The sequence below is a fragment of the Leisingera daeponensis DSM 23529 genome (assembly GCF_000473145.1).
Lineage (GTDB): Bacteria > Pseudomonadota > Alphaproteobacteria > Rhodobacterales > Rhodobacteraceae > Leisingera > Leisingera daeponensis.
Genome location: NZ_KI421500.1, coordinates 3,667,028 through 3,897,713, shown reverse-complemented (window position 1 = coordinate 3,897,713; position 230,686 = coordinate 3,667,028). Strand labels below are relative to the sequence as shown.

187 protein-coding genes, 1 tRNA gene, 9 pseudogenes and 1 other annotated feature (1 of these 198 only partly in view) are annotated in these 230,686 nt (G+C 61.6%); of the genes and pseudogenes, 81 read left to right on the top strand and 116 right to left on the bottom strand.

All coding sequences use genetic code 11. The features are described 5' to 3' along the window. Positions 1 to 916 precede the first annotated feature (916 nt). From DAEP_RS0119330 to DAEP_RS0119315, 4 genes are all read right to left on the bottom strand, one after another. A complete protein-coding gene (locus tag DAEP_RS0119330; protein ID WP_027245834.1) occupies positions 917 to 1,606 on the bottom strand; it encodes a hypothetical protein in 690 nt (229 codons plus the stop codon). Between the two features lie 161 nt (positions 1,607 to 1,767). Then, the gene (locus DAEP_RS23035; RefSeq protein ID WP_051337465.1) at positions 1,768 to 3,171 is read right to left on the bottom strand and encodes an amidase; all 1,404 of its coding nucleotides are present in this window, start codon (positions 3,169 to 3,171) and stop codon (positions 1,768 to 1,770) included. Between the two features lie 104 nt (positions 3,172 to 3,275). Continuing rightward, positions 3,276 to 4,943, bottom strand: a complete 1,668-nt coding sequence (locus DAEP_RS0119320) for an ABC transporter substrate-binding protein (protein ID WP_027245833.1) — start codon at positions 4,941 to 4,943, stop codon at positions 3,276 to 3,278. Positions 4,944 to 4,978: 35 nt separating this feature from the next. Continuing rightward, positions 4,979 to 6,505 carry a sulfatase family protein gene (locus DAEP_RS0119315; RefSeq protein ID WP_027245832.1) on the bottom strand — a complete coding sequence of 509 codons (1,527 nt, stop codon included), beginning with the start codon at positions 6,503 to 6,505 and terminating at the stop codon, positions 4,979 to 4,981. 96 nt (positions 6,506 to 6,601) lie between these two features. Between DAEP_RS0119315 and DAEP_RS0119310 the strand changes: the two genes are divergently transcribed. Further along, positions 6,602 to 7,510 (top strand): LysR family transcriptional regulator, encoded by a 909-nt coding sequence (locus tag DAEP_RS0119310; RefSeq protein WP_245595127.1) that lies wholly within the window; start codon positions 6,602 to 6,604, stop codon positions 7,508 to 7,510. Between the two features lie 549 nt (positions 7,511 to 8,059). Here the strand turns inward: DAEP_RS0119310 and DAEP_RS0119300 are convergent. After that, positions 8,060 to 13,369: an AAA domain-containing protein gene (locus DAEP_RS0119300; RefSeq protein WP_027245830.1), complete on the bottom strand. Its 5,310-nt coding sequence runs from the start codon at positions 13,367 to 13,369 to the stop codon at positions 8,060 to 8,062. Positions 13,370 to 14,603: 1,234 nt separating this feature from the next. On the opposite strand from DAEP_RS0119300, the gene DAEP_RS0119295 reads away from it, so the two are divergent. The 3 genes from DAEP_RS0119295 (at position 14,604) to DAEP_RS0119285 (ending at position 19,783) form a co-directional block, all read left to right on the top strand. Beyond that, positions 14,604 to 16,262 carry a transcriptional regulator gene (locus tag DAEP_RS0119295; RefSeq protein ID WP_027245829.1) on the top strand — a complete coding sequence of 553 codons (1,659 nt, stop codon included), beginning with the start codon at positions 14,604 to 14,606 and terminating at the stop codon, positions 16,260 to 16,262. A gap of 165 nt (positions 16,263 to 16,427) precedes the next feature. Continuing rightward, positions 16,428 to 16,886 (top strand): hypothetical protein, encoded by a 459-nt coding sequence (locus DAEP_RS0119290; RefSeq protein WP_027245828.1) that lies wholly within the window; start codon positions 16,428 to 16,430, stop codon positions 16,884 to 16,886. Between the two features lie 248 nt (positions 16,887 to 17,134). Next, complete coding sequence (locus tag DAEP_RS0119285; RefSeq protein ID WP_036760893.1) at positions 17,135 to 19,783, top strand: methyl-accepting chemotaxis protein; 2,649 nt, start codon at positions 17,135 to 17,137, stop codon at positions 19,781 to 19,783. A gap of 155 nt (positions 19,784 to 19,938) precedes the next feature. On the opposite strand, the gene DAEP_RS0119280 is transcribed toward DAEP_RS0119285, so the two are convergent. Together DAEP_RS0119280 and pcaQ are read right to left on the bottom strand one after the other, a co-directional pair. Continuing rightward, positions 19,939 to 20,850, bottom strand: a complete 912-nt coding sequence (locus DAEP_RS0119280; RefSeq protein ID WP_027245826.1) for an MBL fold metallo-hydrolase — start codon at positions 20,848 to 20,850, stop codon at positions 19,939 to 19,941. A 128-nt stretch (positions 20,851 to 20,978) separates the two neighbouring features. Further along, positions 20,979 to 21,905, bottom strand: a complete 927-nt coding sequence (pcaQ, locus tag DAEP_RS0119275; RefSeq protein ID WP_027245825.1) for a pca operon transcription factor PcaQ — start codon at positions 21,903 to 21,905, stop codon at positions 20,979 to 20,981. 86 nt (positions 21,906 to 21,991) lie between these two features. Between pcaQ and pcaC the strand changes: the two genes are divergently transcribed. The 4 genes from pcaC to DAEP_RS0119255 are packed head-to-tail and all read left to right on the top strand — an operon-like array spanning position 21,992 to position 24,583. Continuing rightward, positions 21,992 to 22,387, top strand: coding sequence for a 4-carboxymuconolactone decarboxylase (gene pcaC, locus DAEP_RS0119270; protein WP_027245824.1), 396 nt, complete (start codon positions 21,992 to 21,994; stop codon positions 22,385 to 22,387). Next, a complete protein-coding gene (gene pcaH, locus DAEP_RS0119265) occupies positions 22,384 to 23,121 on the top strand; it encodes a protocatechuate 3,4-dioxygenase subunit beta (RefSeq protein WP_027245823.1) in 738 nt (245 codons plus the stop codon). Before pcaC ends, pcaH begins: the two co-directional genes overlap by 4 nt. Next, entirely contained in the window at positions 23,121 to 23,741 is a 621-nt protein-coding gene (pcaG, locus tag DAEP_RS0119260) for a protocatechuate 3,4-dioxygenase subunit alpha (RefSeq protein WP_027245822.1), read from the top strand. The genes pcaH and pcaG overlap by 1 nt, the downstream gene beginning before the upstream one ends. Positions 23,742 to 23,752: 11 nt before the next feature. Further along, positions 23,753 to 24,583 (top strand): 3-oxoadipate:acetyl-CoA acetyltransferase, encoded by an 831-nt coding sequence (locus DAEP_RS0119255; RefSeq protein WP_008553662.1) that lies wholly within the window; start codon positions 23,753 to 23,755, stop codon positions 24,581 to 24,583. A gap of 98 nt (positions 24,584 to 24,681) precedes the next feature. Here DAEP_RS0119255 and cueR read toward each other — a convergent pair whose 3' ends face one another. Together cueR and DAEP_RS0119245 are read right to left on the bottom strand one after the other, a co-directional pair. Next, positions 24,682 to 25,071: a Cu(I)-responsive transcriptional regulator gene (cueR, locus tag DAEP_RS0119250; RefSeq protein ID WP_008554301.1), complete on the bottom strand. Its 390-nt coding sequence runs from the start codon at positions 25,069 to 25,071 to the stop codon at positions 24,682 to 24,684. Further along, on the bottom strand, positions 25,068 to 27,575 hold the full coding sequence (locus DAEP_RS0119245; RefSeq protein WP_027245821.1) for a heavy metal translocating P-type ATPase: 2,508 nt from the start codon (positions 27,573 to 27,575) through the stop codon (positions 25,068 to 25,070). The genes cueR and DAEP_RS0119245 overlap by 4 nt, the downstream gene beginning before the upstream one ends. Positions 27,576 to 27,931: 356 nt before the next feature. Here DAEP_RS0119245 and DAEP_RS0119240 point away from each other — a divergent pair, with 356 nt between their 5' ends. Next, positions 27,932 to 29,044 (top strand): S-(hydroxymethyl)glutathione dehydrogenase/class III alcohol dehydrogenase, encoded by a 1,113-nt coding sequence (locus tag DAEP_RS0119240; protein ID WP_027245820.1) that lies wholly within the window; start codon positions 27,932 to 27,934, stop codon positions 29,042 to 29,044. An 80-nt stretch (positions 29,045 to 29,124) separates the two neighbouring features. Here DAEP_RS0119240 and DAEP_RS0119235 read toward each other — a convergent pair whose 3' ends face one another. From DAEP_RS0119235 to DAEP_RS0119225, 3 genes are read right to left on the bottom strand one after another with little or no spacing between them, the layout of a single operon-like run. After that, positions 29,125 to 30,639 carry a SpoVR family protein gene (locus DAEP_RS0119235; RefSeq protein WP_008555027.1) on the bottom strand — a complete coding sequence of 505 codons (1,515 nt, stop codon included), beginning with the start codon at positions 30,637 to 30,639 and terminating at the stop codon, positions 29,125 to 29,127. After that, complete coding sequence (locus DAEP_RS0119230; protein ID WP_027245819.1) at positions 30,626 to 31,963, bottom strand: YeaH/YhbH family protein; 1,338 nt, start codon at positions 31,961 to 31,963, stop codon at positions 30,626 to 30,628. Before DAEP_RS0119230 ends, DAEP_RS0119235 begins: the two co-directional genes overlap by 14 nt. Positions 31,964 to 31,981: 18 nt before the next feature. Further along, positions 31,982 to 33,916, bottom strand: coding sequence for a PrkA family serine protein kinase (locus DAEP_RS0119225; protein ID WP_008556293.1), 1,935 nt, complete (start codon positions 33,914 to 33,916; stop codon positions 31,982 to 31,984). A 722-nt stretch (positions 33,917 to 34,638) separates the two neighbouring features. Between DAEP_RS0119225 and DAEP_RS0119220 the strand changes: the two genes are divergently transcribed. From DAEP_RS0119220 to DAEP_RS0119205, 4 genes are all read left to right on the top strand, one after another. After that, entirely contained in the window at positions 34,639 to 37,161 is a 2,523-nt protein-coding gene (locus DAEP_RS0119220; protein ID WP_036760891.1) for an Ig-like domain-containing protein, read from the top strand. Between the two features lie 72 nt (positions 37,162 to 37,233). Then, on the top strand, positions 37,234 to 38,526 hold the full coding sequence (locus DAEP_RS0119215) for a TolC family protein (protein WP_027245817.1): 1,293 nt from the start codon (positions 37,234 to 37,236) through the stop codon (positions 38,524 to 38,526). After that, a complete protein-coding gene (locus DAEP_RS0119210) occupies positions 38,523 to 40,859 on the top strand; it encodes an ATP-binding cassette domain-containing protein (RefSeq protein WP_027245816.1) in 2,337 nt (778 codons plus the stop codon). Before DAEP_RS0119215 ends, DAEP_RS0119210 begins: the two co-directional genes overlap by 4 nt. Further along, positions 40,856 to 42,034 (top strand): HlyD family type I secretion periplasmic adaptor subunit, encoded by a 1,179-nt coding sequence (locus DAEP_RS0119205; RefSeq protein WP_008557183.1) that lies wholly within the window; start codon positions 40,856 to 40,858, stop codon positions 42,032 to 42,034. The genes DAEP_RS0119210 and DAEP_RS0119205 overlap by 4 nt, the downstream gene beginning before the upstream one ends. A gap of 63 nt (positions 42,035 to 42,097) precedes the next feature. Here the strand turns inward: DAEP_RS0119205 and DAEP_RS23030 are convergent, their stop codons facing one another. Beyond that, positions 42,098 to 42,814 (bottom strand): trypsin-like serine peptidase, encoded by a 717-nt coding sequence (locus DAEP_RS23030; protein ID WP_027245814.1) that lies wholly within the window; start codon positions 42,812 to 42,814, stop codon positions 42,098 to 42,100. A 616-nt stretch (positions 42,815 to 43,430) separates the two neighbouring features. Between DAEP_RS23030 and DAEP_RS0119195 the strand changes: the two genes are divergently transcribed. The 4 genes from DAEP_RS0119195 (at position 43,431) to DAEP_RS0119180 (ending at position 48,970) form a co-directional block, all read left to right on the top strand. Next, positions 43,431 to 45,773: a methyl-accepting chemotaxis protein gene (locus DAEP_RS0119195; protein WP_245595126.1), complete on the top strand. Its 2,343-nt coding sequence runs from the start codon at positions 43,431 to 43,433 to the stop codon at positions 45,771 to 45,773. A 671-nt stretch (positions 45,774 to 46,444) separates the two neighbouring features. Beyond that, a complete protein-coding gene (locus tag DAEP_RS0119190) occupies positions 46,445 to 47,176 on the top strand; it encodes a response regulator (protein ID WP_027245812.1) in 732 nt (243 codons plus the stop codon). 236 nt (positions 47,177 to 47,412) lie between these two features. Then, positions 47,413 to 47,907, top strand: coding sequence for a response regulator (locus DAEP_RS0119185; RefSeq protein ID WP_027245811.1), 495 nt, complete (start codon positions 47,413 to 47,415; stop codon positions 47,905 to 47,907). Then, positions 47,879 to 48,970 carry a sensor histidine kinase gene (locus tag DAEP_RS0119180; protein WP_027245810.1) on the top strand — a complete coding sequence of 364 codons (1,092 nt, stop codon included), beginning with the start codon at positions 47,879 to 47,881 and terminating at the stop codon, positions 48,968 to 48,970. The genes DAEP_RS0119185 and DAEP_RS0119180 overlap by 29 nt, the downstream gene beginning before the upstream one ends. A 52-nt stretch (positions 48,971 to 49,022) precedes the next feature. Here DAEP_RS0119180 and DAEP_RS0119175 read toward each other — a convergent pair whose 3' ends face one another. Further along, entirely contained in the window at positions 49,023 to 49,691 is a 669-nt protein-coding gene (locus DAEP_RS0119175; protein ID WP_008557052.1) for a GntR family transcriptional regulator, read from the bottom strand. A gap of 101 nt (positions 49,692 to 49,792) precedes the next feature. Next, complete coding sequence (locus tag DAEP_RS0119170) at positions 49,793 to 50,407, bottom strand: helix-turn-helix domain-containing protein (RefSeq protein WP_027245809.1); 615 nt, start codon at positions 50,405 to 50,407, stop codon at positions 49,793 to 49,795. A 173-nt stretch (positions 50,408 to 50,580) separates the two neighbouring features. On the opposite strand from DAEP_RS0119170, the gene lpdA reads away from it, so the two are divergent. From lpdA to DAEP_RS0119135, 7 genes are all read left to right on the top strand, one after another. Further along, positions 50,581 to 51,963, top strand: a complete 1,383-nt coding sequence (gene lpdA, locus DAEP_RS0119165; protein WP_027245808.1) for a dihydrolipoyl dehydrogenase — start codon at positions 50,581 to 50,583, stop codon at positions 51,961 to 51,963. A gap of 18 nt (positions 51,964 to 51,981) precedes the next feature. Further along, positions 51,982 to 52,926 carry a lipoyl synthase gene (gene lipA, locus DAEP_RS0119160; RefSeq protein ID WP_027245807.1) on the top strand — a complete coding sequence of 315 codons (945 nt, stop codon included), beginning with the start codon at positions 51,982 to 51,984 and terminating at the stop codon, positions 52,924 to 52,926. Positions 52,927 to 52,951: 25 nt separating this feature from the next. Beyond that, a complete protein-coding gene (locus DAEP_RS0119155) occupies positions 52,952 to 54,322 on the top strand; it encodes an alanine/glycine:cation symporter family protein (RefSeq protein ID WP_027245806.1) in 1,371 nt (456 codons plus the stop codon). A 69-nt stretch (positions 54,323 to 54,391) separates the two neighbouring features. Next, positions 54,392 to 55,489 (top strand): glycine cleavage system aminomethyltransferase GcvT, encoded by a 1,098-nt coding sequence (gene gcvT, locus DAEP_RS0119150; RefSeq protein WP_027245805.1) that lies wholly within the window; start codon positions 54,392 to 54,394, stop codon positions 55,487 to 55,489. Between the two features lie 22 nt (positions 55,490 to 55,511). Continuing rightward, on the top strand, positions 55,512 to 55,877 hold the full coding sequence (gene gcvH, locus DAEP_RS0119145) for a glycine cleavage system protein GcvH (protein ID WP_008557313.1): 366 nt from the start codon (positions 55,512 to 55,514) through the stop codon (positions 55,875 to 55,877). Between the two features lie 73 nt (positions 55,878 to 55,950). Continuing rightward, positions 55,951 to 58,809 (top strand): aminomethyl-transferring glycine dehydrogenase, encoded by a 2,859-nt coding sequence (gene gcvP, locus DAEP_RS0119140; RefSeq protein WP_027245804.1) that lies wholly within the window; start codon positions 55,951 to 55,953, stop codon positions 58,807 to 58,809. Between the two features lie 100 nt (positions 58,810 to 58,909). Next, positions 58,910 to 59,914, top strand: a complete 1,005-nt coding sequence (locus DAEP_RS0119135; protein WP_245595125.1) for a helix-turn-helix domain-containing protein — start codon at positions 58,910 to 58,912, stop codon at positions 59,912 to 59,914. 64 nt (positions 59,915 to 59,978) lie between these two features. Here DAEP_RS0119135 and DAEP_RS0119130 read toward each other — a convergent pair whose 3' ends face one another. The 5 genes from DAEP_RS0119130 to DAEP_RS24075 form a co-directional block, all read right to left on the bottom strand. Then, entirely contained in the window at positions 59,979 to 61,265 is a 1,287-nt protein-coding gene (locus DAEP_RS0119130; protein ID WP_027245802.1) for an ABC transporter permease, read from the bottom strand. Next, positions 61,262 to 62,182 carry an ABC transporter permease gene (locus tag DAEP_RS0119125; RefSeq protein WP_027245801.1) on the bottom strand — a complete coding sequence of 307 codons (921 nt, stop codon included), beginning with the start codon at positions 62,180 to 62,182 and terminating at the stop codon, positions 61,262 to 61,264. Before DAEP_RS0119125 ends, DAEP_RS0119130 begins: the two co-directional genes overlap by 4 nt. A 14-nt stretch (positions 62,183 to 62,196) precedes the next feature. After that, positions 62,197 to 63,309, bottom strand: a complete 1,113-nt coding sequence (locus tag DAEP_RS0119120; RefSeq protein WP_027245800.1) for an ABC transporter ATP-binding protein — start codon at positions 63,307 to 63,309, stop codon at positions 62,197 to 62,199. 153 nt (positions 63,310 to 63,462) lie between these two features. Continuing rightward, positions 63,463 to 64,587: an extracellular solute-binding protein gene (locus DAEP_RS0119115; protein WP_027245799.1), complete on the bottom strand. Its 1,125-nt coding sequence runs from the start codon at positions 64,585 to 64,587 to the stop codon at positions 63,463 to 63,465. Further along, on the bottom strand, positions 64,584 to 64,772 hold the full coding sequence (locus DAEP_RS24075; protein WP_154665093.1) for a hypothetical protein: 189 nt from the start codon (positions 64,770 to 64,772) through the stop codon (positions 64,584 to 64,586). The genes DAEP_RS0119115 and DAEP_RS24075 overlap by 4 nt, the downstream gene beginning before the upstream one ends. Before the next feature lie 264 nt (positions 64,773 to 65,036). Here DAEP_RS24075 and DAEP_RS0119110 point away from each other — a divergent pair, with 264 nt between their 5' ends. Further along, positions 65,037 to 67,472, top strand: coding sequence for a GcvT family protein (locus DAEP_RS0119110; protein ID WP_027245798.1), 2,436 nt, complete (start codon positions 65,037 to 65,039; stop codon positions 67,470 to 67,472). Positions 67,473 to 67,538: 66 nt separating this feature from the next. Here the strand turns inward: DAEP_RS0119110 and DAEP_RS0119105 are convergent, their stop codons facing one another. The 3 genes from DAEP_RS0119105 to DAEP_RS0119095 form a co-directional block, all read right to left on the bottom strand. Next, positions 67,539 to 68,804: an ABC transporter permease gene (locus tag DAEP_RS0119105; RefSeq protein ID WP_027245797.1), complete on the bottom strand. Its 1,266-nt coding sequence runs from the start codon at positions 68,802 to 68,804 to the stop codon at positions 67,539 to 67,541. Then, positions 68,801 to 69,607: a taurine ABC transporter ATP-binding protein gene (locus DAEP_RS0119100; protein WP_008553594.1), complete on the bottom strand. Its 807-nt coding sequence runs from the start codon at positions 69,605 to 69,607 to the stop codon at positions 68,801 to 68,803. The genes DAEP_RS0119105 and DAEP_RS0119100 overlap by 4 nt, the downstream gene beginning before the upstream one ends. A 100-nt stretch (positions 69,608 to 69,707) precedes the next feature. After that, positions 69,708 to 70,703: a taurine ABC transporter substrate-binding protein gene (locus tag DAEP_RS0119095; RefSeq protein WP_027245796.1), complete on the bottom strand. Its 996-nt coding sequence runs from the start codon at positions 70,701 to 70,703 to the stop codon at positions 69,708 to 69,710. Positions 70,704 to 70,882: 179 nt separating this feature from the next. On the opposite strand from DAEP_RS0119095, the gene DAEP_RS0119090 reads away from it, so the two are divergent. Together DAEP_RS0119090 and hisD are read left to right on the top strand one after the other, a co-directional pair. After that, positions 70,883 to 71,854, top strand: a complete 972-nt coding sequence (locus tag DAEP_RS0119090) for a LysR family transcriptional regulator (protein WP_027245795.1) — start codon at positions 70,883 to 70,885, stop codon at positions 71,852 to 71,854. Between the two features lie 148 nt (positions 71,855 to 72,002). Next, entirely contained in the window at positions 72,003 to 73,280 is a 1,278-nt protein-coding gene (gene hisD, locus DAEP_RS0119085; protein ID WP_027245794.1) for a histidinol dehydrogenase, read from the top strand. Positions 73,281 to 73,301: 21 nt separating this feature from the next. Here the strand turns inward: hisD and DAEP_RS0119080 are convergent, their stop codons facing one another. The 11 genes from DAEP_RS0119080 to DAEP_RS0119030 all read right to left on the bottom strand — a co-directional run bounded on the left by DAEP_RS0119080 (position 73,302) and on the right by DAEP_RS0119030 (position 84,613). Then, positions 73,302 to 73,820: a nitrous oxide reductase accessory protein NosL gene (locus DAEP_RS0119080; RefSeq protein ID WP_027245793.1), complete on the bottom strand. Its 519-nt coding sequence runs from the start codon at positions 73,818 to 73,820 to the stop codon at positions 73,302 to 73,304. Continuing rightward, a complete protein-coding gene (locus DAEP_RS0119075; RefSeq protein WP_008557532.1) occupies positions 73,817 to 74,638 on the bottom strand; it encodes an ABC transporter permease in 822 nt (273 codons plus the stop codon). The genes DAEP_RS0119080 and DAEP_RS0119075 overlap by 4 nt, the downstream gene beginning before the upstream one ends. Further along, the gene (locus DAEP_RS0119070; RefSeq protein ID WP_008553586.1) at positions 74,635 to 75,531 is read right to left on the bottom strand and encodes an ABC transporter ATP-binding protein; all 897 of its coding nucleotides are present in this window, start codon (positions 75,529 to 75,531) and stop codon (positions 74,635 to 74,637) included. The genes DAEP_RS0119075 and DAEP_RS0119070 overlap by 4 nt, the downstream gene beginning before the upstream one ends. Further along, complete coding sequence (locus DAEP_RS0119065; RefSeq protein ID WP_027245792.1) at positions 75,524 to 76,792, bottom strand: nitrous oxide reductase family maturation protein NosD; 1,269 nt, start codon at positions 76,790 to 76,792, stop codon at positions 75,524 to 75,526. Before DAEP_RS0119065 ends, DAEP_RS0119070 begins: the two co-directional genes overlap by 8 nt. 2 nt (positions 76,793 to 76,794) lie before the next feature. After that, positions 76,795 to 78,702 carry a TAT-dependent nitrous-oxide reductase gene (nosZ, locus tag DAEP_RS0119060; RefSeq protein WP_008554969.1) on the bottom strand — a complete coding sequence of 636 codons (1,908 nt, stop codon included), beginning with the start codon at positions 78,700 to 78,702 and terminating at the stop codon, positions 76,795 to 76,797. 11 nt (positions 78,703 to 78,713) lie between these two features. Further along, a complete protein-coding gene (locus tag DAEP_RS0119055; RefSeq protein WP_027245791.1) occupies positions 78,714 to 80,903 on the bottom strand; it encodes a NosR/NirI family protein in 2,190 nt (729 codons plus the stop codon). Beyond that, positions 80,894 to 81,358 (bottom strand): hypothetical protein, encoded by a 465-nt coding sequence (locus DAEP_RS0119050; RefSeq protein ID WP_245595124.1) that lies wholly within the window; start codon positions 81,356 to 81,358, stop codon positions 80,894 to 80,896. The genes DAEP_RS0119055 and DAEP_RS0119050 overlap by 10 nt, the downstream gene beginning before the upstream one ends. Positions 81,359 to 81,496: 138 nt before the next feature. Then, the gene (locus tag DAEP_RS0119045) at positions 81,497 to 82,258 is read right to left on the bottom strand and encodes an ABC transporter permease (protein ID WP_027245789.1); all 762 of its coding nucleotides are present in this window, start codon (positions 82,256 to 82,258) and stop codon (positions 81,497 to 81,499) included. Next, positions 82,255 to 83,001 (bottom strand): ABC transporter permease, encoded by a 747-nt coding sequence (locus DAEP_RS0119040; RefSeq protein ID WP_008554333.1) that lies wholly within the window; start codon positions 82,999 to 83,001, stop codon positions 82,255 to 82,257. The genes DAEP_RS0119045 and DAEP_RS0119040 overlap by 4 nt, the downstream gene beginning before the upstream one ends. Before the next feature lie 9 nt (positions 83,002 to 83,010). Continuing rightward, positions 83,011 to 83,775 carry a transporter substrate-binding domain-containing protein gene (locus DAEP_RS0119035; protein ID WP_027245788.1) on the bottom strand — a complete coding sequence of 255 codons (765 nt, stop codon included), beginning with the start codon at positions 83,773 to 83,775 and terminating at the stop codon, positions 83,011 to 83,013. Between the two features lie 40 nt (positions 83,776 to 83,815). Then, positions 83,816 to 84,613: an ABC transporter ATP-binding protein gene (locus tag DAEP_RS0119030; protein ID WP_027245787.1), complete on the bottom strand. Its 798-nt coding sequence runs from the start codon at positions 84,611 to 84,613 to the stop codon at positions 83,816 to 83,818. 96 nt (positions 84,614 to 84,709) lie between these two features. Here DAEP_RS0119030 and DAEP_RS0119025 point away from each other — a divergent pair, with 96 nt between their 5' ends. The 5 genes from DAEP_RS0119025 to DAEP_RS0119005 all read left to right on the top strand — a co-directional run bounded on the left by DAEP_RS0119025 (position 84,710) and on the right by DAEP_RS0119005 (position 90,575). Continuing rightward, the gene (locus DAEP_RS0119025; protein WP_008554303.1) at positions 84,710 to 85,357 is read left to right on the top strand and encodes a TetR/AcrR family transcriptional regulator; all 648 of its coding nucleotides are present in this window, start codon (positions 84,710 to 84,712) and stop codon (positions 85,355 to 85,357) included. After that, positions 85,354 to 86,538: a pyridoxal phosphate-dependent aminotransferase gene (locus tag DAEP_RS0119020; protein ID WP_027245786.1), complete on the top strand. Its 1,185-nt coding sequence runs from the start codon at positions 85,354 to 85,356 to the stop codon at positions 86,536 to 86,538. Before DAEP_RS0119025 ends, DAEP_RS0119020 begins: the two co-directional genes overlap by 4 nt. Next, a complete protein-coding gene (locus DAEP_RS0119015) occupies positions 86,535 to 88,145 on the top strand; it encodes a 5-guanidino-2-oxopentanoate decarboxylase (protein WP_027245785.1) in 1,611 nt (536 codons plus the stop codon). Before DAEP_RS0119020 ends, DAEP_RS0119015 begins: the two co-directional genes overlap by 4 nt. 4 nt (positions 88,146 to 88,149) lie before the next feature. Further along, entirely contained in the window at positions 88,150 to 88,932 is a 783-nt protein-coding gene (locus DAEP_RS0119010) for an arginine deiminase family protein (protein ID WP_027245784.1), read from the top strand. Positions 88,933 to 89,441: 509 nt separating this feature from the next. Continuing rightward, positions 89,442 to 90,575, top strand: coding sequence for an AAA family ATPase (locus DAEP_RS0119005; RefSeq protein WP_027245783.1), 1,134 nt, complete (start codon positions 89,442 to 89,444; stop codon positions 90,573 to 90,575). Here DAEP_RS0119005 and DAEP_RS24070 read toward each other — a convergent pair. Next, a complete protein-coding gene (locus DAEP_RS24070; RefSeq protein WP_154665092.1) occupies positions 90,544 to 90,816 on the bottom strand; it encodes a hypothetical protein in 273 nt (90 codons plus the stop codon). The two genes, DAEP_RS0119005 and DAEP_RS24070, sit on opposite strands and share 32 nt — an antisense overlap. A gap of 79 nt (positions 90,817 to 90,895) precedes the next feature. Here DAEP_RS24070 and DAEP_RS0119000 point away from each other — a divergent pair, with 79 nt between their 5' ends. After that, positions 90,896 to 92,071, top strand: coding sequence for a MobA/MobL family protein (locus tag DAEP_RS0119000; protein ID WP_027245782.1), 1,176 nt, complete (start codon positions 90,896 to 90,898; stop codon positions 92,069 to 92,071). On the opposite strand, the gene DAEP_RS0118995 is transcribed toward DAEP_RS0119000, so the two are convergent. Then, complete coding sequence (locus tag DAEP_RS0118995; RefSeq protein ID WP_027245781.1) at positions 92,062 to 92,427, bottom strand: DUF7673 family protein; 366 nt, start codon at positions 92,425 to 92,427, stop codon at positions 92,062 to 92,064. The genes DAEP_RS0119000 and DAEP_RS0118995 overlap by 10 nt on opposite strands. A gap of 501 nt (positions 92,428 to 92,928) precedes the next feature. Here DAEP_RS0118995 and DAEP_RS0118990 point away from each other — a divergent pair. The 3 genes from DAEP_RS0118990 to DAEP_RS23025 all read left to right on the top strand — a co-directional run bounded on the left by DAEP_RS0118990 (position 92,929) and on the right by DAEP_RS23025 (position 99,897). Continuing rightward, on the top strand, positions 92,929 to 93,810 hold the full coding sequence (locus DAEP_RS0118990; protein WP_027245780.1) for an ArdC family protein: 882 nt from the start codon (positions 92,929 to 92,931) through the stop codon (positions 93,808 to 93,810). Between the two features lie 177 nt (positions 93,811 to 93,987). Then, positions 93,988 to 98,919 (top strand): DEAD/DEAH box helicase, encoded by a 4,932-nt coding sequence (locus tag DAEP_RS0118985; protein WP_036760884.1) that lies wholly within the window; start codon positions 93,988 to 93,990, stop codon positions 98,917 to 98,919. A 3-nt stretch (positions 98,920 to 98,922) separates the two neighbouring features. Beyond that, on the top strand, positions 98,923 to 99,897 hold the full coding sequence (locus tag DAEP_RS23025) for a DUF4365 domain-containing protein (RefSeq protein ID WP_051337464.1): 975 nt from the start codon (positions 98,923 to 98,925) through the stop codon (positions 99,895 to 99,897). 65 nt (positions 99,898 to 99,962) lie between these two features. Here DAEP_RS23025 and DAEP_RS23020 read toward each other — a convergent pair whose 3' ends face one another. Together DAEP_RS23020 and DAEP_RS0118970 are read right to left on the bottom strand one after the other, a co-directional pair. Then, complete coding sequence (locus DAEP_RS23020) at positions 99,963 to 101,237, bottom strand: tyrosine-type recombinase/integrase (RefSeq protein WP_161787072.1); 1,275 nt, start codon at positions 101,235 to 101,237, stop codon at positions 99,963 to 99,965. A 126-nt stretch (positions 101,238 to 101,363) separates the two neighbouring features. Next, positions 101,364 to 101,453: transfer RNA gene (locus DAEP_RS0118970), tRNA-Ser, on the bottom strand. 323 nt (positions 101,454 to 101,776) lie between these two features. Between DAEP_RS0118970 and DAEP_RS0118965 the strand changes: the two genes are divergently transcribed. Beyond that, positions 101,777 to 102,091, top strand: coding sequence for a hypothetical protein (locus DAEP_RS0118965; protein ID WP_027245778.1), 315 nt, complete (start codon positions 101,777 to 101,779; stop codon positions 102,089 to 102,091). A gap of 357 nt (positions 102,092 to 102,448) precedes the next feature. Here DAEP_RS0118965 and DAEP_RS0118960 read toward each other — a convergent pair whose 3' ends face one another. From DAEP_RS0118960 to DAEP_RS0118910, 11 genes are all read right to left on the bottom strand, one after another. Continuing rightward, positions 102,449 to 102,817, bottom strand: a complete 369-nt coding sequence (locus tag DAEP_RS0118960; RefSeq protein WP_027245777.1) for a hotdog family protein — start codon at positions 102,815 to 102,817, stop codon at positions 102,449 to 102,451. Further along, entirely contained in the window at positions 102,811 to 103,167 is a 357-nt protein-coding gene (locus DAEP_RS0118955) for a MaoC family dehydratase (protein WP_027245776.1), read from the bottom strand. The genes DAEP_RS0118960 and DAEP_RS0118955 overlap by 7 nt, the downstream gene beginning before the upstream one ends. Beyond that, positions 103,160 to 104,650: a class I adenylate-forming enzyme family protein gene (locus DAEP_RS0118950; RefSeq protein WP_027245775.1), complete on the bottom strand. Its 1,491-nt coding sequence runs from the start codon at positions 104,648 to 104,650 to the stop codon at positions 103,160 to 103,162. Before DAEP_RS0118950 ends, DAEP_RS0118955 begins: the two co-directional genes overlap by 8 nt. A 5-nt stretch (positions 104,651 to 104,655) precedes the next feature. Continuing rightward, positions 104,656 to 105,423: an enoyl-CoA hydratase/isomerase family protein gene (locus DAEP_RS0118945; protein ID WP_027245774.1), complete on the bottom strand. Its 768-nt coding sequence runs from the start codon at positions 105,421 to 105,423 to the stop codon at positions 104,656 to 104,658. Further along, a complete protein-coding gene (locus tag DAEP_RS0118940; protein ID WP_027245773.1) occupies positions 105,420 to 106,016 on the bottom strand; it encodes a TetR/AcrR family transcriptional regulator in 597 nt (198 codons plus the stop codon). Before DAEP_RS0118940 ends, DAEP_RS0118945 begins: the two co-directional genes overlap by 4 nt. Continuing rightward, on the bottom strand, positions 106,016 to 106,798 hold the full coding sequence (locus tag DAEP_RS0118935) for an alpha/beta fold hydrolase (RefSeq protein WP_084204472.1): 783 nt from the start codon (positions 106,796 to 106,798) through the stop codon (positions 106,016 to 106,018). Before DAEP_RS0118935 ends, DAEP_RS0118940 begins: the two co-directional genes overlap by 1 nt. Further along, positions 106,795 to 107,853: a branched-chain amino acid ABC transporter permease gene (locus DAEP_RS0118930; protein ID WP_027245771.1), complete on the bottom strand. Its 1,059-nt coding sequence runs from the start codon at positions 107,851 to 107,853 to the stop codon at positions 106,795 to 106,797. Before DAEP_RS0118930 ends, DAEP_RS0118935 begins: the two co-directional genes overlap by 4 nt. A 1-nt stretch (position 107,854) precedes the next feature. Continuing rightward, on the bottom strand, positions 107,855 to 108,886 hold the full coding sequence (locus DAEP_RS0118925; protein WP_027245770.1) for a branched-chain amino acid ABC transporter permease: 1,032 nt from the start codon (positions 108,884 to 108,886) through the stop codon (positions 107,855 to 107,857). Position 108,887: 1 nt separating this feature from the next. Then, the gene (locus DAEP_RS0118920; protein ID WP_027245769.1) at positions 108,888 to 109,610 is read right to left on the bottom strand and encodes an ABC transporter ATP-binding protein; all 723 of its coding nucleotides are present in this window, start codon (positions 109,608 to 109,610) and stop codon (positions 108,888 to 108,890) included. Further along, positions 109,603 to 110,367, bottom strand: a complete 765-nt coding sequence (locus DAEP_RS0118915) for an ABC transporter ATP-binding protein (RefSeq protein ID WP_027245768.1) — start codon at positions 110,365 to 110,367, stop codon at positions 109,603 to 109,605. Before DAEP_RS0118915 ends, DAEP_RS0118920 begins: the two co-directional genes overlap by 8 nt. Positions 110,368 to 110,438: 71 nt before the next feature. Further along, complete coding sequence (locus DAEP_RS0118910) at positions 110,439 to 111,614, bottom strand: substrate-binding domain-containing protein (RefSeq protein ID WP_027245767.1); 1,176 nt, start codon at positions 111,612 to 111,614, stop codon at positions 110,439 to 110,441. A 444-nt stretch (positions 111,615 to 112,058) separates the two neighbouring features. On the opposite strand from DAEP_RS0118910, the gene DAEP_RS0118905 reads away from it, so the two are divergent. Beyond that, a complete protein-coding gene (locus DAEP_RS0118905) occupies positions 112,059 to 112,631 on the top strand; it encodes a methylenetetrahydrofolate reductase C-terminal domain-containing protein (RefSeq protein WP_008553765.1) in 573 nt (190 codons plus the stop codon). Then, complete coding sequence (locus DAEP_RS0118900; RefSeq protein ID WP_036761286.1) at positions 112,631 to 113,596, top strand: methylenetetrahydrofolate reductase; 966 nt, start codon at positions 112,631 to 112,633, stop codon at positions 113,594 to 113,596. Before DAEP_RS0118905 ends, DAEP_RS0118900 begins: the two co-directional genes overlap by 1 nt. A gap of 45 nt (positions 113,597 to 113,641) precedes the next feature. Here the strand turns inward: DAEP_RS0118900 and DAEP_RS0118895 are convergent, their stop codons facing one another. The 5 genes from DAEP_RS0118895 to phnD form a co-directional block, all read right to left on the bottom strand. Further along, on the bottom strand, positions 113,642 to 114,544 hold the full coding sequence (locus DAEP_RS0118895; RefSeq protein WP_027245766.1) for a TIGR01459 family HAD-type hydrolase: 903 nt from the start codon (positions 114,542 to 114,544) through the stop codon (positions 113,642 to 113,644). A gap of 148 nt (positions 114,545 to 114,692) precedes the next feature. Beyond that, on the bottom strand, positions 114,693 to 115,505 hold the full coding sequence (phnE, locus tag DAEP_RS0118890; protein WP_027245765.1) for a phosphonate ABC transporter, permease protein PhnE: 813 nt from the start codon (positions 115,503 to 115,505) through the stop codon (positions 114,693 to 114,695). Continuing rightward, the gene (phnE, locus tag DAEP_RS0118885; RefSeq protein ID WP_027245764.1) at positions 115,502 to 116,296 is read right to left on the bottom strand and encodes a phosphonate ABC transporter, permease protein PhnE; all 795 of its coding nucleotides are present in this window, start codon (positions 116,294 to 116,296) and stop codon (positions 115,502 to 115,504) included. Before phnE (DAEP_RS0118885) ends, phnE (DAEP_RS0118890) begins: the two co-directional genes overlap by 4 nt. After that, the gene (phnC, locus tag DAEP_RS0118880) at positions 116,293 to 117,066 is read right to left on the bottom strand and encodes a phosphonate ABC transporter ATP-binding protein (RefSeq protein ID WP_008556096.1); all 774 of its coding nucleotides are present in this window, start codon (positions 117,064 to 117,066) and stop codon (positions 116,293 to 116,295) included. Before phnC ends, phnE (DAEP_RS0118885) begins: the two co-directional genes overlap by 4 nt. A gap of 122 nt (positions 117,067 to 117,188) precedes the next feature. Then, complete coding sequence (gene phnD, locus DAEP_RS0118875; protein WP_027245763.1) at positions 117,189 to 118,172, bottom strand: phosphate/phosphite/phosphonate ABC transporter substrate-binding protein; 984 nt, start codon at positions 118,170 to 118,172, stop codon at positions 117,189 to 117,191. Positions 118,173 to 118,435: 263 nt separating this feature from the next. Here phnD and DAEP_RS0118870 point away from each other — a divergent pair, with 263 nt between their 5' ends. The 4 genes from DAEP_RS0118870 to DAEP_RS0118855 all read left to right on the top strand — a co-directional run bounded on the left by DAEP_RS0118870 (position 118,436) and on the right by DAEP_RS0118855 (position 123,854). Further along, positions 118,436 to 119,158, top strand: coding sequence for a response regulator transcription factor (locus DAEP_RS0118870; RefSeq protein WP_008556145.1), 723 nt, complete (start codon positions 118,436 to 118,438; stop codon positions 119,156 to 119,158). A gap of 6 nt (positions 119,159 to 119,164) precedes the next feature. Further along, on the top strand, positions 119,165 to 121,663 hold the full coding sequence (locus DAEP_RS0118865) for an ATP-binding protein (RefSeq protein ID WP_027245762.1): 2,499 nt from the start codon (positions 119,165 to 119,167) through the stop codon (positions 121,661 to 121,663). A gap of 333 nt (positions 121,664 to 121,996) precedes the next feature. Beyond that, positions 121,997 to 123,076: a ribosome small subunit-dependent GTPase A gene (gene rsgA / locus DAEP_RS0118860; protein WP_008555402.1), complete on the top strand. Its 1,080-nt coding sequence runs from the start codon at positions 121,997 to 121,999 to the stop codon at positions 123,074 to 123,076. A 4-nt stretch (positions 123,077 to 123,080) separates the two neighbouring features. Then, positions 123,081 to 123,854, top strand: coding sequence for a VOC family protein (locus DAEP_RS0118855; RefSeq protein WP_027245761.1), 774 nt, complete (start codon positions 123,081 to 123,083; stop codon positions 123,852 to 123,854). Between the two features lie 285 nt (positions 123,855 to 124,139). On the opposite strand, the gene DAEP_RS23015 is transcribed toward DAEP_RS0118855, so the two are convergent. The 6 genes from DAEP_RS23015 to DAEP_RS23010 all read right to left on the bottom strand — a co-directional run bounded on the left by DAEP_RS23015 (position 124,140) and on the right by DAEP_RS23010 (position 131,151). Further along, positions 124,140 to 125,870, bottom strand: coding sequence for a methyl-accepting chemotaxis protein (locus tag DAEP_RS23015; protein WP_161787071.1), 1,731 nt, complete (start codon positions 125,868 to 125,870; stop codon positions 124,140 to 124,142). Positions 125,871 to 126,074: 204 nt separating this feature from the next. After that, positions 126,075 to 126,851, bottom strand: coding sequence for a type 2 periplasmic-binding domain-containing protein (locus DAEP_RS0118845; protein ID WP_008557041.1), 777 nt, complete (start codon positions 126,849 to 126,851; stop codon positions 126,075 to 126,077). Between the two features lie 1,010 nt (positions 126,852 to 127,861). Further along, positions 127,862 to 128,458, bottom strand: a complete 597-nt coding sequence (locus DAEP_RS0118840; protein WP_027245760.1) for an SDR family oxidoreductase — start codon at positions 128,456 to 128,458, stop codon at positions 127,862 to 127,864. Positions 128,459 to 128,484: 26 nt separating this feature from the next. Beyond that, a complete protein-coding gene (locus DAEP_RS0118835; RefSeq protein ID WP_027245759.1) occupies positions 128,485 to 129,099 on the bottom strand; it encodes a glutathione S-transferase family protein in 615 nt (204 codons plus the stop codon). After that, positions 129,096 to 130,472 (bottom strand): NAD-dependent succinate-semialdehyde dehydrogenase, encoded by a 1,377-nt coding sequence (locus DAEP_RS0118830; RefSeq protein WP_027245758.1) that lies wholly within the window; start codon positions 130,470 to 130,472, stop codon positions 129,096 to 129,098. The genes DAEP_RS0118835 and DAEP_RS0118830 overlap by 4 nt, the downstream gene beginning before the upstream one ends. Before the next feature lie 370 nt (positions 130,473 to 130,842). Continuing rightward, entirely contained in the window at positions 130,843 to 131,151 is a 309-nt protein-coding gene (locus DAEP_RS23010; RefSeq protein ID WP_051337451.1) for a hypothetical protein, read from the bottom strand. Between the two features lie 240 nt (positions 131,152 to 131,391). On the opposite strand from DAEP_RS23010, the gene DAEP_RS0118820 reads away from it, so the two are divergent. The 3 genes from DAEP_RS0118820 to DAEP_RS0118810 all read left to right on the top strand — a co-directional run bounded on the left by DAEP_RS0118820 (position 131,392) and on the right by DAEP_RS0118810 (position 133,887). Then, positions 131,392 to 131,742, top strand: coding sequence for a hypothetical protein (locus DAEP_RS0118820; RefSeq protein WP_027245757.1), 351 nt, complete (start codon positions 131,392 to 131,394; stop codon positions 131,740 to 131,742). A gap of 88 nt (positions 131,743 to 131,830) precedes the next feature. Beyond that, the gene (locus DAEP_RS24410; RefSeq protein ID WP_245595123.1) at positions 131,831 to 133,141 is read left to right on the top strand and encodes a hypothetical protein; all 1,311 of its coding nucleotides are present in this window, start codon (positions 131,831 to 131,833) and stop codon (positions 133,139 to 133,141) included. Then, complete coding sequence (locus tag DAEP_RS0118810) at positions 133,138 to 133,887, top strand: COG3904 family protein (protein ID WP_027245756.1); 750 nt, start codon at positions 133,138 to 133,140, stop codon at positions 133,885 to 133,887. The genes DAEP_RS24410 and DAEP_RS0118810 overlap by 4 nt, the downstream gene beginning before the upstream one ends. A 245-nt stretch (positions 133,888 to 134,132) precedes the next feature. Here the strand turns inward: DAEP_RS0118810 and DAEP_RS0118805 are convergent, their stop codons facing one another. The 6 genes from DAEP_RS0118805 to DAEP_RS24065 form a co-directional block, all read right to left on the bottom strand. After that, a complete protein-coding gene (locus tag DAEP_RS0118805) occupies positions 134,133 to 137,546 on the bottom strand; it encodes a chemotaxis protein CheB (protein WP_027245755.1) in 3,414 nt (1,137 codons plus the stop codon). 499 nt (positions 137,547 to 138,045) lie between these two features. After that, positions 138,046 to 138,789, bottom strand: coding sequence for a hypothetical protein (locus DAEP_RS0118795; protein WP_051337449.1), 744 nt, complete (start codon positions 138,787 to 138,789; stop codon positions 138,046 to 138,048). A 112-nt stretch (positions 138,790 to 138,901) separates the two neighbouring features. Then, positions 138,902 to 140,845 (bottom strand): cytochrome c3 family protein, encoded by a 1,944-nt coding sequence (locus DAEP_RS0118790; RefSeq protein ID WP_027245753.1) that lies wholly within the window; start codon positions 140,843 to 140,845, stop codon positions 138,902 to 138,904. A gap of 57 nt (positions 140,846 to 140,902) precedes the next feature. Then, positions 140,903 to 141,880 carry an HAD family hydrolase gene (locus DAEP_RS0118785; RefSeq protein WP_027245752.1) on the bottom strand — a complete coding sequence of 326 codons (978 nt, stop codon included), beginning with the start codon at positions 141,878 to 141,880 and terminating at the stop codon, positions 140,903 to 140,905. 99 nt (positions 141,881 to 141,979) lie between these two features. Continuing rightward, positions 141,980 to 143,611: an arylsulfatase gene (locus tag DAEP_RS0118780; RefSeq protein WP_036760875.1), complete on the bottom strand. Its 1,632-nt coding sequence runs from the start codon at positions 143,609 to 143,611 to the stop codon at positions 141,980 to 141,982. Between the two features lie 348 nt (positions 143,612 to 143,959). Beyond that, positions 143,960 to 144,283 carry a hypothetical protein gene (locus DAEP_RS24065; RefSeq protein WP_154665091.1) on the bottom strand — a complete coding sequence of 108 codons (324 nt, stop codon included), beginning with the start codon at positions 144,281 to 144,283 and terminating at the stop codon, positions 143,960 to 143,962. Between the two features lie 2 nt (positions 144,284 to 144,285). Between DAEP_RS24065 and DAEP_RS22995 the strand changes: the two genes are divergently transcribed. The 4 genes from DAEP_RS22995 to DAEP_RS0118755 are packed head-to-tail and all read left to right on the top strand — an operon-like array spanning position 144,286 to position 149,843. Beyond that, positions 144,286 to 145,608: a KamA family radical SAM protein gene (locus DAEP_RS22995; RefSeq protein WP_084204470.1), complete on the top strand. Its 1,323-nt coding sequence runs from the start codon at positions 144,286 to 144,288 to the stop codon at positions 145,606 to 145,608. Then, complete coding sequence (locus DAEP_RS0118765; RefSeq protein WP_027245749.1) at positions 145,602 to 146,612, top strand: D-alanine--D-alanine ligase family protein; 1,011 nt, start codon at positions 145,602 to 145,604, stop codon at positions 146,610 to 146,612. Before DAEP_RS22995 ends, DAEP_RS0118765 begins: the two co-directional genes overlap by 7 nt. Further along, complete coding sequence (locus DAEP_RS0118760; protein WP_036760868.1) at positions 146,609 to 147,616, top strand: D-alanine--D-alanine ligase family protein; 1,008 nt, start codon at positions 146,609 to 146,611, stop codon at positions 147,614 to 147,616. The genes DAEP_RS0118765 and DAEP_RS0118760 overlap by 4 nt, the downstream gene beginning before the upstream one ends. After that, positions 147,591 to 149,843, top strand: a complete 2,253-nt coding sequence (locus DAEP_RS0118755) for a GNAT family N-acetyltransferase (RefSeq protein ID WP_027245747.1) — start codon at positions 147,591 to 147,593, stop codon at positions 149,841 to 149,843. Before DAEP_RS0118760 ends, DAEP_RS0118755 begins: the two co-directional genes overlap by 26 nt. A 33-nt stretch (positions 149,844 to 149,876) precedes the next feature. Here the strand turns inward: DAEP_RS0118755 and DAEP_RS0118750 are convergent, their stop codons facing one another. The 8 genes from DAEP_RS0118750 to DAEP_RS22990 form a co-directional block, all read right to left on the bottom strand. After that, positions 149,877 to 150,164 (bottom strand): hypothetical protein, encoded by a 288-nt coding sequence (locus DAEP_RS0118750; RefSeq protein ID WP_027245746.1) that lies wholly within the window; start codon positions 150,162 to 150,164, stop codon positions 149,877 to 149,879. Positions 150,165 to 150,215: 51 nt separating this feature from the next. Further along, positions 150,216 to 150,683: a CBS domain-containing protein gene (locus tag DAEP_RS0118745; protein ID WP_027245745.1), complete on the bottom strand. Its 468-nt coding sequence runs from the start codon at positions 150,681 to 150,683 to the stop codon at positions 150,216 to 150,218. Between the two features lie 67 nt (positions 150,684 to 150,750). Continuing rightward, on the bottom strand, positions 150,751 to 150,939 hold the full coding sequence (locus DAEP_RS0118740; RefSeq protein WP_245595122.1) for an EF-hand domain-containing protein: 189 nt from the start codon (positions 150,937 to 150,939) through the stop codon (positions 150,751 to 150,753). A gap of 233 nt (positions 150,940 to 151,172) precedes the next feature. Further along, positions 151,173 to 152,960 carry an SLC13 family permease gene (locus DAEP_RS0118735; RefSeq protein ID WP_027245743.1) on the bottom strand — a complete coding sequence of 596 codons (1,788 nt, stop codon included), beginning with the start codon at positions 152,958 to 152,960 and terminating at the stop codon, positions 151,173 to 151,175. Positions 152,961 to 153,695: 735 nt separating this feature from the next. Next, a complete protein-coding gene (locus tag DAEP_RS0118730) occupies positions 153,696 to 154,829 on the bottom strand; it encodes a C45 family autoproteolytic acyltransferase/hydrolase (RefSeq protein WP_027245742.1) in 1,134 nt (377 codons plus the stop codon). Then, positions 154,826 to 155,908 carry an extracellular catalytic domain type 1 short-chain-length polyhydroxyalkanoate depolymerase gene (locus DAEP_RS0118725; RefSeq protein ID WP_027245741.1) on the bottom strand — a complete coding sequence of 361 codons (1,083 nt, stop codon included), beginning with the start codon at positions 155,906 to 155,908 and terminating at the stop codon, positions 154,826 to 154,828. The genes DAEP_RS0118730 and DAEP_RS0118725 overlap by 4 nt, the downstream gene beginning before the upstream one ends. 30 nt (positions 155,909 to 155,938) lie before the next feature. Next, a complete protein-coding gene (locus DAEP_RS0118720) occupies positions 155,939 to 156,349 on the bottom strand; it encodes a CopG family transcriptional regulator (protein ID WP_008556075.1) in 411 nt (136 codons plus the stop codon). A gap of 93 nt (positions 156,350 to 156,442) precedes the next feature. Continuing rightward, positions 156,443 to 157,831, bottom strand: coding sequence for a sensor histidine kinase (locus tag DAEP_RS22990; protein ID WP_051337448.1), 1,389 nt, complete (start codon positions 157,829 to 157,831; stop codon positions 156,443 to 156,445). A 464-nt stretch (positions 157,832 to 158,295) separates the two neighbouring features. Between DAEP_RS22990 and DAEP_RS24060 the strand changes: the two genes are divergently transcribed. Next, the gene (locus DAEP_RS24060) at positions 158,296 to 158,574 is read left to right on the top strand and encodes a hypothetical protein (RefSeq protein WP_154665090.1); all 279 of its coding nucleotides are present in this window, start codon (positions 158,296 to 158,298) and stop codon (positions 158,572 to 158,574) included. Between the two features lie 13 nt (positions 158,575 to 158,587). Then, positions 158,588 to 161,002, top strand: coding sequence for an ATP-binding protein (locus DAEP_RS23410; protein ID WP_084204467.1), 2,415 nt, complete (start codon positions 158,588 to 158,590; stop codon positions 161,000 to 161,002). Between the two features lie 612 nt (positions 161,003 to 161,614). Here DAEP_RS23410 and DAEP_RS0118705 read toward each other — a convergent pair. After that, positions 161,615 to 161,797: a hypothetical protein gene (locus DAEP_RS0118705; protein WP_027245740.1), complete on the bottom strand. Its 183-nt coding sequence runs from the start codon at positions 161,795 to 161,797 to the stop codon at positions 161,615 to 161,617. 241 nt (positions 161,798 to 162,038) lie between these two features. Between DAEP_RS0118705 and DAEP_RS0118700 the strand changes: the two genes are divergently transcribed. The 3 genes from DAEP_RS0118700 to DAEP_RS24055 all read left to right on the top strand — a co-directional run bounded on the left by DAEP_RS0118700 (position 162,039) and on the right by DAEP_RS24055 (position 163,413). Further along, entirely contained in the window at positions 162,039 to 162,236 is a 198-nt protein-coding gene (locus tag DAEP_RS0118700) for a CsbD family protein (RefSeq protein ID WP_008557836.1), read from the top strand. A 201-nt stretch (positions 162,237 to 162,437) separates the two neighbouring features. Further along, positions 162,438 to 162,905 (top strand): ferritin-like domain-containing protein, encoded by a 468-nt coding sequence (locus DAEP_RS0118695; protein WP_008557599.1) that lies wholly within the window; start codon positions 162,438 to 162,440, stop codon positions 162,903 to 162,905. Between the two features lie 334 nt (positions 162,906 to 163,239). Beyond that, positions 163,240 to 163,413, top strand: a complete 174-nt coding sequence (locus DAEP_RS24055; protein ID WP_154665089.1) for a hypothetical protein — start codon at positions 163,240 to 163,242, stop codon at positions 163,411 to 163,413. 202 nt (positions 163,414 to 163,615) lie between these two features. Here DAEP_RS24055 and DAEP_RS0118685 read toward each other — a convergent pair whose 3' ends face one another. From DAEP_RS0118685 to DAEP_RS0118675, 3 genes are all read right to left on the bottom strand, one after another. Continuing rightward, the gene (locus tag DAEP_RS0118685) at positions 163,616 to 164,005 is read right to left on the bottom strand and encodes a phage holin family protein (protein WP_027245739.1); all 390 of its coding nucleotides are present in this window, start codon (positions 164,003 to 164,005) and stop codon (positions 163,616 to 163,618) included. Positions 164,006 to 164,282: 277 nt separating this feature from the next. Continuing rightward, entirely contained in the window at positions 164,283 to 165,014 is a 732-nt protein-coding gene (locus DAEP_RS0118680) for a YbaY family lipoprotein (protein ID WP_027245738.1), read from the bottom strand. A gap of 165 nt (positions 165,015 to 165,179) precedes the next feature. Further along, positions 165,180 to 166,646, bottom strand: a complete 1,467-nt coding sequence (locus DAEP_RS0118675) for a phospholipase D family protein (protein WP_245595121.1) — start codon at positions 166,644 to 166,646, stop codon at positions 165,180 to 165,182. 582 nt (positions 166,647 to 167,228) lie between these two features. Between DAEP_RS0118675 and DAEP_RS0118670 the strand changes: the two genes are divergently transcribed. Both DAEP_RS0118670 and DAEP_RS22980 read left to right on the top strand, forming a co-directional pair. Further along, positions 167,229 to 169,043 carry an amidohydrolase gene (locus DAEP_RS0118670; protein WP_027245736.1) on the top strand — a complete coding sequence of 605 codons (1,815 nt, stop codon included), beginning with the start codon at positions 167,229 to 167,231 and terminating at the stop codon, positions 169,041 to 169,043. A gap of 143 nt (positions 169,044 to 169,186) precedes the next feature. Next, a pseudogene (locus DAEP_RS22980) lies at positions 169,187 to 169,573 on the top strand (integrase core domain-containing protein); the annotation flags it as partial. Positions 169,574 to 169,628: 55 nt separating this feature from the next. Here the strand turns inward: DAEP_RS22980 and DAEP_RS23720 are convergent. Beyond that, the gene (locus DAEP_RS23720) at positions 169,629 to 169,856 is read right to left on the bottom strand and encodes a hypothetical protein (protein WP_084204466.1); all 228 of its coding nucleotides are present in this window, start codon (positions 169,854 to 169,856) and stop codon (positions 169,629 to 169,631) included. A 251-nt stretch (positions 169,857 to 170,107) separates the two neighbouring features. Here DAEP_RS23720 and DAEP_RS0118660 point away from each other — a divergent pair. Further along, a pseudogene (locus tag DAEP_RS0118660) lies at positions 170,108 to 170,968 on the top strand (IS3 family transposase); the annotation flags it as partial. A 146-nt stretch (positions 170,969 to 171,114) separates the two neighbouring features. On the opposite strand, the gene DAEP_RS0118655 reads toward DAEP_RS0118660, so the two are convergent. From DAEP_RS0118655 to DAEP_RS22975, 3 genes are all read right to left on the bottom strand, one after another. Beyond that, positions 171,115 to 174,294 (bottom strand): efflux RND transporter permease subunit, encoded by a 3,180-nt coding sequence (locus DAEP_RS0118655; RefSeq protein WP_027245733.1) that lies wholly within the window; start codon positions 174,292 to 174,294, stop codon positions 171,115 to 171,117. Next, positions 174,291 to 176,492, bottom strand: coding sequence for an efflux RND transporter periplasmic adaptor subunit (locus tag DAEP_RS0118650; RefSeq protein WP_027245732.1), 2,202 nt, complete (start codon positions 176,490 to 176,492; stop codon positions 174,291 to 174,293). The genes DAEP_RS0118655 and DAEP_RS0118650 overlap by 4 nt, the downstream gene beginning before the upstream one ends. Before the next feature lie 635 nt (positions 176,493 to 177,127). After that, positions 177,128 to 177,400 (bottom strand): integrase core domain-containing protein, encoded by a 273-nt coding sequence (locus tag DAEP_RS22975; RefSeq protein ID WP_036760864.1) that lies wholly within the window; start codon positions 177,398 to 177,400, stop codon positions 177,128 to 177,130. A 438-nt stretch (positions 177,401 to 177,838) separates the two neighbouring features. Here DAEP_RS22975 and DAEP_RS22970 point away from each other — a divergent pair, with 438 nt between their 5' ends. The 5 genes from DAEP_RS22970 to DAEP_RS0118620 all read left to right on the top strand — a co-directional run bounded on the left by DAEP_RS22970 (position 177,839) and on the right by DAEP_RS0118620 (position 181,783). Next, positions 177,839 to 179,299, top strand: a complete 1,461-nt coding sequence (locus tag DAEP_RS22970; RefSeq protein ID WP_208855459.1) for a sensor histidine kinase — start codon at positions 177,839 to 177,841, stop codon at positions 179,297 to 179,299. Then, positions 179,296 to 179,904, top strand: coding sequence for a response regulator transcription factor (locus tag DAEP_RS0118635; protein WP_027245731.1), 609 nt, complete (start codon positions 179,296 to 179,298; stop codon positions 179,902 to 179,904). The genes DAEP_RS22970 and DAEP_RS0118635 overlap by 4 nt, the downstream gene beginning before the upstream one ends. A gap of 90 nt (positions 179,905 to 179,994) precedes the next feature. Beyond that, positions 179,995 to 180,474 carry a GlcG/HbpS family heme-binding protein gene (locus DAEP_RS0118630; protein ID WP_027245730.1) on the top strand — a complete coding sequence of 160 codons (480 nt, stop codon included), beginning with the start codon at positions 179,995 to 179,997 and terminating at the stop codon, positions 180,472 to 180,474. A 56-nt stretch (positions 180,475 to 180,530) separates the two neighbouring features. After that, positions 180,531 to 181,205, top strand: coding sequence for an ankyrin repeat domain-containing protein (locus tag DAEP_RS0118625; protein ID WP_027245729.1), 675 nt, complete (start codon positions 180,531 to 180,533; stop codon positions 181,203 to 181,205). Positions 181,206 to 181,486: 281 nt separating this feature from the next. Further along, positions 181,487 to 181,783, top strand: coding sequence for a hypothetical protein (locus tag DAEP_RS0118620; RefSeq protein WP_027245728.1), 297 nt, complete (start codon positions 181,487 to 181,489; stop codon positions 181,781 to 181,783). Positions 181,784 to 182,164: 381 nt separating this feature from the next. Here DAEP_RS0118620 and DAEP_RS0118615 read toward each other — a convergent pair whose 3' ends face one another. Together DAEP_RS0118615 and DAEP_RS22965 are read right to left on the bottom strand one after the other, a co-directional pair. Beyond that, complete coding sequence (locus DAEP_RS0118615; RefSeq protein WP_027245727.1) at positions 182,165 to 183,373, bottom strand: IS91 family transposase; 1,209 nt, start codon at positions 183,371 to 183,373, stop codon at positions 182,165 to 182,167. Next, positions 183,277 to 184,293, bottom strand: a complete 1,017-nt coding sequence (locus DAEP_RS22965; protein ID WP_084204494.1) for a tyrosine-type recombinase/integrase — start codon at positions 184,291 to 184,293, stop codon at positions 183,277 to 183,279. The genes DAEP_RS0118615 and DAEP_RS22965 overlap by 97 nt, the downstream gene beginning before the upstream one ends. Positions 184,294 to 184,906: 613 nt before the next feature. Between DAEP_RS22965 and DAEP_RS24320 the strand changes: the two are divergent. Then, a pseudogene (locus DAEP_RS24320) lies at positions 184,907 to 185,020 on the top strand (IS5/IS1182 family transposase); the annotation flags it as partial. A 52-nt stretch (positions 185,021 to 185,072) separates the two neighbouring features. On the opposite strand, the pseudogene DAEP_RS23715 reads toward DAEP_RS24320, so the two are convergent. The 7 genes and pseudogenes from DAEP_RS23715 to DAEP_RS0118575 form a co-directional block, all read right to left on the bottom strand. Further along, positions 185,073 to 185,177 (bottom strand): annotated as a pseudogene (locus DAEP_RS23715) (sugar phosphate nucleotidyltransferase); the annotation flags it as partial. Positions 185,178 to 185,204: 27 nt separating this feature from the next. Next, a complete protein-coding gene (gene fcl, locus DAEP_RS0118600) occupies positions 185,205 to 186,179 on the bottom strand; it encodes a GDP-L-fucose synthase (protein ID WP_027245726.1) in 975 nt (324 codons plus the stop codon). Positions 186,180 to 186,183: 4 nt separating this feature from the next. After that, positions 186,184 to 187,302, bottom strand: a complete 1,119-nt coding sequence (gene gmd / locus DAEP_RS0118595) for a GDP-mannose 4,6-dehydratase (RefSeq protein WP_027245725.1) — start codon at positions 187,300 to 187,302, stop codon at positions 186,184 to 186,186. A gap of 66 nt (positions 187,303 to 187,368) precedes the next feature. Then, on the bottom strand, positions 187,369 to 188,562 hold the full coding sequence (locus tag DAEP_RS0118590; protein ID WP_027245724.1) for a DegT/DnrJ/EryC1/StrS family aminotransferase: 1,194 nt from the start codon (positions 188,560 to 188,562) through the stop codon (positions 187,369 to 187,371). Beyond that, entirely contained in the window at positions 188,559 to 189,335 is a 777-nt protein-coding gene (locus tag DAEP_RS0118585) for a glycosyltransferase family 2 protein (protein ID WP_027245723.1), read from the bottom strand. The genes DAEP_RS0118590 and DAEP_RS0118585 overlap by 4 nt, the downstream gene beginning before the upstream one ends. Then, the gene (locus tag DAEP_RS0118580; protein ID WP_027245722.1) at positions 189,328 to 190,125 is read right to left on the bottom strand and encodes an NAD-dependent epimerase/dehydratase family protein; all 798 of its coding nucleotides are present in this window, start codon (positions 190,123 to 190,125) and stop codon (positions 189,328 to 189,330) included. The genes DAEP_RS0118585 and DAEP_RS0118580 overlap by 8 nt, the downstream gene beginning before the upstream one ends. Positions 190,126 to 190,127: 2 nt before the next feature. Continuing rightward, positions 190,128 to 191,060 carry a hypothetical protein gene (locus DAEP_RS0118575; protein WP_027245721.1) on the bottom strand — a complete coding sequence of 311 codons (933 nt, stop codon included), beginning with the start codon at positions 191,058 to 191,060 and terminating at the stop codon, positions 190,128 to 190,130. Between the two features lie 530 nt (positions 191,061 to 191,590). Between DAEP_RS0118575 and DAEP_RS22955 the strand changes: the two are divergent. Together DAEP_RS22955 and DAEP_RS22950 are read left to right on the top strand one after the other, a co-directional pair. Beyond that, positions 191,591 to 192,875 (top strand): annotated as a pseudogene (locus DAEP_RS22955) (IS3 family transposase). Further along, positions 191,872 to 191,988, top strand: a sequence feature (AL1L pseudoknot). Its footprint overlaps the pseudogene before it by 117 nt. Before the next feature lie 81 nt (positions 192,876 to 192,956). After that, positions 192,957 to 194,279: a recombinase family protein gene (locus tag DAEP_RS22950; protein ID WP_051337442.1), complete on the top strand. Its 1,323-nt coding sequence runs from the start codon at positions 192,957 to 192,959 to the stop codon at positions 194,277 to 194,279. Positions 194,280 to 194,438: 159 nt separating this feature from the next. Here DAEP_RS22950 and DAEP_RS0118545 read toward each other — a convergent pair whose 3' ends face one another. Next, positions 194,439 to 197,102 carry a methyl-accepting chemotaxis protein gene (locus DAEP_RS0118545; RefSeq protein ID WP_027245719.1) on the bottom strand — a complete coding sequence of 888 codons (2,664 nt, stop codon included), beginning with the start codon at positions 197,100 to 197,102 and terminating at the stop codon, positions 194,439 to 194,441. Between the two features lie 97 nt (positions 197,103 to 197,199). After that, a complete protein-coding gene (locus DAEP_RS0118540; protein ID WP_027245718.1) occupies positions 197,200 to 198,360 on the bottom strand; it encodes an ABC transporter substrate-binding protein in 1,161 nt (386 codons plus the stop codon). Positions 198,361 to 198,969: 609 nt separating this feature from the next. On the opposite strand from DAEP_RS0118540, the gene DAEP_RS22945 reads away from it, so the two are divergent. The 4 genes and pseudogenes from DAEP_RS22945 to DAEP_RS22940 all read left to right on the top strand — a co-directional run bounded on the left by DAEP_RS22945 (position 198,970) and on the right by DAEP_RS22940 (position 201,694). Continuing rightward, the gene (locus tag DAEP_RS22945) at positions 198,970 to 199,566 is read left to right on the top strand and encodes a hypothetical protein (protein ID WP_245595119.1); all 597 of its coding nucleotides are present in this window, start codon (positions 198,970 to 198,972) and stop codon (positions 199,564 to 199,566) included. A gap of 36 nt (positions 199,567 to 199,602) precedes the next feature. Then, positions 199,603 to 199,875 (top strand): hypothetical protein, encoded by a 273-nt coding sequence (locus DAEP_RS24405; RefSeq protein WP_245595118.1) that lies wholly within the window; start codon positions 199,603 to 199,605, stop codon positions 199,873 to 199,875. Between the two features lie 159 nt (positions 199,876 to 200,034). Then, a pseudogene (locus DAEP_RS23710) lies at positions 200,035 to 200,822 on the top strand (IS5 family transposase). A gap of 56 nt (positions 200,823 to 200,878) precedes the next feature. Next, positions 200,879 to 201,694 carry a hypothetical protein gene (locus DAEP_RS22940; protein ID WP_154665086.1) on the top strand — a complete coding sequence of 272 codons (816 nt, stop codon included), beginning with the start codon at positions 200,879 to 200,881 and terminating at the stop codon, positions 201,692 to 201,694. A gap of 185 nt (positions 201,695 to 201,879) precedes the next feature. Here the strand turns inward: DAEP_RS22940 and DAEP_RS24400 are convergent. Next, positions 201,880 to 202,089: pseudogene (locus tag DAEP_RS24400) on the bottom strand (ATP-binding protein); the annotation flags it as partial. Here DAEP_RS24400 and DAEP_RS24530 point away from each other — a divergent pair. Then, positions 202,058 to 202,219, top strand: a complete 162-nt coding sequence (locus tag DAEP_RS24530; RefSeq protein WP_342665825.1) for a DUF1963 domain-containing protein — start codon at positions 202,058 to 202,060, stop codon at positions 202,217 to 202,219. The pseudogene DAEP_RS24400 and the gene DAEP_RS24530 overlap by 32 nt on opposite strands. Before the next feature lie 186 nt (positions 202,220 to 202,405). Beyond that, on the top strand, positions 202,406 to 202,645 hold the full coding sequence (locus tag DAEP_RS24050) for a hypothetical protein (RefSeq protein ID WP_161787069.1): 240 nt from the start codon (positions 202,406 to 202,408) through the stop codon (positions 202,643 to 202,645). A gap of 275 nt (positions 202,646 to 202,920) precedes the next feature. Here the strand turns inward: DAEP_RS24050 and DAEP_RS0118505 are convergent, their stop codons facing one another. Next, on the bottom strand, positions 202,921 to 203,718 hold the full coding sequence (locus DAEP_RS0118505; protein WP_027245713.1) for a class I SAM-dependent methyltransferase: 798 nt from the start codon (positions 203,716 to 203,718) through the stop codon (positions 202,921 to 202,923). A 125-nt stretch (positions 203,719 to 203,843) separates the two neighbouring features. On the opposite strand from DAEP_RS0118505, the gene DAEP_RS0118500 reads away from it, so the two are divergent. After that, positions 203,844 to 204,572 (top strand): winged helix-turn-helix transcriptional regulator, encoded by a 729-nt coding sequence (locus DAEP_RS0118500; RefSeq protein ID WP_027245712.1) that lies wholly within the window; start codon positions 203,844 to 203,846, stop codon positions 204,570 to 204,572. A 656-nt stretch (positions 204,573 to 205,228) separates the two neighbouring features. On the opposite strand, the gene DAEP_RS0118495 is transcribed toward DAEP_RS0118500, so the two are convergent. From DAEP_RS0118495 to DAEP_RS24045, 4 genes are read right to left on the bottom strand one after another with little or no spacing between them, the layout of a single operon-like run. Then, positions 205,229 to 206,965, bottom strand: coding sequence for a Mur ligase family protein (locus DAEP_RS0118495; RefSeq protein WP_051337440.1), 1,737 nt, complete (start codon positions 206,963 to 206,965; stop codon positions 205,229 to 205,231). Between the two features lie 14 nt (positions 206,966 to 206,979). After that, positions 206,980 to 209,781: a cyanophycin synthetase gene (cphA, locus tag DAEP_RS0118490; RefSeq protein WP_027245710.1), complete on the bottom strand. Its 2,802-nt coding sequence runs from the start codon at positions 209,779 to 209,781 to the stop codon at positions 206,980 to 206,982. 23 nt (positions 209,782 to 209,804) lie between these two features. Further along, positions 209,805 to 210,692, bottom strand: coding sequence for a cyanophycinase (locus DAEP_RS22935; protein ID WP_084204464.1), 888 nt, complete (start codon positions 210,690 to 210,692; stop codon positions 209,805 to 209,807). A gap of 56 nt (positions 210,693 to 210,748) precedes the next feature. After that, on the bottom strand, positions 210,749 to 211,009 hold the full coding sequence (locus tag DAEP_RS24045; RefSeq protein WP_161787068.1) for an amidohydrolase family protein: 261 nt from the start codon (positions 211,007 to 211,009) through the stop codon (positions 210,749 to 210,751). Positions 211,010 to 211,103: 94 nt separating this feature from the next. Here DAEP_RS24045 and DAEP_RS23705 point away from each other — a divergent pair. After that, a pseudogene (locus DAEP_RS23705) lies at positions 211,104 to 212,075 on the top strand (IS5 family transposase). A 619-nt stretch (positions 212,076 to 212,694) separates the two neighbouring features. Here DAEP_RS23705 and DAEP_RS24280 read toward each other — a convergent pair. The 4 genes from DAEP_RS24280 to DAEP_RS0118450 all read right to left on the bottom strand — a co-directional run bounded on the left by DAEP_RS24280 (position 212,695) and on the right by DAEP_RS0118450 (position 215,328). Continuing rightward, positions 212,695 to 212,916, bottom strand: a complete 222-nt coding sequence (locus DAEP_RS24280) for a hypothetical protein (protein ID WP_157626764.1) — start codon at positions 212,914 to 212,916, stop codon at positions 212,695 to 212,697. An 18-nt stretch (positions 212,917 to 212,934) separates the two neighbouring features. Further along, positions 212,935 to 214,563 carry a chaperonin GroEL gene (groL, locus tag DAEP_RS0118460; RefSeq protein ID WP_027245707.1) on the bottom strand — a complete coding sequence of 543 codons (1,629 nt, stop codon included), beginning with the start codon at positions 214,561 to 214,563 and terminating at the stop codon, positions 212,935 to 212,937. Positions 214,564 to 214,607: 44 nt separating this feature from the next. After that, positions 214,608 to 214,895, bottom strand: a complete 288-nt coding sequence (locus tag DAEP_RS0118455; RefSeq protein WP_008556373.1) for a co-chaperone GroES — start codon at positions 214,893 to 214,895, stop codon at positions 214,608 to 214,610. A 196-nt stretch (positions 214,896 to 215,091) separates the two neighbouring features. Then, the gene (locus DAEP_RS0118450) at positions 215,092 to 215,328 is read right to left on the bottom strand and encodes a hypothetical protein (protein WP_008556607.1); all 237 of its coding nucleotides are present in this window, start codon (positions 215,326 to 215,328) and stop codon (positions 215,092 to 215,094) included. Between the two features lie 148 nt (positions 215,329 to 215,476). On the opposite strand from DAEP_RS0118450, the gene DAEP_RS0118445 reads away from it, so the two are divergent. Further along, entirely contained in the window at positions 215,477 to 216,208 is a 732-nt protein-coding gene (locus tag DAEP_RS0118445; protein ID WP_027245706.1) for a Crp/Fnr family transcriptional regulator, read from the top strand. A gap of 60 nt (positions 216,209 to 216,268) precedes the next feature. Here the strand turns inward: DAEP_RS0118445 and DAEP_RS0118440 are convergent, their stop codons facing one another. The 3 genes from DAEP_RS0118440 to DAEP_RS0118430 form a co-directional block, all read right to left on the bottom strand. After that, positions 216,269 to 216,457 carry a hypothetical protein gene (locus DAEP_RS0118440; protein WP_008556092.1) on the bottom strand — a complete coding sequence of 63 codons (189 nt, stop codon included), beginning with the start codon at positions 216,455 to 216,457 and terminating at the stop codon, positions 216,269 to 216,271. Between the two features lie 215 nt (positions 216,458 to 216,672). Further along, positions 216,673 to 217,086, bottom strand: coding sequence for a hypothetical protein (locus DAEP_RS0118435; RefSeq protein WP_245595116.1), 414 nt, complete (start codon positions 217,084 to 217,086; stop codon positions 216,673 to 216,675). Beyond that, positions 217,083 to 217,508, bottom strand: coding sequence for a hypothetical protein (locus DAEP_RS0118430; RefSeq protein ID WP_154665083.1), 426 nt, complete (start codon positions 217,506 to 217,508; stop codon positions 217,083 to 217,085). Before DAEP_RS0118430 ends, DAEP_RS0118435 begins: the two co-directional genes overlap by 4 nt. A 272-nt stretch (positions 217,509 to 217,780) precedes the next feature. Here DAEP_RS0118430 and DAEP_RS0118425 point away from each other — a divergent pair, with 272 nt between their 5' ends. The 6 genes and pseudogenes from DAEP_RS0118425 (at position 217,781) to DAEP_RS0118395 (ending at position 223,345) form a co-directional block, all read left to right on the top strand. Beyond that, on the top strand, positions 217,781 to 218,095 hold the full coding sequence (locus DAEP_RS0118425) for a hypothetical protein (RefSeq protein ID WP_036760858.1): 315 nt from the start codon (positions 217,781 to 217,783) through the stop codon (positions 218,093 to 218,095). After that, a complete protein-coding gene (locus DAEP_RS0118420; protein ID WP_008555709.1) occupies positions 218,092 to 218,478 on the top strand; it encodes a hypothetical protein in 387 nt (128 codons plus the stop codon). Before DAEP_RS0118425 ends, DAEP_RS0118420 begins: the two co-directional genes overlap by 4 nt. A gap of 196 nt (positions 218,479 to 218,674) precedes the next feature. Continuing rightward, a pseudogene (locus DAEP_RS22930) lies at positions 218,675 to 219,804 on the top strand (IS3 family transposase). After that, positions 219,737 to 220,327 carry an NAD-dependent epimerase/dehydratase family protein gene (locus tag DAEP_RS23400; protein WP_084204463.1) on the top strand — a complete coding sequence of 197 codons (591 nt, stop codon included), beginning with the start codon at positions 219,737 to 219,739 and terminating at the stop codon, positions 220,325 to 220,327. The pseudogene DAEP_RS22930 and the gene DAEP_RS23400 overlap by 68 nt, the downstream one beginning before the upstream one ends. Positions 220,328 to 220,937: 610 nt before the next feature. Next, complete coding sequence (locus DAEP_RS24040; protein WP_154665082.1) at positions 220,938 to 222,425, top strand: hypothetical protein; 1,488 nt, start codon at positions 220,938 to 220,940, stop codon at positions 222,423 to 222,425. Between the two features lie 287 nt (positions 222,426 to 222,712). Further along, complete coding sequence (locus tag DAEP_RS0118395; protein WP_027245703.1) at positions 222,713 to 223,345, top strand: tyrosine-type recombinase/integrase; 633 nt, start codon at positions 222,713 to 222,715, stop codon at positions 223,343 to 223,345. Positions 223,346 to 223,586: 241 nt separating this feature from the next. Here DAEP_RS0118395 and DAEP_RS22920 read toward each other — a convergent pair whose 3' ends face one another. The 10 genes from DAEP_RS22920 to DAEP_RS0118355 form a co-directional block, all read right to left on the bottom strand. Further along, positions 223,587 to 224,795: an aminotransferase class V-fold PLP-dependent enzyme gene (locus tag DAEP_RS22920; protein ID WP_036760856.1), complete on the bottom strand. Its 1,209-nt coding sequence runs from the start codon at positions 224,793 to 224,795 to the stop codon at positions 223,587 to 223,589. A gap of 254 nt (positions 224,796 to 225,049) precedes the next feature. Then, positions 225,050 to 225,730: a hypothetical protein gene (locus DAEP_RS24035; RefSeq protein WP_154665081.1), complete on the bottom strand. Its 681-nt coding sequence runs from the start codon at positions 225,728 to 225,730 to the stop codon at positions 225,050 to 225,052. 14 nt (positions 225,731 to 225,744) lie between these two features. Next, positions 225,745 to 225,978, bottom strand: a complete 234-nt coding sequence (locus DAEP_RS0118385; RefSeq protein WP_027245702.1) for a hypothetical protein — start codon at positions 225,976 to 225,978, stop codon at positions 225,745 to 225,747. A gap of 20 nt (positions 225,979 to 225,998) precedes the next feature. After that, positions 225,999 to 226,169: a hypothetical protein gene (locus tag DAEP_RS24030; RefSeq protein ID WP_154665080.1), complete on the bottom strand. Its 171-nt coding sequence runs from the start codon at positions 226,167 to 226,169 to the stop codon at positions 225,999 to 226,001. 172 nt (positions 226,170 to 226,341) lie between these two features. Further along, positions 226,342 to 226,674 (bottom strand): hypothetical protein, encoded by a 333-nt coding sequence (locus DAEP_RS0118380; protein ID WP_245595115.1) that lies wholly within the window; start codon positions 226,672 to 226,674, stop codon positions 226,342 to 226,344. Positions 226,675 to 226,787: 113 nt separating this feature from the next. Beyond that, entirely contained in the window at positions 226,788 to 227,324 is a 537-nt protein-coding gene (locus tag DAEP_RS22915) for a dihydrofolate reductase family protein (RefSeq protein WP_036760852.1), read from the bottom strand. Between the two features lie 47 nt (positions 227,325 to 227,371). Next, on the bottom strand, positions 227,372 to 227,998 hold the full coding sequence (locus DAEP_RS0118370) for a LysE family translocator (protein ID WP_027245700.1): 627 nt from the start codon (positions 227,996 to 227,998) through the stop codon (positions 227,372 to 227,374). A gap of 35 nt (positions 227,999 to 228,033) precedes the next feature. Beyond that, positions 228,034 to 228,723: a class I SAM-dependent methyltransferase gene (locus DAEP_RS0118365; protein ID WP_027245699.1), complete on the bottom strand. Its 690-nt coding sequence runs from the start codon at positions 228,721 to 228,723 to the stop codon at positions 228,034 to 228,036. Next, positions 228,723 to 229,325, bottom strand: coding sequence for a glutathione transferase GstA (gstA, locus tag DAEP_RS0118360; protein WP_027245698.1), 603 nt, complete (start codon positions 229,323 to 229,325; stop codon positions 228,723 to 228,725). The genes DAEP_RS0118365 and gstA overlap by 1 nt, the downstream gene beginning before the upstream one ends. Next, positions 229,322 to 230,686, bottom strand: partial view of an MATE family efflux transporter gene (locus DAEP_RS0118355; RefSeq protein WP_084204462.1) — the 3' portion only. The gene runs 6 nt beyond the window's last position; 1,365 of the gene's 1,371 nt are visible here — the last part of the coding sequence; its start codon lies beyond the right edge, outside the window; the stop codon is at positions 229,322 to 229,324. The genes gstA and DAEP_RS0118355 overlap by 4 nt, the downstream gene beginning before the upstream one ends.

The following is a 230,686-nucleotide window of genomic DNA, read 5'->3' as shown; positions in this document are numbered from 1 at the left end:
TGAACCGACAATCGAGAATGTCTCAAACTGCATAAGCTGCGATCTGGATGCAGTGCTAAAAAAGGGCCGTCAGCCTGTTGCTGATGGCCCTTCTGCCTGAATGTGCCGCACAACTTGGCCGCCTTTCGTGTCTCAGCCGCCAAGAGGATGATCACAGGTCGAGCCCAGCCGAAACCGGTACAGTTCAGATCCCTCAAGGGGGAAAATCGCTGGCCGAGCCCGGCCGAAGCCGGGATAGTCCTGACCCCTCAAGGGGGAAAATCGCTGGCCGAGCCCGGCCGAAGCCGGGATAGTCCTGACCCCTCAAGGGGGAAAATCGCTGGCCGAACCCGGCCGAAGCCGGGATAGTCCTGACCCCTCAAGGGGGAAAATCGCTGGCCGAACCCGGCCGAAGCCGGGATAGTCCTGACCCCTCAAGGGGGAAAATCGCTGGCCGAGCCCGGCCGAAACCGGGATAGTCCTGACCCCTCAAGGGGGAAAACAGAGGAGACCTTGCACGGACTGTGTCACTTCCTAACGACCAGCGTCCGCGGGTCAGCGCCCCTCTGAAAGGTATATGGTGATTTCGCGTTGCGACCCCAAACCCTCAAAGCCCGAAAGTTGAAAAAAAATCGCAACGGGATCGCGAGATCCCAATGAGCCAAACTATTTGCCAATATTCTGCCTACAAATAGAAAATGGTAAGCACTCCAGACGCAACAGCCTGGGACACTCATACCGCCTCCACAACGTAGGTCAGTCCGATGGGCACAGCTGCATCCAGACCATTGGGAAACCACAGGCACCACCCATTGGCCAGATCACGCCGGTCCAGACCCAGAGACAGCCAACAGCCAAAGGGACTCAAAGCACGGCAGCCGGTAAAAGTCGCGTGTCTGCGGGGAATCCCGCGCCGTCCTACGGTATCTTCCTAAGGTTAGAGATCGAAGACCTGCACGAGAGCCGTCTCGGACGGCGCGCGCCCGAACAGCCTGAAGCGCGAGAGATGCGGCAGGTGCACCACCTTTTGCCCGTCCCTGCCTCTGAACCGATGAAGGCGGATGTTCCCCCAGCCCGCGGGAAGGCTGAACTCGTGTCGGGCCTCGAGGACATCGACAACAAGGCGTGCAGTTTGATCCGAGCAGACGACGATCGGTCCCCGGCGGCCCGGCGCGGCCAACGCCTCTGTCCAAAACTCCCGGCCGAGTTCCAAGGCCGCTGCCTTCTGCGTTCGTGACATATCATCCCAGCCGGTGCTCCGAAAAGGCGCTACGACCCCGGTCAGGACGCGCGAGGGCTCGACCCTAAGGAAGCCGCACATTCTCAGGAACTGCTCTGTGAGCGGCGATCGCGTGATGGCGCGCTCCACTTCGTAGGAATTGCCCCGCTCATCGGAAACAATCCGGAGTTCTGCATCGTCCGGAGGGCGTCCGGGGTTCAATGAGAGGAAAGTCAGGTCACTGCCCTGAAGGGTCTTCCACGGGCAGTAAAGAAGCTTGAAACCCTGCTCGAACCCGTAAGCCGTCTCAGCAGCTATCAACCGGTCCGACCAGATCTCCCGCTCGTTGTCCGTAGCCTGCATCGCCTGAGCTGTATCGACTGGCTTTTGGGGCAGTGACATGGTCATCGTTTGAACCTTCTATGCAGGGTGCGCGGTAGATGCCGGAAAGCAGCAAAAAGCAGAAAACACCTCTGGCTGTTGATTTCCGCTGAGATCTGACCCGAGATTTTCATCGAGAACTGACCCGCCTGATAGATATGTTCTGGTGGTTATGTCTGGGTCAGATCTCAGCGGAAATCAACAATTTGTGGTTTGAAAGTGCAGTTCAGCCGGGTTTGGATAGCTTTAGCCACTGCCAACGCAACATGGTCGCGCCCGACCGCCGATACGATCTGCACGCCAACAGGCAGCCCTTTTGAAGTGCGCGCAGCGGGCACTGTCACGGCGGGAAAGCCGCTAAGATTATGAGCACTCAGCTCGTTCCAGAAACTAAAGCCTTGCGGCGTATCTGTATGCAGGCGCGCGGCCTGGGGCGACACCGGACCGAGCAGGGCATCATATTTTTCCATGAAGTCTGCCAGACCGGCTTTGAAGGCTCCTATCCGCTTTCCGAATGCGGTGACTGTGCTGTCCGGCGCTGGCGCTGATAGTTGCGGCATTAGATTCTGTGAACCGGCAGTGCCACCGCGGATGGCGCGCCTGGCAAGCTCACGCTTCCACAATCCTCCGTCCGCTGACACCAGGGCGTCAAACAATTTGGACGCGTCAGAAAGGCAAGCAGGGAAATCCTGGCAAAGGACAGCTTTGGCATCCTGCAAAGCAGCCGCGGCAATTTTTACGGCCTTGGTGGCATCATCCGAAACAAGATGGACTCCGCTGTCGGTGTAATAGGCCACCCGAAGGCCGGCCAGTTCCACTTCTTCTATACTGCGTAAGTAAACCGATGCGGCATCCGGATCATTTCCATCAGGACCGCTGACAACGGGCAATGCCAGAGCAACGTCTTCGACATAGCGCGCCATCGGTCCAATCTGGGTGAGCATATCAAGCGCGCCGAGCCCATAGGAAACGCAATGGCCGGTACGCGGAACGAGACCGGCAGATGGTTTGATCCCGACAACCCCGCAAACATGGGCCGGATCGCGGATGCTGCCGCCCGTGTCACTGCCGATGTCCAAAGCGGCGCATCCAGCAGCCACTGCCGCCGCGGCACCGCCACTGCTTCCACTGGGCGACCGTGCGAGGTCATGCGGATTGTTGGTACGGCCATGCAGTGGCGGGTCAGTGTGCGCTGCCTGGTGAACAGTCAGCTCGGAGGTGTTGGTCTTGCCCAGAACGATGGCACCAGCCTTGCGCAGGCGTGCGACAACGGTAGCATCCCGATTGGGTACAAAATCGGCCCGCGCCGCCATTCCGTAGGTGGATACAATGCCTTCCGTATCAAACGAGTCCTTGATGGTGACCGGAACCCCCATGAGCGGCCCCGAATTCCGACCTTGGGCAATTTGCGCATCGGTCACCTGCGCTTCCTCGAGCGCACGTTCCGCGGCCAGGGTGATAATTGCATTGATGGCCGGATTTGCCGCCGAAATGTGCTCCAGATGCAAGGACACCAGTTCGCGCGAAGAGATCGTCTTGCGCTGCAATGCCGCGGCCATCTGGACTGCGGAAGCGAACAGCCATTCCTGCATCTGGAGCTTTTCCTCATTGCCGGAAGGGAGCACCAGCCAAGTACTCCCTTCTCATGTGAACCTTCAGCTGCATGACCAAATTCACGCAGCGGAAGCATACGGTGTCAGCCTGCAAACCCCATCTTGTAATGATGCAGGTCGTAGGTGAGATGCATTTCCGCCCCAAGGACGCCGGGGCGCACATGGCGGTAAAGCGAGCGCCAGTATGGTTGGATCGTCACCCCCTCGTCTTGAATGAGCTTCTGGATCTTGGCCATCACCATCCGCCGCTTGTCAGCATCGGCAATGGCAAGCGCTTCGTCGAGCAACGCATCAAATTCGGCATTTGCCCAGCCGAATTCGTTCCAGGGCTCGCCTGAGCGGTAGGCGACTGCCAGAATCTGGACGGCCAGAGCCCGGTGGTTCCAGTTCGTCGAAGAGAACGGGTATTTGGCCCAGTCGTTCCAGAACGTCGATCCGGGCAGGACCGAGCGTTTCACCTTGATCCCGGCATCACGCAGCTGGGCCGCGACGGCATCCGTGGTGTTCCGGCGCCAGTCATCGTCGATGGACAGAAGCTCGTGCTCGTAGTCTTCCATGCCAGCTTCTTTCATCAGTGCAAGTGCGGCTTTCGGGTCATGGACCGGCGGAGGAAGCTCAGCGTATTCCGGATGCACCGGGGCAACATGGTGGTTTTCCGCAGGAATGCCTTGGTTATTGTAGCCCAGTTCCAAGCACACCTTGTTGTCCACGGCCATCGCAAGGGCGCGGCGTACACGCACGTCCTCATAGGGGCGGATGCCGTTTACTTCAGCCTGCTGATTGGGACGGATGACAATGGTCGATGCAGTAACCACTTCGGATTTCTCAAGCCCGATGTCATCGAACAGCGAAATGTAATCACCCAGCGATTCATAGACCACATCGATCTCGTCCGACTCAATCGCGGCCAGCCAGGATGACGGGTCGGTTCCGTAGTCGATGAATTCAATCCGGTCCAGATACGGGCCGCCGTAGACTTCTGTACCCCACCACTTCTGTTCCGGATTGCGAACCAGCGTGGCTTTGGTGCCGACTTCCAGCTCTTCGATGAGATATGGGCCTGTTCCGATAATCTTATGCCCGTCTGCCGTATTGTAGGATTTGTGAACGATGGCAGCAGGGTAATCCGCCATTGCCGGAACAATCGAGATATCCGGGCGCGGCAGCTTCAGCCGGACGGTGTGAGCGTCTGCCGCCTCGATAGCGCCCTCGATTGCCTTGCCCGTTTCCGGGTCAACGAGCGTCGCCATCCGGCCTGCCATCGAGTTGCCATCGACCGACTTATCGCACCAGCCTATCATGTTGCGCACAACATCTTCGGCGGTGAAATCATCACCATTGTGCCATTTCACACCCTTGCGGACGTTGAGGGTGTATTCGGTGGCAGTATCATTCACTTCCCAGCTATCGAGCAGCATACCCCGGAAGCTGCCGTCGTTGTTGTACTCGACGAGATACTCCAGCGTGCTGCGCGTGAGGTTGCCCATTTCCGACCAGTCATAGGTCCGGGGCTCCTTGAGGCCTTGCACATTCATCTGGATGCGCAGCGTGCCGCCCTGATTGGGGGTGGCGGCAGATTGGGCCTGAGCCGGGCCGGCCTCGCCAAGCAAGCCGTAGGCGGCAGCGGTGCTGACGCCCAGGGCCGTGGCACGGGCCAGGAATTCGCGGCGGCTGAGCTTTCCTTGCCGGACTTCGTCAGCGTGCATGCGGGCAGCGGGATGAATCGCGCCATTAGTCTGATAGCAGGTCATTCTGGTCTCCCTGTGGTGGTCTTGGCAGAGCATCTTCAATAGGTTGCAAGCGATGGCCCGCCAGCCTGCGCGGCTGGCGGAAATTCACGGTCCATCTGCTCGATGAAGGCTTGTTTTTGAGCGGTGTAATCCGGGTGGAAGAACAGGTTCACATGTTCTCCCGGGTCCTCAGTGAGGTGGAACATCTCGCCCCATTCCGGGTTTTCCGGATAGATTGTGACCCGCCACTCCTCGGTCAGAAGCGTCTGGTTATAGGTCTCCATACGGGTGCGTGGGTGGTATTCCGCGTACAGGTGGCTGCGGCCGCAGGCATCTGCGGCCGTCAGCATTGCCTGAAAGGACTGCCCGTCATGACGGCGGTTCTCCAAGCCGAGGTAGGCCTGAAGCGTTGCGCGCAGATCCAAGTGACTGGTGACACCCTCGCGCGTGCCGGGCGCCACGCCGGGGCCGGCAATGACCAGCGGCACATGCAGCAGCGGACGGTAGGGGCTCGGCCCCTTGCGGATCAGCCCGTGATCGCCCAGCAGCTCGCCGTGGTCCGACGTGAAGATGATCAGCGTGTCCTCCGCCAGGCCCTGCGCTTCCAGTTGCGCCAGCAGGCGGCCGATGCAGTTGTCAATCATCGAAACCATGCCATAGGTGTGGGCAATGGCCTGTCGCAGCGAGGCCTCCGAAAACCGCTGTGTGGTCTGCATGAAACCCTGCTCGCGCGGAGGCCCGGGATTGCGCAGGAAATCGACATAGCTCTTGCCGGCTTCCTCCCGGTCGCCGTCCAGGATGTAGGACGGCATCGCCGCCAGTTCATCCGCTGTCAGCGCCGGGGCCGGAACCTCCTGCGGGTCGTACATATCGCACCAAGGGGCGGGCGGCGAAAACGGATGGTGCGGGTCGGGATAGGAGACGAACAGGAAGAAAGGCTGCTCCCCATCCTGCTCCTCCAGAAAGCCGCAGGCCCGGTCGGTGATCCAGTTGTTGTAATGAAGCTCTGACGGGATCGCGGACTTCCAGACTTCGTCCAGATCCTCCGGCCCGGGTTCCAGCGCATTTTCCGGCAGGTAAAGTGCCGCCGCGTCCGGCGCAGTTTCCCGGAGCCAATTGGCGTAATGGCCGCCTTCAGTGGCGCTCACCGACTCGCCGATCAGGATGTCCACCTTGTCAAATCCATAGAATGGGCCGGTCCAGCCTTCGCTTTGCGGCAGCTCCCAGAACGCATTGGAATCCGGCATTGCATGTTCCGGCCCGGCCAGGATCGGCTGGAAGTGGAATTTCCCAGCTCCGTGGGTTCGGTAACCTGCATCCTTCAGATCGTGAGTGATCAGCGGCAGATCCTCGGGCAGGGCGACACCGTTGCGGGTCAGCCCGTGATGCCGGGCGAACAGGCCGGAAAACAGGGTGGAGCGGCTCGGCGAGCAGATTTGATGAGGGGTGAAATGATTGCGGAACACCGCGCCGCGCGCCGCCAGCGCGTCGATATGCGGTGTCCGCGCAACCGGGTTGCCGGTGCAGCCAAGGCTGTCCGCCCGCTGCTGGTCAGTCATGATCAGGATGACATTGGGTGGCATTTCAGATCTCCGGCATAGCGCTGCCAAGAGCCTATTGCTTCCCTGCAATCCGGAAAAATACTATCTTTTGCCAATGATATTTGCAAAATGCATATCATGTTCACGCAGAAGCAATTGGAGATCTTCCGGGCAGTTATGCAGACCGGCTCCGTCTCGGCGGCAGGACGGCGGATGAACCTGTCCCAGCCCAGCGTCAGCCGGATTCTTGGTGATCTCGAGCGGCAATTCGGGGTGCCGCTGTTTCAGCGCCAGAGCAAAGGCGTGAGGCCCACACCCGAGGCGGAGGCCTTTCTCGAGGAACTGGAGCGTAACTACCTGGTGCTGACAAACCTTGAGGAGGCAGCAGCCCAGATCGCACGCAAAGAGCGCGGCACGCTCTCAATAGCCACCATCACTGCTGCCTCGCTGGAAATTGTGCCTCGGGCACTGGAACGGATGCAAGTCAAGGAGAAGCAGATCAAAGTCTCCTGGCAGGTGAAATCCTCGAAATGGGTGCTGGATTTTGCCCGCTCCGGCACGCTCAGGACCGGATTCGCCAATGTCCTGCACATGCCATCAGGGATGCAGGTTCTGTACGAAAACACCGTTCCGCATATGTGCTTTGTTCCAAAGGGGCACCCGCTGTCAGACGGGGAAGGGCCGCTGCCGCTGCGCAGCCTGCGCCCTTATCCGGTGATCGGATTGCTGGGACAAGTTGCAGACGAGCTGGCGCTGCGCAACATAGGGGCAAATGTTCAATCACCGTTGACCGCGGAAACCTCGCTGGCCGCGCTCACCCTGTCGCGGCACTGCGGCGGCCTTCCCATAGTGGATGCGTTCACAGCCCACTACTGGCAGCAGCATAACAGCGGGCAGCCGCTTGTTGTTAGTGAGTTGCCATACTATCGGTTTGCAGTGTTCGAACCGCTCGGCACCAGGGCCTCGATGATCGACCGGGAATTCCAAGCTTCCCTAATTGCTGAGATTGACAAGATTGTCTCATGGGTAAATCAGCTGACCCGATGACGCCCGATACTTCGGCTGCGGTTTTCGCTTGATTCTGGAAAAGCTGCTGAAATGGAGGCAATCCGCAGTGGATCGACACCGGCCCTACCAGAGTTCAAGGTTGATGTCCGGGTCCACTTCGCCTCGCGGTCTGATGAAAGCAGAGGGGCAGCCGTCGGCGGCGGCGAGGTTGCCCATGGCCAGTTCGAGAAGCCGACAACCTCGACGCTTTGATTGGACCATTTTGCCACATCAGTTTTTAGGGCCAGGCTCGTCTTGCCAGTTTTTCGGCTTCAAGACCCCTTGCCAACGTTCACGGTGGGTGTGCGTGATGTAGGTCATTTTCCCTCATTTCCCGCAACTTTCGCCCGCATTCTGGGCGACCAGGAGAGCCACTGCAACAAAAAAGAAAGTAGAGTGCTGCGGAACTCCGTCAGAGGTCCAGCAGAGCCGCGCCCTCTCCCGCCTGCGAAGCATTGTGCTGCTCTCCCACTTAGGGAGGAGCGCGGTCGACAACGGGCGTAGGCCGCGGCCGTCGGGCGCTCAGCGCGACCGACCCAGGCTGCCACGTCAGCTCACCTCGAGGATGCGCACCTCCTGTATATACGCACCGGCGCGATACTCGACCTCGTCCCCGACTTCCGCATCGAGAAGCGCCTGGCCGAGCGGCGTGTGGGTGCCGATCATGCCGTGTTCAGGGTCGTGTCCGGTTTCGACGAGAGTGATCTCGAGCTTACCGCCCCCATTGCCGAGCTTCTCGAGGCGCAGGGTATGGCCCACCCGGATCGGGGTCGCGCCGTGGGCGCCGTCCTCTGCTTCCCACATTGAGGGCTTGGGCTCGAGCGCCGTCGCGGTCACAGTGCCATTCGTGGTGCCGTTGATGGGTTCCGGGGCAGCCGCCTCTCGTTCGGCGATAAGCGTGAAGAGGTCGTCTTCGAGTGGAAGGGTGCGCTGGCGGGCACCTTGGCGCTCTGGCGCGCGGGTGGCTGGTGTGGTCGGCTCTTCGGCCTGCACTGCCGGGGAGGTTTCTCCGAACACGGGTGCCGCGTTCGCGTCGGCCTTTTCCGCTTTGGCCGCCACCTCGTCCTCCCATGCCTCTGGGCGCAGTGCTTCGCTGGTCGGCGCGACGGCCGGTTCGGCTGCCGGGCTGACAGTCTGGCCGTGAGCGCTGTCTTGCTGCGTCTGAGGCACCTCAACCTCGATATCTTCGGCACGTGTCTCTGCGTCAGCGGCCGTGCTTGTGCCCCAGTGATCGACAAGGATCGTCTCGGTGAAGCGCTCGTCGAGCGCCGCGGCGCCGATCGGTTCGATACCGAGGCGACTCAGCGCGTCCTCCAGGTTGCGCCACCAGAACTCCTTGTTGGATTTCCACTGGCTACCGAAGACACGCCAGAAAACCCAGCCCGCACGCTCGAGAGCGGCCTGGCGGGCCATGTCGCGCTCCCAGACATCCGGGCCGTGATATTGGTCGCCGTCGAGCTCGATGGCGAGACGGCGATCCTCCAGCCCTTCAACGACGAGATCGATCCTAAATCCGCCCGCGGCAACCTGGGGGCGGACACGGTAATTGGCTTCCATGAGGCGCTGGAGCACCTCACGCTCGAAGCCGCTGTCGCAGCGCTCGAGAAGGTCGGATGCCTCCTTGCCGGTCGCCCCGCGACCCTCGGGCATCGGGTCCGCAAAGTGATGCAGGATCTGCGCCTTGATGTCGGTCGGGCGCAGGTCCTCGAGCGAGACCGAGCGGACGAGGTAGAGCCTGTCGCGCGCCCGGCTCATGGCCACGTTGATGCGCTGCTGATCTGCCTTGGCGGTCTGCGCATGGGCGTGGCCCGGGGTTGCGACCATCGAGAGGAAGACGATCGAGCGTTCCTGGCCCTGCATTGTGCGAGCATCGCCGTAGATGATGCGCCGCTCCTCGATCTTCTCCGGGCCGATGCGCTCGTCCTCGACGAGCATCCGGCCGATCTTGTCGGCCTGTTCGCCGCCGATGAGGGAGATCACCCCGATGTCGCGCCCGGCGTGGACTGGGTCCTCGATAAGCCGCGCGATCTCGTCGACGATCCAGCGTGCTTCGGAGGCGTTCGTCTTCCCGTGTCGGGTGGCGCCGGGAATGTAGACATCCGCGAGCGGGGGATCGAAGCGCTCGGATGCCTTCGGCACGCGCAGAGGCACCAGCGCGTTGTTGTAGTAGCGGCCCGAAAACTGAATGATCGGTGCCACGCAGCGGAAATGCTCGCGCAGCATGACATGGCTGTCGGGATGCATCCGCTTGGTGATCTCGAAGATCGAGGAGTTCTGGTCAATAAGGCTTGCGTTCGGCAGCCCGTCGAGGAACTCGGCGCGCAGCGCGTTGATTTTCTGGTCCGCGATGCCGACCACTGACGGGCTCACCTGCTCCTCATCGCCCACGACCAGGATTTTCTTGCCGCGAGCCAGAGCGGCGAGCGCGGTGATGTCACTCTGGGAGGCCTCATCGAGGATCACGAGGTCGAAATCGCCGAACTCCGGGGGCAGCTGCTCCGGAATCTTGTATTCCGGCATAATCCAGACCGGTGCGGCCGAGGAGGCCATCTTGGCGGCCTCCTGCGCGGCGCGGATAAAGCGCGGCGCGCGCTTTCCCTTGCCAGTCCCGATCTTGGAGATGGCTTGGGTGAAGGCCTCCATAGCGCTGCGGATGGAACCGGTCATGCGGCCCTTAAGGCCCAGGAGCGTGCGGGTGCGAATGAGCTCCTCAAAGAGCTTGCGGCGGCGCGCCATGGCCTCGGATTTCGTGCGCCGGTGATCGTCTCCATTGCCGAGGGCGACAATACGGTCGACACGGGCCTTCATTTCCGCCCAGTTCCAGGATGCTGCCCAAGTTGCGGGGATGAGATAGGGCGCGCTCTCGGGGGTTTCGCGCAGCCGTGCCACCCAGTCTGGCGCCCCGGCCTCGGCGAGGAAGTTGAGATCTCGGCCAAGCGCGTCGAGGCGCTTGGCGACCTCGGCGAGACGCCCGAGCTCGCGAGTGATCTCCCCGCGCACCGAGACGATGTCGCGGGGTTCGGTTTCCTCCTGCCCGAGCGCATCTGCGAGGTTCCTGAGCTCTGCGAGCACGGGGAGCGTGCTCGTACCGGCGATCTCGCGCAGCCTGGTGAGAGCTGTTGGGGCGACATTGTCGTCGGGAAGGTTGCCGCGGATGGCGAAAATTGCGGGGCCGCAATCGAGATCCACGCGCATCGCATCGAGATCAAGGCCGTAGGGAAAGAGCGCCGCCAGCGCGTCGAGTGCGGGCTTCAGCCGGTCGGCGATCTCGAGGGCAGTCTCGATCTCAGCCTGCCTGTCTTTCAGGTATCGGGCGATTTCCCAGGGGCGCGCCGGAACCGGCGGCATAAGGTTCTCGGAGACGAAGGGCCGGAGCGCGTCGCCGATGGTGGCCGCGTCGCGCTCAAGGCGGCAAGCTTCGAGAACGACCTGCCATTCCTCACTGGAGGCCGGCGCCGCGCCGTCGAGGCGCACCGAGCCGGTCGCGGATTTGAGCGCGCCGTTGAAGAGACCGAACCCCACGGGTTTCTGCCCGGAGGCGCCGCGCGCGGCGGCCTGCTGAAAATCCTCCTGTCCGCAGGCGCCCCGGTCAAAGCGGACGCGGGAGATGTCCTCGAGTGCGCGCTTCTGCGCGACGAAGCCGAGCGTCGCCGCGATGGCTTTGCGGTCGATCGGGCCGGCCGACTCGAGTGAGCGGATGGCGAGGTCTCTCGCGGCGCTCGGGGCTGCTTCGATCAGGACACCCAGAGATTCGAGTTCAGCGAGCACCGCGCGAGCCTGTGCCTCGGCGCCGGTGCTGTCGAAGGCCATGGTGGGCGCTGTGCTGTAGTCCACGATTTCGCGCGCGTTCCAAGCGCGTTTCGTCTCGTGCGCTGCAATGATCTCGGCCGTGGTCGGCAAATCGTCGGGCTCCGGGAGGCCGGCGCCGGCATATACGATGTCGGCAGCAAGCGCGGGCATTGCAGTGCGGAGCCTATCGAGGAGATCCTCGAGCTGGGCCGGCGGCGTCTTTGCGGGCCTGTCGGTGAACCAGTCATGCACCTCGGCGCCCTCGCCCAAGATATCAACGAGCTCCATCGGCGTGTGGGCCGCGCCGTTCCAGGTTTGCTGGGCGAGGTTGGCGCGCGCGATCTCAGCGAGATCGTCGTCAGCCTTTGCTGCGGTCCGGTCGCACTCAGCAATCTGTCGCTCGAGGTGGGCCTTGCGCGCCAGCGCCTGATCTGTATCGAGATCTACCACTTCGCGGGAGAGCTCGGACACGGCCTCCTGGAGTTGCTGTGCGCTTTCACGGTCGGTGCCAACCGAGGCGATGACGAGCGGCTGAAGCGCCTCAGGAAGCTTCTCGCGGACGGCGGCGATGGCCTCGGGTGTCCGGGCGGTGACGAGCACGCGCTTGCCCATGGCCATCTGGTGGCTGATGATGTTGGCGATCGAGTGCGACTTGCCGGTGCCCGGCGGGCCGGAAACTCCGACGACATGCAGCTCGGGGTCGTCGATCATGTCAGAGATCTTGCCCTGCTCCTCGTTGAACGGAAGCGGGAAGAAGTGAACCTTTTGACCGGCTGGAAAGGGGGCGTGCGGCGCGGCCTCGGTGCCTGGTGAGGCAGCACCGTCCGGGCTTCGGCTTCGGCGTGGCTCGCCTGAGGCGGAAGGTTCCCAACCTTTGGCCGTGGCGCCGCCGAGAACGGCGCTGTCGAGCCCAAAGGCGGAGACGTCGGACCAGGGCTTGTCGGGCGGGGGCGCAGCATATCCCTTGATCGAGGCAGGCACCTCCGTGGCCTCGTCATCGACGCGGGCGCGTAGCGCATTGAGGTCCTGAACGCGCGCTTCGGTCGACCGGGGCCGCCCGAAGACGGCCCAGCTGGAGGTGATCCTGAGATCCTCTCCGGCGGGAGCGAGGCTTTCGCCGGCTGCAAGATCGTCGCGGCTTATATGGGTTGCGCTGCTGGAAAGGTTGTTGGCTGCGGTGTCGAGGAGCGGCTCCCAGAGTGTGGTGAAGGGGGAGAACTCGGCATCGCCCTTGAGAAGCTGAACAAGGCGGTCCTGGAGCTCGCTCTGGAGCTTCGGGGACCCGTCGATGTCGAGTTCGAGATAGGGTTTCAGCGACAGGCGCGGCGCGAGATCGCGCGGACGGATCGCGATGGCGCCGCCATCCTCGACCTCGATATCCACCAGTTGCTCGATGAGCGGCATGTCGAGCCGCTCTGTGCCACGCACCCAGCGGCCGATCCCGATCCCCCAGACCAGCTCAGGCGGCGTGCCTTCGGAGGTGTGGATAGCAGAATGAATCTTGAAGAGATCGTTGTAGACCGATATCGCGCGCCGGACGGGGCGTTCCTGCCGGGCCCAGTCAGACCAGGAACCGCCCGCGTAATGCTCGTAGTCGCGCCGCATCTCGACCAGTTTCTCGGCATGGAGAACTACACGCACGCGGTTCTCGACCTCGATCCCGTCCTCGACGATCGTATGCACGTCGTCGGGATTCAGCAGCCCACCCTCGGCGAGGTCGGACGCTTCCTCAATCGTCACTTCGACCGCAATAGCGGGTTTGATCTGGGGCCGTCTGTCGGGATCGACAGGTTTCGAGGTGAGAAATTGCGCGACATGCTCATCCGGTTCGGGCGGCCTTGTTTCCCTTTGGCGATCGATTCGGAGCCAGGCGCCGTCCTCGCAGTCGAAGTGGAGCCCCGGCAGGCCGTCGAGATCACCTTCGTGAAACACCCCGAGGCCCGATTGCATCGCCATCTGCACCTTGGATCGCGCGGTCAAAACGCCCTGGGCAAAGCCGAGAAGCCCGGAAAGCTTCCGGCGGTCCTCAGGGGAAATGTCATTGTCGGCAATATAGCTATTGGTAGGCATAATCGGCGTAGAACCCCTAACTTACTGACCTCCTTTGTTCGGCGAAACCGGACCCCGGGTCAATCGGAGACAGGCGCTATATACGGGGTTTTCAATTTTCGCGCGAAGATCTTAGCAGAACCAGATTTCTCGAAAGAGACAATCCATCCTTTCAGTCGCTCTGACATTTGAAGGAGGAAGCTTCTGCGTCGGCGCTCTGGCCGCAGAGGCACCAGATCATGCTACTATGTTTTTCGCAGGAGGTTGAGTTGCTTGATCCGCTCTTCGTCAGTAGCGAAGACGGCAAAGGGAGCCGTCGCCCGAGATACAGCGTTCACCGCCATGGCACCTTCCGCACCGCGCTGACACACAGGCTGTAGCACAATGGGCATTTTGTTCGCTTCCGGCTTGACACCATATACTAAGATTTGCTACTTATTATTTTAATATCAACCACTTAGATCGAAATCCTACCACCCCAGCCATCGGCCTCTCACACAAGAAAACAAGCACCCGGCGCACCCGTTAGCCCCGAAAAGGCCCCCGGTTTCGGCCCCATTGTTTTGGCGTGTTTTTGAATGGGTGTCTCGGGTGGATCGGCAGGCCCCCAGCAGACCGCTGGAGGCCATCGCCACGGGTTAGAGCAAGCTGAACTGCCCCGTTTTCGGCCGCAGTGTTTCACGGCAGTGTTCTTCTCGCGGCGTTCCCCCATCAGTCCTACCATGATCGGCCAAAGACACCCTTTTCGCTCAGCCAGAAGAGATCAGACATGTCACCGCTCTGTTTTCCGGCGGTGAATCAAGTGGCTAAGCGGAAATCAATGGGGCCTGACCCTAGCCATGGCCGCACTGGCAGAGAACGAAAATTCATCCCGTCCTTCCGCCCCGCCCGCGCCTCCGGCGTGTCTGCCGCGCTGCAATCAGCTGGCGGGGCTTGCATCCGCACGGTCCGGCCCGTAATCAGGCGTCGAAGCGGAATGCACGCATACCGTGCGTGACTAACGCGAACACTCAGACACTGGAAAACCGCCTTTCTGTGCTTCCGGAAGGCGGCCTGAACAGCCTGCACAGTCACTGGCTGAAGAGTGACGCTGGGTCAACTATGATACCAGAAAGCACGCAGCCCTGCTCCTTGATGCTCCGCTCTGAATCCCCCCGTCAATATTTTACAATCAGCAATTGCAAAATAAATTAAGGCAATGCAGTATGATGGTGATTTAATATCAGATGCAACAATCGTTCAGTGGGGTTGACGGATGACTGTCTTTCTCAAGATTTGCCGGTTTGGGGCTTTTGGCGTCTTTGATGCGCTGGGAGCAAATGTACAGCTGGGGGCCAAGCACCAGGCGCTGATGGCGCTGCTGTCCACGGCCGATGGAGGGATACGGACGCGGGCGTTTCTGGAGAAGACACTGTGGTGCCTGGCACAGCCGGAGCAGGCCAAGGCAAGCCTGCGCACGGCACTGTCGACGCTGCGGCGGCACCTGGGCCCGGAGGCGGCCAAGCTGCTGTTTGCCAACCGCGAACGGGTCATTCTGGACCTGACCCGGGTGGAGCTGGACAACCGCACCGGAACTGCGGAGTTCATGGAAGGCTTTGAGCTGCCTCATGAATCCGTCTTCAACAGTTGGCTGTCGGACACCCGGGCGGAGTTTTCCCGCAGTTCTGCGCAACCGGTGCCGCAGGCTGGTGCCGCTCCCGGGCGGGTGATCCTGGACAGATTGCTTCCGTCGATTGCGGTTCTGCCCTTTGTTCACCGGTCGCCGGGAGCCGCGGATGCTCCGCTTGGGTCGCTGATGTCCGAAGAGCTGTCGCGGCACCTGTCGCGCAGCTGGGCCTTCTCGGTGACGTCCTATCTGGCCTCACGCCAGTTCGACCCGGAAACGGTGCGCCCGGCCGAGGTGTCCTCGGTTGCCGGCGTCGACTACCTGATTTCGGGAACGGTCACCAGCGACGGCGGCCGGTTCCGCGCCGAAATTGACCTCCATGACGCGGTCCTTGAGAAGGTGATCTGGTCACGCAGCTTTGAAGGCAGCAAGAGCAGCCTGATGGAGGGGCGCAGCTCTGTCCTGCGCAACGCAACGCTGCAGATCGGCCAGACCGCCGCAGGCGAGGCAGTCCGGCTGGCCGGGTTCAAGCCGCTGAAGGCGCTGGAAAGCCATGTGCTGCTGATGGCGGCGATTTCACTGATGCAGGAAATGGACGCGGGCAAATTCCAGCGCGCGCATGAAATCCTGTCTCACCTGCTCGAGCGCGAGCCGAACCATGCGCTGCCGCTGACCTGGATGGGATTCTGGCATGTTATGCGGGTGGAAAAGGGGCTGTCGCCGAACCGGGAGGAGGACAGCCGTCTTGCCAGCAGGATGGCGGACGCGGCCATCGAAGCAGCGCCCGCTTTTTCACTGGCCCACACCCTCAAGGGGCTCATCTCCAGCCACCTCACCTTCCGGTTCGATCTGGCGCAGGATGCTTATGACCTGGCACTGCGCGACAACCCGAACGAAGCTCTGGCGCTGCTGATGAAAGGGGCGACGCTGGCGTACCAGGATATGCCGGAGGCGGCGGTGCAAATGACGGATGCGGCGCGGCAGCTAACCCCCTTGGGACCGCAATGTTACTATTTTGACGCGATTTCGGCCTTGGCACATTTGTCAGCCCGCAATTACGGCCGCGCGATCGAACTGGCCGACCGCTCGCTGGAAGCCAAGGGCGCCTTCCCGGTGCCGCTGCGCTCCAAGGCGATTGCCTTGCAGATGTCCGGACGGGGCGACGAGGCCCGGAGCACGGTGCAGAAGCTGCTGGAGGCAGCGCCGAAATTCTGCCTGTCGCAATTCCAGCGCGACAACCCCGCCGCGATGAGCCCTGCGGGGCCGGAATGGGCGTCTGCCCTGCGCCAGGCGGGGGTGCCGGAGTAGCCCTGGCCGGGCGCTGCCACGCCCAGGCTGCCGGTTGACGCTGGGAAATGCACATCTGGCCTCCATCTTTTGCCGAAAGGCCAGGATAAACGTGTTAGCATCCGGCGAGACCCGGCGGCTGGCCGGGCCAGTAACGACCCGCAAAGGGCGGCGCAGGGAGAGGGCGTGAGCGAATATCTGGCATTTGAACGGCGCTTCTCGGGGTTCGGGCCGGCGGTCCGGCCCGAGGAACGGACACAGGAGATTCTCGACATTGTGGACGGCTTCATGCACCGCTGGGGCTACTCCGCCCGCAATCTGATCGGCGCAGAGCTGACAGCGGGGCATCTTGGCGGCAGTCCGGAAGGGGCCCCGGACCTGATTTTCCGAATGGCGGCGCTGGACTATTTTGAAATTGTCATCCGCAGCCGCAACGGCACCGTCAGCTATGGCGGCTGGCTCACCGGCACCTTACCAGTCTCGGTGTCCAGTGAGCAGGTCAACGGCCGCCCGGTTCTGCTCACCACCTGCTGCGAGGGCGGCCGGATCCGCCATGAGTTCGACCCGCTGGCCGGCTACCGTCCGGTGGCGGATGCCGTGAACCTGCCTTTGCATGCTGTGCGCCGGCTTTCGGACCTGGCCTAGGCGCAGTCCCAATGCGCCTGCGGCCATCCGCTCCGGCACCGCCGCGCCGGGCTCCGGCAAGTAAAATGCAACGGACTTTCCCGCGGCTGCTCATGCTTTCTTTAGAGTCTTGCTGGTCTTCTAGCAGACAGAAGCAGGCGGGCGGACCTGCACCTGCAATCCCTGACCAGTCCCGCCCCGTGCGCCAGCGGGTGCCCCATGACTGGCCCGGGCTCGGATAGATGCGGGCGGATGCATTGGGTGAGACGATGACTATTCAGAAAGATGTTCCGGCGCGGCGCCGCTTCCGGTTGTTTTCCAGTATTGGCGCCAAGATCACGCTGATCCTGATGACGATGGGCGCTGCCTGCGCCGTGGGCGGTGTCCTGGTCACACTGGTGTTTACGCAGACCGGCCGTCAAATGCAGGTTCTGACGCAAGAAAAGGTGCCGCAGCTGGAGCTGAGCAGCCGCCTGGTAAATGCCGCAGGCCAAGCCAAGAACACGATGATCGGCGTTCTGCAGGCCGGATCGGTTGAGGATCTGGCCCAAGCCGAGGAAAAGGCCGCTGCCGCTATCGCGCATCTCGACAGCACTGTCGCCGGGCTGCCCGCCGGTGAGCAGGCCCAATTCGCAGCCGAGGCCGCTGCCGCCGCTGAACGGCTCAATAACCTGATTGCCGCGCGCAAAGGCGCCTTCGGCAACCAGGTTGCAATCGACACCCGGACTGCCCGCCTGCAGACCCTCAGCCAGGCGGTGCAGGACAAGCTTGTCATGGTCGCCTCCAAAGCCCGCGACAGCCTGATGGACGGCGGCGAAGAGACCATCATCCGCGTCGATGAGGTTCTGAACGATCTGGTGGAGCAGCAATTCGGCGGCCTGCAGACGCTTCTGGAAGCGCGCGCGGACATCAGCATCCTGTCCGGCGCGGCGCTGGCACTGGGGCATGTGCGCGACGTCCCGACGAAAGGCGCGCTCAAGAACATGGCCAAAGACGCGCTCAAGCGGCTGGAGCCGGTGCTGGGCAGGCTCGAAGAGCTGGGACTGGACGCAGGCCGGGTGCAAAAGGTCCGCGAGTCGGTGGAGCTGTTCCGCTATACGCTGACGGCCAGCCGCAAGGAGCTGAAGGACAGCCGCAAGGAGGTTCTTGCCGCCCGCAATGCCAGCGTGCGCCCGCTGACGCAGGCGATGGAGCGGATGGTGTTCACCCTGTCGGTCGCAGCAACCCAGGCCAGTGCTGACAACCGCACCGCCATTCAGGGCCTGCTCGATAACCAGGTCGGCGTGCTGCAGCAGCTCCTGGAAATCAACGGCTGGATCAGCGCCTTTCAGGTTGCCGCGCTGGACATGGCCGCAGCGCATGAGATTTCCGCTGCCCGGGCCGCTGCCGGACCGCTGCAGGACGCCGCCGCTGCGCTGGCGGGCTACAGCGGATTCAATGACGGGGTGTTTGCTCAGGAACTGGAAGGGATGATCGCGCTTGCCGACCCCTCGCAAGGCCTGCCTGTGTTCAAGGCCGCTGCGCTGGAAGCCGCTGCCGAAGCCGCCGCCGCGTCGCAGGCCACCGTGGATGCCGTGCTGGAATTTGCCGGCAAGGCGACCGCACTCGGCGCCGAAAGCCAGCTGGAAATCGCCTCGATTGCGGACGGGCTTGCCAGCGACGTGACCGCAGCGCAGCGGCAGCTGCAGATCCTGGCGGCTGTGGCGGCGGCGGTGTTTGTCGCGGCACTGGTCCTGACCCGGATCCTGATCCTGCGCCCGCTGGCCGATATCAGCGGCACAACTGAGCGGCTGGCCGCCGGAAACCTGCGCCCGGTGACCGGATACGAGCGCTCCAGCGATGAGATTTACCGGATCGCCACGGCGCTGTCGGTGTTCCGCGACGGTCTGGTGCAAAAGGCCGAAGTGGAAGCCGCAGCCGAAGCGGAGCGCGATGCGCGCCTCGCCGAGCAGACCGCCGCGGTTACGGCCATCGGCAGCGGGCTGGAACGGCTGTCGCAGGGCGATCTGACCTACCGCATCCGCGGCGAAATGGGCGAGGGCTATACCAAGCTGCGCGACGATTTCAACGCAGCGCTGGAGAAGCTGGAAGCCTCGGTGCGCAGTCTCAGCGCCAGCGGCCAGTCGATTGCCGGCGGCAGCACCGAAATTTCATCGGCGTCCCGAAACCTCTCCGAGCGTTCGGAGCACACTGCACAAACCCTGGCCGGAACCGCGGCGGCGGTGAACCAGCTTTCGGTCTCCATCGCCGGCACCGCCCAGGCTTCGGGCGAAGCCTCCGCCTCGGTCGAGGCGGCACGCCAGAACGCCAATGAGAGCATTGAGGTGGTCAAACGGACCTACGGCGCGATGGAGGCGATCAAGGAAAGCTCCGATAAGATTTCCCGGATCATCGGCATGATCGAGGCGATTGCCCAGCAGACCAACCTGCTGGCGCTGAACGCAGGCGTCGAGGCGGCCCGGGCAGGCACCGTCGGCAAGGGGTTTGCCGTGGTCGCCTCGGAGGTGCGGACCCTGGCGCACCGGTCCAAGGAGGCCGCGACGGAAATCGCCGCCTTGGTGGAGGAAGCGGGCCAGAACGTCGAGCTCGGCGCCGATCTGGTCGAGCAGACCCGCGCGGCGATCACCGACATTTCCGCCTCTGTCGCCAGCGCTGCGGACCTTATGAAGTCCATTTCCGAGGCGTCCTCGGAACAATCCGGCAGCTTGCAGGAGATCAACACGGCGATGGCCAATCTCGACGACGCCACCACCCGCAACGCGGCACTGTTCGAGGAGGTCACCTCCTCCAGCTTGGGGCTGTCCAAGGAAGCTCAGGCCATGGCTGGCGCCATCGGCGCCTTCCGCACCCAAGCCGCGGCCCCCGGACATGGTGCCAGCGGCCGGGAGCAAGAAGACATCTGGAGGCTGCAGGCCTGAGGCGCCGCTGCGCACCTGCCACAGCGCGGCCGGGCTGCATTTGCCCGGCCAAATCAAGCAGCGGCCCGACAGCGCCCTCCCCGTTCTGAGCTGCGGCTGACGTATTCACCTAATCAGGCGAGGAGGACAAAGGCGGCGCTCGAAACAGCCCTGCCCTACTCCCCGGCAACGAAGCGGTAGCCGCTGCCGGCCCTTTCTGCCCGCCCGATGCCGCCGCCCGGCAAGTGATAGCCAATCAGCCGCATCTGCTCCGCGGCCAGCTGGTCCAGCAGGTGCAGGCGCGTGGCAGCCGCAGTTTGCGGATCCTGGTCGGAGCCGACCGGCCAGGCGGGTTCGGCAAAGCTCACATGGTGATTGCCTACCGCGTCGCCCAGGATCAGGACGCTTTCACTGCCGCTGCGGACTTCAAACGCCATATGCCCCGGCGTGTGGCCGGGGGTGGCGCGGGCGGCAACGCCGGGCAGGATTTCCGCCCCATCGGCGAACAGCTGCACCCTGTCTTCCAGCACCTCCATCCGGCGGCGGGCACCGGCGGCCATGGCAGCGCGGCTGCTGCCGATGGTGGCGGCCGTGTCCGGGTCGTACCAGTAATCCCATTCCTCCTGCCCCATCAGGAAGGCCGCCTCGGGAAACAGCAGTTCTTCGAAATCGTCCAGCACCCCCCACAGGTGATCCGGATGGCAATGGGTAAAGACCACGTGGGTTACGTCCTCGGGGGCGACCCCGATGGCCTCCAGTGCCCCTGGCAGCTTGCCCGCGCTGTCCTGAAACCCCGGCCCGGAGCCTGCGTCAAACAGAACTACCCGGCCTTCGTCCCTCAGCAGGGTCACGTTGACCTCAGGCATCAGCGGCCCGGCCCCAATTCCGTAGCGGGTCAGCAGCGGCTGCAGCGCCTCCGGGTCAAGCCCGCCAAAAATGAACTCCGGCGGCAGAGTCAGGTGTCCGTCCGACAGCGTTTCTATCGTCTTTGCCCCCAGTTCAATGCGGGCCAGCGCCCATCGCGGCGCCACTGCCGCAGCCATCCCCGCCGCAGCCCACAGGCCGAAATTCCGTCTGCTTAAGGCCATCGCCTTTCCTCCCGCTTCAGTCAGCCTGCATCAAATGCAAATATTCCATTTGATGAATTATACGGCAATCCAACAGCAAGGCAAACGCCTGCTTTGCGGCAGTCCGGTCAGAGCAGCCAACAGCGCCGCTACCTCAGCCCCAGAGCGGCGCAATGGCTGCGCAGCACGGCACAGAACCGCTGCGCGGCGGCGCTCAGCCGGTGCTCGCGGCGGGTGCACAGGCCAACCGGGCCCAAGGTGCTGTCCGTGTTCACCGGCAGCGCGGTCATGGTGCCCGCCTGCAGATCCGGCCGCACAACACCGTGGCTGATGATCCAGACCGCCTGATGCGCCAGCACGAAGCGGCGTCCGAAGGAAGAAGAGACCGTCTCGACCGGGAAACGCGGCAGCGACAGCCCCTGCTCCAGAAACATCCGCTCCACCAGAGGCCGGATGATCGAACCTTCGGAGGGCATCAGCACCGGATAATCCTCAAACACCGCGGACGGCAGATGGGCAGCGCCGGCCAGCGGATGGCCTGCTGCGACGACCACGGCCACGCGCTCGCGGTACAAGGGGTCGAATTCCACCCCGGCCATTGTCTCCGGCGCGGGCAGCCGGCCGACCACCACATCCAGGCTGCCGCGGCGCAGCTGGTCGATCAGATACTGATTGCCGCCGGACATCACCACGAACCGGCCCGGCGCCCTGCCTGCGTGCAGCTGCGCCAGCGTGTCGGGCACCAGATCCGCAGCCACCGTGGGCAGCGCCCCGATGGAGACCTGCGGCCCCTCCGCCTCCCCCAGGCCCTGCAGCAGCGCCACCCCGTCCCGCGCCAGCGCCAGGCTGCGCCCCGCATGATCCCGGAACAGCTCTCCATAGCTGCTGAGCCGGATGCCGCGGCCATGTTTTTCCACCAGCGGCTTGCCGCACACCGCCTCCAGCTCTCGCAGCGCCCGGGTAACGGCGGGCTGGGTCATGCCCAGCGCCTCAGCCGCCTGGGTGACGCTCATCTTGCGGGCGACTTCGACAAAGACTTCGAGATGGCGCAGCTTCAAAGAGGACGAAAGTCGCATATCACTACAGGTATCATTTCATGCCTGATTGGGGATTATACAGATCACCAGCGGTATGCGATACTCCCAAGCAAAGGGAGACCGCAATGACGCAAGACCGATACGACCGCGGCATGCAAGTCCGGCGCAGGGTGCTGGGCGACGCCCATGTGGACCGCGCCGAGGCCGCCAAGACGGCGCTGGACCAGCCGTTTCAGGAGCTCATTACTGAGGCCGCCTGGGGCACGGTCTGGGCGTCGGACCGGATTTCCTTGCGGGAGCGGTCGATGCTGACATTGGCGCTGCTGGCGGCGACCGGCAATTTCGCTGAGATCCCGATGCACATCCGTGCCACCGCCCGCACCGGTGCCAGCCAGGCAGACGTGCAGGAAGCCTTCCAGCATGTGGCCGTCTATGCCGGCGTGCCGCGCGCCAACCAGGCGCTGAAACTGGCCAAGGAAACCTATGCCGCAATGGCAGCCGAAGAGGAGGAGCCCGCATGAGCACGCCGCCGAAACAGGGGGAGTTCTATCAGCGCGACCGCCGCTGGCACCCCCCTGCCCTGTCGCAGGACTACAAGACCTCAGTCACCCGCTCGCCCAAGTTTCCGCTGATCAGCCTGGAGAACACCGCCAGCGAGATCACTGGCCCGGTGTTCGGGCACAACGATATCAACGCCACCGACAATGATCTGCTGAGCAACTTCGCCCAGCCCGGCGAAAGCCCGATCGGGGAGCGCATCATCGTGCATGGCCGGGTGCTGGATGAAAACGCCCGCCCGGTGCCGAACACGCTGGTGGAGATCTGGCAGGCCAATGCGTCCGGCCGCTACCGGCATAAGAAGGACAGCTATCTTGGGGCGCTGGACCCGAATTTCGGCGGCTGCGGCCGGACGCTGACGGATGAGAATGGCTGCTACCATTTCCGCACCGTGAAGCCCGGCGCCTACCCCTGGCGCAACTGGGTGAACGACTGGCGGCCCGCGCATATCCACGTTTCGGTCTTCGGCAGCGGCTTTGCCCAGCGGCTGATCACCCAGCTCTATTTCGAGGGCGACCCGCTGATTGCCCGCTGCCCGATCGTAAACACCATCCCGGACCCGGAGGCGGTTGAGATGCTGGTGGCCCGGCTCGACATGAACGCCACCATTCCGCTGGACACCATCGCCTACCGCTTTGACATCGTGCTGCGCGGGCGGCGGTCCACCCTGTTTGAAAACCGGCTGGAGGGGAACTGATGCGGCAGAAGCTGGAATACCTGAAAGAAACCCCCTCGCAGACCGCTGGTCCCTATGTCCATATCGGCCTCGCCCCTGGTGCGGCGGGGTTTGAGATCTATGATCAGGAGCTTGGCTGGGACATTGCAGGCCCCAATGCCAAGGGCACACGCATCCGGGTCGAGGGCGTGGTGACCGACGGCACCGGCTCGCCGGTCAAGGACGTGCTGCTTGAGGCCTGGCAGGCCAATGCGGACGGCATCTATGCCCACCCGGAGCACCCCGGCGAGGTGGAGGACGGATTCCGCGGCTGGGGCCGGGTGATCACTGATTTCGAGACCGGCGAATGGGGATTTGACACCGTGAAGCCCGGCCCGGTCATGGGCCGGAGCGGGCAGATGATGGCACCGCACATCAATCTGTGGATCGTGGCGCGCGGCATCAACGTCGGGCTGAATACCAGGGTCTATTTCGAGGACGAGGAAGAGGCCAATGCGGCAGATCCGGTGCTGGGTGTGATAGAATGGGAGCGCCGCCGCGCCACCCTGATCGCCAGGCGCGAGGCGCGGGACGGCTTGGCAGTCTACCGGTTCGACATCCGCCTGCAGGGCGAAGATGAGACCGTGTTTTTCGACATCTGAAGGGGAATTTCATGAGCAAACCCTGCATCATCTGCGTGGCCATCACCGGCTCTGTCCCGACCAAGGAGAACAACCCGGCGGTGCCTGTCACCATTGAAGAACAGATCGAAAGCACGCAGGAGGCGTTTGAGGCCGGCGCCTCGATTGCGCATTGCCATGTGAGAAATGACGACCAGACGCCAACCTCGGATCCGGAAAAATTCGCGCGCCTTATGGAAGGGCTTCAGAAACACTGCCCCGGCATGATCATACAGCTGTCGACCGGCGGCCGCTCCGGCGCGGGGCGCGAGCGCGGCGGGATGCTGCCCCTGCGCCCCGACATGGCATCGCTGTCGGTCGGATCCAACAACTTCCCCACCCGGGTCTACGAGAACTCCCCCGATCTGGTGGATTGGCTGGCTTCTGAGATGCGGACCTATGAGGTGAAGCCGGAGATCGAGGCGTTTGACCTGTCGCACATCCACCAGGCGGTGAAGATGAACCGCGAGGGGCGCATTCCCGGCACGCTTTACGTCCAGTTCGTGATGGGGGTGAAGAACGCGATGCCGGTGGATAAGGACGTGTTCGACTACTACGTCAAAACCATGCAGCGGCTGGCGCCGGAGGCCCAGTGGTGCGGCGCCGGGGTTGGTCCGGGGCAGATCCTGGTCAACGAATGGTCGATTGCGGCGGGCGGCCATACCCGCACCGGGCTGGAGGACAACATGCGGCTCGACCGCGAGACGCTGGCGCCCTCCAACGCAGCGCTGGTGAAACGGGCCGCAGACCTGTGCGCGAAATACGAGCGCCCCGTCGCCACCTGGCAGCAGGCCCGCGAGATCCTGGAGCTGCGCCCTGCCTGAGGGCGCCCGCTTCGGGCCAGCGGCCCGAAGCCACGCCCAAGGCCGCCAGGCGGCCCGTCAGGGCAGCCGCGGGCGCGGGAGTGCCGCGCCGGGCTTGCTCAACCCTCGCCGGACAGATCCTTCAGGATCGGGCAATCCGGGCGGCTGTCGCCTGCGCAGCCTTTGACCAGTTCGCCCAGCGTGTCGCGCATCGCCTGCAAGTCCGCGATCTTCTCCTCGATCTTGGCCAGATGCTCCAGCGCCAGCTGCTTCACATCGGCGCTGGCACGGCTTTCATCCTCATAGAGCGCCATCAGTGTTCGGCAGTCCTCGATGGTGAAGCCCAGCGCCCGGGCCCGGCCAAGAAACGCCAGCTTGTGCAGATCGGTCTCAGCAAAGCAGCGGTAGCCGTTGGCGCTGCGGTGCGGTTTGATCAGGCCGATATCCTCGTAGTAGCGGATGGTCTTGGCGGGCAGCCCGGAGCGGCTGGACACGTCCCCGATGTTCATGCGCGTGCCTCCTGTCCGCCTGCGGCAGCCGCTGTGCGGGCAGTTTGCCCCTCCTCTATCGCCGGTTTCAGGCGGCGCAGGCGCAGCGCGTTCGACAGCACGAACACACTCGACAGCGCCATCGCGCCCGCGGCCAGCGCCGGCGACAGCAGCGGCCCGCCGAAGGGATACAGCACCCCGGCCGCCACCGGGATCAGCAGCACGTTATAGCCAAAGGCCCAGACCAGGTTCTGGCGGATGTTGCGCATGGTGGCGCGGCTGACCGTCAGCGCATTCACCACCCCGCGCAGATCGCCGGAGACCAGCACCACATCGGCGGCCTCGATCGCCACGTCGGTGCCGGTGCCGATGGCAATGCCCGCATCCGCCGTCGCCAGCGCAGGCGCGTCATTGATGCCGTCGCCGACGAAAGCCAGGGTGCCGTGTTCCTGCTGCAGTTCTGCAATTGCGGTCACCTTATCCGCCGGCAGGCATTCCGCCTTTACCGCGTCAATGCCCAGCTGCGCGGCAATCGCCTGCGCGGTGGCCGCAGCATCGCCGGTGATCATCGCCACCTTCAGCCCCTGATCATGGAACGCCTTGATCGCGGCAGGCGTGCCCGGCTTGACCGGGTCGGCCACCGCAATCACCGCCGCCGCCCGCCCGTCAATCGCTGCGTACAGCGGGGTTTCGCCGCGTTCTGCCAGCCGCTGACCCTCAGCCTCAAGTGCGCCCAGCGCAATGCCTTCGCGGACCATCAGCCGGGCAGCGCCCACCAGGACCTCGCGCCCCTCGGCCTGGGCCCGCAGGCCATAGCCCGGGATCGCCTCAAAAGAATCCGCCTTGGGCAGCCCCTTGCCTGCCGCTGCCGTGATGGCGCGGGCGATGGGATGCTCCGACTGCGCCTCCGCCGCGCCGGCCAGACGCAGCACTTCGTCCCGGCTGAAGCCATCGGCACAGACCAGAGCAGTCAGCGAGGGGCGCCCCTCGGTCAGGGTGCCGGTCTTGTCAAGCGCCACCACCTGCACTTCCTGAAGCCGCTGAAGCGCGTCGCCCTTGCGGAACAGAACACCCATCTGCGCCGCGCGCCCGATGCCCACCATGATCGACGTCGGCGTCGCCAGCCCCATCGCGCAGGGGCAGGCAATGATCAGCACCGAGACGCCGGCCACCAGGGCCAGCGGCAGCGACGGCGCCGGGCCAAAGAGCGACCAGGCCAGAACGGTCAGCGCCGCAACCACGATTACCGCGGGCACAAACCACAGGGTGATGCGGTCGACCATCCCCTGCACCGGCAGCTTGGCGCCCTGCGCCTGCTCGACCATGCGGATAATCTGCGCCAGAACGGTGTCGCGGCCCACGCGGGTGGCGCGGAATTCCAGTGCCGAATTGCCGTTGATGGTGCCCGCCGTCACCTCATCGCCCGGAGCTTTCGCCACCGGCACCGGCTCGCCGCTGATCATGCTTTCGTCGATGTAGGAGCTGCCCGAGACAATCTCGCCGTCCACAGCGATGCGTTCGCCCGGGCGGACGCGGATCAGATCCCCTGCCCCGATCTCCTCCACCGGCGTCTCCACCGCCTCGCCAGCGGCGACAACCATGGCGGTGTTCGGCTGCAGCCCGGCCAGCTTGCGGATCGCGGCGCCGGTGCGCCCCTTGGCGCGCGCTTCCAGAAACCGGCCGGTCAGGATCAGCACCACGATCACCGCTGCGGCCTCGTAATAGACATTGGCGGTGCCCGCAGGCAGCAACCGCGGCGCAAAGGTGGAGATGACCGAGAATCCGTAAGCCGCTGAGGTGCCCAGCGCCACCAGCGCGTTCATATCAGGCGCGCCCCGGAACAGCGCGGGGAAGCCCTTGGTGTAGAACTGCCGCCCTGGCCCCGCCAGCACCAATGTGGCGAGGACAAATTGCAGCAAGTAACTGTTTTGCATACCGATGTTTGCCGCCACCCAATGGTGCAGCGCCGGGACTATGTGGCCGCCCATCTCGATCAGGAAGACCGGCAGCGTCAGCACAGCGGCGATCAGCACCTGGCGGCCCAGCGCGGCGATCTCATCCGCCTTGCGCTGGCTTGCCTGCTCTGCCTCATCCGGTGCGCCGCTGCTCAGCCGCGCCGGATAACCCGCCTCTGTCACCGTGCGGGCCAGATCGGCAGCGCGGGCCGCCCCGGTCAGGAACCGGACCTGCGCGGACTCATTGGCAAGATTGACGCGCGCCTCCAGCACGCCTGGCACCGCCAGCAGCGCCCGTTCCACCCGTCCCACACAGGACGCACAGGTCATACCGCTGAGCGTCAGGGTCACCTCGGACTCTGCCGCCGGATAGCCTGCGGATTTCAGCGCCTCCGTCAGCTGAACCAGTTTCACCTCCGGCGCGGCCTCGACCTGGCCGGTTGCGTTTGCAAGGTTCACGGAAGCCGCCTCAACCCCGTCAACGGCCGCCAGCGCACGCTCGGCGCGCCCGGCGCAGCCTGCGCAGCTCAGGTTGGTGATTTGCAGTGAAATACGGGTATTTTCTGACATGGGAGACCTGCGGTTTTGTCCTATGCTGGATCATATGAGGGTTCCAGTCAGAGGAAGGTCAAGACCCTGCGGCAAGATTCCTTCCCAAAACTGGAAGCCTGCGCGCAAGCCGCTGGAAAACGCAGTTTCTTTCGTGCTTGACCGATGGCGCGGACCGCTGCTCAGCCGTCGCATTCGGGGCAAAGCCCTGCACGCCGGGACTGATAGGGTGCCGAGGCGGCGCTTGCGTGCGCCGGCCTGCAAATGTAACGCTGAGGCAATCAGATCCGCGGTGCTGCTGCTGGCAACGCATTCACCCCGGTCCCGCCCTGCGGCGGCCCGGCCCCGGAGAATTTGGACGAAGGACCAGTCACATGATCAAAACCCGCGCCGCCGTTGCGGTAGCCCCCGGCAAACCGCTGGAAATCATGGAGGTGAACCTCGAAGGCCCCAAGGCCGGTGAGGTTCTGGTGGAAATCAAGGCAACCGGCCTGTGCCACACCGATGAATTCACCCGGTCGGGCGATGACCCCGAAGGCATCTTCCCGGCGATCCTGGGCCATGAAGGCGCGGGCGTCGTGGTTGAAGTCGGCGAAGGTGTGACCAGCCTGAAGCCCGGCGACCACGTGATCCCGCTTTACACGCCCGAATGCCGCGAGTGCGAATACTGCCTCAACCCCAAAACCAACCTGTGCCAAGCGATCCGCTCCACCCAGGGCCAGGGCCTGCTGCCGGACGGCACCACCCGCTTCTCGATGCTGGATGGCACCCCGATCCATCACTACATGGGCTGCTCGACCTTCGCGAACCACACCGTTGTGCCGGAAATCGCGCTGGCGAAAATCCGCAAGGACGCGCCGTTTGACAAGGTCTGCTACATCGGCTGCGGCGTCACCACAGGCATCGGCGCGGTGATCAACACCGCCAAGGTGGAAATCGGCTCCCGCGCGGTGGTCTTCGGCCTCGGCGGCATCGGCCTCAACGTGATCCAGGGCCTGCGGCTGGCCGGTGCCGACCAGATCGTTGGCGTCGACCTGAACCCGGGCAAGGTCGAAATGGCCACGAAATTCGGCATGACCGATTTCGTCAACCCGGCCGAGGTGGAGGGCGATCTGGTGGCGCACCTGGTCGAACTGACCGGCGGCGGTGCGGATTATACCTTTGACGCCACCGGCAACGTGCAGGTCATGCGCACCGCGCTGGAATGCGCCCACAAGGGCTGGGGTGAAAGCATCATCATCGGCGTGGCGCCCGCGGGGGCCGAGATTTCGACCCGCCCGTTCCAGCTGGTCACCGGCCGGGTCTGGAAAGGCACCGCCTTCGGCGGCGCGTCCGGGCGCACCGACGTGCCGAAGATCGTCGACTGGTACATGGACGGCAAGATCGAGATCGACCCGATGATCACCCACAAGCTGACTCTGGATCAGATCAACGAAGGTTTCGACCTGATGCACGAGGGTAAGTCGATCCGCGCCGTGGTCGAATTCTGATCCCCAGGATTGATGTGAAACAGATGAAACGCAGGCCCAGGGGCCTGCGTTTTTTTCGCGCAAAAGTTGTCAGCTGACAATCAGTGTTCGCTTGCGGTTTCCACCGCATCCAGCCTGACACCGTACCCCCAAAGCCGGCGCAGGTGCTTCAGCACCTCTTCCTGATCCTCTTCATCCAGGTGGATGCCGTCGCGCACGGTGTGGGTCAGCTTCAGCTCCCGGTCGCCGCGCAGGTCCGCGTCCGTCACCTGAATGTCCGGTTCCAGATAGGCCAGGTCATACTGTTTGGCCAGATCGCGCCGGATCGCCTTATAGCCGGCCCGGTTGTGGATCTGACTGACAACCAGATTGGGCAGATCCGCGTCATTGGTCAGCGTGAACAGCTTGAACTTGCGGATCAGGTTCGGCGACAGGAATTGCTGGATGAAGCTTTCGTCGCGGTAATTCGCCCAGGCATCGCGCAGCACACCGCGCCAGTCCGGGTTGCCGGCAAAATCCGGGAACCATTCGCGGTCCTCATCGGTGGGGTTCTGGCAGATCCGGCGGATGTCCTGCATCATCGCAAAACCCAGCGCATAGGGGTTGATGCCCGAATAGCGCGGATCGTCGTACTCCGGCTGCATCACCACATTGGTGTGGCTGTGCAGCATCTCCATAAAGGCGCCTTCGGTGATCTGGCCCTGCTCATAAAGCTTGTTGATGATGTAGTAATGCACAAAGGTCGCGCAGCCTTCGTTCATCACCTTGGTCTGTTTCTGCGGATAGAGGTACTGCGCCAGCATCCGCACGATGCGCAGGATCTCGCACTGCCAGGGCTCCAGCTTCGGGCTGTGCTTCTCCAGGAAATACAGCAGGTTTTCCTGCGGCAGGTTCATCTGCTTGCGGCGCGCGCTGAAGGAGGCGTCCTCTGGCTGTTCCAGCTTGTCCCGGCCCAGGGTGGAGTCGGTCCAGATATCCAGCACGCTCTGGCTGCTTTCATAGCCCTCGCGCACCTTCTGCATGGCGACCAGCTCCTCGCTGGTCGGCTTGGGCGGACGGCCATAGCGGAACACGCCCTGAGATTGCAGCGCATGGGCGGCGTCCAGCACCTCCTCCACCGCGCTGAGGCCGTAACGCTGCTCGCAGGCGGCAATGTAGTTCTTGGCAAAGGCCAGATAGTCGTGAATGCCCGCGGCATCGGTCCATTGCTGAAACAGGTAGTTGTTCTTGAAGAAATGGTTATGGCCAAACGCCGCATGCGCCATCACCAGGGTCTGCATCGCCATGGTGTTTTCTTCCATGTTGTAGCTGATGCAGGGGTTCGAATTGATCACGATCTCATAGGCCAGCCCCTGGCGGCCGGTCCGGTACAGCGTCTCGTCGCGGGCGAAATGCTTGCCGAAGGACCAGTGCTGGTACATCAGCGGCAGCCCGACGCAGGAATAGGCATCCAGCATCTGCTCGGCCGAGATGATTTCGATCTGGTTGGGATAAACATCCAGCCCGAGGTCTTCGAGCGCAATCTGCTCGATCGCGTCGCGCGCCTTCTCCATCAGCTCGAAGGTCCATTCCGGCCCGTCGAACAGCGGCGTGCGCGCCGTTTCAGCTGCCTGCATACTGCGCTCCCTTAACCTTGGGGAGGAAGAACTCCCGGAAAATCGGATAGATATGGCCCGGCTGCGAAACCCGCTGCATCTCGAAATGCTGCGCCTGCGCTTTCACCTCGCGGTAGTTCTGCCACAGGTCTTCGCCTGCTTCGGGGTTGTTCAGCAGCATCTCCGCCGCCTCATCGACGATTTCCACATAGGCATAGAACTGGCTGACCGGCAGCAGGTCATTCAGCAGCAGCTTCTTGCAGCGCGCCGAGTCATTGCCGAAGTTTTCGCCGTCGGAGGCTTGGGCGCCGTAGATGTTCCACTCGTCCGGCGGATAGCGCTCTTCGATGATCTCCTTCATTTTCTCCAGCGCGGTGGAGACAATGGTGCCGCCGGTTTCGCGGGCATAGAAGAAGGTCTCCTCATCCACTTCCTGGGCGTGGTGGGTATGGCGCACAAAGACGAGTTCTGTGTGCTCATAGCAGCGCTCCAGGAACAGGTGCAGCAGCAGGAAGAAGCGCTTGGCCAGATCCTTTTCGCGCTCCTGCATGGAGCCGGAGACATCCATCAGGCAGAACACCACGGCGCGGGAGTTGCGGATCTTTTCCGGGACAAAGGTGTCGTAGCGCAGGTCCAGCGGGTCGATATAGCCGACCACCTTGCGTTTGCGGATGATGCCGTCGAGCTTCTTCCGCAGTGCCTCCAGGAAGTCTTCCTGCGGCGGGGTGCGGTCGTCCAGCGCCTCCAGTTCGGCGATCTGCTCCTCCAGGTCGCGCTGGGACTTGGTGGTGGGACGCTGCAGGGCGATCCGGCGGCCCAGAGAGTTGCGCATGGTGCGCACCAGGTTGAGGTTGTTGGGCGTCCCAGCAGTTGTCAGGCCGGCGCGGCGGGTTCCGATTGTCTCGGTTTCCACCGTAGCTTTTTCCACAAGGTCCGGCAGTTCCAGCCCTTCGAACAGGATTTCCAGATATTCCTCCTGAGTCAGGGTGAAGGAGAACTCGTCCTCGCCATCGCCTTCCTCAGAGGCCTTGCGGCCGCCCTGTCCGGCGCCGCCTTGGGGCCGTTTGATGGTGTCGCCGACAACAAAATCCTTGTTGCCGGGCAGCACGTGGCGGCGCAGGCCGCCCTTGGAGGAATGGAAGAACCGCGGCTCCTTCAGCCCCCGTGCCGGGATCGTGACCTTTTCGCCGCCGTCCGGGACACCGCTTCCGCTTTGGATCGACTTCCCCCGGACCGACTGGTCGACGCGCTCCTTAATATTCTCCCGGGCCCGCCGCAGGAATCGCTGGCGGTTCCCGAGGCTCTTGCCCTTCGGATTGGCGCGCCTGTCGATGAAATGATGCATGTTGCACAGCGCTCCTCTTTAGCCCGCCTTGTTGACGCGCATGTACCATTCGACCAGGCGCCGGACCTGGCGGTCGGTGTAGCCGTGGCCGCGCATCCGCTCGACGAACTCCTGGTGCTTGCTTTCGGTCTTGCTGTCCTTCTTGGACCCGAAGGAGATCACCGGCAGCAGTTCCTCGACCTGGCTGAACATGTGCTTCTCGATCACATCGCGCAGCTTCTCATAGGAGTTCCAGGCCGGGTTCGACCCGGTGTTGGCACGGTGGCGCAGCGCGAACTTGACCACCTCGTTGCGGAAGTCCTTGGGGTTGGCGATGCCGACCGGCTTCTCGATCTTGCTCAGCTCCGCATCCAGCACCTCGCGGTTGTAAAGCTGGCCGGTATCCGGATCCTTGTAGTCCTGCTCTTCGATCCAGGCATCGGCATAGGCGATGTAGCGGTCAAAGACGTTCTGGCCGTATTCGGTATAGCTTTCGAGGTACGCCTTCTGGATTTCGTTGCCGATGAACTCCTCATAGCGCGGCGCCAGCTCGGTCTTGATGAACTCAAGATACTTCTGCTCCGTCTCCTGCGGGAACTGCTCGCGCTTGATCATCTGCTCCAGCACATACATCAGGTGCACCGGGTCCGCCGCCACCTCGTTGGTGTCGAAGTTGAAGGTGGTGGACAGCACCTTGAAGGCAAAGCGTGTGGAGATGCCGTTCATGCCTTCATCAACGCCGGCGCGGTCCTGGTATTCCTGCACCGTCTTGGCCTTGGGATCGGTGTCCTTCAGGCTTTCGCCGTCATAGACGCGCATTTTCGAGTAGAGGTTGGAGTTCTCATGCGGCTTCAGACGGGTCAGCACCGAGAAGCGGCTGAGGATCTTCAGCGTCTCCGGCGCGCAGGGCGCGTTGCGCAGCTCGCTGTTTTCGATCAGCTTTTCATAGATCGAGGTTTCATCCGAGACCCGCAGGCAGTACGGCACCTTGACGATCGACACCCGGTCGATGAAGGCCTCGTTGTTCTTGTTGTTCTTGAACGACTGCCATTCGCTCTCGTTCGAGTGCGCCAGGATCAGGCCGCTGAACGGGATTGCACCAAAGCTTTCGGTGCCCATGTAGTTGCCTTCCTGGGTCGCCGTCAGCAGCGGGTGCAGCATCTTGATCGGCGCCTTGAACATCTCGACGAATTCCAGAATGCCCTGCGTCGCGCGGTTCAGGCCGCCGGAGAAGCTGTAGGCATCCGGATTGTCCTGGCTGAAATGCTCCAGCTGGCGAATGTCGACCTTGCCGACCAAAGTGGAGATGTCCTGGTTGTTCTCATCGCCCGGCTCCACCTTGGCGACACAAATCCGGCGCAGCCGCGACGGATGCAGGCGCACGACCGAGAATTTGTTGATATCGCCGTCAAATTCATCCAGCCGCTGCACCGCCCAAGGCGACATCAGCCCCGGCAAACGGTGCTGCGCAATGCCGTATTCTTCCTCCAGCACCTTGCCCATGCGGACGGGATCGAACAGGCCCAGCGGGCTTTCGAAGATCGGCGAGATCTGATTGCCGGCCTTCAGCACATAGATCGGCTGATCCTCCATCAGACGCTTCAGGCGTTCCGCCAGCGAGGATTTGCCGCCGCCGACCGGCCCCAGCAGGTAAAGGATCTGCTTTCGCTCTTCCAAGCCTTGCGCGGCGTGGCGGAAATAGCCGACGATCCGCTCAATCGTGTCTTCCATGCCAAAGAAGTCGTGGAAGGCGCTGTACCGCTTGATCGTTCGGTTTTGAAAGATCGGCCCGAGACGCGAGTTCTTGGACGTGTCTACCAGTTCCTCTTCGCCAATTGCCTTCAGCATCCTCTCGGCGACGTTCGCGTACAGGCTTGGATCGTCGCGGCAGGCATTCAAATACTCCTGCAGCGGCATTTCCTGCTCGCGCGTTTCGCCGTACTGCTCTGCAAAAAGTTCGGCAATGTCTTTCATCGTGGATCAAGCCTCCTGGTTAACTGGCGCCGTTCCTCCTGGCGTTCCTTCGCACGCGGACAGAGGATGCCCAGCACGTGGGCATAGGTGTCCGCGTCAGTGTTGAGTTCTGATTTCTGCTCGGCGCCGCTGCTGGCGTTATACGTCCGGCTGGCCGCTCTTGGCGGCGGCCTGCGCCCGGTCACCAGGGCTGTCGGCGTCGTCTTTACTTACTCTCGAGCTTACACCAATTACGAACTTCTTCCTATCTGAAAGTGGTGTACTTTTAATTAATTGCCAGAATCTTTTGCGGGAAATTTTCATCACATCAAAGCGACCGCCACTTTCCGGCGGCCCTTCTGCAACGCGGCATTTCAGGGGTTTACGGACGTGCTTCCGCCCGTGGGGGATTGCTGCGGCACAAGCTCACCCTAAAGGGGGAAACCGGGGCAGAATGCCTGCACTGAAGGGCGGGCCGCAACCGGAACTGGCCCGGCTGAAGGCGCAGCCCGCCCTCCCGGCCGGATGAAAAACCTTAAAAAATCTGCGGCAGACAAGACACGGTTGCCGCCCTTTTTGCCGCAGCAACGGCGCCTAGATACTGGACAGGCTGCAAAAAATCGTCTCAGTATGGCCTCAAAATGGCCGCAAAAGACGGTCGATGGGCAAAACTACAGGCAACGGAACCACGCAAAGCGCGCCTTATTCACGGCGCCGCAGCGTACAGATTGAGCGGTAGAACAATGAGCACGGTTGCATTTATCACCCGCAACATGGCGGGCACCACACGGCATGGGAACTTCTCCGAAGGCACGCCAGCGCGCATCGACGCCGCTTCGGCCAAGGACATCTCGCTGAATCTCAGCCCGGCCGACGTCGAAAGCTATGCCCGCCGCGGCAGCGATCTGCATCTCACCCTGGCCAACGGTCAGGAACTGGTGCTGGAAAACTACTACGCCTTTGATGCCACCGGCGGCAAGAACCTGTTCCTCAGCTCCGAAGGGCAGTTCATCGAGGTGGTGCTGGAGGACAAATCCAACGGCATGCTGTTTGCCACTTATGAGCCGCTCGACCTGACCGGCAAGTGGAGCGCCTACGACGAGATGGTCTTTCTGGACGTCGACCGGATCGAGCCGGTGGTCGCGCCGCTGGCCGCGCCGCTGTTCGGCGGCCTGGGGGCCGCAGGGGCCGCAGCAGGCGTTGTCGGCGCTGCTGCCATTGCCGGCGGAGGCGGCGGCGGAGGCGGCGGAACCGGTGGCATCGTGCCCACCGTGAATGACCCGGAAGCCACCTACCCCGTTTCGGGTTCCACCAGCACAGCAGTTGAGATCACCGGCACCGGCGCGCCGGGCTCCGAAGTGACCGTTACCGTCGGAACCTCGTCCCAGACGACAACCGTCGATGAGGACGGAAACTGGGGCGTGACCTTCCCGGTCGATGAGCTGCCGCCGGACGGCAACTACGAGTCGACGGTTCATGTGGTTGACCCGAACGGCACCGAGTTTGACCTGGACGGCCCCACCGTGGTGATCGACACGGTCACCGACGTGACCCTTGACGAGGGCCAGGCCGGCGGCGATGACATGATTAATGCGGCAGAAGCCGCCGACGGCGTCACCCTGACCGGCACCGCCGAAGCGGGTGCCACTGTCGAAGTGACGTTCCAAGGCGTCACCCGCACCGTCACCGCAGCAGAGGACGGCACCTGGAGCGCGGATTTCGCCGCATCGGAGATCGTCGCAGGCGAATACGATTCAGAAGTCACCGTGACGGCGACCGACAGCTTCGGCAACACCGACAGCGTCACCGGCACCATCCGCGTCGACACCGTTACCGCGGTGGCGATTGATTCCGGCCAGGCCGGCGGCGACGATCTGGTCAACAGCGCTGAGGCCACCGCAGGCCTGACCCTGACCGGCACCGGCGAACCGGGCGCCACGGTCAGCGTCACTGTGGAGGGCGTCACCCGCAGCGCCACGGTGGACGCGGACGGCAAATGGGCCGCGGAGTTCGAAGCAGGTTCGCTGCCTGCCGGCGAATATGACACCACCGTCAGCGTGACCTCGACCGACGCGGCCGGCAATACCGCGACGGCGACCGCCGACCTGCGCGTGGACACGCTGGTGGACCCGCTGACGCTGGAGGCCGGCAGCATTGAGGGCGACAACGTCGTCAACAACACCGAGCGCAGCGACGGGGTGACACTGACCGGCACCGTGGAACCGGGCTCGACCGTCGTCGTGCAGCTGGGCACTGCCACCGAAACCGCGACGGTTGACGCCGACGGCAACTGGAGCGTGGATTTTGCCGCCTCCGACATTGCCCAGGGCAGCTATGAGGCGGACATCACCGTTACCGCCACCGATGCCGCAGGCAACACCTCGGCAATCCGTGACACGCTGACCATCGACACCGAGGTGACGCCCTTCACCGCAGACAGCAGCCAGACCGAAGACGATGTGCTGAATGTCGCGGAGCGTGCCGCGGGCCTTACCATGACCGGCACTGTGGAGGCCGGTTCCAGCGTCGCGGTGACCATCGGCGGCGTGACCCGGGCTGCAACCGTTGATGCAGACGGCAACTGGAGCGCGGTCTTTGACGCGGATGACCTGCCCCAGGGCGACATCACCGCCACCGCTGAGATCACCGCCACCGACGCGGCCGGAAACACGCAAACGCTGACTGAAACCTTCGGCATCGACACTGAGTATGACGCGCCGAGCGTCGGCAGCGTCATCAGCACCGGAGCCGGTGTCAGCGGCTTCTTCAGCGAGAATTTCGAAACCGGCGACACAGCGCATGAGCTGACCAGCGGCGGCGGCGTCGCTGACGTCACCGGCTCTGAAACGGCCCTTGGCGCAGGGCAGACCCTGTTCAGCTTTGATGCGGATGTGCCGGACGGCTCGCATCTGGTGGTCAACCGCGTCGATGATGCAGGCAACAGCTCCGGCACGATGGTCGTGCTTGAAGACGGCGCCGACGCAACCGTGCTGGACCACGCGGGCCTGTCGCAGTTCAACATTGACGAGCTGAACCTGGTGCATGCCGACGGCGTCGACCTGACCCTGACCGAAGCGGACATCAACGCGCTGTCCGGCAACTCCGATACAGTGATTGTGCATGGCGGGTCGGATGACACGCTCACCATCACTGGCGCATCCCAATCGGGCACCAAGACCATCGATGGCGAGGCCTACAACGTCTACACCATTGGCGATGACGGCACCACGCTGATCGTTGACGAAGACATCAACACCGTGATCTGAACGGCCGGCCCGGCGGCGCCTACCGCCGGGCCCAACACACCAAAAGCCTTGAACACAAGGGCAAGGGGCAGGATGCAACCGGGACGCTTTCTTTGCGCCATCGCAGTGATGTGCAGCCTGTCGGCCTGCGCCCTGTCACCGCTGTCCGGCGGCCCGGAAACCACGGCCGGCACGGCCCCGCGCAGCAATTTCGCACAATCCGGCGAAACCTCCTCCGAGGTGATCCGGCAACTGATGGAGCGGCGCTCGCTGCTTGCCGGGGACAGCGCCTACGGGCAGGTTGCCACGGCTGCCATCGCCGCCTCTTCCCGCGCTGCCGAGGCTGAGCTGATCAGCGCCAAGCTTCGGGCCGAAGCGGCCTCCAAGAACTGGCTTCCCACGCTGGGGCCTTCGGTCAGCCTGACCGACCTGGGCGATCTGGTGGCAGGGCTGCTGATTGAGCAGGTGCTGTTTGACAACGGCCGCCGCAAGGCCGAACGGGCCTTTGCTGCCGCCGACGTCGAGGTGGCCGCGGTCAGCCTGTCTGAAGACATGAACGGCCGGGTCGAGACCGCCGTCGGCCTTTATGCAGCCGCGCTGCGCGGCGACGAGAAGGCAGCCTATGGCGAGCGGGCGCTGCGCCGGATGCAGGACTTCCGCCGGATCGTGCAGGGCCGTGTGGATGGCGGCGTGTCGGACCGTGCCGATCTCAATGTGGTGGACAGCAAGATCAGCGGCATCCGCACTGCCACGGCCACCGCCCGCGACGCGGCCGCCACTGCCCGCGCGGAACTGCAGGCGATGACCGGCCAGTCCTTCCCGCAAAAGCCCGCGCATCTGGACATTGGCACGCCGCCGGAGCAGGTGCAGTTCCTGTCCGTGCTTAGGGCCAGCGCCGAAGCGGACCGCACCATCGCCCAGGCCAAATCCGGCCGCGCAGGGCTGCTGCCGCAGATCTCAGCCGCGGGCAACGTGACAACAGACGGCTCCGGTGCCGGGCTGACCCTGGGCACCGGCCAGCCGCTGGGTCTGGGCACCCCGGCCGCGCTTCAGGCGCTGGAAGCCTCCAAGGAAGCCGCCAAGCGCCAGATCGGTGAAGCCGAGGAAGCTGCGCGCCGCACCTACAGCCGGCAGGTCCAGCAGATCGCCTCCTATCAGCGGCAGGAGGGCGAGACCGCCGCGCTGGTGCGCCGCAGCCGCGAAACCTATGAGCTGTTCCAGAAGCAGTTCGAAGCGGGCCAGCGCCCGGTGATGGAAGTGATCCAGGTCTATGAGGAGCTGGTGCGCCGCGAGCAGGCCTTTATCGACGCGAAATACGAGGTGGTGCTGATCCAGCTGCAGCTGGCACGCGACCTGGGCCTTTTGGCCGATGGGGACAAGATTTGACGGACACGACACAAAAGCCCCCCAGCCCCCTGCCCGCCTCCGGCAAGAAGCCGGTGCTGCGGGCGGTGCCAGTTTCCAGCCCGAAGGTTGCGCCGCAAGGCGGCATTCAGCCAGCCAACACCCCTGCCCCGGCGCCCGGTCCCAAGGCGCAGATCAAGCCGCGCACGGACAACCGGCCCAAACCTCAGCCGCAGGACGCGCCGCCCGAAGTCGGCTCGCTGCTGGAAGGCGCTGCGGCCCGCATCCAGCACCGCGCCAGCCTGATTGCCACCCTGGCCGCCCTGAAGGGCAGCGACGTGCCCATCAGCGACGTTGCCGCCTTCCTGTGGAAGGAAACGCCGGGCGATCTGTCGCTGCACACGCTGGCCAAGGCGGTGCAGGCCTCAGGGCTGCAGCCGAAAATCCTGGAAAAACAGTTCCTTGCCCCCGCCCTTTGGCCTGCGCTGGCGATCATGTCCGGCGGCCAGTGCGTGCTGGTGCTGAGCCAGGCCGAGGATGTTCTGACGATTTACGACACCTCCTGCGCGGACAACCGCACCGAGGTGCCGCTGGACGAGTTCAGCCCCTATTTCACCGGCACCGTGCTGTCGGCCCGTCCCTCGCTCAAGCAGATGGCCGCACGGCACACGCCGCAGATCGACCCGGGCCACTGGTTCTGGAGCGAATTCCCGAAATACCGCCGCCAGGTGGGCGAGATCATGCTGGGGTCGCTGGTGGCGAACATCCTCGCCGTCTCTGTCGCGCTGTTCTCGCTTCAGGTTTATGACAGGGTGGTGCCGCATCAGTCGCATGCAACCCTGTGGGTTCTGGCGATTGGCGCCTTCCTCGCAATTGCGCTGGAGGCGATGCTGAAGCTGGCACGTGCCCGGCTGACCGATGCGGCGGGCCGTCAGATCGAGCTGTCGGTGCAGCACAACCTGATGCGCCGCCTGATCGGCATGCGCTCTGACAAGAAGCCCCTGCCGCCTTCGGGCCTGTTTGCCGCGATGCGGGATTTCAGTTCGGTGCGGGAGTTCTTCACCTCCTCCACGATCTCAACATTGGCCGACATTCCCTTTATCGCGGTGTTCCTGCTGCTGGTCGCCTCCATCGCCGGACCGGTGGTCTGGGTGATCGTCGCAGGCGGCATCCTGATGCTGCTGCCTGCCTATTTCATGCAGAAGAAAATGATCGCGCTGACCCGCCAGACCCAAGGCGCAAATGCCAAGGCCGGGCGGCTGCTGCATGAGGTGGTGACAGAGCTGGACACCGTGAAGACCCAGCGCGGCGAGGAACGCGTGCTGCGGCTGTGGGATGAGCTTAACACGCTGTCGTCGCATTCCGCGACCGAGCAGCGCAAACTGTCCAGCGCCCTCACCTACTGGTCGCAAGGCGTGCAGCAGGCCACCTATATTACCGCGGTGGTGCTGGGCACGCTCTTGGTCTTTGCGGGCGAGTTCACCGTCGGCACCATCATCGCCACCGGCATCCTGACCAGCCGGACGCTGGCGCCGCTGACCCAGTTCGCCGCCACGCTGGCGCGCTGGAGCAACGTCAAGGCGGCGCTGGAGGGATTGGACGCCATCGCCCAGGCACCGCAGGAAAAGGAACAGGAGCGCACCTATCTGCGCCGCCAGAAGATCGAAGGCCGGTTCGAGCTGCGCGAGATCCTGTTCCGCTACGACGACGACGCCGCCCCGACCGTGGACGTGCAGGCAGTCGCGATCACCCCGGGCCAGCGGATTGCGGTGCTGGGGGTGAACGGATCTGGCAAATCCACCCTGCTGAAGCTGCTGTCGGGCCTGTATGCGCCGGACCGCGGCCGTATCCTGCTGGACGGCACAGATATGGCGCAGATCGACCCGCGCGATCTGCGCGCGAACATCGGCTACCTCAGCCAGGACGTGCGGCTGTTTGCCGGCTCCCTGCGCGACAACCTGAACCTCAACCAGCTGGAGCGCGACGACGACCGCCTGATGGAAGCGCTGGAGTTCGCGGGCCTCGGCGCCCATGTGCGCAACCACCACAAGGGCCTGGACCTGGAGATCAGCGACGGCGGCCATGGCCTGTCGATCGGCCAGCGCCAGTCGATCGGCTGGGCGCGGCTGTGGCTGCAAAACCCCTCGGTCGTGCTGCTGGATGAACCCACCGCGGCGCTGGACCAGACGCTGGAGCGCACCCTGGTCAGCCGCCTGGAAAGCTGGCTGGACGGCCGCACCGCGGTGATCGCCACCCACCGGATGCCGATCCTGTCGCTGACCAACCGCACCCTGATCCTGCAATCGGGCCGGATGGTGGTGGACGGCCCGCGCGACCAGGTTCTGGCGCATCTGGCCGCCGGAGAAGGCAAATGACCATGGCTCTGCACGATCCTTACGGCAACGCAGAAACGCCGCGCAGCGCCAGCCGGATTATCTATCTGGCGCTGGCCGCTGTTCTGACCTTCCTGATCTGGGCCGCCTTCGCCTCCATCGATGAGATTGTCCGCGGCGAGGGCCAGGTGGTCTCCTCCTCCCGGGCGCAGATCGTGCAGAACCTTGAGGGCGGTATCCTGGCGGAACTGCATGTGCGGCAGGGCGATATCGTCACCGCCGGCCAGGTGCTGGCCAAGCTGCAGGACACCAAGTTCCGCGCCGCCGCCGACGAACTGCAGAACCAGATCGACGCGCTGGACATCAAGCGTTTCCGGCTGGAGGCGCAGATGAAAGGCGCCTTTGAGTTCTCCGTGCCAGAGATGCTGGCGCAACGCTCGCCCGGCATTCTGGCCTCGGAACGCGGTCTGCTGACCGCCCGCCAGACCGACTTCACCAGCCGCCGCGACAGCGCCCGGCAGATCATGGAGCAGCTAAACGGCGAACTGGCCAATATGGAGCAGCTCTATAAGCAGAAGATCGTCGCGCTGATAGAAGTGAACAAGGCGCGCAAGGCAGCCACCGACGCCCGCGCCAAGTACAACGAGATCGGCACCCAGGCCGAGCTTGAGCAGGCGGAGGAGTATTCGCAGACGCTGCGCGACCTCACCACGCTGCGGCAGGAGCAGCGGCTGGCGGTGGACCAGCTGAACCGCACCATCATCACCTCTCCCATGGCCGGCATCGTCAACAGCCTGGCGGTGACCACCATCGGCGGCGTGATCCGTCCCGGCGAGGAGATCCTGGAGATTATCCCGCTGGGGGAGGAACTGTTTGTGGAGGCACGGGTAAAGCCCGAGGATATTGCCAGCGTGCAGCCCGGCCAGGACGCCACCATCAAATTGTCGGCCTATGACTACACCATCTACGGCTCGCTGCGCGGCAAGGTGGATTTTGTCTCAGCCGACACCTTCGAGGATGAGCGCAACCCGCGCGCCGAGCCCTACTACCGGGTGACGGTGCGGGTCGACAAATCCGGCTTCACCGAACGCCAGCAGTCCATCGAGATCCGGCCCGGCATGCGGGCCACGGCAGAGCTGCAGACTGGCGCCAAGACCGTTCTTCAATACCTGCTGAAACCGCTCTACAAATCCCGGGACGCGCTGCGCGAGCCCTGATGCTTCCAGCGCCTGGCAGTTCGGCAGCAGGCCTGCGGCTGTTTCCCTAACCGGCGGCGGCCGCTAGCCCGCCCGCTGCATCAGGTCAAGCAGCGATCCGTCCAGCGCGGTGCCGATCGTCACACGCCGCTTGCCCATCGCTGCCTTGGCAGAGATCACCGAGACCAGCCGCGGCGGCAGGCCGGGGCGCATCTCCAGCACCGGCGACCCGGACGCGCCAAAATCCACCAGGCAGGACAGCACCAGGGTCCGGCTCTGCCGCGCCAGCACGCTGCAGGACCGCTCCAGTCCCGGCTGGGAGGCGCGCCTGCGGGTATAGGACAGAACTCCCAGGGTATCGCCGCGCTCCGCGTCCTGCGACACCGCCAGCGGCCGGATCCGGCTGCGGCTGATCGGCCGGTCCAGCTTGAGCACTGCCAGATCGCTGCCGATCTGATGCGTGCCCGCAGGCCGGTAGCGGTACTGCGGATGCACCACCGCCTTCACCACATGCCGCAGGGCCACCACCTGCCGCCCCGACAGCCCGGCCTCGAACCGGACCGACGACGGGGCGACCCGCACCCCGGTGCGCGGGTCGAACAGGCAATGCGCCGCCGTCAGCACCAGGTCCGGTGCCACCAGCGCACCGGTGCAGATGTTCCCGTTTGCGAAGTTCAGCCGTCCGACGGCCTCCCACCCTTCAAGGGTTGTTGTGGCGCCTGGCCGCGCATCCTGCGCAGCGGCGCCGACGGGCATGCCCAGGGACAGGCATGCCGCCATCGCAGCAATGAATAGTCTCATGACCCACTCCAGCTTCCCACAAAACCATCGTCATTCAGGCGTGCGGCTGGAATGAGGCCCAAAAGTGCATCCGATAGACGAATTTATGGACTGATTGCGGCAGCGTTAACAATTCCCTAATCCCACGCTCATTGATGCTTAACCATGGCAAAAAACGCCTGCGCATTGCCAGAAAAACCCGAAAACCCCCGGCAATAATCCAGAAAATCCCCGTAAACGGGGGAAAATCCAGTGTTACCAGACCGGTTTTCCGGCACCGCGCTGCCATTGCGGAATCGATTCGCTCCGCCCGCCCCGTTAACGATTTATCCGTTCCTGGTCCGGCAGCGCTCCGCCGTAACGCTGTGCGCGGCGCCGCCGCAATCGTTAAGAGCCAGACCGTCCGGGCGCCTGCGCTTGCCCAGGCCATCAGGGACCAGACAGCAGCGCAAAGAGCCGCCACAACCTCAAGGTGACGCGAAGGAAAATCGAAATCCTATCGTAAAAGCGCAGGATCGTTAACCGATAAAAAATCTATCTGACGTTGAAATTGTGACAAATCGCATCACTGGCATCTGACCGGCGACCGCCGCTGGATGCCGCTCCGCTGGAGGTCAAATTGAAAATTCTGAGATCCATGAAACTCGCCCACAAGCTGCCGCTGCTGATCGTCAGCACTGCGCTTGTGCTCACAGCCGTGCTGATAGCCGTCAGCACCAGCAACTTCCGGCGCGGGGTGCTCCAGAACAGCGAAATGTTCATGCAGTCGCTGGTGGAGGACCGGGGGCTGGCTCTGCAATCCTATTTCGAAGGGATCGAAGCCGCCATTCTGACGATCGCGTCGGTCCCCTCCACGGCCGGTTCAATGAAGGATCTGACCGCGACTTGGGCCACCAGAAGCGGCGAAGGCCAGGCTGAGGTGCAGAACCTGTCGATGTTTGCCTCCGCCGCGTCGCCCTATGACATTCATTTCAAGCGCACTCATTCGGCCTTTCAGAAGGTGATGGAGCGCATGGGCTTTTATGACATCTTCCTGCTCAGCCCGGCAGGCGACGTGGTGTTTTCGGTCACCAAGGAAAGCGATTACGCCACCAACATGGTGACGGGCCCCTACCGCGAAACAGGCTTGGCCAAGGCATTCCGGATGGCCGAAGCCGGCGAACCCGGACGGGTCTATTTTTCGGATATCGAAACGTACGACCCCAGTGCGGGTGCCCCGGCCGCGTTTGCGGCGACCCGGATCGTGGATGACGCGGGCCGGTTTTCCGGTGTGTTTGCATTGCAGGTGGCCATTGACGAGATCGCGAAGATCACAACAAATTTCGGCGGCAAGCTGGAGAGCCTGGATGTCTACCTGATCGGCGGCGATTTTAAGGCCCGCACCCAATCCCGCCTCGAGGGCCGCCACGGCGTGCTGGAAGAACTGCCGAACCTGCCCTACATCGAGACCGCCTTCGGCGGCGGTTCCGAGGGCAGCGCGTCAGCTGCGGAGAACGAACGGTCCGTCTCGTTCCACCCAGCCGTGCAAAAGCCGGACGGCCGCACGGTTGCAGCCGTCACCGGGCCATTCAGATACCGCGACCTGAACTGGGCAATCGTTGCCGAGCTGGACCGGGAGGAAATTCTGGCGCCCGCGGTCCGCCAGCGCCAGATCATGCTCCTGATCTCCCTTGCCTGTGCTGCGGCTGTCTCCTTCCTCGGCTGGCTGTTTGCGCGGTCGATCACCCGTCCGATCGACAAGATCTGCACGCATATGGAGGCTGTTGCCGCAGGCGACCTGGACACCCGCATCGAAGCGGCCGCGCGCAACGACGAAATCGGCAAGATCGGCAAAACGCTGGTGTCGATGCAGGCCGACCTGAAGCAGGCGCGCATCGCCGAAGAACGCCGCAACGAGCAGCAGCAGGAGCAGCAGTTCGTGGTTGAAAGCTTGAGCGCCGGCCTCGTGCGGCTGTCCGCAGGGGATTTTTCGCAGCCGATCACCGAGGCCTTTCCAAAGGATCACGAACAGCTGCGCCACGACTACAACCTGACCCTGGAAACCCTGAAAGAGACCGTGCAGCAGGTGATCGAGGCGGCCCGCAGCATCCGCAACGGCGCCGAAGAGATCAGCCAGGCCTCCGATGACCTTTCGCACCGCACCGAGAGCCAGGCGGCGACCCTGGAACAGACCGCGGCGGCGCTGGATGAGCTGACCGCGTCGGTGAAATCCGCCGCCGAAGGCGCCCGCAGCGTCGAAGCCACCATGGAGGAGGCGCGGGCCGAAGCCGAGGCCAGCGGCTCCGTGGTCGGCAACGCCGTGACCGCCATGACGGAGATCGAGCAGAGCTCGAACCACATCAGCCAGATCATCTCTGTGATCGACGATATCGCCTTCCAGACCAACCTGCTGGCCCTGAACGCAGGCGTCGAGGCAGCGCGGGCAGGCGAGGCCGGCAAGGGCTTTGCCGTGGTCGCGAGCGAAGTCCGGGCGCTGGCGCAGCGCTCGTCCGACGCGGCGATGGAGATCAAGACCCTGATCAGCGACAGCTCCAAGCAGGTAGAGCGGGGGGTGGATCTGGTCGGCAAGGCCGGCGAGGCGCTGCAAAGCATCGTCAAACGGGTCACCCATATCTCGCAGCTGGTTTCCGGCATCGCTGAGGGCGCGGCGGAACAGTCGACCGGGCTCGCTGAGATCAACACCGGCGTCACCCAGCTGGACCAGGTGACCCAGCAGAACGCGGCCATGGTGGAAGAGGCCACTGCCGCCGGCCATATGCTGCACACCGATTCAAACAAGCTGGCGGAACTTGTGTCGCATTTCACGATTGAGGGGCAGCATGCCCCCCGCGGCGGCCGCATAAGACCGGAACCGGCCAGTGCACAGGCTGCTGCGGCGCCAAAGGACAGCTGGTGCGATGACCCCAGCCTGCCGGCAGACAGTGCCGGCCAGGCCATGGCAACGGGCACCGGCGGAGCAGGGAAATGGGAAGATTTCTAAGCCTCGCGGTCGCACAGCCCGCGGCACTGCCCGCCGCGCACAGGCAAGCCTGAGGCAGCGGTGTTGAAAGCAGAGGCCGGACCGCAGTTCCGGCCTCTGGCCCGGCCAAAATTCCTCAGCTGAAAGCGCGGGCAGGACTTATCCTGCGGGCCGGATACCGCCGCTCTCCTGCTGCCCTTCATGGCCTTGCGCACCCGCAAAGCCAGGCCGAGCATCACTGCCTCGGGATGCCCATGGCACGCGCTCCGCGGCAAGGCCGCGGCAGCGGATATTCATGCCGCTGCCGCTACGCGCTGCAGGCTTATCTCCGGGCCACAAAGATCCTGCGGCGGCCCGGCCGCGCCCTGCCCCGGGGCCGTTGGGCCGCTGCAGCGGCCCCAATCACAGCGGGACAGGCAGCTCAAGCTGCAAATAATTTTCGCGAAATTCCCTGCTTCTTCCCCCTCCGGCCTGCTACGCGGCCTCCCGAGACGCAACGGGTTCGCAAATATCATTTGGCAAACGTGTCCTTAACGTAAAATCCCGGCAGCCGCTCCCTGCACTCAGTTTTCCTTAATCAAATGCGTCAAGATAATAAATCCATACGTGAAAATAAGCGAATATAGTACCGCCTAGAGTGTGAGGTCCCGGGCAGCTCGTCCGGGTGCAGCTTAGTATTAAAAGGTATCAGGATGAGAAATACTCCGTTTTCCAGCAAAGGCGCCCCGCCGGTTCTGCGGCCTGTCAATCTGAACATCCTCTCTGTCGATGACGATGAGATTGACAGGCTGCGCCTGAACAAACTGTGCCGCAAAGCCGGGATGACTGCAGAATTCCACGAAGCCGCGACCCTGGACGAAATGCGCCAGCAGCTGGACGCGGAGCAATTTGATCTGGTGTTCCTTGACCACAACCTGGGCATGGACACGGGACTGGACGCGCTGAGGCTGCTGGTGTCGCATGAAGATCAAGTGCAAGCGGTTCCCATCATGCTGACAAGCGCGACGAATTACCATATCGCCGTCGAGGCCATGCGCCGCGGGTGCGCGGATTACATTGTCAAGGATGAGCTGACCACGGATTCCCTGATGAAATCCATCGCCTCAGCGCTTGAGCGGCGGGCGCTTTACGGGCAGCTGTCGAGCGCACGGGCCTCGGAAAAGGAGCTGAGGCGGATTTTCCAGCGGTTCATTGTCGGCTGCGGGCCCGACCTCCGGCTGCTTCTGAGCCGGACGCTGGCCGGGGTGCGCGTGATCAAGTCGCAGGCGCGTCAGGATGACAGCGTGCCCGCCTCGATACTGTCCGATGTCTCGATGCTGGAACGCAGCTGCAAGGATCTGGTTGTGTTCATGGATGATCTGGACAGCGTGATCGACGACACCCGGGCGTTTGCCGCCAAAGCGTCGCCCAACTTGCTGCAGTAACAGCCAGCCGCAGGTGCGGGCGGGCCCGGAGGTCGAGTGCAAGTCCTTCTCAAGAGGCTCGCCCCCTGCCCCTCCAAAGGCAAAAGGGCTTCGCAGCGGACCGCGGCAGGAAACTGCGCCGTGCAGAAAAAGCGAATAGCGGCAGGCGGCAGAATTGCCCTTCGGTCCGGCGGGCCAGCGGAACCCGCCTCCGCCTATCTTCGCCGCTGGACGCCCTGGAACAAGGAAAATGCACGATGACAGTCAACAGCGCCCCGGCCCGCCGCCCTGCCCTGAACATTGTGCTTGTCGAGGACGACGAAGGCGACGCCAAGGCCCTGCGCCGCGCTTTTGTTCGGGCCAGGATCGCCAACCCGATCCAGCGGTTCACCGATGGTGTCGAAGCACTGGCGTTTCTGCGCGGCGAAATGAGCCAGGTGCCGCCGCCCAATTTTGTGGTTCTGAGCGACATCAACATGCCGCGCAAGAATGGCCTGGAACTGCTGGAGGAAATCCGCGCCGATCCTGTGCTGCGCAAGATCCTGTTCATTGTTCTGACGACGTCCGAGGACGAAAGGGACATTTCCGCGGCCTATGCCAACAATGTGGCCGGCTACATCCTCAAGTCCAACGCCGGAGACATGTTCGTCGATCTGATGGCCACGCTCGACCACTACTGGCGCATTGTTGAACTGCCCGAAATTCACATCACAAAGGTGTCCGATGACGGTTCTCAATATCCTGATCATTGACGATGACGCTGGTGACCGGAAACTGGTGCGCAGGTTTTTGCTGCAAATGCACCCGAACGCCAAGGTTGCCGAGGCGGACTGCGGGAAAAGCGCCCTGTCTCAGGCCGGCCTCCCGGTGGATGTGATCCTGCTGGATTACCTTCTGCCGGACGGCACCGGTCTGGACCTCATCGCGCAGCTGACGGCGACGTGGCCGCGGGCGGTATTGTTCATGACCACCGGCCAGGGGGACGAGGAAATCGCCAAGAGCGTTATCCTGGCCGGCGCAAGTGATTACATTCCCAAGTCCGCGATCACTTCCGAGGCCCTCCAGCGGATGATTGCAAACGGGCTGAAGGTTGCTGAAATGCGCTGGCGCATCCAGGAGCAGCAGAATGAGCTGCGGCTGTTTTCCGATGTGCTGGTGCATGACATGCGGGCGCCGCTGCGCGCCATCAAGTTTCTCAGCGACCAGATACAAGAGGACTATGACAACGGGGAATTTGACGAGGTTGCCCGGCAGCTGGGCCTGATGAAGAAGTCGGTCCGCAAGACCTCTGACCTGATCGAAAGGCTGGCAAGCCACATCAACCCGCACAGCAACGGAACTGCTGAATATGTCTCTGTCGACAGCCTGTTCGACAGCCTGCGCGCCGTCATGGCACAGGATCTTGCGGCGTCCGGCGCCCGGATCGAATGGCTGTCCGGCGGGTTGAGCGTCTCGTGCTTTCCGCCGGACATCGTGCAGCTGCTGCAAAACCTGATCGGCAACTCCATCAAGTACAGCGGCGGCAAAACGCCTGAGATTACGGTGACGGCTGAACCCGCTGCCGGCGGCGTGATGATTTCGGTTGCGGATAACGGCATCGGCGTTCCGCCGGAGTACCGGGAGAAGATCTTCGAGCCATTCAAGCGGTTGCAGCGCGGCAGCGACCAGCCCGGTACCGGTCTTGGGCTGGCCACCTGCGCCAAAATCGCCAAGCGTCACAACGGAGCGATCTGGTGCGACCCCCATGCGGAAGCCGGAACGACAATCCGGTTTCTGGTCTGCCTCGGGAAATCCCAGGCGCAGAGACCGGCCTGACGGCGCGCGCCCTTTCGGCGGGCGCTGCTGGCGGCTTGGCCTTTGGCGGCGGTCAGGTGCCTGCCTGCGCCGGGAAATGCGCCAGCAGGGAGGCTTTTGCCTCCAGGATATGCGCACGGGTCAGGTCCGAGGCCAGCCGCGCATCGCCCGCCTCGCAGGCCTCCAGGATGGCAAGATGTTCCCGGCCTGCGCGCTCCATGCCGTTGCTCATCACCAGCTGCGCCCGGATGTAGCGGTCGATCCGGTCCATTGCGCCGCTGGCCGCCTCGCGGAAGAAGGTCAGCCGGCTGGCGCTGTACAGCCCGTCATGGAAGGCCCGGTTCAGCACCCCCCATTCCATCGGATTTTTCGAGGCATCGAAGGCGGCGAAATCGGCGCGCGCCCGGGCCAGCAGCTCTGGCGGCATCCGCGGCACCGCATCGCGGATGATCTCCGGCTCAAGCAGCGCGCGGAAATCAAAGATTTCGGCAGCCTCATCCGCCGACAGGCCGGCCACCACGGCGCCCTTGAAGCGCTGGGTCCGGACCAGGCCGTGTTCTTCCAGCCGGTTGATCGCTTCGCGCACGGGCAGCCTGCTGGTCTTGAAATGGCGGGCTATCTCATCCTGGCGGAGCGGCTCCCCTTCTGCCAGCCGTCCTTCGACGATAGCCTTGCGCAGGGCCTCGAACACCGCTGCCGAGGCCGAAGCCGATTTCGAGATATCCACAGGGTCCAGTTTCATGGCAGCGCGCCTCCTTTCCAGAAGGTGTATGCGAAGCGGCCTGCCTGGAAAAGCGGCTTAACCGGCCATAGGGTCCGGCAGCCCGGCGGGCGGCTTCCCCGTCACACTTCCAGCGAGACCCATAGAACCTTAGCGTCCTCCGCGCTGACCGAAACGCAGCCATGACCCATGCCACTGTCGTAATAGACGGAGTCGCCGGGCCCCATGCGCAACGGCCGGTAATGCTCGGTGTAGAGGATCACCTCGCCGCTCAGCACGAACATGAACTCCTCTCCCTGGTGGCGCACCCAATTGTCGAACTCGGTGACATCGCGGGCCTTGATGGTGCTGATGTAGGGGACCATGCGCTTGCTGGTCAGCTCGCTGCACAGCAGTTCATGGTCATAGGTGGCGGTTTCCTTGTGCTCACCCTCGCCGGTGCGGGTAAAGTCCCGACGCCCGGTGACGCCGCTTTGCCCGGACTGCAGGAACAGCTGCGGCGTTTCCAGTTCCAGCGTCTGCATCAGGCGGCGGATGATCTCGAAACTGGGCCGGGTCTGATTGTTCTCGATCTTCGACAATGTCGAGCGCCCGATGGCCGCAGCCTTGGCGGCTTCCTCCAGCGTCAGGCCCTTCTCCTTGCGGGCGTCGCGAATCATTTTCCCCAGGACTTCCCCGTCCGGAGCTTCCATGGCCTCGGGGCCCAGCCCTGTTTCTTCTGAGGGAATTGGTTCCATCTGTGCGAATTCTCCTGTTCCGCAAGCAGCTTAGCTTTGATGTATTCGCGGGTCAAAATTTCCGCATAAGTACTTTTAGTTTGCAATAGGGAAAAAGTTTCCTATAGGAGACGCAGCGTCGTATACGGCTGCATACGTGCCGGTCTTGGACCGCATTTCGGAGGAGAAACCAAATGAGCGCTTATGATCTGATCGTGATCGGGGCCGGTCCGGGCGGTTATGTCGCAGCGATCCGTGCGGCGCAACTGGGCCAGAAGGTTGCTTGCGTCGAGGGCCGCGGCGCATTGGGCGGCACCTGTCTGAACGTCGGCTGCATCCCCTCCAAGGCGCTGCTGACCTCCTCCGCCAAATATGCAGAGCTGTCCCATCTGGCCCAGCATGGCATCGCCGTTGAGGGCGCCAGCCTTGATCTAAGCGCGCTGATGGCCCGCAAAGAAAAGATTGTCGGCGACCTGACCAAGGGCATTGCCTTCCTGTTCAAGAAGAACGGCGTCGACCACATCGAGGGCTGGGCCAGCATCCCCGCCCCCGGCCAGGTGCAGGTGGGTGACGACACCTACACAGCCAAGAACATTCTGATTGCCACCGGGTCGGAGCCTGCCACCCTCCCAAACGTGGAAACCGACGAGGTGGACGTGCTGAGCAGCACCGGTGCGCTGGCACTGGACGCCGCGCCGGAGCATCTGGTGGTAATCGGCGCCGGTGTGATCGGGCTTGAACTCGGTCAGGTCTGGTCACGCCTCGGCTCCAAGGTGACGGTGGTGGAATACCTCGACCGCATCCTGCCCGGCATCGACGGCGAGATTGCCAAGCTGTCCCAGCGCGCGCTGAGCAAGCGCGGGCTGAAATTCCAGCTGGGCCGCGCGCTGAAAACCATCGAAAAGGGCGCAAACCGCCTCACCCTGACGCTGGAACGGGCCGGCAAGGGCACAGAAGAGCAGATCGAGGCGGACAAGGTTCTGATCGCCATCGGCCGCCGCCCTGTGACCCGCGGCCTGGGGCTGGACGCGCTGGGGGTGTCCATCAATGCCCGCGGCTTCATCGAGGTGGATGAAACCTTCCAGACCTCGGTGCCCGGCATCTTTGCCATCGGCGACTGCGTGCCCGGCCCGATGCTGGCGCACAAGGCCGAGGAAGACGGTATTGCCTGTGTGGAAATCATGGCGGGCGAGCACGGCCATGTGGATTACAACACTGTTCCCGGCGTGGTCTACACCGACCCGGAGGTCGCCTCCGTCGGCCAGACCGAGGAAGCGCTGAAAGAGGCCGGCACCGAATATATCACCGGCAAGTTCGCCTTCATGGCCAACTCCCGCGCCCGTTCAACTGGCGAGACCGACGGTGCCGTGAAGGTGCTGGCGACGCCCGACGGCAAGATCCTCGGAGCCCATATCTGCGGCGCCCACGGCGGCGATCTGATTGCCGAACTGGTGCTGGCGATTGCCAAAGACGCAACGGTCGAGGACGTCGCCCGCACCTGCCACGCGCATCCGGCGATGGGCGAGGCGGTGAAAGAAGCCTGCCTTGATGCGCTTGGCCGCGCCATTCACGCCTGATCCGGAGAAAATTGTCAGATGACAATTCAGCTGCGCCCCCGACACCCCGAAAAGGCCCACAAGGCCGACAGCGCCATCCCGCGCAAACCGAAATGGATCCGCAAGAAGAAGATCGAAAGCGCGGACTACTACGAGACCCGCAATCTGATGCGGGAGCATGATCTGGCGACCGTCTGCGAAGAGGCCGCCTGCCCGAACATTGGCGAGTGCTGGTCCAAGCGTCACGCCACCATGATGATCATGGGCGAAGTCTGCACCCGCGGCTGCTCCTTCTGCAACGTGACCACCGGCAAGCCGGACACGCTGGACGCATTTGAGCCCGGCCGGGTTGCGGCAGCGGTCAAGAAGCTGGGCCTGCGCCACGTGGTGATCACTTCCGTCGACCGGGATGATCTGGCCGACGGCGGGGCGGAGCATATCGCCCAGACCATCCGCGCCACCCGCCACCAGAACCCCGGCACCACCATCGAGGTGCTGACCCCGGATTTCCTGGGTAAGGGCGAAGCGGCGCAAGCGGTATTCGAGGCGGCGCCGGATGTGTTCAATCACAACCTGGAGACCGTCCCGCGCCTCTACCCCCGTGTGCGCCCCGGCGCACGCTATTACACATCGCTCCGGCTGCTGGACGACGCCAAGCGCGCCAACCCGCAGCTGTTCACCAAGTCCGGCATCATGGTCGGCCTGGGCGAGACACTGGAGGATGTGCGCCAGGTAATGGACGACCTGCGCGCGGCCCAGGTCGATTTCCTGACCGTGGGCCAGTACCTGCAGCCCACCCCCAAACACCACCCGATCGACCGTTTCTGGTCGCCGGAGGAATTCGAGCAATTGGAACAGATCGCGCGCTCCAAGGGCTTTTTGCATGTGTCAGCGACACCGCTGACCCGCTCTTCGTTCCACGCGGATGAAGATTTTGCCGCCCTGAAAGAGGCCCGTCAGATGGCCTTGGCAAAGGGCAAATAACCTTAACGCAAGCGGGAGGAGACCCATGGAAGCGTTAAATTCAATTGTAAAGGAAGTTAACGGCGTGGTTTGGGGGCCGATGATGCTGGTCCTCATTCTCGGCGTCGGCTTCTTCCTTCAGGTCGGCCTGAAGTTCATGCCGATCCGGAAACTGGGCATGGGCTTTGGCCTGATGTTCAAGGGCCGTGAAGCAACCGGCGAAGGCCAGATCACCCCGTTCAACGCGCTGATGACCGCGCTGTCGGCCACCATCGGCACAGGGAACATCGCGGGCGTTGCCACTGCCGTGTTCCTCGGCGGCCCCGGCGCGCTGTTCTGGATGTGGATGACCGCGCTGGTCGGCATGGCCACCAAATATTCCGAAGCCGTCTGCGCCGTGAAATTCCGCGAGCGCGACGAGGAAGGCAACTACGTCGGCGGCCCGATGTATTACATCAAGAATGGCCTCGGCGCGAAATGGGCCTGGCTGGGCGTTGCCTTTGCCGTGTTCGGCTCCATCGCGGCCTTCGGCATCGGCAACGGTGTGCAGGCGAACGGCGTGGCACAGGTTCTGGAAACCAACTTCGGCTTCAACACCTCCATCACCGGCATCGTGCTGATGGTGCTGACCGGCGCCGTGATCCTGGGTGGCATCACCCGCATCGGCGCGGTGGCGGGCAAGCTGGTTCCGTTCATGGCGGTCAGCTACATCCTCGCCGGCCTGATCGTTCTGGCCGTCAACGCGGACGCCATCGGCACCGCTTTCAGCCTGGTGTTCACCCATGCCTTCACCCCCTCGGCAGCCGAAGGCGGCTTTGCCGGTGCGGCGGTCTGGGCGGCGATCCGCTTTGGCGTGGCGCGCGGCGTGTTCTCCAACGAAGCAGGCCTGGGGTCAGCCCCGATCGCGCACGCAGCGGCTGAAACCAAAGGTCCGGTCAACCAGGGCCTGATCGCCATGCTGGGCACCTTCATCGATACCATCATCGTCTGCTCGATCACCGGTCTGGCGATCATCGCTTCCGGTGCCTGGACGTCGGGTGAATCCGGTGCGGCGCTGACCTCGCTGGCGTTCGAAACCTCCCTGCCGGGCGTCGGCGGCTATCTGATCGCCATCGCGCTGTCGATCTTTGCCTTCACCACCATCCTTGGTTGGTCCTATTATGGCGAGAAGTGCATGGAGTTCCTGTTCGGCGTGAAGGTCATGCTGCCCTACCGCATCCTGTGGATCATCGCGATCTACTTCGGGGCCACCGCCGACCTGGGTTTCATCTGGCTGCTGGCTGACACGCTGAACGCGATGATGGCCATCCCGAACCTGATCGCCCTGGCCCTGCTGAGCCCGATCGTCTTCAAGGTGACGAAAGAGTTCTTTGCCACCGGCGGCAAATCGGAAGAAGCCCGCCACGCTGCTGAATAAGCTCTCCGGGAGGGCGCGTCCTGCGCCCTCCTCCACCCCGAAACCCTACAAATTCAAAGGCTGCACAGGATGACCGACGCACCCAAACGCACCCCGCTTTATGACCTGCACGTCGAGCTTGGCGGCAAGATGGTCGACTTCGCCGGCTGGGAAATGCCGGTCCAGTACCCCATGGGCATCATGGGCGAGCACAAGCAGTGCCGCGAGAAGGCCGCGCTGTTTGACGTCTCCCACATGGGCCAGGTGATCCTGCGCGGTGAAAACGTGGGCGAGAAGCTTGAAACGCTCTGCCCGCAGGCCTATGCCGGCCTGAAAGAGGGCAAGGCGCGCTATGGCTTCTTCACCAACGAGGACGGCGGCATCATGGACGACCTGATCGTCTCCAACGCCGGTGACCACTATTTCGTGGTGGTGAACGCGGCACTGCGCCATCAGGACATCCCGCATATGCAGGCCAACCTGGACGGCGTCGAAGTGACCGAGATCTTCGACCGCGCGCTGGTTGCCGTGCAGGGCCCCAAGGCCGAGGACGTTGTGGGCGGACTGTGCCCCGCGGCCCGTGATCTGAAGTTCATGGAAACCACCGTGGCAGAGATTGACGGCGCCGAGTGCCGGATTTCGCGCCTGGGGTACACCGGCGAGGACGGCTACGAGATCTCGATCCCGGAAGCGGATGCCATCCGCATTTCCAAACTGTTCCTGGCCCATGACGACTGCGAACCCGCAGGCCTTGGCGCCCGTGACTCCCTGCGCCTTGAGGCCGGCCTCTGCCTCTATGGCAACGACATCGACCAGTCGACCTCGCCGGTCGAGGCGTCGCTGTCCTGGGCGATCCAGAAGCGCCGCAAGGAAGAGGGCGGCTTCCCCGGTGCCGCCCGCATCCAGAAGGAACTGGCCGAAGGGCCGTCCAAGAAACTGGTCGGCATCAAGCCCGAAGGCCGCGCCCCCGCCCGTCAGGGTGTGGAAGTTCAAAGCGAAGGCGGCGATACTCTCGGCACCATCACCTCGGGCAGCTTCGGCCCCACCGTCGGCGGCCCGGTCGCCATGGGCTATGTTGCGGCAGACCATGCCGCGCCGGGCACCAAGGTGAACCTGATCATCCGCGGCAAGGCGCAGCCGGCTGAAATCGTCGCCCTGCCCTTCGTCACTCAGAACTACAAACGCTAAGACATCATCAGGAGAGTCAAAAATGGCCACCTATTATTCTGAAGAGCATGAATGGATCACCGTCGAAGGCGACGTGGCAACCCTGGGCATCACCCAGCACGCCGCCGACCAGTTGGGCGAAGTTGTCTTTGTCGAGCAGCGCGAAGCGGGTGAGGAATTCGAAAAAGGCGGCGAGATCGGCGTTATCGAATCGGTGAAAGCAGCCTCCGAAATCTATGCGCCGCTGGATGGCGAAGTGATCGAGGTGAACGAAGCCCTGGCCGACAACCCCGGCGCCCTGAACGAAAGCCCGGAGGGCGACGCCTGGATCTACAAGATCAAGATCTCTGACGCTTCCCAGCTGGACGATCTGATGGATCTGGACGGCTACAAGGCCCTGATCGGCTAAGCATCCGCTCCCCGCCGGAACCGTCCGGCGGGGTCCATTGCCCCAGACATTGCCCTAGACAAGGACCTCTGTAATGGCCTTCAAACTTACCGATTACGAAGCCTACGACTTCGCCAACCGGCGCCACATCGGCCCCTCGCCGCGCGAGATGGCCGACATGCTGCAGGTGATCGGCTTCAAAACCCTGGACGAGCTGATCGACGCCACCGTGCCGCCCGCCATCCGCCAGAAAGAGGCGCTGGACTGGGGCCCGGCAATGACCGAGCGCGATGCGCTTTTCCACATGAAGCAGGTGGCCTCCAAGAACAAGGTGCTGACCTCGCTGATCGGCCAGGGCTACTACGGCACCACCACTCCGGCGCCGATCCTGCGCAACATCCTGGAAAACCCGGCCTGGTACACCGCCTATACCCCCTATCAGCCGGAAATTTCCCAAGGCCGTCTTGAGGCGCTCCTGAACTTCCAGACCATGGTCAGCGACCTGACGGGCCTGGACATCGCCAACGCCTCGCTGCTGGACGAAGCCACCGCAGCGGCGGAGGCAATGGCAATGGCGCACCGCGGTTCGCGCTCCAAGGCAAACAATGCGGCCTTCTTCGTCGACAAGAACTGCCACCCGCAGACCGTCGCCGTGATCCAGACCCGCGCCGAGCCCCTGGGCATCGACGTGGTGGTTGCCGATCCGGACGAGCTGGACCCGGGTGCAGTCTTCGGGGCGATCTTCCAATACCCCGGCACCTACGGCCATGTGCGCGATTTCACCAAGGAAATCGAAGCCATCCACGAGCACAACGGCATCGCAGTTGTCGCTGCTGACATCCTGGCGCTGGCGCTGCTGAAGTCGCCCGGCGAGATGGGCGCGGATATTGCCATCGGTTCGACCCAGCGCTTTGGCGTTCCGATGGGCTACGGCGGCCCGCACGCGGCCTATATGGCAACCACCGACAAGCTGAAGCGCGCCATGCCGGGCCGCATTATCGGCGTGTCGGTCGATGCGCGCGGCAACAAGGCCTACCGCCTGGCGCTGCAAACCCGCGAACAGCACATCCGCCGCGAAAAGGCCAACTCCAACGTCTGTACCGCACAGGCGCTGCTGGCCGTCATCGCGTCGATGTACGCGGTCTACCACGGCCCCGACGGCATCAAGGCCATCGCCCAGTCGGTGCACCGCAAGACCTCCCGTCTGGCCGCGGGCCTGGAGGAGCACGGCTTCAAGGTCGAACCCGAAGTGTTCTTCGACACCATCACCGTCGAGGTCGGCCCGCTGCAGAAAACCGTCATGGAAGCGGCCGTTGCCCGCGGTGTGAACCTGCGTAAAGTGGGCGGGGACCGCATCGGCATCTCGCTGGACGAGCAGACCCGCGCCGAAACCATCGAAGCGGTCTGGGGCGCCTTCGGCATCGAGAAGAAGGACGACAGCGTCAAGAACCGCGCCTATCGCCTGCCGGATTATGCGCTGCGGGAAAGCGAGTACCTGACCCACCCGATCTTCCACAAGAACCGGGCCGAGGCAGAGATCACCCGCTACATGCGCCGCCTGGCCGACCGCGACCTGGCGCTGGACCGGGCAATGATCCCGCTGGGTTCCTGCACCATGAAGCTGAACGCAACGATCGAGATGATCCCGGTCACCTGGCCGGAATTCGGCAACCTGCATCCCTTCTGCCCGGAAGACCAGGCGCAGGGCTACCACCAGATGATCGCCGATCTGAACGACAAGCTGTGCCAGATCACCGGCTATGACGCGATCTCCCAGCAGCCGAACTCCGGTGCGCAGGGCGAATACGCGGGCCTTCTGACCATTCGCAACTACCATGCGGCAAACGGCCAGGGCCACCGCAATGTCTGCCTGATCCCGACCTCGGCCCACGGCACCAATCCCGCCACCGCGCAGATGGTTGGCTATAAGGTGGTTCCGATCAAGGCGGATGACAAAGGCAACATCGACGTCGCAGACTTCCGCGAGAAGGCGGAGAAACACTCTGACCATCTTGCAGGCTGCATGATCACCTACCCGTCCACGCACGGCGTGTTCGAGACCACCGTGCAGGAGGTATGCGACATCACCCACGAGCACGGCGGCCAGGTGTACATCGACGGCGCCAACATGAACGCCATGGTCGGCCTGTCGCGTCCGGGTGACATCGGCGGCGACGTCAGCCACCTGAACCTGCACAAGACCTTCTGCATTCCGCACGGCGGCGGCGGCCCCGGCATGGGTCCGATCGGCGTCAAGGCGCATCTGGCAGAGCACCTGCCGGGCCACCCGGAATACGGCACCGCCGTGGGTCCGGTCTCGGCAGCGCCGTTCGGCTCGCCGTCGATCCTGCCGGTCAGCTGGGCCTACTGCCTGCTGATGGGCGGCGCAGGCCTGACCCAGGCGACCCGCGTGGCGATCCTGAACGCCAACTACATCGCCGCGCGCCTGAAGGACGCCTACAAGATCCTCTACACCTCGGAAACGGGCCGCGTTGCGCATGAGTGCATCCTGGACACCCGCCCGCTGGCGGATGAGGGGAACGTCACCGTGGACGACATCGCCAAGCGCCTGGTCGACTCGGGCTTCCACGCCCCGACCATGTCCTGGCCGGTGGCGGGCACCCTGATGGTGGAGCCTACCGAATCCGAGCCCAAGGACGAGCTGGACCGCTTCTGCGATGCCATGCTGTCGATCCGGCAGGAAGCGCAGGACATCATCGACGGCAAGATCGACGCGCAGAACAACCCGCTCAAGCACGCGCCGCACACGGTGCGCGACCTGGTCGGCGAGTGGGACCGTCCCTACAGCCGCGAGCAAGCCTGCTTCCCGCCGGGCAACCTGGGCGTCGACAAGTACTGGCCGGTGGTGAACCGCGTGGACAACGCCTATGGCGACCGTCACCTGGTCTGCACCTGCCCGCCGATGTCGGAGTACGAAGAAAACGAGGCCTGATCCGTCAGGCCTCCCGCCCCGCCGGCCCGTCCGGCGGGGCACTCCCTGCAGCGCCCCCGCCGCGCCGCATCCCCGCATGACCCGCTCAGAGGAGAGAATGATGTCCCGTCTCGAACCGCTGACCGTGCCAGCCTCCCGGCAAACCGCTGAAAATGCGGCGCAGGCCCGCCTCCACGACGTTGAAATCATTCTGCCGCAGTCGGAGCCCCCTGCCGCGGCCCAGATGATTTGCGAAGTGTTCCGCGCCGCCAACGATCTGTTTCCCGACAGCGGCTACCGCACCGCCGTGCGCAACCTCAGCTCGCAGATGCGCGCGGTTCCCGCCGGCTGGAACCCGCAGACAGTGATATTCCTCGGTGGCATCGCCAGCCGCTGGCCGCTGAATTCCGGCGAAAAGGCCAGCCTGCAGCGGATCTGCCGCCAAGCGCAGCGCTGCCTGTTTTCCGGCAGTGCGGTTTTCCTGCTGCCAGAGACCGGCATCAATGCACCGGTTGAAAGCGCGGTGCACGCAAACTTTGCTGCCGCCGCAGAGGAAGAGCAGCTGGCTTGCGCCCCCGCAGGCACCCTGACCGCCACGTCGGGCCGGATCAGCACCGCTGTCAGCAGTTTTGCCGCGCTGCGCGTGCTGGCCGCCTTTCTGCGCGCCGACCGCGGCCCCTTCATTGCCGATGCGGTGTGCGACTATCTGGGCCTTACCTTTGGTCCCGTGTCGGAGCAGTCCAAGGTTTCGTTGCAACTGCGCCAGACCGCCGGCGGCGACGCGCTGATCGTCAAGATCCTCAACCTGATGCAGCAGAACCTCGAAGAGCCGCTGCTGATCCGAGATATTGCCCAGCAGGCCGGCGTTTCGCCGCGCAAGCTGGAGCGCCGCTTCCAGCAGAAGGCCCGCACCAGCCCGCTGGCCGCCTACCGCAAGCTGCGCATCGAAAAGGCCCGCCAGCTGCTGCTGCACACCACCCTGCCGCTGGCCGAGATCGTCGCCGCCACCGGCTTTGGCTCCCGCAGCAGCCTGACGGAATGGTTCAAGCGCGAGTACAAGACCAGCCCGCAGGCGTTCCGGAAACAGTATTATGCGGACCGCCACCCCGCAGGCTCCATGGCCTGACAGCATCCGGTCCTGCTCATGAAAAAGGCGGCCCTGGGGCCGCCTTTCTTGGTTTCTTGCGGGGTCAATCGCCTGCGCCGCCGCCTTCGCTGCCGCCTGACAGGGCGTTTGGATCGAAGACGTTGCCGAAGCCGGAGGAATTGCCCTGCGGTTCCGGCTCCGCTTCAGGCTCCGCCTCGCTGTTGCCCGACAGGTTGCCGGGGGCGAAGGCGCCGCCGAAGCCGGTGCTGCTGCCGGACGGAGCGGCGGGGGCCGGAGCGGCCTCGCCCTGCTGGTCCAGCTGCTCCTGACGGCGCAGCTCGCGCTGGCGGCGAAGCTCCTGGATACGCTGTTCGGCCTCCAGCCGCTTCTGCTCCTGCACATCGGCGATGCACTGGGCCGGGCTGTAGACCGCGGCGGTGCCCACCACCGCCACCGTGGCGCAGGCCACCGCGACCAGCGCCACCGCCGCCCAGTTGGAGCTGAGGAAGCCAGGCAGCCGCAGCTTTCCGCTTTCCAGCTCTGCCACCGTGGCCTTCTGGCGCGCCGCGGCCACCAGTTCCTTGCGGCGCAGGCTGGCCTCGTTGGCGAGCGCTGCAATCACCGTCAGCACCACGATGATGAACGCCAGCGCAGAGATCGCAGGCGTGATGCCATAGCGGACCTTCTGGGCCAGTTCGATGGTCAGCGTCGGGTATTCGCCGAAGGTGAAGGTGGTGGTGTTGTAGTTCTCGAAGCTCGCCAGGAAGGCCAGCACCGCAGCACTCGCAATCGCGGGGCGCATGAACGGCAGCAGCACCTTGCGGAAGGCCTGGGCGTGGCTGGCGCCAAGGTCCAGCGCCGCCTCGGTCAGCGCCACGTCATAGCGCTGCAGGCGGGCCACCAGCACCAGCATACAGTAGCTGGCGATGAAGGTGGACTGGCCGATGATGGTCAGAAACAGCCCGTTGGAGAGCCAGCTGTCCGCCCCCAGCCCCAGGACCCGGTTGATACGGTCCCAGAACACCAGGGTGGAGATCCCCAGCACCACGCCGGGGATGAGGATCGGCGCGATGATGATGGTGTAATAGGTGGCGCGCAGCTTGGGCCAGATCTGGGTCAGCATCAGCGCCCCTGCCAGCCCCATCGCCACCGACAAGACCACCGTGCCCGCCCCCACCAGGATCGAGTTCCAGATGCCGTTCAGGATCCGCTCGTCGCGGAACAAGGCCGCGAACCACTCAAACGTCAGGCATTCCCAGGGGGTCATCCGCGGGAAGGCGGGCGAGTTGAAGGCGGTGGCCGACATGATCACCAGCGGGCCCAGCAGATAGGCAAAGAAAACCCCCAGATAGACCCAGAGGCTGAGGCGCATAAAGGTGAACCGCTTCATTTGCCGATATCCCCCATGTTCACCTTGAACAGGCGCATGACCGCCAGCACCAGCAGGATACAGGTGACCAGCAGCACCACCGCATAAGCCGCGCCCTGCGGCCAGTCGGAGTTGTCATTGAACTGCTGATAGATCAGCTGGGTGAACCACAGGGAGGAAGGCCCGCCCAGGATCTGCGGCGCCGCCAGCGCGCCGGCCGACAGCATGAACACCATGGTGCAGCCGGAGGATATGCCGGGCTTGGCATAGGGAATGACCACCCGCTGGTGGATCTTCACCCAGCTCGCGCCCATGTCGCGCGCCGCCTCGATCTGGTTGCGGTCGAGGCTTTCGATCACGTTGTAGATCGGGAAGATCATCAAGAGGATGTAGGCGTATCCCAGACCCGCATAGAGCGCGATATCATTGCGGATGAAGTCGAAGGGTGTGTCGAAAACCCCCAATCCGACCAGCATGTTGTTCAGCACCCCGGTCTCGCCGAAGATGATGCGCAGCGCAAAGGCGCGCAGGATCTCGTTGATCCAGTAGGGGATGATCAGCATCAGCGCGAAGATGCGGATGTGGTTGCCCTTGGTCTGGGCCAGGTAATAGGCGATCGGGTAGCACAGGATCAGGTTGAAGACAGTGACGCAGACCGCCGCCACCAGGGTGCGGAAGAACACCCTGAGGTCGACCGCGTTGTAATCCTGGCTGCCGCCCTCGGGGCCGTAAATCAGGTATTTGTAATTCTCCAGCGTGTAGACGTCCCTGGGCCCGCCGATCTCCGGCGGCGGCAGGTTGGGCCGGAACGAGAAGTCGAGCATCGACAGCTGCGGCAGGATTATGAGACCGATGGTCCAGAACAGTACCAGCCCCAGCATCAGGCTGCCCATACCGGTGCCGTTGCGTTTGAAGAACTCCCTCAGGAAGCTTGGCATGGCTCAGCCCCCCCTCATTCCGCGGCCAGCTCACCGGCTGGCACGATGACGGCGTTTTTCGTCTCGTATTCCAGGGTGATGTTCTGGCCGGTGTGATCCTCGAACGACTGCCCGAGGTTGGGGATCGAGACCTTCAGTTCCTTGCCGCCGTCGCCTTCCATGAAGATGTTGAAAGCATTGCCCTCGAATTCCTCGTGATTGACCTTGGCGGTCACAAAATGCGTGCCGGTGGCACCTTTGGGGGCAAGGGCAAAGGCTTCGGGGCGGATGAACATCATCGCGGCGTCGCCTTCCCTCATCCGGCCCTGGTTGGCGGTGGAAATCCGCGCCACCAGATCGCCCGACCGGTTGGTCTGGATCAGCGCCTCATTGCCCATGATCCGCTTGACCTTGCCGCGGAACACGTTGTTTTCGCCCACGAAAGACGCGGCAAAGGCGGTGGCAGGATCGTTGTAGATGGCCTTGCCGTCGCCGATCTGGTCAATAACGCCGGCCCGCATCACCGCAATGTTGTCGGACATGGTCAGCGCCTCGCCCTGGTCGTGGGTGATGTAGATGAAGGTGATGCCGACCCGCTGCTGGATTTCCCGCAGTTCGGTGCGCATGTGCTGGCGCAGCTTCAGGTCCAGCGCCGACAGCGGCTCATCCAGCAGCAGCACGTCAGGTTCTGCGCACAGCGCGCGGGCAATCGCCACCCTTTGGCGCTGACCGCCGGAAAGTTCGGAGGGCAGCTTGCCGCCCTGGCCGGGCAGCGCGATCATGTCCAAAAGCTCGTCCGCGCGCTTGCGCCGCTCGCGCGCAGAGGCGCCCTTGATCTCCATCGAGAAGGTAATGTTCTCCCAGACCTTCATCAGCGGAAACAGCGCCAGATTCTGGAAGATCAGCGCGGTGGGGCGCTTGTTCGGCCCGATCCCCTTCATGTCATTGCCGCCGATCAGTACCCGGCCGCCGCTTGGTTCCAGGAAGCCCGAGACCGCGCGCAGGATAGTGGTCTTGCCGCAGCCCGACGGCCCCAGAAAGGAAAAGAAATCCCCCCCGTTGATGGTCACATTGGCATCGCGCACGGCGACAAAGTCACCGAAGCGGATCCACAGGTTCTCGAGATCAACACCGACCCCTGCACTCATTTGGCTTCTCCCTAAGATGCAGACCTCCATTCCGGTGGCATGCCACCGGCCCCGCAAGAGCTGCTCTCCGTATCTGTTCGTATGTGATGGCGCCGCAAAATCTGCGGCTGGCCCCAGAGCGTGCCCCGGGGCCAGGCTATTCAAGCGCGCGGCTTAGGCGCTCTTGAACTTGTTGACGAATTCGGTGCGCACGTCGGCGTACCAGGGCGCCTCGGCCGGCCAGGGGTTCAGATTGGCCAGGCTGTCGCCCGGATAGGCTTCAGCGAAGTTCTTCTTGTAGACATCGCCGGAGAAGCCGTCAGCGCCCAGCACCGGCGAGTTGTAGCCGTGGCTGTCGATCGCCTTGCCCGCGGGCTCCTGCTGGAAGGCATAGTCGATGAAGGCATAGACCTGCTCCTCGTTCTGGGCGCCGACCGGCATCGACATGCCGTCGACCCAGGCCATCGCACCTTCGACGGGCGCCTGGTAATGCACCGGCTCGCCTGCGGATTTCAGCGCCAGCGGCGGGCCGTCCCAGGTCTGGCCGACCACCACACCTTCGTTCAGAAGACCGTTCTTCTGAGTGTCGGCGTCGTTCCAGATCAGCTTGATCCGGTCCTTGCGCGCCACGCACCAGTCAGTGACCTGACCCCAGACCTTGCGCATGGTTTCCTCGTCGTCATAGGCGGCCCAGATCGAGCCCGGCTCCATCTCGCCCGAGGCTTCCATGTAAAGCCCTGCGCCCAGCATCATCGAATGCGCCCGGCCCATGGTCTTGCCCGCGTTCTCCTCGCTCCAGACGTCGCCGTAAGACGGCGCATCGCCCGCGGGCAGCCATTTGTCGGTGCGGTAGGCAATGCCTTCGGTGCCCCAGATATGCGGCAGCCAGTGGACGCCTTCACCGCCAAAGTTCCAGGCATCGGTGCCGATCTTGGCCATCGCCGGGTTCACGGCGTCGATGTTCACCTTGCTCATATCGAAGGGCTTCAGCAGTTCCAGCGGCCCCCACTGCAGCGAGCGGTTGTTGGTGGGCGAGACGATATCGAAGCCCTGCCCCTTGGTGGCTTTCATCTTGTTGATGATTTCCTCGTTGGAGCCGATGCCGGTGTAGTTCACCTTGATGCCGGTCTTCGCCTCAAAACCGGAAAGGAATTCCGGCGGCAGGTAGTCCGACCACATCAGGATGTTCACTTCCCCTGACGACGCCAGCGCGCTTTTCGAATAAAGCGGCGCCGCCAGGGCCGCAGCCCCCGCAGCTTTCAGCACAGAACGCCGCGAAACAGTCGACTTTACTGTCATTTGATCAATTCTCCCTTTGGACTGGTATTTGTTATTTTTTGTTTTGTTGAACGGTGAAACCTTGCGGAGGCTTGCATCGCCCCGACAGTGACAGTTTTGAAAAACGATAAGGCCAGATTGCCCGCAAAGTTTCCCGGCATGACGCCAGTTTCAGCACAGTTTGAAGCCATCTGCGACATTTCCATTGGATGAGCCTCCACCGCTGCCCCGGCAGTGTGCGTTTGCCCGGGGCGGCACGTCAACGGCCAAGTGCCTTCTGCACCGCCACCGGATGCGCGGCCGGCCCCGGCGGCACTGGGATGGCCGCCTGTTACGGCTGACAATGCCCGGCCGTTTCTTTCATATCCTGCAAGAAAGCTTTCGAATTTCTGCGAAACCGGGCCGTCTGCATTGCCGCCGCCTGCGTCTGGGCGCTTAGTCAGTACAGGCTACACCGGAGGCCCCTTGTCATGAAATCGCGCACCAAGGTTGTGGTGATCGGCGGCGGCATCGCCGGCTGCTCCACACTGTACCACCTCACCCAGGAAGGCTGGAGCGACGTCGTGCTGGTCGAACGCAACGAGCTGACCAGCGGCACCACCTGGCACTCGGCCGCGCAGGTCACGAATTTCGGCACCAACCAGACCATGATCGGGCTCAAGTCCCGCTCCATCAGCCTCTACAAGGAGCTGGCCGAAGACCCGGATTATCCGATCAACTATCACCACGGCGACGGCGGCATACGGCTGGCCAATACCGAGGCGCAGATGCAGGGGTACCGGCATTTCGCTTCGATGGCGCGCGGCATGGATGTGCATTTCGAGATCATCAGCGCCGAGGAATGCGGCCGCCGCCACCCGCTGATTTCCACCGGCAACCTGCTGGGCGGCCTGTGGGATCCGCTGGATGGCGACATCGACCCGGCGCAGCTGTGCCAGGCCTTGGCCCGGCGCGCCCGAAAAGCTGGTGCCGAGGTCTACCGCAACACGCCAGTGACCGCGCTGACCCAGCACAAGGACGACACCTGGACCGTGCATACGGATCACGGCGATATCGACTGCGGTATTGTGGTGAATGCCTGCGGCTACAGGGTGAACGAGGTCGGCGCGATGATGGGGGTGCATCACCCGGTCGCCTCGATGGAGCATCAGTATTTCCTGACCGAGGACATTCCCGCCATCAAGGAGGCCCGCCACCGGATGCCGCTGATCCGCTGCCCGATCTCCGACTACTACTGCCGCCAGGAAAAGAACGGGCTGCTGATCGGCTTTTATGAGCAGGACTGCAAGACCTGGGGCATGGACGGGATTGACCCGGATTTCGTCAACGCACTTTGCCCCGACGACTTGGAGCGGGTGATGGACGTGCTGGAGGGCGCGTTCGAGAGGATGCCCGCGCTGCGCGAGACCGGCATCCGCGCGATCGTGAATGGCCCGATCACCTATACCATCGACGGCGCGCCCCTGATCGGCCCGGTCCCGGGCAAGCGCAATGCCTACTGTGCCATCGGCCTGCGCGCAGGGCTTGGCGAAGGCGGCGGCCATGGCTGGCTGCTGGCGCAGATGATCGTGCATGGCGAGGCCTGTTTTGACACCTGGTGCCTGGACCCCCGCCGCTTTACCACCCATGCCAACGCAGAGCTGACCGCGCTGAAAGCCGTGGAAGACTACCAGAACGAGTTCCGCTTTCATTTTCCGCATGAGCACCGCCCGGCGGGCCGGCCGGCCAAGACCACGCCGCTGACGCCGGTGCTGGCCGCCGAAGGCGCGGAGTTCACCGTGGTGAACGGCTGGGAGCGGGTGGACTACATCAAACCCTCCCCGGATTTTCACCCCTCGCTGACCTTCAACTTCGACGAGGCCTTCGGCGTGGTCGCTGCGGAAGTAAAGAATGTGCAGGACAACGTGGGCCTTGCTGAGGTCAGCGGCTTCAACCGGATCGAGATCACCGGCGCGGACCGCCACAGCTTCCTCGACCGGATGTTCTGCGGCACCGTCACCCGCCGCGCGGGCCGCGTCGGGCTTGGCTACCTTCTGAACTGTCACGGCATGGTCAAGGGCGAGGCCACGGTGGCGAACCTGCCTGCCTCTGACCGCGGGCCGGAGCGGGTCTGGTACGGCTCTGCCGCCGCCAGCGAGTTTCACGACATGGACTGGCTGAGCCAGCACATCCGCACGGGCGAAGATGTGCAGTTGCGCGCCCTCACCAATGACCAGACCATCCTGGTCCTGGCAGGCCCCCGGTCGCGGGATGTGCTCTCTGCCTGCGCCCGGGGCGGCTGGTCGCGCGAGGCCTTCCCGTGGCTGTCGGTGCGCGAATGCTTTATCGGCATTGCTCCGGCAACGGTGATGGGTGTCAGCTTCTCAGGTGAGCTGGCTTATGAGATCCACGTCCCGAATGCCTCGCTTTATGCTGCCTATCTGGCGCTGCGCAAGGCCGGGGAGGCCTTCGGGCTGAAGCTGTTTGGCGCCCGCGCGGTGGAGTCGATGCGGATGGAGAAAGGGTTCCTGCATTGGAAGACGGACCTGATCACCGAATTCGACCCGTATGAGACCGGGCTGGGCCGTTTCGTGAAGCTGGGCAAAGGCGGGTTCATTGGCCGCCAGGCGCTGTTGAAGCGCCGGGCCGCGGGGCCGCGCAAAAAGCTGGTCACGCTGCACGTCGGCGCCACCCATGCCCCGGCCCGCAGCGGCGCCTCGCTGATGCAGGGCGACAAGGCCGCGGGCACCGTGACCTCGGGCGATTGGGGGCATCGGGTCGGGATGAACCTGGCCTATGCTTTTGTGGTGCCGGAACTGGCGGCTGAAGGCAGCACCATGCAGCTCGACCTCTGCGGTGATCTGGTCTCCGCCACCGTCATCGCGCCGTCCCCATACGATCCGGATTTTGACCGCCTCCGCATCTGATCCTTTGCTGGACCGCAAACTCCGGGGACCTCCCCAGGCGTTTTCTTTGCGTCATCCAGCTTCAAATCAGCTGCGGCCCTTCCATGGCACCAGCCAGTTCTCGGCCTTGCGCATCAGGATGTCGATGCCATAGCCGATGATCCCGATCATCACGATGCCCATGATCACGATATCGGTCAGCTGGAACTTGGACGCGGCGATGATCATCATGCCCGCGCCCTTCTGCGCCGCCACCAGTTCGGCAGCCACAACCGTGCCCCAGCAAACGCCCATGGCCACCCGCGCGCCGGTAAAGATTTCCGGAAGCGAGTTGGGCACGATCACATGCCGCATGATCTGCCACTTGGAGGCCCCCAGCGAATACGCCGCGTGGATTTTCGAGATGTTCACGCCGGAGACCCCGGCCCGTGCCGCAATCGTCATGATCCAGAGTGCAGCCAGGAACAGCAGAACGATCTTGCCGGTTTCCCAGATGCCGAACCAGATGATCACCAGCGGGATCAGCGCCAAAGGCGGAACCGGGCGCATGAATTCCACGATCGGGTCAAACCAGCCGCGGAACCAGCCGGACAGGCCCATGGCATAGCCGAGCGGAATACCGACAATCGCGCCGGCAACGAAGCCGGCAATCACCCGCGCCAGCGACCAGCCCAGGTGCTGCCACAGCGAGAAGTTCTGATAGCCCTCGGCTGCGATTTCAAAGAACCGCGCCACCACCGTTTCCGGGGCCGGCAGCCAGATCGGGTTCATCTGCATCCCCGCACTGGGGGTAAAGCTGATGGCGCCCTTTCCGGTCAGCGTCACCGTGCCGTCGCCGGTGTCGACAGCCGTGCCAGGACCGATCGGCTCGCCGTTGATGGCCACGACTTTGGCGCCTTCCTTGCGTTTGACCTCGTCATTGCTGTCGAAGATCAGGGTCGTGGACCGCCCGGCCTGTGCGGCCAGCGCATCGTTTTTGGCAAAGCCGCTGCCGGGGTCCACCTCGAAATTGGAGCTGGCCTCGCCAAATCCGGCCACCCGGACGGCGACTTCCGCATCGTCGGTGCTGCCCGTGGCGTCTTCCAGCGTGTAGGTAAAGCTGGTTTCACCGGTGAACGGCCCGGGCACATGAAGCGGAAACAGCTTGGAGCCGGTGAAGGCCGCCCAGATCACGAAAATCACCAGCACCGAAATGATCGAAGCCGCCCGGTCCGGGCTTACAGCGCTTTCGTCGCCGAATGTCACGGTCTTCAGGCTGGTGAAATCATGCCGCGCCTGCATGCCCTTGCGAATGAATTTCACCAGGAAAAAGGCGCCGGCAAACAACGCGATGTAAAACAGCAGAACCGTCATGCCACCTGCTCCGTCCGGCCCATGATCTCCTCTTCCATCTCCCAGATCATCGAAAGGATCTCATCGCGGGTCTCGGCAAAGCCTTCGGATTTCTTGACGTCGCGCAGGTCGGCATTCACCCCGCGCTCGGCAAAGGGCAGCTGGTATTCGCGGTGGATGCGGCCCGGGCGCGGCGCCATCACGATCAGCCGTTCGCCCAGCAGCAGCGCCTCCTCGACTGAGTGGGTAATCAGGATGATCGTCTTGCCGGTTTCCTTCCACAGCTTCAGCACCAAACCTTGCATCTTTTCCCGCGTCAGCGCGTCCAGCGCGCCCAGCGGCTCGTCCATCAGGATCACATCCGGCTCGTTCGCCAGGCAGCGGGCCAGCGCCACCCGCTGCTGCATGCCGCCCGACAGCTCGTAAACCGCTTTTTCCTTGAAGTCCTGCAGGCCGACGATGTCCAGCAGATGGTCGGAGATCTTCTCGCGCTCGGCCCGCCTCATGCCCTTCATGCGGGGACCGAATTCCACGTTGTCGCGCACGTTCATCCATTCGAACAGCGCGCCCTTCTGGAACACCATCCCGCGCTCCGCGTCCGGTCCGGTGACCACATGCCCGTTCAGCTCCACCACTCCCTCAGTGGGGGCCAGAAACCCCGCCAGGATGTTCAGCAGCGTGGTCTTGCCGCACCCGGACGGTCCCAGCACCGACAGCAGCTCCCCTGCCTGCAAATTCAATGAAACGTCTTTCAGCGCCTGGACGGAGCTGCCGTTGGGCAGGTCAAAACGCATGGAGACACCCTTGATGTCCAGTCCAGCCATCTTCTCCCCCTCCTGTTAGGGCTTCGCGGCCTGCGCCCTGCCCGCCCGGATGCGAACGGCCCGAAAGCCGGGCCGTTCGGTACATTCAGTTCGCTGCGGCTCAGTTCTGCGCGGCGGCCAGCGGCGCGCTGTTGACGGTTCCGTCATAGGAGTCCAGCGCCGCCTCGATGCTGCCCGCATTCACGAAGATATCGGCCACGCCCTTCATGAAGGTCTGCGCGCCGCCGCCCAGCCATTTCTCCGACAGCTGCTCCTCTGCTGACGGGAAGCTGAAGGTGGCGATGGTGGCTTCGGCATCCGCCAGGTCCATGCCTGCGTCCTTGGCGATGACCGGCAGCATCTCGTCCTTGTGATCGCCCGAATTCCACATGGCGTTGGCCTCTGCGGTCACTTTCAGGAACTTGCTCAGCAGCTCACCTTCGGACTCGACAAAACCGGCCGGTGCGCTGGTCACGTCGAACACCAGGATGCCCAGTTCCTCCTTCTCAGCACCGGTCAGCAGCACGTTGCCATGCTCCACCATCCGCCGCAGCGCGCCGCCCCAGCCGCAGACCATGTCCAGGTTGCCCTGGGCAAAGGCCGCCGCGCCATCGGCGGGGGCCATGTCGACAATTTCCATCGAACCGACATCGACCCCGAAATGCGCCATCTGCGACAGGAAGCCGTAATGCGCCGCGGTGCCGATCGGCACGCCGACCTTCTTGCCGTTCAGCTCAGCCGCACTGTCCTTGTCGATCTCCAGCGCCTCGGCCACCACGCAGTTGTCGTTGTCGGAATAGCTGACCGCCACATCCACCGCCTGGAGGTCCTGTCCGGCGGAGGTTGCCACCACAAACGGCGGCACGCCCTGGCTCACCGCGATCTGAACATCGCCCGACGCCATGGCCGCAGACATTGCCGTGCCGGTATCGAAGGAGACCCAATTGATCTTGACGCCCATTTCCTCCTCATAGGTGCCGTTGGCCTTGGCAAACTGGAAGGGCATCGGCCATTCGAGGAAATAGGCGACGGTGATCTCCTCCAAGGCAGAGGCGTGCGAGGCAGACAGCGCCGCGATGCCGGCACAAGCAGTCGTCAGCAGATACTTTTTAATCATATTGGATCTCCTCCCAGGGTTTTCCGGGTCCGTTCAATGCGGGCCTCGGACATTTATTTTTGCACGGCAAACCATATCCGGGAAGAAAATACACAGTAGAATAAAGTTGCCTTTGCGCCCAAAGTAAAACTTAGTTTCGTTTTTGACGGATATGATTTGGCGAACAGGAGGCGCAGCCTGTGCAGAAATCCCTAAGCCTGAGGTGGCTGGAGGTGTTCCAGCTTATTTCAAAGTCAGGATCAATTCAAAAGGTTGCTGCGGAAACCGGCCTGTCGATCAGCACCGTTTCCAATCACCTGCGCAGTCTGGAAAGCGCGCTGGGGGTGGATCTGGTGGATCATACGCGCCGCCCGATGGGGCTGACCCCGGCCGGAGTCGTCTATGCCCGCTACGTCCGTGACGGGCTGATGACGCTCAGACGCGGCGAGGCGGAGATCCGCTCTGGCAGCTGGCAGCACGCCACCGATCTGCGCATGGCGCTGCTGGATGATTTCGACAACGAGGTCGGACCGGAGCTGTTCCAGTTCCTGTCCACCGCCCTGCCCCGCTGCAATTTCCGCCACTACACCCGGCCCAGCCATGAGATCATCGCAAAGCTGCAGGAGCAGAAGCTGGATGCCGGTGTTGCCACCCGCCCAGCGGGGCTGCTGCCGGATCTGATCGAGTACCCTTTGATGCGCGACCCGTTCATTCTGGTGGTGCCCGCCGCATACAGCGGCAGCGTTGAGGAGCTGACCAAACCGGAGGCGCCGCTGCCGTTCCTGCGCTATTCCCGCGACCACACCATCGGCAAGCAGATCGAAACCCAGCTGACCCGGCTCAAGATCTTGCTGCCCAACCGGTTTGAGCTGGAATGCAACCAGTCCATCATCGGCCTGGTGGCCGAAAGCAGCGGCTGGACCGTGACCACCGCCGCCAGTTACCACCGCGCCCAGCGCTTTCACGACAAGGTCAGGGTCTTGCGCTTTCCAGGCAAGAGCTTTGCCCGCACGGTGTCGCTGTTCACTTCCAGCGTCTATCCCGCGGCCACGTCGCAGCTGATCCACGAAGCGCTGCAAAAGTCCCTGCGCCACCATTTCACCGATCCGATCAGCGCCCGCTTCCCCTGGCTGGCCGAGGAGTTCCGGACGCTGCCCGCGCAAGACCCGTAAAGGCGGAGCGCAATTCGAAACAAACATTCGTGTTTCTCGAAACCACTTGGCACCGGCTTGACCGTTTGGGGCCTTGGGCGCTGTTTTAAGCGCACACCGCGCCGTGCGCTTCCCCGCACAGCCGGCGGCCTTTCAAGGAAAATGGATCATGGCAATCACTTATCTGAAACAGGCCCAGCCGCGCCCGGCGGCCGAGAACAGCGATATCCGCGACACCGTCGCCGTGATCCTGGCCAATATCCAGCGCGAGGGCGAGGAGGCGGTGCGCCGCTATGCGGAAAAGCTGGACGGCTGGACCGGACCGGTCGTGGTGACGGACGCCCAGCGCCGCGCCGCCTGCAACCGCGTTTCGCCGCAGACCAAGGAAGATATCCAGTTCGCCCACGCCAACATCCGCCGTTTTGCCGAGGCGCAGAAGGCCACCATGGGGGAATGCGAGGTGGAGGTGATCCCCGGCCTGATCGCGGGCCAGAAGCTGATCCCGGTCTCAAGCGCCGGCTGCTATGTGCCGGGCGGCCGCTACAGCCATATCGCCAGCGCGCTGATGACCATCACCACCGCCAAGGTGGCAGGCGTGCCGCATATCACCGCAGTTTCGCCGCCGCGCCCCGGCAGCGGCATTCCCGACGCGATCATCTATGCCATGGACCTGTGCGGAGCGGACCTGATCCTGAACCTGGGCGGAGTCCAGGGCATTGCCGCCATGGCGCAGGGCCTGTTCGGGTCGCAGCCCGCCGATATTCTGGCCGGCCCCGGCAATGCTTATGTGGCGGAGGCCAAGCGGATGCTGTTCGGCGAGGTCGGCATCGACATGTTTGCAGGCCCCACGGACTCGCTGGTGATTGCCGACCGCTCCGCGGATGCCGAAACTGTCGCCTGGGATCTGGTCAGCCAAGCAGAACACGGCGCCGACAGCCCCGTCTGGCTGGTCACCACCTGCGAGAGCCTGGCCAAGGGCGTTATGGTCCGCGCGCAGACACTGATTGACCGGCTGCCGGAACCCAACCTCTCTGCAGCGCACCGCGCTTGGCACGAACGCGCCGAGGTGGTCCTGTGCGACACCCGCGAGGAAGCTGCGCAAGTGGCCGACCGCTATGCACCCGAGCATTTGCAGGTCCAGGCTGAGGACCTCGACTGGTGGCTGGGCCGCCTCACCGCCTATGGTTCGTTGTTCCTGGGCAAGGAGACAACCGTATCCTTCGGCGACAAGACGTCAGGCCCTAACCACGTGCTGCCGACCAGCGGCGCCGCGCGTTATACCGGCGGGCTGTCGGTGCACAAGTTCACCAAGACCGTGACCTGGCAGCGCTGCAACGCTGCTGCTTCGCGTGAGCTGGCGCTGCGCACCGCCCGGATCAGCCGGATGGAAGGCATGGAAGGCCACGCCATCGCCGCCGAGATGCGGCTGCAGCCGGAGACGGTCTGAGGCCGTAAGGAAACGCCGGTCTTAGGACGGCGTTTCCAGCCGCTGGTCCAGATCGACCGGCCCCAGCACGGCATCGTCGGGAATGCCTTCAAACCCGGTGACGGTGCCGCCATAGTGTTCCATGAACTGCGCAGCCGCCTTGGCGGTGGCGAACGGCACCACCTCCGGCGCGCCCATGCCGCCAGCCACATTGGAGCCGACGACGAAATGCGCGCCCCTGGCATCGATCCAGTTGTTGCTGCCGGGCTGCTGCCAGCTTGCCGCTGCACCCATGTCACTCACGTAAATGGCGGTGATCTCTGCCTCCCGTTCCGGGCTTTTCACATAAGCTGCCAGATCGCGCACCTGGGCAAAGAACAGGGGCGCCGGGAAGCCGTCCAGGTGGATCTGTCCCTTGGGTCCGCCGTGTTCAGCGACATTCATCTGGCAGAAGTAACTGAGCGCAACCTCAGTCAGCTCAACCGGCGCAGGCGGCGCTTTGGCCTCCTCCTCCTGGCAGGCGGACAGGATCAGTGCAGCGGCAAGGATCAGGCGTTTCATGGCTCCACCTTCCGGAATGCGGCACAGGCCAACAGGAAACCCAGCGCGGGCCACAGCAGCAGCGACAAAGGTGCAGCCCAGCCTGGCAAGGCATTTGCTGCACCCGCCATGCCGCTGGACAGCGCCACGCTTTCCGACGCCGCCACATTCCACACCCGGAACGCATCTGCCGGGTTGGCGACCATCACCCAGGGGAAGACCTTCTGTGTGAAGACCCCGCCGCTGTCCATCACCACAGCGCCTAACAGGCCAAGGTCGTAAAGGACCACAAACACCAGCCAGACTCCCGCCGACAAGCCCGCAGCCGCGGTTGCCCCGCTGCTGAGCGCAGACAGCGCGTAGCCCAGCACCAGGAACACAGCACCTAACAAGATCGAGGTCAGCACCAGCCGCGCCAATGCCACCAGGCTCTCCGCCCCGGCACCGCCGAACCAGGCGGCAACGGCACCTGCCGCGCCAAATCCGATGCACATGGCAATCGCCAATGCCGCCAGATGGGCCATCAGCTTGCCCAGCAGGATTTCAGCCCGCCCCGCGGGATAGGCCAGGAGCAGGGCAAGGCTGCCGCGGTCGCGGTCGCCTGCCACCGCATCGAACCCCATCATCAGAGCCAGAAGCGGTGCGAGGTAGACCGACAGGGTGGTCATCGAAGCAACCGAGACAGTCAGCATGTCCACGCCCAGCGTCCCTGTTGGCGCCGAGCCGGCAAAGGACAGCGCCAGCGCAAAGGCCAGCATGATCAGCGTGGCCATGAACAGCCAGCGGTTGCGGCGCAGGATCAGCATCTCAGCGCGGGCAATGGCAAAGGCACGTCTCATTTGCGGTCCTCCCCGGAGTAATGGCGATAGAGGTCTTCCAGCCGCGGCGGCACCATGTCGATGTCGGCCACAGCGTCACCCATGGCGGCGATCTTGCGCAGCTCAGCCATCTTGTCCTGCGGTGAGCACAGGATCTCGACCGAGGCGCCATTGATCCGCCGCCCGCCGGTTTCGGTTGCGATCCGGTCAGCGTGCGCGCCGCTGGCCTGCACCCGCAGCTTGACCGGCAGTCCGGCCTGCGCCGACAGGCCCGCCAGCGTGTCGTCGGCCACCTTCACGCCCTTGCGCAGGATGGCGATGCGGTCGGTGCGGGCCTCCACCTCTGTCAGCGCGTGGGAGGCGATCAGCACCGCCGCGCCCTGTTCCGCCAGCTCGTTGATGATGGCATAGAGATCCTGCCGCGAGATTGGATCCAGCCCGCTGGTGGGTTCGTCCAGCAGTGCCAGTTTCGGGCGGCCCAGCAGCACCTGCGCCAGCCCCAGCCGCTGCCGCATACCCTTGGAATAGGCCCCGATGCGGCGATGCATCGCTTCTCCCAGGCCAACCCGTCCCAGGAGGCCGTCAATATCCGCGCGTTCGCCGGCCAGGCGGGCAAACAGCGTCAGCTGCTCATGTCCCGTCAGCGCCGGGTGAAAGCTGACCGCCTCCGGCAGAAAGGCAGTGGCGGCCCGCGCCGCGGCGCTGCCGGGGGCTGCACCGCAAATGCGGATGCTGCCGCCCTCATGCCGGATCAGGCCCAGCACCGCCTTGATCAAGGTCGACTTGCCTGCGCCGTTGTGGCCCAAGAGCGCCAGACGCTCACCCGGCGCAATGACCAGATCGATGCCATGCAGCACCTGTGTCTTGCCGCGGAACTTGTCCAGCGCGCGGATCTGCAGCGGAGAGTTATCCATCCTGTTCAACCTTTCTGGCGGCATCGGGCCGCGCTGGCCGCATCAGCGGGTGGCTGTCGATCACCCCGCCGGGCAGCAGCGCCGGAAACGCTGACTGGGACCAGCGCACCAGCTGCACCGCGGGCGATCCCATCAGCAGTTTCGCCGCCGGCTGCGTCCACAGCACATGATCCATGCTGTCGTTCGGACGATAAGGCGCATCGGCGATGCCGTCCCCGTCCACATCAAAACCCGCGAAGTCGGACCAGTAGTTGCCGCGGCCTTCCTCGCTCCACTCCACCCATTTGGTGGAGACGAATTTCACCTGATGCCGGTTGCCGACAAAGGCGTTCCCAACCATCCGGTTGCCGTCGCTGCCTGCGGTAAAGTGGATGCCGATGCCGCAGCCCTCGAACCAGTTGCCGGAGAAATCATTCTTGTGCGCGTTATAAAGGAAGGTGCATTTGTCCTTGGCGCCCTTCACATAGTTGCCGCGCACCTCGCCCTGGTTAGCGTAGTTCAGCATCACCCCGTGGTCGCGGTCATTCAGCGAGACATTCCCGCTCACCTTGACCCGTTTGGAAAACATCACCGCATAGCCGAGGTGATTGCCGATCGAGACATTGCCCGAAACTTCGGAATTGTCGGCGTACATGTAATGCACGGCAAAGCGCAGGTCGCGAAAGGTGTTGTTGGTAAAGGCGTTCTTCTTGGAACTGTTCACAAAGATCCCGTCGCGGCCAAAGCGGATGTCGTTGCCGTCCACCACGGCGCCCGGCGCGTTCCAGACATAGACCCCGTTGCCGCGCGCATTCATGTGCCGGTCCAGGCGCCCCTCGATCCGGTTGCCCTGCACCAGACTGTCCTTTGCGCCGTGCACGTCTACGCCGTACAGGTTGCCCAGCAGCACATTGTTCAGGATCTTCGGCGCCTTCGCGGTTTTGGTGAGCTTGATGCCGCTGTCGATCTCCTGATGCGAAGAGCCGGAGCCAACAACCGTCAGGTTCTGCACGGTAATGCCGGGGCCAGTCACTGTGATGACCGACCCCAGCCCCCGGCCGTCCAGTGTGGCATGGCCCTGGCCATCGATGATGACAGGGCGGTCCAGCACCAGGGTTTCGGCATAGTCGCCGGGGGCGAGGCGGAGGGTGTCGCCATCCGCCGCCTGCGCCAGTGTTTCGGAAATTGCCCCTGCCCGGTTGGGCACATCCCAGTCCGCCGCCCAAGCGGGCGCCAGGCAGGAGAGAGCCGCAACAAACGATGTGGGCAGGAGCCGTTTCATGTTTATGCGCTCCGCGGCTCGACCAGCATCCGGCCGCGCATTTCCATGTGCAGCGCGTGGCAGAACCACTGGCAGTAGTACCAGTGCACGCCCGGACGCTCCGCCTTGAAGGTGACGGAGGCAGTGGCCTGCGGCCCGACTTCCATCGCGACGCCGAAGTTCGACAGGCAGAAGCCATGGGTCAGATCGTCGATGTCATCCAGGTTGGTGACGTAGACGGTGACCTCATCGCCCTGCTTGACGGTGAACTTCTCAATGCTGAAGTTCGGCGCTTGGCTCGACATGTAGACGCGCACCTTGTCGCCATCGCGGATGATGGTGTCCTGATAGTCGTCCAGATCGACGCCATCCGCCTCGGCCTGCTTGCGCGCATCTTCCCACATCGGGTCGTTGCGGTCCCAGATGCTGGCGGGGTTTACCTTGGAGCGGTGCACGATGATCGAGTCGTGCGGCTCTGCAAAGGTCGGGCCGTCGTGCACAACCTTCATCTTGTCGCCGGAGATGTCGATCAGCTGCTCGTTCTCGGGTTTCAGGGGGCCGACGTTCAGGAACCGGTCCTTGGAGAACTTGTTCATCGAGATCAGCCATTTGCCGTCCGCTTCGGCGGTTTCACCCATGGAAGTGGAATTGTGGCCCGGCTGGTACTGCACATCGACCTTGTCCAGGATCGGGTCCACATCGGCACCCGCATAGGCCTCAATCGCCTTGGCGATGTCCCATTTCACCACCTGGCTGTCGAGGAACAGGGTGGTGTAGGCATAGCCGCGGTTGTCAAATGCGGTGTGAAGCGGCCCAAGACCCAGCTGCGGTTCCGCCACGATGGCCGAGCGCGGATCGGCGTCGGCCTCAAACAGCGCGTCCAGCTTCTCGACGTCGATCACCGAGACGGTCGGAGACAGCTTGCCGTTGACGCAGACGTGCTTCTTGTCGGGCGCGGTGTTGATGCCGTGCGGCGAGTTCGGGATCGGAATGTAGCGGGTCAGCTTGCCCGGCGCTTCCTTGCGGCCGTCAACCACCTTGGCGCCGTTCAGCTCCTGGTACTCGCCGGCTTCAATGGCAGCTTCGATGGCCGCGATGTTGAAGACAACCACGTGATCCAGCTCGTTCTCGGTCATCTCGGCCAGGGTCATGCCCATTTCCGAGTTGTAGGAGGTCGAGTAGGCGTATTTGCCCTGATAATCGCAGTCGGTGTTGTCCAGGTTGCCCGAGACGATCACCTGCCAGGCGACTTCCATGGTGTCGCCGTCGATGGCGGAGAAGATGTTCACGTATTGCGACGGATCGTCCAGGATCTGGCCGTCATTGACCAGCGGCGCCTCATGCTCGCCGTTGGCAAAGACATAGCCGGTGCGCGGGAACTTCTGCGGGCGCAGGCCGTGGATGTCCTTGGCGTTGGGGATCTCGATGATCTTGTCGCATTTCATCACATCGCAGCGCACCCGGGCCACACGGGTGTTCGCCTTATCGTTCATGAACAGGTAACGGCCGTCATAGGTACCGTCGGTGAACGACATATGCGGGTGGTGCAGGTCGCCGTTGTCATAGGTTTCCTTGCCGTTGGCGGCCAGGAATTCCTTGGTCTCCGGCAGCAGGCCCTCGGTCAGGATTTTCTTGGACTCGTTGGTCTGGCCCCAGCCGGTGGCGGAGCAGCGGTTGAACACCGGGATCCGCATCAGCTCGCGCATGGACGGTACGCCCAGTATGCGCAGTTCGCCGGTCTGGCCCGAGGACCAGAAACCGTAGTATTCATCCAGCTCGCCCGGCTCCAGGTTGACGCCAGCGGCCTGTGCGGGCTTGGCTCCCAGCAGGGCGGAGCCGGCGCCGGTGGCTGCCAGGACGGCACCAGTGGCAGTGGCGCCCAAGAGGCCGCGGCGGGTGACGGGCAGTTTGTTATTCAGGTCTTCAGACATGATGTCCTCCTTCAGGAAACTTTGATCCTGTTCGCGTTGGGGTGATTGGCAGGCGGCCGGCCCAGAGCAACGTCCGGTGCGGGGCTGCCGGTCTTGGCCCGGCGTTTCAGCTGTTTGATGACAACCGGGCATTTGGCGTCGGATTGATAGAGAACCTGGCAATGCAGGCAGTTCACGCATTCGTTCGGGTTGATCTCACCCGTAGGGTGGATGGCCTGAACCGGGCACTCGTTGGCACAGGTCTGGCAGGGATGGCCGCATTCGTGGTAGCGCTTCAGCCAGTCGAACATCCGCACCCGGGCCGGGATCGCCAGCGCCGCGCCTAGCGGGCACATGTAGCGGCAGTAGAACCGTTCGATGAACAGCCCGGCCAGCAGCAGCGCCACCGCAAAGACCACAAACGGCCAGTCGCGCACGAATTTCAGGATGATCGCGGTCTTGAACGGCTCCACCTCGGCATAGGTCTCGGCCAGCGGGATCGACACCATCGAGACACCGAAAAGGCCAAGGAAAATCATGTATTTTGCAGGCCACAGGCGCTCATGCAGGCCCCACGGCAGGGTGATTTGCGGCACCTTGAAGGCGCGGGCAATCTTGTTGGTCAGCTCCTGCAGCGCGCCGAACGGGCACAGCCAGCCGCAATAGGCGCCCCGGCCCCAGAACAAGAGCGCAGCAGCTACCGCAAACCACTGAATGAACACCAGCGGATCCAGAAGGAACGCGTCCCAGGAAAAGCCGCTGCGCAAAGATCCCGCTAGCGCCATCAGGTTCACCACGCTTAGCTGCGCATTGGCGTACCAGCCCAGGAACACCAGGGTGACGGTCAGATATCCGATCCGGAACCAATAGAAGGTGCGTGCGTTCACAGTCGCCTGGAACTGGAAGAAGAACACACCCGTCAGCACCACCAGCATCACGGCCAGAACCCCGATCTCGACGGTGCGGTCCTTCCAGATCCGCTGCCACAGGGCGGCCTTGGCGGCGGCCTCGCTCGTGTCATCCTCCACCACCTTGGGCGCAGGCGCGGCGGGCAGCAGGTACTGTTCCGGCAGCTTGTAGCCCAGATCGAAGGTCAAAAACGCCCGTTCCAGCGCGCCCACGGAGCGCTGCACCAAGAGTTGCAGGCGGAAGGGTTCAGCCGGATCAAACTCCGCATCCGCCGGGATCTTGAACAGGTCCAGCTCTGCAAAGCTGGGGCTGTCCGCTGTGGCAAGCGACCCCAGCCGTTTGTGCTGGCGGTCAAAGAAACGCACCGAGGCATCGCCCTGGATCAGCTGGACACGGTCGAAAATCCCGCCACGCACATAGCCAGAGCCTTTGAAGCTGTAACTGCCGCGCCCCAGCACCAGAATGGCGTGCTCGCCCTCCTTCAGCCAGGACTTGAGGTTCTGGTACTCCGCCTCGCCCAGCAGCGACTTGCCGATGGAGGGTACAGATACCAGGGCCATGTGCATGTCGATAAAGGTGTCGTCCGGCGCGCCGCGCTCCCGCCGCCGGATCGCGCGCTGGTCGCCGGTGGCCTCGAAGGCCGTGTTGATCTGGCCAACGTCCAAAGTCATCCGCCGCACAGAGCCGTCGCCTGCCAGCGTGGTCCAGTCCGCAGCCTCCTCGCGGGCCATGTCGAGCTCACGTTTCGGCCCGTCCGCCTGCACCGGCGACAAGCCCCCCAGCCCCAGCGCGCGCGCCACCTTGATCCCCGCGCGCACCAGGCTGTCGTCGATCACCATGATCGTCACCGTCGCGCCGGAGATGATGTCGAGGTCATGGGCATCGCCGCCGGCCGCCGCCTCGGCCTTCAGGTCCAGCCCGGCATAGCTTTCGGTCAGCTTGACCATCTTGGAGTTCGGAATGCCGATCAGCACGATCGGCTCGGAGTGTTTGACCAGTTTCACACCCGTCAGCACCGCATCGGTGTCAATTGCAGCCACCACATGGATCGGCTTGCCGCTGTAGCCGGTTGTGCCGACGAAATCGGAGGTCAGAAAGGCATAGGCGACCGTTTCGCCCGCCTTCAGGACTGGTGCCACCGGCACATCCGTGCGCACCGGGCCAAAGCCGTCCGCGCCGGGCACCAGATCGGCGGGTATCAGTTCTGTCAGGAAGCTGCCGAGGCTGTCTGCCTCAGCCGGCGCAGCGAAAAGCGCGGCGATTGTCATCACAAGGGCTGTCAGCCAGCCCCGCAAGGCGCATGTCAGGACCATGGCGCCTCTCCTTTATTTTGAGTGGCTGCCATGGACGCGCCCACGGCGCGTTCGGGTTCTATTTTGTTTGCCAGCGGAGGACCGCGGCCGTCATGCCAGAATTGCGCCGGATTTGGGTACGCCGCGGCCCCCGCAGGCAGCAGTACGATGGTGTCCGCCGCATGGGTGATGCCGGAAGGCAGATGGCTTATCGGCACAGCCCCGGTTTCAGCAGCGCATAAAACGCAGGTGCCGCATTCGGGGCAGTCCTGCGTTTCTTCGCTGGCTTCACCGGCGACTTGTATCTCAACCACGCCGAACTCGCCGCAGATTTCAATCCACTCGCCGCCGGCTGCGGCCTGCCCCGCACCGGGAAAGGCCACCTGCAGCACCAGCATGAATGCCGCGCACATCCCAGCCAGCCGCCGGAACAGCCCGGCGCGGCAAACAGTGGATATGAAAAGGCTACGCGGCATCTGTTACAAGATTCTCTTGCTGCATTTGCCGCTGACACTACGGGGAACCGCAGGGCCGTTATTTGATGTATGTCAGATAAACCTGAAATTCCCGAACATTCGTCAATTCACCGCAAAACGGCCTAAGCGCCCGTCTGCTCAACCTTTCTCAAGCCGCCGGAAGGCCAGCGCGATCACTCCGGCAATCGCCATATAGACAAGCGCCAGCAGCAAGAGCGGCTCATAAACGATGAACGTATCAGCCCGAACGCGCGACGACACCGCATAGATTTCCATCACCGTGATGGTCGCCACCAGCGGCGTTGCCTTCAATTGCAGGATGGTCTCGCCGCCAAGGGTCGGCAGGACATTGCGCACCGCTTGCGGCAGCCAGATGCGGCGGAAAATGGTGAAGCGCGGCATGCCGAACGACTTGGCCGCCTCCAGCTGCCCCTTGGCCACCCCGGAAAACGCGCCCCGCATCACCTCTCCCTCATAGCCGGCGTAAGACAGCGTCAGCGCCAGCACCGCATAGGGCCAGGCCTGGCGCAGGTAAGGCCACAGCTCGGACGAACGGATCCAGGGAAACTGCGGAAACAGAGACCCCAGTCCGTAGTAGAGCAGCCAGATCTGCAAGAGGAGCGGCGTGCCGCGGATGATGGTGCAGAAGGTGCGCGCAGGGATCGACAGATACCAGGGACCAACAGCCTGCGCCAACCCCAGCGGCACCGCCAACAGGAAGCCGAGGAAAGTGGAGACCACGAGGATCCAGATCGTCGTCCACAGCCCCTCCAGCGCCAGCGGCGCGTATTTCGGGACCCAGTCCCAGCGCAGCGCAAAGGCGCACCAAATCACGATCCCCGCGAAGACCAGCATCATCACGATACGGTGCGGTTGCATCAGCTCCTTCAGACTGATCATCGAGCGCCCCCCTTCAGAGAGGGCTGGCCGCGCCGTGCCCATTTCTCGACCCGGGCAAAAACCACGCCGGAGCAGAGCGTCACCATCAGGTACAGGAAACCCGCCGCCAGGAAGAAGGTGAAATAGGCCCGCGTGCTGCTGGCCGCCTGGCGGGTTTCCAGCGTCAGCTCGTTGAAGCCGACCACCGCCAGCAGCGCGGTGTCCTTGGTGGCGATCAGCCACAAGTTTGCCAGCCCTGGAACCGCAAAGCTCATCATCGCCGGGATCGTCACCCGCCGCATGGTCATGAAGGCCGGCATGCCATAGGATTTCGCCGCCTCGATCTGCCCCACCGGCACCGCCTTGATGGCGCCGCGCAGGACTTCTGTGGCATAGGCGCCTTGCACCACGCCCAGCACCCAGATGCCGGCCGCAACGCCGTTGATTTCAACCCGGCCGCCGCCCATCGCCTCAGAGATCTTGTTGATGATATCGCTGCCGACGTAATAAAGGATCAGGATCAGCACAAGTTCCGGCACCGCCCGGATCACCGTGGTGTAGATGGCGAGAAGATCACGCGTGACCTTCCCGCCGTAGAGTTTGCCGTAGGCCCCGAACAGCCCGATCACCAGCCCCAGCCCAAAAGCGCCAAAGGCAATCTGCAGGGAGTTGGCAAGCCCGCGCAGCAGGTTGCCGCCCCACCCCGACAGCGACAGCAGCTCCGCGCTGGCGCCGAGGCCCAGTAATTCAAGCAGTCCGGTCACGGCAGCACCTTAGTAGATGCTGGTGGTGAAGTATTTGGCCGTGATCTTCTCGTGGGTGCCGTCGGCCAGGATCGCTGCGATGCCCTTGTTCAGTGCCTCGCGCAGCGCGTCGTCGCCCTTGCGCACGCCGGCGCCGACGCCAAGACCCAGGATCGCCGGATCATCCGCTACCGCACCCTTGATCTCGCAGCAGCTGCCGGTGTCGGAATTCACAAAATCCGCCATCGCGATGCTGTCCGCCTGCGTCGCGTCAATACGGCCCGCGACCAGATCCTGGTTTGCCTCGTCCTGGGTCTGATAAACCTTCAGCTCTGCTCCGGTGAAATGCGCCTGCGCATAGGCCTGGTGCGTGGTTGAGGCCTGAATGCCAAGGATCTTGCCGGCCAGAGAATCCGGCGTTGGCGCGATGTCCATCGACTTGTCCGCCACGATCACCGCGGGGGTGTTGTAGTAGGGATCAGAGAAATCAATGGTCTTCTGCCGCTCCTCGGTGATCGACATGGAGGCCATGATGGCGTCGATCTGCTGGCCGGTCAGCGACGGGATGATGCCGTCCCAGGCCACCGGGGTGATCACGCAGTCCAGTTCGGCGGCGGCACACACGGCGCCGATCACCTCGACTTCCCAGCCAACCCAGTTACCGGAGCTGTCGAGCGAGGCAAACGGCGGATAGGGTTCCGCGGCGATGCCGATCTTGACCTGTTCCGCGGCGGCGGCACCGGCGGTAAGGGCAGCAGCTGCAGTGGCAGCGGCAAGCAGTGCTTTCAGTTTCATTTTCTTCTCCCAGTTGGTTTTTTGTTTTGGTGACAGTGGATCAGGCGACTGAGCTTAAAAACTGCTTGAGCCGGTCTGATTGCGGGTTGCCAAAGACCTCGGCAGGCGGCCCCTGCTCTTCGATGCGGCCCTGGTAAAGATAGACAACGTGGTTCGCGACTTCGCGCGCGAATTTCATCTCGTGGGTGACCAGCAGCATGGTGCGGCCCTCGGCGGCCAGATCACGGATCACCGTCAGCACTTCGCCCACCAGTTCCGGGTCCAGCGCCGAGGTCGGCTCGTCAAACAGCATCGCCGACGGGTCTACCGCCAGCGCCCGGGCAATCGCCGCCCGCTGCTGCTGGCCGCCGGACAGATAGGCAGGGAAAGTGTCTTCCTTGCCGCCCAGCCCAACCCGCTCCAGCAATTCGCGGGCGCGCTCAACGGCCTTCGCCTTGGGCACTTTCAGCACATGCACCGGCACCTCGATCACGTTTTCCAATAGGGTGCGGTGGGTCCATAGATTGAACTGCTGGAACACCATCGCCAGCTTGGTCCGGATCTTTTCGATCTGCTTCTGATTGGCCGGGCTGCCGTCAGCCCGCATCGCCACTTCCTCGCCGCCGATCACGATCTTGCCGGAGCTTGGCGTCTCCAGAAAATTGATGCAGCGCAGCATCGTCGACTTGCCGGAGCCGGAGCCGCCGATGATCGCCACTACATCCCCCTGCCGGGCTGTCAGGTCCACGCCCTTGAGCACCTCCAGATTGCCAAAGGACTTGTGCAAATCCTCTACCCGGATGGCCTCTTGGGGCGTGCCGGTCTCCGGGACGGATGCGGCGGCAGTGGCTGTATCCATTGTTGTGTCACCTTGAAATTTCCGATTGCAGTAAGCCGCGACTCCAGTAATTATGCAAGCGTATAATTTCTATGCCAAGCAAAAACAGGAGCTGGGGTGAGCGACGACCGCCGCAAATTCAAACGCGAATCCGCCGGGACCAGGAAGGAGGCGCTGATTCTCGCCACGCTGGAACTGGTGGCTGAAAACGGCGTGCGCGGGGCCACGGTGCGGGGCATTGCCGAGCGCGCCGACGTCACCCAGGGCCTGATCCGGCACTATTTCAGCTCCAAAGAAGAGCTGATCATCGCCGCCTACGAACATCATATGACCGCCATGACCGACCAGACCTTTGCCCCCGCGGCCGGGGCAGACGGCACGGCGCTGGACCGGCTCACCGCCTTTGTGACCGCTTCTCTGACGCCGCCGGTGGTGGATCCGCGGTCCATCGCGCTTTGGGCGAGTTTCCTCAACAAGGTGCAGCAGGATGAGCAGATGAAGGCCACCCACGAACGCACCTATGGGTATTTCCGCGACTTTCTGGAGGGGCTGATTGCAGCCGCGCTGCAGGAAGCCGGGCGTCCCGCCGCGCCCGCCCGGCTGCGGCAGCTGGCGATTGCCTGCAACGCGGTGATCGACGGGCTGTGGCTGGAGGGCGGCGCCCTTCCGGACGCCTTTGCGCCGGGCGAGCTGGCAGACATCGGACGGCAATCCGTTGCCGCGATCACAGGTTTGAATTTGGAGCAGGAGGCTGCAACGGCATGAGGCTGACAGCAATCACCGAACGGCTGGCCGGACTGGGCGGCGGAAAATGGGAAGTGCATCTGAAAGCACGGCAGATGGCCGCGGCCGGGGCCGACTTGGTGGAAATGACCATCGGCGAGCCGGACGTGCCCACGCCGCCGGAACTGCTTGAGGCCGCGGCGCAGGCGATGCAGGCAGGCCGTACCGGTTATTCCGACGGCCGAGGCGAGGCGAATCTGCGTGCCGCCCTGGCCGGGACCTATTCCGCCACCCGCGGGCGGGAATTCGGTCCGGAAAACATCCTGTGTTTCCCTGGCACCCAGACCGCGCTTTACGCGGTGCTGCAAGGCGTTGCCGAACCCGGCACCGAGGTATTGGCGGGCGACCCGATGTATGCCACCTACGAGGGCGTGATCCGCGCGACGGGTGCCGAAATGGTGCCCGTGCCGCTGCGGCCTGAAGCCGGCTTCCGGATGCAGGCCAGCGACATCGCCGCCCGCATCACCCCGCGCAGCCGCGCCATTTTGCTGACCACCCCGCACAACCCCACCGGTGCCATCCTGACCGCTGAGGACCTGCGCGAAATCGGCGAACTGGCGGTGGAGCATGACCTCTGGATCATCTCCGATGAAGTTTATGAGCATCTGGTGTTCGAGGGAGCGGAGTTCGTCTCCCCCCTCTCCGATCCGGCCCTGGCAGACCGGGTGATCGCGGTTTCCTCAATCTCCAAATCCCACGCCGCGCCGGGGTTCCGCAGCGGCTGGGCCGTTGGGCCTGAGGCTTTCTGCTCCGCGCTGCTGCCGGTCTCGGAAACCATGCTGTTCGGCAACCAGCCCTTCATCGCCGACATGACCGAAAAGGCGGTGCGCGAAGGCTCTTCTGTCGCCGCGGGCATGGCGGCCCGCTTTGCCGCCCGCGCAGCCCTTCTTGAACAGCGCCTGCATGGAGAAACCGGCCTGCGTGTGCACCGCCCGGAGGCCGGCATGTTCGCCCTGATCGACGTGACGTCCACCGGCATGGACGGCGATGCCTATGCCTGGGACCTGCTGGGGAGCGGCGTTGCTGTGATGCCCGGCTCCGCCTTTGGCGAAGGCCTCAAGCACTGGGTGCGCGTCGCCCTGACGATTGATGACGAGAGCTTTGCCGCCGCCCTCGACCGGATCGCGGCCCACGCAAACCGCAAGTCCAGGAGCGTCGCATGACCAATACGACAGTTGGCGAAGCCCTGGTTGCGGGGCTGAAGGCGCGCGGTGTCACCTGCGTGTTCGGCATCCCCGGGGTGCATACGGTCGAGCTGTACCGCGGTCTGGCGGGGTCCGGCATCCGCCACATAACACCCCGCCATGAACAGGGGGCGGGTTTTATGGCAGATGGCTATGCGCGGGTGTCCGGCCAGCCTGGGGTGGCATTTGTCATCACCGGCCCCGGCCTTACCAACACGCTGACCCCGATGGCCCAGGCCCGCGCGGATTCCGTGCCGATGCTGGTGGTTTCAGGGGTCAACGCCACCGGGACCTTGGGGAAGGGCCACGGCCACCTGCACGAACTGCCCGATCAGCACGCGTTGGCCAAGACCGTGGCGCTGACCTCTGAACACGTTGCCCGGCCCGAGGACCTGGACGCCGCTCTGGACCGCGCCTTTGCCCCCTTCACAGCAGGCCGCCCGGGCCCCGCCCACATCCAGATCCCGCTGGACGTGGCCGGAGCTTCCGCGCGGGAGGGCACTCCTCAGCCCGCGACCGCCCGGCCGCCACTCGACCCAGACCAAATTTCCAAGGCCGCAAACCTGCTTTCAAAAGCCGCCAAGGTGGTGATCCTGGCCGGCGGCGGCGCTAAGCGTGCCGGCGCAGAGCTACAGGCCCTGGCGGAACACCTGGATGCGCCGGTGGTGCAGACCGTCAACGCGCGCGGTCTGATGCACGGCCATGCGCTGACCGTCCCTGCCAGCCCCAGCCTGCAGGCGGTCCGCACGCTGATTGAGGACGCCGATTGCGTCTTGGCGCTGGGCACTGAACTGGGGCCAACCGATTACGACATGTACGCCACCGGCGGCATGGCCCGGATGCCGGGGCTGATCCGGGTCGACATTTGTGCTGATCAGCTGGCCCGGCACGCAGCGGAAATCGCCATAGCCGGCAGCGCAGGCGAGGCAGCCGCCGCCCTGCTCGACGCAGTGCCCGCGCTGCCAAAGCAAAGTGAGGGTGCCGCGCGCGCCAAACACACCCGCGCCGCAGCCCTGGAGGAAATCGGCCCGCAGTACCGGGCCCAGGTCGAGGTGCTGAACGCCATACGCGATGCCGTGCCCGGCGCGCTGATGGTGGGCGACTCCACCCAGCCGGTCTATGCCGGCAACCTTTATTACGACCATGATCGCCCCGGCGGCTGGTTCAACGCCGCCACCGGATACGGCGCGCTTGGCTATGGCATCCCCGCCGCCATCGGGGCTTCGGTTGCCGATCCGTCAGCGCCAGTGATCTGCATCGCCGGCGACGGCGGCGCGCAGTTTTCCCTGCCGGAAATCATGGCTGCCGTGGACGCATCCCTGCCCGTTACCTTTGTTATATGGAACAACCGCGGCTACGGGGAGATCGCCGCTTCGATGGAAGCCGTGAACGTGCCCGTGACCGGCTGCGACCCCACGCCTCCGGAGTTCGGCCCCGCCGCCGCCTCCTTCGGCATCCCGTACACCCGCGCCCCAATGGACCCGCAAGCCATTGCCGCTGCCCTCGAAGAGGCCAGCCGCCGCGGAACCCCTTCCATTGTCGAAATCGAAATCGAAATCACCGGATCCTCTCCGGCCCAGGAGTAACCCCATGCGAAACCCCACCTTTGAGTTTACACGCGCCATCACCCGCCGCCCGGCCTCAACCATCGCCCAGGGCCTGCGCGCCGAGGACACCGGCAACCCGAACCTAGCAACGATGCTGAAGGCGCACGCCGCCTATGTTTCCGCCCTGCGCAGCACCGGTGCTGAGGTGATCGAGCTTGAGCCGCTGGAGGCCTATCCCGACGCGCAGTTCGTCGAGGACACGGCCCTCTGCCTGCCGCAGGGCGCGATCCTGATGCGCCCTGGCGCGCCGTCGCGCCTGGGTGAAGTGGCTGAAATGGACCCCACCCTGCGCGTCTGTTATGACGATGTCCGCGAAATCACCGGCCCCGGCTGCATTGAAGGCGGCGACATCCTGGTGACCGGCAAGGAAATCCTGGTGGGCCGCTCCGACCGCACTGACGCGGCAGGCGTTGCCGAACTGGCCGAGATCGCCGCCGAATGGGGCCACACCCTGCGCGAGGTTTTCACGCCCGAAGGCGTATTGCACTTCAAAACCGACTGCTCCCTGATGGATGCGGAGACGATCCTGGCAACCAAACGCCTGGACGCGTCGGGGTGTTTCGAGGGGTACCGGGTTCTGCATGTGGCCGACGGCGAGGAAGCCGCTGCCAACGCCATCCGCTTCAACAATCTGGTGCTTATGGCCGCAGGCTTCCCCCGCACCGCCGAGATGCTGGACAAGGCCGGTTTCGAAATCGCCGAGATCGACAACACCGACTGCGCCAAGCTGGACGGCGGCATGTCCTGCCTGTCCCTGCGCTTCTGATCCCCGCGGCGGCAGGCCGGGATTTCGGTCTGACAGGCGAGTGATCGTCTAAGGGGTGCGAAACCAAGGCCTGCCGCCGGCCCCGGCGCTGTTCCCGGCAAGGAACTCCCGGCGCTCCAGGGTCTCCCTGTGCCAACGGCCGCAGGCGGGCAGCCTTGGCCGCCCGATGGGCGCTAGACATTAGCCACTTGTGGATTCAGGAAAATGGCGGAGACGATGCCCGAGCAACCTTGCTCAGAAGTATCTGAAAATACTAACTTCGTGAAGGGGTCCTGAACAGGAACCCCACAAAAAAACCACATCTCAGATTTGGATGCTCAGCGACGTCTGCGCTCATTCCATTTTCGGACGGACGGACTGGACCACGCCCCCTACGGGGGCGGTATGGTCCTGTCCGTCCGTCCGAAAAAAAGATGCAAAATCGTTTTTGTCCGGATCGCATTGGAACCATTTCCTCCTTGGGATCGGCAGCATGGTGCTGACCGGACCAATACCGAGGAATAAAACCTATGTATGAATTCGACTTCGCAAACTCCAATATGCAGCCAGAGCCAAAAATGACCCATGCGCCCGGATATGTGCCCCAGGTCGATGTGCCCTTTGCAATCAAGGGTCTTTTCAACCTGAACGAAGTTTCCATGATCGCAGGCGCTCCGGCACTTGGAAAGACCAATATTGTTGCCGCTGCATGTGCCCATGCCGCTCAGGGTCGCAATTTTGGCGGGCGTCCCGTCCGTCGAAGTGTGGTCGTCTATTACGGCGCGGAGGACCCCGAGGGCGTGCTGAAAAGGGCCCACCCCATTCTTCGCGATCCGGCTTGTGCCACGGCTCCCTTCTTCGTCGTTCATGAAGCGCCGAACCTGATGGACCCGAACATCGTGTCGATGGTTCGGACTGTCGTTGAACGTAAGAAGGCAGAGAACGACTGCGACAGGGCAGTCGTTGTGTTCGACACACTGAACCGATGCCTCGGGGGTGCAGACGAGAACCTGTCTTCGACCATGGGCACGGCGATTGGGCACGCCGACCAAATCGCCAAACAGACAAACGCTTGCGTCGTTCTCATTCACCATGTCGGCACCGGAAATACTGACCGCCCACGCGGGTCCAGCGCGCAGGAAAGCAATCTCGACGGCCTTTACATCCTCAAACCGGCCGATGATTGCCATGGCTCGAAGAAAATCGTGCTTCTGGTGCCGAAAAAGCAGAAGAATACCAAGGAAAGCGGCCCAATCCCGTTCGAGATGACCTCGTTTTTCATCGGACGCGACTCCGAAGGTGATGAGGTTTCGGTTCCATATGCGGTCGCACTTGAACCGGGTGCTTTTGCCAAGACGAAGCCAGCGGCCAACGACAACCGGAAGACCGACAACAGTCGGGCAGAGCGTCGGGAAGACTTGGCCCGCACCCTGGGTGCGTTGAGCAAGCAGGAGCCGGAAAGGTTCTTCACGCGCCCCGAGATTGCAGACCGATCAGGCGACGCCTTCAACACAGTCCGAGACAACAAGGACTCGCTTCGCAAGGCAATCGGGCGGGCGCTGGATGACCTCGTGGCCGATGGCCGCGTCGAGTCCAACGGGGATGGGTTCAGGCGCGCGCCTGATAGCCCCGTCATCGCAGAACCGATTGTTGAAACCGCCTGACGGGACTGGAATGTGCAGGGTTGCCGGGGTCGCCAGAAGGCCCCGGCACCGAGGCTCTTTCTTTCTTCGCGGCTTTCATCTTTTCGGCTTCTCGCTCGAACAAATCGAGCATCAGGCTGGAAACATGTCGCATCTGTTCAATCGACAGACCGGCAGCAGGATCGCAAAGGCGATAGCTGACACAATGCTTGTTGGCGTGTATCCAAACCATATCGAGAGACTTGTCGTGTTTTTCATTCATGGGTCCTGTTCCTATCTGATTTTAAGGCGCACAACGGACAAAATAGTCATTTTGTCCCCGCAACCAAAATCGCAGGGAAATGGCACTCTTCTCCTTCAAACACTCTGTCAGGACTTTTTCCGAAAAGCGGACCGCCGACGCGCGGCAGGCCGAGCACGGGCAGACCGCCGCTCACCTGCGATACATCACCCGTCAGCAGGCAGCGCGCTGCGTCTTGCGGGAGCGTCTGGCAGGCAAGACCGATGCGGAAACCGGCACCTTGGCAGAGCAGGAAGCCGAACGGCGGAAGGGGCGCGTTTGCGAGCGTTTCATTCTGGCCCTGCCAGTGGAAGCCACGCCGGACCAGCGCGCGGCCCTCGTGAAAGAGTTCTGCGAGACGTTCACGCAGGGCGTCGCGGGGTATGTCGCCGCGATCCATGACCAGACCGGCAACGACATCGCGAACCCTCACGCGCATGTCGTCGCCTTCGATGTCCAGGTGAAGACAGGCGGGCGGGGACGCCCACGCAGCACGCTGGGCATGGCACGAAAGAATGCCGTTGAAACGACCGCCGCGCAGTGGGCGTCGATCCACAACCGGATGATGGATGCGTGGGGATATGGCCAGGATAGCCACATCACGCATCTGTCCTTTGCCGCGCGTGGGATCGACCGCATCCCGCAGATCCATGAAGGCGCGGCCAGCCGGAAAATGGCGGGCCATGGAGACAAGATCGCACCGAAGGCCGAGTGGCATCACATCGACCAGGGGCACAGTCGCGCGGACGCCAATGCCGTGATCCGTGAAATCAACTCAATGAAGGAAATGCAAAATGAACAAACAGAACATGGGAATAGACTGGGAAGACCTCATGACGACGACCGAGCGCAGCGCCGGGATCGCCGCCAGGATGTCGGAACGCACGGTGTCAGCCGTGGCTCAGGTGTTGGAAGTCCAACGCCGCCATTCGCATCAGCTGAGCCAGTTGGAGAAGATTTGCGAGGAGATCAGAACACGGCCAGCGCCGACGCCCCAGCCGTGTTCCCACCATTCTTCGTCCGTTCCGCCGCAGCCGAAAATGCTCCTTCTCCCTTTGATCGTCGCATTCTGCGGGGGAGCCGCATTCGCTGGGTTTATCGCGAGCTGGTGATGCTTCGCGACACCCTGCGTGCGCGGCTATTCAGGAGAGACCCGGAGAACGACCCAACTCCGATGACTGCGGCGCAAATCGAAAGCATGAGACCGCGTTCCCGGATACAGCAACATTACCGCTGACGCTTCTTGGGGCCGTGTTCTTTTGCAAAGCGTCGAATGGTCTCCGATCCAACCTGACGCTCGATTTCATCGCCGCCGAGGAATCCATGCTCGAAGATTCCCCGGATGACGAGAGCGGCGGCTTCTGCATATGTGCCGCTCAATGCTCGCAGATTATGAATGGGAAAATCTCCGCTGTTCCACGCGTGAAGCAGCACGGTAGCCGCTGTGCGACTGCCGCCGGACCCCATGTCGGCAAGTTTTGCGAGGTCTCGCAATGCCTGCATTTGGCGGTCGATCAGTGCGTCGAAATCTTCGTTGCCAGCCTTGTTCATAATGTCGCTCCTTCTCCTGTTCATGCGGCTCATCTTCGACATGCCCGAGGATTTGCAAACGAACTGTTAAGCCCTGGCGGCAATCGCGCGCGCCATCTCGGCGAGCCAGATTTGCGCCGGGTAGGCCAAAAGGGATCATGGCGTTCTTCGAACGACTTTGGGCAGGAGACAGCCGCAGAACTCGACGGGCTGCGCCCGCTCGTCCCGCGCCTGACATCTACCTGTCTCTTTGTGTTCCGCCTGCCACTCGATCCGGTCTGCGCCAACCGGCAAGCGCCGCTACGCGTCGGTTCCGGTCGAGAAACCCGGTTCCTCCCACGCGCCATGCGCGCGGGTCCCTCCCATTTTCACGCCCTACACCCGGTTGACTCAGCCCGGCTCGACCGCAGGACGGGCTTTGCCCCTCCTGCTCTGCCGTCCGAAAAACATGGGTTTTTCGACGGAAGAGCAGGAAGGCCCGCCCGATTTGCGGAAGACGGCGCAAGCGCCTTTGGGTCTCTGCTGAACGGCCAATTTTGCTCTTCCAAGCCAAGGAGCAATGCCATGACGACCCCGAAGATTGACCTTCACAAGACCATCACCGACCAGATCATTGATGCCATCGAAGCCGGTTGCCCACCGTGGCGCAAACCATGGACCGGGAGTGCGGCTTGCCCCTGTCTGCCCATGCGGCACAACGGCGAACCCTATCGCGGGATCAATGTCCTTGTGCTGTGGTCCGTGGCAGCGGCGCAGGGTTTCAACTCACCCCGCTGGATGACCTTCAAGCAGGCGAAGGACTTGGGCGGTTCAGTCAGGAAAGGTGAAAAGTCGGCCCTTGTCGTGTATTTCGACACATTCAAGAAGGAAGACGAGGCAGGGGAAGAGAAAGTCATTCCCTTCACGAAGGGCTACCGTGTCTTCAACGCTGACCAGATCGACGGCCTTCCCGCCGATTTCTACACGCAACCGGAAGCCCCCAGCGACTTGGGCACCGAGCGCGACGCCGCCCTTGACGCCTTCTTTTCGGCAACTGGCGCAATCATCGACACCAGCGACGACCCGCGCGCCTTCTACGACATCGCCCGCGACCGCATCCACATGCCGCCGATCTCGACCTTCCACGACGCAGGCGGCTACTATGGCACGCTTTCCCATGAACTCACCCATTGGACCGGCGCGGCGTCGCGGCTGGACCGCTTCGGGCGGTTCGCCGACCGCAAAGCCTACGCGTTCGAGGAACTGGTCGCAGAAATCGGCAACTGCCTACTTTGCGCGGAACTCGGACTGACCCCGGACTTCGGGCAGAGCGGGGCATACATTCAGGGGTGGCTTCGGGCGATGAAAGAAGACAATCGCGCCATCTTCCGCGCGGCCAGCGAGGCGCAGAAGGCCATCGACCTGATCTTGACCCTTGGGCACCCCTCGCAGGTGGCGGCTGAATAGCCGCCCCATGCCAGCGGCGAGCACGGCCACCGCCATGCGGTAGCCGTGTCAGTCCGCGCCACCTTTCGCAACCGCTGGAAGGCGAACTGCTTGCGCCTCGCACACCGTCATGAACAAATGTCGCGGAAAACAGCGGATCGCCAGAATCCGCCAGTTCCAGATTTGACGAGGCGGGGCATGTCGCATTCACTTGATGCTATTCTTGAATCTTTCCGTGATAGCGCGCGAACCGAAAGGGAAAAGGGCACATATTTCGAACGCCTCTGCGTCGCTTATTTGACCCATGACCCAATGCAGGCAGAACACTATGAAGATGTTCTATCCTGGACCGATTGGGCCAAAGAAAACGGATGGGACGGAAAAGATGTCGGCATTGATCTGGTCGCGAAACTGCGCGGCCATGAAGGCTTTGCCGCCATTCAATGCAAGTTCTATAACCCGACCCACAAAATAGCCAAGGCGGATATTGATTCATTTTTGGCGGCTTCTTCGAAGCCGCCATTTGCGCGCCGTATAGTGATCGACGCGACAGAAGTTGAATGGTCATCGAATGCGGCGGAAATGCTGCATGGTCAATCCATCCCGGTCATCAGGATTGGCCTGAACGACCTGCGGAACAGCCCGATTGATTGGTCGCAGTTCGCAGCCCAAGGCAAGATCGTTCTGGAAGCCAAGAAGGAACTGCGCAAGCACCAGTCCGACGCGCTCGACGCCGTGCGCAAGGGACTGGCCGACCATGATCGCGGCAAGATCATCATGGCCTGCGGCACGGGCAAGACCTTCACCAGCCTCAAAATCGCCGAAGACCTTGTGGGCGCAGATGGCACGGTCCTGTTCCTTGTGCCGTCGCTCGCGCTCATGGCGCAGACGGTTCGGGAATGGACCACCGACGCGGATGTCCCGTTGCGCTCATTCGCGGTTTGTTCCGATACGCAGGTCGGCAAGCGTCGCCAGTTCAAGGACGATGTTGCCGAGATCGACATCCTGGACCTTGCTTTCCCCGCAACCACCGACCCGGCAAAACTTGCCGCTGGCGCGGCGGATGAAGCCCAGGGCCGCATGACGGTGATCTTCGCAACCTACCAATCAATTCAGGTCATCGCTGACGCGCAAGCCGATCACGGCTTGCCGCCCTTCGACCTCATCATCTGCGACGAGGCACACCGCACCACGGGCGCGACGCTCGACGGACAGCCGGAAAGCAACTTCGTCCGCGTTCATAACAACGAGACCATTCAGGCCAAGAAACGCCTCTACATGACCGCGACGCCGCGCATCTTCGGCGATGGCGCGAAGAGCAAGGCCGACGATCTGGGCATCACCCTCGCCACCATGGACAACGAGGACATGTTCGGCCCGACGCTCTTCTATCGGGGTTTCGGTTGGGCGGTTCAGGAAGGCTTGCTGACAGACTACAAGGTCATCGTCCTCGCCATGGACGAGAAACTTGTCGCGAAGTCCGTCCAAAGCCGGATCGAGGACCCGACCTCTGGTCTGATCCTTGACGACGCGACCCGCATTCTGGGCTGCTACAAGGCCCTGACCAAGGTCGATATAGCCGCCGACCTTGGGGCCGACACGCAGCCCATGCGGCGCGCTCTGGCCTTCTGCCGCGACATCAAGAGTTCCCAACTGGTCGAACGCGAGTTCTCCGCCGTTGTGTCCGATTTCCTTGGCGATGACGAGGTGATCGAGACCGAGGCCGACATCGCCCAGCACCAGCTCAACTGCCAAATCCGCCATGTCGATGGCACCTTCAACGCAAAATCGCGCGGGGAGTGTCTCGACTGGCTCAAAGCCGAGAGCGAAGAGAACACCTGCCGCATTCTGACCAACGCGCGCTGCCTCTCCGAGGGGGTGGATGTGCCCGCGTTGGACGCGATCATGTTCCTTCATCCGCGCAAGTCGCAGATTGATGTCGTGCAATCCGTGGGCCGCGTCATGCGCCGCGCCCCCGGCAAACGCATGGGCTATGTCATCCTCCCCGTGGGCGTTCCCGCCGACAAGACGCCCGAGGAAGCCCTTGCCGACAACGACAAGTATCGCGTCGTCTGGCAAATCCTGAACGCGCTCCGCGCCCATGACGAACGCTTCGAGGGCACCATCAACCAGGCATCGCTTGGGCAGGATGTCTCCGACCGGATCGAGATCATCGGCTTCGGCTCGAAGGAACTCGACGCCATCACCGCCACCGTCGAAGACCTGCCGAACAAGACCACCGCCAAACGGTCGGGCATCAGTTCGGGCGAGGGCGGCAACAGCGACGATGACTTCGTGATCGAAGACGACCGCGAACCGGAACTCCCCCTCATCATCGACGACTTCTCCCGTGCCATCATGGCGAAGATCGTCAAGAAATGCGGGGATCGTGAATATTGGGACCGCTGGGCCGGGAACCTGCGCACCATCGCGCTGGCGCACATCACCCGCCTCAAAGCCCTTCTGGAAGACCCCGAGGGCGAACCCCGCAAGGCATTCGACCTCTTCTTGGCCGAACTCCGCGACGACCTGAACAACACGATCACCGAGCAGGACGCCATCGAGATGCTGGCGCAGCATCTCATCACGCAGCCGGTATTCGATGTCCTGTTCGAAGGCCATGCCTTCACCCAGGAAAACCCCGTTTCCCGCGCCATTCAGGGCCTTCTCGAAGCCCTCGAAGACTCGAACCTGCAAAAGGAAAATCGCGACCTCGAAGATTTCTACGCCAGCGTCCGAAACAAGGTCCATGGCCTGACCAACCCCGCTGCCAAGCAAGACCTCATCCGGCAACTCTATGACAACTTCTTCGGCGTCGCCTTCAAGGAAACCCGCGACCGGCTGGGCATCGTCTATACCCCGACCGAGATCGTGGATTTCATCATCCATTCCGTCGATGCGCTGCTTCGCGACGAGTTCGGCGAAAGCCTCGGCTCCGAGGGCGTCCATATCATCGACCCCTTCACCGGCACCGGCACCTTCATCACGCGCCTGCTGCAATCCGGCCTGATCGCGCCCGAGCAACTGGAACACAAGTTCCGCCACGAAATCCACGCCAACGAGATCATCCTCTTGGCCTACTACATCGCGGCCATCAACATCGAGGCGGTCTATTCCAGCCTCGCCAAAGGGGCCTATCTGCCGTTCGAGGGCATCTGCCTCACCGACACCTTCCAGATGTATGAAAAGGGCGACATGATCGCCCAACTCATGCCCGACAACTCGGAACGCCGCCAGCGCCAGCGCGAACTGGACATCCGCGTCATCATGGGGAACCCGCCCTATTCCGTGGCGCATCACATCAACTACGGCGATCTGGATGCCAAGATCGGCAGCACCTACGCCGCCCGATCCACCGCGACCAACAAGAACGCCCTTTATGACAGCTACATCCGCGCGATCCGCTGGGCCAGCGACAGGCTCGAAGACAGCCGGGGCGTCATCGGTTTCATCACCAACGGCGGCTGGGTCGATGCCAACACCGCAGACGGGATGCGCAAGACCCTGGTGGATGAGTTCGCTTCGCTCTATGTGTTCCACCTTCGCGGCAACCAGCGCACCAGCGGCGAAACCTCACGCAGAGAGGGCGGGAAGATCTTCGGCGCAGGCAGCCGCGCGCCCATCGTCATCACCTTCCTGGTCAAGAACCCCGACGCCGCCCAGCAGGGCCGCATCTTCTACCATGACATCGGCGACTACCTGACCCGCGAAGACAAGTTGAAGACCATCGCCGCCTTCCGCAGCCTTCGCGGCATCACCGAGGCCGACGGCTGGACCGAGATCACGCCCGACGACCATGGCGATTGGCTGAAGCAGCGAGACACATCTTTCGGCAATTTTCTCAGTATCGGAGGGAAGAAAGACTCTGGGGATTTCGCGATATTCGAAGACTACTCGGCAGGTCCAAAGACGGCGCGAGATGCCTGGTGCTTCAATGCGTCGAAGGGTGTCGTCATTCGAAACATCGAGACAACTATCTCGACCTACAATAGCCGGCTTGAAGAATACCAAGCAGCGAAATCGGGAAATCCATATATCGAGCCATTTCTATTCATGTCCGAATCTCCGACCGAGATATCTTGGAATAGATCACTGCGGAACGATTTCAATAAAGAGCGCCCTCTGTCATTTGATGAAGGTCAGGTGATTGTTGCGTCCTACCGACCCTTCTTCAAGCAGTGGATGTATTTCAGCAGGCGCCTGAATGACATGATCTACAAAATGTCATCCATATTTCCAAAATACGGATTGGATAATCGGGTTATTTCGATTACGGCAGCGCGCGGAAATGCTTCGTTTTCTCTACAAATGACAGATCACCTTCCCGAACATTGCTTCGCCTCTGTCGCGGCAGGTTCCCAGTGCTTTCCGTTGCGTCTCTTTGAGAAGGTTGAAGGCGGCAATGACGATAGCCCAGCGTTCTCGTTCGAGGCGGATGATGCTGAGGTCATTGAGGGATACAAAGTCAAGCATGGGATCACAGATGCGAGCTTGAAGCACTTCCAAGCCTTCTATTCCGATCCGTCCATCACCAAGGAAGACCTGTTCTATTACATCTACGGCCTTCTTCATGCGCCCGACTACCGCGCCCGTTTCGCCGACAGCCTCTTGAAGGAACTGCCCCGCATTCCGCCGGTCAAGAAGCGCGAGGACTTCACCCGCTTCATGGAGGCCGGTCGCAAACTGGGCGACCTTCATGTCGGCTATGAAAGCGTCGAGCCTTACCCCGCCACGGTCAAACAGGGCGACCTTGCCCTTGCCCATATCCCCGACCCGGAAAAGTTCTTCCGCGTCGAGAAGATGGCCTTCGGCAAGAAGGGCAAGGAAAAGGACCGCTCGACCATCATCTACAACGGCAACATCACCCTAACGGACATCCCGCTGGCGGCCTATGACTATGTCGTCAATGGCAAGCCCGCTATCGAGTGGGTGATGGAGCGTCAGGGCGTCTCGGTGGATCGCTACAACCCCAACACCAAGAAGGGCAGCGACATCGAAAACGATGCGAACCGCTACGCCATCGAGACCATGGGCGACCCCCGCTACCCCTACGACCTCCTGCGCCGCGTCATCACCGTCAGCCTTGAAACGGTGAAGATCGTGAAGAGCCTGCCGAAGTTGGACATCTGACCCATGCCTGGAAACTACGCTACCGAACGCAAAGGTATTGCTGCCGTTCAGGCAAGGCTGGCCGAGATCGAACTGATCTGGCGGGAAACTGCGACCGGCGATTTCGGAATCGACGGCCACATCGAGTTCATTGACGAGAACAGCGAACCCACCGGCATGATGGTTGGCGTGCAAGTGAAATCGGGGCAGTCATACTTCAATGGCGAAACAGACTACAACGTGTCCTATGCCGCAAACGAAAAGCATCAGAAGTATTGGGAGCATTACCCGGTTCCTGTGCTTCTTATTCTTCACCACCCTGATCGCAAGGAAACTTTCTGGGTTGATGCTCGCCAGGAGTTTCGAACCAATAAGGCACCTGGAAAAAAGATCGTCATTCCTAAATTTAACAACTTCATGACTGCCTCGGTCGAGGACCTGTTCAAGAACGCCGGTTTGACGCAGACCGAGTATGTGAAGGAAATTCCTGATCTTCTCGCCTACATGCTGACCCGAAACACCGGAAACGCTGCTTTTGACATGTCATTCTTCGATCTATTTTGCCTGGGAATGACAAATATCTGTCGAAGTCTGTATTTTGGTATGGATCTTGCACTAAAAATTGCCGATCATAAACTTGCTATGGCGAACTCGCCATTTGGGGTTGGGGCCGGGCACTCTGAATATGACTTCCTTGAAGACTATATACGTTTTCTTGTGAGTCAAAACTTGGTTCATGCAAACTACTCCGACCTACTGATTGATCTCGAAATGCGCGAAATGGTCCCCGAGTTCATTGTCCCACTTTCACGTCGCGGCACCGCGTTAAAGAACTTGATTTCGAGTCATGAGGACGACCTCATTGGAAAGGGCGTTCTGGTGGCTACGGGATACCGAGCCGCGCAGGAAGCATTCGTCGAAATTGTGGAGATGTCTATGTTTCCCCGCTTCGAACGGGTTGCGATAGTGGGTAATGCCCTCAAATCGCAACAAAAATAATCGAAAACATCCCGCCTTTTGAGTTGCGACGGCGCCTGCGTGAGCCGCCGCCCCTCGTTCATATTTCAAATGGGCTCGATCCATTTCCCCCGGATATAGGCATCTACATCCGTTCCATTCGAGAAGGGCGCAAGATCGCCGGTCGCCCAAAGGCCCCACTTCTCCAACATCATCAGCCGCTGGTCGATGAGTTCCGGGCGGTTGTATGCCCGCTCGACCTTGCCGCCGACCGCATGGGCCAGACAAAGTTCCGCGACATCCTGATCCACGCGGATGATTTCCGTGACCCAGGTTCGGAAGGTGGATCGAAGCCCATGCACGGTCGCACCCTCGAAGATCGTCTGCAACAGTTTGCGCATGGTGTTTTCGCTGATCATGTTCTTCGGCTTCGACGGCGAAGGGAAGATAAGATCGCTGGCACCGGTCCTACGCTCTTTCGCGCGCAACAGGACATCTCTTGCGGGCATGGAGAGGGGAACGACGAACTCCTTTTTCGTCTTCATTTTCGCCGCCGGGATCGTCCAGGTTTCCAGACCAGGGTCGATCTCCGACCAGACCGCCGCGCGAACGGGACCAGACCGCGACGCGGTGAAGAGCGTGAAGAGAAGGGCAAGCGCGCCGACATCCTTTGAGTCTTTGAGCGCATGGAAAAGCCGGTCGATCTGCATGAACTCGATTGCCGTGAAGTGCTTGACCTGATCGTCTTGCTTGCGCATCAGCCCGCGCATCCCGGTTGTCGGATTGCCGCGTGTGCGCAGGCCCCGACCGCAGGCGTGATCGAACACCGTCTTGATCCGTTGCAGAACCCGGCGGGCGGTCTCGGGCTTCGTGGTCCAGATTGGATCAATCACGCGCTCGATGTCGTCCTGATTCACATCTTCGACCGCCAGATCGCCGATGGTCGGGAAGGCATAGGTTTCGAGCGTGTTGATCCACTGGGCAATGTGCTTGCCGTTGTTCTTGTTGTCTTTGAACTTGCGGTGGTGGACCTGCTTCGCCAGTTCGGCGAAGGTTGTCGCGCGGCCTTCGTCCTCGCGCTTGCGCACCTTCGGGTTGCCGCCCGCCGCAATCAGACGGCGCATCTCAAAGGATTTGTCCCGGGCATCTGCCAAGGAGATCACATTTGCCGAGCCGAGGCCGAAGTCGCGCCGCTTGCCATGCACGACGACACGGAGAATCCAGCGTCGGGCACCAGATTCATCAACTTGTAGATACAAGCCGCCGCCGTCCGTGTGTCGTCCGGGCGGGGCCTTCTTCACGAAAGCCGCGTTCAGCCTCTTTTCGACATGCGGCCCAGGCTGCTTGCCACCACGATCATCATTGACAGAAGAACCGTCCATTTTTCCATCCCACATTTTGCCCCACATCTCCCGAGAGTGGTTTGGCACTAAATGTTGGATGCCCGGTTAAGAACCTACGGAAATCTTGAGATTTTCCGCGTCTTCGGCCCCGCTGAACCGGGAAAATGGCGGAGACGATGGGATTCGAACCCACGAGACGGTTTCCCGCCTACTCCCTTAGCAGGGGAGCGCCTTCGACCACTCGGCCACGTCTCCGCTGACCCGTATATCTGCGCAAGCGTGCGGGATGCAAGGCGAAATTTCTCTTTTTCTCACAAAACGCTTTATCGGCTTCAAGCCGTTGAAATGGCGCTGAAAGACCGTGGTTTTCGATGGTATTGGATAAAAACCGGTTGCCGCTCCGACCGCGGATTTCCGGTTCACCCGCCCGCCTTTAGCAGATCCCGGGTTGCAAACTTCGGCATGCAAGTGCCTGAATGCCCCCATTCCGCTCAACAGGAATTCTCCGCCGGGTTGCACCGGGAAAGGCCACGAAAGCCGATGTTAAACCGGCCCCGGCGAGGTTCTCCGATGCGGCAGTGATCGCATTCCAGCTCGGCCACGCGATGCTCACGCTGGTGATCGCCGGCCGCGCGTTCATGCCGCTGATGCAGGAGGCGCCGTCGCTTGCCGCCGAGTCACACGTGCTGATCCAGTACAACGACCCGGAATACGCCGGCCCGCGCACTGATGCCGAGGCCGCCGGTTATGAGGTATTCCTGACCCGCGGCAATCCGGAGTGCGTAAGGCAATGCCCCGGGGACGAACGGGATGCGATCTCGATCAGCTGCACCTCCGGCACCACCGGCGGCCCCAAGGCCTGGTCTCGCACCACCGCGGCGCCTTTCTGCTAGCGCAGGGCAACACGCCGGCCACTGCGATGCGGAAACACGCGGTCTATCTCTGGGCCCTGCCGCTGTTCCACTGCAACGGCTGCATCTTCCCCTGGACGCTCTCTGCCATGGCCGGTCCCCAATGTCTGCCTTTGGCAGGAGCGGGCGGAACCGGTCTGAAACGCCCGCCGCGTGCTTCGCGCCAGCCCGCATCCAGACCATCAGCCGCATGAGTGCCCGGACGGACGAGTTGGCGTGACGCAGGTAGCAGCCTCCATTGAGAGAGGCGGAAATTGCCCAGAGCACCGCTCCAGGCCGCTCGGAATCAAAAAACAGTGCCCGGCCCGAACAGCCCGGACCGGACCGGTCCTCTGTCACTCAGGCGGAGAAGGCGCCCGGAACGTCTTTGGCCTTTACCAAGCTGCGGCCTTCACAGATCACCGTGCCGTCCGGCGCAGTGCAGCTGGCCCAAAGATCCACAAGATGCTTTTCCGGCCGCAGCCGGGTGATTTCCACTTTGGCCTCTAGTGCAGTATCCAGAGGTGCGGGCGCTTTGAAGGCCAGATCCTGCTTCAGATAATTGGTGCCAGATCCCGGCACTTCCACCCCCAATAGATAGGAGAACAAGGCCGCGATCAGCGGTTCCGGCACACTGTCGGCGCTGGCGCCGCTCAATGCCGCATAGGCCGCCAGATCTTCCCGGGTGTAGCTGCGCGTTATCCGCGCCGTCTGCCCTGTTCTCAGCATGTGATCTCTGCCTCTCCGGTCAGGCATTCCGCGCCATCCGCCACCCGTGTGACCAGCATCCTCACCAGGCCATGGGCCTCTTCGGTGATCTGTAACCTGAGTTCTTCACCTGCAAAGGCCGGGTTCGGGAACATCAGGCTCTGGCTGACCTGAGACAGCCCGGCGTCATAGCGCTTCAGCATTCCCCAAAGCCTGGCATAGATCAGCATCCCGTGGCTTACCGTCCGGCCAAAGGCCGTTTCGGCGCAAAACTCCGGATCAACATGGATCGCATTGTCATCGCCTGACACTTTGGCGAAGGCATCGAAATCTGCCTGCGTTGGGGTCCAGCGCTCCTCCAGGTTAATCATCGGAAAACTCCTCGCGCAGCTTGGGTTTGCATACTTTGCCAGCAGCCGTGCGGGGGAAGTCTTCGACAATCCGCACATGCGCGGGCACCTTGTAACCGGCCAGCCGTTCCCGGCACCACGGGCGCAATGTTTCGGGGCTGACGGTCTGGCCAGGGCGCAGCACCACAAAGGCCGCGCCCGCTTCGCCCCACTTGGCGTCGGGAACCCCCACAACCGCAGCTTCCAGAATAGCGGGATGGGCGTTCAGCACCCGCTCCACCTCCGCCGGGTACACGTTTTCGCCGCCTGAAATGAACATGTCCTTGATGCGGTCGACGATGTAATAATAGCCGTCCGCGTCCCGCCGGGCGACATCACCAGTGGCCAGCCAGCCATCCTCGGTAAGGGTCTTGGCCGTTGCTTCGGGATTGCCGAAATATCCCGGCGTGACGCCCGGACCGCGAAGCTGCAGCTCGCCCGCTCCTTCGGTATCATCCGCCACTCCGGCCAGCCGCACGTCGACAAGGCTTTGCGGCTTTCCCACCGATCCGATCTTCTCTGCCGCATGGGCCGGATCCATCAGGAAAACGGTCGGGCCGGTTTCGGTCATCCCCATGCCGTTCAGCACATTGGCGCCCTCAGCGGCAAAGAAGCGGATCAAGGGTTCGGGCAGCGGTGCCCCGCCGCAGCCGCAGCGGATCGGGGTCCAATCCAGGTCTCCGATGCCTGGCAGCAGCGACAGCGCCTGATAAACCGCCGGCACGCCGAAGAACTGATTGATCCGCCCGGACGCCAAAAGGCTCCGCACGGTTTCCGGCTCGAATTTCGGCAGAATGGTTGAGCTGCCGCCGGTCAGGAACACCGGCAAGGTGTATAGATTGATGCCCGCGGTGTGAAACAGCGGCAGAAAGCACGCGGCGCGGTCAGTAGATGCAATATCTATGGCCTGCCCGATGTTCACCGCATTGGCCCAGGCCATGCGTGCCGTTTGGATGACCGCCTTGGGCAAGCCAGTGGTGCCGGAGGTGAACAGCAGATACCAGGGCCGTTCGGCAGGCACCGGAGCCTTAACGGCGGGGCCGCCGTCCCTGATCCAGCCGGCAAGATCTTCCTCGATTGTCAGAACCGGTGCGCCTGCGCCTGCCGCGGCTTCGCGGGCCGTGGCCTGAAACTCCGTGTCTGTCAGCAGCAGAGAGATGCCTACCTGGTCCAGGGTTTCCACCAGCTCAGGTGCTGGCTGGCGCCAGTTCAGCGGGCACAGGATGATCCCGGTCTTTTGGCAGGCAAACAAGGCAATGAAAAACTCCACCCTGTTCTGGCAGATGATAGCGGCACGGTCGCCTTCTGCCAGGCCTTGCGCCTTCAACCCCGCTGCAACTGCGTTTGCCGCATCATTGATCCGGGAGAAACTCCAGTCCTGACCGGTGGAGGTGTCGTGAAAAGCCAAAGCATCGGGGGTTAATGCCGCCCGTTTTGCGGCCATATCCGGGGTCACGTCGAACATCGCATCTATCCGGTTGATTGAAGGAACTTTGCCATCCGCGACTGGGTGCCCTGCCGCCCGATCAATGTGCGGAATGCGGCGGTTTCCGCGTCCAGCCCCGCGCGGACACGGGCCAGCCGTTCGCTGTTCCAGACCAGCGACTTAGCTGCCAGGGCAGATCCCGTGTCGATGCTGCACAGCAGCTCTGCCGCCCTGGCCTCCGGATCGGCATCAACTGCCTGAACCAGCCCGAGGCGCTGCAATTCGCCTGCGCCGTGGCGGCAGTTTGCCATCAGCCAGCCTTGGGCCGGCCCGGCGCCGATCAACTCTGGCAGGAGCGCTGTCCACCCGCCGTCCGGCGCAAATCCCATGACGCCGTAGTAGGGTTGCACAAAGGCGCCCGGTTCAGCGGCAGCAATGCCGGACGCAAAAAAGATGCCTGCCGACCCGCCGGTCGCGGCCCCGCGCACCGCGGACGCAATCACCACGGGCATTGTGATCATCCGCATGACCAGGTCCTGCAGCGCCGGGACCACCGCTTCGGCGTATTGCTCCGCCCGGCCGTTTCGTGCCGCCTCATGAAACCGGCTGACATCTCCCCCGGTTGAAAAATTGCGCCCGCCGAGGATCAGTGCTTTCCGGGCGCCCGACTGCTCCAGCGCATCAAAGGCTTGGTGCAAGTCCCGCAACAAACCGGGCTCCAGCGCATTTGCGCGCGGAGCCTTCATCGTGATGCGGAAGCAAGGCTCCCCGCCTGCCAGGTCTATTTGGTCGCTGAAGACTAATCCGCTCATGGCGCCAATCCGTTGCAAATGAATTCGTGGGCCTCGGCAACAACCCGTTCGATGTCGGCCTCGTCTTCCCAAAGAACAAACCGCTCGCCCAGGGTCTTGGCGATCCCCATCAGGGCCCAGGCGCGCACCTCGGCGTCGCCCGGCGAAATTTCTCCCCTGCCGGCTGCTTGATCCAGCTGATCCGCATAAGCCTTGCCGAACTCAGTGTAATACTCGCGGTAGGCCTCCGGGTCGACAAAGCGGGCCTCCTCGACAATGCGGTACTGCAAGGGGCGGTCGCGCACCACGGTCAGATAGGCTTCCAAACCTGCGCGCTCAGCCTCCAGCCGGTTTGCAGCCCCGGCGATCCGCTCCGCGGCCTGGGACCGGGTGGCGTGGCCCATGTCCTGAACCAGTTCGCGAAAAACTTCATCCTTGCCCGAGAAATAGATGTAGAAAGTGCCCAGCGCGGTGCCGGCGGCACGGGTAATGTCCGCGATGGAGGCGGCGGCAAAGCCCTTTTGGCCGATCACCTGTTCGGCGGCAGCCAGGATTTTGGCCCGGCGCTCCTTCCCGCGTTTGGTTTTTGGCTTCGCAGTTGCAGGCTTGGTCATCAGGTCACTTCTTGGTCTTGATTTGGGGTCGATAGCCCTTCTGCAGCAACAAAGCGCCGGATGGCATCGCAAAAGGCCTCAGGCTCTTCCAGATGGGGCGAGTGTCCCGAGAACGCGAAACTCTCCACCCTCGCCCGCCGGGCCTGCGACGCGATCCAGTGCGCTGCATCCTGGCTGTAAAGCCTGCTGCGCGCGCCCGTGCAGACAAGGTAGGGGACAGCGATTTTTGCAATCGTTTCACGTTCATCCATCGCGACCAGATCGTCCCACAGCGGGCGCAGGCGGGCGGGGTCTTGCGCCAGCAGCTGGTCAATTATGTCCTCGCGGCTTGGGACCGGGGCGCTGGAGAGCGCATACATGTTGCGCGCAATACTGCTGGCCATGCGGGTCCACTGGGGCACGATTTTGTCAGAGGTCGCCAGAATGGCTTCTGCGCTTTGCCCGATCAGGCCCAGATCCCAGTCCTCATCCGGAAGCATCCGGGGGCTCATGTCGATGGTGACCAGCCCGCGCAGGCCAGCGTTTCCGTGCTTCGCCGCATAACGCCACGCGGCCCCTGCCCCCATCGACCAGCCGGCCAGAATGGGCCGGTCCAGGCTGTCGATCCACCGCTTTGCAAGGGCCGCGCAGGCGTCGAGACTGGCTTCGTCCGCCAGCCGGCCGCCATGCCCCGGCAGATCGGGGGCGTAGCATTCGAACTCTGCCCCCAGCCGCTCTGCCGTGTCGTTGAACATTGCTCCGTTCATCGCCCAGCCGTGGAGAAATAGAACGGGAATCGTCATGATACGCGCCGTTCGCGCAGCCGGCCGACAATGCCAGAGGGGAAGAAATAGACGCTGAGGATGAACAGGATGCCCAGCCACATCAGCCAGCGGTCAGGGTTCAGCAGATCAGGGATCAACGGCAGGCCGGCGGTAGCCTCAGACGCGCTGCCCATCAGATTTTGCAGATACGTCTGCGCCAGAATAAACAGCGCCGCCCCGATCACAGCGCCATACATCGTCCCCATGCCGCCAATCACCACCATCAGGAGGATGTCGAGCATGATCTCGAAGCTGAGCGTGGTATCCGGCCCGACATAGCGCAGCCAGATGGCAAAAAGGCTGCCCGCCATCGCCGCCGCCGCCGCCGAAAGGCAGGTGGCAACCGTGCGGTACCACACCACGCGGTAACCGATCGCCTCGGCCCGGAAATCATTTTCGCGGATCGCCTGCAGCACGCGGCCGAACGGTGAATTCACGATGCGCAGCAGCAGCAGGAACAGGAGAAGCGAGGCAAAAAACACCAGATAATAGTTCAAGGTCTTGCCGGTGATGCGTGTGCCTAGAAATTCACCCATGCGGTTGGCTGAGGTCAGAACGCGCGGGATATTGTAGGTCAAACCATCCTCGCCGCCGGTGATGCCCGAGAATTGCGACACAAGAACCGCGACAGCCGACGCCACAGCCAGCGTGATCATGGCAAAGAAGATCGCACGCACCCGCAGGCTGAACAAGCCGATCAGCAGCGCCAGGACAACTGCCGCCGCGGCACCCGCCAGCGATCCGGCCAATAGCGCATCAAATCCGCGCCCCATGTGTGTGGATGCAAGCGCGACACCATAGGCGCCGAGGCCAAAGAACATCGTGTGGGCAAAGCTGACGATCCCCCCGTAGCCCAGCAGCAGATCATAGCTCGCCACCAGCAGGATGAAGATGCAGATCCGCGCGGCGGTATCCAGCGGGCGCACGCCGTCAAAGATGAACGGCGCACCGGCCAGACAGATCAGGATTACCAGCAGCACTGCGGTCAGAACCGCGGAGCGCGGCTTGTCGCCGGAGAGGAGTTTGACGATCATCTTATTTCGCCTTCACGACAGGCAGCATGCCTTGCGGCCGCCACATCAGGATTGCGGTCATCAGCGCGATGTTCGACACCAGCGCCAGCTTCGGTTCCAGAAAGGCCACGTAGTTCTGCATCAGCCCGACCAGAAGCGCCCCGATAAAGGCCCCTTCGACCGACCCCAGCCCGCCAATGATGGCGACGATGAAGACCAGAACCATCATCTTTTCGCCCATCCCGGCGGTGATGACCTCCTGATAGAGGCCCCACATCACGCCGCCCAGCCCGGCCAGGGCCGATCCGGCGATGAACACGCCGACAAAGACCAGACGCAGCCTGTAGCCGAGCGCTTCGACCATGGGCCCGTTCTCCACCCCGGCCCGCACAATCAGGCCGATCTTGGTGCGGCGCAGAACCATGCGCATGGCAATGAACAGGGCCAGCCCGACCGCCACGGCCAGCAAGCGGTATTTCTCCATCGCAGCCCCGGCAAAGGTGACAGCCCCCTTCAGGGTTTCGGGACGGTTGAAGAAGATCTCGTCCGGGCCCCAGACCACGTGGATCAGCTGCTCGATCACAATCAGCCCGCCAACCGTCACCAGGATCTGCTTCAGGTGCGCGCCGTAAACCGGCTTGACGATGATCCGTTCAAATCCCCAGCCCAAGGCGCCAGTCACGGTCATCGCGGCACCGACGGCCAGGAAGACAGCGGACATGTTCAAAAGCAGCGATGCCGCCCCGGTCCACTCGCCCAGCGCAATGAGCACGGAAACCCCGACAAAGGCGCCGACCGAAACAAAGGCCCCGTGACCGAAGTTGATCACATCCATCAGGCCAAAGACCAGTGTCAGCCCCGAAGCCATGATGAAGATCATCATCCCCATGGCCAGGCCCGACACAGTCAGCGTCAACCAGGACGAGGGCGCGCCAATGGCGAAAAACCCGAGCAGGACAAGCAAGGGGATCAGCAGAACAGGCAATGCCGCATCCAGCCGTTCTGCCAGGCTGATACTGGCGAAGGTGGGTCTGTGATCGGGGGCAGCGGTCATCTCAGTGCGCCTCCATGCTGAGACCCATCAGGCGTTCCTGAAGGTCCTTGTTTCCGGCCAGCTCCGACATTGCTCCACTCCAGATCACCCGTCCGTCATCCATGACCGCGGCGCTATCGCCCAGCGCCCTGGCGACCGAAAAATTCTGCTCCACCAGCAAAATCGAGGCTCCCTGCCCTTTCAATTCCCGCAGCGCCTGGGCCATGGTCGAGACGATCGCTGGCGCAAGCCCCTTGGTCGGCTCGTCAATCAGGTAAAGCTGCCGGTCTTCGGCCATCGCGCGGGCAATCGACAGCATTTGCTTCTGCCCGCCTGACAGGTTGCCCGCCTCGCTGGTCCAGAAAGTGCCCAAAGCCGGAAATGCCCCCAGAAGCCAGTCCTTGCGCGCGCCCTCCAGCGGTCCGGAGGTGCAGCCCAGCACCATGTTCTCCTCCACCGTCAGATCGCTGAAAATACCCATGTCTTCGGGCACAAAGCCGATCCCGCCCCTTGCGCGCGCCGATACGGGGAAGCGGGTGATATCCTGGCCGTCGTACAGAATTTTGCCCGATTTGGCGGTCCACTGGCCCATGATGGTCTTCAGCGTCGTGGTTTTTCCAACGCCGTTCCGGCCCAGCAGCATGGTCACCTGGCCACGCGGCACCTCAAGGTCCACCCCTTGGAGGATATGATACTGCGCGATGTCGGTATGCACCGCCTGCAGCGACAGGATCGGGTCAGACATGATCCAGCTCCTTGCCCATATAGGCTTCCTGCACCACGGCAGACGCCATGACTTCGGCAGGCGGGCCATCGGCAGCCAGCGCGCCATTGTGCAAAACGATGATGCGGTCGGCGAGGCTGCGGATCACATCCAGCTTGTGCTCAACCAGCAGAACCGTGCGCTCCCGGTCTGCCTTGATTTCCGCAATCAGATCCAAAATCACCGGCGCTTCATCAACGCTCATCCCCGCCGTTGGCTCGTCAAACATGTAAACCGCCGGGTCCAGCCCGATCAGCAGCGCCACTTCCAGCTTGCGCTGATCGCCGTGCGGCAGCTCTGACACGAGCTGGTCTTTCTGTGTGTCCAGCCGCACCCGCTCAAGAATGGCCATTGCCGCCACGGTCAGTTCCGTGTGGCTGTCCGCCATCGAGAACAGCCCGAACCCCTTGTGCTGGCGCGACTGGATCACCAGGCGCACGTTTTCGAAAACTGTCAGGCTGGGAAACAGATTGGTGAGCTGAAACGCCCGCCCCAGCCCGCGGCGGCAGCGGCCGGCCACGCCCAGGCGGGTGATATCCTCGCCCATCAGCCTCACGGTGCCGGAACCGGCCGGGATCTGGCCCGAAATCAGGTTGAAATAGGTGGTCTTCCCTGCGCCATTCGGCCCGACGATGGCGGTCAGCTCGCCCGCGCGAAAGCTGCAGGACACCGCGTCGACCGCCACGTGGCCGCCAAACCGCACGGTAAGCGCGTCCGTTTCGAGAAGTGTCTGGGTCATTGTTTTCTATCCCTGCCCCGGGGACGGCCGCAGCGGCCGCCCCGGAGTATGGGCGGGAAGCATCCCGCGGCTTACTGGTTGCGGATCGGGATGTTCATTTCGTCCATGCCGATCTCACGCACGAGCACCGGCACGCCATAGTCCTTGCCGTCCTGGACCTCGGTGCGGAAGTGATACATGGGCTGCATGGCCTGATGATCCTCGGCCCGGAACTGCATGGTGCCTTTCGGGGTTTCCCAGGACATACCCTCCATTGCTTTGATCAGCGCCTCGGTGTCCTCTGCGCCGCCGGCCTTCTTGATCGCTTCGACAATCGCAAGCCCGGACGCCATTCCGCCGGCAGTGAAGAAGTCCGGCGGGCTGTCAAACCGCTCGAAATGGGTTTTCACCAGCCATTCGTTCACCGGGTTCTGAGGGATCTCGTAGTAGTAGTAGGTCGCCCCTTCCATGCCCGGCAGTTCTTTGTATGCCTTCAGCGCGGCCAGAATGTTGCCGCCGGTCGCGATCTCGATGCCGAAGCGCTCGGGCTCCATGGCGTTGATCTTGCCCATCGGGTTTCCGCCGCCGGCCCAGATGATGAAGAGCTTCTTCTCTCCCTCAACCTCGCCCATCCTGGTGAAAATACGCTCAGCCGCCGCCGTGAAATCGGTGGTGTCGGTCGGCACATACTCCTCGTGGGCGATTGAGGCCCCGGTCGCTTCCAGCGCTTCCTTGAAGGCCGCCACGCCATCGCGGCCGAAGGCATAGTCCTGCGCCAAGGTCGCAATGGTCACGCCCTCCCCGCCCAGCGCCACCGCATTTGCGATTGCGTCCTGCGATGAGTTGCGGCCAGTGCGGAAGATGTATGGGTTCCAGTTCGCGCCGGTGATCGAATCCGCAACCGCAGGTTCGACGATCAGAATGCGCTCATACTCCTCGGCAACCGGCAGCATGGCCAAAGCCACGCCGGAACTTACGGGGCCAACAGCGATATGCGCGTCATCATCGCCGAAAGCTTCTTCCAGCTGGGCACGGCCGATATCGGGCTTCAGCTGCGTGTCCTTCTCGATCACAACGATCTTCTCGCCGTTGATCTCCATCGTGCCGCCGGTGGCATATTCCAGCCCCAGCTGCAGGCCAATATGCGACTGGGCCGCATAAGCCTCAAACGGGCCGGTTTTGCCATAAACATGGGCAATCCGGATTTCGGCAGAGGCTGCAGACGACATCAACGCACCAGCAACCGTCAACGCAAACAAGCGCAGCATGAGGGCTCCTCCCTGATTTTTCCCTGCCAAATATGAAACATGAATCAACATTCATGTCAACGGAGGGATGATCCAGCGCTGCCGCACTGGCCTGCGCCTATCGTCAGGAAACACTGCTGCTCTAAGGCACAGGCCGCAAAGGGGTGTAAGGAACGGCCGCAATAGAATGCGCTTGCCGCGACAAGCAGGTGCAGCCTGATCCATCGTCCTGATGGACCGAAGACCCGTCATGCACTAACAATTATTCGAGCCTTTCTAATGCGGCCGCAGGCTAAGGCTTGGTCCAATCCGCAGCCGCGGTCCGGAGCGGAAACATCCGGCGGGTATCGCCGGTCCGGATACAGGACAAAACATGAAGGCCGGGGGCGCAAAGACTATTTCAATACCAGTGCAGCCTTCGCAAATGGACAAGACGTTGTAAGTGCCTGGAGAAAGGGAAACTCAATGTACCGGATTCGCCTGTTCGCCATTCGCCACTCCCGCAGTTTTGAGTGGATATACAAGCGGGTGGAACAGGTCATGATCGCCCTGGATCCGGTCCTGAGAAAAATCGGCTATGACCGGGTCGAGCGTCCTGTCGCCTTTGTCGAGAAATGCGTCAAGACCGTGCTGTTCGATTGCAAGATGTGCGGGCAGTGCGTGCTGTCCTCGACCGGCATGTCCTGCCCGATGAACTGCCCCAAGCAGCTGCGCAACGGACCGTGCGGCGGGGTGCGGACAGGCGGGTATTGTGAGGTGAAACCGGAAATGAAATGCGTATGGGTGCTGGCCTGGGACGGCGCGTCGCGGATGAAGGGCGGCGCGCAGATTGCAACCGTGCTGCCGCCGGTGGAACGCAACCTCGAAGGGTCTTCGTCGTGGCTGCGGGTGAGCCGCGAAAAGGCAGCCCATCTGCGTGAAGCCCGGGAAAAACGCCGCACCGCTATTGCCGACGCCTTTCCCGGCGCCCGCAAGAATGAACCCTCCGCTGCGCCGCTGGCGGAGGAGCCCGCACAAGCTCAGAAAGGGGCGAAATGATGGACCACAGTTTGCCCCAGCCCTATTCACCGCCGCCCGAAGGCCATGTCTCGCACAGCCGGCTGGAACGGGTGCTGCGCTCCGGCCGCTTTGCCATCACGGCGGAGCTGAACCCGCCGGACAGCGCTGACCCTGCGGATGTCTATGACGCCGCGCGCCCTCTTGGGGAGGTTGCCGACGCCATCAATGCCACGGATGCCTCGGGCGCGAACTGCCATATGTCCTCCATCGGGATCAGCGCGCTGCTGACCCGGGCGGGGTATTCCCCTGTCTACCAGATCTCCTGCCGGGACCGGAACCGGATCGCCATTCAGGGGGACGTGCTGGGTGCTGCCGCCATGGGGGTCAGCAACGTTCTGTGCCTGACGGGTGATGGTGTCGGCGTGGGGGACCAGCCGGGCGCCAAGCCGGTGTTCGATTTCGATTCCCTGTCGCTGCTGCGCACCATCCGGACCATGCGGGATGAGCGGAAGTTCCTCTCCGGGCGCACCATAACCAATCCGCCGCTGCTGTTTCTGGGGGCGGCTGAAAACCCCTGCATCCCGCCCTATGAATGGCGCCCGGAGCGGCTGGCCAAAAAGGTCGAGGCCGGGGCCGAGTACATCCAGACCAACTATATCTACGACGTGCCCCTGTTCGAAAAGTTCATGGCCCGGGTCCGGGATATGGGCTTGGACAAGAAAGTCTTCATCCTGGCCGGCGTCGGCCCGCTGGCGTCAGCGCGGGCGGCGCGCTGGATGCGCTCGAACGTGCCGGGGATCCATATTCCGGATGCAGTCATCGACCGGATGGAGAAGGCCGATAAGCCCGGACAAGAAGGCAAGAAAATCTGTGTGGAGCTTATCCAGCAGATGCGCGAGATCGCCGGCGTGTCCGGCGTTCATGTCATGGCCTACCGCAAGGAGCACCAGGTCTCTGAGATCATACAGGAGTCCGGAGTTCTAGCGTCCCGCAAACGAACCTGATTACCGGATCGGGCTGCGCGGCGAAGCCGCCAGCGGATGAGGGACCTACGTCGTGGCGACAATCCAGTCAGGCCGGATCGCGCTTCTGGCGATGTACGGCGCCACATCATGCCCCCGGAACAGCCCGTGCTCACTGATGAGAATTGTGCCGATGCCTGCGGCGGCCCCGCCCAGCACATCTGTATGCAGCGTGTCCCCCACCATCGCGATCCGGTGCCGCGGAATGCCTTCCAGCCGGGCCAGGGCGGTCTCGAAGGCGTTGTCGAAGGGCTTGCCGAAGAACATTGCCCGCCCGCCGGTGCGCCCGGCGATCTCATGCGCGATCAGCCCCGGCTCGACCGACAACCCGCTTTCGCGCGGCGCCACAAGGTCCGGGTTGGCAGCAACAAGCGGCCTTGGGTCTGCCAGCAGCGCGCGTGTCACGGCCGCAGTGTCTTCTTCGCTCCAGCGCGCCGAGGACAATAGCAAAAACCCGCCGGCAGTGCGCAACAGATCAGGGTTTTCAGCGAGCTGTGCGATCCGGACCGCGTCGGGCGCGTCGCTGAAATCATCGCCTTCCGCCGCCGCCGCGGCCCACACTTTGCCCTGCGGCAGCTTTGGCAGCGCAGCAAAGGCCACATCGCGGCTGGACACCACCTCGGACGGAGAAAAATCAAACCCGAGCCTGCGATACTTGGCCAACACACCTGCACGGGTGTAGCTGGCTGCATTGGTCAGGACGATCAGCTGTTTCCCCATGGCGCGAAGGGCGGCCATGCGCTCCACGGCACCGCTGATCGCGGTTTCGCCACGGTTCAGCACGCCAAAGGCGTCAAGGATATAGGCGTCATAATCCGCGGACGTATCACCCAAGTCATGGCCGGACTTTGAAACCGGCGGAAACACTGCCTGCGGCAGGGCCGCCCGCACGCTTTCGTACCTGTCAAACGCCCAATCCGTGCCGATCATCGTAGCTCTTTTCCCTTCAATCATCCTGCTAGCCCCGGACAGGCACACGCGCGCCCCCCGCGCCCTCTCCCTCCGTTTGCTCGCAATGCATAGGATACCAGAACGTTAAGGTATAGCGGCCTGGGTGTTTGTTTGCCGCCCGGTACGGTCAAAGAATCTTTTTGCGCAGATAGGTAGACACCACTTCCCCAAAGACCACCAGCGCAAGGATCGTCAGCAGCACCATGGAGACCTCGGGCCAATTGAAGGTGTCGATCGCGCCTTGCAGGATCATCCCGATGCCGCCAGCCCCCACAAGGCCCAGCACCGTGGATTCCCGAAGGTTAATGTCCCAGCGCAGAATGGCGACCGCGAAAAAGGCGGGCATTACCTGCGGCACGATGGCGTAGAGAACGATTTTGAACTGCGACGCGCCGACGGCCTCCAGCGCCTCCACAGGCTTGCGGTCGATCTCCTCAATCGCCTCGCCCAGAAGTTTTCCAAGAAAACCGATGGAGCGGAACATGATTGCTGCGATCCCCGCCACGATGCCGGGCCCGAAGATGGCCACGAAAAGAAGCGCCCAGATAATGGTGTTCACCGACCGTGAAGACACCAGGATGAACCGCCCGGCCCACAGAGCCGCCCTGTTCGGGGTGGTGTTCTGCGCCGCGATATAGGCAACCGGCAGGGACACCACGACCGCGATCATCGTCGCCAGCGAGGCGATGTTCACCGTTTGCCAGATCGCCTCCAGGATCGTCGGCAGGTTGCGGGGGTCCGGCGGCATCATGCGGCCGAACAGGTCTGCCATCTGCGACGGGGCGTCCCAGACCCAGGCCCAGATCACGTCGATACTGCGCAGCGCCCAGCCGACAACCAGAAGCGTCAGGGCCAGCCCGCCATACCGCAGCAGACGCTGGCGCAGAGTGAAACGCGACCAGTGATCCTGTGCGCCGTGCAAGGTTTCTCTGCTCATCATGCGATCCGCTTCCTGACAAATCCGCTCACCGCCTCGGATACGAGGATCACACCGACGATGACCATGGTGATGGCAAGCGCGAAGTCGTAGTCATATCTGCCAAAGGCATTGGCCAGTGTCGCGCCGATACCGCCCGCCCCGACGATGCCGACCACGGCAGAGGCCCGCAGATTGCTGTCCAGTTGATAGATCCCCAGCCCCACAAGGCGCGGCATGATCTGCGGCAGCACCGCATAAGCCAGCGTCGCAATGAACCCCGCCCCGGCCGCGCGCATGGCTTCCACCTGTCCAAAGTCGATTTCCTCAATCCGCTCCGCAAGCAGCTTGGCGACGAAGCCGATGGAATAGACCAGCAGTGTCAAGGCGCCCGCAAAGGGGCCGAAGCCCACCGCTTTCACAAATATGATCGCCACGATAACCGGGTGGAAACTGCGCGCAACGATGATGATGCCGCGGCCCAGCAGATAGACGGGTTTCACAGAAATATTGCCCGCCGCCATAAATGCCAGCGGAACCGAGACGGCAATCCCCCCCGCGGTAGCAAGAATGGCGATCTTCAGGCTTTCCATGAAGCCATCAAAGAGCAGCCCGGCCCTGTCGAAACTGGGCGGGAAAGCACCGCTGAAGATCCTTTGCGCGCGGGTCAGACCGTCGGAAACCCGCTCCCAGTCGATTGGCAGGGTTGCCAAGGTGACAACAAAGTAAATAGCCGCAACGGCATAAAGCCCATAGCGTAGCGCCGGATTGGCTATGAAGGGCGGTTTGCGCCAGGTGTCCTTGCCTGTGCTCATGCCGCCGCCCCAGCCTGCGCCCGATCCTGTGCCGGCACGCCCGCATAGATCTCGTCCATTTCAGCCTTGCCCAGCCCGGCAGGCAGGCCGTCGAAGATGATCCGCCCGTAGCGCATGCCGACAATGCGGTCGCTGTACTCCTTGGCTTCCGTCACGTTGTGAATGTTGATGATGACCGGCAGCTTCAGCTCCGATGCCAGATCACGCAGCAGCGACATGATCTGCTCTGAGGTCTTGGGGTCAAGAGAGGCCGTCGGCTCATCCGCCAGCAGGATCTCCGGCCGCTGCATCAGCGCGCGCACAACGCCGACCCGCTGGCGTTCGCCGCCCGACAGCTCATCCGCCCGCTTGTTGGCGTAATGCGCTATACCGACCCGCTCCATCAGCTCGTACGCGTGGCGGATATCCTCGCGCGGGTAGCGCCGGGTCAGCGCCGCCCAGGTGGAGATATACCCCAGGCGCCCCGATTGGACGTTTTCCATCACCGTTAGCCGGTCGATAAGGTTAAAGCCCTGAAAAACCATGCCGATCCGGCGGCGCGCGATGCGCAGGCTGCGGCGGTTCAATGTGGTGAACTCGGTGCCGTTGAGGTCGATGGATCCCGAGGTGGGCTCCACCAGGCGGTTGATGCAGCGCAGCAGCGTGCTCTTGCCGGCACCGGAAGACCCGATGACCGACGTGAGCTGATCGCCTTCGACTGTCAGGTCCAGTTCTTTCAGCACCGGATCGCCCGATCCGTAGCGCTTGGTCAGTTTGGAGATTTTCAGCATTGCGGACTTTCAAGCATAGCTCAGCTGCGGCCGTGCCGCGCTGCTTCGGGCGGCGGCCGGCAGGCGGCCACAGGTGTGCCCGGCCGATGCGCTGCCCGGCCGGGCGTTAAAGTTAGGGGGGGCTATTTCCCTGCCAGGCCCTGCGGCGTGTACTCGACGCCGTTGGACTTCTGGATCTGCCGGATCACCGCCCATTGATCCTTGTAAGTGATCGGAATGAACTTGCTGACGCCATCGAACTCCTCACCCAGCTTGGTGCCCGCAAATTCGAAGGAGAAGAAGGCTTCCTTGATTTTCGCAGCCAAGTCGGGGTCCAGGTTGTGCGCGACGGTGAAGGAGGTGGTCGGGAAGGGATCGCTCTCCCAGATCTTGCGCACGTCGGCCGGGTCGTAAAGGCCGCGCTCCGCCATTCGGTCCACCACTTCGGACGCCACCGGCGCCGCGTCGTAGTCGCCCGCGACCACCCCCAGCATCGACTGGTCGTGCGAGCCGGAATAGATCACCTCGTAGTCCTGATCGGGCACCACGCCCAAATCGGGGAACAGCGCCCGCGGCGCCTGGTTGCCGGAGTTCGAAGTGGGCGAGGTATGCGCCACACGGCGGCCGGCCAGGTCCTTCACGCTTTCGATATCGGAATCGGCTTGGGTGAAGACTTGCAGCTTATAGCCGAACTGGCCGTCTTCTGCGCCCATGATGGCAAAGGGCACCGCCCCGGCGAGGTTCACTGCGAACGGCGTCGGCCCGGTGGAGAAGCCCGCCACATGCAACCGGCCGGAGCGCATCGCCTCAACCTCGGCAGAGTTCGACTGCACCGCAAAGAACTGCACGTCCTTGCCTGTCACCTCTTCCAGATGCGCGATGAACGGCTCCCAGATGTCTGCATACACGGCGGGGTCCTCGACCGGGGTGTACGCAAAGACCAGCGTGTCGGGGTTGCTCAGCTTCGCCGGTTCGGCGGGCGTGTCAGCAACGAGGTCACCGTTTGCATCGCAATACAGAACGTCCAGCGCGCCACGGTCTGCGCAGTCTTCGCCCGCGGTTGCAGCCACGGCGCTCAGTGACAGAACGCCCAGTGCCGCCGCGGCACGGGTCCAAATATCTACCATGTTTTCCTCCCTTTGAACGCCGCCCCGGGACTGGCTCCCGTCTGTTGCGGCGCTGGCAGGCTGAGGATAGAGACGGCAGCTGGCGGAAAGCGAGCCAGGTTTTTGTTAACGGAACCCGCGACGCAGCGGTTTAATGTTAACAGTGTTACAATCGTTGTCTCCTCCCCTTAAACAAAGCAGTGTTTTGCGGCACTGAAAGAAAAGCGGCCGCTCCGTCAGGCCGCAACGCAGGATGCCGCGTGATGTAGCAGGAGGAGGGTTGCATGCAGGCAGGAAGAGCGCAGCCGCTCATCGCCATCGTGGACGATGACCCGAACGTGCGCGAGACGCTTTCCGCCCTGATGCAAGAGAGCGGCTTTGACGCCGTCTGCTGCGCGGGTATCGCCGCGTTTCACGCCCTTGGCGACCCGCCGCCGGTGGATCTGGCGCTGATCGACCTGCGCCTGCGCGGAGAATCCGGTCTGACCTTGGCCATTCACATCCGCGAGCGCTATCAGCTCCCCATTGTCATGCTCACCGGCATCGGAGATGAGATCGACAAGATCATCGGGCTGGAGACCGGCGCTGACGATTACATGATCAAGCCGTTCAACCCGCGCGAGCTTGTCGCGCGCATCCGCGCGGTGCTGCGCCGCTATGGCCATGGAACCACCCGGCCAAGCGCTGCCCCGGGGCAGGAAATCGGCTTTGGAGACCTGCGGCTGGACGTGCAGTACCGCCGCCTTTTGGATAAGGACGGCGAGGAGATCCCGCTTACCAACGCTGAATACCGGCTGCTGGAGTATTTCGCCCGAAACCCCAACCGGGTGATCCCGCGTCCGGAACTGCTGGAGGAGCTGGGATCCGACATGCAGCGCTATGTGGATCGCACAATAGACGTGCTAATCCTGCGCTTGCGGCGCAAGATCGAAGCGGTGCCCTCCAAACCCGTCCATCTGCAGACCCGCCGCGCGCAGGGTTACCTGTTTCAGCTGTCGCCCGGCTGATCCCGGATGCCCGCGCTCTCCCGCCTCAGCGTCCGTTTCCGCCTGTCCGCCGCCATTGCGGTGCTGTTCGGGCTGATCCTGCTGGTCAGCCTCATCGGTATGCGGGTGCTGAACCGGACCGAGCTGTGGATGAACGTTCTGCACCAGGACACGCTGACGGAGGTCTCCGACGCGCTCGACCTGTCCCGCCGCGCGGCCGGCCTGGCAACATCGGCGCCCTTTCTCTACGCGCTCTTTCCGCCGTTTCAGCTGGAACAGGAGGCGCAAAACGTCCGCGACCACCTCCGCAGCATCGAAGCGCACGCTGCAAGCGATCAGGCCCTTGACCTGCCGCTTGCGCGGTTGCGGCTGGCCATTGACGATCTGACCGCCGCGCTGGTGCCGCAAACCGCGCGCAAGGCCGATCTGACCGCCATCGGCCGCGACATGCTGCGGCTTAATCAGCGGGTCCGGCGGCTGGCAGGCGACACATCGCTGCCGCTGGCCGAGCGGGAGATCTGGGCCGGGTTGCAGCAGCTGACGGCCAGCGCCATCGGGGCCGCGCGGGCCAATGCCCTGATCGAGCTTGGTGAGCACACCCGCCTCTATACTGCCGCCCGCGACCAGATCGAGCCGCGTCTGCTGCCCGTCCACCGCACCGCCTTCGATGAAATTCAACAGGCCCTGATCCGCAGCGGCAGCCTGTTTGTGCTCAAGCACCGCGAAATCGCAGCACAGCTTGACGCAGAAAACGCCCTCTTCCGCATCCGGCAAGAGACCGGCCGGATCACCGCTTATGCCGAGGAAAAGGTCGCGCAGGCAGAGGCCCGCCTCAGCCAGGCCCGTGCCGAAACCTCAAACAATCTCGGGATTGCCAAGAATTCCTTCTTTGCGCTGACGCTGATCAGCCTTCTGGTCGCGGTGACCTCTGCGCTTTACGTTTCGCGCTATGTCGCCCGCAACCTGCGCCGGGTTGCCGACGCCATGCGCAGACTTGCCGCCGGCGACCACCGCAGCGACCTGCCCCGTGCCCGCGCCGGCGAGGATGAGATCGGCCAACTGTTCGCAGCCTTTCAGGTTTTTCGTGACAATGCCCGCAAACTCGACCGCCGCACCGGAGAAATCCGCCGCCAGAACGCCCTGTTTTCGCGTGTTTTCCGAAACATCAAGGATGGCGTCGCCATCACGTCCGCCAGCGGGCGGATCGAAGCGGAGAACGACAACTTGCGCACCCTCCTGCGCCTGCCGCGGGAGGACAGCAGCCCCGCAGCGGGCATGCAGGCCCTGATCGACCGCTCCCCTTTCATCCGGCAGGCCAGCGCGGGCGAACGCGGCGGGTTCGAGGAATACGCCGATGCCGGCGGCCACGTGCTGGAACTGCGCCACTCGCCGCTGCCAGACGGCGGCGCGGTCTGGCTCCTGTCGGAGACCACCGAACGCAAGCGCATCGAAGAACGGCTGGAGGAGATCCGCCGGGTCGAGACACTGGGCAAGGTCACCGGTGAGGTCGCACATGACTTCGGCAATATCCTGTCGAGCATCTCCGGCAACCTGCACCTTCTGGAAAGCGCGGACGCGGACCAGTCGCGGCACTTTCGCGCCCGCATCAGGTCGGCCGTTGATCTGGCTGTGTCGCTGACAGAACGGCTGCTGGCCTTTGCGCGGAAACAGCATCTGGAACCGCAGGCGACCGATATCGGGATGCTGATTGACGGTATGGCTGACCTTCTGGAAATCGCCCTGCCCGATACTGTCTCCCTGGAATTCGAACGGCCCTTGGCCGCTGTCTTCGCACGGGTTGACCCGGGACAGCTCGAAAGCGCTGTTCTGAATCTTTGCGTCAATGCCGGTCAGGCAATCAGCGGACCTGGCACCATCCGCATTTCCGTTGCCACCGGAGAAGACGGAGCTGCGCATGTGTCCCTCCAGGACAATGGCTGCGGTATGCCACCCGAGGTGCTGCGGCGCGCAACAGAGCCCTTTTTCACCAACCGCAATGACGGCAACGGGACCGGGCTTGGGCTGTCCATGGTCGATGGCTTTGTTCACCAGTCCGGCGGACATCTCACTATCGCTTCACGGACAGAGCAGCCGCATCGGGGTACAACCGTGACCATGGCTTTCCCTCCCCTGACGGAAGAGGCCAACCCTTGCGCACGCTCGCTGTCTCCGGGAACAGCGCTTGTGGTTGATGATGATCCGGCCAGCCTTGCCGCTGCAGCCAGCACGCTGGAACGGCTTGGCTATGTCCCGCTTCGGGCCGCAAGCTTCGCCGAAGCCGCCGTGCAGGTCCAGCAGCAGCGCAAACTGGATCTGGTATTGAGCGACCTCAACCTGAACGACGGCGCGTCCGGATGGGATCTGTTGCAGATGGCGCACAGCCTGCACCCCGGATGCCGCCTCGTTCTTATGTCAACGCGTGAGGCAACCCGGACCCCCAGCGCATTGAAGGGGGTGTCCCGGCTGGCAGCTCTGACAAAGCCGGTATCCGAACGGATGATGCGCGATCTGCTTGCGTCGGGCTGATGCACTTGCCGGGCTAGGGACAATGCGATCAGGCGCGCCCCAGCGGGTTCGCGGGATCAAGCGTCCCCGGTGCCGGTGAGGGATGTGAAACCGCCCGGGCGCGATTAGCCGCAGGAGGTTGTGCCGCGCTGGCCTTCGCCCTATATTGGCGTCAGACAAATTGGAGATTTTATGTCCTGGTGAGGAAGGGAGGCAATAAGCCTCCCGGTGCAAAACAGACAACCGAATAGCTGCGCTTCTGATGAAGTTGCGGGCCTGTTGTTTTGCACATCTTTTTTCCCACACCTGACAGGCCCGGGCGCTGCTCGTGGCCGAGACATGAGAGTTTCTCCAATGACACGGGACTATTCCCAGTTTTTTTCAACCACCCCGTTGGACGGCCAGGCCAAGCGCGTCACGGCGCTGCAAGCGTTGGGCTGGCAGCCGTTTTTTTCGCAGCAAATCAGCGCTGATGAGATGGCAGCGGCACCGCCCGTCCGCATCGTGGCCGTGCATCGCAATGCGTTGCACGCAGTTGGCGACAATTTCGCCACGGCACTGCCACCGCGGCAGGACGTGACTGTCGGCGACTGGCTGATGCTGAACAGCGCACGGCCGCAATCCAGCAGGATCCTCGCGCGCTCCAGCCTTATCCGGCGGCGGGCGGCGGGCACCGGCCGGCAAGAACAGCTGATCGCGGCGAATATCGACACCGCCTTTATCGTCACATCCTGCAATCAGGACTTCAACATCGCCCGGCTGGAGCGTTACCTTGCGCTGGCACTCGAAGCGCGGATCACACCGGTCATCGTGCTGACCAAGACGGATCTGGCAGAAGACCCGCACGGCTATGCCGATGCGGCCCGGGCCATTTCCGATGCGGCCGAAGTGGTCGCACTGGATGCGCGCGGCCCAGCGCCGAAAACCGCGCTCGCGCCCTGGTGCAAACCCGGCAGGACGGTTGCGTTTCTGGGCTCCTCCGGCGTCGGAAAGTCCACGCTGACGAATGCCCTGCTCGGCAGCCAGTCGATCGAGACGCAATCGATCCGCGAAGATGACGCCAAAGGCCGGCACACGACCACACGGCGCGAACTCCACTCAGCACCGGATGGCTGCCTGATCCTCGACACGCCCGGGATGCGGGAATTGCAGCTGACCGATGCTGCGGACGGGATCAACAGCCTGTTTGCCGGGATCAGCGAATTGGCAGCCAGATGCCGTTTCAACGACTGCCGGCACGAAACCGAACCGGGCTGCGCCGTGTTGCAGGCTGTCGAACAGGAGGTAATTGACAGGTCACAGCTGGAGCGTTGGCGCAAGCTGATGGCCGAAGATGCCTTCAACTCCGCCAGCCTTGCCGAACGCAGGTCGCGGGACAAGGCCTTTGGCAAGATGGTCCGCGAAGTCAAGAAAATCAAAGATTACAGGAAGTGAGCCGATGCAAACAGCGAAAACCGGCCAGATTGTCTGGCATGACCTGTTCACCAGTGACCGGGACGGTGCAATGGCGTTCTATCAGAAGGTCGCAGGCTGGAGCTACCAGGTTGAGCGGGCCGCAGATTTTGCCTGGGGCGGCGGGGAAAGGGATTTTGTCCTTGCCCTGTCCGACGGCGAAGCGGGGGCAGGTCTTGCCGAAACACCGGCGGGTCTGTCGGGCGGCTGGATACCTTATGCCGAAGTCAGCGATGTAGATGCTGCTGCCGCGCTAGCCGAACGTCTTGGCGGGGAAACCGTCCGCCCTCCGTTCGAGGTTCCCGGCGTCGGCCGCAATGCGCTGTTACGCGATCCGCTGGGCGCTTTGTTCGGCATTTCGCTGTCGCGGCACGGATTTCCCGCACCGCGCCTGCAGTTTGGCCCGGAGGTCTACCTTTCACACGGCGCGGAATTCCCCGCAGCCTTTTATGCCCGGGTTTGCGGATGGCAGCTCCCGGCGGTTCAGCCGCCGGAGCAGACTGCTCTCGCCGTCTGCGGGCCTAGTGGCGACTTGGTCGCGGTTCACTATACAGCTGAAACGCTTGCCGGGTCCCCGCAGGGCTGGGTGCCGAATATCCGGGTCACGTCACCCCGCAGTGCTCGGGACGCCGCTAAGGCGCTTGGCGCAGCCTGGACGGAGGGCTTTGCCCTGCCGTACGCAGAAGCATGCGATTACTTTCTTATAGCACCTGATGGGGCACCAGCCGCGCTTAGCCGTGGCGACACTGGCTCCCCCTAGGGGCTGCGAGGAGGAAACTTATTCGCGGATGACCTGCACTGCGGTCATCCGCGATTACACAACCGGAGCGGATGAGGCGCTCCCTCAGAAGAGTACGTAGGGCCGGTTAGCAGGCATCAGGGCGCCTGCGGCCGCGCTTAGCCTGCCCCCATCATATCAGCCAGATAACGCGCCGTTGCGGGGCCGCGTGCACATCGTGGCTTACGTCACTGTCCGGATGTCACGGCACCGCAGACAGCCAAGCGGGGCACAACGGCCCCGCTATTCTAAATTCAGCTGCCGGGTTTAACCTGCCAGGCGCCTTTCTTTTAACGCCTGAGGCTCCCATGCCCCCGCTGCCGCGCTCTGCAGCGAGACGGAAGAAGTTTCCTGCGACGGCTTGAAACTTGCCACGAGCTCCGCAAGTTCTGCCGCAGCCCGCTTCAGCATCTGCCCTTGTTCGCTGGATCGCTCCACCATGCTGGCATTTTCCTGGGTCACACGATCAAGCTCAGTCACACCCGAATTGATCTCGCTTATGGTTGCAGCTTGGTCACGGGAGGACACCGCGATTTGAACCGCCAGTTCTGACACTCTCTGGATTTTCTCGATGATCAGGGTAATTGCTTGGCCCGCTTCATCAACCAGTCCCACGCCTACCTTCACCTTCTCCGAACTGGCGTCAATCAGACCCTTGATTTCGCTGGCGGAATTGGAGGAGGCCTGAGCGAGGGCGCGGACTTCTGACGCGACAACCGCAAAGCCGCGGCCCGCTTCACCGGCTCTTGCCGCCTCGACACCGGCATTCAGCGCCAGCAGGTTCGTCTGGAAAGAGATACCTTCGATAACACCGTTGATTTCGGATATCTTGGCCGCTGAGGCGTCAATTTCGCGCATCGCCTCGACCGCCCGCTGGACAATCTCGCCGCAGCGCAAGGCTTCCGCGCGGGTGTCCGATACCGTGTGCTCGACCGAGCCCGTCTGCTCTGTGGCGTCGCGCACATTGGTGGTGATCTGGTCCAGGGCCGCAGCTGTCTGCTCCAAGGTCGCCGCCTGCGTTTCGGTGCGGCGCGACAGGTCGTCGGACCCTTGGGCCATGCGATTGGTTTGCTCTTCGATCTCGCTGATGGTGTGCAGCACCCGCCCGATCAGCCCGTCCAGCGATTCAGCCGTCTGGTTGAAGTCCGCGCGAAGCGTTGTGTATTCGCCGCTCATCTCCCGGGTGATGCGGTGCGACAGCAATCCTTTGGCCAGATTGTTCAAACCGGCAGCCAATTCCTGCACCACGCCCGCCTGCTCCTCCGCAGCGCGGCGCGACTGTTCTTCAAGCTCTGCATTGGCCTGCATCGCTTCGATGAACTGGCCGACAGCGCCGGCGAGGTGGCCCAGTTCGTCGCGGCGGCCTTCCTCTGGCACCGGGCTGACGGTATCACCTTCCCGCAGCGCTGTAATTCGATTGATGATCCGGTGCAGCGGTTTGGTGACCGAGGCCGCCGAGAAGAAAACGATAAGGCCGACGATCAGGCAGACCGCAAGGCTGATGACAGCCGACTGCAGATAAAGCTGCTGGATCGTTGCCTGCACCCGGCCGTTGTTGAAACCCAGCACCATTTGCGCAACTTGTCCCCCTTCGGGGTGCAGCACCGGAAAGGTAACGTAGGCAAGCGCGCCCGCCTGCAGGCTCGTTGTGCCATCGGCCGCCGCCAGCAGTTCGGGGACCGCGGCAGTCCAGTTTTCGCGCTGGCTTTCATCTACAAAGATTTCCGCAAACGGTTCGCCATCCACCAGAACCTGGGCAAACAGCGCATCCTGCATCTCTGTCACCCCTTGAACCGCTCCAAGCGCTGCGTCGCTGTTGAAATCCCAAACCGCAGCCGCCACCGGAGGCGCCATGAAGGTTTGCGCCAAGTTCACTTCACTCTCGAAAGCTTCAAGCAGCGCACTGGAGTGTTTCGACGCCCAGAACACTGTGTAGGCTGCGTTTGACAGGAAGATGCATGCGATGATCGGCAGCAGAAGCCGCTTTTTGATGGACATCGCAAAAATCTGTTTCTTCAAGCGTCTCATTTGACACTCCGCTTAGAGGCTAAGCACAATCTTGTGCTGTCTTTGGCACCGGACCTCGCCCGGTGCCAAAGGCGGTATCAGGCAGTGGCGGACTGGCTTGGCGCGGCCTGCTTTTACAGGCTGCCCGCTGCCGGCATCGCCACGGCCCTCTGGCGCTGTGCGTTTAAACCGGGGTCAGTAGGACATGTAGTTGTCCGACAGCGCGTCGCGGTATTTGTCGGTCCAACGGGTATTGATCTCAGCGATTTTGCCTTCTTCTTCAAGCTCGGCAAAACAGCGGCTGAATGCCTCCGCCATGGCGGGGTCGCGGAAACTCATGCCGTAGGGGGTCGGTTCAAAGATTGCACGGAATTCGATCGGCTGGCTGGCATCCACGCCCGACGCGGCACCGGCTTCCTGCAAATGGCGGGCGAATTCTGCAAACAGCATGCCGTCGCCGACGATGCCATCCACGCGCTTGCCGTACAGAAGCTTGCTCTGTGTTTCCTGATCGGCCATCTCGCGGTAGGATTTGAAGCCGCCGGTCGCGTCGGAAAGCCCGGGAATGATGCTGGCGGCGCCTTCGAAGGCAACAATCTTCATGCCGTTCAGGTCTCCAAGCGTGCTTACCTGCGCGCCCGAGGACTTGAGGAACGAGATGCCGTTCTGATAGGAAACGTAGGGTTCAGTCTGCGTGCCTGCGGTCGGCATGCCAACCGGCACGGTGGCGACCGCGTCCCCTTTTCCGGACTCGAACGACTGCCAGTGGCGCGTGAACGGTTGGATGGTGAATTTGGCAGTGTGGCCGCAACGCTCCAGAGTGGTTGCGATGATCTCCGCCTCCCGGCCAGAGCCATCCTTGTTGACCATTGGCGGCAGATCGCCAACGAGGACTTCAACCTCGGCGGCGCTGGCGTGTTCTGACATGAGGGCTGCAGCTGCGCAGAGAAGGGCTGCAAAACGGGTCTTCATTGAGTGTCTGCTCCTGCAAAAGTTGATGCCTGCACGCTAGACGGCGAATCTTAATTGTTGCTTATTGCAGAGCTTGACGGAAATTTTACGTCCTGCTGCCGGACAGGGGCGCATTTGGAGCAATTCCTTCAGGAATGGATTATCTAATGCTTCTGCGGCCTTACAGGGTTTCGATGTTTCCGGGGCCAGCCTCGCGGAAAGTCGGTTTTCTAGATTTCCCGCAAGGCCGCGGGCAGCTCACGCACGTGACGTCACTTGGCAAAAGATGCCCTGTCAGAGGGCGTAACGGGGCTGACCTCCCTGTCCAGACGGCAAAATGGCCTGAGTGCGCGGATTAATCAGGACCCCGTGGGGCCCTTAAAAAAATTGCGGAAAATTGGCGCGGGAACCTGCGCCTGGACGCATGTTTCACGTGCCGCAGGCCGCAGCTTTGCCGCCTGGCAGCACGCAAGCTCCGGCCCCATCGCGGCGTTAATCCGCCTGAGCACCTGACTTTCTGCCGACCATCCGCACCCGCTGGAGCCAGAACGAGGGCGCAGGCCCCGAGGTGATCTCTCACGCCAAACCCGGCTCCCGCGGCAAGAGCTAAGCCCGGAGTTGCCCTTCGGCATAAATGTGCGGGACACGTCGCGGAGTATCTGAGCGCCTATCGTGGGTGCCCAAGGGGGCGGCAGGCAACCCGGCGCCGCCCATGTTTGGCCACCGGTCAGGCAGGCCTTCAGCCGCAGTCAAAGCGAAAAGCGGGCTTTCTGTGCGAGCAGATCGAAGGGCATCACAGACCCCGTTTTTTTTAATCCAGGGCTCCAGTTTGGCACGCGGCGCCAGTACAGCAACTCTCACGTTAGAGCTGAAACGAAATCACCCGGAAAGCTTTATAGATTGCCATACCAATGCAGGTCAGCTTCCAAAATGAATGCTCGGATAATGGTCTCGTTGGGGCGGTAAAAGGGCCTTCTGCAAATGAACGCGCGATGCCCCCAGCGACGGCACCGCCGGGGGCAATCTGCTGCTCAGGCCGACTGCATGTCGAGCGCCTGACCGTCCAGCCCGCCGGTTGTGGCGGCTTCTGCCAGCACTGCTGCCACATCGGCGCGGCTTGCCTTTGCAGACTTGTCGACATGGCCGCCAAGGATGACATCGGCACTGCGGCCGCTGTCTGTCAGCGATACGGGCCGCAAGATCGCGTAGGTCAGACCGGAGCTTTTGAGGTGTTCATCGGCGGCGTGCTTGGCTTTCAGGTAATGCGCTAGATCACCCGACGGATCGGACTGGTCCGCGCCGATGGAACTGAGCATGACGAAGCGGCCGACACCGGCGTCCTTTGCAAGATCGATCAGCCGCATCGCGCCGTCGCGATCCACCTTCTCCGTCATTTCCGGCCCGGTCGAGCCGCCGGAGCCTGCGGCAAAAATCACCACATCCGCGCCGTCGCACACCCCCGGTTGCAGGTCGGTCAAATCGCCATGCCTCAACTTGGTGCCTTCTGGCAGGCTGCTGGTGTCCGAACTTTCCCGCACAAGCGCGGTCAGGCTATGGCCTCGATCCAGCAGGTCTTGAGTCAGAATCCGGCCGGTTTTTCCGGTTGCACCGGCGATAAGGATGTTCATGGGCATGAGAAGTCCTTTCTGTCCGGTCAAGCGGGCGGTGCCATCGGTCCCGCAGATCGCGTCGCGGCGATATAGCCCGGTTGCCGTTGCAGGGCGTCCCAATAGGCGGCGACCTTCGGATGGTCCGCCAGAAGGTCGAACCGCGCCAAAAGCGCGACGATGTAGGAGAGCTGAATGTCCGCGAGCATCGGCTTGCTGCCGAACAGCAGTGGCCCGTCGCCGATGGCTTTTGCGAGATAGTCGAGGTGGGTGTCGAGTGCGGCTTTCGCATCGTCCGGCACCGGTTGGCCGCGGAACGCGGGCAGGATCACCTGCAAGGCGATCTCAGCCAGGGAAGCTTCGACGTAGTCGAAGAGCGCCTCGTGCCGCCAGAAGTCCGCCGTGCCGGGCGGCGGTGTGTGGGTGTCATCTTCATACTTTGCCGTGAGGTATCGCAGGATCGTGGAAGACTCGGCAATCATCTCGCCGTTATCCTCGATCACCGGAGATTTTCCCAAAGGGTGAACCTTGGACAGCGTTTCAGGGGCGCGGAAGGCCTCGGTTCGGTCATAGTCGATCCGGTTACAGGGCTGCCCCAAGTCCGCCAGCAGCCAGAGAACGCGGGTGGCGCGAGAGTATTGCAGTGCATGGAGTGTGATCATGGCAGGTAAATCGCTTTCACGTTGACGAATTCTTTCATGCCAAAGCCGCCGTGTTCGCGACCGTAGCCTGAATCTTTAACGCCGCCGAAGGGCATGTTTGGATCGGCCGCTCCGAAAGAGTTGATGCGGATCATCCCGGTGTCGAAATGGTCGCGGGCCAACCGCAGCGCGCGCTCTTCGTCTTGAGAAAAGATCCCGCCGCCGAGGCCGTACCGGCTGTCATTTGCGATGCGCATCGCGTCTTCGTTGTCCTTGGCTCGGATCACGGCGGCCACGGGGCCGAAGATCTCGTCATCATAGGCTGGCATGCCGGGGGCCACGTCCACGAGCACGGTTGCAGGATAGAACGCGCCGGTCCGATCAGGCGCTTTACCGCCGCACAGTGCCTTCGCACCCTTAGCCACGCTTTCGTCCACCTGTTCCTTCACGGTTTCCAACTGGGCGTCGCTTGACAGCGGGCCAAGCTGGGTGTCCTCGTCCGTGGGATCTCCCATCTTGACGGCCTTCATCTGATCGACAAAGGCGGACACGAAGGCGTCATAGACCTTGTCCGCTACGATGAACCGTTTGGCTGAAACACAGGTTTCGCCATTGTTGTAGAGCCGCCCGATGACCGAGTATTTGACCGCAGTTTCGATGTCGGCGTCCTCCAGCACGAGGTAAGCGTCATTCGAGCCCAGTTCCAATACCGTCTTCTTCAGCGCCTTCGAGGCCACGCTGCCGACATGGCGGCCGGCGCCGTCGCTTCCGGTCAATGTTACTCCGCGCACAAGTGGGTGCGCGATGAGCGTGTCGCTGGTGCCGTGATCGATCAGGACGACCTGAAACAGGTCCTCCGGCAGGCCTGCTTCGATGCACAACTCACGCAGCCGCAAGCCCGAGCCGGTGCAAATGCTGGCATGTTTCAGCACGCAAGCATTTCCCGCCATCAGGTTTGCGGCGAGCACGCGAACCGGCTGATACAGCGGAAAATTCCAGGGCTGGATAGAGTAAATCACGCCGATCGGCTGATAACTGATGATCCCCCTCGCCCCGCCGGTGCCGTGGGTCCGCTCTTCGTCGGCCAGGACATCGGGACCGTGTTTCGCGGTGTAATCCAAGATTGCCGCGCAGATCTCTACCTCTCGCTTGCCGTCTTTCAACAGCTTGCCGGTCTCGCGAGTCATCAGCGCCGCCAGCTCGTCAGCGCTGGCGCGAAGCCGTTCCGCGATCTTGGTCAGGTATGGGGCCCGCTCGGCATGGGACAGTTTTCTCCAATCAAGAAACGCTTCCTGCGCGGACTCCAGCTTCTGGATTGCCTCTTGCTCTGTCATGAGCGGATACGTTTTCAGCGTTTCGCCGGTTGCGGGATTCATCGTGGTGATCGTCGGCATGATGGCTCCTTCGGTAGTCAATAAAACAACCCGCTAGCTTGTAGAGGAGTTCCGTCTTCCGCCGCGTCAGTTGAGACCTGCAGCCCTTAAGAGGCACCGAATTCAACCCCGGCACGATGAACAACGCCTCGCCGCCACTCCGTAAGCTAGGTTCGGACCTCACCCTTCGTCGCATGGCCTGAACTCGGTTCAGTTTCGGAAATTAGCCCTGGAATGGAGGTCTCAATGGCCGGACACCCCCTTCCGCTTGGCGGACCGCGGTGAAGGAGCCGCTTACAGCCTTTCCTCAGGGTGACAGCGGCAAACCGGGCCGCACCCGGCCGCCCGGTTCGGGCGGGGCGCGTTTACTTCGAGCAATGCCGCCTGGAAATCAGCGGCCGTTTTTGGGCGGCCGGGTCAGGCGCTTGTAGTTGGAAGCGGTGGCACGGCTGTAAGGGGCCATCGCTCCGGTCATGACAGCCTCCATCGGCTTGCCAGCCGCTGCGAGCTGCGCGGCTGCCTGAGCGCTGGTTTGAAACGCTTTCACTTTCTCCAGCACCATTCGCCTGTTTTCAGCCGGCGCTGCGGGGGCAATGCCCAGCATGCCCAGGGTGCGGATGGAAATGATGATTTGCGCTTCGAACGCCATGCGCGCAACGCTGGCGGCAAACCGGATCTGTGCGGGAAGGTGCAAGAACATGAGCGGACTCCTCGGCCATGGCCGACGGCGCCGGCCTTGAAGGAACAACGCCTGCGGGGGTGCAACTGTTCCCGCCCCTTCCGGGGTTGAGCGGACTATGTCCGATTTATCCTGCGCTGACGGGAACCAACCCGCCAATTCCGCGTTTATCCTGAAAAATCAGAAACATTGAACATTTCCGGGGCACACGTGCGGCATCTCCTTTTTCACTACCTTCGTGAGCTTCACGAATGGCGCGTTTTGGACACTTCCTTATTCGGCTTTTGCGGCAGCAGCCTGCCGGAGGCGGTTGACGAAATCCGCGGCTCCGAGGCAATCCAGCGCCATTGGATGCTCCGGACGCATGGCTTTGGCCCGGTGATACCGTGGGACACCGCAAACCCGGATGAAAACGGCCTTGGCGGCCTGATCGAAATCTACGCCATAGAGGATAGCTTGGCCCTCGGCCCAATCGGGCTGAGGCCGCCGCAGGTCTGGGTGGAAGTCTTCCGGGCCGGTTTCACACCGGCGGCCGCGGTCAAGCTGGAAAAACCAGCACGGCATCCCGCTGTGCCCGCCATCAATCCGGCTGGGATGGCGGCAGCGCCATAGGCAGCTGCGGCAGCCGCCGGAGCAGACTTGTCAGCTGCCGCCTTGTTTTCCCCGCCGCAGGGAACATGTTCTGAGGGGAGGTGCCAATATGAAACGTGATATCAAGGGCCTTCGCCACGCGCGCGAAGTCGAAGAGCATTTGCAATGGCTGGACAGCTTCACCTCGGCAGCTCTGGGTGTGCTTGCGGTGGCCTCTGGCATCTACACTTATCTTGGCGTGCGCGGGCTTCTGGATGACGACGGCGCTCTGTCGCTGTTTGCGGCCGTATCTTACAGCGCCGCTGTGTCAACCGGGATCTATGTGTTCTGGTCGTACCTGTTGCGGCTGCTGCCGGCAATGCGGACAGCGGCGGCGCGGATGTGGCTGTTTCTGTCAATGGCGCTGGGGTCGGCTGCGATTGTTGCGATGTCGTCTTGGCTGAACGCTGCCGCCTTGGCCGGGTCGGCGGCTGTGGAGCAGCATCTGGCGCGCACGGTTCAGGAATACCAGACCTCGCTGGAGCGCGCGAATGCGTTTGCGCTGCAGGGCCAGGCCCTGCGCCTGGACGTCGGCAGGGCGCGGCAAGGGTTCGAGGACCTGTCGCAGCAGGAAGCAGGCGGCGGCCTGTCCGGCCTGGCTGGACGCGGTGCCGTGTTCCGGGTGCTGATGCAGAAATCCGATGAACTGGCGGCGCTGGAGGGGCTGATCGCAAAACAGGAGGCGCCGCTGGCCGCTGCCTTTGCGGAAGGCAACGCGATCCTCAGCCGGATGCGCGCGCTGACAGTCGCACCGGGGCCTGTTACCGCCCGCGGCGTCGAGTTTTCAGAAGAATCCGTGCGCCTGGCCGGCATCATCGCAGAGCTGCGGCAACTGTCTGTTGCGCCGATGGTGGACCGTGCGGCGCGGGATCTGGCGGAATCCGTCGTCCTGCCGCGTCTGGACGCGGGGGATGCGGGCGGCCAGGCCGCTCAGCAGGCAACCATCACCTCCCTGCTGCAACTCTTGGCGCAAAGGGCAGAGACCTTGCAGGCCGCCGCGGCGGAGGTGCTGGCGCTGGAACCCGCTGCCGAGGTTGTCTACACGCCGATCTCCAAGGCCGATGCGGTGATCCGCTATGCCGGGAATTTCGCCCCTTCCTGGGCCGGTGCCATCGCCATTGATCTGCTGCCGGCGGTCCTGGTTCTGATTGTTGCGGTGGCGCAGGGCGCCGTCCGTGCCGGGCGCGACCCGGCGGAACCCGAGGATTCGATGACCGTGGCCGAGCTGCGCGCCGCTGTGCTGGCGCTGCGCGAGGTTGAGGCCGCGGCCCCCGGCGCGGCCTGGGATCCGGAGGATGAGGAGACCGCCGGCGAGGCAGAGACCAGCAGCGGATCTCCCGGCGCCGCCGGGCCGCGTCCCGGACCCAGAGCGGTTGAATGACCTGGGGCGGGAGAGTTTTCGCGCGCAGGCCGGGGGCACCGTTCCGCTGGCTGCTGGGCTGCCAGATCGGCCTGGCGGTGATGCTGGTGGCGCTTGACCTCGGGCCGGCGCTGCCGCGGATGCTATCGCCCGTATCGGTGCCGGAGCTGGACCAGCCCACCCGGCCTGGGGATCAGACCCGCCATTACCGTCCGGACCGGCCCGCAAATCCCGGCCCTGGCATCGACCGTGACATGCCACGCCGCCTGGTGGCTGAAGAAACCACGCTGGATGGCAAGCGGGCACTGCTGCTGCGGGGCGCGATCTCGCGCGGTGACGGCGAGCGGATCGTTGCGGACCTGCGCCGTCTGAAACCTGGCACTGTCCTTCTCGATAGCTCCGGCGGCAGTGTCGCCGACGCGCTGGAAATTGGCCGTGCAGTCCGCGAGGCTGGAGCGGACACGCGCTTGGCGGAGGCGGCGGTCTGCCTGTCGGCCTGCCCCTACATCTTTGCCGGCGGCACCGGGCGGCAGGTTGCGGAGACTGCGCGTCTCGGTGTTCATCAGCACCGGTTCGGGGAATCTGACATCCTGCCCGCATTCCTGGCGGTCGAGGATATCCAGCGCGGCCAGGCCCGTGTGCTGGAGCACCTCGACACCATGGGAATCGACCTGCGGATTATGGGCCCGGCGATGGCCACGCCCCCCGACGAGATATATATCCTGACCGCCGAAGAGATGGCGGAGTGGAACGTCGTAACGGACTGATCGCTGCCACGGCACAAAGGTGAGCCAGCGCAGCGGGACCGAACCGTCCGTAACGGGGGGCAGTCCTGGTCGTCCGGCAGCCTCATTTCCGGATATGCGGCGTGCGGAGGCAAGGCTTGGCGCCTTTGAGTACAGCAAAGCCTCCCCTTGCCGATGCCCGCGGAAAAGACAGAGGTGTCTGACATCAGCACCACGGCCTGGAGCCGAAAACGCCAACCCGGCGCCACGGACCCCGGCCGTTCCGGCTAAGGGAGTGGGATGGTCAAGGTGCTGTGCCAGCTCGACTGGGTATGCGTCTCCGAAAGCCTGCCTTCCAGCTGCTGGACAGAGTGTTTCACCAACAGGCTGCCAAAGCCGGTGCCGTCTGGCGGGCCGTCCTTTCGCTGCGCCTCCGTTTCTTCCTTCCAAGCGATTTCCAGCGCATTGCCAGGCACTTTTTCCCAAGTCACATCGACCCGGCCGCCCTCGGGACGGAAGGCACCGTATTTGGCACTGTTCGTGGTCCATTCGTGGAACACAAGCGCCAGCGGGGTGAGCTGCTCGATGTCGATCACAATGTCGGGGCCGGCCACGGCGGTGCGGGCATTGCCCGCATGCGGCCGGACCGCGCATTCGATAAGATCTTTCAACTGCACACCGCCGGTCCCGTTTTGGCTTTGCGTCAGACTGTGGGAGCGGCCAAGCGCCTCGATCCGGGCCCGGACATCACGGGCCAGCTCCGCCGGCGAATTGGCGGAGCGCGCAGCGCCGCTGACAAAACCGCCGATAATTGCGAACAGGTTTTTCACCCGGTGGTTCATCTCCCGGATCAGCAGCTCCCGCTGTTTGGCCAGCCGTGCCTCGGGACTGACATCAAAGGTGACGCCGATCATGCGGACAGGGCTTGCCGCATCGACGAGACGCCCCAGCCCCCGCAAATGCCTCACGCTGCCATCCGGCAGGCGGATCCGGAACGCCGCCGAGAAGTCCTCGTCGCCGGCGATCGCGCGGCGCAGCGAGGCTTCCACCCCGGGGCGGTCCTCATCGAGGATGAGTTCCATCAGCGTATCAATACCGTTGTCACCGCTCTCGCTGACTCCGAACAGCGCCAGTTCGCGCTCGTCCAGGAACGTTTCCCCGCTTTCGGCGTGGTACTCCCAGACGCCAAGCTGGGCGACCTCTACCGCCAGCTGCAGACGCTCACGCTCCAGATTGAGATCCTGCTGCATGCGCAGCGCCTCGGTAATGTCATTAAAGACGATGGTCGCACCATCAATGGTGCCATCCTGCAGCCGGTAGGGCAGCACACGCAGCGCCCATTGCCGCGCACCGTCGGACGAGGCAACCGTGCGGGCGGGCACGGAGTCGCCCATCAGAACGGCGCGGGCGTCTTCGATATGCTGGGCGTTTTCCAGCAGGCTCGCCACCTCGGTCAGCGGCCGGCCGCGGTCATTGTCCTTGAGCGGAAACACGGATTTTGCAGCCTCGGTAAAGCTGCGGATCTGCAAGTGCCGGTCCAGAACCACCACCGCCAGGCGGGTCGACTCAAAAAAGTTGCGCAGATCCGAGTTCGCCATCGTCAACTGGTCGACCTTGGTCTTCAGCTCATCGTTGACTGTGGTCAGCTCCTCGTTTGTCGACTGCAGCTCCTCGTTCATCGACATCATTTCTTCATTCGAGCTCTTCAGCTCTTCATTGGCGGTCTCCAGCTCCTCAACCGTGCCGCGCAGCCGGTGCCGGGTCAGGCGCAGCTCGTCCTGCAGCACCTGCAGCTCGCTGTCGGCCGGCCCCAGTTCCAGCATGTCGTCTGCGGCGCCCGGCTCGAACGGGGCAGCGTCACGGAACACCAGGAGCACGTTTCCGTCGGGCAGCGGATCGGCCACCACATCGGCGACCTGCTGGCCGAACTCCGCATGAACTGTCACATCCCGGGCCACCACCCGCTTCTTGCCCGTCGCTGCCTGCCGGATCATTTGCGGCAGCACGTCGCGCAGACCGGGACGGGCCAGCGACACGGCAAAGTTAATATCCCGGCCCGGGCTGGGATACTCGAAATACTTTGCCAGCCTGCCGTAGGTTTTGATCACTCCGCCATCGGTATCAACCACCATCGAGGCAGGCGTGTAATGCTCCACCAAGCGGCGGACTGACACGCTCTCTTCCCAACTGAGGCGCGAGGATTCAGCATAGCGCGGAAGCTCGAGGCTGCGCTTTTTTGCGGGTGCGACGCTGGCTGGCAGATTGAACGGGTAGAAGGGCCGCCCTTCCAGCCGTTTGTAGATGCGGGACTTCTGGTCTGTGACCGAAAACAATTCCTCGTGCCGGCCGATGCTTTCGGAGGGGCCCAGAAACAGGTGCCCGCCCGGGTTCAGCGCATAGTGGAAGATCGGAAACACCTGCTGCTGCAGCCGGTCGCCCATATAGATAAGCAGGTTTCGGCAGGAGATCAGGTCAAGCTTGGAAAACGGCGGATCCTTCACCAGGCTGTGCGAGGAGAACCGGATCAAGTCGCGCACCTTCGGCGCCATCTGAAAGATCCCGTCCTTGCCGATGGTAAAGTGCTCGCGCAGCCGCTCGGGGATGTCGGCCAGTGCTGAGACCGGGTAGCGTCCCTCGCGCGCCAGCGACAGCATGCTTTCGTCGATGTCGGTGGCAAATATCTGCACCAGCGGCCGCGGTATCCGCGAGGCCAGCGCATCGGCAAACAGCACCGCGATGGAATAGGCTTCTTCGCCGCTGGAACAGCCCGGCACCCAGACGCGGATTTCATCCTCGGCGGTGGCCCGCTCCACCATTGGCAGAATGACCCGCCGGTTCAGTTCCTCGAACATCTCAGGATCCCGGAAAAACCGGGTAACGTTGATCAGCAGGTCCCGAAACAGCGCTTCGCATTCATCGGCGTCGTCGCCGATGCGCTCCAGATAGGTCGAAGGCTGAGTGATCCCAAGCACCTGCATGCGCCGCTCAATCCGGCGTACGAGCGTAGATTTCTTGTAGCCCGAGAAATCATGCCCCACCGTCTTCCGCAGACTCGCGCACATTTCGTCCACGTGGTCGGCCACCACCTCGGCCGCCTTCTCACGCGTTTCCCGCGCACTGCTGCGGTCGAAGAACGTGCGCAGGCAGGCGACGATGCTGCCGGGATCGCGCACAAAATCCACCAGCCCGGTGCCGATTGCCGACACCGGCATGCCGTCATAGCCCGCGGTATCTGGCTCCTGCGCGACACAAAGGCCGCCGCGTTCCTTGATTGCGCGCAGCCCGCTGGTGCCGTCGGCACCGGTGCCCGACAGGATCACACAGGCTGCGTTGTGCTCCTGGTCGCGTGCCAGGGAAGCAAAGAAATCGTCGATCGGCCGCCGCAGGCCCCGCGGTTCCTTGAACTCGTGCAGGCGCAAGCAGCCATCCTCTATGGCGAGCCCGCGGCCGGGCGGTATCACGTAAACGTGGTTGGCATCCACCCGCTCTCCGCCGGAAACCTGCTTCACCGGCAGCGGCGTCTGCCGGCCCAAAAGCTCGGCCATCATGCTTTCGTGATTCGGATCGAGATGCTGAACGATAACAAAGGCAAGCCCCGTGTCCGGCCCCGCCGCGGAAAGCATCTCCCGTATCGCTTCCAGCCCGCCTGCCGAAGCGCCGACGCCGATCACCGGCGGCGCTGAAGTCTCGTTGTTCGTCATCGCGTTTCCCCAAGTTCCGGCGGCAGTGTGCCACTGAATTCAAGCGGCGCTCAAGCGAAAGCTTCCCGTTTACCTTGTCAAACGGAGGATTAGTTTTTGTTTTCACCGTTTTACCAGCGCCGCCCGCCACCGTGCCTGCGATCCTTGCGCCGGAGGCAGGACAGCATCAGAGCCATTGGGTTATGCTGGCACACCCTTTGCTGTCAGCACCATGGGCCTGGCACACATGCTTCGCCAGTTCCAGTCCGACCGTGATAATCTCAGACATGACCGCCTCCCAATACGGGTTATTACGATCCCGCCTTGGCACTTCGATGCCGTCGGGGGCGGTTACAGCATCAAGGCCATGCACGAATGACGTGATCTATTAACTGGCCCCCGGTTATCGTTTCGAGTTTTCCGCAGTGAAACTCTGGATAAGAGAAGAGCAACCCAATAATGACCAGCCGGGCCAATGCTGACATTATCGGGTGCGGGAGTTTTCCCTTATTCACGCGGATCAGAACCGGTATGTCGCTCCGAAGATCGCACCGGACTGGCTGAACTCAAACGGGTTTCCGTTCACCTCATTCTCCATGGAAATATAGCGATACCCGCCGCGGAGCACCCAATTTTCATTGAGCACGTAGCCGGCTGTCAGCAAGACCTGCCAGGTTTCATTGCCGCCGCTGAAGCCGCCATAGTCGAAAAAGGCGGCTCCCTGCCAGCGATCCGAAAACGCCGTCCGGATCCGGAACCCAACCACCGGATCAACCCAGCTTGCATTTGCGGCGGCGCTCCGCTGCGGCGCGGTGCCGGGCTGCAAGGTCAGGGTTGTGTCCGTGTCGAACCACCGAAAACCAGCAACGAGGTCGACTGCCGCTCTGCCGCTGTCATGCACCCGGTATCCAGCATACCCGTTCAGGATCTGGGTCGTCATCGATGTGTTAAGCCCCGAGTGCGCAGGCCCGGGTGTGTCATTGCGGAAGGACAGGTCCGTATACATGTAGTCGGTTAGAAAGCTCCATTTCCCGTTACTGGCCGCGAAAGCTCCCATAAAGGCAAAATCAAGGTTCTCAATTGCGTCGCCGAAGCTGAGTGTGCCCTCGATCCGCCCTGCGGGTGTATTGATTGCGGTTTTTGACTCGGGCGTGAACAGGTAGATCGTCGCCTCGTAGTTCCAGTCAGAATTCTGAGCAGACGCAGGCCCGGATGCCAGGAGGCCGGCAGCCGCCGGCACGATTGCGGCCAAGAAGGTTTTCATAGGCAGATCCTTTTGAGCAGACGTTTCACAGTTTGCCGGGTGGCTTCAGACATAGCGGAGTCCGGGCAGCCCAGCGGTCCGCTCTGAGCTTCCGGTATCCTGACAGAAGCGGTCATTCGCGTTCTCCTTGCGGCACAGGTTTCCCTTCCAGCTCTGCCTGTGCGGCCAGAAGCGCGGGATGTTCCGGATTGTCCGACAGGGCTTCTGCCACAACCGCGGCGGCGGCAGCGCGTCCTTCGGTCGCCGCTGTGATCCTGGCCAGCATCATCCATGCATCCAGCCGTTGCGCATCCAGCCGAACCACTTCGCGGAACGCGGATGCGGCCATGCCCATGTTGCGCATGGTCAGAGCCACACCGCCCAGCTGAAGATGGGTTTCAGGAAAATCGAGCCGGTTTGCCATGGCATCCTGCCATTCAGCCATAGCGGCTTGAAGTTCTCTGGCAGTTCCGCTCTGGAGGCGGTTTACCGTGCCGCCCAGCATCGCGCGGGCAGCAGCCATACGCACGTTGCGGGCAGGATCGGCAAAGGCGGTTGCCAGGCGCGTGCCCCTTTCCTGAAGCGGCGCAAGCCGCTGCAGAGAGGCCGCGGCAGCGCGGACAAGCGGGTCCTGGTCCTGCAGCAGATCCGTCAGCCTGGCGGCAGACTGCGGGTCGTTGGACTGCTCCAGCATCCAGAGCGCAGTTGCCCGTACGATGCCTGGCTGGCTGGTATCCTGCGCAAGCGCGGTCAAGTCGCCAGCCGCTGCCGCCGCATCGGCACGCCCCCGCACCAGCACCTCCCCGTAGTGCCGGCCGCGGTTTTGGCTGTCCGGGTACCAAGCGGAAATCTGTGCTGCGGCCCAGGCTGCTTTCTTGCCGCTGTGGCAGGCGGTGCAGGCATCCGGTGCGCCCGTCGCCGGTGAAATGTCCGGGCGGGGAATCCGGAAAGAGTGATCGGCGCGCCAGTCGTTGCCCATATAGACGCGTTCCGGCATGTGGCAGGACTGGCACGTCGCTCCAGCGCTGCCTTCCGGGTGGAAGTGATGCGCAGGGCTGTCGTAGTCGGCCGCTGTGAGCGTTGGAAAATCCGGATTGCCTGCCGGGCTGTGGCATTGGGTGCAAAGGCCGTTGCCTTCTGCCTTCAGGTCCAGGCTGTGTGCGCCGTGGCAATTCAGGCAAGTCACGCCCCGAGCGTGCATCTTAGATTGCAGAAAGGAGCCGTAGACATATACCTCGTCCTGGATCTGCCCGTCCGCGTGGTAAAGCCCCGGGCGCAAAAGTGCGAGCGTGTAGGCGTCATGAAAACGCGTGCCTGGCACCGGGTTGCCGTCCAAGTTGGCTTCGCGTCTGGAATGGCACGTCGCGCACTGTTCGACTGCCTGCCGGGGATCAGAGAAATCCACAGGAAATCCGTAATTTGCGGGCGGCGGCGTCCTTGTCGTTTCCCATGCATCGGCCCAAGCAACGTGGTTTTTCCCCGGACCGTGGCAGGCCTCGCAACCAACGCCCATTTCAACCTGGGTTGATGCGTAGCTTGAACGGCGGGCGTCGTAGTTTTTGCGGAACCCCGTCGCGTGGCACTCCGCGCAGCGCGCATTCCAGGTCTTGTAGGGGCCGGTCCAATGCAAACCGTCCGTCGGCGGCAGGGTCTGGTCCGGGTAAAGGTGGAACCACTTCCCCTCTTCGGTGTCCCAGGCCACGTCGAAGCTCTGCAGCCGCCCTGGTTCGGTCTCCAGAAGGTATTGCTGCAGCGGTTCAATCCCCGCGACCGAATGCACCTGGTATTCAGCCTGAGATCCATCTTTTTCGGTCAGCTCGACGTAGAAGCCGCCTTCCGCTCCGGTCTGAAACCGGGCGGTCATACCGTCATGCTGGAAGGACGTCCCGCTGAAATCACCCGCGACCGTCTCCCGCGACGGCATTGTCCAGGCCTGAGCGTGATGCGATCCAGCCCAGCCGGCGGCACTCTCTTTGTGGCAGCCGGTGCAGCGATCAGATCCCACGTATCCGTCAAGGCTCTGGGCCATAGCGGGCGGCCCCAGCAGCAGGAGAAGGATCAGAACTGCAATCTGCATTTTCGGAGGGCCTTCCGGTTTACTGGGTTATTCATGCACTGGGATTGCGCGGCTGCATCATTCGCCGCTCGGCCAGACCCGCGCCCAATCACGCGCCATGTCGATTACCACCCAGCCGCGGCTGGCAGCTTCGTCAAGCCCGCGCGCAAGCTGCCCGATATGGCTGTCACGGCCGTAAGCGTATTCGCGTTCGCCGTCAGTATGATGCAGCAGGATGCCCAGCCGCGCGCCATCTCCCGCAGTGGTCCACTCTAGCATCTGAAAATCTCCGTCAGAATTTCCCACCGCGATCACAGGCCGCCGCCCGATGCGGGCCTCGATAGCAACCGGCTTTCCTGCCTTGTCGTCGATGAAGAATATACCGGGGTCCTTCATCACCCGCGGCGGACCGTCCCCGGCGGAATAGCTGCCGTTTCCAATAGAGCCGATGACCTGTTCGGGCGGAATGTTATAGGCGCTTTCCGAGAACACCCGGATGAAATGCAGGCCGCCGCCCGAGGCGATGTAAGTACGGAAGCCTTCATCGCGCAGGTAGCTCAAGAGCTCCAGCATTGGCTGATAGACCATTTCGTCATAGGCCAGGCCGGTGCCGGAATGTTTGGCCGTATCCAGCCATCTGCGCACTTCAGCCTGGAACTCATCCACCGTCAGGCCGGAGTGGGTGGTGGAGACGATTTCTAACAGTCCCTCAGTGCCCGAGGCGGCTACTGTCTCCATGTCGCCGTCGGCTGCGGCGCGCAGCACGTCGGACGTGAGCACCCCGGGATCAGCAGCAGCCATTTCCTTCAGCCGGTCGATGGCAAACAAGAGCTGGAAGTAGACCGGCTGCTCTGCCCAGAGCGTGCCGTCATTGTCGAAGGCCGCGATGCGCGCGGCGGGAGTGACATAATCCGCTGAGGCCGGGTCCGTCACACGTTCGACAAAAGCGATGATCCCGGCTTTGGTGGCCGTGCCGGTCCATGTTGGTAAGGGATCGGCGATTGATGCCGATGCAAGAAAAACGGTCAATGGTAATGAAGTCAGCAGGGCACGCATCGGGAAAACCTCCGCAAGTGCAGGAAAGAGGATGCCGGGAATGTCGGAAAACACTTTCGCCCCGGCGGAATGCCTCCCCGGGGCGAAAGCCGTGAAGATTTACTGCGAGCCGCCTGGCTGCGACAGCTTCTCCATGACCTTGTCCAGACTGAAGGAAGCCGCCTCTTGGCGTGGCGGGTATTCCTTGAAGGTTTCCAGGAACTGCGCGACATAGGCCTGCGCCGGAACCAGCATATAGGCATGGTCGATCAGCCAGTCGTAATAGGTGTTCGAGGTCCGGTAACCGCGTTCATAAGGGTCGCGGCGCAGATTGAAAATCAACGGCACACGCAAGGGTGTCAGCGGCTCCATCCAGGCCCGGAAGGTTGCCCAGGATTTTTGCTCCAGGAAGGTGATCTTCCAGTTGTTGAGCCTGAGGGCCGCAAGGTCGCCGTCGTCAGTGAAGTAGAATATCTCCTTACGCGGGCTCTCGTCCGTCTCCCCCGTCAGCATCGGCAAAAGATTGTAGCCGTCGAGATGGACACGGTACTCCCGGCCCGCCATCTCCGGTACAGTGATGCCGTTCAGCAAATCTTCCTTGATGGTTTCGTTTCCTGCAGCGGCCAGGAATGTCGGCAGCCAGTCCATGTGATGCACGATCTCGTTCGAGATCGATCCGGGCGCGATACTGCCAGGCCAGCGGACCATTGCGGGGACCCGCCAGGCGCCTTCCCACTGGGTGTTCTTCTCGCCCCAGAACGGCGTCATCCCGGCATCCGGCCAGGTGTTCATGTGAACCCCGTTATCGGTCGAGTAGAACACGATCGTATTGTCGGCGATGCCAAGCTCGTCAAGCTTGTCGAGGAACTTGCCGATATCCATGTCGTGTTCGATCATGCCGGCGGTGTACTCGTCGGCCTTCGCGCCATTGTAGCGCTCATCAGCAAGCGCGCGGTTCTCTTCACTGACATGGGTGCGGAAGTGCATCCGCGTGCCGCTCCACCACAGGAACCACGGGGTGCCGGCAGCGTTTTGCTCCTCCATCCATGCAATCGCCGCATCCGAAGTCTCGTCGTCCACGACCTCCATCCGCTTCCGCGTCAGCGCGCCGGTATCTTCGATATTCTGAGTGATTTCACTTTCGCCGTAGGTCGCGGTCACGTTCAGCACACCGCGCGGACCGAACCGTTCAAGAAACGTCGTGCCATCCGCCAGGACCATATCCCGCGGGAAGTCTTCGTTTTCCGGTTCTTCTTCTGCATTCAGATGGTAGAGATTGCCGAAGAAGACGTCGAAGCCATGGTTCGTCGGCAGATGCTCATCCCGGTCACCCAGGTGGTTCTTGCCGAATTGCCCGGTGGCATAGCCTTCGGCCTTGAGGAGGCCGGCAATGGTCGGGTCTTCGATCTGCATGCCTTCCTCGGCGCCGGGCAGCCCGACCTTGGACAGGCCGGTGCGGAAAACTGACTGGCCCATGATAAAGGACGACCGGCCAGCCGTGCAGGATTGCTCACCGTAATAGTCGGTGAAGATCATACCCTCATTGGCAACCCGGTCGATATTCGGGGTTTGATAGCCCATCAGCCCCAACGTGTAGGCGGAGATGTTGGACTGGCCGATGTCGTCGCCCCAAATAACGAGAATGTTCGGCTTGCCGCCCGCGCTGTCTTCCTGGGCAAAAGCTGGCGCACTTCCAATGCTTAATATCAGGAACCCGGCCGCGACGGCCCTGTTCAAATGCGAAACTGGCATAATCGGTAACTCCCTCACACTAGCTAACATTGAAACTTGAGGTGGCCGCTGACAGGCAGCAAGCGAGAGACATTGCCCGCCTTTGTCCGCCCCGTAATACTTTGCGAGTAGGGTCATTTATTCCATAAGCTGAATGAATCGCGCAACACTTTTTGTTTTTTTGACGGAATAACCCTCGGTAGTGGCCTCTGGGAGGTCTTGTTGCAGACCTCCTCCACATGCGGGATTCAGAGCCTCGACCCGGAGGGTTAAGAGCCTTGGCATGACAAAGCCCAAACCTGCACGCTAAACTCCCTCGGCATCTCCGAGATCAAACGCCTCGCCTGATCCCGTCCGGGGAAAGGGGCCTCACACGCTATCGGTGGGTTCTGAAAAATGCTTATCGGATCCGCCCTGTTTGTGCTGGTCTGGAGCAAACCAGAGCAGCATTCTGCCAAGTATTGGCCTTTGATGGAGCTGTGGAAAATGCAGACTTCTAAGCCGCTTCATCTGAGGAATTCCACAATCGAGCCAGCAAGCAGAAGCCCTTGGCGGAAAGCCGCCAAAACTTTGTATAACCGCCTGTAAAATTGCTTGATTTTCGTCTGAAACAGCCACAGGTTTTTCTTGTCCCAGAGCTGCGACAGCAACGACGATTGGCGCGCGACGGCACTCTGGGCGCAAGGAACCCATGGATGGACCACCCCCTTGCTGCAGGTCCCGGCGTTCACGAAAGCCAGGACCCTCCAGAGACCGCCGCGGACCGTGCTGATCTGCAGTTTCCAGACCACTCAAAAACCCGCATCGCCCCGCCTCTCCTTCGAAACCGCCGGGCCCGGCCGCCGAAATTTCCGGCTGGGGAACGAACCAAAGCTTTCCGCAAGGTTTTCTTCCCGAAGGCCTCTGCGGAAAATTGGAACGACTGGCGCTGGCAGATGCGCAACCGCATCCGCAGCCAGGAGGCGCTCAGCCGGATCTTTGATCTGAGCGATGGGGAACAGGAAGCGCTGGCCCGGCATCAGGGCGGGCTGCCGGTCGGCATCACCCCCTATTACGCCAGCCTGATGGGGCTGGATGATCCGGATGAGCCGCTGCGGCGCACCCACATTCCCGTCGGACAGGAATACCTGCAGCTCCCGGGTGAGGCAGGCGACCCGCTGGGCGAGGACCACGACACCCCGGTGCCGGGTCTGGTCCACCGTTACCCGGACCGGGTGCTGTTTCTGGCCACCGGCACCTGCTCGACCTACTGCCGCTATTGCACCCGGTCGCGGATGGTGGGCCAGGCGGGCGGTGAATACCAGTTTTCGGTCTCCCAGTGGGACCGGGCACTGGACTACATCGCAGCGCACCCTGAGGTCCGCGATGTGCTGCTTTCTGGCGGCGACCCGCTGACCATCGCAGATGACAAGCTTGATTACCTTCTGGGCCGCCTGCGCGCGATTCCGCATGTGGAGTTCATCCGGCTTGGCACCAAAATGCCGATCGTCTTGCCGATGCGGGTCACCCGCGATCTGGTGCGGATGCTGAAACGGCACCATCCGCTGTGGATGTCCATTCATGTGACCCACCCAGCTGAGCTGACGCCCGAGGCCACCGAGGCCTGCAAGCGGCTGGCGGACGCGGGCATCCCGCTCGGCTCGCAAACCGTGCTGCTGAAAGGGATCAACGACAGCGTCGATATCCTCAAACCAATGTACCAGGCGCTGCTGATGCGGCGGGTCAGGCCCTATTACCTCTACCAGTGCGACCCCATCACCGGCTCTGCCCATTTCCGCACCCCGGTTGCCAAGGGGCTGGAGATCATCGAGGGCCTGCGCGGCCATACCACCGGCTATGCGGTCCCGCAGTTCGTCATCGACGCCCCCGGCGGCGGTGGCAAGATCCCGCTGCTGCCGGACTATGTGGCCGGGCGCGACGGCAGCGATCTGATCCTGCGTAACTTCGAGAACATTCTTTATCGTTACCCCGACCCGGGCGGCAGCCTGGGCGCATCAAAGGGACACCGGCCATGCTGATCGGCCTGACATACGACCTGCGCGACGACCACCGGGGCAGCGGCCTCAGCGATGAGGCGATGGCCGAGTTCGACAGCCCGGAAACCATTGCCGCCATCGAAAACGCCCTGCATGCGCGGGGCCACCAAACACAACGGATCGGCCATGTCCGTATCCTGGCGCAGCGGCTGGCGGCAGGCGACCGCTGGGATCTGGTCTTCAATATCGCCGAGGGGCTGCAGGGCCGCGCCCGCGAAGCGCAGGTCCCTGCCCTGCTGGAAGCCTTCGGTATCCCCTATTCCTTTTCCGACCCGCTGACCCAGGCGCTGGGGCTGGACAAGGCGATGGCCAAGCGAGTTGTGCGTGATGCGGGCATCCCGACTGCCCCCTTTGCGGTGCTGGAGACTCCGGCGGACGATAGCGGACTGGACCTGCCGTTCCCGATCTTTCTGAAACCGCTGGCCGAAGGCACCGGCAAGGGCTGCGAGCATGCCTCCAAGGCGAACGGCGCGGACCAAGCCGCTGCCGCTGCCCGCTCCTTGCGCCAGCGCTTCCGCCAGCCGGTTCTGGCTGAGAGTTTCCTGCCCGGGCGCGAATTCACCGTCGGCATTCTCGGCAACGGGGCAGATGCGCGGGTGATCGCGGTGATGGAAATCCTGCTGCTCGATACAGCCGAAGCCGAAATCTACAGCTTCCAGAACAAGCAGCAATGGGAAACCCGTGTGATCTACCGGCTTGCTGATGACGCGGAAGCGCGCGCCGCCGGCGCCGCCGCACTAGCCGCCTACCACGCGCTAGGCTGCCGCGACGCTGCGCGGATCGACCTGCGATCCGATGCTGCCGGCATCCCGAACTTCTTAGAGGTGAACACCCTTCCCGGCCTGCATCCCAGCCATTCCGACCTGCCGATCCTGTCGGCCAAGGCCGGGCTTGATTACCACGGGCTGATCGGCGGCATTCTGGATGCCGCTGTCCGCCGCTGCGGGCTGACGGAAAGCGCAGAGAATTTGTGCGCAGCGCTATGAAACCGCTTTCCATAGTCGTTCTGCACGGGGCGAGCGGAGACGATCCCGACGAACGCGATACCCGTGAGACCGCGGAGGTCATCTGCGCCTTATTGAACCGGCAAGGGTTTGACGCCCGGATCGCGCATGTTTCAGGCAGCCCTGTCACCCTGCCTTGGGCGAAAAAAGACCGCCCCGGGCTGGTTTTCAACATGGTGGAAGCGATCGACCGCGACATGCAGCGCGCAGCCGAGGTGCTGCCGCTGCTGGAAGAAGAGGGTATTCCCTATACCGGTTGTTCCGCCGCAGCGCAGCTGGCTGCCCTCAGCAAAACCGCGCAGAAGCGCCTAATGGCCCTGCATGGCCTGCCGACACCGGCCTGGCCGCAATCCGGCCCTGCGCTTGTGCTGCTTGGACGGGTGATCGTCAAATCCCTCACGGAACATGCGTCGCTCGGAATGGATCCGCAGTCGGTTGTGCCGGGCAGCCAAGCGGCGGAGGAAATCACCCGCCGCCAGACCCGTTACGGCGGAACCTTCTTTGCTGAAGAATACATTGAGGGGCGGGAATTCAACCTCTCGCTGCTGGAATGCGGCACGGGCGTCAGGGTGCTGCCGCCCGCCGAAATCCTGTTCGAAGACTTCGAACCCGGCGCCCCCCGCATCGTCGATTACGCCGCCAAATGGGATGACACCGCGCACAGCTACCATCACACGCCCAGGCGTTTCACCTTCCCAGACAGAGACAGTGCTCTGCTGTCCAGACTCGCAGAACTCGCCCAGCGCATCTGGCAGGTCTTCGGTCTCTCCGGCTATGCACGTGTGGATTTCCGCGTCGATGAGGGCGGCCGCCCCTGGATTCTTGAGGTGAACACCAACCCCTGCCTGGCGCCGGATGCCGGCTTCGCCGCCGCCGCTGAACAGGCCGGAATGGGCTATGACGCCCTGATCGCGCATCTCGCAGCGCTCCCCCTCGCCGCAGCAGACAAGGACCCGCGCCATGTTCCGCATCCGCAAGATTGCTGATGCCCACGCCCCCGCCAGCCAGACCGCAATTGGCAAGGCCTTGGCGATCTTGCGCGCCCAGTTTCCGGGCAAACGGTCCGCCGATATCGACGCGCTGCCGGAGCATCTCAATAACCCGTTCGCCAAACGGTTCATCCCGTCGCTTTTCGTAGCGGAAAACGGGCGCGGCGACGTGCGCGGCACGGCCCTTCTGCTGTTCGACCCGGAGCTGGATTTTGCGTTCCTCGACATCCTCGCAGCCACCCCGGGAGAGACCTCAGGCTCCGGAACCGGCGGTGCGCTCTATCAGCGGATCCGGCAGGAGGCGGTTTCGCTGGGGGCGCAGGGTCTCTACTTCGAGTGCCTGCCCGATGATCCGAAGAACGTTCAAGACAGCACCAACCTGACCCAGAACGCGGCCCGGCTCAAATTCTACGAACGCTACGGTGCCCGGCCCATCACCGGCACCGGCTATGAGCTGCCGCTCTCGCCCGAGGACACGGATATGCCGCATCTGGTGTTCGATGGCCTGGGCCAGTTTGACCTGCCGCCGGCGGAACGGCTCAAAGAGATCTTCCGCGCCATCTTGGAACGGAAATACTCGGACCTCTGCCCGCCGGAATACGTCCGGCAGGTCGTCGCATCCGTCACGCCGGGAGGCTACGGGTTGCGCCCGCCGCGCTATGCCGTCCGCGCGGTCAGCCTGCCGCCGCCGTCCGGGCTGCAATTCCCGATGGTCGTCAACGACCGGCATGACATTCACCACGTCCACACCCGCGGCTATGTGGAAAGCCCTGTGCGGATCGCCGCCATTGCCGGCGCGCTGGAGGCCACAGGCCTGTTCGCTCAACTACCGCCGCGGCACTTCCCGGACCGCTGGATCAAGGCGGTACATGATCCCAAGCTGGTGGACTACCTGCGCAGCGCCTGTGCCGATGCGCCAGAAAAAGGCTCGGTCTACCCCTACGTGTTCCCGGTCCGCAATCCCGCCCGCCGCCCGCGTGAGCGTTCTGTGCTCGCAGGTTACTGGTGTATCGACACTTTCACCCCGATCAACCGCAACGCCTGGCCCGCTGCCCGGCGGGCAGTGGATTGCACGCTCACCGCTGCGGAGGAGGTACTGAACGGCGCCCCGGCAGCCTATGCACTGGTCCGCCCGCCCGGCCACCACGCCGAACAAAAGACCTTTGGCGGTTTCTGTTACCTCTCTAATGCCGCTATTGCCGCCAACTTCCTGTCCCAGCACGGGCGGGTCGCGATGCTCGACATTGACTACCACCACGGAAACGGCCAGCAGGATATTTTCTACAGCCGCGCCGACGTGCTGACGGTCTCCATTCACGGCGATCCCAGATTTGCTTACCCCTATTTCACCGGCTTCCGCGATGAAACCGGGCAACATGCCGGCGCCGGGTACAACCTCAACCTGCCTCTGGCCGAACAGGCAACGCCCGAGAACTTCCACACCGCGTTGCAAAAGGCATTGGCGCGGGTCGCGGAACATGATCCAGGCTTTCTGGTCCTCTGCCTCGGCTTCGACACCGGCCGCGGCGACCCGACCGGCACCTGGAAGCTGAGACCGCAGGATTTCCGCCAAGCCGGCGCCTGCATCGGCCGGCAGCCGTTTCCTATTCTTGTGGTGCAGGAAGGCGGATACCTGGTGCGCACCCTCGGCGACAACGCCGCAGCCTTCTTTACCGGACTGGCCGAGGGGATCATGCAGCGCCGGAAACCGCAGGTTCCGCCCCGCCCGGCCCCGTCTCCGAAGCGCCGATGGCGCAAGACCCTGCGCGGCGGCGACGCGGCCCGGATCACACAGCTGGTTGCGGAAACCGGTAAATTCTCCAACGCGGAAATCGAAATCGCCGGTGAACTGGCAGAGGAGCGGCTCAGCAACGGAGCCGCGTCCGGCTACCATTTCCTGCTGGCCGAATGCGGCACCGAACTGCTCGGCTACGCCTGTTTCGGTCCGGTACCGGGCAGCGATCACAGCTGGGATCTCTACTGGATTGCGGTAGCCCCGCACCATCAAGGCACCGGCCTGGGCCGGCTGCTGATGCAGCGGGCCGAGACCGTGATCCGCCAGGCACAAGGCCGTAAGGTTTACATCGACACCTCCAGCAGCCCGCCCTACGCGGAAACCCGCCGGTTCTATGAACGGATGGGTTATGTGCTGCGCGCCGAGTTTCCAGATTTCTATCGCGACGGCGACGGCAAAGCGGTCTACGAGAGAACTCTGGACCACTGAAAGGAAGCCGCGTGAGGTTCTTCTGCTGGCGGTTCAGCCGCGGTACCGGCCGCCGCCATAGCGTCCCGGCGTATTGCTGATCTCAGCTTCGCCGGCCTCGCAGTCGGGTGGCAGATGCCGCCGCACCGTCGCTTCCCGCTGCAGCGCTTCCGCGGGTTCCCAGCCATCTTCCAGCACGGTTTCCGGACGCGGCGGCGGTGTACCCCCTTGGCGCAAAGCAATGCGTGAACCGGGCCGCGGGAACAGGCGCAGAAGCTTCCCCGCCAGATCATGTGCTGCCTGTGCGGCGGCTGCCAGTAGGGTATGGCCTGTCAAAACCATATGCGTCGTCCTCAGATGCGCCACGCCAGGCGGGCGCGGTTGCGATCCTCTTCAGTTCCGCCGGTGCGGGCGCGGTCTGGACCGCCAGGATGCTCCAGCAACATAGTCTTGAAGTTCAGAAGCCTCTTGCTCCGCAGTCAGCAGCCGGTAGCGGGTGACGTCCAGAATGCTGATCACCGCAACCGGTTCCCCTTCATCGGTAACTGGAACATGGCGCACATTGTGCTTGGACATCAGCCATTCCAGCCTCTGAACGGATTTGCGGACATCGCAGGAAATGACGGGATGCGTCATCACGCTCCGCACCCGCAAATGACTGGGCAGCTTCTGGTGGGCCTCAAGATAACGCACGATATCGCTGCTGGTCAGAATGCCCGCCATCGACCGCTTGTCCGAGGACACCAGCAGCGCTGATGTTCCCTCCTGCGCCAGCAAGGCGATGGCCACATCCATGGGCGAGACCGGAGCGATCCACTGGATATCCGTTTCCAGTTCATCAAGCAGTCTGCGGATTGTCATGGTTATCCCCCTTTACTAAACAAGGGTTCAGCCGGAACACTCTCCAGGAACGCTTCCGCTCCTGCATTTACAACTCTGTCACCGGGTCTTCCAGAACCCCGGTTGCGACTGCATCCGCCATCTCTTCGTCGTCCACGAAACCATCCGAGTCTGCATCGATTTCTGCAAACAGTTGGCTGGTCACGCCGGGATAGACAGCCTGCAGTTCCTCCAAGGACGCCTTGCCGTCGCCGTCGGTATCAATTCCGGCACTCATTGTATTGGCCGGAACTGCCGACAGGGCCGCGAGAAGAGCGCCGAAAGCCACTCTGCCCATGTGTTTCTCCATCAGAAACCCGGCAGCCCGCCATGGGCTGCCTTTTGCTGAAATGAGAGCGGTTTGAGGTGAAGGCAAGGGAAAGGAGAAATTATTTAACGAAGTGGATCCAGCCACTTGCCTAACTTCCGCAAACCCGCCGCTTTTCACGCCCCCATTGCAGTCCCCCAGGCTCAAACCAGCGGCCAAAACAGCGGAATCAAGAGCACAGTAACCGCCCCTGTGATCAGGTTCATCGGCACCCCGATGCGCAGGAAATCCGCGAACTTGTACCCGCCTGCTCCATAGACCAGAGTGTTTGTCTGATAACCGATCGGGGTAGCGAAACTGGCGGAGGCAGCAAACATCACCGCCACGGCAAAGGGACGCGGGTCCACCCCCAGGGCTGCCGCAAGCCCCGCGGCCAGCGGCGTCATGATCACCGCCACCGCGCTGTTGGTCAGAACTTCGGTCAGCACCGAGGTTACGGCATAGACAATGGCCAGCGCCGCCCATGGCCCTGCCAAGGCCATCAACGGTTTCAGCGCGCCGACAATCAGCTCGACGGCGCCGCTGCGGTCCAGTGCCCGGCCGATCACAAGCATCGAAACAATCAGGATCAGCAGACGGCCGTCCACCGCCGGAAACGCCTCGTCCGGCTCGATGCAGCCTGTCAGCATCACCAGTGCCGCTCCGATCAGCGCCAGCGCCAGGATCGGTGCAACATTGAACCCGGCCAGCACCACGACACCCAGCAGGATCGCCACTGCCAGCGGAGCCCTGCGGTGCCGGAAGGCGCGGGCCTGCCGCTGCTCCAGCCTCACCAGGCCTTGCTCCAGAGCCAGCCGCTGGATGTCGGCAAGCGATCCCTCCACCAGCAGCGTGTCCCCGGCACGCAGCACGGTGTTTTCCAGACGCTCCCCGGCAGAGGCTCCTTTGCGGTGCAGCGCCAAGGGATAGATCCCGAACCGCCGCCGCCAGCGCAGCCGTCCCAGCGTGCGGCCCACGGCCCTTGACCCCGGCCCCACCAGCAGTTCAGCAGTCTGTGACAAACGGGTGCGGCCGCTCTCTAAGTCCGGGATCCCGGCTCCCCGCGCGGTTCCTTCGCTGAAAGCCATCAGTGCGCTGTCTCGGGCCTTCAGCACCACAATATCCCCGGCCTCCAGCCGTACCGCCGTCAGCTCCCGGCGCAGTGACGCATCGCCGCGCACCACGTCTATCACGCGCGTACCGCCCCGTGTCAGTTCCAGCGCCGTAAGCGGCGGTGCGCCAATCAGCGGCGAGCCCGCTGGGATGAAGACATCCACCAGCCAGCTTTTGGCCTCCCGCTCAGCCATCTGGGCAGTGACCGTTACCCGCTCCGGAAGCAGATGCCGGCCGGCCAAGGTCAGGAACCCGCCCCCTGCCAATGCGACCGCCAGCCCCAGCGGCGCAATCTCGAACAGCCCGAACGGCGCCATCCCCAAGCCGCGGGCGACTCCGTCCACCAAAAGGTTGGTGGAGGTGCCGATCATCGTGACGGTACCTCCCAGGATCACCGAATAGGACAAGGGGATCAGCAGCTTGGACGGGACCGTGCCGGCCTGCCGGGCGAGGCCGATAGCAACCGGGATCAGCACCATCACCACCGGCGTGTTGTTCAGCACCGCCGAGGCCGCCGCCGCCGTGGCAAAGAATGCTGCCAGCGCCAGGACGGCATGGCGTTTCGCCATCCGCGCCATGAAGCTGGTCAGCCCTTCCAGCACTCCGGTCCGAACCAGCGCGGCGCTGAGAATGAACATCACGCCGATGGTTGCAGGTGCCGGATTGGACAGCGCCGCCAACACATCCTCTGTGGTCACCAGCCCCAGCGCCAGCGCGGCGCAGGCACCGGTAAAGGCCACCAGATCCGCAGGCCGCCGCTCGCTGGCAAAGGCCGCAAAAACCACCACCGTCAGCCCTAGCGCCAGCGCCGGAGCGTAACTGCCCGGATCTATCAACACCGCTCTGCTCCCCACACCCTCGCGCCCTCCAGACATGAATCGCAACTCCCGCCAGCAGGCACAGCCCGGCAAGGCGGCCTAGACGCTGCCGGCGCAGCCGGATCAGCATCAAGGGCACTGTTGACGATGACAACGCAGTGGAGCACAGCGATCCAATTTTTGAGACATGTGAAAAAGGCTGCTTGCGGACGCTGGCCGGCGGCACTGGGCGGACTTTCTTTACCAAGGATCATGTGGAGATTGAAAATGAAGGATTCGCAATGCTGATTTACACTGAGCCACCCCTGGAAATTCGGACACTGACATAAGCTGCGATTTGCAGTCTGCTGATCTTCGACGAGAAGAAGATCAGAGATGTCAAAACGCAAGCAGCACGCGCCAGAGTTCAAGGCGAAGGTTGCGCTGGACCTTCCTGCTGCTTCCAGCGCGTGCCGCATGCCCCCGTCGCCTGCTGTGTGCAGATAGTGGCCTTTGCAAACTCGGCCGTTTTCCGCAACCAGCCGAGGTTTTGTACTGCGGCGCAGGCCACCGTTTCTGATGTTTGTTGCGAGAGCGAGGTTCTGGAGCCGGTGAACCCGCACATTGCGGGACAAAACTGCCAGTCAACCAGCAGACGTGAAGGTCTGCTCCAAAGCATTTTGCAGACCTTTGAAAGCCATCGCACACGAAACGCACGCACGGCACCATCAACGCCTCGGCCGGGACGCTGAGCTGGGCCGCTCCTCCAATAGCGCCCTAAACGCAGTAAGGAAAATAACCCCCTCCGTATCCTGCCGCGGCACACCGGGTGGTCGCGGAGGTCCACTGTTGGGCGATCTCTTGTCCAGCCAGTTGCCAACTGGAAGGCGCACGTGCCCCCCAGTAAGACCAATCGGCAAAATATATGGCGTTCAGATCTGTGTCATACACGATCAGTCTCTGACCTTCTTCGAAATCCGAGAGTGTCTGGGACCAAGTCTGACCCTGCCAGAGCAGAGCAAGCCCTTTACGGGCCGGAGTGTACTCGGCAGTGAAGAGCGTCCCGAATCCGCCGGCGAAATCCCTCTGAAACAGCGGCTCTGACAAAAATGCCCGGCTCAACGCATTCGGCGGCGCATCCGACTCCAGAAGGGTCTCAAGATAGGCGCGGCGCTCAACTGTCCGGTTGGCGCGGTCCCGGTCGGTACGAGGGGCTCCCTGTTGATGGTTCGTGGCGACCGCGGCGGGCATCTCGCGAAAACCGCCGCCGGGGAAGAGCTCGACCGAGGCCACCTGCCCGGTAGCGTCCGCCAGGACGAGATTGTAGGCCATGTGGGAGGGTATTCCCTTCAGCCGGTCGAGCGCCTCGGCCACCGACTCGCAAGTCTCCAACAAATAGCGGACGATCATCGTAATCCCGAAGCCGCGGCGCACTTCCTTGCGCCCGCCATACGCTAGGGCAATGGAGAGACCCGCGTCATTGATCCCATCGGATAGCCCCCAGAGGAACTCCACCATCCCCATGACCGGGCGCCGCCATTCGCTGCGCAAGAGCAGGCCCTCGTTCAGGTCCGGCGACAGGTCGTAATTCCGGACAAGACTGACTTTGCCGCCACAGGTCTGCGCGGCAATCGAGCACCCGCTCAGATAGGCAGGCGGACACCAGCCCGAGAGGAACCGGGCGGCGCGGCCGCCGCCCCCTGTCAATTCCGTCAGCCGGGCATGGGTGCCGACGAGTTCCGGCATGTAGCTCTTGACGGCCGCATCGCACTCCGCGCGCGACGGGCCAGCCTCTCCACCATTGCGCAGGAACCACGCCTCATACGCGGGCCAGGACAGATCCCAGCGCCTTTTCCATTTCGCGCCCGGAGTGGCTTCCGCAATTGCTTCGAAGGCAAGCTGGCTGGTCATTGACGCGGCTCCGCGACCGAAAGGAAGAACCGGATCATTTCGGCCGAGGCGTCCGGGCCCGTCGGATCGGTATAGCTGCCGTCCGGCGAGCCGCCCGACCAGGCATGTCCGATACCGGGCAGGGCCCAGTGTTCGACCAGTGTCGCGCCTGCGCGGTCGCGGTGCATCACGACGCGTGCGCCGGTGATGGTATCCTCGATCCGGTCGGCATCGAAGCCAGCAAGAGCCGCAGCCACGACCGCATCTCCGTTCGATGGGGCAACCGTGCTGTCCGCCGTGCCGTGAAAGACGATGCTGCGTTGAGGTTCTGAGCGCGCCGATCGCGGCGGAACCGCCTGCCCTCGCATCGCGGCATATGCGCTTGCCATGTCGGAGGCCGACCCCGGCGCGAGGCCGGAATGCACACCGATGGCGGCGAAGACCTCGGGATGTGTCTCACCCAGGATCGCGGCCATCGCGCCACCCGCCGACAGGCCGGCGGCGAAGATCCGGCCGGACGGCACACCATGCTGCGCGGCAAGGCTTGCCGCGAGATCGGCCAGCAGCGCCGCTTCACCGCCTTCGCGCCTCTGATCTTCGGGACGGAACCAGTTCCAGCATGCCATCTGGTTCGCGGCGCGGGTCTGGTCGGGATAGGCGACGATCAGGTTATGCTCTTCGGCCAGAAAGTTCATCCGCGTGCCGGCGGCGAAGTCGTCGGCGTTCTGAGTGCAGCCATGCAGCATCAGAATGAGACCGCGCACAGGCTCGTCGCGTGGAGAGGGAGCGAAGACACGCACATCTCTGGCCCCATGAGCGCAGGCGTGCCGGCAGGTCTCGTACGAAGCGCCATCGGGGATCGCGGGCTGTCTGCCCGGACGCGCGGACCCGGGCATCCGCAACGGCTTCCCGTTGACGAGGGAATCGATGACTTGTCCAAGCGGCCGCCGCGCTTTCCGGCTCGTTTGGGCGCCTGAAACTGCTGTTCCCGTCCCCTGACCGTTCAGCGCCGCCTGTATCAGCCGCGTGGCCTCGGCCGGATTTCCGGCACGAGTCTGCTCAAGCGCCCGGCCCATGGCCGTCGCGAAATCACTTTTCATGTTGTTTTCTTTCGAGGTGAGGCAACCGCCTCAGGTGATGCGGTCCTTCAGGGCCGCTTTGACTTCCTTGGACGCCTGAAGGGCGCCCAGCACGTTAATAGACCCGATGGTTGCAAGTGCGAGGTCAACGGTGACGTCGTCCGCGATACGGGCAAGGCCCACGACCCTGATATCCAGCGTCTCGCCGCGCGCCTGCGCCGCCTCGAGATCCGAGCGGCTGAGATCGAGAAGTCCCATTTCGAGCATGTTGCGTCTGACCGACTGGGCCACCTGCTCCTGCTCGGCGCTGAGCTGATTGCGAATAGCGGTGCGGATGAAATCGGTCCGGTTCGAGTAGAACCCCTCCTGAACAAGCAGGTCTATCCGGCCAAGATCGACATGGCCGAGATTGATCGTGATCTTTTCCGGCTCGACCGAGCGCAGGTGAGCAACTTTAGGCATTTCAATACTCCATCCACTTGGATGTTATATGGAGTATATTTTTCCGAGAGCAAGAGGCAAGAGCACCTAATTCGCCATTAGCCCGCGAGACCGTCAGATGGGGATCGAAAGCCTGTGCGCCGTTCCGTTCGATGCGCTGTCGGTGACCAGCTCTCCCCCAAGCTGCATGGCAAAGGAATTGGTCAGCTTCTGCCCGAGCCCAGAATCCACACGCGCCTGCGGGTCAATCCCGGGGCCGTCATCGGACACTCTCAGGGTCATCGCACTGTCATCAATTGAAAGCTCGACGGTCAATCGCCCGTCGGTGCGATCATCAAACGCATACTTCAAACTATTGGTGACCAGTTCGTTTACGATCAGTCCGAGCGGCACAGCGATGCGGGTGGACAGCGCCGCATCGGCGATGTCGTAGCTCAGCAAGACCTTGTCGGAATAACCGGAGGATCCGACCAGATCCTCGATGAGGGTCGGAATATAGATACTGGCCATGACGCTGTCGATCGACCCGGTCTGGGAAAGTGTCCGGTAAAGGCTCCCCACCGCGTCGACTCGCGCCCTCATCCTTGCAAACGCCTTCCTGCAATCGTCATCCGTCATACTGCGCGCTTCGAGCGCGATGATGCCGCCGATCATCGTGAGACTGTTCATCACGCGATGATTGAGCTCTTCGAGCAGACGTCCGGCATGATCCAGCGCCGCTTTCCTCTCAGCCTCAAGATGCCGCCGCACGGTCACATCCTCCATCGCAAGCAGAAGCGAATGAGTGTTGTTGCCTTCGCGAAAGACCTTTCGGGCGTTCAGCAGTATCACACGCTCGCCGATCTCAGGGAACGCGTGGCTGACCTCGTAGTCTTCGACAACCGTGTTGTTCGGGACAACATTGAGCAGCAGGTCGACAAGCGCCGGGATCGCCCATTGTCCTTCCCCAAGTTCGGTAAGCCTTCGTCCCAGCGTGACGTCCTGGCCGACATGAAAGGTGGAGAAGAATGCGCGGCTTGCAGCAGTAACGCGAAGGTCTTCGTCAAGCACCAGCAAAGGCTCGCGGATAGTATCGACGATGCCGGTCGCCAGCAGGCGTTGCCTCTCGAGTTCCGCAGCCATGTCGCTCGCTACCGTGACATCCTCGATGGCGACCAGAATGCGTCGCGAGCCATTGCCGGGACGGACGGTCTTCCTGGCGTTCAACCGCATGACCCGGCGCCCGATGTGCTCGAACGCATGGTCGACCTCGAAGTCCTCGACGGTGGTCCTCTCGCCGAGGATCTTGTCCAGTTCCCCGAGCAAGGAAGGGATATTCCACTGCCCGTTGCCCAGTTTGGCCAAAGGCGCGCCGATGGTCTCGGCCTCGTCGACTTCGAAGACTTTGAAAAACCGGTCGTTGGCATACTCCACGACCAGGTCATCGGTGAGCACCAAAAGGCACTCTCTCAGGCTGGCTACGATTTCGGTTGGCTCAATATGGACAAGTGCGTCAACGTTCATGATCTCGCTCCGACAAGCGAGTTCATCTAGCCGCCAGCTGCCCCGCATCTGTCACTCTAAAGCAAGCGGTCCGTAACATGAAGCTCGGAAGCTCCCCGGCTGACTTGGACGGCTCTATCGTCTTGAAACTTTCGCGATTGGCTTTGATGTGATGTGCTACCCATCGCCCCCCTGGCCTTGAACTCGGGCGCGTGCACCTTGCGTTTCGGCATTCCTGATCTCCTTCTCACCGAAGATCCGCAGTCTGCAATTCGCAGCTTATGTCAGTGTCCGGGTTTCGACGGCACCTCGGATTTCCAAGGGAAACTTCTCCCGGAAATCCACGTTCCGAACCCTGCTGCCGATTGCCGTTTAAACTATTACATATACTGAAAATTCAAAGTTTACCTGTACCCCGGTTCCACTGGATACGGTGAGGCCTGTTAGATGTCGTTGAAATACAAAACTGCGGGCGCAATTCTGTCGTGCGCGATCTTGTCGGCGCCTATGGTTTCGGTCCCGCTGATTGGCGGACAGAACCAGCTTCGAAACAGTCCAGCCAGCGGGAATTGTCCCAGTGGGAAAAAATCATGACTGCATCCTTCGGTGCGGAACAGGCCGCCCTTGCAGGCGGCGGGACAAGAGAGATATCTGCGCGTGCAGCGCCATTCGCTGAAGAGCGCCGCGCGAACCGTTTTACTGCCTCCACCCGTCTTGCCATGGCTGTCCGCGATCAGGCGCTAGGCCCGAAAAAGGCTAACTGACAGGAAAATTTGAATGCCGCATTCCAGATCGGCCTCCGAAGCTGCCCGGCTAAAATATATTGACAGCCTCGTCCACGAATTGGCGCCTCCCGCTGAGACCTTGCAAAATCTCTGCAATTTGGCCGCCCGGATTGCCCGCGCAGACTTTGCCCTGATTTCGGTGATCGGAGACTCCGAGCTGCACGTGTTTGCGGCAGCAGGTTTCACAGCCCCGAAGTCGGTCCCGCGCGATTGCACAATCTGCACGCATCTCCTCAGCGGCCCGCCCTCTCTGGTTCTGCGGGATGCCACACTGGATAGCCGCTTCAACACCCTGCCCTTCGTCGCAAGTGAACCTCAGGTGCGCTCTTATGCCGGCGCTGCGCTGGAAACCGGCAGCGGGATGCGCCTGGGGGCGATCTGCGTTGCGCATTCGGCGCCAGAGCAGTTCGGGGAGGATACAGCCGCAATCCTCAGCGACCTGGCAGCCATCGCCACCGACTTGATAACACGGCACACCGATCAGATGCTGGCGGCTGAGGCTGCGCGCAAGGATGCGCGCAATGCCTGGCTTGGCCGCATCATCGAGGCCAGTCTGCACGAAATCTATGTCTTCGACCCGGTCAGCTGGCTTTTCGAGGAGGTGAACCTGGGGGCCCGGCGCAACCTCGGCTACAGCCGGGACGAAATTCTTGGCATGACCGCGCTCGACATAAAACCGGATTTCACCGCAGAGGAGTTTGCCGCCCTACTGGCGCCTCTGCGAGCTGGAGACCGGCGGACGCTAGAATTGAGCACCCGCCACCAGCGCAAGGACGGCAGCTGCTATCCCGTCTCGATCAAGCTGCATCTGCTTGAGGCCGACCGGCCGCTCTATGTCGCCATGGTCGAGGATATCACCGAGAAACGGGCCGATCAGGAGGCCGCCAGGCTCGCCAATGAAAGGTTGTCAGACGCAGTCGAAGCCCTTGCGGACGGCTTTGTCCTGTTCGACAAAGACGAGCGGCTGGTGCTGGCCAACAGCACCTACAGCGAGATGTTCCCCGAAGGGGCCGAAATCGTGCGCCCTGGCGTGTCCTACCGCGAAATTGTCACCAGCCTTGCCAACTCCAAGGTCTACGGGCGGCCGGATATAGACACCGCCGCGTTTATCGAGTCGCGGATGGAAGTATTCCGTGCCGGCGACGCGTCCCAGCTTCTGCGCATCAGCGACGGACGTGTTCTCAAAGCCTATGACCGCAGGACCGCGGATGGCGGCTATGTCTGCCTCAGGGTTGATGTAACAGAGCTGGAAGAGGCGCGCGCCAAGGCCGAAGCGGCCAATGCCGCAAAGTCTGCCTTCCTGGCAAACATGAGCCATGAGATCCGTACGCCGATGAACGGCATTCTCGGCATGCTCGATTTGATTGCGGACACACCGCTCACGCCCGAACAGCAAGACATGCTGCAGACAGTGACAGCGTCTTCGGAGACGCTTCTGGCGATCCTCAACGACGTGCTTGACCTGGCCCGGATCGAGGCCGGGCGCGAGGAACTGGACAACGCCCCCTTCAGCCCCGCGCGCGTGTGCCGGAAAGTGGCGGACCTGCATCAGGCGGTGGCCAGCCACAAGGGAATCGCGTTCGAAATTGATCTGGGACCAGGAACCGACAACCCGCGGCTGGGCGATGCCCGGCGGATTGAGCAAATCCTGCACAACCTGTGCGGAAACGCACTGAAGTTCACTGAAGCCGGGAAGGTGCGGCTGAGCGCGTGGACCGGGCCTGGCGGCCTCATGCTGTCGGTTTCTGATACCGGCACCGGCCTGACGGAGGACGATCAGGTCCGGGTTTTTTCAAAGTTCGAACAGGCCGGTCCGGCCGCCTCAGCCTTGGGCGGCACAGGACTTGGGCTGACCATTGTAAAGGAACTTGTGGAGCGTATGGGCGGAAGCCTGTCAGTGGCTTCTGCTCCTTCCGAAGGCACTGAGATCCAGTTGCAGCTTTCTCTCCCTCTGGCGGCTGGTGACATTGCCGCGGCGCCGCCGGCCGCCCCCGCCTTCGCAAGCGAGCCGGTGCCTCCAGCCCGCGCTCCCCGCTTGCTGGTCGCCGAGGACAACGCCACCAACATGCTGATCTTGCAAAAATTCCTCGATAAGTTCGGCTATATCTCAGTACCATGCCGCGATGGAGTGGAGGCCGTTTCCGCCTGGGAACCCGGTGCCTTTGATTGCTTGCTGATGGACATTTCGATGCCCCGCATGTCCGGCATTGAAGCGCTGACCCGCATCCGCGCCCGCAATGACGCCTTGGGCAGGCCGTACATCCCTGCGGTTGCCGCAACAGCGCACATCATGCCCGAGCAGAAGGAAGAATTGCTGCGGGCCGGTTTTGACGCCGTCCTGACCAAACCCACCCGCGCGCGCGAATTGCAAGAAACACTTCGCAACGTGCTGGGGGTACTGCGCTGAGCCTTGGCCTTGGACCGCCGGAAGCTTGATTTTTCCGGCTCTGTAACGATGACGGGCTGGCGGCGCTATCCGGATAATGACTGGCAATCAGGACGGTATATCCCATTGCGATGAGCGGTCTGTCCTCATTGCAGTGCCGGCGCCAATCCTTCAGCTTCTTGCGGGCATGTGCAGATCTCTTGAACCAGTGCGCGTTCACGCGTCTCTGCGTTCTCCCAGGCCGCCGTTCGACCGCGGCCTGATCCGGCCGCCGGGACTTGCAGCGGCAGGCGGATGCGGCGCAGCAGACGGCCCCGCATCCCGAGAATGCACATGCTGAACATCAGCGGCAGGCGCAATCCGGAAAATAATCTTCTCTTTTTTGGGAACCAATGCGCCTGTTAAGCGTTTCCTCGCAGTCCGCGACTGTTCCATGGGAACGCGCTGTTTTCAGCGGACATGGTGAGAGCCGCCAGCGGCGGGGTAACGAGTGAAGATGTTGGAGAAACGGTAGCCCGGGGGTGGGCTGCCGTTTCTTTTCGTGAACAGTGCTTCCTCACGCCACGCACCGCACAGAGCGCACAGAGAGTGCCCGGCGGGCGCCCGCCTCAGCGGTTCCTAGATCCTTGGCCTTCAGCTCTTGCGGCTCTGCTCCTCGGCATTCGGGCTTGCCGCCGGTGCCTCATCCATCGTCTCAGTGGCGTCGTTCCAGTGATCCTTGGGCTTCTGACGCATCTTTTTGGGATCGTCCTGAATCGTGTCCGGGCGGCCACCTTCGGTTTTTAGGTGATCGACGCTTGCTGGTTTGTCCGACATTTTCTCTCTCCCGAGCGGCTTCTAAACTTCAACGTTTCCCGTGTGGCAAAGTTCCTTCACACCCGCACTTGGCGCCGAGCGGCGCTGACACCCTGTGATTTCGGGACACCCGCACGAAGCTCAGGGAGCGCATCCCAAAGCAGCCCTTGAGCCGTTTTCTGCTCAGCCAGGAACGGACGGGAACAACCTCCTCAAGAAAGCGTTTCCTACCCAGTCGCAGAAAAGGCGAAAGGAGACTGCTATGAACTGGGATCAAGTCAAAGGCCAATGGAAACAACTCAAAGGTTCCGCGCAGAGAACCTGGGGAGAGATCACTGGCGACGAATGGGATCAGATTGAGGGTGACCGTGAAATACTCTCCGGCAAGATCCAGGAGCGGTACGGGCGCACCAAGGAAGAAGCCGAACGCGAGATCCACGACTGGTCGCGCGGCCTCTGAGCCCGAGCGTTACTACCTTGAGGAATTGAGCCAGTCCCGCGCTGCGACTTTGCAGGCCGGGGACTGGCAGCCCTCCAGCGCGCGGCCCGGGCAGATCCAGCTGAGGCTGAACGCCGACCACTGCCGCAGAGATCAAGCGGGCCGCGGGTATTCCTCGCGGCCCCGGCAAGGCAAGCTTAACCTTATGATGAGGACCAACCTATGAAAACTCTGAGCGACGTTTTCCTGCACACCCTGCAAGACATCTACTACGCTGAAAACCAGCTCGTGAAATCGCTCCCTGAAGTCCAGGAGGCTGCCAACGGCAAGGCATTGAAGGACGCAATCGGTGAGCACCTGGAAGAAACCAAGGGCCAGGTGAAGACCTTGGAAAAAGTGTTCAAATCCATCGGCGAGAAACCCTCCGGCGAAAAGTGCGATGCGATCGAAGGGCTGATCAAGGAAACACAAGGCTTGATGAAGGAAGCAACCGGCGACGGCAAAAATGCTGCGCTGATCGCGGCTTGCCAGGCTGTCGAGCACTATGAGATCGCCAGGTATGGCACTCTGCGCGAATGGGCCAAGCAACTGGGCCATGACGAGGCGCACGACCTGCTGACGTCGATCCTGGACCAGGAGAAAGCTGCGAACAGCAAGCTGACACACTTGGCGATCTCCAAGATCAACTGATCGGATTGCCATTGGCCTGATTAAGAATAACTGCCGCGCCAGTGTGTTGGCCGCGGCAGTTCTAACCAAGCCATCGCGCCGCCCGCTACCGCTGCAAACAGTTCGCCGACGCGATCGGAGTCTCTTCTGACGGGCCTAAAATCACTGGTGATGGTGACGAGGCGCGTGAGGCTCGGGTGCGGCCCTTGGTCGAGCTGGACGCCCGGCGCCAGCAGCGGGGACGTGAGCTGGAGCACACCCCTGCCCCGGACACGGTGGTGTTTCACCCGCCGATGGCGGAGGTCACGGGGAGCGGATCACTCGGCTGATCAAGGGCCTTGGCTCCGCCGAGGGCGTGGAAGAAACCAAGAAGGCGCTGCGGGCACTGTTGGAGCGGATCGTGCTGGCGCCTGCGGCGGAGGACCCTGAAAAAGATCTGCCCCTTGAGAGGGATCTGGCCGGGCTGGTGCCACTTGCGGCGGGTGCGCAGGGTCCAAACGCGGATAAGGTCCCGGACAGAACGCCGTAAGAATTTGATATACCTTGAGAATTATTGCTGTCTGGGATCGGGCAACCGGCTCACCTACCTGCCCTCTTTGCAATCATCCAAACGCTTGGTAGCGCACAGTTCACGGCAACTCAGCGCAGAAAGCGTCCTTCGCAGACCCCTGCAAAGCACACTGGATTGTCGCGCTTCGCATAGGGCGGCGTAAGAACCGGTTGAAATGGCCTCATGACGACTTCTTCTTTTCGGCGAGCTGCTTGAACAGGTAGATCGGGATCAAGATCTCCGCTATGAGGCTGCCTAGCCATACCAGCAAAGTGGCGGCCAGCCAGTTGGCAACGCCGCCAATGACCATGCCATCCAGCAGCAGGTCAGTAACGAACAGCCCGATGAAGACGGTCACGAGCGCCACACCCCCCAAGAGTTGCGGCAGACGCTTAAGCGACATCTTGATGACCAGCGGGCTGAGAACCGCCATTATGACCGAAAACGAGAGGGCCACGATAACGAAAGAAAGCGGGTCAATCTGGAAACCGCTCAGCAGGGCTGCGGCCAGCAATAGTCCAATAGCGTTGGCAATCAGATAGGCCACGGCGGCAAGGATAAGTCTGACCATCTCAAACACCCCTATTCGGCCGCGAAATCAATACACGCGTATCCGCAATCAGCGGCCCAAAACATTTTTAGGTTGTGGATACTACGCGTGCAGCTTCCGGCGCACAGCCAGCTCCGTCAAGGAAAATTGACCGTCACCTGATGACGCTTGTGCAAAACGGCGGGAACCCGGGACAGGATTCAGACCTCCCGCTGCCCATCTCCGTTTGCCCCCCTCTCAGCAGGGCAACCAAGCGCACGACCGGTCAGCGCCCGATTACCACACCGCCGATTGCGCTTCAGCCGGGACGTTCAGTCAGGCGCAGCGTGACGATGCCCGCAGCATTGGTCAGGCTCAGGTTTTTGCCGGCGCGCACATAACCTGTGCTGGCCGTGACGGCGTCGAGCATTTCTTGCTCGATCTTCATGCGCGCCTCCGGGCACATGCGGCGGGTGCCGGCGAAAGCCTTGGGAAAGGTGAGCACGCCGTGTCCTACATCAGCGGTGCCGGTAAAACGGTTGCAGCCGCCGTACATTGAAAAGCCGCCGCCCTGGGTGAAAGCAAGGGTGGGCGCGTCACTGATAATCAGCATCCGCCCGCCGATCTCGAAGGCTTGCCATTCAACGCCGGCAATGCCGGGTATCGCGGCCTCCAGAACGATCTCCGGCCGCTCCGGCGCATCATGGGTCAGTGCCGGATAGAAGGTGGTTGTGCGCAGCAACGCCTCATCGCCAACGGCGACCTTTGCTGCAATCACATAGCGCATGCGTGCGTCGATGGCATCACTGTCATAGGACAAGCGCACCTCGACCGGCAGGTTGTCGATCTTGTAAACGGCGGACGCAAGGGTGACAGAGGGCGCATCGGCCCGTGACACATCAAGCAGCTCGACTTGCAGAAACGCCTCAGGAGGAAGCGCCGCGCCCTCCTGCAGATGCACAACAACTGGCAGTTCTACGGTTTCGGCCATGGCCGGTCCACCTGCAATCAGGGCAGCAAGGGCGATGCCTCGGGTCCGGGTCAGTTTCATGCCTGTCCTCCTTGATCTGCCCCGGATGTGCGGGGCCGGTTTTCGCGATAAAGCCAAGCTGTAATTGCCGGGCGTCTCTGTCCGTAAAAGTTGCCTCGCGCGCAATCGTATTAATAACGCCGCAGCTCGGGGCCTGGGCGTTTCATATGTCTCCCGCAGGGGTGCTCAGAGCATCCCCTCCACTGGCAGCCAGCTCACCAGACGGGCAAAGGCGCGTTGCATCAGCGTCGCTTCCGGCTCCTTTTTCAGTACCTCCTCGCTGCCGTCCTTTCGCGTCTCAATCCAAATCACCCGGCCTTCCGCCGTCTCCGAGACCCGGTAGAACTGCTCCTTGTCCTCCAGCATCTTAGCAAGCCCCTGCGCCATGGCGCGGCTTGGCATCAGCAGACCCATTTCCGTATTCAGCCGGGCTGAGCGCGGATCGAAGTTGAAGGAGCCGACAAAGATCTGCTCGCCATCGATGGCAAAGGTCTTGGCGTGCAGGCTAGAAGCAGAGCCGACGATCAGGTGTGACAGGCCATGCTCGCGCACTCGCTCGGCCGCGGGACGCAGCTCCAATGTCTCGACCCCTGCCGCCACAAGGTCGCCCCGGTATCTCATGTAGGCCCCATGCACCGGCACCACGTCGGTAGAGGCCAGCGCATTTGTCAGAACACGCGTCCGCACGCCGTCAGCCGCAAAACCGGTCAGAATCTCGGTGCCCGCCTCGCCGGGAATGAAGTAGGCCGAGACAAGGTCGAATGTCTTTTTTGGCTGGGCGATCTCGATGATCCGGGTGATCAGCAGATCCTGATCCTCGGCCTCCCCCAGCGCCTTGGCCGGATCGTCACTGAAGAAGCTGACCTCACCCCACTCCATGATCAATGTGCCCGCCTCGATCCGCTGCACCAGTGGCGTATTCCTAATGGTGTCGATGTACTGCGCAGCAAGGGCACTGGCGCGGGCCTGTTCGGCATGGGCCAGCAGGCTCTCCGTCCCGCCAGGGGCATCCTCCAGGATCAGCTCCGCCGGGTAGGCGGAACGGCTCGCCCAATAGAGGTCGAAATTCTGCGAGACATCCGCCACCACGGGTCCGGCCGCTAGCACGTCGGCGTCGAAGTAATGCACGCCCTTCCCGTAATCGAAATAGATGTTGCCGATGTTGCGCCCGCCGAGAATGACCGCGGCACCATCAACGATCATCGCCTTGTTGTGCATCCGGTGGTTCAGGCGCGGGAAGTCGAAGACATAGGAAAGCAGCTTGGGGCTGCGCAGTGTGAAGGGATTGAAGATCCGCAGTTCGACGTTCGCCATGGCGTTCAGCGCCGCCAGTTCCGCGTCAAGGCCGGGAATGCCGTTGTCGTCCAGCAAAAGCCGCACCCGAACGCCGCGCTCCGCCGCCTTGCGCACCTCGTCAAGAAGCATCCAGCCGGTCTCGTCCCCCTGCCAGATGTAATATTGCAGGTCGATGCTCTCCTGCGCGGCGCGGACCAGCAAGACCCGGGCAGCATAGGCTTCGCGGCCGTCGGAGAGCGGCCAGATCCCTGTTTTCCCCGGATGCGCCGCTGCCGCGGGGATCAGCGCCGCCCCAAGCGCTGTCTCACCCGTGGCCGGGAGTGCCGTGCTGGCTGGCTCGTCCGGCAGGCTTGGCAAAGGGAAAACGAGGCGCAGGCCGAAAACTATGGACGCACACAAGATTGAGAGAATAAAAAAGAACCTGAGAACGCGCATGGGGCTTCCGGCCTTGGACCTGCACAGTCAAAGTAGCGCCCGGTGCGTTCAGCGGTCAACGCTTTGTGCCCATCATGATCCTAGCAACTGTATTTGTCATGCCGGCTGAGCGTTCCGCTTTTTTTTGCGGTTTTCGGCTGAGTGAGCGAGCAGAACCGCGCCGGGTTTGCCGGGGGGGGGTCTTAGGTCCGCTGTGCGCATAGCAGTGCCCTTTGCAAACTCGACCGTTTGACGCAACCAGCCGGAGTTAATGCTGCGGAGCAGTCCATGCTTCCTGCCATTCGCTGCGACTGCAAAGTATTGGGCCCGTTGAACTCACACAGCGCGAGACTTTGCTGCCGTTTGGGGTGTTGTCTCCCGTGGTTGCCCAGGTGGAGCCTTGACGCGTTTCTTGTTGGCACAGGTTTCGGAAAAACTCACGCGAACGCGACCGTCTTTATATGGTAGACGAGAAAATTTATCGGCCTACCTGATTTACCTGCGATTTTGAGAAAGTGACTTACCATGGATTGCACGAGAACAAGTCTGCTTGCAGTTGCTGCAAGTATCGTCGGTTTCTTTAATTCGACTGCGATAGCCCAGGAAATTGCCGATACGATCTACACCGGCGGCCCCATTCTGACGATCAATGATGCCCAGCCGACTGCCGAGGCCGTAGCTGTCAAAGACGGGATTATCATGGCTGTCGGTGATCTGGACAACATGCTGACGCTGCAGAATGATGCGACACAAGTCTACGATCTGGACGGCCGCGCGATGGTGCCGGGCTTCGTAGACAGCCACGGTCACGTGGTTTTCGGCGGCCTGCAGGCACTGTCGGCGAACCTGCTTGCGCCACCGGATGGAAAAATCACAGACATTGCGAGCCTGCAGGACAACCTGAAGGCGTGGGCCGAGGAGAATTCGGCAGCAGTCGAACAGACCGGCGTCATCATCGGTTTTGGCTACGACAACGCCCAGCTTGCGGAGTTGCGGCACCCGACGAGGGAAGACCTGGATGCGGTTTCCACAGATGTTCCGATCATCATCGTCCACCAGTCCGGGCACCTCGGCGTAGCCAACTCCAAGGTACTGGAGATTGTCGGCTACGATGCCTCGACCGAAGATCCACCAGGGGGCGTGATCCAGCGCGGCCCGGATGGCAACCCCAACGGCGTGCTGGAGGAATACGCGTTCTTTGCAGCTCTGGGTCCTGTGCTGAACGAACTTGGTGCGGAAGGCATAGCAGCCTTCTCTGCCGCCGGCTCAGAACTTTGGGCGAGTTTTGGCTACACGACCGCGCAGGATGGCCGGTCGTCGGCGGGCGCTGTCGAGACGCTGAAAGCCGTGGACACCGAGGGCAGGATCGCGGTTGATGTCGTCGCGTATCCGGATGTCCTCGAAGCACAGGATTACATTCGCGAACACGTATCCAAGGACTACGACAGTCACATCCGCGTCGGCGGCTGCAAGCTTACAATCGACGGTTCGCCGCAAGGATTTACGGCGCTCCGGGACCGGCCCTATTACGACCCGGTGGGAGATTATCCTCCGGGATATGCAGGTTACTCAGCGGTGACCATGGAGCAAGTTCATAACGCGGTGAACTGGTGCTTTGAAAACGGTATCCAAATTCTGGTTCACGCCAACGGCGAAGGCGCTTCCGACATGTTCATCGCAGCCATCGAAACGGCGCAACAGAAGTATGGCGATCCAGGCAACCGTCCGGTTTTGATCCACGGGCAATTCCTGCGCGAAGATCAGGTCGACGACCTGAAGCGGCTCGGTATTTTCCCGTCCCTGTTCCCGATGCACACGTTCTACTGGGGGGATTGGCACCGCGATCACACGGTCGGCCCCGTGAACGCCGACAATATCTCACCCACCGGTTGGCTTATGAAGCGGGATATGATGTTCGGCTCGCACCATGATGCACCGGTCGCCTTCCCTGACAGCATGCGAATCCTCGACGCGACGGTGACCCGACGCACGCGTTCCGGCGATATTCTTGGGCCGGAGCACCGCGTTGACGTCATCACGGGATTGAAGGCGCTGACCATCTGGCCAGCATGGCAGCATTTCGAAGAGGACCGTAAAGGCTCAATCGAGGTGGGAAAGATAGCCGACTTTGTAGTTCTTTCAGAGGACCCAACGGCGATCGATCCCGAGACCCTGGACACGATCAAGATCATCGCGACGATTAAGGACGATGAAGTTATCTACGAGCGGGACGAAAACGTGCAGAAGGGGGAACTTAATCGTTCGAACTTTGCGTTCTCACCCACTTTCGGTGACCAGTTCCTGCACGCCATGCACGACGGGTTGACCGTAGAGAACTGATTGGCGAGATGGCCAAACCCTGTGCCGCAGGATCGCTCCGGCGGAACAGAGACTTGGCCCAAAAATCGAAGCCTTCAATTCACATTGTCCGAAGATGTCACATTCGGGCTGCCAAATGTCATTCGCTGCCTTGGCACCAATGTCGCGAAGGAATGGGCATTGAGATCGACTTTTCACTGCCTGCGGAACGGGTTGTTCGAGCCCAGAACCAGATCATCGAACGGCGTGGTGCCCCTGGGACAATTCTGGCCGCCCACGGCCCGGAATACGTCAGTGGCACCCTCAGGGAATGGGCCGAAAACCGGGGCATCACCCTGGCCTACATCCAGCCCGGGTAGCCTCAACAGAAGGCCTATGTCGAGCGCTGCAACTGGACGGTCAGGCACGAATGGCTGGACTTATACATTTTCGAAAACACCGAAGAGGTCCAGCAGATTGCCACCGAGTGGCTCTGGTCCTACAACCATGAACGCCCGAACATGGGCAACGGCGGGATGACTCCTGCACAGAAACTGAAAATGGCCGCGTAAATTCTACGGCCAAGCCCCCGCAAAAATGGGGGGATTACCCCCCTGCCCTGCGCCATCAATCCAGCTTTCCCTGATCTCTGGTCTGGCGATCCGCCTTCAGTCGAGCCGTCTTGCTGGCGCGCTTCTCCGCCTCGCCATCGATGATGAGCTTCGCTGCAGCGGTCGTTTTGTCGATTGGCGTGCTGGCGGTGCGCTCGCCAGTGCCAGCCGGGCTGAGCGGCTGTCCACCATTTCCGTTTTGTCGAGGCAAATCGCGAAGAAGTTCTTCGAAAGACCGGTTCATGTTCGCGCCGTAGCGACTGCACGGTCGAGATCGACCGCCTTATCTGAATTCTGCATTGGAGAAACTCCTGCCCACACACTGCCCGCATGATGCGGCAGTTCGGCAATGTCGGTCTGAGTCGATCAACTGAAAGCCGCCAAGCGGAAGGCAGAGGGTCGATAAGAAAAACTATCGCTGTTAACAAGTAATCTTGAAACCTGCTTTTTCAAGGTGTCTCAGCCACCCGGCGTTGTTGCAGAACTCCCCCTTGAGGCCTGACTTTGAGCCCTGCCCGCCGTCGTGTCTGCATCGATCTGGTCCGCGAAGACCTGGGGTGTCTTGGAACGTCGGGCGTGTCGAGTGCTGCTCCAGCATCGCTCGACGCAGTGCAAGCTGCCGCGGGGCCGTGCTGACGAGGACCGGCTGGTCGCCGATAGATCGAGTTGGCCCGCCAGTACGGCCGCTACGGCTACCGCCGGATCGCAGCCCTGCTGAGAAACGCAGGCTGGCAGGTGAACGACAAGCGCGTCGAACGGCTATGGCGGCGAGAGGCGCTGAAGGTGCCAATGAAACAACTGAGGAAGGGTCGGCTCTGGCTGAACGACGGGTCTTGCGTCCGGTTGCGGCCGGAGTATCGGAACCACGTCTGGAGCTACGAGCTCGTGCATTGCCGGACCGACGACGGCAAGGCATTCCGGACGCTGAACATCCTCGACGATTTCAGCCGGGAGTGTTTGACCATCAAGGTCGGCCGCAGGCTCAACGCCACCAGCGTGATCGACGCGCTCAGCGATCTGTTCATCCTACGCGGCGTGCCCGCCTACATCCGTTCGGACAATGGCCCCGAGTTTATTGCCCAAGCCGACCGGGACTGGATCGGCGCCGTCGGTGCCAGAACGGCCTACATCGAACCCGGGTCTCCCTGGGAAAACGGATACCGCGAAAGCTTCAACGCCAGGTTCCGCGCCGAGTTGCTCAATGGAGAGATCTTCTACAGCCTGCGGGAAGCGCAGATCCTGATCGCAAAATGGCGGAGGCATTACAATATGAAGCGACCGCACAGTGCTCTGGGTTACCGTCCGCCGGCCCCTGAAACCACCGTCCCAATAGACCAAAGGCCGATCATCCACTAACACTCAAACCGGACCACTCAGGCGGGGCGGGTCAGTGCTATGGCTCGTCTGAGCGGAAGCGATGGGTGCAGCCAAAAGCGAGGCAACCAGGGTTACAGTAAGTTTTTTCATTGGATTGTCCCCTTAGGGTGATTTCACATTTCGTGCTATTCTGCCGGTACCGGTGATGCCTCTCGGCCGGGTTCCTGCAGCAGGGTTCGGTTGACCCGGGTAAGAGACAACCGCTTCCAGATCACAAAGATTGAAGGAATGACGAAAAGAGTCAGCAGCGTGGCAGTCGCCATCCCGCCAACCATCGGGGCTGCAATACGCTGCATGATCTCCGAACCGGTGCCTTGGCCGTACATGATCGGAATTAGGCCGGCGAAGATTGTCGCCACCGTCATAACCTTGGGGCGTACTCGTAGAAGTGCGCCTTCAAATACCACCTCTTCGACATCATTGGTTGTCAATTCGCGCTGCGCCTCAGCCGCGAGGTTTTTCCGCTTTTCCCAGGCTAGATTGAGATACAGCAGCATAACAATCGCGGTTTCAACCGCGACACCGGCAAGCGCAATGAACCCCACCAGAACGGCGACAGAGATGTCAAAGCTCAAATACCACAGGAACCAGACACCTCCTGCGAGAGCTACCGGCAAGGCAGCAAGGATGATCCCAACCTCAACTACTCGATTGAAGGCTAGAAAAAGCATCAGTGTGATGATAAGCAGCGTGGCCGGCGCTACCAGCTTCAGCCGCTCCTGCATACGCTCAATGTATTCGTACTGACCCGACCATGTGATCGAGTATCCGGGTGGCAATTCAACCTCTTCGGCGACCAGTTGCCGCGCTTCGGTTACGTAGCCTCCCAGATCCCGGCCAGCAATATCGATGAAAACGAAACCAGTGCGGCGCGCGTTTTCAGACCGGATCATACCGGGCCCATCCACTATTTTGACCTCTGCCAGGTTGCCAAGAGGAATATGCGCGCCGGACGGTGTGACCACCGGAAGGTCGCGCAGGCGTTCGGGGCTGTTCCGCCACTCCTGGGGGTAGCGAAGGTTTATCGGAAACCGCTCGAGTCCTTCCACGGATTCCGACACCTGCATTCCGCCGATTGCGGTCTGAACGACATCCTGCACTTCACGCACGCTCATCATATAGCGCGCAGCGGCATCGCGGTTGACGTCGATCTCCACGAAGCGTCCTCCAACTGGCCGCTCTGCATAGGCTGATGCCGTGCCGTCGATACCTGCAACCACGCGTTCGATATCGACACCAATTTGCCCGATGACGCTCAAATCAGCGCCGGAGATTTTGACGCCGACGGGTGTCTTAATCCCTGTGGCAAGCATGTCGATGCGGTTCTTAATCGGCTGAATCCAGACATTGGTCACACCAGGAATTTGCACAGCGCGGTCAAGCTCGTCGCGGATGCTTTCCATCGTCATTCCGTCGCGCCATTCGGATTCAGGTTTCAGCTGAATCGTTGTCTCGATCATCGTGAGCGGAGCGGGATCCGTGGCTGTATCGGCGCGTCCGAGCTTGCCATGCACCGTCGCGACCTCAGGGACCGTAGCAATCAGCCGGTCGGATTGCTGCAACACCTCGCGTGCCTTGCCAATGGAGACACCGGGGTACAGTGTCGGCATATAGAGGAGGTCGCCCTCGTTCAGCTCTGGCATGAACTCGGTCCCGATACGCTGCAGCGGCCACCACATGGATGCGACAAGCACACCGGCCAGCAACGTCGTGGCCCAGGGCCACGCGACGGCAGCATCCAGAAAGGGCCGGTAGATCCAGATCACGATACGGTTCAGGGGGTTCTTTTGCTCCGAGAGAATCCGGCCGCGCACAAAATATCCCATCAGAACAGGCACCAGCGTGATGGAAAGGATCGCCGCCGCTGCCATTGCGTAGGTCTTGGTGAAGGCCAGCGGTTTGAAAAGCCGCCCTTCCTGGCTTTCCAGAACAAAGACCGGCAAAAAGCTCACGGTGATGATTGCCAGGGAGAAGAAAAGCGCCGGCCCCACTTCGGTTGCGCATTCGGTGACGAGGCGCCAGCGGTTCTGATTGGTCAGCTTTTCCTTCTCTAGCCTTCGGTGCATGGCTTCGATCATGACGATGGCTGCGTCCACCATCGCGCCGATAGCGATGGCAATCCCGCCCAAACTCATGATGTTGGCATTCACCCCCTGCAGCTTCATGATGATGAAGGCTGCAAAGATGCCGAGAGGCAGCGACAGAAGGATCACGAGGGACGAGCGGATGTGCAGCAGGAAGGCTGCACAGACCAGAACGACAACGATAAATTCTTCGGTCAGCTTTGTTTCGAGGTTCTCGATTGCACGCTCGATAACGCCCGCGCGGTTGTAGGTTGTGACAAGCTCAACCCCTTCAGGCAGGTTTGCCCGCAACTCTTCGATACGCGCCTCAACAGCTTTGATCGTGGCCAGGGCGTTCCCGCCCCAGCGCAGGATAACGACCCCACCAACGGCATCGCCTTCGCCGTTAAACTCCCCGACGCCGCGCCGCATTTCCGGCCCAAGGCGGACGTCTGCCACGTCGCCAACTGTCAGTGCCGCACCGCGTTCGTTGACCAATAGCGGGGCTTTGGCGAGGTCCGCCAGTTCATCAACATAGCCCGTAGAGCGGATCATGAATTCCGCTTCGCCCATTTCAATTACGGAACCGCCGGTCTCGCGGTTGGCGTTTTGAATGGCACTGCGGATTTGCGGCAGGGTGACGTCAAAAGCACGCAGTTTGTTCGGGTCCACAACGACCTGATACTGCTTGACCATCCCGCCGATGGTTGCGACCTCTGACACGCCATCGACGGTTTGCAGTTCGTACTTCAGGAACCAGTCCTGGAGAGTCCGCAGCTGGGCCAGGTCGTGCCCGCCAGTCCGGTCAATCAGCGTATACTGGTAGATCCAGCCGACACCGGTTGCATCCGGCCCAAGCTGCGGGGAAACGCCTTCTGGAAGGTTTGCGGTTATCTGCCCCAGGTACTCGAGAACGCGGGTGCGCGCCCAGTAAAGGTCAGTGCCATCTTCGAAAACGACGTAGACATAGCTGTCGCCGAAAAAGGAAAACCCCCTCACGTCACTGGCCCCGGGCACAGCGAGCATGGCCGTGGCTATGGGGTAAGTGACCTGATCTTCGACAACCTGCGGAGCTTGCCCGGCATAAGGCGTGCGGACAATGACCTGAACATCTGACAAGTCGGGAATAGCATCTACGGGGGTTTCGCGGATCGCCCATATCCCGATCACGCCCATCATGAAAGCGAGTGCAAGAACGACGAAGCGATTTGCAACAGACCCCCGGATAATCGAAGCGATCATTGCGTCACCTCAACAGGCTTTATTCCTACGAGGGTCATTGTGAAGTCCGCTTTCTGAGTGAAAAGCAAAGTCGCTTCTTGTCCATCGGGCAGTTCAGCTAAGTCGAGTGCTGGATCAATTGAGAAATCCATGGTCATGCCCGGCATGCCAATCTGCGATACTGGGCCATGCGTGATGTTCGCCGTCCGCGTTTCAGAGTCGATGCTATTGATCTTGCCCAGCACCTCTATCGGTGGTGAGGCCGTTTCCACCTCGGTGAGCACCATGGTCATGCCGTCCGGACGGGCAAATGTCAGCACTGCCTCTTGGCCGACCGGCAGGCTGGCGATGTCCAATTCGTCACCCACAGCGAAACTCATGGTCATGCCTGGCATGCCGGTTTCCGCAATCAGGCCATGGGTGATCAGGGCCATGCGGGTTTCTGTGTCTACCTGATCAATCGTGCCGGAAACGAGAATGTCTGAAGCATCCTCGGAGGTGCTTGGTTTATTGGTCTCTGGGGTTGCATCTACGATGGGCTGGGAGCCTGCAGCCCGGACAGCGATAATGATGAACATCCCGTCATCGTTTTTTGAGAGATCGAACTCAACCGGCACATCCATGGGTACTTCGGCAATGTCTAGGCCTGCCACTGGCATATCCATCTGCATTGCAGGCCAGCCGAGTTCAGCAATAGGTTCATGTGAGAGCGACAGTTTTCCGTCCGTAGTCACGCCACTCACAATGCCGGTGCCTGTGGCAGCAACACCGTCGTCTGAACCAAGCTCGATGAGCCCGAGCAGGCCATCTGCTCCACGAGACAGCCGAAATGACACCTGCTGACCTGCAACCAAACCCGAAAGAGAAACATCAGCCCGGATCGGGAAACGAGACGTCATTTCTGGCCAGTCGAGGCTGTCTAGAGCACCGTGCCGGATCTCTGCCATACGGGTCTCAAAATCCAGCGCAACCAACTCTCCTGATCCGTGTGCAGGGGCTTCATCTGTCGGCGCCATGCGCATAAGTCCGGCGCTCAGTGCGCTTTCGCTGTCGATCAGGAATTGAGCTGAGGCTACAACCTCTTCTCCTGGCTCCAATCCCTGTGCAACTTCCGTACGCCCGCCGTCACCGAAATTGTCGCGTAGCCCCGCGGTAATGAGGCGGGGTTTGAAAGTGCCATTGCCGGTTTTCAGTATTACCCGTTCCGCGGCCCCGGTGCGAATGATGGCCTCTGTTGGGACAGTTAGAGCCATTCGATTTTCAGATGGGATCAGACTGACCGTACCGAACATGTTCGGGCGTAGCAGCATGTCGGAGTTGTCAAACTGCAAGCGCACGGGAAGAGTACGGGTCACTGCGTCCAGTTCAGGATAAATGTAGTCAAGTGAACCTTTGAAAACACGGCCAGGCAGGTGCTCAAACCGCGCTTCGGCAAGCATATTATCAGTCAGTTTTGCAATGTCGCGCTCAAAGACATCGACTATCAGCCAAACGGTTGAAAGTTCTGTCAGCGATGCCGCACGCGTACCGGGTTGCAGGAACATTCCGTCCGCAGCCTCAAGCGAAATCACAACACCGTCCTGCGGGGCCTCGACTTCAATGTTGCGCTCAGGAATACGGTTGGCTTCTATACGCTTGATTTGCCTGTCAGACATGCCGTGGCTGCGCAGTTTGTTGCGGGCGGCATCAATGATCTGAGGGTTTCCCGCCTCAATTGCGCGAACCAGGTCGCCGGCTGACGAGCCAATCTGTGGCGAGAACATCTCAAATAAGACATCGCCCTTTTGAACGGGATCTCCGACAGCGCGCACATTCAGCTTTTCGATCCAGCCGTCCACGCGGGTGTGAACATGGCTTGTCCGGTGCTCGTCGTAGCCAACAAAACCAACGGTTTCGATCTTGCCGGAGACCTCGGACATGCGTGAGATAGCCGTGCGGACGCCGATGGCGTTAATCTCTGCTGCGGAAAGTTGCACTTCTGCAGAGTCACCCGAAGGCTCTTGGCCTGCATACACGGGGACCAGATCCATCCCCATGGGGGATTTTCCCGGCCCTGGCTGCCGGAAGTTCGGGTCCATCGGTGCAACCCAATACAGGATTTCGGACTCGTTGGTCCCAATCATCGAAGAAGGGTTCAGGATAAGTTTTTCAAGATAAACTCCCCCAGCAACTCCTGCAGCAAGTGCAAGAATACCGAGAGCAAAATAGCGTCCACGCATAGAACACCTCGTTTCGGCTTGCGGCATGCAAACCTCGTCTGATCAGAATGAGATGGCGTGCTCGATTGCACGCCAAACGGATTCAATCAGACTGAACGGGGAGGGCGATCATGCGGGAGTTCTGACCTGGAAACTATTCCGGCTGAGTTCGTTATCACGAGTTGAACAGATACCAGGCGGTGCTCAACGGAAAGAATTGGTGCCGCGTTGACTTCGTGAACACAGCAGACAGCCACTGAACAAGACGCCAGCCCTTCCTCAGCAGGTTTTTCCCGTGCGTTACTTTGCTGGTGCCTGTGCGGCATTCTTTGTGCCGCTTTGCGCAAAGTGCATGTCTCGTGCTGTACTTCGGAAACGCCGGTGGCGGCATCTGCGGGAGGCGATGCATGTGCAGAAATGGCAGCAAGCGTGTTCAGGAAAACCACAGCAACAAGGATGGTTGACGCGACGGCGCGTATCAACCGGCCAAAGCCACTCTTGAAGCCAATAACTGCCATAGCCTGGCACATAATGAAAATTTTCTTCGGCGCAACCCCTTTCGATCCGAAATAAAGGCCACCAGGTTCCTTAGTTCCGATCTGGTGTGCTCTGAGCCCTAACCTTTGACCGCCAGAAGCTGCATTTTTCCGGCTCTGTCACGATGACGGGCTGGTGACGCCATCAGGACAATGCAAGGCAATCGGGACGTTGTATCCGATTGCGCTGTGGGGTCTGTCCTCATCGTAGTGCCGACGCCAATCCTCCGGCTTTTCGCGGGCATCTGCAAGGCTCATGAACCAGTGTGCGTTCAGGCATTCCGCCCGGGGCTTGCCGTTGAAGCTTTCGATGAAAGCGTTCTGTTGAGGCTTGCCGGGGGCGATGTAGTGCCAGTCGAAGCCGGTCGCCTGCACCCGCCTCAGTACCTCCATGCTGGTGAATTCAGTACCGTTATCGGGGGCGATTGTTTTGGATGTTCCTTGAAAGGGGACACAGGGACGAACGATCTGCGAAGGTTACCGGATGGGCCCAGGAGCCCGCTTCGAGTAAATGCAGCGTTCGGCCTTGTGAAAACCGATACAGCACGATTGCCTCACAGCAATGAGTGCGGACAGATCCTTGAAACCCTCAAGGGAAACATCGCCGAACTCCGCAAATTTCAGATCCTGACCCTAAATCCTCGCGTTGAGACAGAGATGCCGCAGTGACCGAGGACGGTGCTCAGAAGCTGTCTGCATTCTGGTATGAGCTTTTGGACTTGGAGTTCAAGAACTCCATGTTAGCGTTGCCTAATGAGCGCAACGCGGATGATATCACTCCTCGGGAGCAAGGCAACCCGGTCGGCTTTACTCACTCTGATGGCGGGGGTTATGGGGCTGGCAGGCCTCGCGGCGGTACAGTTTTGGCTGCATTCCGCCCGGCTCGACAGCGAAAGCGCCTTACTTCAACAGCTTGCCTCGCAACGGACTGGTCAACACGATGCCCACCTGACGGCTTTGTCGGCCATTGCCGTAGCCGGCGCGGGACAGCGCAACGATCTTTTCCTCGACGTCGCAGCAACAATTTCACGGTTCTATCCGCGGATCGGCGACGTGCAGCTTGTGCCGTTGGATCCCGCTCGGGACATCGTCGGTGCGGCGGCCATTTCGGCCGACACCGCCGCACAAATCCGCGCTGCCGCCGCGCACTCCACCGGTGTCCCGGTAATGTTGCGGCACCCGGAGAAAACGCAGCATTACTTGCTGATCAAACGCAGCCCGAATTCGGATGAGGCACTCTATGCCCTGGCGCTCAGCGTCGATGCCGCCCAACTGTTCAGCAGCAGCGACGCGTTTTGGGCGCAAGACAAGGCCAGTTTCCGGGTATCCCTGCCGGATGGCACGGTGCTGGTCCAATCCTCGGATATGAGTGCGGCGCGGTTCGCAAAACCGCTTGAAAGCGGCTCGCAACCCCTGCTTTTGGAAACTGCAATGCGGACGCGTCCTGCCGATCTCCTTCCGCCAGCGCAGGTCGCGCTTGTGCTGTTGCTGACCGTGTTTCTTTATGCTGCAATCACCGCTGCGTCCCGGCAACGCAGCCGGGTGCGCGAGGCCGAACAACAGGCCAGCCTCAGCCGGATGGAAGCTCAGCTCAGCCATGCCGCACGGGTCAACGCAATGGGCGAAATGGCCAGTGGCATGGCGCATGAACTGACTCAACCCCTGACCGCGATCCTGGCGCAGGCCCAGGCCGGCAAGCGCCTTCTGACGCGGGGCGACAGCGATGCCGTGGCCTCGGTGCTCGATGGCACCGTCGCCCAAGCCCGGCGCGCCTCGACGATCCTGGACCGGCTGCGCAACTGGTCGCGCCCGCAGCGCGCCGGCGCTGCACCGATTGACCTGTGGGATGCAATCGCCAATGTCCGCGCTCTATTGTCGGCCGAGGCGCACCGCCGGGGGGTTACCCTCGAGGCCATCCCAACAAACCACCCAGTGACGGTGACAGCGGATCAGGTGGAAATCGAACAGGTGATCCACAACGTCTTGCGTAATGCGCTCGAGGCGCTTGAAGATACGCCCCAGGCACGCGTCAAGGTCACACTGCGCAGCAGCGGTGATACCGCCACCCTCGAAATTGCCGACAACGGCCCCGGGGTCGCGGCCAGTATGGTGCCCCAACTGTTCATGCCCTTCATGACAACCCGCGCTGAAGGCACCGGGTTGGGGCTGGCGCTTAGCCAGCGCCTGATCGAACGCGCAGGCGGCACGATTTCCTATGCCAGCGGAAACCCTGGTGCGGTCTTCCGGATTAACCTGCCGCTGACGGCTCGCATTGCGGAGGCCGCGCAATGACACATCCGGTTTATCTTGTCGACGATGACGAGGCAGTGCGCGATGCGCTGACCCTGCTGCTGTCGACCGTCGGCTTGGACGTAACCCCCTTCGCCGATCCTCAGGCCTTTCTGGCGCGGCTCGACGGGCTTGCTCCAGGATGCTTGATCCTTGACATTCGTATGCCGCTGATCTCGGGTCTGAAGCTTCAGGAAAAGTTGACAGAACGGAACATCGGCTGGCCAACTGTCGTCATCTCCGGCCACGGCGATATCGAAGCCTGCAGGCAGGCTTTTCGCAACGGCGCAGTCGATTTTCTGTCGAAACCTATCGATGAGCAGGATCTGATCGACGCCATTCAGAAAGGCAGTGGAATCCTGGAACGGCGCCTTCTGGCGGAGGCCGAAAAGGCCGAGGCGCGCAGCCTCTTGCAATCGCTCACCCCGCGCGAGACACAAGTGCTTGACCGCATCGCCGAGGGCTTCACATCGAAACAGATCGCTGAGGGCCTCGGCCTGTCGCCGCGCACCATCGAAAGCCACCGTGCCGCGCTCGGGGCCAAGCTGGGCACCACCTCGCAGGCCGAACTGACCCGTTTATGGCTCGAAGGCCGCGACAGCCCGTAGAACTACGGAGATGCGTGCAAGGTCTACGAGTACCGCGCCAGCCCTTCGCGCCGTAGTCTCTCTCAATCGATTTTGACAAGGAGACATGCCATGATCCGCAAACTGATCCTCGCCTCCCTGCTGGCCCCCGCCAGCCTGGCCGCGCAAGAGCTTCCCACTGCCGCCTATCTGCCGCTCGACATGGCCACCAAGGCCGCCCAGGCCGCGCTTGGGGCCTGTGCCGCTGACGGCTACAGTGTCAGCGTCGCCATCGTCGCCCGTGACGGTGCAACCAAGGTGCATTTGAAAGCCGACGATTCAGGGCCGCACACCGTAGGCAGCGCTCAGGGCAAGGCTTTCACCTCGGCCTCGATGGGCCGCGACACCGCCGGTCTGGCCAATTTCATCGGTGAAAACCCGCAACATAACGGCCTGCGCTACATGGACCGCCGCATGGTGATCCAAGGCGGCGGCCTGCCGATCAGGATTGGCGGCGCGCTGGTCGGCGGCATCGGGGTTGGCGGCGCCCCCGGAGGCCACCTGGACGAGGCCTGCGCCCGCGCCGGGCTTGATGCCATCGGCGCAGAATGATCCCGTCGGGCGGCCGGTCATCGCGGCGGGCGGCCTAACCACCTCGGAGACATGAAATGCTTAAATTCCTCCTGTTTCCCGCGTTTCTGGCCCTATCGCCGCCCGCCTTAGCCCAAACCGCGCCCTCTGCAGCGGAAATTGCCGCTTACGTTGGGCTGCACCGCGCAGCCCACACCGGCGACGTCGCCGGGATTGACAGCCTCGCCGCTGCCGGCGCCGATCTCAACGTGCGCGACCAGCGTGGCCGCACCCCTGCCCACGTGGCTGCCTTCGCCTCGCAGGACGCCGCCCTGCGCGCCCTGGCCAAGGCCGGGGCCGATCTCAACGCGCTCGAAGGGCAGGCCTATGACGTAGTCACCATCGCCGCTGTGGCCAACGATCCGGAATTGATGTCGCTGGCCATCGAACTGGGCAACCACCCCGGCCTGATTACCAGCCCCTATGACGGCACCGCCCTGATCGCCGCCGCGCATCTGGGCCATGTCGAGGTGGTGCGCCGGCTAATTAACGCCGGGGCGCCGCTCGATCATGTCAACAACCTCGGCTGGACCGCTCTGATCGAGGCGGTGATCCTGGGCGACGGCGGCCCGGATCACAAGGCTGTGGTCGGGCTTCTGGTCGCGGCGGGCGCTGATCAAGCAATCGCAGACCGTGACGGCGCCACTCCGCGTGACCATGCAGAAGACCGTCAATACCTCGACATATTGTCGCTGCTGGGCGACCAAAATTAACTCGTGCGAACAAGCGGCAGGTGCTTCAATCCGCTGGTTGCTGGCAACGCCCGCATCCTGCCGCGTCAACGCCCGCATCGCTGCGACCGGCGGCGAGGCACCGTCTTATGAATTGTCCTTTGGCACCGATCTGTCTGATCGCATCGTTCCGGGACATGCCTTGCCCCTTGCCCCATCATCACTCCAACCTGCCGTAACTTTACGAAAATCTCTTCAGGCTTGGATCTCTTCGTCGTCATCCATGGTCCTCCGTTTCCTAATCATAGGGACGGACCACTTCTTTGGGGGAGGCTCACCTGTATCGCGGATATATCGACAACCTGGCTGCAACCCTGACAGACGAAGGTGTGGCTGGCAGAGCGAGCGATGAGCTTCACGAACTGCTGGATCGGGTTGTCGTTTTATACGATCAAGACGCCAAGCGCCACATCCTGGATATGAAGGGCAATTTGATCACCATTCTCAAAAAGACAAAACCCGCCGAGGAGGCGGGCATTGAAGATGCGAAGAGTTCGCTAAAGTTGGTTGCGGGAGCAGGCAGCCTCCGTATCCTACCTGCCCTCTCCGAAATCATTTAAACGGATAGTAGAGCACGCCTAACAGCAGCTTTGCTGCAGGTTTCTCGGACGCCACGCGCGACGTTTGAATGATGCGCGGCATTGCCTGGCGTCGGAGAAGCGCGCAAGCGGGAAATCGCGGTGTTGGAATTGGGCAGACCAGCTGGCTCTATGGGGATTTGAAGCGGTTGATGGCCTTGGTTCCTGTTCTGCAGGTTGGGCCAAGCGCGCTTGTTGCAGGCAGCTTCGGCACGGATTTTGTGAGCTTTGAGGGGCATGCGCCGCGTCTCGCGGGGCTCAGCAACCTCACCACCACTACTATCCGGGCTGCAGGCATGCCGGATTGGCCGCAAGCGGTATCGCGAGCAGCGGCGATTGGACTTCCGGTCCTTGGCGTGCATGTCATGCGGCGGCCCTCCCTGTTCCTGGCGGCGCCCTGGGGCGTCGTTCTGGCGCGATGGTTTCGGCGATGATCAACCGCCCGCCGCAGCAGGGGCATGGCAGCGCAAGGACACGGGCGGGTGCATTGGCATCACCGGCCGTGTCATCGTGCCCGAGGCCCGGATCTGTCTGTCCGGCCCCGAGCAGTTCCCTGATCCTGGCGATATTGGCGGCACGGTTGCCATTCCCGAAGAAGCCGTAGTGGCGGATGCGATGCTGCCCCTTGGGCAGGACATGGATCAGGAAGCGGCAGATGAACTCGCCGGTCTTGAGGGTCATGATGGTATGCCGCCCCGGACCGTTGACGCGGTAATCCTTGACGCGGAAGGTGACGCTCCGGCAGTCCATGCGGATCAGGCGGCTGTTGGAGATCGCGACACGGTGGGTGTAGCGCGACAGGTATGCCAGCACGGCCTTGGGTCCAGCGAACGGCTCCTTGGCATAAACGACCCAATCGATCTTGCGCAGCGGTTGCAGAAAGGCGTCAAAGGCCGCGCGATCCGCCGGCCCGGCATGACCGCCGAAGAAGTGCAGCTTACCGGCTTTGTGCAGCCCGGCCAGCCCGTCCAGGATGAGGCGCCGGTAGAGGCGGGACAGCACCCGGACGGAGAGGAAGAAGTTCCTGCGGCAGGCGATCCACCGCGCACGGTCCGCAGACAGGCCGCCGCCCGGCACGATCATGTGGACATGCGGGTGGTGCGTCATCGCCGAACCCCAGGTGTGCAGGACGGATGTGATACCGGCCCGGGCGCCAAGGTGCTTGGGATAGGCGGCGATCCGGATCACCGTGTCCGCGCTCGCCCGCATCAGCAGATTGTAGATCTCGCGTTTGTTCTGGCGGGCGATGTCAGCGACTGGCTTTGGCAGCGTGAAGACCAGGTGGAAATACCGCACGGGCAGCAGCTCGGTCTCGCGCGCCGCCAGCCAAGCCTTGGCTGCACCCGCCTGACACTTGGGGCAATGGCGATTGCGGCAAGAGTTGTAGGCAATGTGTTCATGCCCGCAGTCTTCACACCGCGCGGCATGGCCGCCGAGCGCTGCCGTGCGGCAGCGCCTGATGGCGTTCATCACTTTCAACTGGTCGAGGCTGATATGGCCCGCATTGGCCGCCCGCCAGGCAGAACCATGGACCCGGAAGATATCCGCAACCTCCAGCTTCGGCCGGGACAACGCAGTCTATGAGGCGCCTTTCCTGCCCTTCTGCGCCTCGCCGCGGTCAGGCCGTCCAACGGGCTCTCCACCGCCGAGATCATGCCGGTGGCAACGCAGGCATAGTGTGCCGTCGTGGTGAGTTTGGCATGCCCGAGCAGCGCCTGAATGACCCGGATGTCAACGCCGCGCTCCAGCAGGTGTGTCGCAAAACTGTGCCGCAAGGTGTGCAGTGTGACCGGCTTGGTGATACCCGCTGCACGCGCTGCCTGCTTGAACAGCCGCGAGAGCTGACGGGCCGAAAGATGCCGGCCGCAATAACCGGGGAAAAGCACGCGATCAGGCCCGGACACACCCCTGTCGTTGACGGTCGGGCGTTCGGTCCACCAGACCCGCAACAGGCTCAGAATATCAACGGGCAGCATCACGTTGCGGTCCTTGCGTCCCTTCGACTGCACGATGCGGATAATGTTCTGTTCCCCGTCGATGTCGCCGACCTTCAGCCGGACGACCTCGCTTGCCCGCAGCCCGCAACCATAGGCGAGTGACAGCATCACGCGCGCCTTCAGGCAGGGGGCCATGGCGAGGATGCGCCTGACCTCGTTGCGGCTCAGCGCCTCGGGAACCTTCACGGGCTTCTTGAGGTGGAACACTTCGGCCGCCAGGTCATGCCGGCGCAGGGTGACACGGAACAGAAACTTCACCCCGGTCATGGTCTGGTTGCGGGTGCAGATACTGGTCCCGCTCTCGATCAGATGCAGCTGGAAGAGCTTCACGTCATCCGGGGAGGCTGTCTCCGGAGATCGCCCGAGCCAGGAGGCAAACCGCTTGCAGGCCCGCAGGTGGCTGGTCTGCGAGGCTGGTCCGAGATTGCGTGCCGACATATCCGCGATCATGCGCGCGCGGAGGGGTGTCGCCGGTGCAGGGTGCTGATTGGTCATGGGAAAACCCTCTGTCAACCGAGGCAAAATCACCTCGGCCAACAGCACACACCCGACCTCCTAAACCGCGAAACAAATACCGCTCCAGCCCGACACCGGCCACGCAGAGCCCCTATCGCGGAGCGATTTAGTGCTTGCGCAGGAAGCGCCCTTTGCAAACTCCGCCGTTTGACGTAGCCAGCCGAGGTCTTGTGCTGCGGTGCAGCCCGCCGTTTCTGCCGTTCGCTGCGGCCGCGAGGTTATGGAACCGGTGAACTTACACAGTGCCGGACTTTGCTGCCGTTGCCCTTCCGTGTGTTTGCTCACGCAGCATCCGCTCGCAGCCGCGGCACACTCATCGCTGCGTTGCAGCCGATGTCGCCAGAGCGGTCATTGAAAGCCAAACTGAGGGGCGAAATTCAAACCGCCCTTTCGCCGCAACCCGGACCGACCATAGGGGAGCGGACGAAGCATGGGTAATCGGGCTGGCCCGATGGATGGGTCGGGTTCTCGGTAGACTTACAGCAAATTGCTGCAGATTGAGGAGGACGAGATGGATTACTTTGTGGGTTTGGACGTGTCACTGCGGACTGTCGCCGTCTGCGTGATTGATACCGACGGCCAACACGTCTTCGAGCGCATTGCCGCAAAAGACCCCGACCGCCAAACCGCCGAAATCCACTTCCGCATCGCACTCATCAACCGCTTCAACGCACTCGGCACCGCCAAGAACATCCGCGTCGCCTAAATTCGGAGGGGAAGGGGTAGTCAGGCGTCAAGAGGGAGTTCTACAACAATGCCGTGGTATCACCGGCCAGAGGCACGAACTGCTTGGGGTAGCTATTGCGCGACAGCGGCCACAGCCGGGTGCCCGAACCGCCGCACAAAAGGATTGGGGTAATAATCGTTATGTCTCTGCCTCTTGGTCTTTCCTATTTATTTCGCAGGATGGCCTGATCCTGCTGCAAAAACCAGTTGTAGGTTCTGGCGATCCCCTCTTCGAGCGATACCGAAGCCTCCCAGCCCAGACGGGAAAGCCGCGACACATCCATCAGTTTCTGCATGGTGCCATCGGGCCGGGAAGTATCAAAGGCCAGCCGCCCTCGGAAACCGGTGACGCGTGCAATGGATTCCGCCAGTTCCCGAATGGTTATGTCCCGCCCTGTTCCCACGTTGATATGCGACAGCATCGGGGTTGTCTCCCGCTTGTAATCCTCCGGTGCCAGATCCATCACAAAGAGCGATGCGGCAGCCATGTCATCCACATGCAGGAACTCCCGGCGCGGCGCTCCGCTGCCCCAGATGACAACTTCCGCCTCCCCTGCCCGCACAGCCTCGTCAAACCGGCGGATCAGCGCGGGCAGAACATGCGAGTTTTCCGGGTGGAAATTGTCCCCCGGCCCGTACAGGTTCGTCGGCATCACTGAACGGTAGTCGGTGCCGTACTGGCGGTTATAGCTCTCGCACAGCTTGATGCCTGCGATCTTGGCAATGGCATAGGGCTCATTGGTGGCTTCCAGCGGGCCGGACAAAAGCTGCTCCTCGCGGATCGGCGTTTCCGCGTCGCGCGGGTAGATGCAGGATGACCCCAGCTGCAGCAGCTTCTGCACCCCGGCCTCAAAGGCGGCGTGGATCACATTGCACTCGATCATCAGGTTTTCGTAGATGAATTGTGCGGGATAGGTGCTGTTGGCATGAATTCCCCCGACCCGGGCTGCCGCCAGAATGACCTGGTCAGGCCGCTCAGCCTGCAGGAATTGCTGCACAGCGGCCTGGTTTGTCAGATCCAGTTCGGCAGAGCTGCGGGTCAGCAGCTCCAGCTCTTCCCCGGTGGCCCGGCGCGCGGCAAGCTGGCGCAGGATAGCGCTGCCGACCATGCCGCGGTGTCCGGCCACAAATATTTTCATACGTTCAGTCCTCCAGCGAGACCGGCAAATCGTAGCCGTGCTCCTTGAGCAGCGCGTGGCGGCGGGCGGTATGCAGGTCTTCGGCAATCATTTCCGCGCACATCTCCTGTACCGTGATTTCCGGCACCCAGCCCAGCTTTTCCTTGGCCTTCGTCGGATCGCCAAGCAGCGTTTCCACTTCCGCAGGGCGGAAATAGCGAGGATCGATCCGCATAACCACATCACCTGGCTTGAGGGCGGGCGCCTTACCCCCTTCGACTGCGGCGACCACGGCCACCTCGTCGAAGCCGCTGCCAGAAAACTCCAGCATGATGCCCAGTTCCGCTGCCGCCCACTGAATGAACTGCCGCACCGTGTACTGCACACCGGTGGCGATGACGAAGTCATCCGCCTGCTGTTGCTGCAGCATCATCCATTGCATCCGCACATAGTCCCGCGCATGACCCCAATCGCGCAGCGCATTGATATTGCCCATGTACAGGCAGGGTTCCAGGCCCTGGGCGATATTGGCCAGTCCGCGGGTAATCTTGCGGGTCACAAAGGTCTCGCCGCGGCGCGGGCTCTCGTGGTTAAACAGGATGCCGTTGCAGGCATACATACCATAGGCCTCACGGTAGTTGACCGTGATCCAGTAGGAGTAAAGCTTGGCCACAGCATAGGGAGAGCGGGGATAGAAAGGCGTGGTTTCGCGCTGCGGCGTTTCCTGCACAAGGCCATATAGCTCAGACGTCGACGCCTGGTAGAAACGGGTCTTGTTTTCCAGCCCGAGGAAGCGGATAGCCTCCAGCAGGCGCAAAGTTCCGATCGCATCCACATCCGCCGTGTATTCCGGTGCTTCAAAGGAGACCGCGACATGAGATTGTGCTCCCAGGTTGTAAACTTCATCCGGCTCGACCTCGCGCATGATGCGGGTCAGGTTCGACGTGTCGGTCAGGTCGCCGTAGTGCAGCTTGAAGCGGGCGTGATCCGCATGCGGGTCCTGGTAGATATGATCCACCCTCTGGGTGTTGAACGAGGAGGCGCGCCGCTTGATACCATGCACCTCATAGCCTTTTTCCAGCAAAAGCTCCGCCAGATAGGATCCGTCTTGTCCGGTTACGCCTGTAATCAGTGCTCTTTTCATCGCGTGTTTCCGCCGTGTTCTGTTGTCGGCCGGGCAGCGGGAGGATCCGCCCAAACCAGGTAGCTGTCAGATGGAGGCCGTGTGCATGTCCTTGGGCCGGGCGACCGAAGTAAAGACCTCGGCAACCCTGGCGGCATCAGCACGGTCCAGGTTATGATGGTTCGGCAGGTAGATGCCGTAATCATGCACCAGGTCCGCATTGGGCAGCGTCTGCTCGCCGTATTCCCGCACCCAGAAGGGATGGCGGGCAATATTGCCGCAGATCAGCGGGCGGCACTCAATCCGGTGGGCCTTCAGTGTCTCGAAAACCTCCATCCGGTTCTCGACCAGCGTGCCGTAAGCAAAAGAGGACAGCAGCCCGGTCTCGCTTCGCTGCTGATAGTAGCCGGTCAGCGCCTCCGCGTAGCAGTCAAAGTTGCGCGCCCGGACGGTGCAGATGTCATCCAGCTTCTTTAGCTGCATCCGCCCGATGAAGGCCTGCAGGTCGGTGGAGCGCAGATTGAAGCCCGCATGGTAGAACGTGTAGAAATTGCGGAACTCATCAATCTTGTGCTGGCTTTTCAGCCGCTCGCGCCGCTGCGGATCAAGGTCCCTGCTCCAGCCATGTGAGCGCAGGGACAGCATCACCTGGTGCAGTTCCGCATCGTCGGTCACCACCATTCCGCCCTCGATAGTCGAAATGTGGTGGCCGTAGTAGAATGAGAAACTGCCCGCCGCTCCGTGGCAGCCCAGTTTGCGGTCTCCGTAAGTGGAGCCCAACGCTTCGCAGCTGTCCTCCAGCAGCAGGATGCCGTAGCGGTCGCAAATCTCCTGAATTTCCTTCAAGTGATTTGCGTGGCCCAGCACATGCACGAGGATCAGCATCGACGGCGCCTCAGTCCGGCACAGCTCTTCGAGGTGGTTGAGATCAAGGCCCAGATTGTCGGGGTCGCAATCGCAAAGGCGAACGTCAAAGCCGAGCTGCATCAGCGGCGACACCGTCGTGACCCAGCTTACAGCCGGGGCAATCACCTTGTTGTTGCGCAAGCGGCCCGCCTCCTTGGCGGCATAGATCATCAGCAGGTTCGCCGAGGAGCCCGAGTTGACAAAGACCGCGTGCCCGCAGCCCATCCAGTCAGCAAATTCGCGTTCAAACTCCACTGTCATGGCGTCCTTGGTCAGCCGGTTGCCTGCCAGCATCCATTCCGCAGTTGCTTCCAGCTCAGCCTGCGAGATCGTATCTTCCGCCAGGGTGACCGGTTTCGGAGCAAGCATGTTCATGCACGCGCACCCCGCACAGCCTGCATGGCCTTCAATTCGATGTAGTGATGACGCACTTCATTATAGGCCGCTGCAATGTCGGCCTGCTTCTGCTTGTCTTTGAAGGCATCGATCGTGATGCTGCCGTCATGCGCCCGGAAACTGGCCAGCGGCTCTTTAACGAATCCGACCTTCGGGTAACGCAGCATCGACAGAAGCGAAGCAAAAATATCCGGTCCGACGCCGTGATACTCACTGGACTGGAGCGGCAAGCGGCCCTGATAAAGAGCATCGATCAGCACCTGCCGGCGGAAGACTGCCGCACCGGGGGAAATCAACGAGCCGACGATCTTTTCCTCGGCCAGGTGGTTTTCGAACACCCCCGTATCCGGAAGCCAGTCCAGGAACTGCGTCATCATTTGCCTGCCGGTTGCGTCCTCCACAACCTCGGCCCCGGTGAAGGCAAATCCCACATCACTGGTCAGCAGCTTTGCGCATTTCTCGATAAAGGTCGGGTGGATCCAGTCATCGTCATATTGCAGATGCACATATTCACCGGAAGCATGCAGGATGCCCTCCAGCCAGCAGAAATGCGGACCGAAATCGCGGTCGCGGCGGACATAGGTGATCTTGTCCCCGTACTCGGCAGCTACCTCAGGCGTGCTGTCGGTCGAACCGTGATCCACCACGATCACCTCGCAGGGATGGGTCTGTTCTAGGGCGCTATCGATGGCCTTAGGCAGCATCTCCGCCCGGTTGAATGTCGGGATGACAATGGAAATCTGTTCAGTCATTGCATTCTCCAAGTAATTCCTGCAGGCGCGAAACATCGGCCACCAGATTTGTGCTTTCACCCAGGGGTTTGATTTTCAACGGAAACGGGGATAGGGACTGGGCAAATCCGGCCACCGTGACAGGCCTGCCGGAGGCAACATTGACCACACCCTCCGCGTCCGAAAGCGCCAGCCGCACGAGATAGCGGGCCGCCTCTTCTGCCGTCAGAAAGTCGCGCAGTCCTTCTGCGCCGTACAGCTCGAACTCTTCCTCAGGATCCACCCCGGCAAAACGCCTTTCCAGCGATGGCCGCAGGTAGCTGCCTGTCTGCTCCGGATCATGGATCGAGAACAGCCGGGCGATGCACAACGAGCGCCCGGAGGCCGCGCAGATATCCCGAGCAGCATGCTCCGCCATCAGTTTGCTCTGTCCATAGAGGGAAACCGGTTTGGTATCGGCGGTCTCGCAAATCGGCGCATACTGGCTGGAATAGACATGGCTTGACGAACACAGCAGCAGCCGAGCCGATGATCCTGCAAGCGCCGCCAGAAGGTTCATGGTGCCGCCGGCGTTCACCGCATAGGCCCGGGCTGGATCTGCTTTCACTTCAGCCACCGAAACCATCGCTGCCAGATGAATGACCAGATCCAGCGGCCCCGCTTCCTTGACCGCCGCTGCTGCGGCGGAAAGGCTCGTCAGATCAGCCGTGTTGCGGATCATTTCTGCCTGCGGCGCCAACTCAGCCAGCGCCCTCAAGGCATGCCGACCAACGATCCCGCCGCTGCCCGTGATATAGATTCTCTCTGTCATGCTTACTCTGCGGCCACGGCCTGCTCAGGCAGGCCAAAGATCTTGCGGTACTTGGCCTCAAGAGCCGCGCTTTTTTGTTCGATTTTGTTCAGCGGCGGCTTCTTCGCAAAAGCCTCTGCCTTGCCATACCAGGAGAAATCCCCGCTCAGCACGGCACTTGCAAAGGAGCGCGTGCTCAAACCTTGCGATTTGATAAGTTCATTGTCCTTGTGCGGGCGGAATTCGGCCTGTGCATTCGGATCGGAATAGTACCGCCCGATCACCTTGCGCATGCGGGTCATTTTCAGCTCCTTCCCTTGCAGAAGATTCCAGAAAATCGCATCCCCGATCGACAGGATCGGCTCACCGTTTCCGAAATAGGTCGGGTACCATTTTCCGATGATTTCGAGGTCCCACATCGTTGCAGCACCATAGGTGCCGCGTTCACCGGATCCGCTGCCTAGCCGCAACCCTTCGCAAGGCCGGGGCGGCCAGGCCGGCACAAAGCAGGTGCCGTCATAACCGGTTACCGGGAATTCCTGCGTCAGATGATCCTTGTCGAAACAGATCAGCCAGTCCCCGCCCACAAGCGCGGACCTTGTCTCCACTGCCTTCTTTGACAGTTCCTGCACAGCATTGGTTGCTAGCCGGTCATCCATGTTTAGGTTCATGGCATATCTGGTTCCGGCCAACGCCACGCCTGCTGCCCAGGCTTCATAAATGGTGAGCGGTTTTGAAAAGGAATGCCAAGGCGCTTCAAGCCAATCCGGCGCCTGGTCGCCATTGTCGAAGATGTAGCAAGGTTCAACCGGAATGGACTGGGACTTCAAATTCTCCCAATGCGAGCGCAAAAGCTCCAGCTTGTCAGGCTGCTGATGCCAAACGGCGCAGAATACCGTTACCAAAGGCTGGTCTTTCTGATCGGTATCCGGCTGATTATGTGACTCAAAGTGCATTCTGCAGCTTCTCCAACACGATGTCTGCGAGGCTTTGCCCCTATGAGAAACTGGCTAACGGACAAAAAATAATTTTAGGTTAAGTGACGGGTTCTCTGTTCGGTGCCCAAGGAGGCAGGCAAATGCCCCAGGAAGGCACAACCGGGCATCACCGGTCCGGGCGTTTCTTCGGCAAATCTCAGGCAACGTGCGGACACAATGGTCGCCATCGAAGGCGAAAATATGCGCGGCGTGACTTGGGTCCGGGTCATCGAAGTTCAGCAGGTCTCCTGGTATTGGCGGAAAAGCTCTGACCTCCGCTGACGTGCATGCCATTCAGAAGGGTGGCGCAGGCTGAGCCTGGTTTTGGTCTGGGGGGGCCTCCAGCACCTCCTTCAAACTTCTTTACAGGAATTAAAGCATGTACCAGGAAGTGGAGTTCCCCTCAGAGAGGGCCATCCTGCGCGGACGCCTCTACAAGCGCAAAGGCTGCTCGGTGAACCGCACCGGGTTTGCCGGAGGCTTCAACTCCTGAGTAGGATGAAGCCACAATGAGCAAGACAACAAACAGATATTCTTCTGAGGTCCGCGAGCGCGCGGTGCGGCTGGTGCTGGACAACCAGGGCCAGCACAGTTCCCGCTGGCAGGCGATCATGTCGATCTCCGCAAAGATCGGCTGTTCGGCGCATACGCTGAATGAGTGGGTCAAGAAGGCAGAAGTCGACAGCGGCAAGCGTGCGGGCGTCCCAACAGATGTCGCCGGCAAGATGAAGGCGCTGGAGCGGGAGAACCGCGAGCTGCGCCAGGCGAACGAGATCCTCCGCAAGGCATCGGCGTATTTTGCGATGGCGGAGCTCGACCGCCGGTCGAAGTGATGGTGTCCTTTATCGGCATGCATCGCAGTGAGCATGGGGTCGAGCCGATCTGCACTGTCCTGCCGATTGCCCCTTCCACGTATTACGAGCATCTGGCGAAGCGGGCCGATCCGGCCCGGTTGTCGGACCGTGCCCGGCGTGACGCGGCATTGCGGCCCGAGATCCTGCGTGTTTTCGAAGAGAACTGGCGGGTCTATGGCGTGCGGAAGGTCTGGCGGCAATTGCAGCGGGAGGGTTTCGACGTCGCCCGCTGCACGGTTGCCCGGCTGATGAAGAGCATGGGTATTCAAGGCATTATCCGGGGCAAGCCGCATAAGACCACGGTGCCTGACAAGAAGGCCCCATGCCCGCTGGACAAGGTAAACCGGCAATTCCGTGTGCCCGCGCCCAACATGCTCTGGGTCAGCGATTTCACCTATGTCGCCACCTGGAAAGGGTTCGCCTATGTCGCCTTCGTCATCGACGCCTATGCCCGCAAGATTGTCGTCTGGCGTGTCAGCACCTCGGCGCATGCCGGGTTCGTTCTCGATGCTCTGGAGCAGGCTGTTCACGAGCGGCGGCCGACAAAGGCGATGGGGCTTGTTCATCACTCCGGCCGCGGCAGCCAATACCTGTCGATCAAATACACAGAACGGTTGGGCGAAGCCTGTATCGAGCCCTCTGTCGGCAGCGTTGGGGACAGCTATGAGTTCAAGCAGGTCCGCGCAGCGGATCAAATGATCTGGGGGATCATTTGAATGCGCAGAACGCTCTGGCTGAGACGATCAACGGTTTGTTCAAAGCCGAGGTCATTCACCGTCGCGGCCCTTGGCGCAACTTCGAGGCAGTGGAATACGCAACGCTCGAATGGGTGGATTGGTTCAACAACCGCCGTCTGCTTGAGCCTATCGGGAACATTCCGCCGGCAGAAGCAGAGGCCAATTTCTACGCCGCTCTGGAAACTGAGGACATTGCCGCGTAACTAACTGAAATCAGTCTCCGGCAAACCCGGTGCGGTTCAGAAGGGCTCGTCTCCGAGATCCATATCGGGCTCAAGGGGAAGATGAATGCGCTGCAGCTCAAGGACATCGCGATGAAGACCCACCGCGGTCTCAAGGGGCGCGCACTGGAGGGCAAATCTGCAGGCGGCAAAGCATACGGCTACCGAATGAAGCCGCAGCTCACGGCCAGCGGCGAGGTGATCCGCGGCGAGCGGGAGATCCACCCGGAAGAGGCAGACATCGTGCGCCGGATCTTTCGGGATTATGCCCGCGGCCTGTCCCCGAAGAAGATCGCCGAAGCGCTCCACAAGGAGCGCGTGCCTGCCCCGTCCGGCCGCCACTGGGGTGCCTCCACCATTCACGGCAACCGCCAGCGCGGCACCGGCATCCTGAACAATGAGCTCTACATCGGCCGGCAAGTCTGGAACCGGCTTCGCTACATGAAGGATCCGCAGACCGGCAAGCGCATCTCACGCCTGAACCCGGAAAGTGAATGGACAATCACCGACGTCCCGCAGTTGCGGATCGTCGAACAGGATCTCTGGGATGCGGTCCGGGCTCGCCAAGGCGAACTAAAGACCGCAGGCACCAATGTTCCGGTCTGGGACCGGCGCCGCCCGAAGACGCTGTTCTCCGGCCTGATGGCCTGCGGCGGCGGCTTTGCCAAGATCTCCAGGGGCAGCTTCGGCTGCTCCCCGGCGAGGAACAAGGGCGCGGCGGTCTGCAGCAACAAGCGCACCATCAAGCAGGCCGACCTGGAAGCCCGGGTGCTGGATGCACTGGCAAACCACCTGATAGATCCGGATGCGGTGCAGGTCTTCTGCGAAGAGTACACTGCCGAGCGCAACCGGCAGAAGGCCGCAGCCGCCGGGAACTGCAAGGAAAAGGAACAGGCGCTCGCCCGTGCCAAGCGCGACCACCAGAAGCTGGTGGATGCGATCATTGCGGGCATTCCTGCAGACCAGGTGAAGGACCGGATGAACGAGCTCGACGCACGGCGCCAGCAGCTGGAATGGGAGCTGGAGCACACCCCCGCCCCGGACACGGTGGTGTTTCACCTGTCGATGGCCGAAGCCTACCGCGAGCGGGTGTCGCGGCTGATCAGGACCCTTGGCTCCGCCGAAGGCATGGAGTATGCCAAGGAGGCGCTGCGCGCTCTGGTGGAGCGGATTGTGCTGACGCCTGCGGCGGCGGGCGCTGGCCTGGATCTGACGCTGGAGGGGGATCTGGCGGGGCTGCTGCGGCTGGCGGCGGATGCGGGAGGCCTGAACACAACAAAGGCCCCGGACGGTAGATCCGAAGCCTTTGATATGTCTGAGGAACTAGTGTTGGTTGCGGGAGCAGGCAACCGCCGTACCCTACCTGCTCTCTCCGCAATCATATAAACGCATGATAGCGCACAGCTAACGGCAAGTCTGCGCAGGAGGCACTCATTGCGAGTTCAAAAGTATATTTGAGCCAGTCACAACAGCTGTCTTTTGGATCCAGAGGACGGTACGATTGTCGCCGATGGCAGCCTGAAAGCTTAGCGTCTTTATTCGCCTTTATGATGCAAGAGCCTGATGATAGCCATCTTCATCACCTTCAATTGTTACGTACGCAGCGTCAGAGACATGCTTCTCAGGCTCCGCACAGAACTTGTTCATGAGATCGCTTAGACGTTGAGCATCTTCCCTCAGCAACTGTCCAGCCGCACTGGTTTCTTCGACCATGGCCGCGTTTTGCTGCGTTACTTGATCCAAGTGCGATACTGCGGTGTTCGCTTCGCTCAGGCCAGTTGCCTGTTCTCCTGTTGAAACCGCAATCTCACTTACCAGTTCAGAGATCGTAGAAACGCGCTCAACAATACTATTGAGTGCGACGCCAGCTTTGCCAACCAGATCTACACCTGTACCAACCTGGCTGGAACTCTTGGAAATCAGCTCTTTGATTTCGCGAGCGGCTTCCGTGGTCCGTTGCGACAGCCCGCGAACTTCCGAAGCAACCACAGCAAAGCCACGCCCGGCTTCGCCTGCACGCGCGGCTTCTACGCCCGCGTTGAGAGCCAGTAGATTAGTCTGAAAGGCGATGTCATCAATCACTCCAATAATTGTTGATATCTGAGACGAGCTCGCCTCGATGTCATGCATTGCTTTGACAGCGTTATCCACAACCATGACACTTTCAGTTGCTTGGTCTCGTGCTTCAATGGTGGTCGCTTCGACGTCTTTGGCTCCCTGGGCCGCGGTCCGAACACTTGCTGTGAGTTGTTCCAAGGCTGCGGCGGTTTGCTCAAGTGTTGCCGCCTGGCTCTCTGTTCTCTGGGAAAGATCATCCGCAGCTTGACTGATTTCCGTCGATCCGCTTCGGATTGAGGACGCAACATTGGAGACTTCAACGACCGTCGTGTTCAGAGTTTCAGCAGTGAGATTGAAGTCAGATTTCAGTTGCTCGTATCCGTCGGCCAATTCGGTCTCGATGCGGTATGAGAGGTTGCCCTGAGCAAGCTCTGACAGGCCTTGTCCAATTGCGTCCACAGCCGCAGTTTGACGTGCCTGATTTTTCAAACGTTCCTGTTCAGTTACACGAGCCAGTTCTTCCTTCTCCACAAGCCCGTTTCGAAATACGGTGAGTGCACGAGCGATGCGAGTGATTTCGTCACTGGATCTTTCAAACCCTGTCACAGGACTCATATCACCCTGCGAAAGCTGCTCTGTGGTCAGACTAATGGCATTCAGGGGTCGCACGATCAGGATATGGTTCAAAAACAGTGCCGCAAGAACCAATGCGCCAGCCGCCCATCCCAGAAGTTCTAGATTGTTTTTGACTTCGATTGCGTCGGCAGCGATCACTCCAGCCTGTTCAGAAATTGCATTTTGGCTCTCTATACCTCGGATTGAAGCTTGGCCTGCAATGGCCAACACGGCGTCGACAGTCGCTTGGGCTGCGGATGTGGCGTCCATGTCAGCTTGCAGCGACTCTGCCCGGTAGAAAGCCAAACCGTTTTCCAGAGACGCGACCAGCGCGATTTGCTCTATTTGATCGGCCAGTTTTCCGTCGCTGAAACTACTGTAGTCAGCAAGGGAGTTTGCGGCAGACAGCATTGCCTGCCCTGCAACCTGCACCTGTTCGACGCTTTGGGCGGCCACGATCTTCAAGGCTTCGATCTGATAGGAACTGAGCCGGGAATTGATCTCCAGAAGCGTGTTCATGAACGCGACTTCATTGTCCAGCAGGCTTTGTATAGCATCCCGGTTGCCGGTAGCAGCATCGTCAGCAGCAATTGTGAGTTCAAAGACCATGTCATCAACGGCAGCGGCCAAAAGGGTATCTGCTTCCTGGCGGCTGGACAAAATAGCGGCCTGATCGAGAGTTCTGCCTGAGGTCCCTTTTGCGACCGCGGCTTCCAATGATGCGGAAATCGCCTTTAGCTCATTGCCCAAGGATCTACCCGCGTCGGTTTCTTCAAGGCCGGAGATCGCGTTTTGTAAACGGCTGAGGGAAGATTTCGCCAGGTCGCCGAAAATTGAAAGCGTCGAGTTGTCTGATGTGGTTGCCATTGCAAGCGCAATACCAGTTTGGAAGTTGATTTCGGCCCGTATCTCGAGGAGAGCCTGCAGGGTAGCAAACTTGTTCTGTGAAAGATCCAGAAGCGTGTCCTCAATCGTGGTGATTGTGTCATCGCCTTTCACGGAAATATTAAAGTAGGCGTCATCCGCAATCCCCAGCAGGATTGCCTGCATGTCGGCAGTCAAAAGCTGCAGGTTCCGCGTCATCTCGTTGACCTGGAGCGTGTTTCCAAATGACTTCTCCCGAGCATCGATTGACGCCTTCAATGTTTCAAAGACGCGGTTCAACTCGCCCTTGAATGTCTCACGTATGTCAGCCGGAAGCGCTTCAATAACCGACTGCAATTCTTCCGCCGAAGCCTGAACTTGTTCGGATGCGGCATCGAGCCCTGCTGAATCTTCGGAAATCAGGACCGAAATCATCGCATTCTTTGTTTTGCCGGCTGCAGAGATCAGCGCATTGCTTTGCTTGAGCTGCGGCAGATCTCTAGTGTTCATTGCACCAACCGACTTGGCCACAAGGTCAAACGATTGATAGTTCAAATATCCGGCTGTCCCCCCCATCATGGTCAACGAGAGTAAGATGAATGTAATTTTTCCGCGGATACTCGACAGCGGGTTCAGCCGTTGCAGAAAGTTGCGACCTGTTTTGCGTCTCATTGTGACACCCATTACAAACTGTGTAGGCTGTTCCAAAGCCGGATACGGAAAATGACAAAAGGGGCGCTTCAGGTGGCGCCCCTTCCTGCATCAGACTTCAGGAGCCACCGCCGGGGACAATGGACTCGAACGAGCCATCAGCGGTGATACGGGTCAGGAAGACATCATCCATTCCCTGGTTGTCTTCGCTACCGAATGTCATCGTGACGCCGCCCAGATCCAGGGTAGTGAGGTTTCTCATGGCCTCAAGGTAGTTGTCCCGGGTCAGATCCTGACCAGCCGCTTCCAGTCCGGCAATGGCGAGGCGGCCGACGATATACCCTTCCAGAGAAACAAAGCCCGGTTTGGCATTGACATCTGCCGCCTTCAAAGCCTCAGTATACTGGGCAACAACCGGAATAGAAATGTCCCATGGGAAGGGAACAACCTGACTGATAATCACCCCTTCTCCAGCATCCCCAAGTTCGGTTGACAGAGCGTCAGAACCGACAAATGAAATGTTCACGAAAGTGGAAGTCATCTTCATTTTGCGAGCCAGCTTGATGAACTCAGCAACTGGCTTGTAGGCCCCAACCATTACGACAGCGTCCGGGTTCGATTTCCGGATTGCCAATAGGGCCTTCTTCACAGCTGTTGTGTTTCGGGTATAAGTGCCCTCCGCAGCCAAGCTCATTCCGCGCTTTTCAAGTGCTGCATTGACGCCATTGAGGCCAACTCGCCCAAAACCGTCGTCTTGATAGAGAAGGGCAATGGAACTCATGCCTTGCTGATCTACAAGATAGTCAATCCAGGCTTCGGTTTCAGCAAAATAGGTTGCGCGCACATTGAAGATGTTTCCATGGCTTGCGTCCCGCAGGAAACCCGCGCCCGTGAACGGGCCTATAAAAGGCATATTCGCTTCTGTGGCGATCGGCTGCGTGGCCGAGGAAGTCGGTGTTCCCACCGCTCCGATGAGGCCTAGGTGGTTGTTTGCTTCAACTATGCCTTTTACCAAGCTGGCAGAACGATCAGGCTCGTACCCGTCGTCCATGCTGTCCAGTTTGAGCATGCGGCCATGCACCCCCCCGGAAGCGTTGGCTTCTTCAAAGGCAGCAGTGATACCCAGGCGCATACCGTTACCAAGAGCTGCGGCCGGACCTTCAAATGCCGCAACTTGTGCAAAGGTGACACTGTCCGTGGTCACGCCTTGCTCGGCAGAAGCAAACATTGGGAAGGCCATCAGCGCAATTGCAGACAGCATAGTCTTTCTGAAAAACATGAGGGATACTCCGTTAGACTGACGAAAACATTTCCGAGATCATGCGGAGCGACCGTTAAAATACAAAAAACGCAAATTGGGGTGATATTTTCTCCGTGCGTCGTTGCCTTGCTGAAGGGCTTAGCCGTACAAGCCCAAAGTGGTTTTCACTATTTAAAATCAGCAAGTTAGAAGATTTTCCATGACCGATTAGGCCCCGGAAATATACAAGACCCGGAACTTGACTTCCTAAAACTCCGCACTGAGGCGGCGCGGATCGCTGTTGATTCGAACTGACCAATAAATGATCTGGGCGCTGCGACCGAAAGGCAGGCGCGAGCAACGACAACGTTTGCTTATTTTCGCCTCGGGGAACACGCTTAAGTTCGTCGACGCTCATCCTCCAGCCCCTAGAGATCGCCTTCATTCCCTGGTGGCAGTTGGCAGGTCCGCTTAGGGCTGCTAGGGTCACTTCGGACAGCGACGGCAATCGTTTGGATCGGTGATGGGCCCAGTGCGGTGTCGCTAGGCAGTTCAGTGTCCATTAGGGACATCAAGGCGTGGCGGGCGGGTCCTGTTTGCGATGCAGCATCGTGTTCCCCTTACCGCAGACGTTGCTATGATCGATGCATGAAAATCCCTGAAGACATATCCTCCGTTCTTCGTGAGATCGACCAGTCTCTTAAAGAGAAAGGCATTCCGCCCCACTCGCGCCCTATCCTGGCGGTGATCGAGTTCGGCAAAAGGTTCCACATAGGCCTTCCATTAGCCAAGCTCCCGTCCGGTGCTCCGCCAGAACTGATCGCGGCGAGCGTCCACACCGACAACATCTATAGTTGGTACAAGGACGTCTACGGCGACTTACTCAAGACCGACTTCTCCGAGAAGGCAAAGGTCGCGGTCCTTGCGGATGGTGACATCTGGGAGATGCGGATTCCGCTGATTTACGGGACGGCTGTCATCGAGGCCAAACGCGATTTTTCCAGCCACACCGGGAGCAGGATTGGGACACAGGTTCTCCGCATCAACGCCGGCGCCTCGCTTTCAGGTATCACCGAGGCCCGCCTTCAGCATTTTTCGGATGGCGACCTGAACGAGGTCTATGGACTGTTTGTGGTGGGCCTCGATGTTCGCAACGCATTCGACCGGTTTCGTACTTCGGATCCGATGTTCGCCGCCGCCGAGGATGACTGGGCTGCTGCCGTGGCGAACATGACCAGTCAGTAACCGAACTGGGGCCACGCGAGATGGGCGTCGCTTCAGATGGTCGAGAATTTCATGAAGGGCCTGATTACGCTGGTTGGTGATGTCCCCGTCGAACGGATCCACGACCTGATGAAGTTGCATGACGCGCTTACGTTCTCCGCGCCCGGCCTGAACCTCAAGCATCTACTTGCCGACATCCAGTGCGGCGCTGGCGTCCGCTACAACGACCCAAAGACACCATCCACGCAGCAGAAGGCCTACGCCGCCCACAAGTCCAGCCTCCTAGTCGTTCGAGTATTGGGTGACATGCAATACAGCCAAAACCGATGAGTTTCAGGTGTTTCAAAACACTGTAAGTGTAAATTGCGCGGCGTTCGGGTGAGGGACCAAAGCAGCCTAAAGCGGCCGCTATCGTAGAATTAGACTAGGTCGTGTTGACAAAAAGGGATTCACAGGCAGCGCTGTACGTGATTCAAGCTGGTATCTTCGATGGAGACCAGCTTGGCACGAGACCTAATGACGAACGAAGAATGGGCGTTCTTTGAACGTTTCATCCATTCTGCCCGCGCCCCGAATGGCCGCAAACCTCCCAATCATCGCCTTGTTCTTGACGGGATATTCTGGATTGCCCGGACCGGTGCGCCATGGCGCGATCTGACGGAAGAGTTTGGCAAGTGGTCGAGCGTCTACCGCCAGTTCCGGCGCTGGACGCTCGCGGGACTATGGGAGGAGATCATGGAGGCCCTGAACGAAAGCGGGGCCGTGCCAGACGCCCTGCAAATGATCGACAGCACCGTGATCCGGGCCCATCATCAGGCAGCGGGTGCAAAAGGGGGACACCGCGACAGGGTTTCGGCCGTTCTAGAGGTGGCTTCACGACCAAGATCCACCTCCTCGTCAACGCGCATGGTCTGCCCATGAGAACCGAAATCACGCCAGGGCAAACGTCCGACTATCTGGGCTTTGACCTGGTCATGGCAGAAAATCTGCCCCAGCCTAAGATATTGCTGGCCGACCGCGGCTATGACGCTGACGGCATTCGTAAGTCTATGAATGACCGTGGCGTTCGCCCCGTGATCCCAATGCGCCGGTCCCGCAAGAAACGCGTCGGTGTGGATCGTTCCTTGTACCGGCTTAGAAACCTGGTCGAACGATGCTTCAACAAGCTCAAGAACGCCCGCAGGGTCGCAACCCGCTACGACAAGACAGCCGAGAGTTTCCTTGCCTTCGTCGATATTACGTCTATCCGCCTATGGCTGCGCCATTTGTCAACATGACCTAACCAGTTAGCAAATTCATTGAGCGCTTACAGCTTTCCCACGGAGATTTCAAAGTGAACATTTCAGGTTACCTATTTCTCGCCATTCTTGCAATGGGCTCCTGCAATAGGGGTTATGGTGCTGGTATTGCTGGGTCGAGAGGGGGGGCTAACACACTTCAATTTAAGGCCGTCTACGGTGTTGGGATGAGGTTTAAAAGGCGATTTTTCTTTTGTGCCATTGGTTTGCTATTGTTGCTGTCTGCATGCAGCCAGACCTTTGATTGGCATCAACGGATTCGGATTGTTGTCATGACCCCGAAAGGGGAGGTTGCGGCGGAGACCGTTCAGGCAATTGAGGCGGTCTATTTTCCGAAATGGCAGCAAATAGGCGGATATGAGCGCAATTATTCCATGCGTGGCGAGGCGGTGGCGGCCGATCTCGGCGACGGGCAGTATCTTTTTGTACTTCTTGCAGATGAGATGCTGGCGGAGCGGGTACTGCCTGTAGACCGCAGCCATGCGAATAAGCCGGGGTATTTGCGTGATATTGAAAACCTAGAGGGGGCGGGTCCGGTTGAGATTCAGCCAGAACGGCGCCCGCGCCTAGTGAGTTTTGACGACATCAGTGACCCCAAATCGTTGCGGCTGGTGGATCCCAACAATCTGGCCGCGGCTTTTGGTCCGGGTTTTGCGCTGCAGAGCATGACGCTCGAGATCACCGCAGATCCTATTACCTTTGGCCAGATTGAGGCTGTGTTAGGTGGAAATTTTTTCCGGAGATGGGCTGCGGACCATCAAGCTGCTTTAAAGCGCGGTATTTCAGATCCCTATTTTGAGACATCGTCAAGCAAGATGTCTCGAGGCAATTTCATTCGAGGTGATCTATGAACATTTCAAAAGCGCTATTCCTGAGCATTCTTGCATTAGACGTGTACAATCGTGATTACAATTCAGGCATCAAAGGGCTGATTAGTGACAACGCCTCTATTTGTTGATTTCCGCTGAGATCTGACCCAGGATTTCCATCGAGAACTGACCCGCCTGATAGTTATGTTCTGGTGGTTATGTCTGGGTCAACGGATATTTCCCTCCTTTTCTGATTGTGCAGCGGCGGAACTGGCTTTGAAGCGGTAGCTGTCGTTTCCGGTTTCCAGGATGTGGCAGCGGTTGGTGAGCCGGTCCAGGAGCGCCGTGGTCATCTTGGCATTCCCGAAGACGGCGGCCTATTCTCTGAAGCTGAGATTTGTCGTGATGATCACGCTGGAGCACTCGTACAGCTTGCTCGTCTTGGACAGCGACCACGGCACGGACTTCATGTTCTGTGACTGCGGGGTGGTTGAGTTCTATATTCAACCTGCCGATCTGGCGGCCAAGGACTCCAGTAAGGCATATAGCCTGACAGCAGGAGGATAACCGGCTAGGTGGTCGATGAGGGCTATGGGCGGCCCACCGTCATTACCTCCGGTGACGGGGGCAGCGGTTTTGTCCGGCTCCTCGTTGGTCGATCCACGTTGCGGCGAAAGGGTGGATTGAATTTAGCCCCTCGGGCTGACTTTCAACGGCCGGTTTGGCGACACATGCTGCTTCACAGCGAAAACCATGCCGCACCCGCGAGCGAATGCTGCGTCAGCAAACTCCAGGAAGGGCAACGGCAGCAATGTCCCGCATCTCTTCCGTTCGATGATGGTTGGTGGCTGCACCTGCGGCGAAGGTCTGCTCCTTTCATTGCTCGTGCAGCATGGGATCGCCGCCCGGCTGGCAGATCCCAAGACTTTGCAAACGTCGCTGTACTGGGCTTCGCTGACCTTGGTGCGGGGCAGCATCGTCCTGGTCAGCTGAGCAAGACCTGAAGGTCCGCTGTTGGGAGATCTGACGGGATCCTTCGCACCTGCAGCGGGGGCATCGCTGCGCCTTGATCGAATGTCGAAATTGGGCTGGCTTGAGCCGATCACGGTCGGCTTGGGGCAGGCTGGTGCTGGTTTCTCGGTGCTGTGCCGCCGCAAGGCGGCAGTGAACCCAAAGTATCGGATGCGGAAGTGCCCCACGGTGCATGAATGACTGCCGCAGGAAGCCGTGCCGACAATCCCGCTCAACGCGTTCAGTGGCATCCTAGCTTAGAGCCGAACTCCTCGGATGACGAGCGCCAGTCGAGGTATCGCCAGGCCGGACCCGGCGGCAAACGATCGGTGGAAGTCTTCGAACGCCGCTCTGAATGCGTCGCGCCGGTTTTGCGGCAGGGTGGCGTATGTAGCCGCGACAGGACCGAAGCCATTGACGTATTCCTTCCAAACCGTCGTCACATCCGGTGCATAGAGTGTCGTCACCTGTTCGTGGATGTCGATTTCGAAACACTCTCCGACGACCTCTTTCAACCAGCTTGAACGCCCCCAGTCGAAGGGTGAGGCAGGCGGCGGCGCATCGGACCATTCTCCGACCAGCCCGAAGAAGCGCGCAATATAGCCATCGGGCTCATCGGCCCATGTCGCGAGTGCCAGCCGCCCACCGGGCCGAACGACCCGCGCCATTTCGGTTACCGACTTGGACGGTTCGCTTGAAAAAATGACACCGAAGGTCGAGATCACTCCATCGAAACTTCCGTTGTCAAAAGGAAGCTCCTCCGCCGCCGCCTGTTGAAAAACCGGACGAGGATCAAACCCGGCCGACAGCGTTTCGGCCGCTTCGAGCATACCTGGTGCAATGTCCACGCCCGTGACGCTGGCCCCACGCCAAGCTGCAAGCCGGGCGGCCCAACCCGTGCCCGTCCCGATATCGAGGATGCGTTCGCCGGGTCTTGGCCAAAGGGCTTGAACCGTGTGTGAAATGGTGTCGGACAGCCCGAATGAAATCCCGTCGTAGGATTTGCCCGGCTGGCCCCACATCCGTGCTTCAGGGCTTAATGTGTCGACGTTCATCATAGCCTCCTTCTCAATAGCTTCGGAGCGATTGTGCCGATCAGGTCCGCCGGTGGATACTCCACGATCTGTAGTATTCAGGACGGAACAGCTGGGGTATCCTGCACTTAGCACGGGAGGCCGCGATGAAGAGCTATGGTCAATTCTGCCCTATCGCCAAGGCCGCGGAAATCTTTTGCGAACGCTGGACGGCACTGGTCATCCGGAACCTCGGCGCGGGCGCCGAAAGGTTCAGCGACATACACCGCGGCGTGCCGCATATGTCTGCAACGCTCCTGACGCAGCGACTGCGCCAAGTGGAAGCCGAAGGTCTTGTCGAGCGACGACGCAGCGATACGGGCAAGAGCTGGACCTATCACCTGACCGATGCCGGTGCCGAGTTTCTTCCCTTGGTAGGAGCTCTTGGTATCTGGGGGCAAAGGTGGACACGGCGCGAGCTTGCAGAAGGCGAGCTTGATCTGGGGCTTTTGATCTGGGGATTGGAATACTCGGTGGACCCGACTGCCTTCGGACCGAGGCGCCATGTGCTTCGGCTCGATGTGTCCGACCAGCCGAAGCACAAGAGATTCTACTGGTTCGTGTGCGAGGACGGAAGCTTGGATCTATGCGTTTCCGATCCCGGAGGTGGGACCGACCTGTATCTGGAGGCCACGTTGAAAAACTTGATCCGGGTCTATCGCGGAGACATCGCTTTGGCCACCGCGATCGAAGACGGGCGGCTGACAGTCGATGGCAAACCGAAACTCTCACGGCGACTTGGGCGCTGGTTCAATTTCGACACTATGGCGAAGACACCTTTGGCAGAGGGCGGCCCGGCCCGGCGCTTGATATCTATGTCTTCGGAACCCCAATGAGCCGATAATGCAGGATCGTGAAATCCTCGGAAAGACCGGCGCCAAGTTTTCTGGTTTCCCTGGTGCCGCGTGCCATACGGACCAGACATTGGATCCGTGGACACGAGCGGCAGCAAAGTACGGCACTATGTGAACTCACCGGTTCCAAAACCTCGCAGTCGCAGCGAATGGCCGGAACGGCGGGCTGCGCCGTAGCAGAAACCCTCGGCTGGTTGCGTCAAACGGCCGAGTTTGCAAAGGGCAGCTCCCTGCGCTCCGCTGCCCCCGGTGCATCCCGCAGCATCACATGAGGCAGCTTAGCCCTACCGAAGGTCCGCTTCCGGGAAAGAGACCCAGAAGTTTCGCATGCGCAGCATCGTTGGCCCAGGGTCTTCGGTCTATGGCCGCTTCGGGCTGCCTGGCGTCGCCTGGCAGAAGCATCTTGGTGAAGTTTTGTTGCAACCCTGCCGCTGCATCGCCGCAAGTCGGCAGAGAGCCCAGAGTGCATGATGCTGCAAATCAATCAAACGGCGGGGTTTGATCCATAGCCCACTTTCAGCCCATCTCAGGTCAAGCGCGACAAACTGGGTGCCAAGAGCCTGCTCATGAGCAGCCGCGCTTGCGAGTCCCGGCTGGCGCCGGCAGCACATTCGCAAGCCAAGCACCCGCACATGCCTTCAGCTGTCGAGCATCGCGAGAACGGTGTCGCGTTCTGACAGCACCAGCAGCAAGGCGAGATCGCCCGGTACAAGCTTTTCCAAGATCATCGAAGCGGCCTGAGAGGGCGAAGAAGCTCTCAGGACCTGTTTCGCGTCATATCCTTGCTCGGAGATCGTCTTTTGGATCAAATCCGGTATTTCCCCCAGTTCGCGGCCTCTCAGGTAATCTTCCAATTCGGCGGCAACGATAACATCGGGCTGGAAATCCAATGCGGTTGCGGTGACGTCCCGGATGTCCTGGTCCGACCGGTCGCCCGCATGGCTGAGCATGATGAAACGCCGCTTTGCCGGCAGGTCTGACAGCGCATTGCAGACAGCCGAAATCGAGTGCGGGTTATGGGCAAAATCCACGAATACCCGCGCGTCATTGTAACGGAACTCGTTGCAGCGGCCCGGGTTGTCCTTGGCGTCGGGTTTGAATCCGCGCAACCCCTCCCGCAGCGCCTGAACCGGCAGGTCCAGTGCCAGCGCAAGGCACGACGCAGCCAAGGCGTTCAGGATATTGTATTTCGCCGCGCCGCCCATGGTCAGGGGGACATCTGAAACCGCAATCACCACCTGTTCGGCGGAGCCATTGAAAAAGACGATGTTGTTATTCTGCACATAGGCGCAGCATTTGCCAGCATCCCGCGCCTGACGGATCAGGTCATTCTGCGCATCCAGCGAGAACCACCAGATTTCCGCCGGTGTGTTCGCCGCCTCGGCGCGGACATAGGCGTCGTCGGCATTCAGGACCAGCACGCCGCCTTTGGCCAGGGTGCGATGCACTGCGAATTTGGCCTGGGCCAGCTCCGGCACCGTGTTGACGCCATATTGCCCCAGATGGTCATTTGCCACATTGGTGACCGCCGCTGCCGTGGCCGCGCGGGTCGGCAGGCCGCGGCGCAGGATGCCGCCGCGGGCTACTTCGAGGCAGGCAATCTCGAGCCTCTTGTCGCGCAGCAGCATCCGCCCGCCGCCGGGGCCAGAGTAATCGCCACGATCCAGTATGTCATTCCCCACCCGCACAAACTCTGTCGAGGTCAGCCCGGCGACCTTGCCAGAGGCGCGCGCGATGGCTTCCAACAGCCTTGTCGTGGTAGTTTTTCCGTTTGTTCCGGTAATGAAGGCAACAGGGATGTTGTGCAGCGATGACCAGTTCACATCGCCGGGCGCTGGCAGGGCATCCGCTGGCCAGGTCTGGCTCCCGGTGCCATGGCCTATGGACACCTCATCGTCATCGCAGAGTATGTCCACGCCGTGCGCCTCTGCCGCCGCTATCAAAGCGATCAGAGCCGGGTTTGCTTCTTTTGCCATGACGGCTCTTACATCCGCAACCATCTGATCGAAATCGCCGGGTGCGGCTGCCAGCAACTCAGCGGCACAGAAATGCCAGGCGGTCTGCGCCGCGAAGATCGCGGAATAGAGCTGATCCATGGGGGCAGAGAGCGCCAGGTTGATACCGCCAGTGAAGCTGCGGTGAGTCAGGTCCTGATCCTGCCAGCCAAGCGCATCCAGCACCCGGCGGGCATGGGTTTTCCACAATGCGGCGACCTGCGAAGTGTCGGTACCAGTAAGAAACACGTCCATCACCGCACCAGGCTTGTCCCATAGCAGGCCGGGCCCGGTCAGGCGTCTGGCATCATCCACGCGGATAGTGTCAGAGGTCGCGCTTGTAATGGTCAGCGCGTTTTCAAGCTCCTCGATCCGGTCCATTCCGGTGCCTCCGGTCAATCCGCGTCTTCACTAATTTCGCGGGCCAGACGCACACCGCGCGCGTCCCGGATGAGGTTCTGGTCGATCTCGAACATATCCTCAAAAGAGGTGTCCACGGGACTGGCCGCCGGTGCGGTTCCGGCCTCGGGCGTTTCTCCATCGGAGTTAAAATAGATAATCTGTTTCCAGCAGCGCGCTGTATCGTCGCCGAAAATCACCAGCAAGTCACCTGGCCCAGCCATTTCAAGAGCCTTGTTCAAGGCTTCGACCTCGTCCGGAATGATCGAGATCGCCTCATCCGCCGTTCCAGCGTCCATAAGCGCCTTGCGCAGCATCTGCGGGATTTCGTCGTGCCCTCGCCCGCGGCGATGGTCATCGGCCTTGCAGATGAAATGGTCGAAATGCCCGGCAAGTGAGGCGCCGGCATCAGCCACATCTTCATCCCGCCGGTCACCGGGCATGGACGCCACGCACAGCCTGCGGCCCTTGACCTCCATCTGGTCAGCCAGCGCAGCCATCGCCTTCAGGGCGGCAGGGTTGTGGCCGTAGTCCAGGATCACCTTGAAAGGATGCTCATCAAAGACATTCATCCGTCCCGGTGCCTGGAAGTAACTGGTATCGAAGGTGCGCAGACCGTGGCGGATATTGTCCAGATCAACCCCGAAACTATAGGCCATGGCAGCGGCGAACATGGCGTTCTGAACATTGAAGATCGCCTTGCCTTCCAGTGTTGCCGGGATCAGATGCGACCACAGAACCGGGATATGAAGCCCATTGTCATAGATGGTCAGCATGTCGCCATTCATGCCTTTTTCCAGCACGATGGCCTTGCCGCCCGCCTTGATATGTTCCTTGACCAGGCTGTGGCCGGGGTTGGTGGTGACATAGAAGATCTGATCAGCAGCGGCGTAGTCGGCCATCTTCAGGCAGTTGATGTCATCAGCATTCAGCACCGCCGTATCGGTGGCGCTTTCAACCACCACACGTTTGACCACGGCCAGTTCTTCGACCGTGTTGATGCCGCCAAGGCCCAGATGATCCGCCGAGACGTTCAGGCAGGCTGCCACATTCGAACGCTGATACCCCAGGCCTGAGCGCACCAGCCCGCCGCGCGCGGTTTCCATCACCGCAAAATCGACCACCGGGTCGCGCAGGACAATCTGCGCGGATTTCGGGCCGGTCATGTCGCCCTTGACGCTCAGCTTGCCATCCACATAGACGCCGTCGGTCGAGGTCATGCCAACGGTCATGCCGCTGGTTTTCATGATATGGCCCAGCATCCGCGAGGTGGTTGTCTTGCCATTGGTGCCGGTGATTGCGGCAATCGGAATGCGCGTCTTTTCAGTGGCCGGGAACAGCATGTCGATCACTTTGCCCGCCACGTCGCGCGCCTTGCCTTCCGACGGCGCAACATGCATCCGGAAACCGGGCGCCGCATTCACCTCGACAATCGCGCCGCCGATGTCCTTGTAGGATTTGGTGATGTCGTCGATCAGAAAGTCGACGCCTCCGACATCCAGCCCCACCGCCATGATGGCGCGTTCGGCCATGTCGCGGTTGTCAGGATGCACAACATCCGTCAGGTCGATGGCGGTGCCGCCGGTGGAGAGGTTTGCGGTCGAGCGCAAATAGAAAATCTCGCCATCCGGCAGCACGCTGTCTTCAGTCACACCTGCTTTTTCCATCAGGCGGTTGGCCTGATTGTCGATCTCCAACCGGGTGAGCACTTTTTCATGGCCGATGCCGCGGCGCGGGTCCTGGTTCACGATCTTAACCAGTTCACCAATCGTATGGGTGCCGTCGCCGACCACATGGCCGGGCACCCGCTTGGCCACCGCAACCAGCTTGTTGTTCACCACCAGCATCCGGTGATCAAATCCGGTGATGAAGCTTTCCACCAGAATCGCCCGGCTGCGGGAATGCTCCTTGGCTTCGGCAAAGCCGGCCTCAACCTCTGCTTCCGAGTTCAGATTGATCGATACGCCGCGCCCGTGATTGGCATCCAGCGGCTTGACCACGACCGGAAACCCGATGCGCGCGGCTGCTCTGGCCGCCTCACGCGCAGAATACACCATGCGCTGCTGCGGAACCGGCAGGCCCAGGTCGTTCAGCAGATTGTGGGTGTCCTCCTTGTCGCAGGAGATTTCGACCGAGATATGCTTGGTCTCGGATGTGATGGTCGCCTGGATGCGCTTTTGAAACTTGCCATGCCCGAACTGCACCAGCGAGCCGGAATTGAGCCTGATCCAGGGGATGTCCCGCTCCTGCGCGGCCTTCACCAAAGAGCCGGTCGAGGGGCCGAATTCCTTGCGCTGCGCCCGAAGGACAAAGCTGCGCAACTCGTCGTTCCAATCGAAATTCGGGTCGAAATCATATTCGACTTGATCCTTGAGAGGCTGCGGCAGCAGATGCATCAGCAGCCGCATCGCCAGCTTGCCCGCGTCCAGGCCGACATCGCGCTGACGGTATTCATAGACCATGTTGTACTGGCCGGGTTCGCCGGTGCTGCGGGTCCGGCCAAAAGTCACATCCGACCCGGCCACATTCTGCACTTCGATGGCGCAATGTTCCAGCACATGGCCCAGCCAGGTGCCGTCATCTTCGCGCAGACGGCGGATGAAACCTCCGGGTTCGCGGTAAGAGCAGCCGTGCTCCTTCAGACCAGGCAGAGCCTCAATCAATGCGTCGATAAAGCCGGAACCGATTTTTGCCGAGGGCCACTCTTCCAAAACACCCAAGTCAATGACGTGGCGAATGACCGGAAAACTCGCCCAGACGTTTGGGCCGACAAAGACATTAGTCGAGACTACTTTCATGAGGCTCCCCGTCGGTTAGCTTGTTATCCCCCCCCGCTGGCGGCCGTGCTCCCGGACGGATCCGGCAAAGTGCAGAACGCCATATGCTCATCCGGCGGGAAAGCCTGACGAGCGGTCAGATCATAACGGCACCCTTCGCCCAGAACGTCAAGCCGAAGCCCCAGAAGGCTCAGTGCCTCACCCCGGCGGGCGTCCCACATCGACGAGTGCGTCAGGTGGCTGGCATCCACCACGGTGACTGTTCCGCTACCGACGACTTCAATGACGTTATCCGGCCCGATGAAAGCAGCAGTATCTTCGTCGATGCCCAGGCCGATCAGAAAAGGATTGAAAGACGAGGCAGTTAGCAGCCGCCCCAGCCGGTTGCGCTGGGTGAAATGCTGGTCGATGATGACGGCGTTGGTCAGGCCCATGCCTGGCGCCAGCGTGATATTGCCTTCGGCCGGGGCGGAATTGCTGCTGCCGCCTGCAACCATGTGCTCGGACATGATCGAGGCACCGGCGGAGGTTCCGGCAACCGGCACACCCGCCGCATTCCGGCGCCGGATTTTCTGCGCGACAAGCGTGCCGCCCAGAATCGCCGACAGGCGCAACTGGTTGCCGCCTGTCATGAATATCCCCGTCGCGCGGTCCAGCATTTCGGCAAAATCGGGATTGTCGCAATCGGCACGGCGCGAGATCGGCAGAAACTCCACCTTGCCCGCGCCGAGCTCGGAGAAAATCCGGTTATAGTCCGGTCCGGTTTCTTCCAGCATCGAGGCCGTCGGGATCACGACGATGTCGGCCTCCCGCCCCCCGGACAGCTCCACGAACTTCCGGTGGATCTGCATTTCCTTGACACGGTCTTCACCGCCGCCGATCGGAATGATGAACCCGCGCGGGGTCTCTGCATCAACGGGTGCAGGGCACATATCTCAAAATACCTTCCGGTGCTGGAACGGGCAGTCACCGGGGACCGCGCGGACGCTTAAACCTTTTCATACATGCCGCGCCGGGCTATCTGGCCATCGCGGACATGCCATTCCCCCCTGGCCATCACATGCCGCACGGCAAGGTTTTCGTCAAGAACCACCATATCGGCGTCCATGCCCGCTTTCAGACGACCCTTGTGGTGCAGTTTCAGCAGATCAGCGGCATTTGACGTGAATGGGGCCAGCGCTTCTGGCAGAGGCACCCCTCTATCAGTAAGCTCGCGCAGCGTATCGGGCAGAGTGTCTGATAACCCCACGCCGAAACGTTTCAGATTACCTGCACGGGGCGTTGTTGCAGAATTCTGAGTGCTAAGGATTCACATCACGAATCCATGCGGTTAGACGCGGCATATGAGCAAGCCAGCACCTGCCCGCTACCGTACGATGAATTGGTCCAGCTACAACGATGCGCTCAGAAAGCTCGGGTCGCTTCTGATCTGGTTGGACAAAGAGATGACCTGGCTCGCGCCGCATGATGGCAGCCCCGGTCGCCCTGCGGTTTTCTCGGATGCGGCGATCCAGTTCTGCCTGTCGATCAAGGTTCTGTTCAAGCTGCCCCTCCGGCAGACCGTCGGGATGGTCACCAGCCTTTTGCACCTGGCGGGTCTGGACTGGCCCGCTCCGGATTTCTCTACGCTGTGCCGCCGACAGAAAATGCTGGCCGTCCAGATCCCATATCGCCGCGCCGATGGGCCGCTGAACCTGCTTGTGGACAGCACCGGGATCAAGTTCCTTGGCGATGGTGAGTGGCAGGCCCGCAAGCACGGCGTTCAGGGGCGGCGCCAATCGCTGCCCGGCAGTTGATTGCAAGGCAATCAATGAGAGGGGCGCAAGGTTCATCTTGCGATGGACGCTGCCACGTCTGACATCCGTGCCGTCGAATTCACCCCCAGCCGCGACGGCGACAGCCCGGTCTTACCGGACTTGTTGGGTCAGTTCCCCGAGGACGAAGACATCGGCACCGTGATCGCCGATGGTGCCTATGACACGCGACGCTGCAATGCCGCGATCCTCGAACGCGACGCGGCCCCGATCATCCCGATCCGCAAGAATGGCCGGTTGTGGAAAGAAGATTGTCCGGCTGCGCAGGTCAGAAACGAAACTCTGCGAGCCACCCGACACTACGGCCGGGCCTTCTGGAAGCGCTGGACAGGATACCACGTCCGAAGCCGGATCGAGGCAAAGATGCGCTGCTTAAAGGCATTCGGCGAGCGCATTGCCGCAAGAGACCCCGACCGCCAAACCGTCGAGATCCATATCCGCATCGCACTCATCAACCGCTTCAACGCACTCGGCACCGCTGAGATCATCCGCGTCGCCTAAGTTCGGAGGGGAAAGGGGGAGTCAGGCCTCAAGAGCGAGTTCTGCAACAATGCCTTGGTTGACGCCGAAAAAGTGTCTAGCCTCAATGTCCGCTGCTGCGTAGTGCTGCCGTTCTTTGACGGCGCAGAGAAGGTCAGCTCCCGCCCCCGGCCGACGGGAGGGGCAAGGCAATGCAGGCGCAGAATGAATGTCGAGATTGGGCTGCCTGCTGTCTTCGGATACCTGGACGGCTTGGCGATCTTGCTGCAGACCGCCTGCCGCACCGCCGCAGGTCAGCTCGGAGCCCAAAGTGGCCGATGCTGCAAATTGCACCAACGGCGGAAAACCCCGAAGAAGCGGTCACTCGAAGACGCGCTTTGTGGCTGTCCAGTGATGGATGGTAAGGATTTTAAGCAATTTTAGCGGCTTAAGGAATGTCGTGTGCGGCGTGTGTTCATGTTTGGATCGCGCAATCTCATGCAACGTCGCGCTTGTTTAGACGGTCTTGTTTATCCTCTGCCGAGCAACACTCCGGGTCGCTCGGCCCGAGATGAGATAGCGTTCACGGCAAAGAAGGTGTGTCGTAGGGAAAGCAAGCTTCAAGTCTGCTAGACTCATCGCGTGGGACTTCCACAAGCGGTTATTTTTTCTTGTGCTCGCCAAGACTGGTCAAGGTCTTGCCCTTTGTGAAGTCGGCTGTTGCGACGACCTTTTCCTTTGCTTTTTTCGGCTTCTTCACTTCCCGGTTTCCGCGTCGTTTGTCACCTTTGGACATTTCAGTTTCTCCTCTTTGTAAATTCTTCCAACGAACTAATCGGTAATCATTTCCATGGAGCATCGGATTGCTCTTCTCGAGGTACATGTGCTCAGCAGTCAGCGACTACATCATGCCGTCCATGTCGGCCATTCGGCTGTCACCCGCAGGCTTTTCAGGCTTTTGCGCGACCATCGCTTCGGTCGTGATCAGTAGCCCGGCAATGGACGCGGCATTTTCGAGTGCGATCCGGACGACTTTCGTCGGATCGATGACACCGGCCTTCAGCATGTCGCCGTATTCCTCGGCCTGCGCGTCGAAACCGAAGCTTGGGCTGTCGTTCTCGATTACCTTTCCGACGACGACCGATCCGTCGACGCCCGCGTTGCCGGCGATCTGGCGTAGCGGCGCCTGGATCGCGCGGCGGACGATCTTGATGCCGGCGTCCTGATCAGTGTTCTCACCCTTCAGCGTCGCCAGCACCCTGCCGGCATGAATCAGGGCCACGCCGCCACCGGGCACGACACCTTCCTGAACGGCGGCGCGGGTTGCGTTCAAGGCATCATCCACGCGGTCCTTGCGCTCCTTGACTTCGATTTCGGTTGCCCCGCCGACTTTGATGACGGCGACGCCGCCTGCGAGTTTCGCAAGACGTTCCTGCAGCTTTTCCTTGTCGTAATCCGACGTTGTGTCTTCGATATGCGTGCGGATCTGAGACAAGCGCGCGGCGATGGCCGCCTTGTCACCCGCTCCATCGATCACTGTCGTTGCGTCCTTTGTGATGGTGATCTTCTTGGCGACACCCAGCATGTCCAACGTAACGTTCTCGAGCTGAACTCCGAGTTCTTCTGAAATGACATGGCCGCCCGTAAGAATTGCGAGGTCTTCCAGCATCGACTTGCGACGATCCCCGAAGCCAGGTGCCTTGACGGCCGCGACCTTCAGCCCACCGCGGAGCTTGTTCACGACAAGCATGGCGAGCGCTTCGCCATCGATATCTTCGGCGACAACCAAGAGCTGCTTGTCCGCTTGCATGACCGCTTCGAGCAAGGGCACCATCGGGGCCAGCGAGGTTAGCTTTTCCTCGTGAAGCAGGATGACGCAGTCTTCCAGCTCAACGACCATCTTCTGAGCATCCGTGATGAAATAGGGGCTCAGATAGCCGCGGTCGAACTGCATGCCCTCGACCACTTCGGTTTCGGTCTCCAGTCCCTTGTTTTCCTCGACGGTGATCACGCCTTCATTGCCGACCTTGGCCATCGCATCTGCGATCTGACGGCCGATCGCGACTTCTCCATTCGCCGAAATGGCGCCGACCTTCGCGATCTCGTCGCTGTCGCCGACGGGTCGGGACATGGTCTTGATTTCGGCCACGACCGCGGCGACGGCCTTGTCGATCCCGCGCTTGAGATCCATCGGGTTCATGCCGGCGGCGACCGACTTCATGCCCTCCCGGACAATCGCATGGGCGAGCACGGTGGCGGTGGTTGTGCCGTCTCCAGCCTCGTCATTGGTGCGCTGCGCGACCTCCTTGACCATCTGCGCGCCCATGTTCTCGAAATGGTCCGAAACCTCGATTTCCTTGGCGACGGTCACGCCGTCCTTGGTGATGCGCGGCGACCCCCAGGATTTGTCGATGATGACGTTTCGACCCTTGGGACCAAGGGTGATCTTCACGGCGTTGGCCAGCGTGTTGATGCCTTTCAGCATGCGGTCGCGGGCGTCGGTACTGAATCTGACGTCTTTGGCGGACATGATTGGGTGCTCCTGAGAGTGAAATTTCGGCGTCGCTGTCGGGGTCAGGTCATGACGCCGAGAATGTCGCTCTCCTTCATGATCATGAGGTCTTCGCCGTCGAGCTTGATTTCGGTGCCCGACCATTTCCCGAACAGGATCCGGTCGCCAGCCTTGACGTCCATGGCGATGCGCTCGCCATCCTCGTCCTTGGCGCCAGCGCCGACCGCGACGATCTCACCCTCCTGCGGCTTCTCTTTTGCGGTGTCGGGGATGATGAGCCCGCCTGAGGTCTTCGCGTCGCCTTCGATGCGGCGGACGAGAACCCGGTCATGGAGTGGAGTGAACGACACGTAATTGCTCCTTCTTCGGTTATCCAAGGGAGCATGGCGATATTGGGATGTGCTTTGGCACTCGCCATACCGGAGCGCCCATGCTACTGAAGTGATGGCTGAGCAGGGGTTCTACAATAGCGCCTCAAAGAATATCTTTTTTGCTTTCCATGAGTGCATATCCATAAATGCTCCCGCCCACTGTTGAAGCTTGACGTCACAAGCGCCGAACAGAGTTGCCGCCAGCAATGATCGCGTTGATCAAGTCTGCGACCGCTCGGTGCCTTTCCGTTTCGAGTTCGGTCCCGACCGCGTTCTCATGCGTCGCTGCGGCGTCGCGAAGCACCCCCAGGATCTCGTGCTCCGGCAGCAGCGCGCGATCTTTCAAGGCAAGCAGGAGCGCCTCGCAGATCGATAGGGCGGCCTCGCCTGCATGTTCGCTCGCCGTGGACATCCGGGGTTCCTTTCTTGGCATCGTGAACCGGGAAAGATGAGGTTCAAATACATCCGTACTTCTCGCAGGAATTGCCTTATGCTGGACTGATCCAGAGCAGTGTCCGGGCCGATTTCCGCTCTTGGGTCACGACGCTCCGGGAGGCCCCATGACATCAGTTGAACACAGCCCTCTGACCCGGAAGCTCTCGGCCTTCGTCGCCCTGTCCGATGTCGAGCTGGCCGTGCTTGAACGACTGCACCAGCGCCGCCGCTCCTTCGTCGCTGGGCGCGATATGGTCCATCAGGGGCAATCCGATCAAGCCGCCTATATTCTGTCCGCGGGTTGGGTCTGTTCCTACAAGCTCCAGCCTGACGGGACACGCCAGATTGTCGATTTTCAGGTGCCCGGGGATTTCCTCGGCTTGCGCAGCGTGCTGTTGCGCACCTCGGACCACAGTTTCGAACCCATCGTGGACATCGAGGCCGCCGAAGTGTTGAAGAGCGACCTTCTGGCGGCCTTCTCGGATACGCCGCGGCTTGCGACAGCCATTCTTTGGGCGGCATCGCGGGACGAGGCAATGGTGGTCGAACACCTTGTAGGGATCGGCAGGCGCGACGCGGACGCCCGGATGGCACATTTTCTGTTGGAACTGGGATCGAGGCTGGCACTGGTCGGTATGGGATCCAGAGAAGGATACGACTGCCCACTTACCCAGTATCACTTGGCCGATGTGCTGGGGTTAAGTGCCATTCATGTGAATCGCGTCTTGCGACAGCTGCGCGAAAGAAGACTGGTGACCTTTCGAGACGCTCGCGTGTCCTTTGAAGATCATGCTGGATTGGTGGAACTGGCTGAGTTTGATGCAGCCTATCTGGACCAGACCGGACCGCTCCTGTAGTGAGAGGCCGCCCTCCCTTGTTTGGCAGGCGGCCCCGGTGATCACGTCAGACGCTGGTTGTCACGCTAGCGCATGCTTCGCGGCGTCGAGTTCCTTGTTGGTCTCGGCGTCGTTCTTCGCCGTGTGAGCCTTCTCGGCGGCCTGGTAGTGCTTCAGCGCCGCGTCCTTCTTCGGGCCGGAGGGCGCCTTGTCCCATGCAGCCTTGACGGATTTCATCTTGTCGGCGGTCTTCGTCTGTTCGGGAGTCATTGGGATTGTCCTTTCATGGACGGTCCGAGAAATAAGAAGCGCGCCGACATGCCGACCTTTTGGGGTTCGGCACGCCCACACGCTTCTCAGGTACTCGGAAAAAATGCCCTACCAAATATTCGGCGGGCACATCTCTCCTAGCCGACATCTACGCCCCGCCGCACTGACGCAGGTTAGTCCCGGCGCGTGCGGCAGGTCGAATGACACTGCGGCACTCACGCCACCATGGTTTGCTGGTGGGAGATCCTCAGCCAGGTGTCGTCATCATTGAGGTACGTTGAGGCGCAGAGTGCCTTGTAGATCGGTACGTCGGCTTTCTCCGCCGAGACGCGGTAGGTGAGAATGGCGATGTCGTGACACCGCATCACGCGCCGTTCGGCCATGACGACGGAGCGCCAGCCGGTGCTCTGCTTTAGATGGGTCCAGATCTGGTCACCCTGGAGGATGCCCGGCGGATAAGGGAAGATCATGATGGCATTGTTTGCTGTCGTCGCCCGCGCGTTGTCGGCACCACTGGTCCAGAAATGTTCCTCCATGTCCCAGAGAACGCCCTGTTCACGCGGCGATAGCGTCCCGGTCTTGTGCGCAGAATGACCCATTGGCGTCGATGTCTGAGTGGAAACGGTCATTCGCCTGACCCCGACCCGCCAACCTTGAACATCTGAAACAGCACAAAGATGAACGCGAGCACGGCCCAGATCACGCCGCTTGTACCCGGGCGGCCAACGGTCACCGTCGAGGCAGCTCGCTTCAGGCTGGCTGACGCCCGGCCTTCGGGGAGCAGTTGGCTCAAGTCCCTGGCGACCCTGCCGTGATCGCTTGCGAGCGTGGGAACATCCGGAAATCGAGCAAGCAGCTTTCCCAACCGTGATCGCGCGCCATCGCGCCCCAGCGCGACCAGCTCAGCGGTTTCATTCCATGGATCGAGGCCGAGCCGCGCGAGCGTGGAGAGGACCGTCACGACATATCCGTTTCGATCCTCGCCAACGGACGCATAGAGAAACCGATCAAACTCGGGTAGGTGCGGGTTGAGTACATTGGGGTCGGCCATTGTCATTCCATTCCTTGGTTGCAGGAACGCAGATCGCCCCTGTTTCCCAACGGATACGCGTGGGTCGGTCTCCCCGCCCTTACACAGGTCAGTGCGCTCGACTGTGCCCGGCGAGTTCGCAAAGGGTTTGGTGCCAGGGACTAACCTGTGTCAGCGCATGGTGAACGATCGTGAGCTACGCAAGAGGAAAGCGTTCGGCAGGTCGGGCCCGGACTCCAAGGGGCTGTCGGCAGTGGTGAGCGACGAATCTGCCAACATCGTGGAGATCAGAGATGACCATGCGGTCGACCAGATCGACGGTGACGTTTTCCAACCCGTTCACCTTGTCGGGATACCCGGACGATTTGCCCCCGGGCGACTACGAAGTTCTCGTCGAAGAGGAGCTTCTCCATGGGCTGAGCTTCGAGGCCTACCGACGGACGGCGACGTACCTGACGGTGCGCGGCAGGGGTAACCAATCCGGACGTACCGAGTTGCGCGCGATTTCCGAAAACGACCTGAAAGAGGCGCTGAGCCGGGATGCGGCCACAACCGAAACGAACAATCACAGCGATGCGGCGCTTTCCCCGCAGGAGGACTTGAAATGAAAACTCCCGAATGGCTCAAACCCGGCATTTATGGCGCGCTGATCGGCGCGGTCTTCGTCGGTGTCGTCGGATTCACATGGGGCGGCTGGGTGACCGGCGGCACCGCGAATGACAGGGCGATGGCGATGTCCCGAGACGATGTCGTCGCCTCCATGGTACCGGTTTGCCTCGATATGGCGCGCTCCGACCCGGCACGGGCGGCCACGCTGGCCACGATCCGGACCGCCTCGACCTACCAGAGGCGCGACGCACTAATGGCGGCAGGCTGGGCGACCATGCCGGGAACCGATGCCCCTGACCGAGACATCGCGCAAGCCTGCCTGGCAGCCCTTGATGTCGATCGATCCCCGGAGCGCGCGGAAAGCGCGGTCGATGAAGGATGAACTGCGCCATGCCGATAGCGTCACCCGAGACAACCGACCTCGAACGGCGTGTGCTCGCCCATGAACGTATCCTGCAAGCACTGATCGCCTACATGGCCCGCACTGAGCCACATTTCGTCGACCACCTGCGAGATGGACGTGTCGCGGTTTGATGCCGCTCCTTTGATAGCATTTATTGCAACAAAGGAGACGAACTATGGGATTGAAACGAACGGACGAGTTCCGCGCTGATGCGGTGCGGATCGCGCTGACGAGTGGACTGACACGCAAACAGGTGGCATCTGATTTGGGCGTTGGCCTATCGACTTTGAATAAGTGGATTTTAGCGCATCGCGACACGGATGTTGTGTCCGATAAGGACCTTGATCTTGCCCGTGAGAATGAACGGCTTCGACGGGAGAACCGCATTCTCAAGGAGGAGAGGGAGATCTTAAAAAAGGCAGCGCAGTTCTTCGCGAGCCAAAAGCCATGAGGTTCAGGTTCATCGAAGAACATCGTGACATTTTTTGCGCCAATCGGATATGTGCCGTTTTGGATGTCAGGTCTCGCGGCCTGCGGGCCTATCGCAGCCGACCTGCCAGCCAAAGGCAGAGAAGCGATATGGTTGTTCTGGCCCATATCAAGGAACAATCCCGGCTCAGCCTGGGGAGCTATGGGCGGCCGAGAATGACGGAAGAGTTGAAAGAACTGGGCCTGAATGTTGGGCACCGCCGTGTCGGTCGGCTGATGCGCGAGAATGGCATCCGCATCGAACGATCCAAGAGATACAAGGTGACGACCGACAGCAACCACGCTTTCAATATTGCGCCCAACCTGTTGAACCGGGACTTCCGCGCAGATCGCCCCAACCAGAAATGGGTCGGTGACATCAGCTATGTCTGGACCCGCGAAGGCTGGCTCTACCTCGCCGTGATCCTTGACCTACATTCACGCCGGGTGATCGGCTGGGCGGTCAGCAACAGGATGAAGCGTGATCTGGCAATCCGGGCATTGAAGATGGCCGTGGCACTGCGGCAACCGCCCAAAGGATGCCTTCATCACACGGATCGCGGCAGCCAATACTGTTCTCACGATTATCAGAAGCTCCTGCGCCAGCATGGGTTCTAGGTATCGATGAGCGGCAAAGGCAATTGTTATGACAACGCCGCAGTTGAAACATTCTTCAAAACCATCAAGGCTGAATTGATCTGGCGGCAGTCCTGGCCAACGCGACGGGCCGCCGAGCTGGCAATCTTCGAATACATCAACGGCTTCTACAATCCGCGAAGGCGGCACTCAGCATTGGGCTGGAAAAGCCCGGTCGCTTTCGAACGGAAAGTGGCCTAAACGAGCACCTGGGGCGGCACAAAAACGGGACACGTCCACTTTACGGTATTCGACCGTCTACGGCGAGCACATGCACAGCCGCGCCGCCAATGCCCGTTACATACTTGGCGTGATTGATCAGCTCAATCGCGGCGAGGCACCCGCTTATTTCGACGGCGGCAATGAGACAAAGGACTTCGTCTATGGAGGCGACGTCGCCCGCGCCAACGTCATGGCAATCGAGTCGGATCTCGACAACGAGTCCTTCAACATATCCAGTTGCCGGATGATCCCGGTTAAGGAAATCGTGTCTATCATCCAGCGGGAGATGGGCACCAGGTTTGAGCCGGTCAGCAAATCCAGCTCCAATGTTGTGCGTTTGGTTTCGCCCGACCCGTTTGTTTATTGCTGCGACAAGGCGAAGGCGATGCTGGGATGGGAACCTCGAACCAGTTTCGAAGAGGGGATCAAGCGCGTGGTAAACTGGCGGTCTGGCGTTGCGGCTCGCTTTGATTTCGATACCCTAGGCAGGAAAAGCGCCTAGTGTAGCAGGTCCGGTGGGCAGCCTCTCCCGTTGTCGCACCGGACCTCATTAAAACGGCACGCCATTATGCCTCGAAAATTCCGATGCGTTGCGGTTGTTGAAGCGGTCCGCAGCGAAAGGGTGTTTTGAGCCCACAGCCGTCATTGCCTTGAGGGCGGCCCTTCGCTGGCGCAGCACGTCAGTCACAGCCCGAAGCGGCCGTAGACAAGGGGTGCCGCACCAAAGATGCTGCCGGTGCGAAAATCCATGGTGAGTTTCCAAGAAGCGGACCCTCGGCAGAGCCAAGCTGCCTCATGTGATGCTGCGGGTTTCACCGGGGGCGGCGGAGCGCAGGAAGCGTCCTTTGCAAACTCGGCCGTTGACGCAGCCAGCCGAGGTTTTCTGCTGCGGCGCGGCCCACGGTTCCTGCCGTTCGCTGCGACTGCGAGGTCTTGGAACCGGTGAGCTCACACAGTGCGGGACTTTGCTGCCGTTCGCTGCAACGGCGCCAAAGTCTGGTTTCATTAGAAACTGCTGACTATATGGCGCATTCCCGGTGCCTGCATTAGAGTAAGAATCAAGGCTCAATAACACCAATGACGGAATTCACCCGTTGCAAAATGAGGCCGCAATGCTCAACAGGTTTTCGATTTTTCTTGCGATTGCTTTCGCGTGGAACAGCGCATTGCATGCTGAAGAGTTCTGCGCTGTGCCTTTAGCGGTCAGCAACTCTGTTTCTAACGAGCACTGGGGGTCCCAAACTGAAGTTCTTACGGTGCCAGGATTTGCGAATTCCTTCATCAAACTTGGGCGAAACGAAATTCTGACCATAAAAGATAGGGCTTTGACCGAATTCGAAGGGCCACCCCTTTCAAACTGGAACCGCTTGATGCCGAATATCATAATTGATCGGCAAGGAGAAACTTGGGCCTATACTACGATACGCGAACCCGCGCTCTTTCGGCTCACAGCGAATGGTGAGTTTGAGCGTCACGGCTTGTCTAGTTTATCTGATCTGGACCGACTGGCAGACCCGGATTGGCGGCGAACACATTCTGATCGCACAGACCGACGGCGGCTTAATCGCGACGGTCCGATTTTCGCCGTAAAATCAGGTGAACTTTATAGGGTTGTCGGAACCCCACCAACGAAAGTTCAAACGCCGCCGGGCTGGGACCCAAGGATGCCAGTCCCAATAGATATTAACGGGCTGGGGGACTTTGCTCATGTAGACGGTAGAATATGGTATCGCACGGGCTCTGAGAGTTCTTGGCAACAAGTCGCCAGAATAAAGGATCTGTTAAGTCTCTATTCTCAGTCGCCGTTTTCGATTTTTGATGTGTTATTCATCGAAGACACCGGACGTTTGCTACTCCTCTTGGAAGATCGGGCACTTGTTGGCCGTTTTGATACCGATCTTCGACATCCTATATTCGACTACCAGTTTTCAGGTGACATCGTCCTTGATCAAGCATCAGGGAAGGTCCTTGTATGGGCCGGCGAGCCACTTACTCAAAGCCGCGTGGACGAACCTAAACTGATTACAGAAAGCGAGGGGTTGTGGGAGATGACCCCCGGAACTCCTACCAGAGTCGCTGGTTTTCAAGCACTCGCGCGTAGAACAAGTGGTGGCGTTCCTTACATGAGCTTCGTTTTTCACGAACCATCTGGGTTGACCTTAACGAGCCATAGTAACGGGTTCGCAGCGTATGATGGCGAAAGCCTGATTGATCTATCCGAATGGCGAGAGGGTCGGCCTTCTGCCACCGACAACCTAAGGCTCACGAAGATCGGAAACGCTTATTTCGCAAAGGATCACCAAAGACTCTTGAAAATTGAATCGGATTTGAGTGCTGCTGAAGTGGTGTTACCTGAAACAGTCGAGTGGCTGTGGGACGTCGTTTTCAGCGAGGCACTAGGCAGCTATTTCCTGTTCTCACCTGCATGGGAAAATACCTACAGCACGAAAGACTTTATTGCCTTTAGTATTGTGAGAGACGCCCCGATGGGAGTTAGAAGTCTGTCTGGCGACGTTGCTTCTGCACATGGTCTCTTTGGTAACTCAGATGGCGATGCTTTTGTGGTTCAATTCTGTGGAGAAACAGCAGACCTAAAATGAACCTTGCCATGTCGTAGCAATGACAAAGCAACTGACTATGCTTAGTCGTCAAGCTGCTTGCCACAGGATAGCAATTGTCCCGATTGCAAAGTGTATCGTGCTCTCCCGAAAGCGGTCACTCACGCAGCCCGCAGCATTCGGTACTTTGGGCTCAGAGCCGCCCAATGCTTGCGCGGCAATGACTGCCATCGAGCATCTCTGTCACCGGCTCTTCGATCAAGCAGTAGAATTGTTCCGTCAGCGCGGAGCTGGTGATTGGGTTTGGAGGGTGGATCGGAGGGCAAATCATGCCAAGAGTCCAACTTCCCGCAACTACTCCGAAAACCAAAGCCTGGAACAAAGGGCGGATCATCGGTCAAAAACGGCCTTTGCTGCCAAAACAGGTCTGGGCCATCCGGGCGCGGCTCGAACTGGCGGGTCATCTGCGTGATCTGGCTTTGTTCAACGTCGCGATCGACAGCAAGCTGCGCGGCTGTGATCTCGTCAAATTGGCCGTGTCTGACCTGGTAAAGGATGATCGCGTGCGAGCACGAGTTTCGGTGATCCAGAGCAAGACCAAGCGACCAGTCCAGTTTGAGTTGACTGAAAACACGCGGGAAACCGAATTGGACTGGGACAAATCGCCAGAGATGTTTGCATGTCGGTTCATGTTCCCCAGCCGGTTTCACTACCGACTGCATATCTCCACCCGCCAGTATGGACGGCTCGTCCGCGATTGGGTGACGGCAACTGGACTAGAGCCGAGCGGATATGGCACCCATTCGCTCCGCCGGACCAAAGCGGCGGAGATCTATCGAAAGACCGGAAATCTCCGTGCGGTCCAACTGCTGCTCGGCCACACGAAGGTCGACAGTACTGTGCGCTATCTTGGCGTTGAACTGGAAGATGCCCTGAGCATCGCTGAGCGCATCGATATCTGAGCCATATTGGCGAACCGTGCTACCGTTCGCCATTTCAAAGCGGGTGTCCGTCTTTTATGTGGCGTTGTCGCTGCGAAGTCACATCTACCGGATTGCGTCAGCGCAGTGAATGATGTCTGTGGATAACTCCTGCATAGCAAGACCTTTACTGCCCGATGCCAAAGGGTTGAGAGCAAGACCTGAAAGTGAGCGAAGCAGTGTTCTCCGCAGGCTGCGACTTTGTCCTAATTTCGAAGGCTCTTCATGACGAGAGATTTTCAGTTTGAGTCGACGTATTCAAAGCAATGCGGGCAACCGCCGCCCCGAAGCGTTCGATCTCGCCTTCGGTGTTGAAATAGTGAACCGACGCGCGCAGCACCGGGCCAGTCTCTCGTCGACCCAGATCAAGGCGAGCGTGATTGACCAACGACACCGACGTGCTGATGCCTTTCTGGAACAATACGTCCCGCACCGCGATCGGATCGACCTGATCGATTGTGAAGGTCACGATCCCGCAAGTCCGCGCACCAAGGTCTTGCAGTGTAACTCCTCGTATCGCGTTCAACGTTTGACGCAACTCTTGGGCAAGGCTCTCTATGCGAGCCTCAATTGAGGCGATCCCGACTTTGCGCGCATAGGCAACGGCGCGCGCGAGGCCGATGCGGCCTGCAACATTGCTTTCATAATTCTCGAAGCGTCGCGCCGCCGGGGCGATATCGAAGCTGCGCTCGGCGCTCCAGTTCGCCGCGTGGAGGTCGATGAAAGGCGGATCGAGCCTGTTGGCCAGATCGCGCCTGATGTAGAGAAACCCCGTGCCGCGCGGGCCGCGGAGATACTTGCGCCCCGTGCAGGTGAGGATGTCGCAGCCGATCTTGCCAACATCCACGGCCATCTGACCCACGGACTGACAGGCATCGAGCGCATAGGTGACTCCGTGGCGTCGCGCGGCGTCCCCAACCGCTGCGGCTGGGTTGACAAGGCCACCTTGTGTCGGGACGTGCACCAGCGAGATAAGCTTGGTCTTCGCGGTGATCATTCGCTCCAGCGCGTCGACGTCGATTTGGCCGGTGCCGTCTGACGGGGCGATATCGATTGTGATCCCATGGCGACGTTCGAGATGCAGAAAGGCCAGCATGTTCGACGCATACTCCGAGCCATGCACGATTACCCGATCTCCCTCTGCCCAAGGCAAGGCATAGACGGCCATGTTCCAGGCGCGTGTTGCGTTCTCGGCATAAGCGATCTCGTCCGGCGCGGCGTTTAAAAGCTCAGCCAATCCGGTGTAGAGACATTCAAGCGCGGGTTGTGCGCGACGCTCCGCCTCGTAACCACCCAAGGCGCGTTCCGCAGCCATATGATCGGTCACGGCGCGAAAGACCGGATCGGGCATTGGCGATGCACCGGCATTGTCGAAATGGATGAAGGTCTCGCATCCGGGTGTGTCGCGCCGGACTTGGGCTATGTCGATCATGGTGTTTTCTCCATTGGGCAGATTGGGTCAAAAACTACGGTCAAGCGCCTGTGCCGATCCGGCAGCGATTCCAGAGCGCGCAAAGGACCTCCTGCGGGGGTTAGACCGATCTCGGCAAACAGCCCGCTCATCCGCTGCACAGACGTCCCCTTTGTGTTCTGATTGAACAAGTTGAGTTTTCCTCTAGGAGCCCACGGCAGTGACACTTTAGGCTCGACACTTGTGGGCGAAAGCACCCATATCAGGGACCAAAGTTACTCAATGGGTAAGTAAACCTCGGCAACTGCATTGGCGAAATCTGCTTTGATACGCTTGACATCCGGATCATCACATCGTCCTAGAACAATAAATCCACAGGCAGAAACTGGCCTGCCTTCCGGCGTCCGCTGTTCCGTAGGAAGAGTGCAGATTCGCTTGAAGCGTCTCAAAACGCGCTCTGTGCTACCCGACGTATCACCGCGACACGTATATGCATGTGGCGTCCGTAAAAAGACGTTGCCAAAAAACGCGCCTTCAAAGACAGGAAAGGTACGCCGCTCGGCCTCGCTTGTGGCAAAACTTGAAAGCTGTGCTAGTGGCCCCTCTCCGCTTCGCAATGAGATTTGAACCGGCACACCAAAGGCATTGGTCCGAGCCAGTAGGCAGGCGGATACGGCTGCTTGCTCTTCGTTTGTGAGCGCGCGCGCACGCCAGTCGGGGGCAATACCCATCGCACCGCGAAACTGGAACTCTTGATCAAGATATTTCGCCTCTGCGGTGGTGCCGTCCGGCAAGGCGCATTGCACTACATAGTCCAGCACCGACCTGCTTGCTTCTGTCGCAAGGAGGGCCGATCCGCTCAAGTCAATCACGGCTACGCGCCGCTCCTCGTCAGCGTTGGCCAGCGACATTGAGATACAACTGACGCAGGCAAGAAACAGGCCGCGCGGGTTCATAGTGAAACCGCCTTTCAATTAGCCAACTTAGAAGACGCCATGTCGGCCAGCGCCTCGAAAATCATGGTATCAGTTGGTTGGGCTGTATTGATCGTGATGACGTTCCACAAGATATGGTTCAATGTGAACCCGTTGAGCTGGAGGCCATTCAATTGGAGGCCGTTGAGTTGAAGACCGTTGCGGGCTTCGTTCGCCACTGCTCCGGTCGAAAGGAGACAAAGCAGCAGAGCAGGGAGTATTTTCTTCATATCTTTCTCGCTTAGTAATTTTAGATGTGGTCGATTTCGGCATCTTTCAGTGGCAGATGTAGTGAAGTTCTATAGCTATTGATATTGGCCAAACGGCAGCAAACGGTGAAAATCGGAACAACCTGTTGCGGCTTCCCACCTAGGGCGGCATGCAGAATTGCGTTCATGCCGCCCTGGGTACTGCCGATCATTCGACTGAACGCCCATCTATGATTTTCTTGATTCTATGGGCCATCAGCTCCGTTTTCGGAGCCATGAAATGCCTCGTGCGATCATGACTGCTTCGTCCAGCCCCGGAAGTCTGTGTAAATTGGATTCCTCAAAAGGTTAATTCAGAGCCTGGACTGCCGAACGGGTTCATCCTCATGCTTGATCCGGAACTTGGGCAGTTTTGCATAAACGCCATCCCCAAATGCCAATGACGAGAATGCCGAGGTTCCCGGCGAAGTCGAGCAACATCCATTGGTTCAGGACCGGTTCGATGAACAGAAACCAGAAGTTGAAAATGAAGAATGGGATCGACCCAGCCAAACCGAACACAAGGAACGTCATTGAAGAAAAACGGGCGGTTAAAATGATTGTGCCCGTCAACACCGCCTGCGCTCCGAAGCAGCCCATGATGAACCGGGCTTGCTCCGAGGCGAAAGCAAGCTCCGGGCGGAATGTTACTTCAACGACCATGCTCGGGAAGAACAAGCACCAAGAACCCAATAGGAGAAAAATGAGTGAAAGGCATGTCTGTAGTTTTCGAGCAGTCATTTTCGTGCCCCTGTTTGAAGGTGAAATGGCGCGTGCAGCGTTGCCCATCGCTACGCATGGAGAACACGGTACTCCTGAAACAGGTGCCCACCACCGTAGTCTCGTGTTTCCGTATACTCTAAGCCGAGCGACTCCTTTGTGTCTCCGAATAGCGAAACACCGCCACCGAGAACGATTGGTGCACGTTTGAGGCGCAGAACATCAATCTTTCCCATGGCAAGAAGCGATCCGGCGAGCGCACCTCCGCCACAGAGGTATATAGGCCCGCTAGATCGGGTTCTTATGGCGTCGATTGCCTCTGCGTCGCTGGATCTCTGCACTGCGACATCGGCGCCATCCGGCAGGTCAAGCGATTTCGAAAGGATGATGGTTTCCATGTGCGCATAGGGGTTTTGGCCCGGCTGCATGCCGAAGCGATAACCGAACTCGTAGGTTGCCCGGCCCATGATCGCGGTCGCGTAGGTTTCGAGGCGGGCTGAATAGTCTTCGACCACCGCACCTTCTTGGGCAAACTGCGAAATATCGCCGCCGGGCCCGGAAATGTATCCGTCGATTGAGACGGCGACATCATAAATGATCTCTTGCATTTCATTCACCTTTGCTTGCGATGTTATTGGGCGGATATCCCAGTCGGTCAGCGCTCCTGAAACGCTAGCCTGATCCCAAGCGCGCAGTAGATGCTGCCCACGACTCTCGACTGCCAGCGCTGGATAGCCGGATTTTGCCGAAGAAACCGACCGACATTGCCAGCCGCGATTGCCGTTACCAGCGTCGCCAGCGTGCCCATAAGCACGAAGAGCAATCCGAAAATCGTCAGCTGAAGTGCGATCTGGCCGAGGCGCGGATCGACGAACTGCGGCAGGAAAGCCAGAAAGAACATCGCTGATTTGGGGTTCAGAATTTCTGCTAGGCAGGCTTGTCTGAATGCCTGACCTGTCGAAATCGGCGGCGCGGCTCCAGAGGTCTTGCGAAAGCGGCCCTCGAATAGGGAGCGCAGGCCGATATAGATCAGGTATCCTGCTCCGAGCAGCTTGATCAGCGTAAACGCCTGCGCCGAGGCCAGCAGGATCGCAGAGATTCCGACAACCGCCATAACCGTATGGACGAGGTCACCGAGTCCGATGCCAAGGCTTGTTGCGACACCAACGCGTATTCCCGAGGTTGATGACCGGGTGAGCGTGAGTAAGATCGACGGGCCAGGAAAGAAGACGAATCCTGTCAGAACGGCAACATATGTCAACAAGACTGGCAAGTCGGGCATGGTGTGTCTCCTTTAATTGCGGCATTCGGACTTGATCATTTAGGGGCTCGGCTGCTGGTCCAGCATCTGTACCAGAGACTGCGGAAAATCTCGAACGGCTCGGTCAGACCCGCCTCGGAAAAGAGCACGCGGGTGCGCGTCCCTGATATGATCGGCAAGTTGGGAATCGCATCTAGTTCCAAACGCGTTGCGTCGACTGACACGCCGAAGATATCCGCGTGCGCCAAATAGATTGGGGCCAGTCGGTCGAAGTCCTCGAATTCATCGAAGCAAACATCGGCGTGGATAAGGCGACCACCGGGGGCGAGCCTGTCCCGAAGGCCTTTCAGATAGGCAAGTTTTGCGCCGTTGTCCCGAAGATGGTGCATAACCAGAAGCGACGTGACGATCTTGAACCTCTCCCCTTGGGGGATATCGTCCACCGTGCCGACCAAAAACCGGACATCCAGAGATGATCCATGATCGCTGGCGACATCCCGTGCCAAATCGAGATTGGGCGCCGACGGATCAAGCGCCGTGATCTGGCCATCGAACCGCCCCTTGGCGAGCTCTTCAAGCTCGCGGCCTCCGCCAGCTCCGACGATCAGAACCCCGGACGTCTTTTCGTCGCAGCCCGCAATGAGAGCGTGAACAAGCCGGTACATGCCGTCGAGCCCCGGCATAGTGCGTTGCAACTCGCGGTACATGGCGCGCCGGTCGGCACATTTGTCTTTTGAAATGGGCATTACAACAATCCTTCCCAGCCCATTGCCTGCTGAACAGAGGGGCGCATCCTGATTTTCTCGGAATGCCTGTGCAGAGACGACCAATCCGCAAGCGTCATGTCCTGGTCCTTTAACCAGCGGCACAGGACGAAAAGGTAGACATCCGCCAGAGAGAAATCGTCTCCCATCAGGTATTCGTGTTGGCAAAGATGGTCCTCGACGATCGAAAGCCGTCGACACAGGTGCAACCTGCCTGGCACACAGAAAGACGTCGGGGTTTCGGGCCGGAAAAGCGGACTGAAACTCTTGTGGATCTCGGTTGCAATGAAATTCAACCATTCCAGCGACCGCAGACGTTTCAGGCCGGAGGCCGGCAACAGGGCGGCCTGCGGCACCTTGCTGTCCACGAATTGAAAGATCACCGGCACCTCGGTCAAAACCTCGCCATTGTCCAGAACCAGCGCGGGGACATAACCCTTGGGACTGATCTTGTAGAAGTCGCCGCCGCCTGCCGTTTTTCGCGTCCGGTAGTCTACCGCGACAAGGCTGAATGGCAGACCCGCCTCCAGAAGGGCGATGTGCGGCGCCAAAGAGCAAGCGCCTGGCATGAAATAAAGTTTCATTCTGCCGCCCCGTTGGCTGGCAGGTTGCGAAGCGCCAGCACACACAGCCCTGAATACACGATGGTTCCGGTCGCCATCGATATCCAGATACCGATCGCACCCATGTCGAACACAATAGTTGAGATACCGATCAGGGGTGCCGCAACCACCCAGTTTCCGATCAGAGAGTATATCATGACTGGACGCGTTACTTTCCTGGCACGCAGCAATCCGGCGGCTCCCGCTCCAGCCGGGCCAAAGAGCTCCGCCATGGCGAGCGCTCCGATGACCGCGATTGCGACACTGACTGCAGCAGGTGTCGAACTCTGCAGCATATAATTCGCAACCGGTGACGCCACCGCCAGAAGTATCAGGCAAAGGGATACGCCGATTGCGATGCCAAGCAGCATCGCCGTGTTCTTCACTTCATTCGCGCGATCTGACATGGGATCGACTCTTGCAAGCCGGGTCATCGCCGCCTGTTGCAGGCCGAAGTAAAAGGTGTAGCCGATCCCCGCCAGGCGGATCGCCACGGAATGGGCCGCGGCGTCTGTCACGGAAAGTGATGCGGCATAGATCGTGGCGCCCAGATAGATGCCAACCTCTGCCAGCGTGGCGACCGCGATGGGTACCCCGATGCGGAATATCTCGACAACGTCGCCCCGGTCCGCCCAACGCGCTCCACTGTCGCCGGCGCGGCGGGTTTCCCACGACAAGGCCGCGAGGGTCAGTAAGCCAACCAGCAGCGAGGACACGCCCGCGCCTGTCACGCCAAGCTCTGGCAGACCCAGAGCGCCATACATGAACAGGTAGTTGAAGAAACCGTTCAGCGGCACCGCGCAGAGCGTAATCCGCAACATGACGCCTGGGCGTTCAATCGCGGTCAGCCGTGTGCGCAAAACGCCGACGGCCAGCATCGGAACCAAGGTCAGCGCCATCGCACGGACGTAGCCCGTCCCCGCCTCGACAAGACCGGTTTCGATGCCGAGCAGGCTGAGAAACAACGGCGTCTGCCACAAGAGGAAACAAATCGGAATGGCAAGAACAATCCAGACAATAGCGCCAGCTGTCCTGAGCCGCGCCAGCCGGCCCGTATCACCCGCAGCGTGGGCCGCCGCGTATAGAGGGCCAAGACCGCCGATGCAGCCGATGGCGAGATAGAAGAAGATCGAATAGAAATCGCTCGCAACGGCGACCGCCGCAAGGGCCTCCATCCCGAAGGCGGCCGTCATCATCGTGTCGGTCACACTCATCGCCATGTTGACAAGAGCGAGGCCGGTCAGCGGCGCGGCAAGGCGCAGGATTGCTTCGGCTTCCGCTTTGTTCACATGGCGACCTAGGCGTTTCCTAGCGTGGCCCGTTGGGCGCGTGATATCAAAAGA

Excerpts from the sequence above, each read along its gene's own strand:
- DAEP_RS0119225 (WP_008556293.1), bottom strand. The coding sequence starts at position 33,916 with ATGAAAGACATTGCCGAACTTTTTGCAGAGCAGTACGGCGAAACGCGC.
- DAEP_RS0118805 (WP_027245755.1), bottom strand. The coding sequence starts at position 137,546 with ATGACGAACAACGAGACTTCAGCGCCGCCGGTGATCGGCGTCGGCGCT.
- fcl (WP_027245726.1), bottom strand. The coding sequence starts at position 186,179 with ATGAAAATATTTGTGGCCGGACACCGCGGCATGGTCGGCAGCGCTATC.
- DAEP_RS0118870 (WP_008556145.1), top strand. The coding sequence starts at position 118,436 with ATGCAGGCAGGAAGAGCGCAGCCGCTCATCGCCATCGTGGACGATGAC.
- DAEP_RS23015 (WP_161787071.1), bottom strand. The coding sequence starts at position 125,870 with ATGTCCATCAAAAAGCGGCTTCTGCTGCCGATCATCGCATGCATCTTC.
- DAEP_RS0119190 (WP_027245812.1), top strand. The coding sequence starts at position 46,445 with ATGAGAAATACTCCGTTTTCCAGCAAAGGCGCCCCGCCGGTTCTGCGG.
- DAEP_RS0118420 (WP_008555709.1), top strand. The coding sequence starts at position 218,092 with ATGAAAACTCCCGAATGGCTCAAACCCGGCATTTATGGCGCGCTGATC.
- DAEP_RS0119330 (WP_027245834.1), bottom strand. The coding sequence starts at position 1,606 with ATGACCATGTCACTGCCCCAAAAGCCAGTCGATACAGCTCAGGCGATG.
- DAEP_RS23020 (WP_161787072.1), bottom strand. The coding sequence starts at position 101,237 with ATGGACGGTTCTTCTGTCAATGATGATCGTGGTGGCAAGCAGCCTGGG.
- phnE (WP_027245765.1), bottom strand. The coding sequence starts at position 115,505 with ATGATGAGCAGAGAAACCTTGCACGGCGCACAGGATCACTGGTCGCGT.
- DAEP_RS0119135 (WP_245595125.1), top strand. The coding sequence starts at position 58,910 with ATGTCCCGTCTCGAACCGCTGACCGTGCCAGCCTCCCGGCAAACCGCT.
- DAEP_RS0119115 (WP_027245799.1), bottom strand. The coding sequence starts at position 64,587 with ATGACAGTAAAGTCGACTGTTTCGCGGCGTTCTGTGCTGAAAGCTGCG.
- DAEP_RS0118960 (WP_027245777.1), bottom strand. The coding sequence starts at position 102,817 with ATGCTGAGAACAGGGCAGACGGCGCGGATAACGCGCAGCTACACCCGG.
- DAEP_RS24050 (WP_161787069.1), top strand. The coding sequence starts at position 202,406 with ATGCCGCACCCGCGAGCGAATGCTGCGTCAGCAAACTCCAGGAAGGGC.
- DAEP_RS0119005 (WP_027245783.1), top strand. The coding sequence starts at position 89,442 with ATGTATGAATTCGACTTCGCAAACTCCAATATGCAGCCAGAGCCAAAA.
- DAEP_RS0119020 (WP_027245786.1), top strand. The coding sequence starts at position 85,354 with ATGAGGCTGACAGCAATCACCGAACGGCTGGCCGGACTGGGCGGCGGA.
- DAEP_RS0118680 (WP_027245738.1), bottom strand. The coding sequence starts at position 165,014 with ATGAAACTGACCCGGACCCGAGGCATCGCCCTTGCTGCCCTGATTGCA.
- pcaC (WP_027245824.1), top strand. The coding sequence starts at position 21,992 with ATGACGCAAGACCGATACGACCGCGGCATGCAAGTCCGGCGCAGGGTG.
- DAEP_RS0118700 (WP_008557836.1), top strand. The coding sequence starts at position 162,039 with ATGAACTGGGATCAAGTCAAAGGCCAATGGAAACAACTCAAAGGTTCC.
- DAEP_RS0118865 (WP_027245762.1), top strand. The coding sequence starts at position 119,165 with ATGCCCGCGCTCTCCCGCCTCAGCGTCCGTTTCCGCCTGTCCGCCGCC.
- cueR (WP_008554301.1), bottom strand. The coding sequence starts at position 25,071 with ATGAACATCGGGGACGTGTCCAGCCGCTCCGGGCTGCCCGCCAAGACC.
- DAEP_RS0118985 (WP_036760884.1), top strand. The coding sequence starts at position 93,988 with ATGTCGCATTCACTTGATGCTATTCTTGAATCTTTCCGTGATAGCGCG.
- DAEP_RS0118365 (WP_027245699.1), bottom strand. The coding sequence starts at position 228,723 with ATGCCCATTTCAAAAGACAAATGTGCCGACCGGCGCGCCATGTACCGC.
- DAEP_RS0118650 (WP_027245732.1), bottom strand. The coding sequence starts at position 176,492 with ATGCGTGGACGCTATTTTGCTCTCGGTATTCTTGCACTTGCTGCAGGA.
- pcaH (WP_027245823.1), top strand. The coding sequence starts at position 22,384 with ATGAGCACGCCGCCGAAACAGGGGGAGTTCTATCAGCGCGACCGCCGC.
- DAEP_RS0118840 (WP_027245760.1), bottom strand. The coding sequence starts at position 128,458 with ATGAACATCCTTATCGCCGGTGCAACCGGAAAAACCGGCCGGATTCTG.
- phnD (WP_027245763.1), bottom strand. The coding sequence starts at position 118,172 with ATGGTAGATATTTGGACCCGTGCCGCGGCGGCACTGGGCGTTCTGTCA.
- DAEP_RS24065 (WP_154665091.1), bottom strand. The coding sequence starts at position 144,283 with ATGGGTTCCTTGCGCCCAGAGTGCCGTCGCGCGCCAATCGTCGTTGCT.
- DAEP_RS0118730 (WP_027245742.1), bottom strand. The coding sequence starts at position 154,829 with ATGACCAGCCAGCTTGCCTTCGAAGCAATTGCGGAAGCCACTCCGGGC.
- DAEP_RS0118370 (WP_027245700.1), bottom strand. The coding sequence starts at position 227,998 with ATGCCCGACTTGCCAGTCTTGTTGACATATGTTGCCGTTCTGACAGGA.
- DAEP_RS22965 (WP_084204494.1), bottom strand. The coding sequence starts at position 184,293 with ATGACCAATCAGCACCCTGCACCGGCGACACCCCTCCGCGCGCGCATG.
- DAEP_RS0118670 (WP_027245736.1), top strand. The coding sequence starts at position 167,229 with ATGGATTGCACGAGAACAAGTCTGCTTGCAGTTGCTGCAAGTATCGTC.
- DAEP_RS0118580 (WP_027245722.1), bottom strand. The coding sequence starts at position 190,125 with ATGACAGAGAGAATCTATATCACGGGCAGCGGCGGGATCGTTGGTCGG.
- DAEP_RS0118920 (WP_027245769.1), bottom strand. The coding sequence starts at position 109,610 with ATGTCTGACCCGATCCTGTCGCTGCAGGCGGTGCATACCGACATCGCG.
- DAEP_RS0118635 (WP_027245731.1), top strand. The coding sequence starts at position 179,296 with ATGACACATCCGGTTTATCTTGTCGACGATGACGAGGCAGTGCGCGAT.
- DAEP_RS24070 (WP_154665092.1), bottom strand. The coding sequence starts at position 90,816 with ATGAATGAAAAACACGACAAGTCTCTCGATATGGTTTGGATACACGCC.
- DAEP_RS0119245 (WP_027245821.1), bottom strand. The coding sequence starts at position 27,575 with ATGTCAGAAAATACCCGTATTTCACTGCAAATCACCAACCTGAGCTGC.
- DAEP_RS0118915 (WP_027245768.1), bottom strand. The coding sequence starts at position 110,367 with ATGACCCAGACACTTCTCGAAACGGACGCGCTTACCGTGCGGTTTGGC.
- DAEP_RS0119320 (WP_027245833.1), bottom strand. The coding sequence starts at position 4,943 with ATGACCTGCTATCAGACTAATGGCGCGATTCATCCCGCTGCCCGCATG.
- DAEP_RS0118910 (WP_027245767.1), bottom strand. The coding sequence starts at position 111,614 with ATGCTGCGCTTGTTTGCGTTGACGGTTGCTGGTGCGTTGATGTCGTCT.
- hisD (WP_027245794.1), top strand. The coding sequence starts at position 72,003 with ATGGCAATCACTTATCTGAAACAGGCCCAGCCGCGCCCGGCGGCCGAG.
- DAEP_RS0119030 (WP_027245787.1), bottom strand. The coding sequence starts at position 84,613 with ATGGATACAGCCACTGCCGCCGCATCCGTCCCGGAGACCGGCACGCCC.
- DAEP_RS0119285 (WP_036760893.1), top strand. The coding sequence starts at position 17,135 with ATGACTATTCAGAAAGATGTTCCGGCGCGGCGCCGCTTCCGGTTGTTT.
- DAEP_RS0118755 (WP_027245747.1), top strand. The coding sequence starts at position 147,591 with ATGTTCCGCATCCGCAAGATTGCTGATGCCCACGCCCCCGCCAGCCAG.
- DAEP_RS0119100 (WP_008553594.1), bottom strand. The coding sequence starts at position 69,607 with ATGGCTGGACTGGACATCAAGGGTGTCTCCATGCGTTTTGACCTGCCC.
- DAEP_RS0119155 (WP_027245806.1), top strand. The coding sequence starts at position 52,952 with ATGGAAGCGTTAAATTCAATTGTAAAGGAAGTTAACGGCGTGGTTTGG.
- DAEP_RS0118655 (WP_027245733.1), bottom strand. The coding sequence starts at position 174,294 with ATGATCGCTTCGATTATCCGGGGGTCTGTTGCAAATCGCTTCGTCGTT.
- DAEP_RS0118500 (WP_027245712.1), top strand. The coding sequence starts at position 203,844 with ATGAAGAGCTATGGTCAATTCTGCCCTATCGCCAAGGCCGCGGAAATC.
- DAEP_RS0118950 (WP_027245775.1), bottom strand. The coding sequence starts at position 104,650 with ATGTTCGACGTGACCCCGGATATGGCCGCAAAACGGGCGGCATTAACC.
- DAEP_RS0118760 (WP_036760868.1), top strand. The coding sequence starts at position 146,609 with ATGAAACCGCTTTCCATAGTCGTTCTGCACGGGGCGAGCGGAGACGAT.
- cphA (WP_027245710.1), bottom strand. The coding sequence starts at position 209,781 with ATGAAAGTAGTCTCGACTAATGTCTTTGTCGGCCCAAACGTCTGGGCG.
- DAEP_RS22970 (WP_208855459.1), top strand. The coding sequence starts at position 177,839 with ATGGGGCTGGCAGGCCTCGCGGCGGTACAGTTTTGGCTGCATTCCGCC.
- phnC (WP_008556096.1), bottom strand. The coding sequence starts at position 117,066 with ATGCTGAAAATCTCCAAACTGACCAAGCGCTACGGATCGGGCGATCCG.
- DAEP_RS0118695 (WP_008557599.1), top strand. The coding sequence starts at position 162,438 with ATGAAAACTCTGAGCGACGTTTTCCTGCACACCCTGCAAGACATCTAC.
- DAEP_RS0118740 (WP_245595122.1), bottom strand. The coding sequence starts at position 150,939 with ATGAGTGCCGGAATTGATACCGACGGCGACGGCAAGGCGTCCTTGGAG.
- DAEP_RS0119065 (WP_027245792.1), bottom strand. The coding sequence starts at position 76,792 with ATGAAACGGCTCCTGCCCACATCGTTTGTTGCGGCTCTCTCCTGCCTG.
- DAEP_RS23410 (WP_084204467.1), top strand. The coding sequence starts at position 158,588 with ATGCCGCATTCCAGATCGGCCTCCGAAGCTGCCCGGCTAAAATATATT.
- DAEP_RS0119175 (WP_008557052.1), bottom strand. The coding sequence starts at position 49,691 with ATGAAACTGGACCCTGTGGATATCTCGAAATCGGCTTCGGCCTCGGCA.
- lpdA (WP_027245808.1), top strand. The coding sequence starts at position 50,581 with ATGAGCGCTTATGATCTGATCGTGATCGGGGCCGGTCCGGGCGGTTAT.
- DAEP_RS23030 (WP_027245814.1), bottom strand. The coding sequence starts at position 42,814 with ATGAGACTATTCATTGCTGCGATGGCGGCATGCCTGTCCCTGGGCATG.
- DAEP_RS0118765 (WP_027245749.1), top strand. The coding sequence starts at position 145,602 with ATGCTGATCGGCCTGACATACGACCTGCGCGACGACCACCGGGGCAGC.
- DAEP_RS0119075 (WP_008557532.1), bottom strand. The coding sequence starts at position 74,638 with ATGAGACGTGCCTTTGCCATTGCCCGCGCTGAGATGCTGATCCTGCGC.
- DAEP_RS0119280 (WP_027245826.1), bottom strand. The coding sequence starts at position 20,850 with ATGGCCTTAAGCAGACGGAATTTCGGCCTGTGGGCTGCGGCGGGGATG.
- DAEP_RS0119180 (WP_027245810.1), top strand. The coding sequence starts at position 47,879 with ATGACGGTTCTCAATATCCTGATCATTGACGATGACGCTGGTGACCGG.
- gcvP (WP_027245804.1), top strand. The coding sequence starts at position 55,951 with ATGGCCTTCAAACTTACCGATTACGAAGCCTACGACTTCGCCAACCGG.
- DAEP_RS0118935 (WP_084204472.1), bottom strand. The coding sequence starts at position 106,798 with ATGACGATTCCCGTTCTATTTCTCCACGGCTGGGCGATGAACGGAGCA.
- DAEP_RS24410 (WP_245595123.1), top strand. The coding sequence starts at position 131,831 with ATGAAACGTGATATCAAGGGCCTTCGCCACGCGCGCGAAGTCGAAGAG.
- DAEP_RS0118625 (WP_027245729.1), top strand. The coding sequence starts at position 180,531 with ATGCTTAAATTCCTCCTGTTTCCCGCGTTTCTGGCCCTATCGCCGCCC.
- DAEP_RS0119095 (WP_027245796.1), bottom strand. The coding sequence starts at position 70,703 with ATGATTAAAAAGTATCTGCTGACGACTGCTTGTGCCGGCATCGCGGCG.
- DAEP_RS0118835 (WP_027245759.1), bottom strand. The coding sequence starts at position 129,099 with ATGATCACACTCCATGCACTGCAATACTCTCGCGCCACCCGCGTTCTC.
- DAEP_RS0118540 (WP_027245718.1), bottom strand. The coding sequence starts at position 198,360 with ATGTTTTTCAGAAAGACTATGCTGTCTGCAATTGCGCTGATGGCCTTC.
- DAEP_RS0118425 (WP_036760858.1), top strand. The coding sequence starts at position 217,781 with ATGACCATGCGGTCGACCAGATCGACGGTGACGTTTTCCAACCCGTTC.
- DAEP_RS0118450 (WP_008556607.1), bottom strand. The coding sequence starts at position 215,328 with ATGTCCACGGCGAGCGAACATGCAGGCGAGGCCGCCCTATCGATCTGC.
- DAEP_RS0118905 (WP_008553765.1), top strand. The coding sequence starts at position 112,059 with ATGTACCGGATTCGCCTGTTCGCCATTCGCCACTCCCGCAGTTTTGAG.
- DAEP_RS0118945 (WP_027245774.1), bottom strand. The coding sequence starts at position 105,423 with ATGAGCGGATTAGTCTTCAGCGACCAAATAGACCTGGCAGGCGGGGAG.
- DAEP_RS0118445 (WP_027245706.1), top strand. The coding sequence starts at position 215,477 with ATGACATCAGTTGAACACAGCCCTCTGACCCGGAAGCTCTCGGCCTTC.
- DAEP_RS0119000 (WP_027245782.1), top strand. The coding sequence starts at position 90,896 with ATGGCACTCTTCTCCTTCAAACACTCTGTCAGGACTTTTTCCGAAAAG.
- DAEP_RS23025 (WP_051337464.1), top strand. The coding sequence starts at position 98,923 with ATGCCTGGAAACTACGCTACCGAACGCAAAGGTATTGCTGCCGTTCAG.
- DAEP_RS0118780 (WP_036760875.1), bottom strand. The coding sequence starts at position 143,611 with ATGCCAGTTTCGCATTTGAACAGGGCCGTCGCGGCCGGGTTCCTGATA.
- gmd (WP_027245725.1), bottom strand. The coding sequence starts at position 187,302 with ATGAAAAGAGCACTGATTACAGGCGTAACCGGACAAGACGGATCCTAT.
- DAEP_RS23035 (WP_051337465.1), bottom strand. The coding sequence starts at position 3,171 with ATGCAGGAATGGCTGTTCGCTTCCGCAGTCCAGATGGCCGCGGCATTG.
- DAEP_RS24530 (WP_342665825.1), top strand. The coding sequence starts at position 202,058 with ATGATCACGCTGGAGCACTCGTACAGCTTGCTCGTCTTGGACAGCGAC.
- DAEP_RS24030 (WP_154665080.1), bottom strand. The coding sequence starts at position 226,169 with ATGATCGGCAGTACCCAGGGCGGCATGAACGCAATTCTGCATGCCGCC.
- DAEP_RS0118395 (WP_027245703.1), top strand. The coding sequence starts at position 222,713 with ATGCCAAGAGTCCAACTTCCCGCAACTACTCCGAAAACCAAAGCCTGG.
- DAEP_RS23720 (WP_084204466.1), bottom strand. The coding sequence starts at position 169,856 with ATGAACCGGTCTTTCGAAGAACTTCTTCGCGATTTGCCTCGACAAAAC.
- DAEP_RS0118720 (WP_008556075.1), bottom strand. The coding sequence starts at position 156,349 with ATGCCTAAAGTTGCTCACCTGCGCTCGGTCGAGCCGGAAAAGATCACG.
- DAEP_RS24280 (WP_157626764.1), bottom strand. The coding sequence starts at position 212,916 with ATGTACCTCGAGAAGAGCAATCCGATGCTCCATGGAAATGATTACCGA.
- DAEP_RS0118990 (WP_027245780.1), top strand. The coding sequence starts at position 92,929 with ATGACGACCCCGAAGATTGACCTTCACAAGACCATCACCGACCAGATC.
- DAEP_RS0119215 (WP_027245817.1), top strand. The coding sequence starts at position 37,234 with ATGCAACCGGGACGCTTTCTTTGCGCCATCGCAGTGATGTGCAGCCTG.
- DAEP_RS22935 (WP_084204464.1), bottom strand. The coding sequence starts at position 210,692 with ATGTGCCCTGCACCCGTTGATGCAGAGACCCCGCGCGGGTTCATCATT.
- DAEP_RS0119230 (WP_027245819.1), bottom strand. The coding sequence starts at position 31,963 with ATGCATCATTTCATCGACAGGCGCGCCAATCCGAAGGGCAAGAGCCTC.
- DAEP_RS0118575 (WP_027245721.1), bottom strand. The coding sequence starts at position 191,060 with ATGCACTTTGAGTCACATAATCAGCCGGATACCGATCAGAAAGACCAG.
- DAEP_RS22915 (WP_036760852.1), bottom strand. The coding sequence starts at position 227,324 with ATGCAAGAGATCATTTATGATGTCGCCGTCTCAATCGACGGATACATT.
- DAEP_RS24040 (WP_154665082.1), top strand. The coding sequence starts at position 220,938 with ATGCTCAACAGGTTTTCGATTTTTCTTGCGATTGCTTTCGCGTGGAAC.
- DAEP_RS22995 (WP_084204470.1), top strand. The coding sequence starts at position 144,286 with ATGGACCACCCCCTTGCTGCAGGTCCCGGCGTTCACGAAAGCCAGGAC.
- DAEP_RS0119300 (WP_027245830.1), bottom strand. The coding sequence starts at position 13,369 with ATGCCTACCAATAGCTATATTGCCGACAATGACATTTCCCCTGAGGAC.
- DAEP_RS0119070 (WP_008553586.1), bottom strand. The coding sequence starts at position 75,531 with ATGGATAACTCTCCGCTGCAGATCCGCGCGCTGGACAAGTTCCGCGGC.
- DAEP_RS0118430 (WP_154665083.1), bottom strand. The coding sequence starts at position 217,508 with ATGGCCGACCCCAATGTACTCAACCCGCACCTACCCGAGTTTGATCGG.
- DAEP_RS23010 (WP_051337451.1), bottom strand. The coding sequence starts at position 131,151 with ATGTTCTTGCACCTTCCCGCACAGATCCGGTTTGCCGCCAGCGTTGCG.
- DAEP_RS0119310 (WP_245595127.1), top strand. The coding sequence starts at position 6,602 with ATGTTCACGCAGAAGCAATTGGAGATCTTCCGGGCAGTTATGCAGACC.
- DAEP_RS0119125 (WP_027245801.1), bottom strand. The coding sequence starts at position 62,182 with ATGCCAAGCTTCCTGAGGGAGTTCTTCAAACGCAACGGCACCGGTATG.
- DAEP_RS22990 (WP_051337448.1), bottom strand. The coding sequence starts at position 157,831 with ATGAACGTTGACGCACTTGTCCATATTGAGCCAACCGAAATCGTAGCC.
- DAEP_RS0118685 (WP_027245739.1), bottom strand. The coding sequence starts at position 164,005 with ATGGTCAGACTTATCCTTGCCGCCGTGGCCTATCTGATTGCCAACGCT.
- DAEP_RS0118895 (WP_027245766.1), bottom strand. The coding sequence starts at position 114,544 with ATGATCGGCACGGATTGGGCGTTTGACAGGTACGAAAGCGTGCGGGCG.
- DAEP_RS0118940 (WP_027245773.1), bottom strand. The coding sequence starts at position 106,016 with ATGACCAAGCCTGCAACTGCGAAGCCAAAAACCAAACGCGGGAAGGAG.
- DAEP_RS0118900 (WP_036761286.1), top strand. The coding sequence starts at position 112,631 with ATGGACCACAGTTTGCCCCAGCCCTATTCACCGCCGCCCGAAGGCCAT.
- DAEP_RS22975 (WP_036760864.1), bottom strand. The coding sequence starts at position 177,400 with ATGGAGGTACTGAGGCGGGTGCAGGCGACCGGCTTCGACTGGCACTAC.
- DAEP_RS0118505 (WP_027245713.1), bottom strand. The coding sequence starts at position 203,718 with ATGAACGTCGACACATTAAGCCCTGAAGCACGGATGTGGGGCCAGCCG.
- groL (WP_027245707.1), bottom strand. The coding sequence starts at position 214,563 with ATGTCCGCCAAAGACGTCAGATTCAGTACCGACGCCCGCGACCGCATG.
- DAEP_RS0118810 (WP_027245756.1), top strand. The coding sequence starts at position 133,138 with ATGACCTGGGGCGGGAGAGTTTTCGCGCGCAGGCCGGGGGCACCGTTC.
- DAEP_RS0119110 (WP_027245798.1), top strand. The coding sequence starts at position 65,037 with ATGAAATCGCGCACCAAGGTTGTGGTGATCGGCGGCGGCATCGCCGGC.
- DAEP_RS0118790 (WP_027245753.1), bottom strand. The coding sequence starts at position 140,845 with ATGCAGATTGCAGTTCTGATCCTTCTCCTGCTGCTGGGGCCGCCCGCT.
- gcvH (WP_008557313.1), top strand. The coding sequence starts at position 55,512 with ATGGCCACCTATTATTCTGAAGAGCATGAATGGATCACCGTCGAAGGC.
- DAEP_RS0119045 (WP_027245789.1), bottom strand. The coding sequence starts at position 82,258 with ATGATCAGTCTGAAGGAGCTGATGCAACCGCACCGTATCGTGATGATG.
- DAEP_RS0118795 (WP_051337449.1), bottom strand. The coding sequence starts at position 138,789 with ATGAAAACCTTCTTGGCCGCAATCGTGCCGGCGGCTGCCGGCCTCCTG.
- DAEP_RS0118925 (WP_027245770.1), bottom strand. The coding sequence starts at position 108,886 with ATGACCGCTGCCCCCGATCACAGACCCACCTTCGCCAGTATCAGCCTG.
- DAEP_RS0118385 (WP_027245702.1), bottom strand. The coding sequence starts at position 225,978 with ATGAAGAAAATACTCCCTGCTCTGCTGCTTTGTCTCCTTTCGACCGGA.
- DAEP_RS0118830 (WP_027245758.1), bottom strand. The coding sequence starts at position 130,472 with ATGCCGACGATCACCACGATGAATCCCGCAACCGGCGAAACGCTGAAA.
- DAEP_RS0118435 (WP_245595116.1), bottom strand. The coding sequence starts at position 217,086 with ATGACCGTTTCCACTCAGACATCGACGCCAATGGGTCATTCTGCGCAC.
- DAEP_RS22920 (WP_036760856.1), bottom strand. The coding sequence starts at position 224,795 with ATGATCGACATAGCCCAAGTCCGGCGCGACACACCCGGATGCGAGACC.
- DAEP_RS0119185 (WP_027245811.1), top strand. The coding sequence starts at position 47,413 with ATGACAGTCAACAGCGCCCCGGCCCGCCGCCCTGCCCTGAACATTGTG.
- DAEP_RS0118995 (WP_027245781.1), bottom strand. The coding sequence starts at position 92,427 with ATGTCGAAGATGAGCCGCATGAACAGGAGAAGGAGCGACATTATGAAC.
- DAEP_RS0118845 (WP_008557041.1), bottom strand. The coding sequence starts at position 126,851 with ATGAAGACCCGTTTTGCAGCCCTTCTCTGCGCAGCTGCAGCCCTCATG.
- DAEP_RS24075 (WP_154665093.1), bottom strand. The coding sequence starts at position 64,772 with ATGGAAATGTCGCAGATGGCTTCAAACTGTGCTGAAACTGGCGTCATG.
- DAEP_RS0118855 (WP_027245761.1), top strand. The coding sequence starts at position 123,081 with ATGCAAACAGCGAAAACCGGCCAGATTGTCTGGCATGACCTGTTCACC.
- DAEP_RS0119295 (WP_027245829.1), top strand. The coding sequence starts at position 14,604 with ATGACTGTCTTTCTCAAGATTTGCCGGTTTGGGGCTTTTGGCGTCTTT.
- DAEP_RS0118440 (WP_008556092.1), bottom strand. The coding sequence starts at position 216,457 with ATGACTCCCGAACAGACGAAGACCGCCGACAAGATGAAATCCGTCAAG.
- DAEP_RS0118495 (WP_051337440.1), bottom strand. The coding sequence starts at position 206,965 with ATGGACCGGATCGAGGAGCTTGAAAACGCGCTGACCATTACAAGCGCG.
- DAEP_RS22950 (WP_051337442.1), top strand. The coding sequence starts at position 192,957 with ATGAATGCGCTGCAGCTCAAGGACATCGCGATGAAGACCCACCGCGGT.
- DAEP_RS0118630 (WP_027245730.1), top strand. The coding sequence starts at position 179,995 with ATGATCCGCAAACTGATCCTCGCCTCCCTGCTGGCCCCCGCCAGCCTG.
- pcaQ (WP_027245825.1), bottom strand. The coding sequence starts at position 21,905 with ATGCGACTTTCGTCCTCTTTGAAGCTGCGCCATCTCGAAGTCTTTGTC.
- DAEP_RS0118545 (WP_027245719.1), bottom strand. The coding sequence starts at position 197,102 with ATGAGACGCAAAACAGGTCGCAACTTTCTGCAACGGCTGAACCCGCTG.
- DAEP_RS0119050 (WP_245595124.1), bottom strand. The coding sequence starts at position 81,358 with ATGCCGCGTAGCCTTTTCATATCCACTGTTTGCCGCGCCGGGCTGTTC.
- DAEP_RS0118585 (WP_027245723.1), bottom strand. The coding sequence starts at position 189,335 with ATGACTGAACAGATTTCCATTGTCATCCCGACATTCAACCGGGCGGAG.
- DAEP_RS0119035 (WP_027245788.1), bottom strand. The coding sequence starts at position 83,775 with ATGAAACTGAAAGCACTGCTTGCCGCTGCCACTGCAGCTGCTGCCCTT.
- DAEP_RS0118725 (WP_027245741.1), bottom strand. The coding sequence starts at position 155,908 with ATGAAAAGTGATTTCGCGACGGCCATGGGCCGGGCGCTTGAGCAGACT.
- DAEP_RS24035 (WP_154665081.1), bottom strand. The coding sequence starts at position 225,730 with ATGAACCCGCGCGGCCTGTTTCTTGCCTGCGTCAGTTGTATCTCAATG.
- nosZ (WP_008554969.1), bottom strand. The coding sequence starts at position 78,702 with ATGTCTGAAGACCTGAATAACAAACTGCCCGTCACCCGCCGCGGCCTC.
- DAEP_RS0119080 (WP_027245793.1), bottom strand. The coding sequence starts at position 73,820 with ATGAAACGCCTGATCCTTGCCGCTGCACTGATCCTGTCCGCCTGCCAG.
- DAEP_RS0118745 (WP_027245745.1), bottom strand. The coding sequence starts at position 150,683 with ATGACAATCCGCAGACTGCTTGATGAACTGGAAACGGATATCCAGTGG.
- DAEP_RS24405 (WP_245595118.1), top strand. The coding sequence starts at position 199,603 with ATGGTCGAGAATTTCATGAAGGGCCTGATTACGCTGGTTGGTGATGTC.
- DAEP_RS0118930 (WP_027245771.1), bottom strand. The coding sequence starts at position 107,853 with ATGATCGTCAAACTCCTCTCCGGCGACAAGCCGCGCTCCGCGGTTCTG.
- gcvT (WP_027245805.1), top strand. The coding sequence starts at position 54,392 with ATGACCGACGCACCCAAACGCACCCCGCTTTATGACCTGCACGTCGAG.
- phnE (WP_027245764.1), bottom strand. The coding sequence starts at position 116,296 with ATGAGCACAGGCAAGGACACCTGGCGCAAACCGCCCTTCATAGCCAAT.
- DAEP_RS0118785 (WP_027245752.1), bottom strand. The coding sequence starts at position 141,880 with ATGCGTGCCCTGCTGACTTCATTACCATTGACCGTTTTTCTTGCATCG.
- DAEP_RS0119315 (WP_027245832.1), bottom strand. The coding sequence starts at position 6,505 with ATGCCACCCAATGTCATCCTGATCATGACTGACCAGCAGCGGGCGGAC.
- DAEP_RS0118705 (WP_027245740.1), bottom strand. The coding sequence starts at position 161,797 with ATGTCGGACAAACCAGCAAGCGTCGATCACCTAAAAACCGAAGGTGGC.
- gstA (WP_027245698.1), bottom strand. The coding sequence starts at position 229,325 with ATGAAACTTTATTTCATGCCAGGCGCTTGCTCTTTGGCGCCGCACATC.
- DAEP_RS0119130 (WP_027245802.1), bottom strand. The coding sequence starts at position 61,265 with ATGAAGCGGTTCACCTTTATGCGCCTCAGCCTCTGGGTCTATCTGGGG.
- DAEP_RS0118750 (WP_027245746.1), bottom strand. The coding sequence starts at position 150,164 with ATGGTTTTGACAGGCCATACCCTACTGGCAGCCGCCGCACAGGCAGCA.
- DAEP_RS0119055 (WP_027245791.1), bottom strand. The coding sequence starts at position 80,903 with ATGGTCCTGACATGCGCCTTGCGGGGCTGGCTGACAGCCCTTGTGATG.
- DAEP_RS0119120 (WP_027245800.1), bottom strand. The coding sequence starts at position 63,309 with ATGAGTGCAGGGGTCGGTGTTGATCTCGAGAACCTGTGGATCCGCTTC.
- DAEP_RS0119010 (WP_027245784.1), top strand. The coding sequence starts at position 88,150 with ATGCGAAACCCCACCTTTGAGTTTACACGCGCCATCACCCGCCGCCCG.
- lipA (WP_027245807.1), top strand. The coding sequence starts at position 51,982 with ATGACAATTCAGCTGCGCCCCCGACACCCCGAAAAGGCCCACAAGGCC.
- DAEP_RS0119220 (WP_036760891.1), top strand. The coding sequence starts at position 34,639 with ATGAGCACGGTTGCATTTATCACCCGCAACATGGCGGGCACCACACGG.
- DAEP_RS0119235 (WP_008555027.1), bottom strand. The coding sequence starts at position 30,639 with ATGCAGGCAGCTGAAACGGCGCGCACGCCGCTGTTCGACGGGCCGGAA.
- pcaG (WP_027245822.1), top strand. The coding sequence starts at position 23,121 with ATGCGGCAGAAGCTGGAATACCTGAAAGAAACCCCCTCGCAGACCGCT.
- DAEP_RS0119015 (WP_027245785.1), top strand. The coding sequence starts at position 86,535 with ATGACCAATACGACAGTTGGCGAAGCCCTGGTTGCGGGGCTGAAGGCG.
- DAEP_RS0119255 (WP_008553662.1), top strand. The coding sequence starts at position 23,753 with ATGAGCAAACCCTGCATCATCTGCGTGGCCATCACCGGCTCTGTCCCG.
- DAEP_RS0119195 (WP_245595126.1), top strand. The coding sequence starts at position 43,431 with ATGAAACTCGCCCACAAGCTGCCGCTGCTGATCGTCAGCACTGCGCTT.
- DAEP_RS0119205 (WP_008557183.1), top strand. The coding sequence starts at position 40,856 with ATGACCATGGCTCTGCACGATCCTTACGGCAACGCAGAAACGCCGCGC.
- DAEP_RS0119170 (WP_027245809.1), bottom strand. The coding sequence starts at position 50,407 with ATGGAACCAATTCCCTCAGAAGAAACAGGGCTGGGCCCCGAGGCCATG.
- DAEP_RS0118590 (WP_027245724.1), bottom strand. The coding sequence starts at position 188,562 with ATGAACATGCTTGCTCCGAAACCGGTCACCCTGGCGGAAGATACGATC.
- DAEP_RS22945 (WP_245595119.1), top strand. The coding sequence starts at position 198,970 with ATGAAAATCCCTGAAGACATATCCTCCGTTCTTCGTGAGATCGACCAG.
- rsgA (WP_008555402.1), top strand. The coding sequence starts at position 121,997 with ATGACACGGGACTATTCCCAGTTTTTTTCAACCACCCCGTTGGACGGC.
- DAEP_RS0118955 (WP_027245776.1), bottom strand. The coding sequence starts at position 103,167 with ATGATTAACCTGGAGGAGCGCTGGACCCCAACGCAGGCAGATTTCGAT.
- DAEP_RS0119105 (WP_027245797.1), bottom strand. The coding sequence starts at position 68,804 with ATGACGGTTCTGCTGTTTTACATCGCGTTGTTTGCCGGCGCCTTTTTC.